This window comes from Variovorax sp. RA8 (assembly GCF_901827175.1).
Classification (GTDB): Bacteria; Pseudomonadota; Gammaproteobacteria; order Burkholderiales; family Burkholderiaceae_C; genus Variovorax.
Genome location: NZ_LR594663.1, coordinates 1 through 226,703 on the forward strand (window position 1 = coordinate 1; position 226,703 = coordinate 226,703).

At 64.2% G+C, this 226,703-nt stretch carries 209 protein-coding genes, 22 pseudogenes and 1 other annotated feature (1 of these 232 running past the window's edge); of the genes and pseudogenes, 152 read left to right on the forward strand and 79 right to left on the reverse strand.

What is annotated here, in order from left to right; translation table 11 throughout:
* The coding region (locus E5P3_RS30935) for a ParA family protein (protein ID WP_332107408.1) at positions 1-1,197 on the forward strand (1,197 nt) is incomplete at its 5' end.
* A 1-nt stretch (position 1,198) separates the two neighbouring features.
* On the forward strand, positions 1,199-2,266 hold the full coding sequence (locus E5P3_RS30940; protein ID WP_162589957.1) for a ParB/RepB/Spo0J family partition protein: 1,068 nt from the start codon (positions 1,199-1,201) through the stop codon (positions 2,264-2,266).
* Positions 2,267-2,554: 288 nt separating this feature from the next.
* Here the strand turns inward: E5P3_RS30940 and E5P3_RS30945 are convergent, their stop codons facing one another.
* Positions 2,555-3,316, reverse strand: coding sequence for a hypothetical protein (locus E5P3_RS30945; protein ID WP_162589958.1), 762 nt, complete (start codon positions 3,314-3,316; stop codon positions 2,555-2,557).
* Between the two features lie 405 nt (positions 3,317-3,721).
* On the opposite strand from E5P3_RS30945, the pseudogene E5P3_RS30950 reads away from it, so the two are divergent.
* Together E5P3_RS30950 and E5P3_RS30955 are read left to right on the forward strand one after the other, a co-directional pair.
* Positions 3,722-3,889, forward strand: a pseudogene (locus E5P3_RS30950) (cation:proton antiporter); the annotation flags it as partial.
* Between the two features lie 48 nt (positions 3,890-3,937).
* Positions 3,938-4,985 (forward strand): annotated as a pseudogene (locus E5P3_RS30955) (NAD(P)/FAD-dependent oxidoreductase).
* A gap of 515 nt (positions 4,986-5,500) precedes the next feature.
* Here E5P3_RS30955 and E5P3_RS30960 read toward each other — a convergent pair.
* Complete coding sequence (locus E5P3_RS30960) at positions 5,501-5,812, reverse strand: hypothetical protein (protein ID WP_162589960.1); 312 nt, start codon at positions 5,810-5,812, stop codon at positions 5,501-5,503.
* A 290-nt stretch (positions 5,813-6,102) separates the two neighbouring features.
* Here E5P3_RS30960 and E5P3_RS30965 point away from each other — a divergent pair, with 290 nt between their 5' ends.
* The 3 genes from E5P3_RS30965 (at position 6,103) to E5P3_RS30975 (ending at position 8,285) form a co-directional block, all read left to right on the forward strand.
* On the forward strand, positions 6,103-7,152 hold the full coding sequence (locus E5P3_RS30965; RefSeq protein WP_232073542.1) for a Bug family tripartite tricarboxylate transporter substrate binding protein: 1,050 nt from the start codon (positions 6,103-6,105) through the stop codon (positions 7,150-7,152).
* Positions 7,153-7,163: 11 nt separating this feature from the next.
* Entirely contained in the window at positions 7,164-7,577 is a 414-nt protein-coding gene (locus E5P3_RS30970; RefSeq protein WP_332107409.1) for a chorismate mutase family protein, read from the forward strand.
* A gap of 87 nt (positions 7,578-7,664) precedes the next feature.
* Positions 7,665-8,285: a hypothetical protein gene (locus E5P3_RS30975; protein WP_162589961.1), complete on the forward strand. Its 621-nt coding sequence runs from the start codon at positions 7,665-7,667 to the stop codon at positions 8,283-8,285.
* A gap of 138 nt (positions 8,286-8,423) precedes the next feature.
* Here E5P3_RS30975 and E5P3_RS30980 read toward each other — a convergent pair whose 3' ends face one another.
* Entirely contained in the window at positions 8,424-9,041 is a 618-nt protein-coding gene (locus E5P3_RS30980; RefSeq protein ID WP_162590263.1) for a helix-turn-helix domain-containing protein, read from the reverse strand.
* A gap of 162 nt (positions 9,042-9,203) precedes the next feature.
* On the opposite strand from E5P3_RS30980, the gene E5P3_RS30985 reads away from it, so the two are divergent.
* The gene (locus tag E5P3_RS30985; protein ID WP_162589962.1) at positions 9,204-9,512 is read left to right on the forward strand and encodes a helix-turn-helix domain-containing protein; all 309 of its coding nucleotides are present in this window, start codon (positions 9,204-9,206) and stop codon (positions 9,510-9,512) included.
* 737 nt (positions 9,513-10,249) lie between these two features.
* Entirely contained in the window at positions 10,250-10,387 is a 138-nt protein-coding gene (locus tag E5P3_RS30990; RefSeq protein WP_162589955.1) for a hypothetical protein, read from the forward strand.
* Between the two features lie 9 nt (positions 10,388-10,396).
* Here E5P3_RS30990 and E5P3_RS30995 read toward each other — a convergent pair.
* Positions 10,397-11,532, reverse strand: a protein-coding gene (locus E5P3_RS30995; RefSeq protein ID WP_162584305.1) for an IS3 family transposase whose coding sequence is annotated in 2 segments (ribosomal slippage) — positions 10,397-11,280 and positions 11,280-11,532 — 1,137 coding nt in all. Because the reading frame shifts where the segments join, the coding sequence is not laid out codon by codon here.
* Between the two features lie 45 nt (positions 11,533-11,577).
* Here E5P3_RS30995 and E5P3_RS31000 point away from each other — a divergent pair.
* A pseudogene (locus tag E5P3_RS31000) lies at positions 11,578-12,934 on the forward strand (IS1182 family transposase); the annotation flags it as partial.
* Positions 12,935-13,185: 251 nt separating this feature from the next.
* Here the strand turns inward: E5P3_RS31000 and E5P3_RS31005 are convergent.
* Positions 13,186-13,608, reverse strand: a complete 423-nt coding sequence (locus E5P3_RS31005) for an autotransporter outer membrane beta-barrel domain-containing protein (RefSeq protein ID WP_232073543.1) — start codon at positions 13,606-13,608, stop codon at positions 13,186-13,188.
* 247 nt (positions 13,609-13,855) lie between these two features.
* Between E5P3_RS31005 and E5P3_RS31010 the strand changes: the two genes are divergently transcribed.
* The 9 genes from E5P3_RS31010 to E5P3_RS31050 all read left to right on the forward strand — a co-directional run bounded on the left by E5P3_RS31010 (position 13,856) and on the right by E5P3_RS31050 (position 23,196).
* Complete coding sequence (locus tag E5P3_RS31010) at positions 13,856-14,758, forward strand: FAD synthetase family protein (RefSeq protein ID WP_162589963.1); 903 nt, start codon at positions 13,856-13,858, stop codon at positions 14,756-14,758.
* Between the two features lie 69 nt (positions 14,759-14,827).
* Positions 14,828-15,838 carry a SphA family protein gene (locus E5P3_RS31015; protein ID WP_162589964.1) on the forward strand — a complete coding sequence of 337 codons (1,011 nt, stop codon included), beginning with the start codon at positions 14,828-14,830 and terminating at the stop codon, positions 15,836-15,838.
* An 83-nt stretch (positions 15,839-15,921) separates the two neighbouring features.
* Positions 15,922-16,854 (forward strand): LysR family transcriptional regulator, encoded by a 933-nt coding sequence (locus tag E5P3_RS31020; protein WP_162589965.1) that lies wholly within the window; start codon positions 15,922-15,924, stop codon positions 16,852-16,854.
* 218 nt (positions 16,855-17,072) lie between these two features.
* Positions 17,073-17,657 carry a flavin reductase gene (locus tag E5P3_RS31025; protein ID WP_162589966.1) on the forward strand — a complete coding sequence of 195 codons (585 nt, stop codon included), beginning with the start codon at positions 17,073-17,075 and terminating at the stop codon, positions 17,655-17,657.
* 41 nt (positions 17,658-17,698) lie between these two features.
* On the forward strand, positions 17,699-19,249 hold the full coding sequence (locus E5P3_RS31030; protein ID WP_162589967.1) for a 4-hydroxyphenylacetate 3-hydroxylase family protein: 1,551 nt from the start codon (positions 17,699-17,701) through the stop codon (positions 19,247-19,249).
* 19 nt (positions 19,250-19,268) lie between these two features.
* Complete coding sequence (locus E5P3_RS31035) at positions 19,269-19,859, forward strand: malonic semialdehyde reductase (protein ID WP_162589968.1); 591 nt, start codon at positions 19,269-19,271, stop codon at positions 19,857-19,859.
* Positions 19,860-19,886: 27 nt separating this feature from the next.
* Complete coding sequence (locus tag E5P3_RS31040; protein WP_162589969.1) at positions 19,887-20,963, forward strand: maleylacetate reductase; 1,077 nt, start codon at positions 19,887-19,889, stop codon at positions 20,961-20,963.
* Between the two features lie 21 nt (positions 20,964-20,984).
* Positions 20,985-21,818 carry an intradiol ring-cleavage dioxygenase gene (locus E5P3_RS31045; protein WP_162589970.1) on the forward strand — a complete coding sequence of 278 codons (834 nt, stop codon included), beginning with the start codon at positions 20,985-20,987 and terminating at the stop codon, positions 21,816-21,818.
* Between the two features lie 115 nt (positions 21,819-21,933).
* Positions 21,934-23,196, forward strand: a complete 1,263-nt coding sequence (locus tag E5P3_RS31050; RefSeq protein WP_162589971.1) for an MFS transporter — start codon at positions 21,934-21,936, stop codon at positions 23,194-23,196.
* Between the two features lie 191 nt (positions 23,197-23,387).
* Here E5P3_RS31050 and E5P3_RS31055 read toward each other — a convergent pair whose 3' ends face one another.
* Both E5P3_RS31055 and E5P3_RS31060 read right to left on the reverse strand, forming a co-directional pair.
* Entirely contained in the window at positions 23,388-23,798 is a 411-nt protein-coding gene (locus E5P3_RS31055) for a hypothetical protein (RefSeq protein WP_162589972.1), read from the reverse strand.
* A gap of 193 nt (positions 23,799-23,991) precedes the next feature.
* Positions 23,992-24,579 (reverse strand): annotated as a pseudogene (locus E5P3_RS31060) (rhomboid family intramembrane serine protease).
* 428 nt (positions 24,580-25,007) lie between these two features.
* Here E5P3_RS31060 and E5P3_RS31065 point away from each other — a divergent pair.
* Together E5P3_RS31065 and E5P3_RS31070 are read left to right on the forward strand one after the other, a co-directional pair.
* Complete coding sequence (locus E5P3_RS31065) at positions 25,008-25,916, forward strand: sigma-70 family RNA polymerase sigma factor (RefSeq protein ID WP_162590264.1); 909 nt, start codon at positions 25,008-25,010, stop codon at positions 25,914-25,916.
* Positions 25,917-26,059: 143 nt separating this feature from the next.
* Complete coding sequence (locus E5P3_RS31070) at positions 26,060-26,509, forward strand: carboxymuconolactone decarboxylase family protein (protein WP_162589973.1); 450 nt, start codon at positions 26,060-26,062, stop codon at positions 26,507-26,509.
* A gap of 160 nt (positions 26,510-26,669) precedes the next feature.
* Here E5P3_RS31070 and tnpC read toward each other — a convergent pair.
* From tnpC to E5P3_RS31090, 4 genes and pseudogenes are all read right to left on the reverse strand, one after another.
* Positions 26,670-27,431, reverse strand: a pseudogene (tnpC, locus tag E5P3_RS31075) (IS66 family transposase); the annotation flags it as partial.
* A complete protein-coding gene (locus E5P3_RS31080) occupies positions 27,349-28,056 on the reverse strand; it encodes a hypothetical protein (RefSeq protein WP_232073544.1) in 708 nt (235 codons plus the stop codon). The pseudogene tnpC and the gene E5P3_RS31080, both read right to left, overlap by 83 nt.
* 419 nt (positions 28,057-28,475) lie before the next feature.
* Positions 28,476-29,075 carry a hypothetical protein gene (locus tag E5P3_RS31085; RefSeq protein WP_162589975.1) on the reverse strand — a complete coding sequence of 200 codons (600 nt, stop codon included), beginning with the start codon at positions 29,073-29,075 and terminating at the stop codon, positions 28,476-28,478.
* A 39-nt stretch (positions 29,076-29,114) separates the two neighbouring features.
* On the reverse strand, positions 29,115-30,443 hold the full coding sequence (locus E5P3_RS31090; protein ID WP_232073599.1) for a 3'-5' exonuclease: 1,329 nt from the start codon (positions 30,441-30,443) through the stop codon (positions 29,115-29,117).
* A 19-nt stretch (positions 30,444-30,462) separates the two neighbouring features.
* On the opposite strand from E5P3_RS31090, the gene E5P3_RS31095 reads away from it, so the two are divergent.
* The 20 genes and pseudogenes from E5P3_RS31095 (at position 30,463) to E5P3_RS31190 (ending at position 49,329) form a co-directional block, all read left to right on the forward strand.
* Positions 30,463-31,494 (forward strand): FAD-dependent oxidoreductase, encoded by a 1,032-nt coding sequence (locus E5P3_RS31095; protein ID WP_162589977.1) that lies wholly within the window; start codon positions 30,463-30,465, stop codon positions 31,492-31,494.
* 132 nt (positions 31,495-31,626) lie between these two features.
* A pseudogene (locus E5P3_RS31100) lies at positions 31,627-32,569 on the forward strand (IS5 family transposase); the annotation flags it as partial.
* A 13-nt stretch (positions 32,570-32,582) separates the two neighbouring features.
* Positions 32,583-33,224: a hypothetical protein gene (locus E5P3_RS36220; RefSeq protein ID WP_269474013.1), complete on the forward strand. Its 642-nt coding sequence runs from the start codon at positions 32,583-32,585 to the stop codon at positions 33,222-33,224.
* Complete coding sequence (locus E5P3_RS36225; RefSeq protein WP_162589979.1) at positions 33,191-33,511, forward strand: hypothetical protein; 321 nt, start codon at positions 33,191-33,193, stop codon at positions 33,509-33,511. Before E5P3_RS36220 ends, E5P3_RS36225 begins: the two co-directional genes overlap by 34 nt.
* A gap of 115 nt (positions 33,512-33,626) precedes the next feature.
* Positions 33,627-34,808, forward strand: coding sequence for a CaiB/BaiF CoA transferase family protein (locus E5P3_RS31115; protein WP_162589980.1), 1,182 nt, complete (start codon positions 33,627-33,629; stop codon positions 34,806-34,808).
* The gene (locus E5P3_RS31120) at positions 34,805-35,671 is read left to right on the forward strand and encodes an HpcH/HpaI aldolase/citrate lyase family protein (protein WP_232073545.1); all 867 of its coding nucleotides are present in this window, start codon (positions 34,805-34,807) and stop codon (positions 35,669-35,671) included. Before E5P3_RS31115 ends, E5P3_RS31120 begins: the two co-directional genes overlap by 4 nt.
* 32 nt (positions 35,672-35,703) lie before the next feature.
* The gene (locus tag E5P3_RS31125) at positions 35,704-36,633 is read left to right on the forward strand and encodes a LysR substrate-binding domain-containing protein (RefSeq protein ID WP_162589981.1); all 930 of its coding nucleotides are present in this window, start codon (positions 35,704-35,706) and stop codon (positions 36,631-36,633) included.
* 36 nt (positions 36,634-36,669) lie between these two features.
* Entirely contained in the window at positions 36,670-37,575 is a 906-nt protein-coding gene (locus E5P3_RS31130) for a LysR family transcriptional regulator (protein WP_162589982.1), read from the forward strand.
* A 112-nt stretch (positions 37,576-37,687) separates the two neighbouring features.
* Positions 37,688-38,992: a Rieske 2Fe-2S domain-containing protein gene (locus E5P3_RS31135; RefSeq protein WP_162589983.1), complete on the forward strand. Its 1,305-nt coding sequence runs from the start codon at positions 37,688-37,690 to the stop codon at positions 38,990-38,992.
* 44 nt (positions 38,993-39,036) lie between these two features.
* Positions 39,037-40,323, forward strand: a complete 1,287-nt coding sequence (locus tag E5P3_RS31140) for a Rieske 2Fe-2S domain-containing protein (protein WP_162589984.1) — start codon at positions 39,037-39,039, stop codon at positions 40,321-40,323.
* Positions 40,324-40,408: 85 nt separating this feature from the next.
* Entirely contained in the window at positions 40,409-41,335 is a 927-nt protein-coding gene (locus E5P3_RS31145) for a Bug family tripartite tricarboxylate transporter substrate binding protein (protein ID WP_162589985.1), read from the forward strand.
* 48 nt (positions 41,336-41,383) lie between these two features.
* Positions 41,384-42,667 carry a Rieske 2Fe-2S domain-containing protein gene (locus E5P3_RS31150; protein WP_162589986.1) on the forward strand — a complete coding sequence of 428 codons (1,284 nt, stop codon included), beginning with the start codon at positions 41,384-41,386 and terminating at the stop codon, positions 42,665-42,667.
* Positions 42,664-43,107 carry a bacteriohemerythrin gene (locus tag E5P3_RS31155; RefSeq protein WP_162589987.1) on the forward strand — a complete coding sequence of 148 codons (444 nt, stop codon included), beginning with the start codon at positions 42,664-42,666 and terminating at the stop codon, positions 43,105-43,107. The genes E5P3_RS31150 and E5P3_RS31155 overlap by 4 nt, the downstream gene beginning before the upstream one ends.
* A 4-nt stretch (positions 43,108-43,111) precedes the next feature.
* Complete coding sequence (locus tag E5P3_RS31160) at positions 43,112-44,077, forward strand: PDR/VanB family oxidoreductase (protein ID WP_162589988.1); 966 nt, start codon at positions 43,112-43,114, stop codon at positions 44,075-44,077.
* Positions 44,078-44,097: 20 nt separating this feature from the next.
* Positions 44,098-45,387, forward strand: a complete 1,290-nt coding sequence (locus E5P3_RS31165; RefSeq protein WP_162589989.1) for a Rieske 2Fe-2S domain-containing protein — start codon at positions 44,098-44,100, stop codon at positions 45,385-45,387.
* Entirely contained in the window at positions 45,384-46,178 is a 795-nt protein-coding gene (locus E5P3_RS31170) for an N-acyl homoserine lactonase family protein (RefSeq protein ID WP_232073546.1), read from the forward strand. Before E5P3_RS31165 ends, E5P3_RS31170 begins: the two co-directional genes overlap by 4 nt.
* Before the next feature lie 35 nt (positions 46,179-46,213).
* On the forward strand, positions 46,214-47,203 hold the full coding sequence (locus tag E5P3_RS31175) for a Bug family tripartite tricarboxylate transporter substrate binding protein (protein ID WP_162589990.1): 990 nt from the start codon (positions 46,214-46,216) through the stop codon (positions 47,201-47,203).
* Position 47,204: 1 nt separating this feature from the next.
* Positions 47,205-48,023 (forward strand): SDR family NAD(P)-dependent oxidoreductase, encoded by an 819-nt coding sequence (locus E5P3_RS31180; protein WP_162589991.1) that lies wholly within the window; start codon positions 47,205-47,207, stop codon positions 48,021-48,023.
* 38 nt (positions 48,024-48,061) lie between these two features.
* Positions 48,062-48,460: a carboxymuconolactone decarboxylase family protein gene (locus E5P3_RS31185; RefSeq protein ID WP_162589992.1), complete on the forward strand. Its 399-nt coding sequence runs from the start codon at positions 48,062-48,064 to the stop codon at positions 48,458-48,460.
* A 5-nt stretch (positions 48,461-48,465) separates the two neighbouring features.
* Positions 48,466-49,329, forward strand: a complete 864-nt coding sequence (locus E5P3_RS31190; protein WP_162589993.1) for an NAD(P)-dependent oxidoreductase — start codon at positions 48,466-48,468, stop codon at positions 49,327-49,329.
* 28 nt (positions 49,330-49,357) lie between these two features.
* Here the strand turns inward: E5P3_RS31190 and E5P3_RS31195 are convergent.
* Positions 49,358-49,684, reverse strand: a pseudogene (locus E5P3_RS31195) (NAD(P)-dependent oxidoreductase); the annotation flags it as partial.
* Between the two features lie 198 nt (positions 49,685-49,882).
* Here E5P3_RS31195 and E5P3_RS31200 point away from each other — a divergent pair.
* A pseudogene (locus tag E5P3_RS31200) lies at positions 49,883-50,093 on the forward strand (transposase); the annotation flags it as partial.
* 16 nt (positions 50,094-50,109) lie between these two features.
* On the opposite strand, the gene E5P3_RS31205 reads toward E5P3_RS31200, so the two are convergent.
* A complete protein-coding gene (locus E5P3_RS31205) occupies positions 50,110-50,913 on the reverse strand; it encodes a helix-turn-helix domain-containing protein (protein ID WP_162589994.1) in 804 nt (267 codons plus the stop codon).
* A gap of 89 nt (positions 50,914-51,002) precedes the next feature.
* Between E5P3_RS31205 and E5P3_RS31210 the strand changes: the two genes are divergently transcribed.
* The 3 genes and pseudogenes from E5P3_RS31210 to E5P3_RS31220 all read left to right on the forward strand — a co-directional run.
* Positions 51,003-52,586, forward strand: coding sequence for an alkaline phosphatase family protein (locus tag E5P3_RS31210; protein WP_162589995.1), 1,584 nt, complete (start codon positions 51,003-51,005; stop codon positions 52,584-52,586).
* 49 nt (positions 52,587-52,635) lie between these two features.
* The gene (locus E5P3_RS31215; RefSeq protein WP_162589996.1) at positions 52,636-53,595 is read left to right on the forward strand and encodes a Bug family tripartite tricarboxylate transporter substrate binding protein; all 960 of its coding nucleotides are present in this window, start codon (positions 52,636-52,638) and stop codon (positions 53,593-53,595) included.
* Positions 53,596-54,055: 460 nt separating this feature from the next.
* Positions 54,056-54,154 (forward strand): annotated as a pseudogene (locus E5P3_RS31220) (cupin domain-containing protein); the annotation flags it as partial.
* Between the two features lie 317 nt (positions 54,155-54,471).
* Here E5P3_RS31220 and E5P3_RS31225 read toward each other — a convergent pair.
* A pseudogene (locus tag E5P3_RS31225) lies at positions 54,472-55,863 on the reverse strand (transposase).
* 328 nt (positions 55,864-56,191) lie between these two features.
* A complete protein-coding gene (locus tag E5P3_RS31230; RefSeq protein WP_162589997.1) occupies positions 56,192-56,563 on the reverse strand; it encodes a hypothetical protein in 372 nt (123 codons plus the stop codon).
* Between the two features lie 1,208 nt (positions 56,564-57,771).
* Here E5P3_RS31230 and E5P3_RS36230 point away from each other — a divergent pair.
* Positions 57,772-58,158, forward strand: coding sequence for a patatin-like phospholipase family protein (locus tag E5P3_RS36230; protein WP_162589998.1), 387 nt, complete (start codon positions 57,772-57,774; stop codon positions 58,156-58,158).
* Between the two features lie 17 nt (positions 58,159-58,175).
* Positions 58,176-58,571 carry a patatin-like phospholipase family protein gene (locus E5P3_RS36235; RefSeq protein WP_269474022.1) on the forward strand — a complete coding sequence of 132 codons (396 nt, stop codon included), beginning with the start codon at positions 58,176-58,178 and terminating at the stop codon, positions 58,569-58,571.
* Here E5P3_RS36235 and E5P3_RS31245 read toward each other — a convergent pair.
* Positions 58,498-59,025, reverse strand: coding sequence for a DUF6998 domain-containing protein (locus E5P3_RS31245; protein ID WP_197894037.1), 528 nt, complete (start codon positions 59,023-59,025; stop codon positions 58,498-58,500). The genes E5P3_RS36235 and E5P3_RS31245 overlap by 74 nt on opposite strands.
* Before the next feature lie 35 nt (positions 59,026-59,060).
* A complete protein-coding gene (locus E5P3_RS31250; RefSeq protein ID WP_162589999.1) occupies positions 59,061-60,530 on the reverse strand; it encodes a cytochrome P450 in 1,470 nt (489 codons plus the stop codon).
* A gap of 773 nt (positions 60,531-61,303) precedes the next feature.
* Between E5P3_RS31250 and E5P3_RS31255 the strand changes: the two genes are divergently transcribed.
* The 4 genes from E5P3_RS31255 to E5P3_RS31270 are packed head-to-tail and all read left to right on the forward strand — an operon-like array spanning position 61,304 to position 62,475.
* Positions 61,304-61,507, forward strand: a complete 204-nt coding sequence (locus E5P3_RS31255; RefSeq protein WP_162590000.1) for a hypothetical protein — start codon at positions 61,304-61,306, stop codon at positions 61,505-61,507.
* 12 nt (positions 61,508-61,519) lie between these two features.
* A complete protein-coding gene (locus tag E5P3_RS31260; RefSeq protein ID WP_162590001.1) occupies positions 61,520-61,837 on the forward strand; it encodes a hypothetical protein in 318 nt (105 codons plus the stop codon).
* Complete coding sequence (locus tag E5P3_RS31265; protein WP_162590002.1) at positions 61,834-62,085, forward strand: hypothetical protein; 252 nt, start codon at positions 61,834-61,836, stop codon at positions 62,083-62,085. The genes E5P3_RS31260 and E5P3_RS31265 overlap by 4 nt, the downstream gene beginning before the upstream one ends.
* A 12-nt stretch (positions 62,086-62,097) precedes the next feature.
* On the forward strand, positions 62,098-62,475 hold the full coding sequence (locus E5P3_RS31270) for a hypothetical protein (protein ID WP_162590003.1): 378 nt from the start codon (positions 62,098-62,100) through the stop codon (positions 62,473-62,475).
* Between the two features lie 123 nt (positions 62,476-62,598).
* Here the strand turns inward: E5P3_RS31270 and E5P3_RS31275 are convergent, their stop codons facing one another.
* Positions 62,599-62,793, reverse strand: a complete 195-nt coding sequence (locus E5P3_RS31275; RefSeq protein WP_162590004.1) for a hypothetical protein — start codon at positions 62,791-62,793, stop codon at positions 62,599-62,601.
* Between the two features lie 578 nt (positions 62,794-63,371).
* On the opposite strand from E5P3_RS31275, the gene E5P3_RS31280 reads away from it, so the two are divergent.
* Positions 63,372-63,740: a hypothetical protein gene (locus tag E5P3_RS31280; protein ID WP_162590005.1), complete on the forward strand. Its 369-nt coding sequence runs from the start codon at positions 63,372-63,374 to the stop codon at positions 63,738-63,740.
* A 152-nt stretch (positions 63,741-63,892) separates the two neighbouring features.
* Here the strand turns inward: E5P3_RS31280 and E5P3_RS31285 are convergent, their stop codons facing one another.
* A complete protein-coding gene (locus tag E5P3_RS31285; RefSeq protein WP_162590006.1) occupies positions 63,893-64,108 on the reverse strand; it encodes a hypothetical protein in 216 nt (71 codons plus the stop codon).
* A gap of 129 nt (positions 64,109-64,237) precedes the next feature.
* On the opposite strand from E5P3_RS31285, the gene E5P3_RS31290 reads away from it, so the two are divergent.
* Positions 64,238-64,747 (forward strand): DUF6998 domain-containing protein, encoded by a 510-nt coding sequence (locus tag E5P3_RS31290; protein WP_443083304.1) that lies wholly within the window; start codon positions 64,238-64,240, stop codon positions 64,745-64,747.
* Positions 64,748-65,422: 675 nt separating this feature from the next.
* Positions 65,423-66,217 carry a helix-turn-helix domain-containing protein gene (locus E5P3_RS31295; RefSeq protein WP_162590008.1) on the forward strand — a complete coding sequence of 265 codons (795 nt, stop codon included), beginning with the start codon at positions 65,423-65,425 and terminating at the stop codon, positions 66,215-66,217.
* 1 nt (position 66,218) lies between these two features.
* Here the strand turns inward: E5P3_RS31295 and E5P3_RS31300 are convergent, their stop codons facing one another.
* Positions 66,219-67,193: a Bug family tripartite tricarboxylate transporter substrate binding protein gene (locus E5P3_RS31300; protein ID WP_162590009.1), complete on the reverse strand. Its 975-nt coding sequence runs from the start codon at positions 67,191-67,193 to the stop codon at positions 66,219-66,221.
* Positions 67,194-67,429: 236 nt separating this feature from the next.
* On the opposite strand from E5P3_RS31300, the gene E5P3_RS31305 reads away from it, so the two are divergent.
* The 7 genes and pseudogenes from E5P3_RS31305 to E5P3_RS35950 form a co-directional block, all read left to right on the forward strand.
* A complete protein-coding gene (locus E5P3_RS31305) occupies positions 67,430-68,590 on the forward strand; it encodes an alpha/beta hydrolase family protein (RefSeq protein ID WP_162590010.1) in 1,161 nt (386 codons plus the stop codon).
* Between the two features lie 31 nt (positions 68,591-68,621).
* Positions 68,622-69,602: a Bug family tripartite tricarboxylate transporter substrate binding protein gene (locus E5P3_RS31310; RefSeq protein WP_162590011.1), complete on the forward strand. Its 981-nt coding sequence runs from the start codon at positions 68,622-68,624 to the stop codon at positions 69,600-69,602.
* A gap of 10 nt (positions 69,603-69,612) precedes the next feature.
* The gene (locus E5P3_RS31315; RefSeq protein ID WP_162590012.1) at positions 69,613-70,599 is read left to right on the forward strand and encodes an NAD(P)H-quinone oxidoreductase; all 987 of its coding nucleotides are present in this window, start codon (positions 69,613-69,615) and stop codon (positions 70,597-70,599) included.
* A complete protein-coding gene (locus tag E5P3_RS31320) occupies positions 70,596-71,378 on the forward strand; it encodes an alpha/beta fold hydrolase (protein WP_232073548.1) in 783 nt (260 codons plus the stop codon). The genes E5P3_RS31315 and E5P3_RS31320 overlap by 4 nt, the downstream gene beginning before the upstream one ends.
* The gene (locus E5P3_RS31325) at positions 71,375-72,364 is read left to right on the forward strand and encodes a fumarylacetoacetate hydrolase family protein (protein WP_162590013.1); all 990 of its coding nucleotides are present in this window, start codon (positions 71,375-71,377) and stop codon (positions 72,362-72,364) included. Before E5P3_RS31320 ends, E5P3_RS31325 begins: the two co-directional genes overlap by 4 nt.
* A gap of 17 nt (positions 72,365-72,381) precedes the next feature.
* Positions 72,382-72,930, forward strand: a complete 549-nt coding sequence (locus E5P3_RS31330; RefSeq protein ID WP_162590014.1) for a VOC family protein — start codon at positions 72,382-72,384, stop codon at positions 72,928-72,930.
* Positions 72,931-73,297: 367 nt separating this feature from the next.
* Positions 73,298-73,406 (forward strand): annotated as a pseudogene (locus tag E5P3_RS35950) (IS6 family transposase); the annotation flags it as partial.
* 49 nt (positions 73,407-73,455) lie between these two features.
* Here E5P3_RS35950 and E5P3_RS31340 read toward each other — a convergent pair.
* A complete protein-coding gene (locus E5P3_RS31340) occupies positions 73,456-73,920 on the reverse strand; it encodes a hypothetical protein (protein WP_162589956.1) in 465 nt (154 codons plus the stop codon).
* A 260-nt stretch (positions 73,921-74,180) separates the two neighbouring features.
* Here E5P3_RS31340 and E5P3_RS31345 point away from each other — a divergent pair, with 260 nt between their 5' ends.
* Positions 74,181-74,321 (forward strand): hypothetical protein, encoded by a 141-nt coding sequence (locus tag E5P3_RS31345; protein ID WP_162590015.1) that lies wholly within the window; start codon positions 74,181-74,183, stop codon positions 74,319-74,321.
* 148 nt (positions 74,322-74,469) lie between these two features.
* Here the strand turns inward: E5P3_RS31345 and E5P3_RS31350 are convergent, their stop codons facing one another.
* Positions 74,470-75,201 (reverse strand): hypothetical protein, encoded by a 732-nt coding sequence (locus E5P3_RS31350; protein ID WP_232073615.1) that lies wholly within the window; start codon positions 75,199-75,201, stop codon positions 74,470-74,472.
* A 236-nt stretch (positions 75,202-75,437) separates the two neighbouring features.
* Positions 75,438-75,962: pseudogene (locus tag E5P3_RS35955) on the reverse strand (metallophosphoesterase); the annotation flags it as partial.
* A gap of 111 nt (positions 75,963-76,073) precedes the next feature.
* Between E5P3_RS35955 and E5P3_RS31360 the strand changes: the two are divergent.
* Together E5P3_RS31360 and E5P3_RS31365 are read left to right on the forward strand one after the other, a co-directional pair.
* Complete coding sequence (locus E5P3_RS31360) at positions 76,074-76,727, forward strand: hypothetical protein (protein ID WP_162590018.1); 654 nt, start codon at positions 76,074-76,076, stop codon at positions 76,725-76,727.
* 109 nt (positions 76,728-76,836) lie between these two features.
* Complete coding sequence (locus tag E5P3_RS31365; protein WP_332107411.1) at positions 76,837-77,247, forward strand: MOSC domain-containing protein; 411 nt, start codon at positions 76,837-76,839, stop codon at positions 77,245-77,247.
* A gap of 478 nt (positions 77,248-77,725) precedes the next feature.
* Here the strand turns inward: E5P3_RS31365 and E5P3_RS31370 are convergent.
* Positions 77,726-79,169: pseudogene (locus E5P3_RS31370) on the reverse strand (IS1182 family transposase).
* Positions 79,170-79,451: 282 nt separating this feature from the next.
* Positions 79,452-80,216 carry an IclR family transcriptional regulator gene (locus tag E5P3_RS31375; protein WP_162590020.1) on the reverse strand — a complete coding sequence of 255 codons (765 nt, stop codon included), beginning with the start codon at positions 80,214-80,216 and terminating at the stop codon, positions 79,452-79,454.
* 193 nt (positions 80,217-80,409) lie between these two features.
* Here E5P3_RS31375 and E5P3_RS31380 point away from each other — a divergent pair, with 193 nt between their 5' ends.
* The 6 genes from E5P3_RS31380 (at position 80,410) to E5P3_RS31405 (ending at position 86,398) form a co-directional block, all read left to right on the forward strand.
* Positions 80,410-80,838: a cupin domain-containing protein gene (locus E5P3_RS31380; protein ID WP_162590021.1), complete on the forward strand. Its 429-nt coding sequence runs from the start codon at positions 80,410-80,412 to the stop codon at positions 80,836-80,838.
* A gap of 9 nt (positions 80,839-80,847) precedes the next feature.
* Positions 80,848-81,777: a dihydrodipicolinate synthase family protein gene (locus E5P3_RS31385; protein WP_162590022.1), complete on the forward strand. Its 930-nt coding sequence runs from the start codon at positions 80,848-80,850 to the stop codon at positions 81,775-81,777.
* Positions 81,778-81,820: 43 nt separating this feature from the next.
* Positions 81,821-82,891 (forward strand): TRAP transporter substrate-binding protein, encoded by a 1,071-nt coding sequence (locus tag E5P3_RS31390; protein WP_162590023.1) that lies wholly within the window; start codon positions 81,821-81,823, stop codon positions 82,889-82,891.
* Positions 82,892-82,899: 8 nt separating this feature from the next.
* Positions 82,900-83,466 carry a TRAP transporter small permease gene (locus tag E5P3_RS31395; RefSeq protein ID WP_162590024.1) on the forward strand — a complete coding sequence of 189 codons (567 nt, stop codon included), beginning with the start codon at positions 82,900-82,902 and terminating at the stop codon, positions 83,464-83,466.
* Positions 83,467-83,501: 35 nt separating this feature from the next.
* Positions 83,502-84,746, forward strand: a complete 1,245-nt coding sequence (locus E5P3_RS31400) for a TRAP transporter large permease (RefSeq protein WP_162590025.1) — start codon at positions 83,502-83,504, stop codon at positions 84,744-84,746.
* Positions 84,747-84,949: 203 nt separating this feature from the next.
* Positions 84,950-86,398: an IS1182 family transposase gene (locus tag E5P3_RS31405; RefSeq protein ID WP_162588572.1), complete on the forward strand. Its 1,449-nt coding sequence runs from the start codon at positions 84,950-84,952 to the stop codon at positions 86,396-86,398.
* A gap of 174 nt (positions 86,399-86,572) precedes the next feature.
* Here E5P3_RS31405 and E5P3_RS31410 read toward each other — a convergent pair whose 3' ends face one another.
* Positions 86,573-86,911 carry a DUF2185 domain-containing protein gene (locus E5P3_RS31410; protein WP_162590026.1) on the reverse strand — a complete coding sequence of 113 codons (339 nt, stop codon included), beginning with the start codon at positions 86,909-86,911 and terminating at the stop codon, positions 86,573-86,575.
* A gap of 113 nt (positions 86,912-87,024) precedes the next feature.
* Between E5P3_RS31410 and E5P3_RS31415 the strand changes: the two genes are divergently transcribed.
* Positions 87,025-88,473: an IS1182 family transposase gene (locus E5P3_RS31415; protein WP_162588572.1), complete on the forward strand. Its 1,449-nt coding sequence runs from the start codon at positions 87,025-87,027 to the stop codon at positions 88,471-88,473.
* Between the two features lie 195 nt (positions 88,474-88,668).
* Here E5P3_RS31415 and E5P3_RS31420 read toward each other — a convergent pair whose 3' ends face one another.
* Together E5P3_RS31420 and E5P3_RS31425 are read right to left on the reverse strand one after the other, a co-directional pair.
* A complete protein-coding gene (locus E5P3_RS31420) occupies positions 88,669-88,974 on the reverse strand; it encodes a putative quinol monooxygenase (RefSeq protein ID WP_162590027.1) in 306 nt (101 codons plus the stop codon).
* Positions 88,975-89,119: 145 nt separating this feature from the next.
* Positions 89,120-89,437, reverse strand: a complete 318-nt coding sequence (locus E5P3_RS31425) for a hypothetical protein (RefSeq protein ID WP_162590028.1) — start codon at positions 89,435-89,437, stop codon at positions 89,120-89,122.
* A gap of 381 nt (positions 89,438-89,818) precedes the next feature.
* Here E5P3_RS31425 and E5P3_RS31430 point away from each other — a divergent pair, with 381 nt between their 5' ends.
* Both E5P3_RS31430 and E5P3_RS31435 read left to right on the forward strand, forming a co-directional pair.
* Complete coding sequence (locus tag E5P3_RS31430; protein WP_162590029.1) at positions 89,819-90,412, forward strand: hypothetical protein; 594 nt, start codon at positions 89,819-89,821, stop codon at positions 90,410-90,412.
* On the forward strand, positions 90,409-90,756 hold the full coding sequence (locus tag E5P3_RS31435) for a hypothetical protein (protein WP_162590030.1): 348 nt from the start codon (positions 90,409-90,411) through the stop codon (positions 90,754-90,756). Before E5P3_RS31430 ends, E5P3_RS31435 begins: the two co-directional genes overlap by 4 nt.
* Before the next feature lie 129 nt (positions 90,757-90,885).
* On the opposite strand, the gene E5P3_RS31440 is transcribed toward E5P3_RS31435, so the two are convergent.
* The gene (locus E5P3_RS31440; protein ID WP_162590031.1) at positions 90,886-91,101 is read right to left on the reverse strand and encodes a hypothetical protein; all 216 of its coding nucleotides are present in this window, start codon (positions 91,099-91,101) and stop codon (positions 90,886-90,888) included.
* Here E5P3_RS31440 and E5P3_RS35960 point away from each other — a divergent pair.
* Complete coding sequence (locus E5P3_RS35960) at positions 91,100-91,510, forward strand: hypothetical protein (RefSeq protein WP_232073552.1); 411 nt, start codon at positions 91,100-91,102, stop codon at positions 91,508-91,510. The genes E5P3_RS31440 and E5P3_RS35960 overlap by 2 nt on opposite strands.
* Before the next feature lie 210 nt (positions 91,511-91,720).
* Here E5P3_RS35960 and E5P3_RS31445 read toward each other — a convergent pair whose 3' ends face one another.
* On the reverse strand, positions 91,721-92,758 hold the full coding sequence (locus E5P3_RS31445) for a branched-chain amino acid ABC transporter substrate-binding protein (RefSeq protein ID WP_232073600.1): 1,038 nt from the start codon (positions 92,756-92,758) through the stop codon (positions 91,721-91,723).
* A gap of 309 nt (positions 92,759-93,067) precedes the next feature.
* Between E5P3_RS31445 and E5P3_RS31450 the strand changes: the two genes are divergently transcribed.
* The 13 genes from E5P3_RS31450 (at position 93,068) to E5P3_RS31510 (ending at position 106,535) form a co-directional block, all read left to right on the forward strand.
* The gene (locus E5P3_RS31450) at positions 93,068-93,655 is read left to right on the forward strand and encodes a TetR/AcrR family transcriptional regulator (protein WP_162590033.1); all 588 of its coding nucleotides are present in this window, start codon (positions 93,068-93,070) and stop codon (positions 93,653-93,655) included.
* 115 nt (positions 93,656-93,770) lie between these two features.
* Entirely contained in the window at positions 93,771-94,247 is a 477-nt protein-coding gene (locus E5P3_RS31455; RefSeq protein WP_162590034.1) for a MaoC/PaaZ C-terminal domain-containing protein, read from the forward strand.
* Complete coding sequence (locus tag E5P3_RS31460; protein ID WP_162590035.1) at positions 94,244-95,029, forward strand: enoyl-CoA hydratase/isomerase family protein; 786 nt, start codon at positions 94,244-94,246, stop codon at positions 95,027-95,029. The genes E5P3_RS31455 and E5P3_RS31460 overlap by 4 nt, the downstream gene beginning before the upstream one ends.
* A gap of 8 nt (positions 95,030-95,037) precedes the next feature.
* Positions 95,038-95,439 carry a Zn-ribbon domain-containing OB-fold protein gene (locus tag E5P3_RS31465; protein WP_232073554.1) on the forward strand — a complete coding sequence of 134 codons (402 nt, stop codon included), beginning with the start codon at positions 95,038-95,040 and terminating at the stop codon, positions 95,437-95,439.
* Complete coding sequence (locus E5P3_RS31470) at positions 95,436-96,590, forward strand: acetyl-CoA acetyltransferase (RefSeq protein ID WP_162590036.1); 1,155 nt, start codon at positions 95,436-95,438, stop codon at positions 96,588-96,590. The genes E5P3_RS31465 and E5P3_RS31470 overlap by 4 nt, the downstream gene beginning before the upstream one ends.
* A 103-nt stretch (positions 96,591-96,693) precedes the next feature.
* Positions 96,694-98,058 (forward strand): phenylacetate--CoA ligase family protein, encoded by a 1,365-nt coding sequence (locus E5P3_RS31475; protein ID WP_162590037.1) that lies wholly within the window; start codon positions 96,694-96,696, stop codon positions 98,056-98,058.
* 115 nt (positions 98,059-98,173) lie between these two features.
* Positions 98,174-99,193: a hypothetical protein gene (locus E5P3_RS31480; RefSeq protein ID WP_162590270.1), complete on the forward strand. Its 1,020-nt coding sequence runs from the start codon at positions 98,174-98,176 to the stop codon at positions 99,191-99,193.
* 13 nt (positions 99,194-99,206) lie between these two features.
* Entirely contained in the window at positions 99,207-100,226 is a 1,020-nt protein-coding gene (locus E5P3_RS31485) for a 2Fe-2S iron-sulfur cluster binding domain-containing protein (protein WP_162590038.1), read from the forward strand.
* 55 nt (positions 100,227-100,281) lie between these two features.
* Positions 100,282-101,448 (forward strand): ABC transporter substrate-binding protein, encoded by a 1,167-nt coding sequence (locus tag E5P3_RS31490; RefSeq protein WP_232073556.1) that lies wholly within the window; start codon positions 100,282-100,284, stop codon positions 101,446-101,448.
* 25 nt (positions 101,449-101,473) lie between these two features.
* Positions 101,474-102,511, forward strand: a complete 1,038-nt coding sequence (locus E5P3_RS31495; protein WP_162590040.1) for a branched-chain amino acid ABC transporter permease — start codon at positions 101,474-101,476, stop codon at positions 102,509-102,511.
* A complete protein-coding gene (locus E5P3_RS31500; protein ID WP_162590041.1) occupies positions 102,508-104,310 on the forward strand; it encodes a branched-chain amino acid ABC transporter ATP-binding protein/permease in 1,803 nt (600 codons plus the stop codon). Before E5P3_RS31495 ends, E5P3_RS31500 begins: the two co-directional genes overlap by 4 nt.
* Positions 104,307-105,113, forward strand: a complete 807-nt coding sequence (locus E5P3_RS31505) for an ABC transporter ATP-binding protein (RefSeq protein ID WP_162590042.1) — start codon at positions 104,307-104,309, stop codon at positions 105,111-105,113. Before E5P3_RS31500 ends, E5P3_RS31505 begins: the two co-directional genes overlap by 4 nt.
* Positions 105,114-105,125: 12 nt before the next feature.
* Positions 105,126-106,535 carry an FAD-binding oxidoreductase gene (locus E5P3_RS31510; protein WP_162590043.1) on the forward strand — a complete coding sequence of 470 codons (1,410 nt, stop codon included), beginning with the start codon at positions 105,126-105,128 and terminating at the stop codon, positions 106,533-106,535.
* A 22-nt stretch (positions 106,536-106,557) separates the two neighbouring features.
* On the opposite strand, the gene E5P3_RS31515 is transcribed toward E5P3_RS31510, so the two are convergent.
* Positions 106,558-107,004: an Lrp/AsnC family transcriptional regulator gene (locus tag E5P3_RS31515; protein WP_162590271.1), complete on the reverse strand. Its 447-nt coding sequence runs from the start codon at positions 107,002-107,004 to the stop codon at positions 106,558-106,560.
* Between the two features lie 165 nt (positions 107,005-107,169).
* Here E5P3_RS31515 and E5P3_RS31520 point away from each other — a divergent pair, with 165 nt between their 5' ends.
* A complete protein-coding gene (locus E5P3_RS31520) occupies positions 107,170-110,670 on the forward strand; it encodes an indolepyruvate ferredoxin oxidoreductase family protein (RefSeq protein WP_162590044.1) in 3,501 nt (1,166 codons plus the stop codon).
* 18 nt (positions 110,671-110,688) lie between these two features.
* Positions 110,689-111,012: a YciI family protein gene (locus E5P3_RS31525; RefSeq protein WP_162590045.1), complete on the forward strand. Its 324-nt coding sequence runs from the start codon at positions 110,689-110,691 to the stop codon at positions 111,010-111,012.
* 498 nt (positions 111,013-111,510) lie between these two features.
* On the opposite strand, the gene E5P3_RS31530 is transcribed toward E5P3_RS31525, so the two are convergent.
* The 6 genes from E5P3_RS31530 to E5P3_RS31555 all read right to left on the reverse strand — a co-directional run bounded on the left by E5P3_RS31530 (position 111,511) and on the right by E5P3_RS31555 (position 116,231).
* Entirely contained in the window at positions 111,511-111,936 is a 426-nt protein-coding gene (locus tag E5P3_RS31530; RefSeq protein WP_162590046.1) for a PIN domain-containing protein, read from the reverse strand.
* On the reverse strand, positions 111,926-112,156 hold the full coding sequence (locus E5P3_RS31535) for an AbrB/MazE/SpoVT family DNA-binding domain-containing protein (RefSeq protein WP_162590047.1): 231 nt from the start codon (positions 112,154-112,156) through the stop codon (positions 111,926-111,928). The genes E5P3_RS31530 and E5P3_RS31535 overlap by 11 nt, the downstream gene beginning before the upstream one ends.
* A 690-nt stretch (positions 112,157-112,846) precedes the next feature.
* Positions 112,847-113,071, reverse strand: a complete 225-nt coding sequence (gene xseB, locus E5P3_RS31540) for an exodeoxyribonuclease VII small subunit (RefSeq protein WP_162590048.1) — start codon at positions 113,069-113,071, stop codon at positions 112,847-112,849.
* A gap of 182 nt (positions 113,072-113,253) precedes the next feature.
* Positions 113,254-114,846 (reverse strand): exodeoxyribonuclease VII large subunit, encoded by a 1,593-nt coding sequence (xseA, locus tag E5P3_RS31545; protein WP_162590049.1) that lies wholly within the window; start codon positions 114,844-114,846, stop codon positions 113,254-113,256.
* Between the two features lie 215 nt (positions 114,847-115,061).
* Positions 115,062-115,604: a helix-turn-helix transcriptional regulator gene (locus E5P3_RS31550; protein WP_162590050.1), complete on the reverse strand. Its 543-nt coding sequence runs from the start codon at positions 115,602-115,604 to the stop codon at positions 115,062-115,064.
* 228 nt (positions 115,605-115,832) lie between these two features.
* Entirely contained in the window at positions 115,833-116,231 is a 399-nt protein-coding gene (locus tag E5P3_RS31555) for a VOC family protein (RefSeq protein WP_162590051.1), read from the reverse strand.
* Between the two features lie 353 nt (positions 116,232-116,584).
* On the opposite strand from E5P3_RS31555, the gene E5P3_RS31560 reads away from it, so the two are divergent.
* Entirely contained in the window at positions 116,585-116,857 is a 273-nt protein-coding gene (locus E5P3_RS31560) for a hypothetical protein (RefSeq protein WP_162590052.1), read from the forward strand.
* Positions 116,858-117,143: 286 nt separating this feature from the next.
* Here the strand turns inward: E5P3_RS31560 and E5P3_RS31565 are convergent, their stop codons facing one another.
* The 4 genes from E5P3_RS31565 to gcvA all read right to left on the reverse strand — a co-directional run bounded on the left by E5P3_RS31565 (position 117,144) and on the right by gcvA (position 120,541).
* Positions 117,144-117,449 carry a YciI family protein gene (locus E5P3_RS31565; RefSeq protein WP_162590053.1) on the reverse strand — a complete coding sequence of 102 codons (306 nt, stop codon included), beginning with the start codon at positions 117,447-117,449 and terminating at the stop codon, positions 117,144-117,146.
* 87 nt (positions 117,450-117,536) lie between these two features.
* On the reverse strand, positions 117,537-118,505 hold the full coding sequence (locus tag E5P3_RS31570; RefSeq protein WP_162590054.1) for a tripartite tricarboxylate transporter substrate binding protein: 969 nt from the start codon (positions 118,503-118,505) through the stop codon (positions 117,537-117,539).
* Positions 118,506-118,557: 52 nt separating this feature from the next.
* Positions 118,558-119,463, reverse strand: coding sequence for an SMP-30/gluconolactonase/LRE family protein (locus tag E5P3_RS31575; RefSeq protein WP_162590055.1), 906 nt, complete (start codon positions 119,461-119,463; stop codon positions 118,558-118,560).
* A 184-nt stretch (positions 119,464-119,647) separates the two neighbouring features.
* A complete protein-coding gene (gene gcvA / locus E5P3_RS31580) occupies positions 119,648-120,541 on the reverse strand; it encodes a transcriptional regulator GcvA (RefSeq protein ID WP_162590056.1) in 894 nt (297 codons plus the stop codon).
* Between the two features lie 80 nt (positions 120,542-120,621).
* On the opposite strand from gcvA, the gene E5P3_RS31585 reads away from it, so the two are divergent.
* The 12 genes from E5P3_RS31585 to E5P3_RS31640 all read left to right on the forward strand — a co-directional run bounded on the left by E5P3_RS31585 (position 120,622) and on the right by E5P3_RS31640 (position 134,576).
* A complete protein-coding gene (locus tag E5P3_RS31585; protein ID WP_162590057.1) occupies positions 120,622-121,719 on the forward strand; it encodes a LacI family DNA-binding transcriptional regulator in 1,098 nt (365 codons plus the stop codon).
* Positions 121,720-121,836: 117 nt separating this feature from the next.
* Entirely contained in the window at positions 121,837-123,894 is a 2,058-nt protein-coding gene (locus E5P3_RS31590) for a hydantoinase/oxoprolinase family protein (protein ID WP_162590058.1), read from the forward strand.
* A 7-nt stretch (positions 123,895-123,901) separates the two neighbouring features.
* Positions 123,902-125,626, forward strand: a complete 1,725-nt coding sequence (locus E5P3_RS31595; protein ID WP_162590059.1) for a hydantoinase B/oxoprolinase family protein — start codon at positions 123,902-123,904, stop codon at positions 125,624-125,626.
* Positions 125,619-126,788, forward strand: a complete 1,170-nt coding sequence (locus E5P3_RS31600; RefSeq protein ID WP_162590060.1) for a CaiB/BaiF CoA transferase family protein — start codon at positions 125,619-125,621, stop codon at positions 126,786-126,788. Before E5P3_RS31595 ends, E5P3_RS31600 begins: the two co-directional genes overlap by 8 nt.
* Complete coding sequence (locus E5P3_RS31605; RefSeq protein WP_162590061.1) at positions 126,789-127,604, forward strand: enoyl-CoA hydratase/isomerase family protein; 816 nt, start codon at positions 126,789-126,791, stop codon at positions 127,602-127,604.
* Between the two features lie 3 nt (positions 127,605-127,607).
* Positions 127,608-128,537, forward strand: coding sequence for a hydroxymethylglutaryl-CoA lyase (locus tag E5P3_RS31610; RefSeq protein WP_162590062.1), 930 nt, complete (start codon positions 127,608-127,610; stop codon positions 128,535-128,537).
* 126 nt (positions 128,538-128,663) lie between these two features.
* Complete coding sequence (locus E5P3_RS31615; RefSeq protein WP_162590063.1) at positions 128,664-129,680, forward strand: Bug family tripartite tricarboxylate transporter substrate binding protein; 1,017 nt, start codon at positions 128,664-128,666, stop codon at positions 129,678-129,680.
* 125 nt (positions 129,681-129,805) lie between these two features.
* Complete coding sequence (locus E5P3_RS31620; RefSeq protein WP_162590064.1) at positions 129,806-130,612, forward strand: aspartate/glutamate racemase family protein; 807 nt, start codon at positions 129,806-129,808, stop codon at positions 130,610-130,612.
* Positions 130,609-131,544, forward strand: coding sequence for a dihydrodipicolinate synthase family protein (locus E5P3_RS31625; RefSeq protein ID WP_162590065.1), 936 nt, complete (start codon positions 130,609-130,611; stop codon positions 131,542-131,544). The genes E5P3_RS31620 and E5P3_RS31625 overlap by 4 nt, the downstream gene beginning before the upstream one ends.
* A gap of 26 nt (positions 131,545-131,570) precedes the next feature.
* Positions 131,571-132,548: a Bug family tripartite tricarboxylate transporter substrate binding protein gene (locus tag E5P3_RS31630; RefSeq protein WP_162590066.1), complete on the forward strand. Its 978-nt coding sequence runs from the start codon at positions 131,571-131,573 to the stop codon at positions 132,546-132,548.
* Positions 132,549-132,591: 43 nt separating this feature from the next.
* A complete protein-coding gene (locus E5P3_RS31635; RefSeq protein ID WP_162590067.1) occupies positions 132,592-133,584 on the forward strand; it encodes a Bug family tripartite tricarboxylate transporter substrate binding protein in 993 nt (330 codons plus the stop codon).
* 5 nt (positions 133,585-133,589) lie between these two features.
* A complete protein-coding gene (locus E5P3_RS31640; RefSeq protein ID WP_162590272.1) occupies positions 133,590-134,576 on the forward strand; it encodes a D-2-hydroxyacid dehydrogenase family protein in 987 nt (328 codons plus the stop codon).
* Between the two features lie 1,066 nt (positions 134,577-135,642).
* Here the strand turns inward: E5P3_RS31640 and E5P3_RS36240 are convergent.
* Both E5P3_RS36240 and E5P3_RS36245 read right to left on the reverse strand, forming a co-directional pair.
* Positions 135,643-136,152 carry a CoA transferase gene (locus E5P3_RS36240; protein WP_269474015.1) on the reverse strand — a complete coding sequence of 170 codons (510 nt, stop codon included), beginning with the start codon at positions 136,150-136,152 and terminating at the stop codon, positions 135,643-135,645.
* 49 nt (positions 136,153-136,201) lie between these two features.
* The gene (locus E5P3_RS36245) at positions 136,202-136,648 is read right to left on the reverse strand and encodes a CoA transferase (protein ID WP_443083302.1); all 447 of its coding nucleotides are present in this window, start codon (positions 136,646-136,648) and stop codon (positions 136,202-136,204) included.
* Between the two features lie 24 nt (positions 136,649-136,672).
* Here E5P3_RS36245 and E5P3_RS36540 point away from each other — a divergent pair.
* A pseudogene (locus E5P3_RS36540) lies at positions 136,673-136,835 on the forward strand (aldehyde dehydrogenase family protein); the annotation flags it as partial.
* Positions 136,836-137,032: 197 nt separating this feature from the next.
* On the opposite strand, the gene E5P3_RS31650 reads toward E5P3_RS36540, so the two are convergent.
* Positions 137,033-138,148 (reverse strand): DNA-binding protein, encoded by a 1,116-nt coding sequence (locus E5P3_RS31650; protein ID WP_162590068.1) that lies wholly within the window; start codon positions 138,146-138,148, stop codon positions 137,033-137,035.
* A gap of 354 nt (positions 138,149-138,502) precedes the next feature.
* On the opposite strand from E5P3_RS31650, the gene E5P3_RS31655 reads away from it, so the two are divergent.
* Genes E5P3_RS31655 through E5P3_RS31665 form a run of 3 tightly spaced genes read left to right on the forward strand, consistent with a single transcriptional unit; the run spans position 138,503 to position 139,922 of the window.
* Positions 138,503-138,709 (forward strand): type II toxin-antitoxin system VapB family antitoxin, encoded by a 207-nt coding sequence (locus tag E5P3_RS31655; RefSeq protein WP_162590273.1) that lies wholly within the window; start codon positions 138,503-138,505, stop codon positions 138,707-138,709.
* Entirely contained in the window at positions 138,706-139,080 is a 375-nt protein-coding gene (locus E5P3_RS31660) for a type II toxin-antitoxin system VapC family toxin (protein WP_162590069.1), read from the forward strand. Before E5P3_RS31655 ends, E5P3_RS31660 begins: the two co-directional genes overlap by 4 nt.
* An 8-nt stretch (positions 139,081-139,088) precedes the next feature.
* A complete protein-coding gene (locus E5P3_RS31665; protein ID WP_162590070.1) occupies positions 139,089-139,922 on the forward strand; it encodes an integrase in 834 nt (277 codons plus the stop codon).
* Here the strand turns inward: E5P3_RS31665 and E5P3_RS31670 are convergent.
* Positions 139,919-141,016, reverse strand: a complete 1,098-nt coding sequence (locus tag E5P3_RS31670) for a DNA-binding protein (protein WP_024815569.1) — start codon at positions 141,014-141,016, stop codon at positions 139,919-139,921. The two genes, E5P3_RS31665 and E5P3_RS31670, sit on opposite strands and share 4 nt — an antisense overlap.
* Before the next feature lie 278 nt (positions 141,017-141,294).
* Here E5P3_RS31670 and E5P3_RS31675 point away from each other — a divergent pair.
* Positions 141,295-141,598: pseudogene (locus E5P3_RS31675) on the forward strand (type II toxin-antitoxin system RelE/ParE family toxin).
* A 65-nt stretch (positions 141,599-141,663) separates the two neighbouring features.
* Complete coding sequence (locus tag E5P3_RS31680; protein ID WP_024815568.1) at positions 141,664-141,993, forward strand: helix-turn-helix domain-containing protein; 330 nt, start codon at positions 141,664-141,666, stop codon at positions 141,991-141,993.
* A gap of 7 nt (positions 141,994-142,000) precedes the next feature.
* Here the strand turns inward: E5P3_RS31680 and E5P3_RS31685 are convergent, their stop codons facing one another.
* On the reverse strand, positions 142,001-142,318 hold the full coding sequence (locus E5P3_RS31685) for a hypothetical protein (protein WP_024815567.1): 318 nt from the start codon (positions 142,316-142,318) through the stop codon (positions 142,001-142,003).
* Between the two features lie 561 nt (positions 142,319-142,879).
* On the opposite strand from E5P3_RS31685, the gene E5P3_RS31690 reads away from it, so the two are divergent.
* Complete coding sequence (locus E5P3_RS31690; protein ID WP_332107412.1) at positions 142,880-143,557, forward strand: GlcG/HbpS family heme-binding protein; 678 nt, start codon at positions 142,880-142,882, stop codon at positions 143,555-143,557.
* 206 nt (positions 143,558-143,763) lie between these two features.
* On the opposite strand, the gene E5P3_RS31695 is transcribed toward E5P3_RS31690, so the two are convergent.
* On the reverse strand, positions 143,764-144,801 hold the full coding sequence (locus E5P3_RS31695) for a Cj0069 family protein (RefSeq protein ID WP_230305084.1): 1,038 nt from the start codon (positions 144,799-144,801) through the stop codon (positions 143,764-143,766).
* 203 nt (positions 144,802-145,004) lie between these two features.
* Here E5P3_RS31695 and E5P3_RS31700 point away from each other — a divergent pair, with 203 nt between their 5' ends.
* The 9 genes and pseudogenes from E5P3_RS31700 to E5P3_RS31730 all read left to right on the forward strand — a co-directional run bounded on the left by E5P3_RS31700 (position 145,005) and on the right by E5P3_RS31730 (position 153,777).
* Complete coding sequence (locus E5P3_RS31700; protein WP_024815564.1) at positions 145,005-145,976, forward strand: chromate resistance protein ChrB domain-containing protein; 972 nt, start codon at positions 145,005-145,007, stop codon at positions 145,974-145,976.
* 289 nt (positions 145,977-146,265) lie between these two features.
* Positions 146,266-146,607: pseudogene (locus E5P3_RS36250) on the forward strand (chromate transporter); the annotation flags it as partial.
* Between the two features lie 56 nt (positions 146,608-146,663).
* Positions 146,664-147,233: a chromate transporter gene (locus E5P3_RS36255; RefSeq protein WP_269474017.1), complete on the forward strand. Its 570-nt coding sequence runs from the start codon at positions 146,664-146,666 to the stop codon at positions 147,231-147,233.
* Positions 147,221-147,418, forward strand: coding sequence for a hypothetical protein (locus E5P3_RS36260; protein WP_269474018.1), 198 nt, complete (start codon positions 147,221-147,223; stop codon positions 147,416-147,418). Before E5P3_RS36255 ends, E5P3_RS36260 begins: the two co-directional genes overlap by 13 nt.
* A 149-nt stretch (positions 147,419-147,567) precedes the next feature.
* The gene (locus E5P3_RS31710; protein ID WP_024815562.1) at positions 147,568-147,915 is read left to right on the forward strand and encodes a hypothetical protein; all 348 of its coding nucleotides are present in this window, start codon (positions 147,568-147,570) and stop codon (positions 147,913-147,915) included.
* Positions 147,915-148,534 (forward strand): annotated as a pseudogene (locus E5P3_RS31715) (superoxide dismutase). Before E5P3_RS31710 ends, E5P3_RS31715 begins: the two are co-directional and overlap by 1 nt.
* Before the next feature lie 304 nt (positions 148,535-148,838).
* Positions 148,839-150,148 (forward strand): annotated as a pseudogene (locus tag E5P3_RS31720) (site-specific integrase).
* A gap of 42 nt (positions 150,149-150,190) precedes the next feature.
* Positions 150,191-153,183 (forward strand): annotated as a pseudogene (locus E5P3_RS31725) (Tn3 family transposase).
* A gap of 66 nt (positions 153,184-153,249) precedes the next feature.
* On the forward strand, positions 153,250-153,777 hold the full coding sequence (locus tag E5P3_RS31730) for a hypothetical protein (protein ID WP_232062357.1): 528 nt from the start codon (positions 153,250-153,252) through the stop codon (positions 153,775-153,777).
* Between the two features lie 45 nt (positions 153,778-153,822).
* On the opposite strand, the gene E5P3_RS36545 is transcribed toward E5P3_RS31730, so the two are convergent.
* The 10 genes and pseudogenes from E5P3_RS36545 to E5P3_RS31780 form a co-directional block, all read right to left on the reverse strand.
* Positions 153,823-154,131: a LysR family transcriptional regulator gene (locus E5P3_RS36545; RefSeq protein WP_083944095.1), complete on the reverse strand. Its 309-nt coding sequence runs from the start codon at positions 154,129-154,131 to the stop codon at positions 153,823-153,825.
* Between the two features lie 457 nt (positions 154,132-154,588).
* On the reverse strand, positions 154,589-155,287 hold the full coding sequence (locus E5P3_RS31740; protein WP_068673274.1) for a dienelactone hydrolase family protein: 699 nt from the start codon (positions 155,285-155,287) through the stop codon (positions 154,589-154,591).
* On the reverse strand, positions 155,280-156,467 hold the full coding sequence (locus tag E5P3_RS31745) for a muconate cycloisomerase family protein (RefSeq protein WP_198161201.1): 1,188 nt from the start codon (positions 156,465-156,467) through the stop codon (positions 155,280-155,282). The genes E5P3_RS31740 and E5P3_RS31745 overlap by 8 nt, the downstream gene beginning before the upstream one ends.
* Complete coding sequence (locus tag E5P3_RS31750) at positions 156,460-157,539, reverse strand: maleylacetate reductase (protein ID WP_068673271.1); 1,080 nt, start codon at positions 157,537-157,539, stop codon at positions 156,460-156,462. The genes E5P3_RS31745 and E5P3_RS31750 overlap by 8 nt, the downstream gene beginning before the upstream one ends.
* A gap of 9 nt (positions 157,540-157,548) precedes the next feature.
* Positions 157,549-157,884, reverse strand: a complete 336-nt coding sequence (locus E5P3_RS31755) for a YciI family protein (RefSeq protein WP_068673269.1) — start codon at positions 157,882-157,884, stop codon at positions 157,549-157,551.
* Positions 157,885-157,897: 13 nt separating this feature from the next.
* Complete coding sequence (locus tag E5P3_RS36265) at positions 157,898-158,446, reverse strand: MarR family winged helix-turn-helix transcriptional regulator (protein WP_083944094.1); 549 nt, start codon at positions 158,444-158,446, stop codon at positions 157,898-157,900.
* A 58-nt stretch (positions 158,447-158,504) separates the two neighbouring features.
* Positions 158,505-159,452, reverse strand: a complete 948-nt coding sequence (locus tag E5P3_RS31765; RefSeq protein WP_159597437.1) for a Bug family tripartite tricarboxylate transporter substrate binding protein — start codon at positions 159,450-159,452, stop codon at positions 158,505-158,507.
* Between the two features lie 576 nt (positions 159,453-160,028).
* On the reverse strand, positions 160,029-160,736 hold the full coding sequence (locus tag E5P3_RS31770) for an IS6 family transposase (protein ID WP_044663628.1): 708 nt from the start codon (positions 160,734-160,736) through the stop codon (positions 160,029-160,031).
* 48 nt (positions 160,737-160,784) lie between these two features.
* Positions 160,785-161,183 (reverse strand): annotated as a pseudogene (locus E5P3_RS31775) (Rieske 2Fe-2S domain-containing protein); the annotation flags it as partial.
* A 561-nt stretch (positions 161,184-161,744) separates the two neighbouring features.
* Positions 161,745-162,491: a dioxygenase family protein gene (locus tag E5P3_RS31780; protein WP_068673263.1), complete on the reverse strand. Its 747-nt coding sequence runs from the start codon at positions 162,489-162,491 to the stop codon at positions 161,745-161,747.
* A 502-nt stretch (positions 162,492-162,993) separates the two neighbouring features.
* On the opposite strand from E5P3_RS31780, the gene E5P3_RS31785 reads away from it, so the two are divergent.
* Complete coding sequence (locus tag E5P3_RS31785) at positions 162,994-163,917, forward strand: LysR family transcriptional regulator (protein ID WP_068673261.1); 924 nt, start codon at positions 162,994-162,996, stop codon at positions 163,915-163,917.
* A 36-nt stretch (positions 163,918-163,953) separates the two neighbouring features.
* Here E5P3_RS31785 and E5P3_RS36550 read toward each other — a convergent pair whose 3' ends face one another.
* A complete protein-coding gene (locus E5P3_RS36550) occupies positions 163,954-164,328 on the reverse strand; it encodes an STAS/SEC14 domain-containing protein (RefSeq protein ID WP_068673259.1) in 375 nt (124 codons plus the stop codon).
* A gap of 773 nt (positions 164,329-165,101) precedes the next feature.
* Here E5P3_RS36550 and E5P3_RS31795 point away from each other — a divergent pair.
* From E5P3_RS31795 to E5P3_RS31805, 3 genes are all read left to right on the forward strand, one after another.
* On the forward strand, positions 165,102-165,773 hold the full coding sequence (locus tag E5P3_RS31795; protein ID WP_068673257.1) for a DUF4145 domain-containing protein: 672 nt from the start codon (positions 165,102-165,104) through the stop codon (positions 165,771-165,773).
* A gap of 263 nt (positions 165,774-166,036) precedes the next feature.
* Positions 166,037-166,516 carry an HAD domain-containing protein gene (locus E5P3_RS31800; RefSeq protein WP_068673255.1) on the forward strand — a complete coding sequence of 160 codons (480 nt, stop codon included), beginning with the start codon at positions 166,037-166,039 and terminating at the stop codon, positions 166,514-166,516.
* Positions 166,517-166,605: 89 nt separating this feature from the next.
* Positions 166,606-167,834 (forward strand): IS3 family transposase gene (locus E5P3_RS31805; protein ID WP_232073558.1). Its coding sequence is split into 2 segments (ribosomal slippage): positions 166,606-166,891 and positions 166,891-167,834, totalling 1,230 coding nucleotides; the frame shifts between segments, so codons are not numbered across the junction.
* Positions 166,887-167,003, forward strand: a sequence feature (AL1L pseudoknot). It overlaps the preceding gene by 117 nt.
* Before the next feature lie 85 nt (positions 167,835-167,919).
* On the opposite strand, the gene E5P3_RS31810 is transcribed toward E5P3_RS31805, so the two are convergent.
* Positions 167,920-168,183 carry a PsiF family protein gene (locus tag E5P3_RS31810; protein WP_068673249.1) on the reverse strand — a complete coding sequence of 88 codons (264 nt, stop codon included), beginning with the start codon at positions 168,181-168,183 and terminating at the stop codon, positions 167,920-167,922.
* Between the two features lie 1,578 nt (positions 168,184-169,761).
* Between E5P3_RS31810 and E5P3_RS31815 the strand changes: the two genes are divergently transcribed.
* The 7 genes from E5P3_RS31815 to E5P3_RS31845 all read left to right on the forward strand — a co-directional run bounded on the left by E5P3_RS31815 (position 169,762) and on the right by E5P3_RS31845 (position 177,455).
* Entirely contained in the window at positions 169,762-170,529 is a 768-nt protein-coding gene (locus E5P3_RS31815; RefSeq protein ID WP_068673247.1) for a LuxR C-terminal-related transcriptional regulator, read from the forward strand.
* Positions 170,526-171,161 carry a hypothetical protein gene (locus E5P3_RS31820; RefSeq protein ID WP_068673245.1) on the forward strand — a complete coding sequence of 212 codons (636 nt, stop codon included), beginning with the start codon at positions 170,526-170,528 and terminating at the stop codon, positions 171,159-171,161. The genes E5P3_RS31815 and E5P3_RS31820 overlap by 4 nt, the downstream gene beginning before the upstream one ends.
* Complete coding sequence (locus E5P3_RS31825) at positions 171,158-174,499, forward strand: UvrD-helicase domain-containing protein (RefSeq protein WP_068673243.1); 3,342 nt, start codon at positions 171,158-171,160, stop codon at positions 174,497-174,499. Before E5P3_RS31820 ends, E5P3_RS31825 begins: the two co-directional genes overlap by 4 nt.
* Positions 174,500-174,599: 100 nt before the next feature.
* Positions 174,600-175,112 carry a hypothetical protein gene (locus tag E5P3_RS31830; RefSeq protein WP_068673241.1) on the forward strand — a complete coding sequence of 171 codons (513 nt, stop codon included), beginning with the start codon at positions 174,600-174,602 and terminating at the stop codon, positions 175,110-175,112.
* A gap of 13 nt (positions 175,113-175,125) precedes the next feature.
* Positions 175,126-175,584, forward strand: a complete 459-nt coding sequence (locus E5P3_RS31835) for a DUF7665 family protein (RefSeq protein ID WP_068673239.1) — start codon at positions 175,126-175,128, stop codon at positions 175,582-175,584.
* Entirely contained in the window at positions 175,541-176,053 is a 513-nt protein-coding gene (locus E5P3_RS31840; RefSeq protein ID WP_068673236.1) for a hypothetical protein, read from the forward strand. Before E5P3_RS31835 ends, E5P3_RS31840 begins: the two co-directional genes overlap by 44 nt.
* 19 nt (positions 176,054-176,072) lie before the next feature.
* Positions 176,073-177,455, forward strand: coding sequence for a ThiF family adenylyltransferase (locus E5P3_RS31845; RefSeq protein ID WP_232073560.1), 1,383 nt, complete (start codon positions 176,073-176,075; stop codon positions 177,453-177,455).
* Between the two features lie 53 nt (positions 177,456-177,508).
* Here E5P3_RS31845 and xseB (E5P3_RS31850) read toward each other — a convergent pair whose 3' ends face one another.
* From xseB (E5P3_RS31850) to E5P3_RS31865, 4 genes are read right to left on the reverse strand one after another with little or no spacing between them, the layout of a single operon-like run.
* Positions 177,509-177,856 (reverse strand): exodeoxyribonuclease VII small subunit, encoded by a 348-nt coding sequence (xseB, locus tag E5P3_RS31850; protein WP_068673232.1) that lies wholly within the window; start codon positions 177,854-177,856, stop codon positions 177,509-177,511.
* The gene (gene xseA, locus E5P3_RS31855; protein ID WP_068673230.1) at positions 177,846-179,579 is read right to left on the reverse strand and encodes an exodeoxyribonuclease VII large subunit; all 1,734 of its coding nucleotides are present in this window, start codon (positions 179,577-179,579) and stop codon (positions 177,846-177,848) included. The genes xseB (E5P3_RS31850) and xseA (E5P3_RS31855) overlap by 11 nt, the downstream gene beginning before the upstream one ends.
* 41 nt (positions 179,580-179,620) lie before the next feature.
* Complete coding sequence (locus tag E5P3_RS31860) at positions 179,621-180,802, reverse strand: hypothetical protein (protein WP_068673228.1); 1,182 nt, start codon at positions 180,800-180,802, stop codon at positions 179,621-179,623.
* On the reverse strand, positions 180,799-182,172 hold the full coding sequence (locus tag E5P3_RS31865) for an ATP-binding protein (RefSeq protein ID WP_232073601.1): 1,374 nt from the start codon (positions 182,170-182,172) through the stop codon (positions 180,799-180,801). Before E5P3_RS31865 ends, E5P3_RS31860 begins: the two co-directional genes overlap by 4 nt.
* Positions 182,173-182,326: 154 nt before the next feature.
* Between E5P3_RS31865 and E5P3_RS31870 the strand changes: the two genes are divergently transcribed.
* Positions 182,327-185,242, forward strand: a complete 2,916-nt coding sequence (locus E5P3_RS31870; RefSeq protein WP_003158660.1) for a Tn3-like element IS1071 family transposase — start codon at positions 182,327-182,329, stop codon at positions 185,240-185,242.
* 460 nt (positions 185,243-185,702) lie between these two features.
* Here E5P3_RS31870 and E5P3_RS31875 read toward each other — a convergent pair whose 3' ends face one another.
* Both E5P3_RS31875 and E5P3_RS31880 read right to left on the reverse strand, forming a co-directional pair.
* Positions 185,703-186,308 (reverse strand): DUF6036 family nucleotidyltransferase, encoded by a 606-nt coding sequence (locus E5P3_RS31875; RefSeq protein ID WP_162590073.1) that lies wholly within the window; start codon positions 186,306-186,308, stop codon positions 185,703-185,705.
* Positions 186,289-186,597: a hypothetical protein gene (locus tag E5P3_RS31880; protein WP_162590074.1), complete on the reverse strand. Its 309-nt coding sequence runs from the start codon at positions 186,595-186,597 to the stop codon at positions 186,289-186,291. The genes E5P3_RS31875 and E5P3_RS31880 overlap by 20 nt, the downstream gene beginning before the upstream one ends.
* Positions 186,598-186,674: 77 nt before the next feature.
* Between E5P3_RS31880 and E5P3_RS31885 the strand changes: the two genes are divergently transcribed.
* The 4 genes from E5P3_RS31885 (at position 186,675) to E5P3_RS31900 (ending at position 189,559) form a co-directional block, all read left to right on the forward strand.
* On the forward strand, positions 186,675-187,229 hold the full coding sequence (locus E5P3_RS31885; RefSeq protein ID WP_162590075.1) for a hypothetical protein: 555 nt from the start codon (positions 186,675-186,677) through the stop codon (positions 187,227-187,229).
* 7 nt (positions 187,230-187,236) lie between these two features.
* Complete coding sequence (locus E5P3_RS31890) at positions 187,237-188,010, forward strand: DUF262 domain-containing protein (protein ID WP_162590076.1); 774 nt, start codon at positions 187,237-187,239, stop codon at positions 188,008-188,010.
* 25 nt (positions 188,011-188,035) lie between these two features.
* Positions 188,036-188,491, forward strand: a complete 456-nt coding sequence (locus E5P3_RS31895) for a hypothetical protein (RefSeq protein ID WP_162590077.1) — start codon at positions 188,036-188,038, stop codon at positions 188,489-188,491.
* A 114-nt stretch (positions 188,492-188,605) separates the two neighbouring features.
* Positions 188,606-189,559, forward strand: a complete 954-nt coding sequence (locus tag E5P3_RS31900) for a hypothetical protein (RefSeq protein ID WP_162590078.1) — start codon at positions 188,606-188,608, stop codon at positions 189,557-189,559.
* Here E5P3_RS31900 and E5P3_RS31905 read toward each other — a convergent pair.
* Positions 189,444-190,373 carry an SOS response-associated peptidase family protein gene (locus E5P3_RS31905; protein ID WP_162590079.1) on the reverse strand — a complete coding sequence of 310 codons (930 nt, stop codon included), beginning with the start codon at positions 190,371-190,373 and terminating at the stop codon, positions 189,444-189,446. The two genes, E5P3_RS31900 and E5P3_RS31905, sit on opposite strands and share 116 nt — an antisense overlap.
* 385 nt (positions 190,374-190,758) lie before the next feature.
* Between E5P3_RS31905 and E5P3_RS31910 the strand changes: the two genes are divergently transcribed.
* Together E5P3_RS31910 and E5P3_RS31915 are read left to right on the forward strand one after the other, a co-directional pair.
* Positions 190,759-191,463 carry a hypothetical protein gene (locus tag E5P3_RS31910; protein WP_162590080.1) on the forward strand — a complete coding sequence of 235 codons (705 nt, stop codon included), beginning with the start codon at positions 190,759-190,761 and terminating at the stop codon, positions 191,461-191,463.
* A gap of 339 nt (positions 191,464-191,802) precedes the next feature.
* Positions 191,803-192,153, forward strand: a complete 351-nt coding sequence (locus E5P3_RS31915; protein ID WP_162590081.1) for a hypothetical protein — start codon at positions 191,803-191,805, stop codon at positions 192,151-192,153.
* Positions 192,154-192,579: 426 nt separating this feature from the next.
* On the opposite strand, the gene E5P3_RS31920 is transcribed toward E5P3_RS31915, so the two are convergent.
* Complete coding sequence (locus E5P3_RS31920) at positions 192,580-192,780, reverse strand: hypothetical protein (protein WP_162590082.1); 201 nt, start codon at positions 192,778-192,780, stop codon at positions 192,580-192,582.
* Between the two features lie 34 nt (positions 192,781-192,814).
* Positions 192,815-194,458 (reverse strand): Fic family protein, encoded by a 1,644-nt coding sequence (locus tag E5P3_RS31925; protein ID WP_232073562.1) that lies wholly within the window; start codon positions 194,456-194,458, stop codon positions 192,815-192,817.
* 225 nt (positions 194,459-194,683) lie between these two features.
* Here E5P3_RS31925 and E5P3_RS31930 point away from each other — a divergent pair, with 225 nt between their 5' ends.
* Both E5P3_RS31930 and E5P3_RS31935 read left to right on the forward strand, forming a co-directional pair.
* Positions 194,684-197,866: an error-prone DNA polymerase gene (locus E5P3_RS31930; protein WP_162590083.1), complete on the forward strand. Its 3,183-nt coding sequence runs from the start codon at positions 194,684-194,686 to the stop codon at positions 197,864-197,866.
* A 152-nt stretch (positions 197,867-198,018) separates the two neighbouring features.
* Positions 198,019-198,405 (forward strand): hypothetical protein, encoded by a 387-nt coding sequence (locus E5P3_RS31935; protein ID WP_162590084.1) that lies wholly within the window; start codon positions 198,019-198,021, stop codon positions 198,403-198,405.
* 93 nt (positions 198,406-198,498) lie between these two features.
* Here the strand turns inward: E5P3_RS31935 and E5P3_RS31940 are convergent, their stop codons facing one another.
* Together E5P3_RS31940 and E5P3_RS31945 are read right to left on the reverse strand one after the other, a co-directional pair.
* Positions 198,499-199,479 carry an HNH endonuclease gene (locus E5P3_RS31940; RefSeq protein WP_162590085.1) on the reverse strand — a complete coding sequence of 327 codons (981 nt, stop codon included), beginning with the start codon at positions 199,477-199,479 and terminating at the stop codon, positions 198,499-198,501.
* 5 nt (positions 199,480-199,484) lie between these two features.
* Positions 199,485-199,994, reverse strand: coding sequence for a hypothetical protein (locus tag E5P3_RS31945; RefSeq protein ID WP_162590086.1), 510 nt, complete (start codon positions 199,992-199,994; stop codon positions 199,485-199,487).
* Between the two features lie 80 nt (positions 199,995-200,074).
* Between E5P3_RS31945 and E5P3_RS31950 the strand changes: the two genes are divergently transcribed.
* The 3 genes from E5P3_RS31950 (at position 200,075) to E5P3_RS31960 (ending at position 202,680) form a co-directional block, all read left to right on the forward strand.
* Positions 200,075-200,776 carry a hypothetical protein gene (locus E5P3_RS31950; protein ID WP_162590087.1) on the forward strand — a complete coding sequence of 234 codons (702 nt, stop codon included), beginning with the start codon at positions 200,075-200,077 and terminating at the stop codon, positions 200,774-200,776.
* A 363-nt stretch (positions 200,777-201,139) separates the two neighbouring features.
* The gene (locus tag E5P3_RS31955) at positions 201,140-201,424 is read left to right on the forward strand and encodes a hypothetical protein (protein ID WP_162590088.1); all 285 of its coding nucleotides are present in this window, start codon (positions 201,140-201,142) and stop codon (positions 201,422-201,424) included.
* Positions 201,425-201,909: 485 nt separating this feature from the next.
* Entirely contained in the window at positions 201,910-202,680 is a 771-nt protein-coding gene (locus E5P3_RS31960; protein ID WP_162590089.1) for a competence protein CoiA, read from the forward strand.
* A gap of 9 nt (positions 202,681-202,689) precedes the next feature.
* Here E5P3_RS31960 and E5P3_RS31965 read toward each other — a convergent pair whose 3' ends face one another.
* The 3 genes and pseudogenes from E5P3_RS31965 to ligD form a co-directional block, all read right to left on the reverse strand.
* Entirely contained in the window at positions 202,690-203,673 is a 984-nt protein-coding gene (locus E5P3_RS31965) for a hypothetical protein (RefSeq protein ID WP_162590090.1), read from the reverse strand.
* 122 nt (positions 203,674-203,795) lie between these two features.
* Positions 203,796-204,551, reverse strand: coding sequence for a hypothetical protein (locus E5P3_RS31970; RefSeq protein ID WP_162590091.1), 756 nt, complete (start codon positions 204,549-204,551; stop codon positions 203,796-203,798).
* Between the two features lie 429 nt (positions 204,552-204,980).
* Positions 204,981-207,452 (reverse strand): annotated as a pseudogene (gene ligD, locus E5P3_RS31975) (DNA ligase D).
* A 162-nt stretch (positions 207,453-207,614) separates the two neighbouring features.
* On the opposite strand from ligD, the gene E5P3_RS36555 reads away from it, so the two are divergent.
* The 9 genes from E5P3_RS36555 (at position 207,615) to E5P3_RS32020 (ending at position 216,547) form a co-directional block, all read left to right on the forward strand.
* Positions 207,615-207,758 (forward strand): hypothetical protein, encoded by a 144-nt coding sequence (locus E5P3_RS36555; RefSeq protein WP_443083305.1) that lies wholly within the window; start codon positions 207,615-207,617, stop codon positions 207,756-207,758.
* Between the two features lie 203 nt (positions 207,759-207,961).
* Positions 207,962-208,426 carry a MerR family transcriptional regulator gene (locus E5P3_RS31985; RefSeq protein WP_162590093.1) on the forward strand — a complete coding sequence of 155 codons (465 nt, stop codon included), beginning with the start codon at positions 207,962-207,964 and terminating at the stop codon, positions 208,424-208,426.
* A complete protein-coding gene (locus E5P3_RS31990; RefSeq protein WP_162590094.1) occupies positions 208,423-208,893 on the forward strand; it encodes a hypothetical protein in 471 nt (156 codons plus the stop codon). Before E5P3_RS31985 ends, E5P3_RS31990 begins: the two co-directional genes overlap by 4 nt.
* 129 nt (positions 208,894-209,022) lie before the next feature.
* Positions 209,023-210,345: a TolC family protein gene (locus E5P3_RS31995; RefSeq protein ID WP_162590095.1), complete on the forward strand. Its 1,323-nt coding sequence runs from the start codon at positions 209,023-209,025 to the stop codon at positions 210,343-210,345.
* 19 nt (positions 210,346-210,364) lie between these two features.
* Complete coding sequence (locus E5P3_RS32000; protein ID WP_162590096.1) at positions 210,365-212,020, forward strand: efflux RND transporter periplasmic adaptor subunit; 1,656 nt, start codon at positions 210,365-210,367, stop codon at positions 212,018-212,020.
* Entirely contained in the window at positions 212,017-215,187 is a 3,171-nt protein-coding gene (locus tag E5P3_RS32005) for an efflux RND transporter permease subunit (RefSeq protein WP_162590097.1), read from the forward strand. The genes E5P3_RS32000 and E5P3_RS32005 overlap by 4 nt, the downstream gene beginning before the upstream one ends.
* On the forward strand, positions 215,174-215,536 hold the full coding sequence (locus E5P3_RS32010) for a hypothetical protein (RefSeq protein WP_162590098.1): 363 nt from the start codon (positions 215,174-215,176) through the stop codon (positions 215,534-215,536). Before E5P3_RS32005 ends, E5P3_RS32010 begins: the two co-directional genes overlap by 14 nt.
* 63 nt (positions 215,537-215,599) lie before the next feature.
* Positions 215,600-215,908 (forward strand): hypothetical protein, encoded by a 309-nt coding sequence (locus E5P3_RS32015; protein WP_162590099.1) that lies wholly within the window; start codon positions 215,600-215,602, stop codon positions 215,906-215,908.
* Positions 215,909-216,208: 300 nt separating this feature from the next.
* On the forward strand, positions 216,209-216,547 hold the full coding sequence (locus E5P3_RS32020) for a copper-binding protein (protein WP_162590100.1): 339 nt from the start codon (positions 216,209-216,211) through the stop codon (positions 216,545-216,547).
* Positions 216,548-216,636: 89 nt separating this feature from the next.
* Here the strand turns inward: E5P3_RS32020 and E5P3_RS32025 are convergent, their stop codons facing one another.
* From E5P3_RS32025 to E5P3_RS36270, 5 genes and pseudogenes are all read right to left on the reverse strand, one after another.
* Complete coding sequence (locus tag E5P3_RS32025) at positions 216,637-217,431, reverse strand: DeoR/GlpR family DNA-binding transcription regulator (RefSeq protein WP_232073564.1); 795 nt, start codon at positions 217,429-217,431, stop codon at positions 216,637-216,639.
* An 85-nt stretch (positions 217,432-217,516) separates the two neighbouring features.
* On the reverse strand, positions 217,517-218,038 hold the full coding sequence (gene lspA / locus E5P3_RS32030) for a signal peptidase II (protein WP_162590101.1): 522 nt from the start codon (positions 218,036-218,038) through the stop codon (positions 217,517-217,519).
* Positions 218,035-218,673: a phosphatase PAP2 family protein gene (locus tag E5P3_RS32035; RefSeq protein ID WP_162590102.1), complete on the reverse strand. Its 639-nt coding sequence runs from the start codon at positions 218,671-218,673 to the stop codon at positions 218,035-218,037. The genes lspA and E5P3_RS32035 overlap by 4 nt, the downstream gene beginning before the upstream one ends.
* Positions 218,670-221,564 carry a heavy metal translocating P-type ATPase gene (locus E5P3_RS32040; protein ID WP_232073602.1) on the reverse strand — a complete coding sequence of 965 codons (2,895 nt, stop codon included), beginning with the start codon at positions 221,562-221,564 and terminating at the stop codon, positions 218,670-218,672. The genes E5P3_RS32035 and E5P3_RS32040 overlap by 4 nt, the downstream gene beginning before the upstream one ends.
* 30 nt (positions 221,565-221,594) lie before the next feature.
* A pseudogene (locus E5P3_RS36270) lies at positions 221,595-221,822 on the reverse strand (heavy-metal-associated domain-containing protein); the annotation flags it as partial.
* Positions 221,823-221,914: 92 nt separating this feature from the next.
* On the opposite strand from E5P3_RS36270, the gene cadR reads away from it, so the two are divergent.
* Both cadR and E5P3_RS32050 read left to right on the forward strand, forming a co-directional pair.
* Positions 221,915-222,316 (forward strand): Cd(II)/Pb(II)-responsive transcriptional regulator, encoded by a 402-nt coding sequence (gene cadR / locus E5P3_RS32045; protein ID WP_162590276.1) that lies wholly within the window; start codon positions 221,915-221,917, stop codon positions 222,314-222,316.
* A gap of 184 nt (positions 222,317-222,500) precedes the next feature.
* Positions 222,501-224,447 (forward strand): cytochrome c/FTR1 family iron permease, encoded by a 1,947-nt coding sequence (locus E5P3_RS32050; protein WP_162590104.1) that lies wholly within the window; start codon positions 222,501-222,503, stop codon positions 224,445-224,447.
* A 592-nt stretch (positions 224,448-225,039) separates the two neighbouring features.
* Here the strand turns inward: E5P3_RS32050 and E5P3_RS32055 are convergent.
* Positions 225,040-226,703: the 3' portion of a Tn3-like element IS1071 family transposase gene (locus E5P3_RS32055; protein WP_003158660.1), read on the reverse strand. 1,252 nt of this gene lie beyond the right edge of the window; the window shows 1,664 of its 2,916 coding nt (coding positions 1,253-2,916); its start codon lies off the right edge, out of view; its stop codon occupies positions 225,040-225,042.

Genomic DNA, 226,703 nt, shown 5'->3' on the forward strand with positions numbered 1-226,703 from the left:
GTGGACATCAAGCAAACCATACGTCGACAGAATCTCGAGGACATCGAGCACCAGGCGCACAAGATTGCCGGCATGATGGACCGCATCCGCTCGGCCATGCTGGCACCCACGGCGGTCAAGACGGCACCCACCTTGAAGGCCGTGCAACTGGCGGACCTGTGCGGCGTCGACAAGTCCAAGATCGCCTATCGCTTGACGCGTGGAGATCTGCCCGCCGGCGAGATCCATGGCAACAGCCGGGAATGGACGATGGCGCAGGCGCAGACCTGGGCGCGCGAGTTGCGCGCAGAGCACCTGCGCCCCGACGGTGCGGCCGGCATCACGATCACAGTCGCGAACTTCAAAGGCGGTGTCGCCAAGACCACGTCCGCCGTCACGCTCGCGCAAGGACTGTCGATGCGCGGGCACCGGGTCCTGCTCGTCGACCTGGACCCCCAGGGTTCGGCGACCACCCTCTTTGGCGTGTTGCCGGATGCGGAGGTGGAGACGGAGCACACGGCGATGTCGCTTTTCACAGGCGAGGAGGAGAACCTCAAGTACGCGATCCGCTCCACCTACTGGCCGTCGATCGACCTGGTGTGTGCCGCCCCCCTGCTTTACGGCGCGGAGTTCCATCTTCCGGCGCGCCAGGCGCGCGACCCCGGCTTCGAGTTCTGGCGCGTGCTCGACCGCGGCCTGGACCTGCCGCGCGAGGAATACGACGTCATCGTCATCGACACCCCGCCCTCCCTCAGCTACGTGACCATCAATGCGCTGATGGCCGCGGACGGCGTCATCATGCCCTTGCCCCCCTCGGCGCTGGACTTCGCGAGCTCCGCGCAATTCTGGGATCTGTTCTCGGACCTGTGCAACCAGCTGGTGCGCAGCCGCGGCAAGGACAAGAGCTTCGAGTTCATCGATGTGCTGCTGTCCCGGGTCGAGGCATCAGACACCGCGAGTTCGGTGGTGCGCCAGTGGGTGCTCGAGGGCTACGGGGACAAGGTGCTGCCGATCGAGATCCCCAAGACCGCCGTGGCGGCAACGGCCAGCGCGGAGTTCGGCACGGTCTACGACCTGCCACGCGGGTCCGTGAACTCGAAGACCTTCTCCCGGGCCCGGGTCGCCTACGACCGGATGTGCGAACTGATCGAGCAGCAGATCGAGGCCGTGTGGGCGCGCCAGGTTGCAGAACGACAAATCCTTGAAACGGCGGTCTGACATGGGTCTGAAGGACAAGGCATCCAAGATCGATTTCGCATCCATCATGCCGAGCGCGCAACCGCTGCCGGACGCCGTCAAGCCGAAGACGGCACCGGGCGCGATGATGGCATTCGCCAACGACCAGCGCTCGGAGTTGCTGCGCGAGAACGAGGAACTGCGGGCACGGGCGGCCCAGGCCGGCGAGCTGGAAGGGCGCTTGAACGAGGTCAGCGCGGAGCTGCGCACCTGGGACGGCGCGCTGCCCGCGCGACCCCTCGACACCGCGCAGATCGCCCGCAGCGAGTTCGCCAACCGGCACGAGTCGGCCTTCGTGGGAAAAGCCTTCGAGGACTTCAAGCGCGAGATCCAGGAAGCAGGTCGCAATTCCCAGCCCATCAAGGTGCGCGCGATCGCCAAGCCGGCAGAAGGGGCCAAGTACGAACTGGTGTTCGGCCATCGCCGCTATGAAGCATGTCGGCAGCTGGGCATCCCGGTGTGGGCGGTGGTGGAGAACCTGGACGACCGGGCGTTGGTCGAGGAAATGGACCGTGAAAACCGCGGCCGGGCCGACCCGTCCCCGTGGGAGCAGGGGATGACCTACCTGCGCGCGCTCGACAAAGGGGTCTATCCCTCCAACCGCCAGATGGCTGCGGCACTCGGCGTGGATATCAGCAACCTCGGCAAGGCGCTGGTCCTGGCAAAGCTGCCGCCGGAGGTGGTCGCGGCCTTCCCGACGCCGCAGTCGATCCAGCTCGCCTGGGCCACGGATCTGGGCCGGGCCATGCAGGAGGACGAGCAGGGGGTGCTCGCGCGAGCGCGGGCGCTGAATGCGCAGAAGGAAACGGAGCAGGGCGCCCTTTCCGCCAAGAGCGTGTTTTCCCGGCTGGTGTCGCCGCCCGGCAGCGGGCCGGAGGCTTCGGCCACGCCGGCCCAGGCCGCGCACGTATTCCGCGTCGGCGGCCAGAAGGTGGGCACCCTCAGGTTCGATGCAGTGGGCCGTCCCTCGATGAGGCTGTCGGTCAAGCTGTCCGGCGAGAAGCAGCAAGCCCTGCTGAAGGCACTTCAGGGGTTCGTCGACGCGCTTTAGCGGCAACTGCAGAGCGTCGAAGTTGGGGGGTAGTTTCAAACTACCCCCTTTTTTTCGCACCTTGGCTGAGTGCGCAAGTGCCAAAGCAGTAAAGCAGGGCGCGCCCGGTCAGGGGTAGTTTCAAACTACCCCCTCACGTCAACATGAATAGCCCTGCGTAATGCATGGTGCCCGAGCCAATCCCCTCGGGGTTAGCCGCCTCGGCAGGCGCGGTGAGAGTGCGAGAGCGCCGCGTTGCGGGGCCTTCCAGATGTGCCGCAGCCACAGGTGGTAACCGAGTCCGCACGGCTATTGCCGGGCGCGATCCGCCTCGATGCGTTGCAGTGCCGTGAGGATCTCTGACAGGGTGGATTTCATGACGCCCATGTCCCGGTCGCGGCGAGCCTCGACCAGCGGGTCCACGCCGCTCGGTCTTCCTCCAGCCAGCGCGTCCTTGGCGTGTGCCACGGCGTCGTCAAGCCGAGTGATCAGGTTGTTGCGCAGCGCCGTAAACTGCGCGACCTCCCGCTTGAGTGCGTTGACGTCGTGGGCCAGCGCAGCCAGCTGGAGCTCGATCTGCTCGAGCGCGGCTACGCCGGCCCCGGGCACACCGCCGTCAGACGAGGCAGGTGCCGGCGGTGTGGCAACGATGGCCTGTCCCAGGGCGCTGCGCAGATGGTCGGCCGTACGCGCCACCACCAGCTCCACCACGGCCTGGTTGTCGGAGTCCGCGAGAAAAGGCCAGAGTTCATAGACACGGGCGAGCGCCCGGGCCGTGCTAAGTTGCAGGCCCGGGCGGCCCGCCCGTCGGGGCCGCTGCAAGGCTGCCTGGACGACGGAGGAGGGCGATTGGGCTGCGGCGACCTCGTCCTCGGCCGCCACGCAGGACCTGAAGGCGCCCGCAGCGCTCCACTTCTTCAGCAGGGACTCGGTTGGTGCACGAACCCCATGCACCAAGGTCAGGATGCGCGCAAGCTCGGCCAGGGTGCAGACCGGCGGCCAGCCGCAATCGCGCTGGGCGTCCGGTGTTCCGGCATCGACGGGATCGATCCAGGCAGCAGCTTCAGTCATGGCGAGAAGCCATCGGAGTGGCTATTTGGTTACTTGATAACCTAATTATGGCGGCAACCTCGATTCGAGCACAACATCTTGCTCCAAGTCATTGATTTTCGTGAAACATCGGCGACTGGATTGGCAGAAATATGCGCTAAGTCGTTGTCCCTTAAGAGAAAATTCTTGTGGCCCCGAAAGCCGTGAAACATCGCGAAACGGGGTGGTAACGGTTGCGCCAGCAAGGGCGACCCTGGCAATGCGCAGCCGAGCCCAACAGCGTTCGACGTCCGAGCGTCGAGCCGATGGGGCGGGGCTCCAGGGGCTGAACAAGCCTTGTGGCACATTTCCGTCCTGCGAAGCAGTGACCGAAACAAAGCCGACCGCGACCGGACGCTCTCCCCGACCTCCAGACGACCGTCGAAAATGGAACTCATCGTCATCAAGGTTGGCCTGGATGCCGGACTGATCGGTGCCGATTTGTTCACCATGCTCCTTGTGATGGCGCTGGTCACGACGGCCGCCGCCGGGCCGTTGCTGTCGTTGATCGGCCGCAAGAGCCTGGAGGCGGTGGACCAGGCCGCACGAACCTAGGGTGGCGAGGTTCGCGCCACCCCTTCGAATCAAAAGACAGAATTCTTCATGGATGCAAGGCGGGAGTGCGATGTTCTGGTGATCGGCGGCGGGCCGGCAGGTTCGACGATCGCGACGTTGCTGGCGCAGGAAGGCCGCCCCGTGGTGCTCCTGGAAAAGGACCATCACCCCCGCTTTCATATCGGCGAATCGCTGCTGCCGGGCAATGTCGAGCTGTTCGAGCAACTCGGCGTGCGCGACCAGGTCGAGAAGATCGGGATGCCGAAGTTCGGCATCGAGTTCGGCCGCCGGACCTGGACTAAGAAGAACCCCGACCACAACAGCACGGCGCTCTTCGGGCCACTTCCGCAACGCCCGCAGGCTGGAAGGTCGGCGCGAGGGCAACATCAGCATCTGCTGGTTCGAGCATGGCTGGTTCTGGTTCATCCCGCTGGCCGACGGCACGACCAGCGGCGGCGCCGTGTGTTGGGCCTACTACCTCAAGGCGCGCGACAAGCCGCTGAAGGACTGCTTCTACGACACCATCGCGCTATGCCCCGAACTGAAGGACCGGCTGAAGGACGCCGCGCTCGTCGACGACAAGGTGCATGCCACGGGCAACTTCTCGTATTCCAGCACGCACGCGACCGGCGAGCGCTACCTGATGGTGGGCGACGCCTACACCTTCATCGACCCGATGTTTTCCTCGGGCGTGTTCCTCGCGACGCAAAGCGCCTTCGACGGCGCCAAGCTGGTTGCCACCGCGCTTGACCGCCCGGGCGAACTCGCGGCGGCGCGCGCCGGACTCGAACAGCGCATGCGCGTGGGCCCGCGTGACTACTCGTGGTTCATCTACCGTGTGACCAACCCGACGATCCGGGACATGTTCACGCACCCGAACAGCGCGTTCAACGTCAAGCAGGGCTTGATGTCGCTCCTAGCCGCCGACATCCATCACGGCGCCCGCTACCGGCGCTCGCTGTTCATGTTCAAGGTGGTGTACTACTTTGTGTCACTGTTGAACTGGCGCCGCACCTTTGCAGGCTGGAAGCGCCACCGCTTCAACATCCGCGACATGGGGCCGCTGCGTGGAGAGACGATTCAACCGTCGGATTGAGGCAGGCGATCGGTCTGCATGAGTCGCACGACTTGACGAGCAGCTGCCAGCGCTGCCCCCAGCAACCGGGCAGTCGCATGGCTGGACGTTGGGAACGTGCCGTGGGCAGCAGAATTCAGGCCCAACGCCGGCCGGGTTCTCTAATAGTGGTGATCGACCCAGCGTATAGCGCCAGTGCGGAGCTTCTGCAGCAGTTGTGTGCCTTCTCTTCCCGGTCCCCAGCGCGACAGGATGCATCGAGCACCGATCTGAATCGAAGTTCGGCGCGCAAGTGGCGCCGCGCTTGCTGCCCAGCGAGCACCGAGCGATGATTACAGGGGACGCTCCCACCGTCAAAGCAAATGCTCACTTTTCTCGAGGGCCAGGCAGGCAGCAACCCCCACTTGGTTCTCCCAGCAGCCTCAGGAGTGAGTTGATCGGGCACGGTGCAGATTTCCTAGACCCATTCAGCCCTGGGGCAAAGTTCGTACCCACTCACGAACGGCTGCGCCGCATCGGCGACCGTTTGATCGTCCTCAGGAGCTGCGTCGACCCAACGTGCCCGCTCTCTCGATGGCTTTGCGAGCTCGCCATCCGGCCAGGTGCAACCATGAGCCCGCGCCTGGGGTGCGGAGTGCTCCTTCTTCTGGGTAGTGAAAGTGCAAGAGCTCGGCGCGTCCTTTTTCCGTGATCGCAAGAACCCTGGCGCCGCCTTCATGTGGTTCGTGCACCAATGCGATGACCAATCCAGCCTGGCGCAGGATCTTGACTGCATCAACATCCTTCGCATCGCTGAACGATTTTGGAAGCGGTGTGGCGGCGACCTGCCTCAGGAATTCAAGGGACATGACATCTCCTCTCGGGGAAACTTCAAAATTCGGCGGGGCAAAAGAATATCGCTGGGCGAAAGCTGGTGCAAGTCGGCTCGGAAAGGCCCGAAGGCGGGCCTTCGAAAAATGACGTTCGAGGCAATCTTGCATGGCAAGCAAGCTAGAAGAGAACATGCGCGCGCAAGCTCCTCGACAGCGCGTGTGTCGGCGGCAATGGCGCGATGCCGCGCTGATTTCGTACAAGGCATGAGTTGATTCGCCACGTGGTGGAAGGAAGACTGGGCCTCCGATCCACCACTTCTGCAGTCATGACACTTGCGATTTTTCGTTCACCCGCCGCGCGCCTGATGTGCCTCCTGGGTGCGCTGGCCTGGGCCGGCGCCGCCTTCGCGCAGTCGACAGGCGCAAGCCGCACCGAGCCCCACCATCCCGGCGCTTCGGGCGCCACGCCACCGAAACTGAACTGGCCCACGCGGCCGGTGCGCCTTGTCGTCGGCTTCGGCGGCGGCTCGTCGCCGGATTTCGTGGCGCGCACGCTCGCCATCCCGATGGCCAGGGCTCTGGGGCAGCCGGTGGTGGTCGAGAACCATCCGGGCGCGAGCGGCAACATCGCGGCGGAGATCGTCGCGAAGTCGACCGACAAACATACGGTCGGCATCCTCATCAACGGCAACTTGACCATCGCGAAGGTCCTCAATCCCGCAGTCCCGTACGACCCGCAGAAGGACCTCGTGCCGCTGAGCATCATCTGCACGGCCCCCCTGGTGCTCGCCACGACGCCGCAGGCCTCCAAGGCCGACGGCGCCGACTTCCTCGCCGCGGCGCGCGGCGCCGCCGGGCGCTGGAGCTACGGCTCCCCGGGCATCGGCACGATTGGCCACCTGGGCATGGAACTGCTCAAGTCCCGCACCGGGATCGGCGCGGTGCACGTGCCGTACCAGGGCAACCCGCAGGTCATCACCGGACTGGTCAGCGACCAGCTGCAGCTGGCACTGCTGCCGCCAGGCCTTGCCGACGTGCAGGTCAAGGCCGGAAAACTGCGCGCGATCGGCGTGACATCGGCGCGCCGGTCCGCGCTCGTGCCCGACTACCCAAGCCTCCAGGAGGCGGGCGTGAAGGACTTCGAAGTCGAGATCTGGACGGCCGCGGCAGCGCCTGCGAGCCTGCCTGCCCCGATCGTCCAGCGCCTGACCGAGGTTCTCCTGGAGGCCACCCGCTCGCCCGAGGTGCGGCAGAAGCTGTTCCAGCACGGCTACGAGGCGGTCGGCCTGTCGGGCGAGGCGCTGCAGCGCCGCGTGAAGGCGGACACGGCAGCATTGGCCCAGATCATTTCGAGCCAGGGCATCAAGCTCGAGTAGGCAGGCACAGCATGAACCCGGAACAACCGCGCCGCGCCGGCGGCCACGACACGCCGCTCGCCGCCAACCACACCAGCGATGCCACGGCGCTCACACAGCGCATGCAGGCAGCCCCCTGCAACGACCGGGATCCCATGGAGGTCCTGCAGGCGCTGCGCGACGAGCTCGACGGCCTGGACAGGACACTGCTCGAGACCCTTCGGCAGCGGCTCGCCTGCTGCTGCCGGATCGGCCTGCACAAGCGCGACCATGCGATCCCTATGATGCAGCCCCACCGCATCGGCGTGGTGCAGGCCCGTGCGGCGGCATTTGCCGCCCAGCACGGCATGAGCCCGGCCTTCCTGCGTGCGATTTACGAGCTCATCATCACGGAGACCTGTCGCCTGGAGGATGAGATCATCGGCGACAAGCCGGGGCCCGCCTGAGAACGAGCCTAGCGTGGCGTGACGGCTGGTCAATACGCCAGCCGGGGCCGGCGATGATCATCAAGTGACGCTCCACCGACAAAGCACATGCTCACCTTTTCGACACTGGGTCAGGCAGGCAGCAACCACCACTTCGTCCTCCAGCAGTACCTCGCCGCGCATGGGATCGAGGAGGTCAGCCGCATTCAGCTGTTCGACGACTTCCACGCCGGCGCGCGTGCGCTGATCGCCGGCGAGGCGGACTACCTGCTTCAATGCGCGGTCCATCCCGCGGCCGCCGAGATCACGGGCACTTACCGCACGGGCATGGCGGTGGTGGACGCCTTCATCTCGCCAAGCCGCCCCATGGCGCTGGTGCGTGCCACCCACAGCGAAGAAGGCGCCGGCAAGGTGGGGGTGCAGCCCGCCACCCAGACCTATGCCGACCTGTCGGCTTGGCCGGATGTGGTGCACGAGCCCACGGTGCTCGCAGTCCAGGCGGGCTTGAGCGAAGGACGCTATGGCGCGGGCGTCGTTTTCGCGGACTTTGCGCAGAAGCACGGCGATCACTTCGAGGTGATCGAGCCTATCGGCACCGTCTGCGATGCATGGATCGTGTACGGGCGCGAAGCCGTGGACCAGGGCAGGGCGGTCGTCTGGAAGGACAGCCCGATCGCAAGACAGTTCCGGGATCGGATCGGACTGGCGTTGAACTCGGGAAATCGCTGAAAGCAATCCTTCGATCTGGGGGCGAAGGCGATCAGTGTCGGTCCGACGATCTCTGCGGCGCAGCCCCTCGATAGATAGCCGCTGGGCGCCCGGAATGCAGGTCCCGAGAGCTCGGGACCTGGCGCCGCGCTTCCCACCTTACTCGCGCATCGTGAATACGATCGAAAGATACTTCACCGGGCCGGCCTCGATCGCCTCGATACCGTGCAGGGCGGTGGCGTCGAACTGCAAGGAGTCTCCTGGCCCGAGCTTCACCACCTTCGCGCCGTATCGATAGGAGATCTGGCCTGAGAGAAGGTGAAGGAACTTGACACCCGGGTGCTGGAAGGTGACGTAGGGCTCTGCTTCTGGCAGTAGCGTTACCAGGTAGGGCTCGACGAAGAGGTTGCCCGAGAGCTGATGGCCAAGCAGCTCGTAGCGGTAGCCCGCTACGGCACCGATCCGATCCACCAGGATCCCGCGGCCTGCGGGTACATGCGAGAAGTCCGTCCGGCTGGACTGATCACTGAAAAAGCGTGAGACCGGCACGTCCAGGCCGGCGGCGATGCGCTCCAAGGTTTCAACGGACGGCGACACCAGACCGCGCTCGACCCGCGAGAGCATTGAACTTGAAACACCAGCAGTGGAGGCCAGTGCCCCACCGGAAGCGCCGGAGGCGATGCGCAGCGCGCGTATCTGCTGGCCGATGCGGGACGCTGATCTGCTGCGCGGCGGCGGATCCGCTGGAGATGGGCGGGCGTGAACGAACGCCGGCATCCGGAAGGGCCGGGAGGTCGGAAATGGCGAGGCAAGTTGTTTATCGACCATGTGTCATTCACCTTCCTTGATCGAAAGGGCTAGGAAGAACATGCATTCGCCCTGGGCTGCGAGTTAAAGATAACGTGGTTTTTATTATTTCAAAGCAGGACGCTTCTGTCCATGCAGAAGCGAACTACTCGGAGGGGGCGGCCGGCTGGTGCGACCACCTTTGAAGTCGCACCAGCACGTGCGTTCGGCGCGGTGGTCCGCGCACTACGGCTTGAAGATGGAGTAGCGCAAGAAGCCCTGGCTCATCGAGCAGGCATCGAACGCTCGCATATGGGCAAGATCGAGCGTGGCGAGCATATGCCGACTCTCGCGATGATCTTGAAGCTCGCGAGGGCCCTCGGGCGAAGTGCGGGGGAACTCCTCATAGAGACGGAAGCAAGGCTGGCTGAAACACCCCATGCACTTGGAGCCGACTCATAGTTCCATGGTCGATGGTTAGTCCCATCACGGCCTGCCCAGTCCGTCGGAAACGCCGCCCATACGACGCCCAGTGTTCCTCCAATTGACTTGGTCAACCTGCGAGGGAAGCGGGGCAGGGCAGCAGGTCGCTGTACCTACCAGGGGACTTTGGACCGACGAAATCCATAGTCGCGGAGGCGCGAGTTTCTAGGATCGCCGACATCCGTGAAGGCAGCCGCTGTCTTTGGTTTACTAAGGTTGTGGGAATTTTCCCTAGGGAAGCGGCCTCATTTGCTCAAAAAACAAGTTACGGGAATTTTCGACTAAAAGCCGGAGGGGAGTACAGCCTAATGCGGCGAAGAACACCAGCGTTCGAAGATGGCGTTCCCCTCAGTCGTCTTCGGACGCGGCCATTGGGTGAAGCCCGCCCTCCGTCGGTTGTCCCCCTGACAATGAACCCCCGTGGCCGTCCGGGCAGCGCCTGACTACTCTAGACTGGCTGCCGTCCTTCGATTTTGGCTGCCGGATTACGGCTGTCACCGAAACCCGACCTTGGCCCTTTCCCCCGGCGAACGGCCGGTCTACTTTGGAACTTGACCTCGCCGAGGTCGGATCGTCGGCGGCAATGGACTATCAGGGCGAAATCGCGGGTGAGCGGCTGCTTCCGAATGTCGCGAATTGACACTTTGGGCCGAGGCTGTGTGAAAACGTCGATCCGTCGTCTATATTGAGTCAACCCGTTTTGAGCGAGGTGGCCCATGAAGCGATTCATCGAAGGCGCGGACCGACAGCAGGTCACGCTGATGCCAGAGTGTCTCGATGACTATGTTGGTGAAGACAACCCGGTGCGCATCGTCGATGCCTTCGTGAACGTGCGCTGCCCCCGGCATTCGTAGCACTTCGATCTAGAGTCCAGGGGTTTGCATCGTAGTTGATGCGACTGTTTGCGCGTTGCTGCCAGCGAGCTGGCAGCAACGCGCGGCGAACACGGCCGGCGGCACGTACCCCAGGGTACTGTGCGGCCGGCGATGGTTGTAGTCCTCGCGCCAGTTGTCGATGACGCTGCGCATGTGGCTCAAGCTGGCAAACCAGTGCTGCGACAGGCACTCGTCGCGGAAGCGGCTGTTGAAGCTCTCGATGTAGGCGTTCTGCACCGGCTTGCCGGGCTGGATGAAGCGCAGCTCCACGCCGTTCTTCGCCGCCCAGGTCTGCATCGTGCGTCCGGCGAACTCCGGGCCGTTGTCGGTGCGGATCACCTTGGGCAAGCCCCGCTCGGCCTTGGCCTGGTCTAGCACGCGCGTCACGTACAGCGCGGGGATCGATGTGTCGGCAACGATCTGCACCGACTCCTTGGAACAGTCGTCCACCACCGTCAGCGTCTTTACCCGCCGGCCATTGGCCAGCTCATCAAACACAAAGTCCATGCTCCACACCTCGTTGGGTTGTGTCGGGCGTACCAGTGGCTGGCGCTCTGGCACCGGCAGCTTCTTGCGCCGCCGCTTTCGCACCATCAAGCCCTCTTCGCGATAGATCCGGTAGGTGCGCTTCACGTTGATGGCCCAACCGTCGATTTGCAGCCGGCTGTGCAGCATGCGGTAGCCGTGGCGGCGGTGCTGCCCCGCGAGCTCCTTCAGGCGCTCGCGCAAGGCCGCATTGCCGTCGTCGCGGGGTTCGTAGCGCAGCGTGCTGGCACTCATGCCCACCAGCCTGAGGGCCCGGCGTTCGCTCAGGCCCAGACCCCGAAACTGCCGCACGACCTCGCGCCGCGCCGCCACGGCCTTCACTTTCCCTTGAGCACCTCGCGCATGGCGTCGATCTCGAGCATCGAGTTGGCCAGCAGCTTCTTCAGCTTAGTGTTCTCTGCCTCCAGCGACTTCAGGCGCTGCGCGTCCGAGACGTTCATGCCACCGAACTTAGCCTTCCAGGCGTAGTAGCTCGGCTCGCTGAAGCCATGCTTCCTGCACAGCTCCTTGACCGGCATGCCCGCATCGGCCTCACGCAGGAAGCCAATGATCTGTTCCTCGGTGTATCGCTTCTTCATCGGTCCGATCTCCATTTCGGGTTGATCGGACTCTAGACCTAAGCTCTACGAATTTCCGGGGGCAGCGCAAACGAATTGGATCTGCAAACACTCGGCTTCGACGGTGCAGATCCCGCAACGACCGGACGCCCGTCCTACCACCCGGCGGTGCTTCTCAAGCTCTACATCTACGGATACCTCAACCGCATCCAGTCCAGCCGACGCCTGGAGCGTGAAGCGCAACGCAACGTCGAACTGATGTGGCTTACAGGCCGGCTCGCACCGGACTTCAAGACCATTGCCGACTTCAGGCGCAGCAATGGCGCTGGGATCCGCAACGTTTGCCGACGCTTCATCGTTCTGTGCCGCCAGCTCAAGCTCTTCTCCCAAGGCGTCGTGGCCATCGACGGTAGCAAGTTCAAGGCGGTGAACAGTCGAGACCGAAACTTCTCGCCTGGGAAGATCGACGCGCGCAAGGAACAGATCGAGCAAAGCATTCAGCGCTACCTGGATGCCTTGGAGACGGCGGACCGGACGCAACCTGCCGAGTTGGGAGCAAAGGCAGAACGGCTGCAGGAGAAGATCAGCAAACTGCGCGAGCAAATGCGGCAACTGGACGAGACCAAGGAGCAGCTGAAGAGCGAACCGGGCCAACAGCGCTCGCTGACGGATCCCGACGCCCGCTCGATGCTCCAGCAAGGCAAGAGCACAGGCTTAGTGGGCTACAACGTCCAGACAGCTGTGGACCGCAAGCACCACCTGATCGTTGCGCACGAAGTGACGAACGTCGGCAATGACCGAGCCCAGCTAAGCAAGATGGCGCTGGCCGCGCGCGAAGCGATGGGCAGGAGCAAGGTGCAGGCGTTCGCCGACCGTGGCTACTTCAGCGGCACGGAACTCAAGGCCTGCGAGGACGCCGGCATCACGACCTTCGTGCCCAAGCCGATGACATCGAATGCCAAGGCTGAGGGGCGCTTCGACAAGACCGACTTCATCTATATCGCCAGCGCTGACGAGTACCAGTGCCCAGCAGGGGAGCGGGCAATCTATCGGTACAGCACGCTTGAGAAGAGCGGTCTCAAGGCTGGCGTTTACTGGACCAGTGCGTGCCCACGCTGCGCGATGAAAATGCACAACTGGCGACTACCGCCGCATTCGTCGCTGGGAACATGAGGAAGTGCTGGAACGCGTTCAACGACGGCTGGATCGCAAGCTCGATGCGATGACACTTCGACGATCCACCATCGAACATGTGTTCGGAACGCTGAAGTACTGGATGGGTTCGACGCATTTCTTGATGAAGACCATGGAGCACGTCGGCACCGAGATGAGTCTTCACGTGTTGGCTTACAACCTGAAGCGGGTGATGAGTGTGCTGGGTATTGCCAGAACGATGAAGGCGATGCGGCTGGCGGGGGCATGAGCCCCGGTGTGTCTTCGTGCGCGTACACAACGGACGTCACGAGGCCTGGAATACGGGTTCTGACGCACCAGAACACTGGGTGAACTCGGTAGACGAACCGCCCGGCGTGACAACGCTGCGCGTTTCTACACAGCCTCGGCCCTAAGCGGCTGTACAGGTTGCTCCGAAGCAGTCACTGATTACGCCGCTGCCCAAAGCTCCGCGTCGCCCCTATGGAGCAGCACGCGGCAGCAAGCAGGAGGCGCTCTCGATCAGAACGACCAGTTCAGATTGAGCTTGAACCCGTGGTCCTCGAGCCCGTCGCCGAACAGGCCCGAGTACGAAGCGCCGAGCGCGAGGTTCGGACACAGCTGCGTCTCGACACCGGCCTCCAGCACCGCAACGTTCTTCGCCAGCGGCACCCCGGTCAAGGTGAACGGCGGGCACCCGCCGAACGCATGACGCCAGCCGAGCATGCCGCGCAGCCGGGTGCGCTCGCTGGCCTGCAGGCTCGCGCGCACGCCAAGGGTCGAGAAGCTGGTGTCGCTGCTGTCACCTGCGCCGTAGAGCGCAGCCAGTCCGCCGCGCTCGCCTTCGGGACCATGATGGCAGTGACCATTCGCTTTGCGGCGAGCGACGTGACTGAAGGGGTGGTGCCCGACTCCCGCCACTGGATCATGGAAGAAAACCCGCAAGCCACGATCCGCCGGGTCCGGGCCTTCTTGGCTACGCCGCCCTGAGCTCGCGAGGATGGCCAAGCCCGCGTGAATGCGTTAGGGGAATGTCTGATCCCCGCGCATCGCGGCAGCCGCATGTTCCAGAGGAATGATGCACATGCCCTTCAGCCCCTGACGTCGCAACGAAGGAGCTCCTATTCTTGGTCCGAGCAGGCCGCCAACGGCCGCAGTGCCACCTCGGACAACCAGGAACCTGGAGAGCGACATGAACGTGCATACGAATTCCATCCGCTTCGACGGACTGGGTAGCGTTGTCTCCATTGGCGTCTTCGACGGCGTTCATCGCGGCCATCGGCGCGTGCTGGCCCTGCTGCGCCAAGAAGGGCTGCGGCTGGGCCTGCCCACCGCTCTCGTCACCTTCGACCCGCACCCCCGTGCGATCACTCAGCCATCGGCTGCACCGCCAATGCTCTCCACGCTCGAGGAGCGGCTCGACATGCTGGCCAGGTCCGGCGATGTCGATCACTGCGTCGTGCTTCGCTTCGATGAGTCGCAGCGGCGGCAGACGGCCGACGACTTCGTTCGGAGCGTGCTGGTGGAAGGCTTGCGCGCGCGAGCGCTGGTGGTGGGGGAGAACTTCGTTTGCGGCCGGGCGAGACAGGGCAACGTGCCCTGGCTCGAGGTCGCCGGCCGCAAGTACGGGTTCATCGTGAACCCGATCGTCCTCGCAAAGGCCGGCACGGCACCGTCGGCGCCTGCCTGCTCGTCCACCGAGACGCGTCGGCTGATACGAGCCGGAGAGATCGAGGCCGCCGCGGCACTGTTGGCGCGGCCCTATGCGTTATCCGGCACGGTGCTGCCAGGGTCCGGTTCCGCCTCGATCGACACGCCGGTGGCACTGTCGAGCGGCAGATGCACGCCGGCGGCTGGCCTGTACGCTGGCGAGGTAGCCCTGCGAGCTTGGGGAGGCGCCGGCATGGCGTGGCGCCTCGCACGTCTGGAGGTCCACTCGACAGGCGAGATGGCGTTCTGCAGCATACGCATGCCCTATGGCGGGATCTTCGAGGCGAGGCCAGGGCAGGCATTGGGCTTGCGCTTTCATCGCCGCATCGACCGTGCCGCTACGCCTGGGGCCCATTCGGGCACGCTGTATTCCTCCATGGAATAGTCCGCATGCCCTGCCCTTGCTGTCCAAGGGCGTGCCTCCGGCCTAAGGTCCGCGGTCAGGAGGTCAGACATGACAGTTCTGCGAAACGCCTCGCGGCCCTCACCCGCCAAGACCCGCAACTCCGCTCCGGCTTCGGCGCGGCGCGCCATCCCCTCACAGCTTTGGCACAGGCGCAGCTTGTCGGCGCTCCTGACCCTGTGCAGCGCCTGCGCGTACGCAACCGAAGGCGGTGGCAACTCCTACCCCATGGGCGTGGAGACCAACTACAACGGCGTCATGCTGTCCGATGGCGCGCACTGGTTCGCCTACTACGCGCACTACAGCGCCACCCACTCCAGGAACGCAGCCGGCGTGGACAACCCGCAGCTGGCGCGCTTTCGCATCGAGTCGGACGTCATCGCGCCCCGGCTTTCCTACGTGTGGCCCGGCCTCACCCTGTTCGGTGCGCGCGTCGAGACACGAGTGGTGCAGGCCATCGCCTCGGTCGACCTAGACGCCGCGGTTGCGAGACGGGGGATGCCGTCGCTGGAGCGCGGCGGATACCGGCTGGGCCTGGCCGACATGGCCTTTACGCCGATCATCCTGGGCTGGAACTGGTCGACCTACCATCACACGATCGGCATCGACACACATCTGAAGACCGGCAGCTACGACGTCCGCGAACGCGGGAATACCGGGCGCAACTACGCTCAGGCCGCCGTCTTTTATGCCTTCACCTGGTTCCCGGCGCCCGGCTTCGACATCAACGCCAAGTTCCGCTACGCCATCAACGGCAAGAATAAGGCGACGAACTACCAGTCAGGTGACGAAGCGACGATCGAGTTCAGCGGCGGTTACCGCATCAACCCCGGCTTGGCCATCGGTCTCAACGGCTATGTCTACCGCCAGACCAGCGACGACCGGCAGAACGGAGTCGCCGTCAACAACGGCAACCGTGGACGGGTCAACGCGCTGGGGCCCTACATCAGCTACAACCTGACGCCGCGCTTGGCGCTCGTCGCGAAGGTCCAATCGGAATTCAGCGCGCGCAACAGGCCGCAGGGCACGCGCGTCTGGCTACAGGCGAGAATTCCGTTCTAGCGAGACCGTGCCTGCACGGTTTTCACGCGCGTGGATGTTAGGTCCGCAATGGAATGGCGGGCAGCGAACCAGGACTCGATCACATGGGTACGAACCTGCACAACCAGGCAGATCTGCTGGACCTCTATCAACTTCGGGTCATCGATGTTCTGCTGCGAGAGCAAAGTCTCACGCGCGCCGCGCTGGTGCTGAACACGACCCAGCCAGCTTTGAGCAAGACCCTGGCGCGCTTGCGCAGCTATTTCGACGACCCGCTGTTCGTTCGCGTGTCCCTGAACATGGAGCCGACCCCGAAGGCATTGGCGCTGGCGGCGCCCATCAGTCTCATCCTCGACGAGATGCAGATGCTGCGTTGCTCGCAGGTGCCCTTCGATCCGCGCAAGAGCGATCGCACCTTCAGCTTCTTCGCCACGGATGCGGCGGTGGTGGTGATGCTCCCTTCGCTGGTCAAGACCCTGCAGAGCCAGGCGCCGGGCGTGCGGCTGAGCGCGGTGCAGTTGGAAGAAGACCACTTGCATGCCTGGCTGAAGTCCGGCAAGGTAGACTTGGCGATCGGCAACTACCCCGCGCTCACGCAGGGCATCCGACGACAGCGCCTGTTCACCGCGGGCTACTTGAGCCTCGTGCGCAAGGGGCATCCGCGACTGCCGAGGGAACCATCCCCCGAGGCATTCGCCGCCGAGCAGCATGTGTTCGTCTCCTCATCGGGCACCGGCCACGGCATTGCGCTCGCCGAGCACGCACTGCAAGCCGCCATACCCGCAAGTCAATTCACGGCGCGCGTTCCGAGCTTCACGGCCGCGGCCGTTGTTGCGAAGCACACCGACGCGGTTGTGACCCTGCCGTCGCCCCTGGCTGAAGTGCTGGCACGCGAGCTCAATCTCGAGTTGATCAAGCCGCCGCTGCACCTCCCCCGCTTTGAGGTGGCGCAGTACTGGCACGAGCGCTTCCACCGCGAAGCCGGCAACCAGTGGTTCCGCGCGGTGCTGCATCAGCGTTTCGGCGCCAGCCCCTGAGACGCCCGCGGCAGCTGCCGCTTTCGACCCTCTCCCAGCATCTGCACCCACAAGTCGGTGCCGGGCCGATCGTGCGCGCCCGCGCACCCAACCGGCTCGCCACAGGTGGCAACGGAATAGTGTGCATTGCCGCTGGTGCATGGCAACCGGACAGTCGGTCACCTACATTGATTCCACCGATCTGCTTCAACCCGGTCACACCATTCAGGAGACACACAATGCCGCTCGCAGAACTGATTCAACCCGCACGCTCAAATGTATCCATTGCGCCCTCGCCCGGCGCATCGAGGCTTCCGAGCGGCTCCATCGACCCTGCGGAATTCCGTGCGGCGCTGTCGCGCGTCGCGACCGCGGTCACTGTCGTCGCCACTAACGGTGAGCACGGCATCGCGGGCGTCACCTGCTCAGCCGTCTGCTCGGTGTGCGACACGCCGGCCACGGTCTTGGTGTGCGTCAACCGCCGCAGCTTTGCGAATGGCGTGATCAAGGGCAATGGCGTGCTCTGCGTGAACTGGCTCGGCGCCGAGCATTCGGAGATCTCACAGGTCTTCTCCGGCGTGGGCGAGCTCCCCATGGCTCATCGCTTCGCACAGTCGCAGTGGGGAAGGCTCGCGACCGGCGCACCGCACTGCAGCCTCGCGCTCGTCGCCCTGGACTGCCGCGTCGCGCAGGCCATGGAAGTCGGCACGCACAGCGTCTTCCTTGCTGAAGTCGTCAAGGCTTCGATCTCGGAAGCCATCGAAGAGCCCCTGGTCTACTGCCAGCGCCGCTACGCCACCACGCGCCCCATCATCCTCAATTGACTCATCCGTCCCACTCACTCACGTCACACCAAGGAATCGCCATGCGCACCGGAAAACAGTACCTGGAATCGCTCAACGACGGCCGCGTCGTCTGGGTCGGCAACCAGAAGATCGACAACGTCGCCACGCACCCCAAGACACGCGACTACGCGCAGCGCCACGCGGACTTCTACGACCTGCACCATCGTACCGACCTGCAGGAGGTGATGACCTTCGTGGACGAGGCAGGCGAGCGCCGCTCCATGATGTGGTTCGGCCACCGCACCAAGGAGGAGCTCAAGCGCAAGCGCCGCTATCACGAGGCCGTGATGCGCGAGATGGCCGGCGCCTCCTTCCCCCGCACGCCGGACGTCAACAACTACGTGCTCACCACCTACACCGATGACCCCTCGCCCTGGGAAAAGCAGTCGATCGGCACACCGGGCCAGCCGCTGGCGCAGCACATAGTGGATTTCGCCAAGTTTGTGCGCGACCGCGATCACAACTGCGCGCCCAACTTCGTCGATCCGCAGATGGACCGCTCGACCCCCGATGCGCAGGCGCGCTCGCCGGGACTGCGCGTCATCGAGAGAACCGACAAGGGCATCGTGGTCGACGGTGTAAAGGCGGTCTCCACCGGCACTGCCTTTGCGGACTGGGTGCACATCGGCGTCTTCTTCCGGCCCGGCATTCCAAGCGACCAGATCATCTTTGCGGCAGTGCCCGTGGCCACCAAGGGCGTGTCGATCGTGTGCCGGGAAAGCCTCGTGAAGGAAGACCGCGTCGAGCACCCGCTGGCATCACAGGGCGACGAACTCGACGGCATGACGGTGTTCGACAAGGTCTTCATTCCCTGGTCGCACGTGTTCCACCTGGGCAACCCGGAGCATGCGAAGCTCTACCCGCAACGCGTGTTCGACTGGCTGCACTATCACGCGCTGGTGCGGCAAATGGTGCGCGCCGAGCTCATGGCGGGCCTGGCGGTGCTCATCACTGAGCACATCGGGACCAGCAAGATTCCGGCGGTGCAGACGCGCGTCGCCAAGCTGATCGGCTTCCACCAGGCCATGCTCGCTCATGTGGTGGCGTCCGAGGAGTTGGGCTTCCACACGCCGGGAGGTCTCTACAAACCCAACATCCTGATCTACGACTTCGGCCGGGCGCTGTACCTCGAGAACTTCTCGCAGATGATTTACGAGCTGGTCGACCTGTCGGGGCGCAGCGCCCTGCTCTTCGCCACCGAGGACCAGTGGGAGGACTCCAAGCTCAACACGGTCTTCGAGAAGATGAACAGCGGTCCGGTGGGCCGGCCCAAGGACCGGCTGCGCATTGGCCGGGTGATCCGCGATCTCTTCCTGACCGATTGGGGCAATCGCCTCTTCGTATTCGAGAACTTCAACGGAACTCCGCTTCAGAGCATCCGCATGTTGACCATGCAGCGGGCCGAGTTCTCGGGGTCCGGCACCTATGGGAAGCTGGCACGCCAGGTCTGCGGGATTGAAGCCGTGGAGGAAGACAACACCGAGTACAAGGCCACGGCGGACTATGCGAAGGCAATGGATGCTGCCCGACACCAGGAGCAGCTCTCATTGAGCGGCACCCTGTCCATCTGAACGCCAGGAGTCACAAGTCATGCCCGCTACGCATTATCACGACATCCTGTTTCGCCAGGCACGCAGTCACAACGGTTGGAGCGAACAGTCCATTTCGGACCACAAGCTTCGCGAGCTTTACGAACTCATGAAGTGGGGTCCGACCTCGGTCAACTGCTCTCCGGCGCGTATCGTGTTCGTCCGGACGCCGGAGGCCAAGGCCCGACTGAAGGACGCATTGAGTCCAGGCAACGTGGACAAGGCGATGAGCGCACCGGTGATCGCCATCATTGGCTACGACACTCGCTTTTACGAACAACTGCCTCGGCTCTTTCCTCACAACCCGGCGGTCAAGAGCTGGTTCGAAGGCGAGGCAAAGGACGGCTTTGCGCAGACAACCGCGTTGCGCAACAGCAGCCTGCAAGGCGGGTACCTGATCGCGGCGGCACGCGCCCTCGGCTTGGATTGCGGACCGATGTCCGGATTCGACAACGCGAAGGTCGACGCGGCCTTCTTCGCTGGAAGCACGGTCAGGTCGAACTTCATCTGCGCCCTGGGCCACGGCGATCCGGTCAAGCTTCACGCACGCGGACCGCGGCTTTCGTTCGAGGAAGCCTGTACGTTGTCCTGATGCACGTCCAAGAAAGAAGGTGTTCCCGTGAAACGCTTCGTGCACACGGTCTTGTCTCAGCGCGTCGTTTTCGGGGCGGGGACATTTGCGGAGCTCGGCGACGAGCTCACGCGCTTCGATGGCCAGCGCGCCCTGGTGCTGAGCACGCCGGATCAGCGATTGCTGGCGCAAGCCACCGCCGCCAAGCTCGGTGCGAAAGCAGTCGGCGTCTTCGACCGAGCCGCGATGCATGTTCCCATCGAGACTGTTGACGCCGCCAGGTCGTTTGCAAGATCTCTAGGGGCCGACTGCGTGGTGGCCGTTGGAGGCGGTTCGACCATCGGGCTGGCGAAGGCCCTGGCCTTGGAGCCCGGGCTGCGTGTGGTTGCAGTCCCCACGACCTATGCAGGTTCGGAAATGACGCCGATCTACGGCATCACGGAATCCGGGGCGAAGCGGACGGGCCGCGATCCCCGCGTGCTGCCGTCTACCGTCATCTATGACCCGGACCTTACCCGTTCCCTGCCGGCGGCGACCAGCGTCATGAGCGGCATCAACGCGGTCGCCCACGCCGCGGAGGCGTTGTACGCGGTCGACCGGAGCCCGATCACGGACCTCCTAGCGCAAGAAGGGATTGCAGCGCTCGCCCGAGCCGTTCCGGTACTGGCACGGTCAATGGCTGACGTCTCTGCGGTCCAGGAGCAAGCGCGAGTAGACGCGCTCTATGGTGCCTGGTTGTGCGGCTCGGTACTGGGCAGCGTCAGCCTAGCCTTGCACCACAAGCTCTGCCATATCCTGGGCGGTAGCTTCGACCTGCCACATGCGCACACTCATGCGATAGTGCTGCCCCACGCGCTGGCGTACAACGCCGCTGCGGCGCCAGATGCCATGAGGAAGATTCGACGCGCTTTGGGCGGGGAAAGCGCTGCGCAAGGGGCCTACGACCTTGCCGCCGGCGCAGGCCTTTCCATGGCCATGCGCGATATCGGTTTCAAGGCCGAGGACCTCGATAGTGCCTGCCGCCTCGCTCTCGAGCATCCGTACCCAAATCCCAGAGCGCTCGAGCCCCGCGCGATCCGTCAACTGCTGCAGGACGCCTTCGATGGCGTCCGGCCCGTTCGCTGAGATCATTTCAAGGAGACAACCATGCGCAACATCACCCGAGAGAACATCACCCAGGCTGTGCTGCAAAGCCTGTCCGACACACCAGACCCCAGGCTGAGGCGGGTCTTCCGTAGCTTGGTGCTGCATCTGCACGCCTTCGCGCGCGATGTCGAGCTCACGGAAACGGAATGGTTTGCCGGTATCCAGTTCCTCACGGCGACGGGCCAGAAATGCGACGACAAGCGACAGGAGTTCATCCTGCTCAGCGACGTGCTGGGGCTCTCGATGCTCACAGTTGCGATGAACAACGACAAACCCGCTGGCTGCACGGAGTCGACCGTGTTCGGCCCTTTCTACGTTGAAGGCGCGCCGCAATGCGAGCATGGCGAAGACATTGCCCGCGGGGCAGTCGGCGAGCCCTGCGAAGTCACTGCGTCCGTTCGCGGCCTTGATGGGACGCCGGTCGCGAACGCGGTCGTCGATGTCTGGCAAGCCGATGCCGAAGGTCGGTACGACGTCCAGCGCCCGGAGCTGGATCATGCCCAAGGACGGGGGCAGTTTCGTACGGATGCGGAAGGACGGCTGCATTTTCGAACTGTTCTCGCCGAGGCATACCCGATTCCGGTCGATGGCCCGGTGGGAAGATTCCTGGGCGCCGCCAATCGCCACCCCTGGAGACCTGCACATCTGCACTTCATGATTCAAGCGCCGGGTTACGAAACCCTGATCACCCATGTATTCAGGGACGGCGATGCTTACCTGGACTCCGACGCGGTGTTCGGGGTACGGCAGTCGCTGGTCGCGCCGTGGACCCGCCGGCTGGAAGGCGGCCATGCGCTCCACTACGATTTCGTGCTCGGTGCGCGGCCGGCTTGAGGGCGTCCAAATGCGCAATGCATCAAGTGCCCCGCGCGTGATAGACGTCGACGCAAGTATCGATGCTTCCCCCGTTGGCCGCCACCTGCTGCTCATTGGGGTGCTCTGTTCGCTGGTGGCGCTGCTCGACGGCTTCGACACTCTCGCCATCACCTACGCGGCGCCCCAGATTGCGCAGGCGTGGAAGCTGCCGAAGGAGGCGTTCGGGCCGATCTTCGCCGCCCACTATGCGGGGGCAGCATTGGGCGCCGGGCTGTTCGGACTGCTGGCCGATCGGATCGGGCGACGCCCTGCAATCCTCGCGGCGACCGCGACCTTCGGTCTGTTCGCGCTGGCAACGCCGCTCAGCGAAGGCGTCGTCGCCTTGCTGATCGTGCGCGGCCTGACCGGCCTAGGCCTCGGCGGCGCGCTGTCGAACGTGATCGCCCTGGTGTCGGAATATGCACCGGCCCGCGTACGCGCCACGATGGTCAGCGTCATGTACGCGGCCTTTCCGCTGGGCGGTGTCATCGGCGGACCGCTGTCCGCCCACGTACTGGCCCAGCACGGGTGGCAGGCGGTGTTCGTCATCGGCGGCTTGGCGCCCCTTGCATTGCTGGCAGCGCTATGGTTCCTGCTACCGGAATCGGTGCGCTTCCTCGCTGCCCGGCAAGCGCCTGCCGACCTCATTGCAGCACAGCTGCGGCGCGTAGATCGAAGTCGCGACTTCGGCAACCATGATCGCTATGTACTGGCGGCCGCCGCCCCGCAGAGCCACGGCGCGTTGCGGCAGATCCTTTCCGGCGATCACTTGCGCAGTAGCCTCATGCTGGGAGCCGCCTCGTTCGTGACCCAGATGGTCATCGTGTACATCATCACCTGGATGCCCACGCTGCTGCTGGCCAGCGGCCTGGACCTGAGTCAGGCGATCTGGACCTCGGCCACGTTCTCGCTGGGCGGCATCGTGGGCTCCCTGCTGCTCGCACGAATCATCGACCGCGTCGACGCGCCTTGGCCACTCACCACAGCTTTTGCCGCCTCCGGCTTCGCGATCGCGGCCGTCGGTCTTGGCCCTTCGGAAAGGATCGTGCTCCTCGCGGCTGTCGCCCAAGCCGGGGGACTGATCGTCGGCGCCCAGGTCAACCTGAGCGCCTACTGTGCGACCGTCTACCCGACCGAAATCCGATCGACCGGCCTTGGCTGGATCATTGGCCTCGGACGAATCGGCGCGATCTGCGGCGCGCTGCTGGGCACCGCTTTCGTCGCCTTAGACCTGACCTTGCCCTGGCAGTACGGCATCAGCGGCCTGGCGGCGCTTTGCACCGCACTGCTGGTCCACATGGCGAGGCGCAAGCGCGGCAGGGCCGTCGCAATATCAGTGTCCGCCGACGCCCGCTAGCTCGGCAAGCTTCTGATGTTCTGATGTTGCGCAACTGCGCGTCGAGAGCTCGAACTCATCGACCTCATCTGCTGCCCTCGGCGCGAACCAACATCTCACGGCCGGCCGCATTTAGGAGGATAAAGCGAACTTCGCCCAGAATGCTGATGGCCAGTGTGCCGTCCGAATCAGTCCCGCAGGCCGTCCTTGCCCTACTCTGACACCATCCCGGCGACGAGGTGCTTCACCATCAAGCGCGTGTCCGTCCATTCCATGCTCCGCGACATGCAGGGGAAGACGATCATGCCGTGGACTGCCGCCATCAGGATGTTGGCCGCGAGGTGCGATGGCATCGGCGGACGCGCGAGTGTCTGGGAGTACTCGTCCACAGTCCGGTAGTACAGCTGCAGGCTGTCCTGCGCGGCGGGCGATTGGCCGAAGGGCACACCGCTGCTGCTCACCGCCAACGAACGCCGCACGCTCGGCGCAGGAAAGATCACGAGGAACTCCTCCATATACTCCAGCCAGTAGTCAGCGGTGCCGGTGAAGAGCTTGAGGACACGCCTCGCCGGGCTGCGCACCCGTGCAAGCAGCTGGCGCAACTGCTCCGTGGCGGCATGCATGTCGTGCCCCCATGTGGCCTGCGCCCCAATGGCTCCGGCGAGCGGATGGGAGACGAGAAGCCGGATTCAGCAGTCGAGCTGGACCACCTATGCGCCAGAGCGAAGAAGCGGCGGGCGCACGATATGCCGTCCCGCCCAGCATGTCAGCTATGCGGCGAAGTCCGCGGCGCAGCTGCGGTCCCTTCGGATGGACCTATCGCCGACTTCCGAAGGGTGCCTGGCCGCGCCAGTGCCGCACGAGCAGCCAACCCCCAGCCAACCCGCCCAGATGTGCGAAGTGCGCGACGCCGGCGAAGCTGCCGGTGACGCCGAACAGCAGTTCCAGCGTACAGTGCGACGAACAGCGGCGCAGGCATCGGGATCGGCGGGATCAGCGGCATGATCTTGCGTGTGGGAACACCATTGCGAAGGCAACCAGGATGCCGAAGAGACCGCCCGAGGCGCCGACGGTCGGATACACGCTGCCGCTCATGGTGGCCACCCCAAGTTTCGCCACTGCCGCGCCGAGTACGCTCACGACATAGAGCATCAAGAGGCGCTTCGGTCCCCAGACACGCTCGAGGTCCGCGCCGAACATCCACAGGCCGAACATGTTGAACGCGAGGTGCGAAATGCTGCCGTGCAGGGAGGCGTAGGTCACCGCCTGCAACGGCCAGAAGGCACCCGAGCCTATCGGCCACAACGCCAGTGTGCCGGTGAGGCCCTCCGACAGGCTCTGAGCCAGGAATGCAATGACGCTGGTGAGGATCAGCGCCAGGACGGCGGGAGGCAAGGAAGACATCCGGTCGACTCTTTTCAGCGAAAAGAGCGATTCGACCAGAAATTGAGGGCCCGTCGCGCCAAACCGTGGGAGCCATGGATTGTCTCGCAAGGCTCAGAAAGGTGCCCGGTGCAGAGATGGGGAGTGCGACCCACCTCTGCGTATCGGTCCGGCAAAGTCATCTGAAACCGGGGCTGAGGGCAGAAAAGATCGCGTGTACCCAACTTAGTGGACGGGTGGACATGATGACACGACGGAAAACGGCGGCGCTACAGCGCGGCCTTGAGGCTCAGATAATGGCGGCGTGCAACGACTCTGGCGCGCGCTGGACAGGGTATCGATGGCGTATGGCATCGAAACCAATCTAGTGAACAGGCCCGAAACCAACTCGCGACGGGAGATGGTCACGCCCGCCGAGGAGCCTTACCCTCGTACTAGACTTGTTCATCATGTCGTCCGCCTCTACCGAATTGTTCTCGAACGTGCGTCCCAGGCTGATGGCTATTGGCTATCGCATGCTTTCGTCCGTACAGGAGGCGGAGGATTTGGTGCAAGACGCATGGTTGCGCTGGCATGAGAAGACGAAGTCGTCCCAAGTCCATGTCTTGAATGCCGAAGCTTGGCTCGTGACCGTGACTACGCGGATGGCGATTGACCGTCTTCGGGCGGCCAAGCTACGAAGAGCCACGTATGAGGGCGCTTGGTTCCCCGAGCCGCTTTTGGAGCAGGCGCCGACCACGCCTGAACAGGCATGTGAGACCGCCGACGATGTGTCTATCGCCTTCCTGATACTTCTGGACTGCCTGTCGCCGGAAGCGCGGGCCGCCTTTTTGCTGCGTGAGGTGTTCGACGCTGAGTACGAGCAAATAGCCGAGGCCATTGGACGAAGCGAAGCTTCCGCCCGGCAGATTGTCCATAGAGCCAAGCGACGGCTTGAGAACGCACGCGGATCGGCGGACACGAAAGCCTTGCCAATGCCCGCACCGGCTCAGCTGGAACTGTTGCGACGCCTCGTTCAAGCCATCTCGAGCGGTAACCTTGAAGGCATAAAGATGCTGCTCGCAGCGGAAGCGGAGATGCTGGGCGACTTTGGCGACGTCAGGCCAAGCTTCACGGGGCCTTTGTTTGGAGCTCAACGCATCGCTCAGCTTTACTACGCCACGCATCTCCGCCACGGTGACGCCATGCGACTTGAGCTGGCCATGCTAAATGGCGAATGGGCGCTCCTGCGCTACCTCGATGGTGCGCTTGACTCCGTACAGACTTTCGAGTTCACCGATGTTCAGGTCGCTCGGGTTCGCATCCAGCGGAATCCGGTGAAGTTGGCACCGTTGAAGCAAAGGCTACTCGTTTCCTGAGCTTGGGGTCAAACGCGCCGCCACCAGGTACCTGAGGCCTGGGGCGGTCTTTTTCCAGCGGCTGTCACAACGCAATCATGTCAAACGTCTTGGGATCAGGTTGCTCCTGCAGCCCCCTAGTCTCAACTTGAAGAAAGCGTTACATGACCCGCGCAGTTTGGTTTCAAGCATCTCCGGAAGGCGCCAAGGCCATCGGTGGCCTGCATCACTTCATCACCTCTGGCACGTCGTTGCCAAGCCAGCTTATCCATCTGGTGTTCCTGCGAGTCTCGCAGATCAATGGCTGTGCCCACTGCATCGACATCCATACCCGTGACCTGATGACTGGCGGAATGTCGGTTGAAAAAGTGGTTCTCGTCCCGGTGTGGCACGAAGCGGAGTACCTGTTCTCGGAGCAAGAGCGAGCGGCCCTCGCCTGGTCCGAGGAGGTCACCCTCGTCAGCGAAACACATGCTTCCGATGAAGCCTACGAGGCGGCGTTGGCAGTGTTCGGCGAGAAGGACTTGGTCAACCTGACCCTCACCATCGCAGCGATGAACGCCATCAACCGCATGGGCATCAGCTTCCGCATGAAGCCGCGGGCGAAAGCTTAACGGCTGCGGAGCTCAGCTCCGTTGGCTGAGCTTGGGGGTTCCATCCAGCGATGCGGCATCAACTTTCCGATCTGGCTGGCCGGCTGCGTCGGCAGCCGCTCAGGAAGCGCGCGGGCATCAAACCTCGTGCAGATGCGCCGGCTACGACGTGACGCTGGAGCCATCGGTGTGGCAATAGCTCCTCGATCTGCGCGGCAGACTGCGTTGGCAGCCTGGTCAGTACGTCCTTGAGATAGGCGTACGGGTCGAGCCCGTTCAGCTTGGCCGAGTGCAGCAAGCTCATTACGGCCGCGGCGCGCTGGCCGGCGCGAAGCGAGCCCGCGAACAGCCAGTTCGATCTGCCAATGGCAATCGGCCGGATTTGGTTCTCCACGCGGTTGTTGTCCGCCGGCAGATCGCCGTCATCGATGTACCGCGTCAGCGCCTGCCAGCGCTTCAAGCTGTAGTCGATGGCCTTGGCCGTCGCCGATCCGTTGGGCACGAGTCGGCGCTGCTGGACCAGCCATTGATGCAGGGCTTGGGCGACTGGGTTGGCTTTCTCCCGGCGTATTCGCAGTCGATCATCGGGCTGGAGGTCCTGAACTTCGCGCTCGACGTCGTACAGCGTCTTGAAGAACTTCAGCGCCTGCTCGCCGATCTGGCTGCCGTGGTTGGCCCACAGCTCATGGAACTTGCGTCGCGAGTGGGCCAGGCAGCCGGCCTCGGTCACGCCCAACTCGAAGGAGGCCTTGTAGCCGGAGAAGTCGTCGCAGACGAGCTTGCCGCGCCAGCCTTGATGCCCCGCTGCGTCCAGCGCCAGGAAGTCCCGCACGTACTGGCCGCCACGCCCCTCGGCGAAGTCAAACACGACCGCCCTGAAGTCGTCGTAGCTCGTGGTGCAGTAGGTCCAGACATAGGCCTTGTGGGTCTTTTTGTTGCCCGGCTTCCCATTGTTCCAACGCAGAACGTGCAATGGCGACGCTGGGCGAGTCCAGCATCGTGACCATGGAAGTCGAAACATCCTGCCTGACGGGGCGGAAGTCCTCCGAGACCTCGAGTCCAGGCTCTGCATTCCACCTTGAATGAACAAAGAACGAAGGTGCGCTCGCAGTTCCAAGGCATTGCTCGATTTCCTCGTCGTCCGCTTCCAAGATTGCTACAGGCGCCATGATGGCACCGAGAGTTTGGAAAAGCGACCGGACGGCAAGCGTGTGACCGCACAGTGCCGTGGCAACGAAGCGTTGCACGTGCCTGAGCGTCTTCCAGCGCGCAGGCTCCTCAGCTATTCCCACTACATGCCTGAGCGTCAGGTTCGAAGCCTGGATGAAGGCCTCGGCAACTGCGTCGACCTCGTTGCCTGACACTCCCGCGTTGGGAAGGACAACCACCAGGCTCGCGGCGCAGGACGGATAGTCCGCCAAGAGGCGTGGCAACTGCCGCGGTGCGTCACACAGTTCGAAGCAGGCGTGCGTGTCGGTGGCGAAGCGGAGGTGCCCCACGAGTGCTGGAAGAACCAAACGAGAGCGCAGCGCGTCATCCAGCAGTACGACCGCAATCAGGTGATGCACTTCCTCGCCATCGGCGACGTATCCGCCGGTAGTTAGCAAGACGTCCGCGCGGCGCTCCCACCTGCGCGCCGGCGCCCCGTATAGGGGTTCAAGGGTACGCGACATGTTCCGCGAGGAGGCTCGGCTGGGCGAATTCGAATGGCGCGCCCAAGTAGCAGACTTCAGAGAGGCATCCTTCGCCGGCAAACGCAAAGCAAACTCCGAGCTTGGGCGGAAGTCGGTGCTTACGTTTAGCCCATCGTTCGCCCTCGACTGTCGGTTTGTGGTCCTGCCAAAAGCTCTCCCTCATATCTTCCCGGCTGTCCTCGCTCAGGAAAACTCCCAGAACCATCTTGGCATGCGGCGAAACGATGATTCTTTTTGGAATCGATGTGTGGCGTTCGACTGGGATGTGGAACCTCTTGCCTTCGACCATTTGGTTACCGATTGCCTTCAAAAGGACGAAAGGCCCGCAGTACAGACTGCTTCCAAGTCCGTGCGATTCCGGCGGGGTCGTCAGGATGAGCACTACCTCGCTGAACGGCCTTGTCGACATCTCCCGGAAGTTCATCCTCTGGGCCCAGCCGCTCAGCCAGCATTGCGCCGAGGGCGCCAGCGGCCTTGGGCTGAAGGCGTGTTGAAAGCAGAACCCATTCGGCCTTGTTCGCAAACTCAGGGTCCACCAACGATGCAGTCGCGACAAGCTGCGGAGCAACCCAACTGTCAGCTTGAATTGCCCGCCACAAGTACCAGAGCATCTTGGGCGTCGTGTGCCCGCACAGGAGCGCCACACATGCCACCAAGTGAGGCCTCCATCCACTGGCGTCGAGTACCAAGCAGATGTCTCGCTCAACTTCCTCACGGGGATACTCGTTCATCAGGACTCGGAGCTTGTCGGCCTCTGCGGCGGCTCCTGGCGGCATCCATAGGAACTCCAAATACCCGACCTTCAGCTCCAAGCCTTCATGCTCGTCGGCTTCAGCAAAGAACAATGTGGACGCGGCCGCTTTCTCTGCGCGGTCCGATTCATCAAAGGACATGTGGCATAACTTTTCTTGTTGGAATCGTGCTTGCGAAGGTCAAGCAACCTCAAGGCTAGGGAGAGCTCGAACGCGCAGCGCCCGAGCGGCTACCGGCAAGAAGAGCCACTGCTCGGTAACCGGCCGTCCGGTCGCGCGGAGTAGCGCATCCGCGTACGAGGCGAGCTGAGGCCCGTGCTCGCGCACGAGCTCCTCATCGTGAGCAGCACCGCGCGGGTTGGACTTGTGGTCGATGAGGACCCATCCGGCTGGTGTGTCAACGAGGAAGTCGATGCGCCCACGCAGCCGCGTGCCGTCCTCACGGTCGACCTCGATGGGCACCTCCACGTGAACTGGGCAATCGGGCCAGCGCTTGGCAATCCAGGCGAGGAAGGATTCGACCTGAGCTACCACCGCGCCCTTGTCGACGGCGTGCGCAACATCCCAGCGCGTCAAGAGCCGTTCGACGTCCTCAACTGAGATGCTTCCGGCCACGCCAGAGCGCGCGATGCAGTGGTGCAAGACCGTTCCAAGAAGAGCCATGTCGACGCTCTTCGAGATGGCAACGCGCGTGCCCACGGTCCCGACCTCGCTGACCTCGAAGACGGTCGCCTCGGCGCCTTCGCCGGTGCTGGGCCGGTGCCACAGCGGACGGCTGGCAAGCGGTGCGGCAGGGCTGAACCAACTGCGGTCAGCTGCAGCAGCCGCCGCCGGCTCCGCGGCGCACTCACCGGCGGACCAAAACCTGGTCTCGCGCTGGACATGACGACCGTCCAGCACCATCACGCCGCTTTCACCAAAAAGTAGTTCTGAGGCGCCGACCTCGTCCACCCAGGTGCGGTCGGGCCGGGTCTTCATGGCTGAAACCAGGACGAGCGCGTCTCGAGCGCGCGTCATGCTCACATAGAGGAGGCGCTTGTTTTCCTCCAGGCCCGCTCTGGCCATCGCCAGGCCGATTTGGGAGTTCTCGGCGTTGAGCGCCGCTTGCGGGGCCTTGCGTTTGCCGAAAGTTCTCGGCCAGCAGTGGATGAAGCGGTCGCGCAAGGGCTCCTGCGGGTCGAGCTTCTCGGCATTGGTGCGCGCACGGACATCCCAGACCGCGGTGCGCGCGCCGGCGCCCATCCCGGTCAGGATGGCAACCGGCCACTCGAGGCCTTTCGCACCGTGGTGCGTGAGCACGGCAACTGCGTCATCGGCCGCAGCGGCACGGGCGTCCTCGCAGCCGGCCGCCTGCGCTGAGAGCCACCGCAGCAGCCCGCCCACCGATGCCGGCTGCTTTGAAGAGACGCACTCGCTCTCGTAGGTCGTGGCCATCGCCAGCAGCGCTTCCACGTTGTCGATACGAACGCGCGCTTCCTGCGGCGTGCGCGACCAAGCGCTGGCCAACATGGCCACGTGGGATTCCGCCTTGGCCAGCGAAAGCACGCGCCGGGTTGCCCGAGGACATTCGGCCCTGCACGTCTGCAATTGGTGCGTAAAGGAGACGCTGGCGAACCGAGCCATCGCCTGTGCCGAGAATCCGCGCTGCGGGCGCGAGACCGATCCAGCCATCGCTGCCTTTGGTGAAGGCAAGGCCGCCGTGGTCGTCGGTGGTGGCCCGGCCGGCATGACGGCATCGCTGTTGCTGGCGCAGGCTGGGTATGCTGTCGATCTATACGAGCAGCGCGCCGCCCTTGGTGGGAACCTGATCGCGTCCGCCACTCCGCCCGGCAAGGAAAAGCTGTTCTGGTATCACAAGTTCCTCCTTCGCCGTTTCGCGCTGTCGCGCGTGCGTGTCTGGCTGAACACCCGGGCTGACGCGGAGATCATCATGCAGCGGCAGCCGCACGTCGTGATCCTAGCCACCGGCGCCCGCCTTGCGCCCATCGCCCTGCAGCATAACGGCAGCCTGCTGGTCGACGCGGCGTACCGGGTGCTCCTGGGGGATGTTCGACTGCCGCGCGGAACGATCGAGCGGCCACTCGTGATCTACGGCGGCGGAGAGACCGGCGCCGAGGTGGCCGAATTCCTCGCTGCGCAAGGTCACCAGGTCCTGCTCGTGACCCGTTCGGGCCGGGACGGCATTGCCCGCAATTCGGACCGCTCATACAGAAAGCACCTCCTGGCTCGCTTGCATCGGAACGAGGCTGTCCGCATCCTTGACAACACGCAGGTGATTAGCGCCGCCGATACCGGTGTCGTGCTGCGCGCTGCGTCGGGAGAATCGCTGGCGCAGCCCGCATCGGCGCTGCTCCTGGCGCACGGCTTGCGACCCGATCGGACGCTTGCTGACGCCCTGGCCTCTGTCTTCCAGCAGACCGGGGCAGAGGCACCCATGCACGTCATGTCGATCGGGGATGCCAACGAGGTCGCTCGCATTGGAGAGGCAGTGCGCGACGCTTATCAGGCCGTCCATGCCCTGCGAGGACTCGCGCTCGGAGCCGAGCCATTGGCGTGTTGACAGGCAAGGGTCTGGCGTGAAGTCTCCACCCCCACCGCGCAACACGAAGTGGATCAAGTTAAGTTCATGCTGATGTGGTCGCCCGTCGATGCGACACACTGAAGACTGCCATTGGCAGAACGAGTGTTGCAGATGGAGTACTGGACACGAACCTACTACACCGACCGCCAGAAGGCCTGGATGTAGGAGCGATGGAAGGAAGGCTGGACCTTCCATCAGATTAATGTTCAATCGTGCGCACACGTCGGTTCAAGAAACTTCTCGCGTCGCGTGCGCTTCTTCTTCATCGCGTACTCGGCGCTGGCAAAACTGCGTTGGTTCAGACATGGAGCGCGTCGTGCGGTGGTCTCGTCTGATTGCCGTGATCGAGCCGCTGTACCCAACGAGCGGACGCGTCGGCCGACAGCCGATCGGTGTTCCCCGGATGCTGCGCATGTACTGTTTGCAGCAGTGGTACGGCCTGGCCGACGAGGCGCTGGAAGATGCGCTGTACGACAGCCAGGCGCTGCGCGACTTCGTGGGCATTGACTTGTCGCGCGAGGCGGTGCCCGACGCCACTACGCTGCTGAAGTTCAGGCGACTGCTGCTGGACAACGACCTCACCAAGGCCCTGTTCGAGGAGATCAACGCTCATCTTGCCGAGCAGGGCCTTCTGATGCGCGCGGGCACCATCGTGGACGCGACCATCATCGCAGCGCCTAGCTCGACCAAGAACGCGGGCAACACGCGCGATCCCGAGATGCACCAGACCAAGAAGGGAAACGCTTGGCACTTTGGCATGAAGGCCCATGTGGGCGTGGATGCCGAATCGGGTCTGGTGCACGCGGTGGTGGGCACGGCTGCCAACGTCAACGACGTGACGCAAGCCGGTGCGCTGCTGCACGGCCAGGAGTCGGAGGCCTTCGGCGATGCCGGCTACCGGGGCGTGGACAAGCGCGCAGAAGCGCAAGGCCCGCAGTGGCACGTGGCGATGCAGCCTGGCAAGCGTCGGCAGCTGGATCTGACGCGCAAGTGGGCGCGCCTGCTGGACAAGGCCGAGCAGCTGAAGGCGAGCGTGCGGGCCAAGGTCGAGCATTCATCTACCACGGGTGGAAGTTCGCGGCCGACAGCACGGTGCTGGGTACGCCCAACGTGGCAGACGTCGATTTCAAGCCCGACTCAAGGGGCGCACGTTTCCGATTCGTGAAGCCGGAGGCATCCTCTGGGTCTACCTGGGCGCAGGCGCGGAACCCGACTTTTCGCACTGGCCGTGGATGGATCTTCCGCAGTCGCAACTCGTGGCGGCGCACGTGCAGGAGTGCAACTTCGTTCAGATCATCGAGGGGCTGGTCGATTCATCGCACCTGGGCTTCCTTCACATCGACACCTTGCGCAAATCGGATAGCAGCGATCTCGCCTATGCGCAGAACGTGAATTCCATGCAGCACGCCCTCGCCCCGAAGATCGGAGTCGAGGACACCGCGTTCGGCTTCTACTACGCTGCGCTGCGGGATATCCGGAAGGAAGGCGAGTCGCGGCTCCAGGCGCGAGTTGCCGGTTTCATTGCCCCGTTCACCGTGCTCAACCCAAACGGCGACTTGCACCAGCTCGTCATCCCGATGACCGACACGCGCTCCATGTTCATCCATGTGTATTCAGCCAGTCGCAGGCGCTCAACGAGGAGCCGCTACGCAGTGAGCACCTGCGGATGGTGGGCATGGACCGCGAGACATTGCAGCGATTTCACCTGACGCCCGAAACGCTGGGAGAAGGCGATTGCCCCCGACGCAGCAACTACTTCCTCCAGGACCGCAAGGCGATGCGTGACGGCAGGAGCTGGAGCGGCATCTCGAGCCTGACGATGGAAGACACGATCGTCAGCATCTCCTCGGGCGGGATCAGGAACCGGTCGCGGGAAACGCTTTCGACAGCCGACGTCGCCATCTCGCGACTGTACCGGGCCATGTTCCGCGCCGTGGTACGGAGGAGATCGCAGCGGTCGATTCGGGGTGCGCGCGCGGCTTCAATGTCGAGCTGAAGCCGGGTGAGAAACTGGCGGGCTTTGTTGTCGTGACAAGGTAGATGGAAATCTGATAGCGGATAGCCGAAATCTGTAGTTTCCAGATACCTCATTCTTGTCTAGCATGGGAGTCATGAACGAAGACCAGCAAGTTCCCTCCGACCATGACCTACCGCTGTCGGGCGTGCGGGTCGTCGACCTTTCGCGCCTGGTTTCCGGGAACATTCTCACGCACGTCCTGGCGGACCTCGGTGCCGACGTCCTGAAGGTGGAGCCCCCCGGCCGGGGCGACGAGCTGCGCGCGTGGCGCCGCAAGGGCGTCAGCACCTATTGGCTCGCGTACAGCCGCAACAAACAGAGCGTGACGCTGGACCTGCGATCGGAAGACGGGTTCGCCGAACTGCGCGGGCTCCTTGCGGAAGCCGATGTCCTGGTCGAGAACTTCCGGCCCGGTACCCTGGAGCGCATGAGCCTCACGCGCGAAGCGCTGCAGGAAATCAATCCCCGCCTGGTGGTCGCGCGCATCTCGGGCTGGGGGCAGACGGGCTGCTTCTCGAACAAAGGCGGCTTCGGCACGTTGATCGAGGCCATGAGCGGCTTCGCATCCATGAATGGATATGCCGACCGGCCGCCGGTCGTCCCAGCCTTCGCCATGGCCGACTCGGTTGCAGGGATCTACGGGGCGGCTGTGGTGCTCGCATCGCTTCACAAACAGCGCGCGAGTGACAAGGTCGAGGTGCAGGAGATCGACCTGTCGTTGTTCGAGCCGCTCTTCTCCATCCTCGGGCCGCAGGCGGCCGAATACCAGCTGACCGGCGAGGTGGTGCCGCGTTGTGGAAGCCGCTCTCCGACGCACGCGCCTCGCAACGTGTACAGGACCAAGGACAACCGCTGGGTGGCCTTGTCCGCCGCGATGGAGGGACCGCTCAAGCGCCTGTTCAAGGCGATCGGCTTCGAGGCCGGCACGGAGGATCCCCGGTTTGCCAGCCACGAGGCGCGCCTGGCCAACATCGACGCGCTCGACGGCCTGATCCAGGACCATCTTGCCGAGCTCACGTTGGAAGACGCATTGGAGTTCTTCGCCGAGCACGACATCACCGCCGGACCGGTCTGTGACATCAAGGACTTGCTCGAGCACCCGTACATCGTGGAGCGCGGCTTGCTGGTGAACACCGCTTCTCCGGAAGGCAAGGACCTGTTGATCCACGCGCCCCCTTACAAGATCAACGGCAAGCGTCCTCCGATCCGCTGCGCCGCACCGGAGATGGGGCAGGACAATGCCCGCTGGCTCTCCTCGCACAGGAGCAATGCATGATGAAATCGCCGAACTGGAGATCCTTCCTCTTCGTTCCCGCAGACAACGATCGCCTGTTCGCCAGTGCCCTTGGCCGCCCCGCGGACGTTGTCATCCTCGACCTGGAAGACGGCGTGCATCCTGAGCACAAGGCGGATGCGCGCTCTCAGCTCGCAAGCCGCATTCCGGATCTGAAGAAGGTCTCCAAAGGTGCCGCGGTGCGCATCAATCCAGACCTGAACACCGCTGTGACCGACCTGCGTACGGCGGTGCAGCCCGGCCTGGACTTGGTGCTGCTGCCCAAGGTCGAACATCCACGCGACGTGCAGTTGCTATCCGCGCTGGTGGGCGACCTGGAGGACGCGGCGGGAATGGCGCGCGGCACGGTTCGCTTCCTGTTGCAGGTCGAAAGCTGCGCGGCGCTGCCGCGCCTCTACGAAATCGCGGCGGCCGACCCCCGCACCATGGGCATGATGCTCGGAAGCGAAGACTTCTCACTCGATTGCGGCGCCCGCCCGACGCCGGAACTCCTCTTCGGGCCGAGCATGATGCTCCTGCACGCAGCCAGGGCGGCGCGCATCCAGCCAATCGGGTTCATCGCGCCAATCGCCGAGCTGGGCAGCATCGAACAGTTTGCAAAAACCCTGGAGCAAGCGCGATCGCTCGGCTTTCGCGGCGCGGTGGTGGTTCACCCCAAATTCCTCGACGCCGTCAACGCCTGCTACCGCCCCGCCGAAGCACAGCTGGAAGAAGCGCGCCGCATCGTGGCCGGCTTCGAAGCCGCGTTCGCCGCCGGTGCTGGCGCGGTCAAGGTCGGTGACCAAATGGTGGACAAACCCATCTACCGTCGAGCGCTCGACCTGCTGCAAGACGCCGCGGCGTAACCTTTGCTGGGCGCCCTAACTGAAACTCACTGATGGAGCTGAGACAACTCAGGTATTTCGTCGGGGTGTGCGACGCGGGAAGCCTGTTGAAGGCCTCCAGGTCCTTGCACGTAGGGCAGCCGGCGCTCAGCCAGCACATGATCAGCCTCGAAGCCGAGCTCGAGACCTTGTTGTTCGTTCGCACCAGCCGCGGCATGACGCTGACCGAAAGCGGTCGGAGGTTTCTCGATCACGCACGCGTGGTCCTCGCGGATGTTGAGCGTGCAAGGCATTCGGCCCGCCATAAACAAAGCGAGATCGCCGGGGAAGTCAAACTGGGCCTGCCCAACACAGTAGGCCTCGTCGCCACCTTGGCCATCCTCCAGGCGATCAAGGAGCGCCACCCCGGGGTGCTGCCGCAGATCGTCGAAAGCCACAGTGGTTTTCTGCAGGAATGGCTCCACAGCGGCCGCCTGGACCTCAGCGTGCTGTTCGAGGTGGAGCCGTCGGCCTGGCTGTTGCAACGCCCCGTGCTGACCGAGAAGCTATGCTTGATCGGGCCCCGGGCCGAAGGTGCAACGTTGCCACCGAGCGTGCCCATGCGCAAGCTCGATGCCTATCCGCTGCTGTTACCGGGACGCGGTCACGGCCTGCGCAGGGTCGTGGAGCAGGCGTGCGGCGAGCACGGCGTTCAGTTGAATGTCGTAGCGGAAGTCGATTCCCTTCCGAACATCAAGAAGGCCGTGAAGGCAGGCATGGGCTACACCGTCCTGTCGCCGGGCGCCGTCACGGACGAAGTTGCCGAGGGCACGCTCAGCAGCGCCACGATCCGGTCTCCCGCGCTCAGCCGCACCATCGTCTGCGCCACGTCCCTGGTGCGGCCCCAGACACCAGCCGCCGCCGCGGTGTCCTCCCTGGTCGTCGAGCAGTTGAGGGCCTTGGTCCGGGCAGGCCGATGGCGCGCCAGCCTGTCGCCAGAATAACGATCGCCGTGCAGCGCCGGATCAGGAGACAACAAAGTGAGTTCCACCACCCACGTGACGATGCGCCAGCTGCGCGCGTTCGCCGAAACCTACCGGTCGCTCAACCTGACCCATGCGGCGCAGGCACTGCACCTGTCACAGCCGGCTGTCAGTTCATTGATCAAGCAGTTCGAGGACTCACTGGGTGTGCGTCTGTTCGACCGAGGACCGCGAGCCTTGCGGCCGACGAAGCTCGCGGACGAGGCGATCCGGGATGTCGAGGAAATCCTTTCCAGGGTCCTCGCCCTCGAGGCCAGGATGCGCCACCGGGCGGAGGAGGGAGCCCGGTCGCTTTCCTTCACGTGCGTGCCTGCATTGACGACGACCGTCGTGCCGGAGGTGCTTGCGCAGTTCAAGCTCGACATGCCGGAGGTCGAGGTCGTCATGATCGACCAGGCCTTGCCTTCGCTGATCGACCCGGTCGTGAACGGAGAGTGCGAATTCAACATCAGCCCCTTCCCGTACGATACCGCCCCCGTCGAGAGCATGTCCCTCGTCGTCGACCATGTCAGCGCCATCTTCGGTCCGAATTCCAGACTCGAGAAACTGGCATCTGTCTCGTGGTCCGACCTTGCGGGCGAGCGGATCATCAGCATCTCCAAGAACCGCACGCTGCAGGCGGTGCTGAAGGAGAGGTTGTCCGTGGGCGACGTGGAGTTCAAGCCGGCACAGGACATCTTCTTCATCCAGACTGCGCTTGCGCTCGCCGCCAATGGCATGGGCGTGGTGCTGGGCCCGGCGTTCCTTGCACGGCTGTCGCCGCACTACGGTGCGCTCTACACGCGCACGATCGAGGATCCGGTCGTCGATCAGGGGCTGCTCGTGCACCACAGGCCCGGCCACGAGCTGTCCAAACCGGCCCGGCACTTCCTGGAGCTGTTGAGACGCAGGCTTTCGCCCTAGAGAGCCCAGCAGCGCCAAGCCCAAGAAAACCTGATTGCAGCATTGAAAACATCGTCTTTTCATTGCAGCGGGCCACTCCTAGACTTCGGCCACCCCACAACTAGGAAGCTCGATGCTCTCGAAGGAAGACAACCAACGACTGTGCCAGGTCGGCTTTGAAACGCCGATGGGCGTCATGTTGCGCCGCCACTGGGTCCCCTTCTTCGAGTCCGACAAACTGTTGGCGGGTGCCGACCCGCAGGCCGTTCAGCTTCTCGACGAGACGTTCGTCGCCTGGCGCGACGATTCTGGTCGAGCCGGCTTGTTCGACCAGGCCTGCCTGCACCGGGGCGCGTCCATGCAGCTCGCACGTGCCGAAGGTGACGGCCTTCGCTGCATCTATCACGGCTGGAAGTTCGGCGTGGACGGCAGCGTGCTGGACATGCCCAATGTCAACGATCCGCAGGTGAAGGCCCGAGCGCGCGGCCGGACCTATCCGGTGCGCGAAGCTGGCGGCATCGTCTGGGCCTACCTCGGCCCGGTCGAGCTGGAGCCGACGTTCCCGCTGTGGCCCTGGCTGTCCCTGCCGGTCGGCAAGCGGCTGGTGGTGCCGCACGTGCAGGAATGCAATTTCGTGCAGATCCTGGAAGGCCTGGTGGACTCGTCGCACCTCGGCCTGCTGCACAGCAATTCGCTCACGCAGGCCAACAACACGGAGTTGACGTTCGCGAGCAAGGTGAAGTCGATGCAGCACAACCTGGCGCCGCGCATCGAGGCCACGACCACGGACTTCGGCTTCTACTACGCCGCGCTTCGCGACATGATCGAAGGCGACGGTGCGATCCGCACCGAGGCGCGCGTGACCGCATTCATCACGCCCTTCACGGTCATGAACCCGAACGGAGACGTGATGGTGATCATCGTGCCCCTGTCGGCCACCCGCAGCCTCTTCTGGCACATCTTCTGGAGCGAAACCGAGGACATCAACATGGAGCCGCTGCGCAGCAAGCAGCTCGAGTTCCTTGGCCTGACGGACCACACGCTGGAGCATTTCGGGATCACCGCGGAGACGATCGACCGTCCCGGCAACCCTGGACCCGCCAACAACTTCCGGCAGGACCGCGCCGCAATGCGCGCGGGTAAGAGCTGGAGCGGCATGCCGGGCCTCGTGGAAGAAGACATCGCGGTCACGGTGTCGGCTGGCCCGATCCGCGACCGCTCGCGGGAACTGCTGGTGGCGGCCGACGTGGCCGTCAACCGGCTCTACCGCACGCTGCTCGGCGCCGTCGACGGAGTGCGTCCCGAGCCCGTGGCGGACATTCCCTGGTGCGTGATCGGCGGCATGCAGGCCGACGTCCGCCCCGGGGACGACTGGCGTGCCCTGGTTCCCGGCCTGCAGCTCGCAAGCGCAAAAGCGAAGCAAGAGCAGGCCGCCTGAGCGCCTGTTCCAAGACCAACGAGACAAAGAGACAACGAGACATCATGCTGACCACCGAGCAGAACGAACGACTGACACGTGTCGGGAAGGGAACCCCCATGGGCACCCTCCTGCGCCGCTATTGGCACCCCATCGCACTCTCCACCGAACTGCCCGGGCGCGATTCCGATCCGATCGTTCGCAAGCTCCTCGGTGAGCGGTTCGTGCTGTTCCGCGATACCGAAGGCCGCGTCGGCGTCATGGACGAGGCCTGCCTGCACCGCGGTGCCTCCATGGCGCTCGGCCGCGTGGAGGAAGGCGGGATCCGCTGCATCTATCACGGCTGGAAGTTCGACGTGACCGGCAAGCTGCTCGACACGCCCAACAATCCAGACCCGCGCTTTCGCGAGCGCCTGCGTGCGAAGGTGTATCCCGTGCAGGAACGTGCCGGCCTGGTCTGGACCTACATCGGACGGCCGGAACTGCAGCCGCCCTTTCGCAAGTTCGCCTTCGAGGACGTTCCTGACGAGAACCGCGTGATCGTGCGCAACAACGTGCCTGCCAACTATCTGCAGATGTGGGAGGGCGGCGCGGACAGTTCGCACGTGAGCATTCTGCACAGCAACGTCACGCGCCCTGGTTGGCTGGAGAGCAGCAACCGGCAGCTGAAGGAAGGTGACATCACTGACTTCATCAAGCCGGCCTGGGACGATGTCGCGCCAAAGCTCGAGATCGAGGATACGGGTTTCGGCTACCACTACGCCGCCCTGCGGCAGCTGGGCGACGGTAAGTTGAACGTCCGCCTGGTTCCCATCTTCATGCCCGGCGGCCGCATCATCCCGTTTCCCACGTTCTTCAACACAGTGTTCGAGGTTCCGCTGGACGACGAGCACACCGCGACGTACCTGGTCGACGCAAGCCCCACGGAGAAGCTCAGCCTGGAGCATCGGCTGCGCCGCTCCGGGTTGTCGGAAGAGCGCTTCTACAAGGATCTCAATTTCGTGGCCTCGCCCGACAACGGCTTCTGGCAGGACCGCGAGGCGATGCGCGAAAAGCGCAGCTGGAGCGGTTTCCACGGCATCACGCAGGAAGACGCCGTGATGTCCGTTTCGATGGGGCCGATCTACGACCGGTCGCGGGAGAAGCTGGTCGCGGCCGACGCCGCTGTCGTCAAGCTGCGCCGCCTGTTGCTGGACGCCCTGGACCGGTTCGAATCCGGTGCCGAACCGCATGGCGTGAACTATGCGGACATGACCAGGATGCGCGGATTCGACATCGACCTCGGCCAGGACATGCACTGGCGGCGCGAGGCCCAGCCGCACGCCGAGCACTACCCCGCTGTGCCGGCCTAAATAACCACAAGGAGACAAGCAGATGAACACTAGACCTACCGGCGGCATCAGCCGGCGACAGGCAGTCGCCGGCCTCGGGGCCACCTTGCTGGCCACCCGGGTCGTCGCACAGGCGGACTACCCCACACGGCCCATCAAACTGATCATCTTCCTGCCCCCGGGATCGATGACCGATACCCTGATGCGCACGCTTGCGCCGGAGGTGCAGAAGATCCTCGGGCAACCCTTGATCATCGACAACAAGCCTGGCGCGAGCGGCCTGATCGCGTTCCAGGCGGTCAAGGCAGCCGCTCCAGATGGCTACACACTCGGTGTGCTGACGCCGTCGACGTGGCGGGACTCGCCCGGCGCGAAGCTTCCCTACGACCCGCTGCGCGATTTCACGTACATCTGCAACTTGAGCGAAACTGCCTTCGCGATCACGGTTGCCGCCGATTCGCCTTTCAAGACCTGGAAGGACCTGATCGAGTACGGAAAGAAAGACCAGGACAAGACTTCCTACGGGGCTGCGCCCGGCCTGGGTCAAAGCCCGCACCTGTTCATCGAAGAGATCGCCCGCACGGAAAAGGTTCGCTGGACACCGATTCCCTACAAGGGCGCCAATGAGTCGACCACCGCTTTGATCGGAGGCCAGATCGCCTTCTCGATCGATCCCCTGCTGGCGACCAGCTCGCTTGTGCGTGCCGGCAAGCTGCGTTACATCGCCATGGCCCGGGCCGAGCCTGTGAAGAACTGGCCTGATGTTCCGACCATGAAGCAACTGGGCTACCACATTGTGGTCGACAGTCCTTTGGGAATCGGCGGACCTGCCGGCCTTCCTGGCAATGTCATCGCCAGGTTGAGCAGCGCGTTCAAGACCGTCCTGGAGGCCCCCTCGATCATCGAAATGCTCGACCGCGCCGACCAACCTCGCCGGTTCATGGAAGCGGCCGCCTACCGACAGCTCGTCCAGCGGAACATGGAAGAGCAACGCGTCCTGGCGGAGCGTTACGGAACGAAGCCGAATTCGTGAGGGCCTGAATTCGGGGGCCACTCTCCATCACTCCATCAGAACTGAACCATGCTGAACCATCAAGACAACGAACGAATCTGCCGCGTCGGGCGTGAACAGCCCATGGGCAAGTTCCTGCGGCGCAACTGGCTGCCTTTCCTCTTGCCGGAGCCGCTGGTTGCGGGCGGAGACCCCCAGGCCGTACAGCTGCTCGGAGAGGACTTCGTCGTCTGGCGTGATGCCCACGGACGGCCTGCGCTGTTCGCCGACGGCTGCCTGCATCGGGGCGCCTCCATGCTGCTGGCGCGAGCGGAGCCCGATGGCTTGCGCTGCATTTACCACGGCTGGAAGTTCGGCATCGATGGCAAGGTGCTGGAGACGCCGAACGTGAGCGATCCGGACTTCAAGGACCGCCTGCGTGGCCGTACTTTCCCCGTGCGCGAAGCCGGCGGACTGTTCTGGACCTACCTGGGCGCTCCCGGCACGGAACCGGAGTTCCCGCACTGGCACTGGATGGACCTGCCGGAGTCCAACCGCCTAGTGGTCGAACACGTGCAGGAGTGCAACTTCGTGCAGGTGATCGAGGGCCTGATCGACTCGACGCACCTGGGCTTCCTGCATGCCGACGCGGTTCGCAAGACCAGCGACAGTTCGCTGGAGTACGCGAACAAGATCAGCTCGGTCCAGTTCAACCTGGCACCGCGCCTGGAAGCGCAGGACACCGAGTACGGCTTTTTCTACGCCGCTTTGCGCGACCGCGTCGACGGGCAGGGTGCGCTGCAGACTGAAGCGCGCGTCACCGGCTTCGTCGCCCCTTTCACCGTGCTCAACGCCAATGGCGACATCGCCTCGCACATCGTGCCGCTGAGCGACACCCGCACGGCGTTCATCCACATCTACTGGAGCGAAACCCAGAAGATCAACGAGGAGCCGTTGCGCACGGAGCAGCTGAAGTTCGTCGGGTTGGACCCCGAGTGCCTTGCCAGCTTCGGCTTGACGCGCAGCACGCTGGGCAAGGGCGAGTACCCGCAGCGCAGCAACCGTTTCCACCAGAACCGGCAGTCGATGCGCAACGGTGAAAGCTGGAGCGGCATGCCCGGATTGACGGAGGAAGACACTGTCGTGACCGTGTCGCCTGGGCCGATACGCGACCGATCGGTCGAGATGTTGTGCTCCTCGGACCTGGCGATCGCCAAGCTCTATCGGACGCTGCTGCGCTCCGTGGACGAGCAGCAGCCCCCGGTGGTGGACTGGCCGCGCGTACGGGCAGCGAACAAGGTGCTTGCCGCGGGCGAGGACTGGCGCGGCATGGTCCCCGCGTTGGCGCCCTCGGCGGCGGAGACGGCGAGATGACGCATCACCCGGCCCCGGTGGCCATCCGCAAGCTCGGCGAGCGGCGATTCGACGCGGATCACGCGGAGTTCGCCGAGCTGATCGAGCAGCTCGTGGCGGCGGACGACGCCGGCATCGAGGCGGCCTTGTTTCGCCTGAAGGCTCACGCGGTGAAACACTTCGGCGAAGAGGACGTGGAGCTGCGCGCCCTGGGAGGGTCCGCCAACGAGTGCCATCTCGACGAACACAAGGCCGTCCTTGCCTCGATGGAGCAAGTAGCGGAGATCGTGAAGTCGGGGAAGTTCGAGATCGCCCGGACTTTGGGACGCGAGCTCGCGCACTGGCTCCCGGGACACATCGAGGAGCTGGACGTCCGCCTCACACAGGCAATGTTCAAGGTGCGCACCGGGGGCTCGGAGGTCCGCATCTTCAAGCCGGGGCAGCTGGCTTCGCAGGAGTAAGTTCATGTCCAGCCCCCCCCTCCAGCTGCGGCTCATCGGCATCCGCTACAAGGCCGAAGGCGTCCTGGAGTTCGAACTTCAGGACCCATCCGGCGCTGCATTGCCGCCTCATACGTGCGGCGCCCACATTGACCTGCACCTGGCAGGCGGCCTCGTGCGCAGCTATTCGCTGTGCAACGCGACGGCCGACACTCACCGCTATATCGTCGCGGTCGGCCTGGACGCAAAGAGCCGGGGCGGCTCCAAATACCTGCATGAGACAGTACGCGTCGGGTCGCCCATCGCCGTCACCGCACCTCGCAACACGTTTCCGCTCGTGGAGGATGCGCGCCACAGCCTTCTCATCGCCGGCGGGATCGGTGTGACCCCATTGTGGTCGATGGCGCAGCGGCTCACCGAGCTCGGCCGCTCGTGGGAGATCTTCTACGCCGCCCGCAGCCGGCGCACGGCGGCCTACGTCCAAGAACTGGAGGCACTCGCGCTGCGCAGTGGCGGCAAGGTGCACTTGCACTTCGACGACGTCGAGGGTCGGGCGGCGGACCTCGCCCCGGTGTTCGCCCGAGTCGATCCGCGAACGCATGCCTACTGCTGCGGACCGGCGCCGATGATCGAGGCGTTCCGTGCTGCAGCACAGGCGCGCCTGCCGGACGAACAGGTCCACATCGAATTCTTCAAGGCGGCCGATCCTGTGCAACGCACGGGCGACGCGTTCAGCGTTTGTCTGAACCGCAGCGGTCGGGTACTGCCCGTGGGTTCCGAGCAGTCCATCCTCGATGTGCTGCTGGACGCCGGCGTGGACATTCCCTATTCCTGCATGGAAGGGATCTGCGGCTCGTGCCAGTTGAACGTTGTGGAAGGTATTCCCGACCATCGCGACTCCGTCCTTTCCAACCGCCAGCGCGCGGCTAACGACGTCGTCATCGCGTGTTGCTCCAGATCCAAATCGGAACTGCTGGTGCTGGACGTCTGACCTTTCCATTGAGAGACCGAATGCTTTCCACAGAACAGAACGAGAGACTGACGCGTGTCGGCAAGGGCACGCCCATGGGCACCATGATGCGGCGCTACTGGCATCCCATCGCACTGTCCGCCGAATTGCCGGAAAAGGATGGTGCGCCTATCGTGCGCAAGCTTCTGGGTGAGAGGTTCGTGCTGTTTCGCGACACCGCGGGCCGCGTCGGCGTCATGGACGAGGCGTGCCTCCACCGAGGCGCTTCGATGGCGCTGGGCCGGGTGGAAGAGGGCGGCATCCGCTGCATCTACCACGGCTGGAAGTTCTCCGTCGATGGCGACCTGCTTGATACACCTAACCACCCCGACCCCCGGGTCAAGGAACGCCTGAAAGCCGCGACCTATCCGGTGCGCGAGCAGTCCGGCCTGATCTGGACCTACATCGGACCGAAAGAAAAGGAGCCGCCGTTTCGCCGCTACGCGTTCGACGAGGCTCCCCCCGAGCGCCGCCGTGCCAACCGTGTGAACGTTCGCGCCAACTACCTGCAAGTGTGGGAGGCCGGCACCGACAGCTCGCACGTAGGCATTTTGCACAGCAACGTGACCCGCCCAGGCTGGCTGAAAGCCGAAGGCGCGCAGGTCGACGAGTTCGCCATCAAAGACATGGTGAGCGACGCGTGGGACGACATGGCGCCCAAGCTCGAGTTGGAGAACACCGGCTTCGGCTATCACTATGTGGGCATCCGCAAGATCGGCGACGGACAGCAGGTCAACGTCCGGCTGACACCCGTCTTCATGCCGCACGGCCGGATGATCATGCATCCGAACTTCTACGCGACCGTCTTCGACGTCCCCATGGACGACGAAAATACCGCAACGTTCAACGTCGATGCCAGCGACGTCAAGGAACTCGTGCTGGAGGAGCGGATGCAGCGCTCCGGCCTCACGGACCCGAGGTTCTACAAGGACCACACCTTCATCGCGACGGAGGAGACGGGGTTCTACCAGGACCGCGCGGCCATGCGCGAGAAGCGCAGCTGGAGCGGCTTCCACGGGCTCACTCAGGAGGACTCGGTGGTCTGCCTGTCGATGGGACCCGTGTTCGATCGCAGCAATGAGCACTTGGTCGCTGCCGACGCAGGCGTGGTGCGCCTTCGTCAGCGACTGGCCATGTCCCTCGAATTGAGCGAGGGCGGGCAGGACCCGATGGGCCTGCAATACGAGGACATGACGAAGGTGAAGGGATTCGACCGCAACTTGCCTGCAAGCGAATCCTGGAAGCTTTACGCCCGCGATCACACTGAGCTCTACCCCGAGGAGAAATTTTGAAGCACGTCCACCGCGTCTACGCGATCAAGTACGGCCACCTTGAGCGCAAGGCCCGAACGAATTTCATCAACCCGCCGGGGGACCATGACGCGGACATGCCGATGGATTACTTCCTCTGGCTGGTCCGGTGCGAGAGCGGCCGCACGATCGTCATCGATACCGGCTACAACGCGTGCGTGGCCCGGCAGCGGGGGCGCACCATGCTCCGGCATCCGGCGGACGGGCTGGCGCAAATGGGCGTGAACCCGCAGCTCGTCGAGGACGTCGTCATTACGCACCTGCACTACGACCATGCGGGAAATGTCGAAGCCTTTCCCAAGGCGAGATTCTGGCTGCAGGAAAGCGAAATGCAGTTCACGACAGGAAAGTACATGTGCCGCGACTTCTTTCGGCTCGCGTACGAACGCGAGGACGTGGTGGCCATGGTGGACGCGCTCTTCGACAACCGCCTGCACTTCGTCGACGGCGACGCCGAGATCGAGCCCGGTGTCACGCTGCACCACGTCGGCGGGCACACCGCGGGATTGCAGGTCGTGCGGGTGCAGACCGAAGCGGGGCCTGTCGTCGTCGCGTCGGACCTCTTCCACTACTACGCGAACTTCGACCATGCGCAGCCCTTTCCCATCGTCTACAGCCCGACGCAGCTGCTGGACTCGTTCGAGCGCGCAAAGGCGCTCGTCAAGGACGGCGGCTGGCTGGTGCCGGGCCACGACCCACTCGTCATGAGCCGGTTCCGCGCGGAGCCCGAGGACCCCGAGTTCACGGTGCGACTTTGGGAACCCGCTCTCTGAACGCAGCGCAGACACATATACAACGGAGACAAATGATGAAGTCCTTCCCCGTGATCATCCGCTCGCTGCTCCTGCTGCTGCCGGCAGCATGGACCAGCCTGGGCTTTGCGCAAGGCGCCGAGACCTGGCCGCGCAGGCCCATCCACATCACCGTGGTGTTCGCACCCGGCGGTGGCGCCGACGTTGCCGCGCGGCTGGTCGGGCCGAAGTTGTCGGAACGGCTCGGGCAGCCCGTGATCATCGAGAACAGGCCGGGAATGGGCGGCGGCCTCGGCGCCGATTACGTCGCCAAGTCCGCACCAGACGGCTACAACCTCGTGCTGGCCTCGTCCGGCGGCCTCACGTCACTGCCATTCCTGTACAAGAACGTACCCTTCAACGCCGAGAAGGATTTGGCGCCGATCACGACTTTCGGGGTCAGTCCCCTCGTCCTGGTTGCCGGCCCCACATTCCAGGGCAAGACGGTGAAGGATGTCATCACGCTTGCACAGCAGCAGCCGGGAATCCTGGCGCACGCGACGGCCGGCGGCAATGGAACCGCGCCACACCTCGCAGCGGAGCTTTTCAAGGTGATGACCAAGACGCAGATCATCCACGTGCCGTTCAAGGGAGGCGCCCCTGCGCTCATGTCAGTGATGGCCGGTGACATGCCACTCGGCTTCGTCGACTTGGCCACGGTGCGGCCCCAGCTGGAGTCGGGCAAGGTTCGGGCCCTGGCGGTCTTGGGCAAGAACCGCACGTCCGTGGCACCGCAGATTCCGACCGTTGCCGAGTCCGGCGTGCCGGGCTACGAGGCCGAGGGCTGGTTTGCCTTGATGGCGCCTGCAGGCACCCCGGCTGCGATCATTGCGCGACTGAACAAGGAGCTCAGGGACATCCTGGAATCGCCGGACGTCAAGGCGCGGTTTGCGACCGTCGGCCTCGAGCCTACGTCTTCCACTCCGGAGGAAGTCGCCCAGATGATCCGGCGGGACTCCGCGAAGTGGGGCAAGCTGATCAAGGAATACAACATCACTGCGGATTGACATGGCGACCACATCGACTGCCGATCGACCGCAGGCCGTGAGCTATCCCGAGCTTCAAAACCTCGCGGGTCGCAACTTCGTCGTGCTCGGGGCGGGACAGGGCATCGGAGAACAATGCGTGCGTACGCTCGCGCAGTTCGGCGCGCGCGTCTGCGCCGTGGACGTGGACGCCGCCCGGGCGGCCGCTGTCGTCGGCGAGCACCGGGGGTTCGGCCTGGCCGCGGACGTGACGCGCGCCGAGGAGATCGATGCCCTCTTCGCCGAAGCACGGAAGCGCTTCGAGGCTCGGGTCGACGGTGTCATCGATGTGGTGGGCGTGGCGCTCGACGTCGGATTGAACGCCGCCGATGAGGCCCGCGTCGACGAGCAGTTCCAGATCGTGTTCCGGCACGCGTGGAATGTGCTGCGGCGTGCCGAGGCGAACGTGGTTCAGGGCGGCAGTGTCGTTTTCGTGGGATCCATCGCCGGGATGACTCCGCGCGCGGGCGCGTTGCTCGGGTACGCGGCCGCAAAGGCAGCACTTCACCACGTGGTGCGTGGCAGCGCGCTCGAACTCGGGCCGAAGGGTATCCGTGTGAACGCCGTCGCGCCGGGCTTGACCTACACACCGAGGCTCGCGGCCCTGAACGATCCGGCATTCTGGGACCGACAAGCGCTCGCCATTCCCCTGCGAAAGGTTGGAATGCCTGCCGACGTGGCCTCGGCGGCGCTGTTCCTCTCCAGCCAGATGGCTTCGCACATCACGGGACAGGTACTCGTGGTGGATGGCGGTTCCACGCTGACAACAGCCTCAGCAGCACCCGGTGGACTCTCCGGCTGAAGCCAACAGACTAACCCACTCCCGAAGAAGGAAAACCAATGACCCGCGCGTACGCTCCCATCAACCAGAAGCTGTTCGACCAAGGCCTCGCCACCCGCCGCGAGGTGCTGGGCCCGGAATACGTCGATGCGGCCGTCAAGAACGCCACCGACTTCAACATTGACATGCAAGAGCTCGTCACGCAGTACTGCTGGGGCGACGTCTGGAATCGCCCAGGGCTCGAGCGGAAAACGCGGTCCTTTTTGAACCTGGCGATGATCACCGCGCTGAACCGTCCCCACGAGCTCAAGCTCCATGTTCGCGGTGCGATCAACAACGGCCTCACCAAGGACGAAGTCAAGGAGGTGTTCCTGCAGGCGGCGATCTACTGCGGCGTTCCGGCGGCGATCGATTCCTTCCGCGTCGCGTCGGAAGTCTTCAAAGAGATGGACCTCTGATCGCCATGGAGCAGGTCGGGTTCATTGGACTGGGCATGATGGGCGCGCCGATGGCCCATCGACTGCATGAGGCGGGCTTCGCGCTGGTCGTGCAGGACGCGAACGCGTCGACGCTGGATACTTTCGTCGAGGCGCATCCCGGCACGCGCGCCGCGGCGGACCCCGAGGCCTATGCGCGCTGCGAGGCGGTCATCACCATGCTGCCGAACTCCGACGTCGTCGAAGCCGTGCTCGACCGCGTGGCGCCGCAATTGGCGCCGGGCACGATGGTCATCGACATGAGTTCCTCCGACCCGGGTCGCACACGAGCGCTTGCGGGAAGGCTCGCCGACCGGCAAATCGTCCTGCTCGACGCGCCCGTCTCTGGCGGCGTGAATAAGGCGTTGTCCGGGACGCTGGCGATCATGGCGGGTGGAGACCTCGAGGCGTATGGCTGCGGCAAAAAGCTGCTCGCAGCCATGGGCACCCACCTTACCCACGTCGGCCCGGTGGGCGCTGGGCATGCGCTGAAAGCGCTGAACAACTATGTGTCCATGGCGGCGCTCATCGCCACTGCGGAGGCGATCCACGCCGGCTGCGCCTTCGGCATCGACCCTGGCACCGTGGTGGACGTGATCAACGTCTCGACGGGGCGCAACAACACGACGGAGAACAAGGCCCGCCAGTTCATGCTGAGCGCCTCATTCGACTCCGGATTCTCGTTGGCGCTGGCCGCCAAGGACGTGGGGATCGCGGCAGCACTCGGACCGACGCTCGGGCAGCGGATGGGCTTGGCGCAATATGTTCGTCAGATGGCGGGTGATGCTTCGCATGCGTTGGGGCCGAACGCGGACCACACCGAGATGTACCGCTATGTGGGCAAAGAGTAAGTGCGCAGGAGGTGAGAGCTGCCGACGGTCAAGCGGTGACCAGATTCCTCGGGTTGCCACGCACGAAGGCCTCGATGTTGTCAACCAGCTGATCGGCTAAAGATTGCACTGCTTCGTCGCTCGCCCATGCTACGTGCGGTGTGAGTATGAAATCGGGTTGATGTAGGAGCTCCAAGAAGGGATGCCCAGTCGGCGGTGGCTCGACGCTCGTCACGTCGAACGCAGCGCCACCGATGTGCCCTGCGTCCAGTGCGGGGCCGACCGCTGCCTCGTCCACCAATCCACCGCGGGCGGTGTTGGCCTGGCTGCTGCCGTTAGAAATTCTCAGCCGAAGGATGGCGGATGCCGACAGCAGACCTTGGCAATTTTTCATCGCTGACGACCGGTCTACCTTGCGAAACTTGACCTTCCCCCGACATGGTTGAGGAAATCCGAGTTCGGCGACGTGCTCGGCAACCTCTCCGAGCCTAAACTCGCCCACAATTTCTTCTGACGAAGCAAAATAAAATGAGGCGACCCGCTTCCAGCGAGGTAGCCCAGGAAGCGATTCGTCGACTACGTCGGCGAAGACAATCCGATGCGCATCGTCGATGCGTTCGTCGGCGAGCTTGATCTCCCATGCTCTCGGCTTTGAAGGCGCCGATCCCGCAGCCACCGGGCGGCCCGGCTACGACCCGTCGGTCCTGCCCAAGCTGTACATCTACGGCTATCTCAATCGCATTCAGTCGAGCCGCCGGCTGGAGCGCGAGGCGCAGCGCAACATCGCCGATCCATGAATGCTCACACCACCCTCTGTCGGCTCGCCCAGTTGGCCGCGATGTTCGATGCGGCGCCCTGCAGTTGTTTCAAGTGCCGGGCCACGACGTCGCCGCGAGCGTCGAAGCGCTTCAACCACACAACATTGATGCACGCGATGACCCGCGCGCCATGCATCACCGGAACGGCAATGGCCGAGAGCTGGTCGTCGAAGCGCTCGATCGCCTCGTCGTGCCCGCCAAAGCTGGAGTCACGTTCCGCATAGCCTTTCTTGTGCACTGATTGGCGAATCAGTTCCATCTCGCGCGCGACGGATTCAGCGCCTACATGCAGGCGGCGCCCCAGCTGCCGTGCAAGGCGCACGCGCTCGTCGGACGGGCAATGTGCCACGTAAGCGCGCCCCACGGCGGAGCGCAGCAGGTCGATAGTGTGTCCGATCTCGTCGCGATTTACGGCCAGGCCGCTGTTGCGCCGCGTGGTCTCGAGCAGGCGCATGCAGACCCCGTCCTTCACCGCCAGGTCGGAGGGCCAGACGACGAGTGCGCGCAGCGCTTCTAGGGCCGGCATGGCCGCTGCGATGAGCTGCTGGTGCTGGAGCGTGAGGATGCGGGTCGGCACGAACTCGACCGCCGGCCGCCACAGGCCGTCGCCCTCGGCTCGCCAGACGGCGCGCTCCTGTTCGAGCGTGCGCATGAGCCGCAGCAGCGTCGCCTTGGGCAGCCCCGTCTCGCGCTGAACGTCGGCCAACGTCGCCTTGCCCAGGCGTTGCAGCACGCGCAGCACCTGCATCGCGCGGGTCACGCTCCGCACCATTTCTTCGGTAGGCATGTGTCATCTCGAACGTTCCGCCAGCCGGAACGATGACCGATATTCGTTGAATCCACCGGTCGCGGCAACTACGCTTGCATCCATCTTGAATGGAGGCAATCGTGGTCCGCAACATTCTCTTTATCATGGCCGACCAGCTGCGCTGGGACTACCTGTCGTGCGCCGGGCACCCGACGCTGCAAACGCCGAACATCGATGCACTGGCATCGCGCGGCGTTCGCTTCAGCAACGCGTTCGTGCAGGGGCCGGTGTGCGGCGCCTCGCGCATGTCGACCTACACGGGCCGCTACGTGTCGAGCCACGGCTCGGCCTGGAATTTCGTGCCGCTGTCGGTCGGCCAGAAGACCCTGGGCGACCACCTGCGACCGCACGGCATCCGCTGTGCGGTGGTCGGCAAGACGCACGTCGAGCCGGACGTCGACGGCGCCTGCCGGCTCGGCGTCGACACCACGAAGCAGCCAGGCTCGCTCGCCATGGAGGGCGGTTTCGACCCTTATGAACGCGACGACGGCATCTGGCCGCCCGGCTTCAAGGTGGAAGGCAATCGCTACTGCGACTACCTGCGCGCCCAGGGCTACGAGGGCGACAACCCCTGGCACGACCATGCAAACTCAGCACTCGATGCCGACGGCAACATCCTGTCGGGCTGGGAGATGCGCTGGGCCGACCGACCCGCCCGCGTGGAGGAAATCCACAGCGAGACGCCCTACATGACCCGCCGCGCGATGGATTTCATCATCGAGCAAGGCGACAACCCCTGGGTGCTGCATCTGTCCTACATCAAGCCGCACTGGCCCTACGTCGCGCCGGCGCCCTACCATGCGATGTACACGGCAGCGGAGGTGCTTGCGCCGGTGCGCAGCGATCGCGAACGGGTCGACGCCCACCCCGTGGTGCACGGCTTCCGGCAGACCGACCCCAGCCTCAGCTTCAGCCGTGACGAGGTGCGCGCTACCGTGATCCCGACCTACATGGGGTTGATCAAGCAGCTCGACGACCAGCTCGGCCAACTGTTCGCGTTCCTGCGCGACCGCGGCATCGACCGCGACACGCTGATCGTCTTCACCAGCGACCACGGCGACTACCTCGGCGACCACTGGCTCGGCGAAAAGGAGTTGTTCCACGACACCATCGTCAAGGTGCCGATGATCGTCGTGGACCCGCGCGCCGAGGCCGACGCGACGCGCGGCACGACGATCGACGCGCTGGTGGAAGCCATCGACCTGGTGCCGACCTTCCTTGACGCGCTCGGGCTGCCCGGCGCGCCCGAGTGGCTCGAGGGCGTGTCGCTGCAACCTCTGCTGCAAGGCCGGGCGCAGACGCCGACACGCGACACGATTTTCAGCGAAAACAGCTATGCGTTCCGCGATGTCGTCCGGCTGCCGGTCCACCGGCCAGTAGACGGCTGCCAGATGACGATGGTGCGAACCGAGCGCTGGAAATACATCCACTACGAAGGCCTGCGCCCACAACTGTTCGACCTGCAGAGCGACCCCGACGAGTTCGACGACCTCGGGACCGATCCTGCGCACGCCGCGGTGCGCGAAGAGATGGCCGAGCGGATGTTCGCGTGGCTGCGCCAGCGCAAGCGTTTTCCCACCATCAGCCACGGGGACATCGAGCGATGGAACCGCTGCGAGGTGGAGACCGGCATTCAGATCGGCATGTGGTGAGCCACCCGCCGTGCATTCAATCGCCAACTAAAGCCCCAGGAGACAGACGATGAAGAACGTGATCAAAGGCATGGCCGCCGTCGCCGTGACTGCCATTTCACTGGCTGCAGGCGCGCAAGCCTGGCCGACCAAGCCGGTCAAGTTGCTGGTGTCCTTTCCACCCGGCGCTCCCGGCGACATAGTAGCCCGTCTGCTGCAGCCGCAACTGCAGCAGGCATTGGGACAACCCGTGATCGTGGACAACCGCCCCGGGGCTGGCGGCAACATCGGCGCACTGGAGGTCGCGCGCGCCACCGACGGACACACCTTTCTGGTCGGGCCGGACACCATGTTGACGGTAAACCCGCATCTCTACCGCAAGCTGGCCTTCAAGCCCATAGAGGACTTGGTCCCCGTGACCTACCTGGCACGCTTCAACCAGTTGCTTGCTTGCCATCCGTCGGCCGGCGTGAAGTCGCTCAGTGAATTCACTGCGCTGGCGAAGAAGGCGCCCTTCAACTATGCATCCGGCGGACCGGGCGTGCCGGGGCACCTGGCGATGGAACTTCTGATGTCGGAAACCGGCGCCACCCTCAACCACGTGCCCTACCGCGGCCCTGCCCCCGCGACCCAGGACCTGTTGGGCGGCGTGGTGCCGTGCGGCTTCCTGGCGACGCCCGTCGTCGGTCCGCATGTGCGAGCCGGCAAGCTCGTCGCGCTGGCGGTCTCGGGCAGCAAGCGGACGGCGTCCCTGCCCAACGTGCCGACCGTTGACGAGGCCGGCATCCGCGGTTACGACGCTTCGTTCTTCGAGATCGTCGCTGCGCCCAAGGGCACGCCGGGCGCAGTCGTCGATCGCTTGCAGCAGGAAATCGCGAAAGCACTGAACAACCCGGATACACGCGCCTCGCTGGCGGGCGCCGACCTCGAAGTGCTGGCCTGGAACCCGGCCGACGCCGCCAAACAGATGCGGGCAGACCACGAAAAGTGGGGAGTAGTGAACGAGAGGATTAGACTCCAGTTGGACTGACGGACGCTGCACCGCCCACGCGCCCCGATGGTCGCGTGTTGCCCCATGCGCTGAATCGATCGGATCTCGTCGGCGGATGCCACATCCACCACCAGGGACCGCATCATCCGAGAAGCGCATCCTGGACGACCTTCAGACGGCTTCCCCCGATGTCACCGGAAACCGCCTCCGCGAGGAGCGCGTGAGGCGTCTGCACCAAGTTGATTGCGAAGAAGGTGCGTGAGAAGGATGCTCCGCAATCCTCCGGAGAGGGTGCGGATCGCGCCGCGTGACCAGAGGGTCGCCCCCGTCGCTCGCCCCCCTACAGGATTCAAGCCCGCCAGGTTCACGCCTCGCGGGATTTTCAGTTTTCGGTGACAGCCGGCTGAGTGATTCCAGATCCCCGGATTTCACCGCCACCAGATTCCCCACGTCACGGAGCGCGACAGCAACCTGCCCGATGCGCAGGACCTCACCACGCGATGTGGTCATCCAGAGCGGCACGCGCCACGCCTGGCGCGACAAGAGCGACAAACCGGCGACCATGCTGTTCGTCCTCGTCGGCGCGAAGCGCGCCTGAGTTCAGGTCGTCTTTGCGACACGGACAGCGGACACTCCGGTCAAATGTCAGGTTGAAGTCCTGGTCGAACGCCCACTGATCATGATGGTGCGCGTGATGGGAGCTGGCCGATTCGTGCCAGCTCCCGCCCTAAACGTCGATGACCGTTGTCGCCCAAATACCCGCCGTTGAGCGTTCGAAGGCGACAGACCGCAGTGGGCCAATTCTGTTGAAAAACTCGTCATCATCGCTGCGCTGCGCGCGAGGCTCCGTACTTTTTGATGGGTTTCGAGTTCGTCGCTGGATCTAGTTTGACGCGAGGTCCTTTTCGGGGCCTTTCATGCCGGCCTGAACTGCATCACTTGCCCGCTTGGTACCAAGCGCTTCGCCATGCGCCTCAAGTTCTGAGCGGTTGCCGCTAGCAGGAATTCGTCTTGCGCACCCGATAGCCCACGCAGTCGCAACCGATCCAGTTTGAGGATGCGCTTGAGGTGTGCAAACAGCATCTCAACCTTCTTCCTGTCCTTGCGCGACTGCTTGTAGGCATCAGTAGCAGCGATTGAGCGCGCCACATCGCGTGCGGGCTCGTAGGGACTGCGCTCGATTCTGCGGATCGACATGTTCGGGCAACACTGCGGTTTCAACGCGCAGGCTTGGCAGTCGAAGAGGCTCGCGCGATAGCGGTACGGATTCTTCTGCTTGCTGCGCCATGCTGGTTTCAGCTCCTTGCCGGCAGGACACACGTAGCGGTTGTTCTCTGTATCGAAGACGAAGGCCGATCGCCCGAAGGTCCCGTCGTTGCGTTCCGACTTGTCCCACACAGGAATGTGCGGTGCGATCTTCTTGTTGTTGACCATCCACTCAAGCAACGGCGCCGCGCCGTACGCCATGTCGGCCACCAACCGTTCGGGCTTGAGCTGGAAGCGTCTCTCGACACGGTCGACCATCGTCTAGGTCGACCCCACTTCGGATGTGCGGTGCGCGGGCGTTGCTTCGACGTCCACGATGATTCCGGCGTGCAGATCGATCAGGTAGTTTGTCGAGTACGCATAGAAGGCGGGCCTGCCCGCGGCGGCCGTCCACTGTGATGCGGGGTCGGTCAGCGAGATGTTCTTCGCAGGAGTCGATGGGCCCGGCGGTTCATCTGGCTCGTCCCCCGTCGGAATGTTGTCCTCCAAGGCAGCAAGGTACTCGCGCACAGCGCGGCTTGGCCCATCTCCTTGACTCCATTCGGTGGTGTCGGCTCCCACGCCACCGCGGCCACGTTTGGCGTCGGCCTTGATGATGCTGGCATCCACCGCGAATCCTTCACCGCGCACCAGGCCTTCGGTCATGCAACGCCGCAGCACGCTCTCGAACACATGACGCAGGGCGTCGCTGTCTCGGAAGCGCCCATGCCGATTCTTGGAGAACGTCGAGTGGTCGGGCACCGCGTCGTCCCGACCCAGCCGACAGAACCAGCGGTAGGCCAGGTTCAAGTGGACCTCTTCGCACAGCCGGCGCTCGGAGCGAATGCCAAAACAGTAGCCGACGATGAGCATGCGCATCATCAACTCGGGATCGATCAAGGGCCGACCGGTATGCCTATAAAAAGGCGCGAGGTGATGACGCAGATCGCCGAGATCAAAGAAGCGATCGATGCCTCTCAGCAGGTGGCTTTGCGGAACATGGTCATCAAGGTTGAACGAGTAGAAGAGCTTGTCTTGCACGCCACCTTGATGACCCATCATGTCGATGCACTCCTCTGTGAGATGCGATCAACATAGTCGAGACGGGCGAGAATTCCAGGGAGTTTTTCAACAGAATTGGCCCTAAGCGTCTGTTCACCTAGCATCCCAAAGGCCGACGTCCGGCCGCGCCCAGGCGTTTTCGCGAAGTGGGTTACTCCACCGTTGGTCGCGTGCGCGCGGGCCCCCTACTGTTAGGCCAAGGCACGGTTGCGCCCGATAAGTAAAGAACAGTGCGGGGCTCCACGCTAGCTCGAGTGCCGATGAAGGAGTTGCGCACCGGCGAGAAATCCTTCGAGGATCGCGTGGCGTGGACATCGGTGATTCCGTGCTAGAGAATGAAGCGGTACTGTTTTCCGCCAAAGCGACTGCTGGCAACGATAAGCTCGCACGCATTCAGCGCGTCTTCAGCTGTATCAAATCTGCTCGCAAGACGCAGAGCGATCCATTGCCCATCCGCGGACGGCAACCCGCGCCTGACGCCTGTCGTCTTGGCTCGATGCTCATTCTTCCAGCGCCTTCCGGAGCCCATCTCATACTGGAGAACGTCGGGAAGATCAAAGGTTCTTATGAGCACTCCGGTGGGAGTTTGCAGCAGCACGCAGCATCTGCCGCCTAGGTCGAGCATGAGTTGCTCGATCTCCACCAAGCGCCGCCGCCAGAGTTGATAGGCCTCTTCTTCGATGATTGGATCAGTGATCAAGCAACCCTTATCCAGCCAATGCGAAGGGCACCGATCGAATGGGCGAGCCTGATCAACCCTCGTCAAGCGCGTGAATGGATGGGCAGTGCAATGCTCACGTCCGACGAGTTGGTGACATCGACGCCAATGACCGAACCCGCGTGCGCCTCGGTCCTCTCGCACGCAGTCCTCGCACATGTAGGCGAATGCTCGCGGCGTTGAAAGTCCGTGATAGTGAACGCACCTCGTATCCCACTCACGGTAGCTTTGGGGAAAGCATGTGAACGGGATCATCGAACGCTTCTCGACGTACACCCGAACGCTCTGGTTGTTCAGTTTCGCCAGCACGTGCAAGTCAGGGTACTGGAGGGCTCGTGACGGGCCGTTCAGTTGCAACCTGGTCGCGTCCAAGAACAACCTTACGTTCGGATAGTCGTTCACCAGGCGCAAGCGCCCCGCGTGGCCGGCGGCCACTTCATCTGGAGCGCCTTGACGTTCAGGAGAGCGTCAACGCCGGCCGAACTCATTGTCACATCCCACGGCGGGTGCAGAGGGTGGGCTTCCGACGGACCTTCTTGAAGCAAGCGACGTTGCCCGGCGAGCGAACTGCAGTTTCCGACGAACTTTCGAAATCCTGCGCGGAGCAAAAATGTGCTTGCGTGTCGCGGGTTTAGGTGCGGTTCCTTCGACCATCTTTATTCCTGGGGTTCAGCTGACTGGATCGTTTGAATAGAAGACGCTTCTTACGCAGAGATTCTTGAGTTTCTCGTTCGAATAGAACCCGATTCGCATAGGGCTGGTCGCGAGCCCAAACGTTTGCGGAAGTACATCCGTTCTGCGTCTGGGATGCCCTCTGGCAGCAGGATGGAGCATCCGGAATAAAAAACGCAGGCACCGCCTGGAAGCATGCCTCTACCTGGTCGCAGGATCTGCCGTTCATTGTTTCCGGCGTCGAGGGCCGGCGACACGCGCCACCGGTCCTTCAGGCGCTTGCGCGAGATGCCGACGTAGCGGATCTTCGAGTCGCTGATCTTTCACGGCCAGTGCTGAAAGCACATCGAACGCGAGAGCACGGCGACGTTGATGAAACACAACGGCTTGCATCGACGCATCACGCTGCCGCTTGTGTGCCTCGGATGCCTCCACCGCATGGGCTTCGCGCCTGCGCAGGATTTCACGCAACACTGTGACGGCTTCGCCATCAACACGTGCACTTCAGATCATCGGCTATGCTGCGCAGCGTTACAGAATGTTCAAAGGAAAGCGTGGTTTGGACTGAAGCACAGCCCGTTCAAGCCCTCGCACTGACCGGGGGCGGCTATCGGGGCTTCTCCACGGCTCGGTCGTTGCAGGTGATGGAAGACTCTATCGGCGTGCCGCTTGGCCGGCGATTCGATCTGACCTGCGGCACGTCCATCGGGGGCATCATCGCGTTGGCCATCGCCTTTGAAGTACCGATGCGCGAGGTCGTCGAAGTCTTTGAGAGGTTTGGCGCGACCATCTTTCCGCCACATGCTAAGCCGACCACCGGGCTCCGGAGGCTGCGAGATCTGTTGAAGCACAGCCGCAAGCCGCGCTACGCGACCGCTCGCTTCGCGAAGCAATCACGGCGCTGATCGACAAGGACGCGACTCTGGGTGACGCGCGCAATCCCGTGGCAATCCCGGCCGTGAACGTCACGCAGGGACGGCCACAGGTCTTCAAGACCCGTCACAAGGCCGAGTGGACGAGGGATTGGAAGTACAAGGTGGTCGATGTGGCGCTGGCGACGGCGGCCGCACCGACGTTCTTCGAGCTGGCCGAGGTGGACGGCAACCTCTATGCCGATGGGGGCCTCTTTGCCAATGCACCTGATCTGATCGCATTGCACGAGGCCGAACACTTCTTTCGGGTTCCGCTCGAAGCTGCACGGCTCCTGAGCATCGGGACCACTACGAAGAGCTATTCGCTCTCGTTCAGCGCCGGCCGGCAATTCGGGATCGCCGATTGGATGGAGGATCAGCGCGCATGGTCACATCGCCAACAGTAGCCGCCAGTGCGTCGTCGGAGTGCTCCCGCGGCGCCGCACGGGTCGGAGACAGGCGACGCAGCGGGATGCTGAGGCGACCGCTCGTGTCCTCGCCCATCAACAGTCGGGCCTCAGCTACCGGCTTGTCGAGAAGGGTCTCAACCTGCATCTCCTCGGTGTTCACACGAAGCACGAAGACGCGATTGACGAACTCGAGGGTTCTCGGATTGAAGGAGATGAATCCTTCCAGGCCGCTCTGCGCCGTCGTCTTTACCGAGATGCGCTCATTGTTGAGTCCGACGACGTCGTAGCCCCGCTGATTCACATCGGTGGCCATCTGGCCGTTGGTGATCATCGCGACGTAGAGCTCGCCGATGCGCCCAAAAAGGTGGCGCAGCTCCGTGGCCGGCACGCCCCAGGAGATGTCTCGTTCGAACCAGGCCAGTGCCTCGCCGAGCGACTGGATGAGCTGCATCTGGGAAAGTGCCACTCATGTGCTGCAGACCTTCCCTAGTTTGACCGCTGCTCCTGTTGACGTTCCCGAACCCGCATACGCAGCCCGACCGGCGCCATGGTTAGAGCTAAGTATTCGGCAGGATCTCTCTCATCTGAGGTGGCCACGCTCTTCAGGTCGAACTGGCCGAGTAGCATGGCCATTGCCATCTTGATCTCCAGCAGCGCCAGATAACGACCCGGGCAGATTCGTGGACCACCACCGAAGGGCATGGCTATGCGTTTGGCTGAGTCGGATCCGTGCACGCCGGCTGCAAGCCATCGCCGCGGCTCGAAGGCGTTGGGATTCGGGAAAAAACGTTCGTCTAGCGTGTCATGTCGGAGAACGAGCCAGACGATAGTACCGGCCTTGATTCGGACATCCCCGATCGTGGTATCACGCAGCGCTTCGTTCAGAATCGTCGGCGCGACGGGCTTCAGGCGCATGGCCTCGTTGGCACAGGCCTCAAGGTAGTCCAGCGACGCGATCGACTCCGGCGTCATTGACGACAGTTCGGCGAAAGTGCGCCGAACTTCATCTCGGCACTGCTCGAGTGCCGGCGGATTCTTGAACAGAAGCCAGATGAGCCAGGCAAGCGTATTGGCCGTGGTGTCTTCGCCAGCCAGCAGCATGGTGAAGACGTTGCCTGCAATCTCCGCGTCACTGACTGCACCCGATTCCCGCTCGGCGGCTGCAATCATGGCTTCCAGCAAGTTCGAAGGCCGATCGATCAACTCGGGGTTGCCCTTCATTCGCTTGCGCGCCGCCGCGATGAATCCCTGGACCGCGACATTGATAGCTGCCACGCTTTCTGGAAGGTGACGGTCCGCGTGAGATTTGAGATAGCGCCAATAGGGCAACGGCGCGAGCACCCGCCTGAAGATCGCGGGCAAGATCTGGTCCAGATGGTTCTGAATCACCTCCGAGCCACCCTCGAGCGTGTTGATCTCCGAGCCGAATGCCAGGCCCGCGACGCCATCAACGGTGTATCGCATCAGATCAGCGCGAAGATCGATCGAGTCGTCAGCAGCCGCGGCCGCCTGCCATCGGCGATGCAAGCGCCGGGTGACAGTCAATAGCGTTGGAAAGTAGGCCCTGACGTGGGTCGGATCGAATGCCGACATCACAAGTCTTCGCTGCCGTCGCCATGCGTCGCCGTTGGCGGCGAAAACGCCGGGCTCCATGCCCATCTCTCTTATCACTTGCTCGAGACGTACTGTTCGTCGGAATCCCTCCGGGCGATCTCGCAGCACGGTGATCAAGTTCTCGTGGTCAGTGACGCCGAGGAAATGTCGGCTGCCCAAACGGAACTTGAAGTATGGTCCGTAGCGCTGTGCCCAGGCTTCCACGTCCTGGTGCGCCCGGCCTTGATGCATCTGCAGTATGTTTCCCACGATCGGCAGACCGCGGGGGCCGGGTAAGTCAGCAAATTGTCGGATAGCACGCCCGACCGCGGGTGAGCTCTCGATCGCGGTTTGATTCGCCATTTCATCCTCCGGCGTTCGACCTCATCGACTATTGGACGACCAGCCTTGCAGAAGTGTCAACCAACGAATTGTGATCGCACTTTCACGTGCATAGGTTCAGAACCTTTCGCCGTGAGCGTACCGGCCCCACGGTACGAGCGCGTTGGCAACGGGTTATTTGGCGTCGGTCCTCTGGAAGGATCCGATCCCCGAGCACACCGTCTCGCCTCTCTTGAGCAGCACGCGAGCTCCACCTCCTCATGCACATCCGGGCCCAGCGTGAGGGCATGCGCAGCAGGGCAGGGGAGCGTTAGAAGAGATCGATATTTGATGGGACGCTCCCCGATAGGCTGGACTTTGCGGCAGCTGAGGAGCTCGCGCGAAGCGGCCGCGTCGTTCGGTGGGAGGACCAGTTCGAGGCCCTGCTCGCGAGCAAGTCTCTGACCCTGGCGTCTGTGCAGGCCGCGCTCAGCGGGATCTCGGGCCGCAGGGGCTTGGCGGCCTACCTGGCCCAGCGAAACCAGAAGGCGGCTCGATCCGTGCGCTGACCGCTGGCCGAGTCATGCGGGCGACCGGGAGGTAGAGGCCTACCTTCCGACTGGTCACCGCTTGAATTCGATTCTGACCTGGCGTAGATTCGGTGCCCACGGGGCCGCCGACTCCGATCGCCGCCCGCATGGCGAAGCCCGATGGGCATCGGCGTGACTACACATGATCTCTCAATCACGGCCACCTTCGGCGGCTTGGAGATGGATTGCGGGCGTCCCGGCTCCGAGCTGCGTACGTAGGATGCCATGACGATTGAACAGATCAAGAAGTTCGCCAAGAACCTGCAGCACCTGCTCCCAGAGTTCCTTAGCGCGCACCACCCCCTCTTCTCCCTTACAGACCTACAGCGACTGGTGGCGCAGATGGCGGGCTATTCCAATATGGAAGTAGCGACGGCCGCGCTCAAGCTCATGGCTGAGGAAGGTGGCGATGCGATTGGCAGCTTCTAACACTATCCCTGGATGGACATCGACCCAGGGGAGGTGCTCAGTACCATCAAATGCGGTGCGAAGGTCGGCATAGAGATGGCCGTCGTTGACATCGCGTCGGCAAATGCATGGTTCTGGAAGCGGCATGCAGCGTTCGACAAGGCTTATGGCAACGAGTGGCCTGCAGACCGCGTTGGACTACTTGCGATCGTATCGGCGGGGGAGGCGGGGGCCAGTTTCATTGACAAACTCGCGCGGGAAGACCGTGTGCCAAACGTAATAGAAAGCCTCACATACAAGTACGGAGAGATGTCGTTTTGCACACTAGCCAAAAGGTCGGGATCACCGTGAACTGGCTAAGCCGATGGGCAATCGACGATATCGCGGGCGCGTTGAAGACCATGGTGCGGCCGGTGTGTTCCGAGGCGCAGTTCAAAGCTTGTAGTGCCTTGATTGATGTTGTCGTTGCGGCTGTTGATGGCGATGCTGGATCGGAAGCGCTCGATGAAGATCGCCTTGAAGACGGCCCAGCGAGGATTTCCGTGCCTGCGTTGTCGTCGAAATTGCTATCACTCCTTGCACTTTCTGAAGGCGGATGAACGAAGAACTGGTTGGAGGGACTCGAAGCCGAGTTTGGCGATGCCGATGGGCCTGCATCGGCGTTGTTGGAGGAGTACTACGCAAAGGCCGATCTTCGTTCTCTGGCTCGGCCGTTGGAGAGTCTGCTTGTGCGACTGGCCGCTTTGGAGAACGGCTTTGAGCCCGCCACATCGCTTGGCTGCCGCGAGGGAATGGACGACGTCGATTTCTTTTCGTACGGGTCTGACTACGGCCTACGTTTCGTTTCAGTCGAGATGGGAAGAAATCGTCTCGACCACGTGATGGCGATGGCAGTTCTCTCGAAGTTCGCGGCAACCGTAAGGAGCGACCGCGGGCTGTTCTCCAAGGAAGCGTCCGAACCCTTGCAGGTGGTGTTGATTACTCGCTGACGGCCATATCCAGCATTGTGTTTCCAGCGATGTCGGTCGGGCGGTCGCCTGGCACGAAGGCGAGCTCCATTTCCCTTTCGCGCCGATCGTACCGGCGCGAGCGCTACGCCCGTCGAGGCTGGTTCAGGCGCGCTTGGGCGCGCAGACCCGGTGGTTCTTGCCGAGGAAGCGCTTCGAAGTCATCTCCGTGGGGAGCTTGAACATGCCGCACTTGAAGCACGACATCATGGATTCGGCGCGGGGCGTGTTGATGATCGAGCCGGAGGGCTTCTTCACGTAGCGCAGGCCGTCTTGGGAGAAAGTGGTGGGTTCTGACATTGGGGGCAGCATTTTACCCGCCAGACCAATTCTCCGCAGTGGCGTTATGTTGCGAGAAACAGAGGAACGCCCGGCCACCGGCGGGCCGGGGCGGCCGCTTAGGGCAAAGGCGAGCAAGGCCCCTGCGACCAATCCCACCACGAAGGGCAACGGAGACAACGTGGTGTAGTAGAGCCAGGCAAGATCGACAGATTGATCATCGACATCGCCCCGGCCAGGTGCCAGAGCGCTGGTTGATGCTGGTCATCGGGCGATCCCGAGGGCGGGTTCATGCCGATCAGGTAGGACTCAGTGCCGATGGGAGCATCGGTACCAGCATGGGATGAATGGCCTTCGTGCATGCGGACATTCTGACCTCGCGCCGCTCGCTTGCGCAAGGACACACGCCCCATTTCATGCGATGAACTCAGCGGAGGAGGGCGCGAAGACCACGGCAGGGCTGCAGGAGGAGAGTGCGGCGAATCGGTGGACGTGAAGGCGCGGCCAGCAATGCACTTGGATTGGCGGCCAGGGCGATATGTCGTGTGAATAGGTCTGGACGGAAACCGGGGTCATTGTGTAGCCCGGTGGAGGGCGGCTTGCGCCGTGCGCAGCTGGGACAATGCCGCCTTGAGTTTCAAGACCACCCTGTTTCAGGCGCTGGAGGCCGCCGCAACGGTTCATTGCAACGGGCACCAGGTCGTGAGCAAGATGCTGGACCAGGCACCGAAAGCGCTGCTGAAGCCCTACGTCGACTCGACAACGGCGCGACGCTGTACATCCACGATGCGGAGATCGTCATCGACGACGAAGGCCGCGCCTACAGCACCGCGTCAGAGTCAGATACGGAGCCGCTCGTCTGGAGCTTCCACGTAGTCCGCCCGCTTGCCGCGCACGACGTTCCCGCCATCGAGCGGCCGCCGCTCAACGTTGCGGAGGTGGTCGGCCGCCTCAAGGCAATGCGTTAGACATGCGCCACCGAGTTCACCGATCGTCACGATGACAAATGCTCTACTAATCATCCGCCGATCTGATCGAAAGAGGAGCTGCCGCGGACAGGGACATCGGATGTGATCGCCCATGGGCATGTTCCTTCGCTGGCGTGAGCCCACGGGCAGCATCAGTGAGGCGATCGCAGGATCTCAACAGGCCCGATCCCCGAGTACACCGTCTCGCCTGTCTTGAGTAGCACGACGGTCCACCGATCTCCCGGGGTGATCTTGTAGTCGCCGGGTTCAAACGCGAGCTCCATCGACTCATGCGCATCCGGGCCGAGCCATGAGGGCATGCGCAGCAGGGCAGGGGAGCGAGAGAACAGATCGATGGTGGACGTCATACACCGATCGTACCGGTGTGTCCGCCTGGGGGCATGAAATAGCCATGGACGCTCTCGCCGGCAAACCGGCTGCCGTTGGCGACCCATCCGTCACAATCCGCCAACCGCAGAAGGAGCGAGACCGTGGCGATGTCGCAGATGCGGCTGATCCAGTCCTTGGGCGAGGCAATGTCCTGGATCGAGCGGGAGATCTCCTGGGGAGTTGCCCCGACTGAGCTTCGGCACCTCTGCGGGCGCATCGGTGAGCTGTACGTCGCGATGATCACCAACGGGCAGATGGCCACGGAAGTGAACCAGCGCGGCTACGACCTTGTGAGCGCGATCAACGAACGGATCTCCGTCAAGACCACGGCGCAGAGCGGGCTTGATGGGCTCGTCTCGTTCAACCCAAATACGCTCGACCAGGTTGACCGGGTGTTTGTCCTGCGGATCAACACAGAGGAAATGCAGGTCGAGACCTTGCTGGACAAGCCGATTGCCGATGCGCGCCAGCTGATGAATGAAGATCGTGGGTCTGGCCGACTGAACATCCCGTTGCGACGCCTTGTGCCTAACCGCGGTGCGCCGCGGGAGACGTCACCCCTCGCTTCGGGGCATGCATCCGTGCGATGGACAGCGGGCACCGCGTCGCGTTGCTGATCGACACGCCTACGCCGGACACCATCTTCCGGGATCTGGAGCTCATGGTTCGCTCGGTCCAACAGGAAGGCGATCCTCGAGGAGATGTTGCGGGGCACTGTTACGGAGAGAGGCGAACTGGTCGTGCACGAGTCAGTGACGCCGAGGCTGTTGCACCCCAGACGGCGGCTATGGCGCGGTCTGCGATCCCGAGTCATTCGTCGCTGAGAGGAATTGGCAGCTCGCAACGCTGGAGCGACTTGCGAACGTTCTGCGAGTGCGATGAGCGTACCGAAAAACGAGAGGCTACATCGGGCGGCCAGCCACTTCCGGCCCATGAGCCGACGTTCGCTGGCGTCCTCCAGTTCCCCTCTCCTGTTCTAAGAGCTGGTCTGATGGAAGCGCGTGCGTACTGAGCTCCTACCGGGCAACAACCGGCCGCCAGAACCAGACATTGATCGCCGCACAATCGAGACGCTCGCCGCTTGGGTGAGTGCAAGCACCATCCACAGGCTCGCCGGCCGATAAGCAGCCGTCCATGCTCCTTTGCCGGCGGTTGCCTGGTCGCCGGTGCCGTCAGTGCTTTCCCGCAAGCTGCCGCGCAGTGTGGAGGCGCTGCGCTAGACTCGCGCCACGGTGAAAGAGACACACCAATCCATCATCCTGCAAGGCGATTTCGGCAGGTTGACGCTCAACATGACTGCCCGCAGTCTGGTCGAGCACGCCCACTCGGAATACAACTTCATCTTCAAGCTGGGCGGCGGCGATACCGGCTTTCGCGTTGGCGGCCACGAGTTGCAGCTGACGGACACGTGCGCCATCCTGGTCAACCCCTGGGAGCCGCACGCCAAGCTCCCGAGCACGGGCGAACCGACCCTGGCCCTGACGGTGCTGTTCACGCCGGCCTGGCTGGGCGCCACGCTGGGGCTTGCGAGGACTCCGCGCGCCAAGCTCTTTCCACAGCCGGGCGTGGCGCTGACCCCCGAGGTGCAGCAGCAGATGTCGCGCGTCGCGATCAGCATGACGGCTGGCTTCGAGCTGAGCGAGACGGATCGCGAGCCGCTGCTGCGCGACCTGGCCCGCGCGGTGGCCGGCGCCTACGCCGACGAAACGTTCTCGCGCCTGTCGCTGCTGGCGGAGCGGCCGATGGATGCGCGCGTGATACGGGCCGTCAGGTTGCTGCGGGACCTCGCGGCGGACAACCCCAGCCTTGACGACATCGCGGCGAGCGTCGGCCTGTCGCGTTCGCGCTTTTTCGAGCAGTTCAAGAACTGCGTCGGGGTCTCGCCCCAGCAGTACCTCGACTGGGAGCGGATGAAGATCGCCACCCGCAAGTTGGCCGATCCCGGCGCCAGCGTCGCCCAGGTCTCGGACGACCTTGGTTTTTCGGCGCCCAGCCATTTCGCCCGCTTCTTCTCGCAGCACATCGGCCTGCCGCCAAGCGATTTCAGGCGCGGCATGCTGGGCGGCGCTGGCGAGCCCGACGCGTGACTCAGTTGGCGTAGTTGCCGGTCTGCTCGACCACCGTGCGCCACTGCGCCGTCTCGCTGCGCATGCGTGCCAGAGTCTCAGCCGCTGATGCCTTGCCCGATGCCGGCACGACGCCCAGCGCCTCCAGCCTGGCGATCGTTTCGGGGGCCGTCAGCGCCGACGCCAGCTGCGCCGACAACATCTGCAACACGTCCGGCGGCGTCCCCGCCGGCGCGAACAGCCCGTACCACATACCGGCGTCGTAACCCGGCACAGTTTCGGCCACCGTCGCGACACCAGGCAACCGCGCCGAGCGGCGCGCGCTGGCCAGCGCGAGCGCGCGGATCTTGCCATCGCGGATCAGCGGCAGCATCTGCGGCAGCGGGCCGGCGGACAGGTCGATGCGCCCGCTGATCAGGTCCTGCATGGCGTCGCTCGGGCCCTTGTAGGTGACCATGGTCACGGCGGCGCCGGTGCGCACCTTGAACAGGTCCATCGTGAGGCTGGTGGTACTGCCGAAGTTGACGGCCTGCGGATGTGCCTTGGCATAAGCGACGAACTCCGGCAGGCTGGCGAACGGCGCGCGCGGCGAGGCTACGATGACGATATCGGAATCGCCCAGCTCGGCGACCGGCACGAAATCGCGCTCCAGGTTGTAGGGCAGGCGGCGATAGAACGCCGCATTGGCGGCCTGCACGCCGCTGAGGATGCCCAGCGTGTAGCCGTCGGGCGCGGCCTTGGCGAGTACGTCGGCGCCGATGTTGCCCGCGGCGCCGGTGCGGTTTTCCACCACCACCGGCTGCTTGAGCCGTGGCGCCAGTGCGTCGGCGACGGTACGCGCCAGCGTGTCCTGCGTGCCGCCGGCGGGGAACGGAACGATGATCCGCACCACGCGGGAGGGGAAGGTGTCGGCGTGGCCGGCCAGCGGCGTCGTGAGCGCCGCGATGGCGGCAAGGCCGCAGGCGGCGGAGCGGGAGAGGAAGCTGGAACGGCGCATCGAAAGGACTCCGGAGGTGGCAGGGGTCGGGCAGTCTAGGAAGTGGCGCCAGGAAGCCGCCAACCTTCCAGTGCGCTCACCTACCCGATCGTCCGGAAATTGCGCGCCCGACATTGTCGGACGATCCGGTAGGTCGCCGGAGCCCTGGGTTGCCGTGCATGGGCCGGCCGCGCCGACACTGCCCTGGCGGCGCGCCGATCCCGGCGCGCCTTCTACCGAACCAGAGGACGACAACCATGTTCCAGTACTTCCCCGGCAACTACACCTGGTCGCTCGCCGTGATGCGCGCCATGGCCAGCGGCGCCCAGCTGGGCGAGATCGACTGGGCCTGCAAGGACCTGCACGCCGCCGCCAGGGCCGTCCCGGGCGGCGACAACGAGGCCTGGCACCAGGCCTGGCTGCGGCTCGCGCAGCAGGTCGACGGCATCGCCACGGACGCCGCTGCCGCCGGAAACCGCGTCACGGCGGCCAACCACTTTCTGCGCGCCTCGCTCTATTACCAGTGGGCCGAGGCCTTCCTGCCGCCGGCCGACCCGCGCTGCGAGCCCGCTTTCGCCCGCCACCTGGACACCTTCTCGCTGGCGGCCGAACTGCACCGCGCGAAAATCGAGATCGTCGACATCCCGTTCGATGGCAAGACGCTCTACGCGTATTTCGTCCCCGCCGTGGCGCCAGCCGCGCGCAAGGCGCCGACCGTGGTGCTGTCCGACGGCCTGGACGGCACCAAGGAGGAGATGGTCTACGCCGCACTGGCGCTGGCCGAACGCGGGATGAACTGCCTGGCGATCGACCATCCCGGCCAGGGCGCAACGCTGCGGCTGGCCGGCCTGAAAGCGCGGCACGACTCGGAAGTGGCCTCCGCCGCGGCAATCGACTACCTGGGCACGCGCGCCGACGTCGACCCGCAACGCATCGGCATCTTCGCGGCCAGCATGGGCGGCTACTACGCGCCGCGCGCCGCAGCCTACGAGAAGCGGTTCAAGGCCTGCGTCGCCTGGGGTGCGGTCTATGACTACCGCCGGGTCTGGGCGCGCCGCTTCAAGGCCGTCGACGGCCAGGCGCTGGCGATCGACACCAAGGCGGCGCTGGGCACGACCAGCCAGCACATCCTTCACATCCTGGGCGTGCAGAGTTTCGACGAGGCGCTGCGCTACCTGGAGCCCTTCACCATGAAGGACGCCGCGCCGCTGATCGACTGCGACATCCTGCTGGTACACGGCGAGGACGACAAGCAGACGCCGGTGGAGGACATGGAAGAGCTCTACGCCGCGATCGGCACCCCGAACAAGGAAAAGCGCATCTACACCCATGCCGAAGGCGGCGCCGCCCACGTCCAGCTCGATCGGCCCGACCCGGCCCTGAGCCTGATCTGCGACTGGCTGGCCCGCAAGCTGTAAGAGCAGCACGCGATCCAAGGAGACAACAAAGATGGACACATCCCGGAGAAACACACTCAGCATGATGATGGTGGGCACGGCCCTGGCCGCCGGCTGGCAGCCACCTGCGAGTGCGGACAGCTGGCCGGCCAGACCGCTGCACGTGCTGGTGCCCTACACCGCCGGTGGTGGCACCGACCAGCTGACCCGGCTGGTCGCCGAGCAGATGGCGACACGTCTCCAGCAGCCGGTGGTGGTGGACAACAAGCCGGGCGCCAACGGCGTCATTGCGACCGAGCAGGCAACCAAGTCGGCGCCCGACGGCTATACGCTGCTGGTGGGCGTGCCTTCCACCATAGCAATCAACCCGCACCTGTACAAGCTGAACTACGACGGACTGCGGGATGTGCAGGCGCTGGCGCAGATTGCCATCGCGCACTTTGTGCTGGTGACAGCGAGCGGCTCAGGCATCGCGAGCCTGCGGGACCTGCTGGCTGCAGCCCGGGCCAACCCGGGCAAGTACAGCTACGCCTCCTACGGCAACGGCTCGGCGCCGCACCTGGCCGGCGTGATGCTCAAGAGCCTGGGCGGCGCAGAGCTGACGCACATTCCCTACAAGGGCGCCACCCAGGCGCTGCCGGACGTGATCTCGGGCCGGGTCTCCTGCATGTTCGACGTGGTGACCAACGTGCTGCCGCACATCCGATCCGGCCGCCTGCGCGCCCTCGCCGCCGCCGGCCACCATGCGCCGCCGCAACTGCCGGGTCTGGCGACGGTGCAAAGCGCCATCCCGAAGTTCGCGGTCGAAGGCTGGGTGGGGTTGTTCATCCCGGCCGGCATTCCGGCAGCCGTCGCGCGCCGGCTCGAAGACGAAGCCGTCGCCGCCGCGCGCACGCCGCAGCTGCGACAAAGGTTGGTGGACGCCGGCTTCGAAGTGACGGGCCTGGGCGCCGAGGCGTTCGGCCGCATCGTGCGAAGCGACTATGTGAACTACGCCAGGGCCGTGCAGGCCGCGGGCCTGACCAACGAATGAAGGAACTGCCATGCTCGTGATCGATGTGCCAACCACTGGCGGGGCTGAAGCGCTCACCGCGTTCGACCGGCCGGTGCCCTCCCCGCGTGACGGCGAAGTGCTGATCCAGGTCGAGGCAGCGGGCGTCAATCGCCCCGACCTGATGCAGCGCGCCGGCATCTATCCCATGCCGCCCGGCGCGCCCACGGTGCCTGGGCTGGAAGTCGCCGGGCGCGTCGCCGCGGTCGGCGCCGGCGTTAGCGGCTGGAAGGTCGGCGACAAGGTCTGCGCCATCCTGATCGGCGGCGGCTATGCCGACTACTGTCTTGCGCCGCAGGGCCAGTGCATGGCGATTCCCGCGGGCCTGTCCAGCGTGGAAGCCGCCAGCCTACCCGAGGCCGCCTTCACCGCCTGGAGTGCGCTGCTCGAGCGCGGCCAGTTGCGGGCCGGCGAGTGGCTGCTGGTGCATGGCGGCACCAGCGGCGTCGGTTCGCTTGCGATCCAGTGGGCCAAGCAGCTGGGCGCGCGGGTGATCACCACTGCCGGCAGCGACGAGAAATGCCGCTATGCATTGAGCCTGGGGGCCGACGAAGCGATCAACTACCGCACCGCGGTCTTCGAGGACGTGGTGCTGGACAAGACGGGCGGCCGCGGCGTCGACTTGATCCTGGACATGGTGGGAGGTCCCTACTTCCCGCGCAACCTGGCCTGTCTTGCAAACGATGGCCGCGTGGTTTATATCGCACACCCGCTGGGCCGGGAACTGGCGGTGGACATCGGCAAGGTGATGCTCAAGCGGGCCCACATCACCGGCACCACGCTGCGCCACCGCACGCTCGAGCAGAAGGACATGATCGCCCGCGAACTCGAGGCGACGCTCTGGCCGGCGCTGGCGGCAGGCAAGGTGCGGCCCGTGGTCAACCGCGTGTTCCGCCTCGCGGACGCCGCGGACGCGCACCGCTATCTCGAGCAGGGCGACAACATGGGCAAGATCGTCCTCACAACGGAAGGGGCATGATGGCTGCTGACAACGCGCCGGCGATCGGCCACGAGGTGATCGGCGATGGTCCCGGCAACGTGCTGGTGCTGCACGGCTGGTTTGGCGACCATGGCATCTGGGCGCCCACGTATCCGTTCCTCGACCGCGCACGGTTTTCCTACGCCTTCATGGACGTGCGCGGCTACGGCGATTCACGCGCGCTCGCCGGCGAGTACACGATGGCGGAGATTGCAGCCGACGCCCTGGCCCTGGCCGACGGCTTGGGGTGGGAGCGCTTCAGCGTGGTCGGCCATTCGATGGGCGGCATGGCGGCGCAGCGGCTAGCCGTCGCCGCGCCAACGCGCGTCACCGCGCTGGTGGGCGTCACGCCGGTCCCGGCCAGCGGCGTGCCGTTTCCGCCGGAGATCCGCGCGCTGTTCCAGGCTGCGCGCAGCGACGACCAGGCCGCGCTAGCGGTGATCGATGCATCGCTCGGCCACGGCCTGGTGCCGGCGGTTGGCCGGCATGTGCTGGCCCACGCCCGGCGCACCGCTACTGCGGCCGCCTTCTCGGCCTACCTCGACGCCTTCTCGCGGACCGAATTCTCAGCGCAGGCCAGGGGCCTGTCCATACAGATGCTGGTGCTGGTCGGCGCGAACGATGGCGGGGTGAGCGAGGAATTCGTGCGCGCCACATTCCCGGCCCTGTACCCCCAGGCACGCATCGAGGTGCTGGGCAACGCCGGCCATTACCCGATGATCGAAGTGCCACTCCGGCTCGTCACCGCGATCGAAACCTTCCTAGGAACCCACGCATGAAGCTTTCCAGCCTGAAGACCGGCGGCCGCGACGGCACGCTGGTGGTCGTCTCCCGCGACCTCGCCCGCGCCGTCCGCGTGCCGCACATCGCAACCACGCTGCAGCAGGCGATCGAAGACTGGGGCCGCAGCGCTGCGCTGCTCGCCGCCGTGTTCGATCGACTGCAGGCCGGACGCTGCGAAGAGGCATTCGATCTTGACGTCGCGCAGCTGGCGAGTCCGCTGCCGCGGGCCTTCCAGTTCCTCGACGGCTCGGTCTACCTGCACCACATGGAAAAGGCCCGCAAGGCTCGCGGCGCGGCCATGCCACCCAACCACACGACCGATCCGGTGATGTACCAGGGGCTGTCAGATGCGTTCCGAGGGCCGCGCGAGCCGATGTGCTTTCCCGACGAGGGCCTGGACATCGACTACGAGGCCGAGATCGCCGTCGTGACCGACGACGTCCCGATGGGCACGCCGGTCGATGGCGCCTCGGGCCACGTCAAGCTGGTGATGCTGCTGAACGACTACACGCTGCGCGCGCTGACCAAGAGCGAGCTGCCCAAGGGCTTCGGCTTCCTTCAGGCCAAGCCGACCAGCGCGTTCTCACCGGTGGCGGTCACGCCCGATGAACTGGGAAGCGCGTGGGACGGCGCGAAGTTCCACCTCACCGTGACCTCCAGCGTCAACGACCGGCCAATGGGCCGGCCCGATGCCGGCAAGGACATGTTCTTCACCTACCCGCAGCTCATTGCACATGCCGCGGCGACACGGGACCTGGCGGCCGGCACCATCATCGGCGCCGGCTCGATCTCCAACCAGGACGAGGATGCGGGCTTCGGCTGCATCGCCGAAGCCCGCATCCACGAAGAGATCGCGCACGGCAAGGCCCGCACGCCGTGGCTGCGCTTCGGCGACAGCGTCCGGATCGAAGCCTTCGACGCCGCCGGCGCGAGCATCTTCGGCGCCATCGACCAGCGCATCGAGCGCGCGCCGGCCCCATGACCCACCAGGACAAACCAATGCTTTGCAAGAAACTCCACCACGCGGCCTTCCGCTGCGTCGACGCCGAGGAAACGGTCCGCTTCTACACGCAGATGCTGGGGCTGAAGTTCAGCCACGCCATGGGTGAGGACCACGTGCCGTCCACCGGCCAGTACAGCCCGCATCTGCACATCTTCTTCGAGATGGAGGACGGCAGTTCAATCGCGTTCTTCGAATGCCCGCGAGATCCGGGCAACATGCGCGACCTGGAGTCGCCCGCCTGGATCCAGCACTTCGCCTTCGAGGTGGAGAGCATGGACGTCCTGCTGCGGTCCAGGGACGAGTTGCAGGCCAATGGGATCGACGTGATTGGCCCGACCAACCACGACGATTTCATCACGTCGATCTATTTCCACGACCCGTCCGGCCACCGGCTGGAGCTCACCGTGCGCACCTGCGGGCCCGAGCGCCTGATGACGTTCGAGCAGGAGGCGCCGGCCGTGCTGGCCCTGTGGAGCAGGACCCACGACTGGTCGCAGCGCAAGAGCCTGTTCGGAGGCGAGACCGGCTACACCCGCAAGGAATGAAACGTCGGCCCCTTTTTCTTTGATACTCCGCCGCTCGCATGTTGCTGTCCAGTACGGGTACTGCGGAGCGCGCCGAAGCGGCGGCGTGGATAGCGGGTTCAGCAGCCCCCGACCGCTTCCTCAGAGATCGCAACTCAGGCCCTTGCGGCCGCACCGGCGGCAAGGGATGTACAGGCAACGGTCGAACTACACCATCACTTTCCAATCCCGCATGACATCTAGGTCTCTGCAGCGATAGCGGCGACACGCCATGGCGGCCGCACCAAGTCCGCGCCACGCGCGTGGTCGCGGACCCCTCCGACATCACCGATCTGTGCCACCCGCGCAGACGCCCCGTCAGGGTGCAGGCGGACCGGGCAATCGCGACATCAGGCGTTTGCATTTCCCGCTGGAAATCGTGCGTGCGCTGGTACGCGGCCTATCCGCTGAGCCTGCGGCACTTGGAGGAGATGATGGCGGAGCGCGGCGTCCTCGTCAGTTCCCATCCTACGGGGGGCGCCTTCGTTCGTGCCCGACGAGCCGTCGTCATCTGTTGGATCGGTGGTAGGGGCCGGTTCCGGATAGGCGGACCTGTAGCCTCCAACACGAAGCCGCCACGCCGTCCGAAGGGATGTATTGCGTGCCGGCGATGCGGACGCGTGTCGTCTTACGTGTGGCACTCAATTGATCGTCGGGCAAGATGCCACGCATCAGCGATGCATGAACCTCTCGCAGGCCGTCCAGCCCGGATTCGACGATGTTCTGCGCGTCCGTGAGGATGATCGTGGGGGCGTCCCGAAGATTCACAAGCATTTGCGCATCCAGGAAGCTCTTGCCACCGGCAGTCCGACCCATCTTCAGGAGAGTGATCGTGTCTGCTCGGGAATAGGTGTTCCCTTCGATCTGAGCCGACGTGTAGGCGAAGTCGATCGCCGATTCTTCCTTCCGCCTTGGATTTCTCAGCAGCGAACGGAGGGGGTTGGCTTGAGCACAGCGACTCAGCTCCTGCAACTCCTCGTCACGGAAGACGTCTATGTTCGCAAGGCCCGAGGGGAGATAACCGTGGTCATTCGCTTTCAGTTTATAGGGCTGGATACACGCAGGATCGTGAGAGCGCGCTCATTTCGTTGATCTCTTGGGACGCGCCGGAGAGGTGGCTTGGCGATCTCCGCCGCGCGGGCCTTCTGCTCTTTGGCGAGATTCGCAGCAGCTTAGCGCGCGGCCACCCGCTCACGGTCGACGTCAGCCAGTAGCCGGCGCTCGTGGGCAACATGGCGCTGCTCGGCTTCCCTCGCGTCACGCTGCGCCGCGCCCAGTTCCATTGCCGCCTTCTAGCGCAGGGCTTCCTTGCTGCCCACTGCTTCGTCGAACGCCTTGCGCAGGCGCCGCACCTCGGCTTCGAAGTCGCTTAGAAGGTGAGCGGATGCCTGCTGCTGCGTGTGCATCGAGGAGAGGGCGCCGGTCGCCTTGCTTGGGATAGAAGCCTGAAGGATGGCGCGCTTCGTTTCAAGCCCGCGATCGGCTTTAGCCCATCAATGCGGGGTGGCCCCGCGGAGGCGATCAAACACAGGTCCAACGCCGGCTCGACCATTGGTCATTCCGAGGGCTTCTTGCCTCGCGCCGCCCGGCCGGCTGGAGCTTCCCCGGCAGTCTCAGGCTCTGCCCGTCTCTCAGCCTGTCCCGCCTCGAGTCGGCGCAACTCGGCCACTGTCGTCGCCCGCTCGTCGCGCAATCGGGCAATTTCGCGCTCGGCCTGCTCTTCCTGGCGCCGCAGCCGATCGCCAAGACCTTTGCGCGCTGCTCTGCCCCGGCGGCCCGCTCGCGAAGGGTCGCAAGCTCTACTCGCATCTCCTGCTGCTCTTTCGACCAGGCGGCCGCCGCCTCGCGGTGCGCGGCCTTCTCTGCCTGGAGGGCCTGCTTTGCCGCCGCATGGGCGGAACGTGCTGCCTCGTGATCGGCCGCCCGGGCTTTCTGCTCCTTTGTGAGATCCGCGGCGGCTTGGCGCGCGGCCACCCGCTCACGGTCGACGTCGGCCAGCAGCCGGCGCTCGTGCGCCACGTGGCGCTGCTCGGCTTCCTTCGCATCACGCTGCGCAGCGGCCAGTTCTATGGCTGCCTTCTCGCGCAGGGCTTCCTTGCTGGCCACGGTCTCGTCGAACGCCTTGCGCAGGCGCCGCACCTCGGCTTCGGAGTCGCTGAGAAGGCGAGCCGATTCTTGCTGCTGCGTGTGCATCTGGGCTTCGATCGCAGCGACTGCCTGCCGGGAGGACGCCAGTGCCTCGTCGACCGCCACGCGGGCCTGCTCGAAGGATGCCTCGCGCTGGGCGAGATCCGATTCATTCCGGGCGAGCGCCTCTCGCTGCACTCGTTCTCGCGTCTAGCTGCCTCGGTCTTTTGGACCTGCACCTGGTTGGCCTCGCGGCGGGCGGTCTCCCAGAAGAGCTTGGCAGCCTGGACGATGCCAAGGGGCTGAGGAGCGTGGTGCGTGACGACGACCGTTGGCCCGTCGAAAGGTTCGGCCAGCTTGTCGGCGAGCCACTTTCGCTCACTGAGGTGAAGAGTGGCCGTGTCCTCCGGAGCCAGGCGGCGCTTCTCTCGCTTGACGGCGCCACGACGGCTTACGGGCTCACCCAATCGGATGCGCCTGTAGTCATTCATGCTCGACCGTGCGGCCTCCATCGCACGAGGAACGTCGCTCACGGTGCCCTCGTCGGTCTCGATGGCCAGCGCAAAGTCGGTCCAGAGCGTAGATCCGAGGAACCGGACACCCTGCAGCACGACTTCGCGGGAGTTCAGCGCATGGACGTTGCCAGAGGCGGCACGGTGCATGTCCCCGAGCGTCGTTTCCATCACGCCGCCGTAGAACTCATGGTTGCCGGGCACGAAGACGATGGGCGTCTGCTCACCGAAGTTGCTGGGCCGCTGTGCCCAGCGAAGCGCTTTGGCCGCCGTCGCCGCGATGTCCCCGGCCAGGATCACGGCGTCGACCTCGACCTCTGGCACGCGGAAGGTGCCGAACTCGAGGTGCAGGTCTGAGAGGACGAGGAGCTTCATTTCGCTACCAGCTTACGGGAGCCGCCCGTGATCGCGCTAGGGCAGCGGCGCCCGGAGCCTTGGGAAGGGGAGGGGTAGCATTCGGGTGATCCCGTCCTTCGAAGCCTACAGTTGTCATCGTTCAAGACCCAGGCGCTGCTACGGCGCGTCGCCGCCACGTCAGGCCCGGAGCGTTCGTTCTGGAAGGCCGTCGGCGCGCTGGCGCAGGAGCCCAGAGCAAACTGGGGCCTTGATCTCCATTCGGGACGGCAGCCTTTGGCGACCGATGCATTCGTCTACCTGGTCGACACGGGCAATCTTTGGGTCGCGGCCGCGGCGATCTTGCCGGCGCAGCTGGCGTCACTGAGGGACGAGGTCGATGAAGCCCGCAGCACCGCTTTGCGCGCCCTCGCTGCAGCGGCCATGGCCCGAGCCAGCCAGGCGGCTCAGCCGAAGGCGGGATCGATGGCGTTGCCGGAGACGTTGCAGGCGTTCGCTGCAGGCCTGCGCGCGATCGCCGCGGCCGAGCAGTCACCGGAGCTCGACAACCACCATTGGATCCTGCTGCTGTACCGTCTGATCGACGGCGAGGTGCTCGCTGGGTTTGGCCACATCGATGACCCGGTCCCCGGCATGCTCGAACGCGAGATGCTGGTCGAGTACGTGGGGACTATGGTCGAGATGGATGTCGCCTCGGATGGCACCATCATCAATGCGGCTGTGAGACAGGCACGGGGGGTGCAGTTGGCGCCCGCCCTGCGTCACCTCGCCGCGGGCGGCTTCTAGCATGGAGGATCTCCGCGCTCTGACCCGCCGCTTCCCCCGGGCGGGCCGCGTCGATTCCATTCATCTCCGTCCCTCCCGGCGCGCTCCGACAATTTCGGTGGGCCAAGTCATGGCCCTCGTCGATCAAGGGCTCGAAGGAGACCACAGCTCCAGCGGCCGCGCTGGTGGCCGCCGGCAGATCACTCTGATCCAAGCCGAGCATCTGCCGGTCGTGGCCGCGCTTGCGGAACTGCCTCAGCTGGACCCGGCCTTGCTTCGACGCAACTTGGTGATTTCGGGTCTGAACTTGACGGCAGCACGTTCCCTCTTTCGGGATCAGCCTCTCGAAGTGGCGATTGGGGACGAGATCCGCCTGGAGATCACTGGACCTTGCGAGCCGTGTTCTCGGATGGAGGAGGTGCTCGGGCCGGGCGGCTACAACCTGATGCGAGGGCATGGAGGGTTTACGGCGCGGGTGCTACAAGGCGGAACGTTGCGCGTCGGCGACCAAGTGATCTGCCGGCTTGCTGCTGAGCCGTGAGTTCGGGTCGAGGGCGGCTTAGCGCGCCGAAGACGACACGTACCGGACACCGTTGCGCCGCCAGCCTTCACAACCTTTAGCAATGGAATAGGAGCCGCCCATGGCGATGTCGCAGATGCAGCTGATCCAGTCGTTGGGCGAGGCAAGTCCCGGTTCGAGCGGGAGATCTCCTGGGGAGTTGCCCCGAGGACAAGAAAGCTCTGTCCTCCGGCGATTCAGGGCGAAAAGGAGGGCACGGGAGGTCCGTAGAGCCGTGCTCTGTCTAGTCGACCACATTTCACGTCTCCCGGGAGCACGAACGAACAGCCGCTCCGGAGAAATCTGTACAGCCGGTTAGGGCCGAGGCTGTGTAGAAACGCGCAGCGTTGTCACGCCGGGCGGTTCGTCTACCGAGTTCACCCAGTGTTCTGGTGCGTCAGAACCCGTATTCCAGGCCTCGTGACGTCCGTTGTGTACGCGCACGAAGACACACCGGGGCTCATGCCCCCGCCAGCCGCATCGCCTTCATCGTTCTGGCAATACCCAGCACACTCATCACCCGCTTCAGGTTGTAAGCCAACACGTGAAGACTCATCTCGGTGCCGACGTGCTCCATGGTCTTCATCAAGAAATGCGTCGAACCCATCCAGTACTTCAGCGTTCCGAACACATGTTCGATGGTGGATCGTCGAAGTGTCATCGCATCGAGCTTGCGATCCAGCCGTCGTTGAACGCGTTCCAGCACTTCCTCATGTTCCCAGCGACGAATGCGGCGGTAGTCGCCAGTTGTGCATTTTCATCGCGCAGCGTGGGCACGCACTGGTCCAGTAAACGCCAGCCTTGAGACCGCTCTTCTCAAGCGTGCTGTACCGATAGATTGCCCGCTCCCCTGCTGGGCACTGGTACTCGTCAGCGCTGGCGATATAGATGAAGTCGGTCTTGTCGAAGCGCCCCTCAGCCTTGGCATTCGATGTCATCGGCTTGGGCACGAAGGTCGTGATGCCGGCGTCCTCGCAGGCCTTGAGTTCCGTGCCGCTGAAGTAGCCACGGTCGGCGAACGCCTGCACCTTGCTCCTGCCCATCGCTTCGCGCGCGGCCAGCGCCATCTTGCTTAGCTGGGCTCGGTCATTGCCGACGTTCGTCACTTCGTGCGCAACGATCAGGTGGTGCTTGCGGTCCACAGCTGTCTGGACGTTGTAGCCCACTAAGCCTGTGCTCTTGCCTTGCTGGAGCATCGAGCGGGCGTCGGGATCCGTCAGCGAGCGCTGTTGGCCCGGTTCGCTCTTCAGCTGCTCCTTGGTCTCGTCCAGTTGCCGCATTTGCTCGCGCAGTTTGCTGATCTTCTCCTGCAGCCGTTCTGCCTTTGCTCCCAACTCGGCAGGTTGCGTCCGGTCCGCCGTCTCCAAGGCATCCAGGTAGCGCTGAATGCTTTGCTCGATCTGTTCCTTGCGCGCGTCGATCTTCCCAGGCGAGAAGTTTCGGTCTCGACTGTTCACCGCCTTGAACTTGCTACCGTCGATGGCCACGACGCCTTGGGAGAAGAGCTTGAGCTGGCGGCACAGAACGATGAAGCGTCGGCAAACGTTGCGGATCCCAGCGCCATTGCTGCGCCTGAAGTCGGCAATGGTCTTGAAGTCCGGTGCGAGCCGGCCTGTAAGCCACATCAGTTCGACGTTGCGTTGCGCTTCACGCTCCAGGCGTCGGCTGGACTGGATGCGGTTGAGGTATCCGTAGATGTAGAGCTTGAGAAGCACCGCCGGGTGGTAGGACGGGCGTCCGGTCGTTGCGGGATCTGCACCGTCGAAGCCGAGTGTTTGCAGATCCAATTCGTTCACGAAGGCATCGACGATGCGCACCGGGTTGTCTTCACCAACATAGTCATCGAGACACTCTGGCATCAGCGTGACCTGCTGTCGGTCCGCGCCTTCGATGAATCGCTTCATGGGCCACCTCGCTCAAAACGGGTTGACTCAATATAGACGACGGATCGACGTTTTCACACAGCCTCGGCCCATAGCGGCTGTACGCGACCGCTCCAAAGCGGCCGTTCAGGCTGGAGGTGCGAATGTGCGGAAAGCGACCCCTGGTCAACCCCTCGACTCCAAGCTGCTTCAACATGAGCGCGCTACTTCATGCCTGAGACACCCTTCTTCTGTAGTGGCCGTTGACGAGCCATCTGAGCCCTACTGGCTCTGGCGTAAGCGAAGGCCTCCTCGCGGCGAACATCACGTAACCCGCGCCGCAATGCGCCGATAGGCTTCGCCGAGATCGGCTGCCGCGCGCCGGACCTGCGGGAGATAGGCCAAACATCGATCAAGGCTGAGTCGCGCCATGGGAGCGTGGACGGCCACCGCTCCCATGACGCTGCCGTTCAAGCCATAGACTGGCACGGCGAGCGAGATGAGGCCTGCCAGATAGCCTTCATCGTCGGTCGACACCCGCGACCTGCGGATCTTCTGGAGTTCGGCCTCCAGCTTCGTCGGGTCCGTAATCGTCTTTGGTGTGAAGCGCGGAATGGGCGCAGCAGTCAACAGGCGCCTGCGCTGCAGGGCGGGCATCTGGCTGAGGTACAGCTTGCCGCTGGAGGTGCAGAACAGGGGCGTCACGGAACCCGGCTGCAGATGAAGCCTCAGCGGCCATTCCGACTCTACCCGGTCGACGTAAAGCACGGCGCCGTTGTGAAAGGTCGTGAAGTTGCAGGTCTCGCCGATCTGCGAGACAAGCGTGCGCAAGATTGCGTGACGCGTCGCCCGGAACGAACCGTTGGACATCAGGTTCAGCGATATCGCATTGAGGCGCGGGCCGGTCGAGAAGCCGGCGCCTTTGGGCTCTCTGAGCAGAACGCCGGCCTCGCACAACTCGTCGAGCAGCCGGTAAGCCGTCGCTTTCGACATGCCGGTCGACGCGATGATCGTGTTCAACCCCAGGGGGAGCGGCGACTTCGCTATCGCTTCGATCACGTCCAGCGCACGCAGGCTGCCGCCGCTCATGAGACGGCCTTCCGATAAGTGGCATCGACCGCAAGCGTATGGGAAGGACCCGAAGTTCTCATTTTTGAGACCTCTATATCGAGATTACCGAGAAACCCTAGCATTCATCTTCGTTGTCGACAACTACATTGAATTGGCCAGAGCGCTGCTGCTACCGGCGGCATCCCACCCACCATCCATTCGTTCAATGCGCATGACTGTCGAGATCCACCACCTTCTCTTTGACAACCTTCCTCCTGTTTCGCGTGGACAGGGCATCGTCAACTATCCGATCGCCACCAAGAAGCAGGGCGCGGTGAACATCCACTCGGGCATCACCCGCTTGCCGGCCGGCGGCGTCGTGCCTGCGCACTCCCACAATGCAGAGGAGCAGGTGACAGTCCTGGAGGGCCGCCTGAGAATCGTGCTGAACGGCGTTCCGCACGATTGCGGTCCTTACGACTCCACCTTCATCTCGGCCGGCGTGGTGCACGAGTTCAGCGCCATTGGCGAAGAACCGGCGGTCGCCATGGTGATCTACGGAAGTGCGAACGTGAACCGGACCTTCGCCGAAACAGGCGAGACGGTCGTTCTCGGCTCAGATGCGGACAAGTTCCCGCCTGACCCAGCACGGCTGGGCTGAAGATCTGCCATGAATCGCAGCGAAGAATCTCGCTCGCGCAGTCACTCGCGGCAACGTCGCGAGGGCGGCCTCTACAGCTACCTGGCCACACCCTTCGATGCCGCGGGCAATCTGTGCGTCGACGTGCTTGCGGACTACACGGCAGCCGTCATGCGAACGGGAGTGGCTGGCGTCACCTGCGTCGCCAGTACCTGCGAAGGTCCTTACCTCAGCGATGCGGAGCGGTTCAGGGTGATGGACGTGGTGGGCAAGACAGTGGCAGGGCGCATTGGCCTGAACATCGGCATCGGCGCCTTGTCGACGCGCCAGGCAATCGACCACGCCAAGCGCGCACAGGACGCCGGCGCAACAAGCCTCATGCTGGAGATGCAGCAGTACTACCCGGTGAGCTTCGAGGCTGCGAGGAAGCACTACGAGGCTGTCGCGGCGGCAGTGCCTGTGCCCATCCGCCTGTACAACCTGCCGCTGCCTACGCGATTTGATTTCATGCCCGGGACAATCGCCGCCATGGAGGACATCGCCGCCATCACCTCGGTGAAAGAAGCCTCGGGCGATGTCACGCGGCTGCGGGACATCCGGGCGCTCTGCGGTGATCGTTTCCGGCTGTTCTGCGGTTTTCACTTCCAGGTCTTGGATGGCTATCGGATGGGCGCGGATGGCTGGGAAGTGATGACGCATCCGCTCATCGCGCCACGATTGGTCAGCCTGGTTGATCTGCTTGAAACCGACCCTTGGTCCGCGGAGGCATCCGCCGAGTACGAAACTCTGCTGCCCCTGTTCCTTTTTTTCAAGGCGTACGGCGTGCCGCAGGCGATCAAGGCGCTCTCAGAATGGAGCGATATCGACCTGGGCCCGCCCCGCGCGCCATACGCTGCCCTGTTGCCGGCGCAGAAGACACGGCTGCGCACGATTCTCGAGACGCTGGGGCTGCTCCACTAGCCGCGCCGTGCCCACAGGTTCATCACGTTTGAAGGAGTCAAGAATGATTGCTGGATCCATGTCCCGAGGGACCTTTCTCCGGCGGACGGTTTCGATCGGAGCGGCATTCGTCGCCTGCCCGATGCTCACGATGCCGGCCAGGGCGGCAGCGCCGGCCCACCGCCTCGTCTTCGGCCATACCTTCGGTTCCTCGACGAAGGGCTACGTCGCGACCGGCCTGGACTCCTTCAAGGAGCTCGCGGAGAAGTACTCGGGCGGCAAGCTGCTGGTCGACATTCACGAGGCAGGAAGCCTGGGCCCGCAGACCGTCCTTCCGCAGAAAGTCGTCGGCGGCTCCATCCAGGGTTGCCAGGTCTCGACCCAGAACTTCGCGCGGTTCTCGGAAGTCTTCGAGATCCTCGATCTTCCGTGCCTGTTCGACTCGAACGATCAGTTCGAGCGGACGATCGAGAAGGATGAGTTCATGAACACGGAGTTCGTCACGCGGCCGGCAAAGCAGGGATTCCAGGTCGTGCCAGGAATGTGGGCGAACACCGGTTTCCGCGTCTTCGGTGTCAGCAGGAAGCTGGGCCGCACCGTGCGGCTCCCCGGTGACCTCAAGGGCATGAAGGTGCGAACCAACGGCACGCGCGCCGAAGAGGTGATGTTTCGATTGACGACGGCCAATCCCGTATCCGTCGCCTGGGGCGAGGCATACCAGGCGCTGGCGCAGGGTGCTGTCGATGCGCTGAGCGTCGGCGTGGGGCCGATCACGGCAACGAAGATCCACGAAGCACTTGGCGCAGCGACCTTCTATGACTTGAACTTCAATGCGCACATCACGGTCCTGAACAAGAAGTGGTTCGACGCACTGCCGACGGATGTCAAGGACGCGATCTTCCGGGCGGGACGCGAAAGCTGGGAGCTCCAGAAGCAGGAGCAGCGCAAGGCCGACGACGCGATGATGCGGCTGTGGAAGGAGCGCGGCATCGACGTCGTGATGCTGACGCCGGACGAAAGGGCGGCGTGGAAGGCCGGCGTCGGACATGAACGCAAGGATTACGCCGGTCTCAAACAGGCCCTCGGTCAGGCAGCGCTCGAGCAACTTCTCCGCCTCAAGCCGGCCGCGGCGTAGCACTCGCGATGAACACCACACCTCAAACAGGCATCGGCGGCGCCGCAATGCCCCGGGCAACTGATTCGACAGGGCCGAAGATCCTGCCGCGGTCCGACGCGTCGCTCGTCGAATGGATCATCGTCGGAAGCTACGCCTACTTCTTCCTGATCATCTTCTTGGAAGTCGTCATGCGGTACTTGGTCAGCTACTCGACCACTTGGGGAGAGATGACTGCGCGCTACACGCACGTCTACTTCGCCTACCTGGCCGCGGCGGAGGCCATCCGCCACGACAGCCATATCCGGGTCGACTACTTTCCGACGCGCCTGCGGGGTCGGGCCAGGCTGGCCCTCGAGACGTATATCGATGCGCTGTGCGTCATCGTGGCGGCGGCGGTCTGCTACTACTCGTTCGAAGTCGTCGCGACGCAAGTTTCCGCGGGCTTCAAGATGCAGGCGCTGCCGCTGAACATGGCCTTTGCTACCGCGGCGATTCCCATCGGCTGGGGCCTGATGATCATCCGGCTCGCACAGCGAATGGCGCGTCGATACAGGCGCGGCGGCATGCAGGTAGGAATCCGGGAGGGCGAATGATGTCGTCGATTCAAATGTGGCTCATAGGCGGTGCCATGCTGGCGCACTTCGCGATCGGCCTTCCGCTGTTCGCAGTGCTGGCGCTCGGCGCCATGGCATTCATCCTGGCTGGAGGGGTCTATACCCTGGACACGCTGGGTTCCACCCTGTTCGGCGCGGTGGACAGTTGGGCATTGCTTTCCCTTCCCCTGTTCATTCTCGTGGGCGAGCTGATGACCCGCGGACGGATGGCGGAAGATCTCGTCAACCTGGGCGAGTCCCTGGTCGGATGGATTCCGGGCGGCCTGGGCATGACCACCATCTTCAGCTGCTTCCTGATTTCCGGAACCAGCGGCTCGGCCACCGCGGATACCGCGACGATCGGCAAGATCATGACGCCCGCGCTGAAGCGCCGCGGCTACGACCCCAGCTATGCCGCGTCGCTGGCCGCTTCCGGCGGCGTGCTCGGCCCCATCGTTCCACCGAGCATCATCTTCATCGTCTACGGCATCGCGACGTCCACCTCGGTCGGTGACCTGTTCATCGGCGGGGTGGTGCCCGGCGTCATGTTCGCCGCCGCGCTCTGCCTCACGCACTATCTCATCTGCGTCGGCACGACCTGGGCGCCGGCGGATCGCGCACCGTTCTCTTTGCGCAAGGCGGTCGAGGCGACGTGGCGGGCGAAGTACGGCATCGGCGCACCGGTGCTCATCATCGGAGGGATCTATGGCGGCCTCTTCACGCCCACCGAAGCCGCCGCGGTTGCGGTAGCCTACGTGTTGTTCGTCGAAGTCGTGCTGCAGCGCTCCATTCGCGTGCGGGACCTCTCGAACATCCTGGCGGTTTCTTCCAAGATTTCCGGCGCACTGATTCCTGTCATCGCCTTCTCGGTCCTGTTCGGCGAGGCGCTGGCGGTGCTGCACGTGCCCGAGGCGATGGTGCAATGGTTCTCCAGCTTCAATGCCGGTTTCGCCGGCTCGGTCGCGCTCATCCTCGCGCTCCTCGTGATCGTCGGTTGCATTCTTGAGCCGATCGCAGCGGTGCTGGTCATCATGCCCGTGCTGCTGCCGGTGTCCAAGCAGCTCGGCTTCGACGACGTGCATTTCGGCGTGTTCGTGGTCTGCGTCCTGTCTGCGGGCCTCATCCATCCTCCGATCGGCATGAACCTGTTCGCGGCCGCCGCCGTGACGGGCGAGCCTTTCATGCGTGTCGGGTGGAGAGCCGTGCCTGCATTCGTCGCCCTGATCGCGATGTGCGCGGTGGTGGCGGCCGTTCCGGCCACGGTGATCTGGTTCCGGTGATGCCTGAACGCCAGCCAAAGGGAAGACGGCGCAATCTCGCGAATGGAGCCTGCACGTAGCGCTCACCCAAATTGAACGGCATCAAATTCCTTGCATTGAGAGCCCGGGTCAAAGGTCGGCTTCTGGCCGAGCCTGTGTGAAAACGGGTTGAATAGGTGACGGTGCTCGCCTAGATTGTGGCAACGCTACTGAAGGGCAGCCACATGAAGCGATTCATCGAAGGCGAGGATCGACAGCAGGTCACTCTGCTGCCAGAGTGCCTTGACGACTATATAGGCGAAGACAACCCGGTGCGGGTTGTCGATGCCTTCGTCGAGGAACTGGATCTGCATGCACTGGGTTTTGAAGGCGTCGATCCGGCAGCCACCGGCCGACCTTCGTACCACCCCTCGGTCCTGCTGAAGCTCTACATCTACGGCTACCTGAACCGTATCCAATCGAGCCGGCGCCTGGAGCGCGAGGCGCAGCGCAACGTCGAGCTGATGTGGCTCACCGGCCGGCTCGCCCCGGACTTCAAGACCATCGCCGACTTCCGCCACGATAACGGAACCGGTATTCGCAACGTTTGCCGCCGCTTCGTCGGTCTGTGCCGCGACCTCAAGTTGTTCTCTCATGCCATCGTGGCCATCGACGGCAGCAAGTTCAAAGCGGTCAACAGCCGCGATCGCAACTTCACCGCGGGCAAGATCGACGCGCGTCAGCGGCAGATCGAGCAGAGCATCCAGCGCTACCTCGATGCACTGGAGACAGCCGACCGCACGCAGCCGGCGGAGGTAGAGGCCAAGACCGAGCGGTTGACGGAGAAGATCAAGAAGCTGCGCGAGCAGATGAAGCAGCTCGATCGCACCAAGGAAGAATTGAAGAAGGAGCCTGATGGGCAACGCTCGCTCACCGATCCTGATGCGCGTTCGATGAACTCGCAAGCCAAGGGCTCCGGCCTGGTGGGCTACAACGTTCAGGCGGCGGTCGACGCCAGGCACCACCTGATAGTGGCGCACGAGGTCACCAACGAGGGCAACGACCGCGCGCAGCTCAGCAACATGGCCAAGGCTGCACGCGAGGCGATGGGCAAGACCAGGCTACAGGCCCTTGCCGACCGCGGCTACTTCAACGGCACGGAGCTCAAGGCCTGCGAGGACGCAGGCATCACGACCTACGTGCCAAAGCCGATGACCTCGGGCGCCAAGGCCGAAGGCCGCTTCGACAAGAGCGACTTCATCTACATCGCGAAGGCCGACGAGTATCAGTGCCCTGCGGGCGAACGGGCCATCTACAGGTTCAGCACGCTCGAGCGAAATGGCCTCCAAGCGCGTCTCTATTGGACCAGTGCCTGTCCCTCATGCCCATTGAAAAAGCAGTGTACGACCGGCGACTATCGCCGCATCCGTCGCTGGGAGCACGAAGAGGTGCTTGAGCGCGTCCAGCAACGCCTGGACCGCAAGCCTGTCGCGATGACGCTGAGAAGGTGCACCGTGGAGCACGTGTTCGGAACACTCAAGCACTGGATGGGCTGGACGCACTTCCTGACGAAGAAGCTGGAGCACGTGAACACTGAGATGAGTCTGCACGTGCTGGCATACAACCTGAAGCGGGTGATCGCGATCCTGGGTATTGCCAGAACGATGAAGGCGGTCAGGCTGGTGGGGGCGTGAGCCTCTTCAAGTGCCCTTCGCAGTTTGCGCAGCGACTCTGCCCCGAGGCAAACCGCTGTCTGTGCGACGGGACCACTCGATGACTCCGTGGCGCCGATGACGACCACAGCGCCGCATGGCCGGCATACTCGCGAGTCAAGAGCCGTTTGCACACGACCTCGGCCGAATGCGGCGCTACTCGAGTCGGACGTAGGCGCCATCGTCAGCCTTGTCAAAGCGGCTGCCCGGCGCGGCCGCTAGGTAGGGGATGACGGCGGGGTCATAGTTGGCGACCGTGTTCAGGTCATAGACCCCGTGGTTGCCATCCCTCGCCATGTAAGCATCATCTTCGTCGCCAGCAAAGAAGCGCCAGCCGCTGTCCCCGCCTGCAACGGGTGCCTCCCTGTGCATGTATCCGATGGGGAGTCCATCGACCATGATTCGGTCCGTCGCCAAGCACCAGCCGACCGACTCGACGAGCGGCTTGAGGTCTTCGCTCTTTATTCTGAAGCTCTTCGTTGTGCTCGCATTCATCTTCTTCGTGTCCTCATGCCGAAGGTCTGCTCATGGCCGAGCCTGTGTGAAAACGGGTTGAATAGGTGACGGTGCTCGCCTAGATTGTGGCAACGCTACTGAAGGGCAGCCACATGAAGCGATTCATCGAAGGCGAGGATCGACAGCAGGTCACTCTGCTGCCAGAGTGCCTTGACGACTATATAGGCGAAGACAACCCGGTGCGGGTTGTCGATGCCTTCGTCGAGGAACTGGATCTGCATGCACTGGGTTTTGAAGGCGTCGATCCGGCAGCCACCGGCCGACCTTCGTACCACCCCTCGGTCCTGCTGAAGCTCTACATCTACGGCTACCTGAACCGTATCCAATCGAGCCGGCGCCTGGAGCGCGAGGCGCAGCGCAACGTCGAGCTGATGTGGCTCACCGGCCGGCTCGCCCCGGACTTCAAGACCATCGCCGACTTCCGCCACGATAACGGAACCGGTATTCGCAACGTTTGCCGCCGCTTCGTCGGTCTGTGCCGCGACCTCAAGTTGTTCTCTCATGCCATCGTGGCCATCGACGGCAGCAAGTTCAAAGCGGTCAACAGCCGCGATCGCAACTTCACCGCGGGCAAGATCGACGCGCGTCAGCGGCAGATCGAGCAGAGCATCCAGCGCTACCTCGATGCACTGGAGACAGCCGACCGCACGCAGCCGGCGGAGGTAGAGGCCAAGACCGAGCGGTTGACGGAGAAGATCAAGAAGCTGCGCGAGCAGATGAAGCAGCTCGATCGCACCAAGGAAGAATTGAAGAAGGAGCCTGATGGGCAACGCTCGCTCACCGATCCTGATGCGCGTTCGATGAACTCGCAAGCCAAGGGCTCCGGCCTGGTGGGCTACAACGTTCAGGCGGCGGTCGACGCCAGGCACCACCTGATAGTGGCGCACGAGGTCACCAACGAGGGCAACGACCGCGCGCAGCTCAGCAACATGGCCAAGGCTGCACGCGAGGCGATGGGCAAGACCAGGCTACAGGCCCTTGCCGACCGCGGCTACTTCAACGGCACGGAGCTCAAGGCCTGCGAGGACGCAGGCATCACGACCTACGTGCCAAAGCCGATGACCTCGGGCGCCAAGGCCGAAGGCCGCTTCGACAAGAGCGACTTCATCTACATCGCGAAGGCCGACGAGTATCAGTGCCCTGCGGGCGAACGGGCCATCTACAGGTTCAGCACGCTCGAGCGAAATGGCCTCCAAGCGCGTCTCTATTGGACCAGTGCCTGTCCCTCATGCCCATTGAAAAAGCAGTGTACGACCGGCGACTATCGCCGCATCCGTCGCTGGGAGCACGAAGAGGTGCTTGAGCGCGTCCAGCAACGCCTGGACCGCAAGCCTGTCGCGATGACGCTGAGAAGGTGCACCGTGGAGCACGTGTTCGGAACACTCAAGCACTGGATGGGCTGGACGCACTTCCTGACGAAGAAGCTGGAGCACGTGAACACTGAGATGAGTCTGCACGTGCTGGCATACAACCTGAAGCGGGTGATCGCGATCCTGGGTATTGCCAGAACGATGAAGGCGGTCAGGCTGGTGGGGGCGTGAGCCTCTTCAAGTGCCCTTCGCAGTTTGCGCAGCGACTCTGCCCCGAGGCAAACCGCTGTCTGTGCGACGGGACCACTCGATGACTCCGTGGCGCCGATGACGACCACAGCGCCGCATGGCCGGCATACTCGCGAGTCAAGAGCCGTTTGCACACGACCTCGGCCGCATGCTGCCTTAGTTCTGGACACCGCGCCTTCACCCAGAAAACTCCGTCCCCGGCGTGCAACGGATGCCCGTAAGACCTACGACTTTGGCTCCGACCTCCTCACGCACCTTGGCCATGCTCGCGCCGTGCATGTGGGCTGAAAAGGCGGCATTGTCAGCGTAGAGCTCGTAGAGCATGAGCTTCGCAGAGTACTCAGACGGCACTAGAACTTCAAACTGGAGGGTTCCCGGTTCGTCCTTCAAGCAGCGGTCCCGGTGAGCAAGGACAGCGCGCAGTACATCTGCCCTAGCACCTGGTTGAACCTCGATTGTTCCGATGACGGCCAGCTTTGCCATGACACCTACCCCCGTTTGAAGGAAGAGCGCCAGTGTGCCGAAAATTTCGCTCGGTTCCAAACGAACGCTGCCGCAGCAAACCTCCGCGGAGGACCGCTCCTGGCCGCATGCCGCCGCAGCCTGCAAGAATGGGCCGCGTCCGATGCTATGCGCCGACTAGACCGAGTCCCAGCCGGCGGCGCAAACGAGCCCGAAGGAGGGCGGTCGTGCCCCATACCAGCGCCGTGTTCGCGGCCAACCCGAGGGACACGATCACTGCGCCGCGCTCGGCGAAACCTTGTCCCAAGTCCAGGAGAAGAAGTGCCAGAGACCAGGGCAGCGCGCACAAGATCGCCACGAACAGCATAACGCCGTGTTCGGCTGGCTTTTGCGTCGCAGCTGCCAAGCGCACCGCCAGGGCGGTGACGGTGCCAGGTAGCCACCAGGCGTGGCGATACCAGAGCGGCAAACGGCGGTAGTTCATGGGCAGAAATTGTGGGATCTGCGGCGCAGAATCGCTGCGAACTTTCGCACACTGAGCCACAAAGCGTGCGTCTGTGGCACGCCTCCCACACTCAGTGGCTATAGAGACGGAGGACGCCGGGTCACGGCGCCGTTGATCCGCACTTCGGCGCGCAGACGAGATGGTTCTTTCCGAGAAAACGCCGGGTGGCCATCTCCATACGGAGCGCGAACTTCCCGCACTTGAAGCACGACATCATGGCTTCGGCGCGCGGCGTCGTGATGATGGAGCCTTGCGCCTTCTTGACGTAGCGAAGGCCATCCTGGGGTGAGCTGTGTGTTGGACATCGGCGCTATTTTACCCGGAGGCAATTCAGTCCCGGCCGGAGCGGACAATCTCGTCATGAGTTTCAGGACCACCCTTTTCAAGGCGCTGGAGGCCGCCGGCACGACTCACTGCAACGGGCACCGGGTCGTGAGCAAGATGCTGGACCACACACCGGAAGCGCTGCTGAAGCCCTACGTGGACCTCGACGACGGAGCGACGCTGTACATCCACGATGCGGAGATCGTCATCGACGACGAGGGCCTCGCCTACAGCACCGCGTCAGAGGCAGATACCGAGCCGCTCGTCTGGAGCTTCCAGGTCGTTCGCCCGCTTGCCGCGCGAGCGGCCGCCGCTCAAAGTGGCGGAAGTGGTCGGCCGCCTCAAGGCAATGCGTTAGAGATGCGCCACGCCCTCACCGATTCTCACGATGACAATGCACTACTAACATCCGCGGATCTGATCGAAAGAGGAGCTGCCGTGGACAGGGACATCATCGAGACGCGGGGCGCCGCGGCGCTGCGCCGCCTCTTCACGGCGTCCAAAGGACGTGCCATGGGACACGCACAACGCGGCGCGGCTCTTCGCGAAGCGGTCGTGAAGCGCAGCGCGAAAACCTTCGGCGGCAACGGGATGCCATTGATGCACCCCTGGGAGGAAAGGGCCGCATGATGGAGTTCTCCAGTGACGAACGACACGCAGAAACGCTCGCGTTCTTAGCGCAGGTACGGGACTACCTCGCGCGATGGCCGCCGCATCCGATGAATCGGGAAATGCTGAAGAAGATCGACGCCCATCTGGAGCAGCCAGGCCAACGCCTGGTGGCGCGCGCCGAAGCAGTGCGCGCGGGCGGCTCCTATACCGCCGTCGGGCAGTGCCTTCTCGAGGCCGAGCTCAAGGGCGATGAGCTTGTCGTGCGGCTGCCGCGCAAGCCGTCGACGGCTCCCGATGAAATGGTGCTTGCGGCCCTGAAGAACGAAGGGATTGGCATCTCCCTGAACCTGGCGCGTTCGTAGCGAGTGGGAGCCGCCTCGAGCGCCGTCTGTCTCTCACGCGTTTCGTTCGCCTGTACGGTCCGAAAGCGCGTCAAACGGTGATGTGATCACCCATGGGCATGTTCCTTCGGTGGCGAGCGGCCTCAGGCATCAGTGCGGCGATCGCAGGATCTCAACAGGCCCGATCCCCGAGTACACCGTCTCGCCTGTCTTGAGCAGCACGACGGTCCACCGATCGCCAGGGGTGATCTTGTAGTCCCCCGGTTCGAACGTGAGGTCCATCTCCTCATGCACATCCGGGCCCAGCCATGAGGGCATGCGTAGCAGGGCAGGGGAGCGGGCGAAGAGGTCGAGGGAGTTTGTCATGCGCCGATCGTACCGGCGCGGCCTCGGGCTCTTACCAGCTCCGCGTGAGGGACTTGCGCTGCGCTCCTCGGGCGAGTCTGGAATGCCGGCGGCGCCGGCGCGCTACTTCGAGAGCGAAGGGTATGGCTTCCTCGAAGTGGAGCGATTCGACACCGCGTCGGACGCTTCGGGCGCCCGGGGCTCCGCAGGAGCCAACGACGACGAGCTGGTCGGGATAAGGGACAACTGGCCGGTGTTCGACCAGCGCTGGGAGGAAGCAGGAATGAGCGGGCCCGACTCCGTCCGGCGGGTCCTTGTGCTAAGCGCTTTTTCGGAGCTGATCGGCAAAGGCGACCGGTACTTTGAAAAACCTTTCGCTCATGGCCGACGAGCGAGGGGGGCCTACGGAGTGGCGGCATGGTTCCCATGATGTACGCGCCCGTTGGCGGCGCGATTGAGCCGCCCTTGCGGCCGGTTGCGCCTTCTTTCCCACCGCTGCTGGCGGACGAGGTCATCGGCGGAGTTCGGCTGGTGGCAGGCCTGCCCGGAGCTCGATCACAAGCGCCTGCGTACCGAGGGTGCGACGAACAGCAACTTCAACGCACTGATCTCCGAGGTTCCGCATCTCGATGGCAACGGGCTACGGCGCAACAGTCAGCTTCCCGCCACGTACCACGTACATCGTAACTGTGCCGCGCAGGTTGTCGCCCCGCTGGTCGAATGCGATGGGTCCGATCAACCCGGTGAGGGTGACGCCCGCGAGCCTGGGCCCATAGACGGCCGGATCGGTCGACCCCGCTTTCTTCATCGCCTCGGCAAGCACCATCACCGCGTCGTAGGCGTAGGGCGCGAAGACGATGACGTCGGTGCCGAAGCGAGCCTTGTAGCGCTGGTTGAAGGTCGCGAATGCCGCCATCGCCTCGCGCGGCGCGCCGGCCTGCGAGCAATAGGCGCCTTCGTTCGCGCCGGCCGCCAGCTTGCTCCATTCGCCGGTGCATACGCCGTCGCCCGCGATGAAGATCGACGCCAGCCCCAACTGCTTCATCTGGCGGTTGATCAGCGCGGCCTGCGCGTCGGCGCCTGCATAGACGATCACGTCCGGCTTGAGGCCGCGCAGGGTGGTGAGGAGGGCCGTGAAGTCCGTCGAGCGGTCGGTGCCGAACTCGCGCTTGAGCACCTTCACCTGCGCCTTGCCGAGGTCCGTCACCACCTGGTCGGCCAGGCCCTGGCCGTAGGCGGTGCGGTCGTCGATGACGGCGACGGTTTGCGCCTTCAGCGTGCGCGCGATGTAGCCGGCGATGCCGTCGGCCTGCTGCACGTCGGTGGCCATGAGCCGCGCCGCGAACCGATAGCCGGCGCGGGTGTACTGGGGGTTCGTCGCCGCCGGGGCGACCTGAGGAATGCCGGCGTCGTCGTACACCCGGGCGGCGGGGATGGTCGTGCCCGAGTTCAGGTGGCCCACGATGCCGTTGACCTTCATGTCGGCCAGCTTTTGCGCGACCGTGGTCGCGGTGGCAGGATCGGCCCGGTCGTCTTCGACCACGGCCTCGAAGCGCACCCGGCGACCGCCGATCCCGAGGCCCTGCGTATTCAAATCTTCGATGGCCAGACGCGCGCCGTTTTCCATGTCCTTGCCGAGGTGGGCGATCGCCCCGGTCAGCGGGGCGGCGATGCCGATGCGCACCGCGGTCTCCTGGGTCTGTGCCCGGACTGGGGCCTGGACCGCGGTGGCGGCGAGGACGAGCGATGCAAGGACGTGGCGGACCTGAGGTTTCATGCGCGGCTCCGTGGACGAGGCGAGTGAGAGGGGATGGGATGGCTTTTCGGGCGAGGGAGGCGGCTGCGCTTCGACGCCTGGATTAGAGTAGCCCGTCCGGACGGAATAAATTTCGCTGTTTCGCACGGCGCTGACGGGGCGGTCGCACGAAACGTCCGTAGCGCGCCTGCATTGCGAACGAACCATTTTTTCTCTTGCGGGTAACGCCGAATGGCCAGAACCAAATCCGAGAACTTCGAAGACATCCGGGCCACGATCCTTGACGTGGCCGCTTCTCTTTTTGCCAAGAACGGCTTTCGCAACACGAACATCATCGACATCGGGGCCGCCTGCAACGCGTCGAAGTCCCGCATGTACCACTACTTCCCCTCGAAGGAAGCGATGCTCGCGGAGATGCTGAGCGAGCATGTCGGCGCGCTGGTGGCGATCGCATCGGACCTGGTGTCCGCCCCCCTCGATCCGCGCGCGCGGTTGCGCAACTTTTTCCTCGCGCACCTCAAGTACTACTACGAGCAGCGCGATCGGCACACGGTGCTGATCGAGGACGTCTACCACCTGCCCGACGACGTCCGTGCCCAGGTGAAGGCCAACGAGCAGAAGCTGGTGGGTTTTCTGTGCGCGCTGCTGCGCGAGATCAACGCGCAGAAGTTCAAGGACCGCCAGGCCGCCACCACCCACGCGATGCTGATGTACGGCATGCTGAACTGGACCTACACCTGGTACCAGCCCACCGGCCGCCTGAGCCTGGAGACGCTGGCGGACCAGGCGACCGACATGTGCCTGCACGGCATCGTGTAGCGCCGCGGCGAGCTTCTTCGCCCGGGCTGGTCCGGGTGTCCGGGTAAGCCCTAGCTGTCGCCCGGCCTCGATCTTCTTTTAATATTCCGTCTGGAAGGTTTATTAAAGAGCGATGATGATCGAAGCAACCAGCACCTGCGGCTTTCTCGAGCGTCACTTCGACGAGATCGAGGAGGGCGCGCGCTTCCGTTCGCGCGGACGCACGATCACCGAAACGGACATCGTCCAGTGGTGCTCGCTGACCGGCGACTGGTACGTGCTGCACACCGACGCGCACTACGCGGCGCAGACGCGCTTCGGCCAGCGCATTGCGCCCGGCCTGATGCTGCTGGCCTATGCAGCCGGGCTGGGCATTCCGCCCGCGGCGCCGGCGGTCGTGGCCAACTACGGCACGGACGCGCTGCGTTTCACGGCCCCGGCCTTCATCGGCGACACCATCCACCTCGAAGCGGCCGTGCTCGACAAGACCGTCAAGCGCCCCGGCACCGACGGCGTGGCGCGGCTGCAGTGGAACATCCACAACCAGAGCGGGCTGCTGCTCATGTCGAGCGAGCTGCGCATCCTGATGGCCTTCCGCGGAGCCGCGCGATGAATGCCGCCACCGCTTCCACCGACGTGGTGCGCCTGGCACTGGAACTGCCGCTCGCGATCGTCACGCTCGATCGTCCGGCCGCGAAGAACAGCCTGCGCCTGGACGAGATGGCGGCCATCGCCCCCGCCATCGGCAATGCCGTCTCGGCGGGCGCTCGCGCGGTGCTGGTCCGCGGCACGCGCGATGCCTTCTGCGCCGGCCGTGACCTGAAGGACACGCGACCCGACACTGACGACACCCTGGCGATCCTGCGCGAGCGGATCAACCCGGTGCTGTGCGCCGTGCGGGACTGCCCTGTGCCGACGATCGCGGCGGTGCACGGCCCGGCGCTGGGCTTCGGCTTCGGACTCGCCCTGGCCTGCGACCTCGCGATCGTGGCGGACAACGCGCTGCTCGGCAGCCCGTTCCGCAACATCGGCGCGGTGCTCGACTCGGGCGGCCACCATCATCTGCGCGAGCGGATCGGACCCCACCACGCGGCGGAGCTGATCTTCTTCGGCCGGCTGCTGTCGGGCCGCGAAGCTGCAGCGATGGGGCTCGTCAACCGCAGCGTGGCCGCCGAGGCGCTCGATGCGATCGCGCTGCAGACGGCGCGCGACATCGCGAACGGCCCGACGGCAGCCTTCGCCGCGTCGAAGCGCATCCTGTCGCGCGCACGCTCCTTCGAGGAGACGCTCGACCTCGAGGCGCTCGCGCAGGCCGAGGTCTTGGCCGGGCCCGATGGCATCGAAGGCGTCCGTGCCTTCCAGGAGAAGCGCAAGCCGCGCTTCATCGGGCGCTAGTGGCGGACATGATGATGGACATCGCGGACACGACAAACGCCAACGCCGGCACCGGGGAGTCGCCGCGCGGCATCTTCCTCGCATCGCTGGCGCAAGGCCGGCTGGCCTACCAGTTCGACCGGGCCGCCGGCCGCGCCGTGTTTCCGCCGCAGGGCGTGGGGCCGGGCGGCGACCCCCATGCTCTCGAATGGCGCACCAGCCGCGGCGCAGGCACCGTCTACGCCTGCACCGAGGTGCAGCGCCGGGATGCGCGCTTCAACATCGCGTTGGTCGACCTCGACGAGGGCTTTCGCATGATGTCCACCGTGGTCGATGCGCCGCCCGGCGCGCTGCGCACGGGGCTGCGCGTGCTCGCGCGCATCGAGCCCTGGGGCGATGCGCACCGCGTGGTCTTCGGAGCCGTGGCATGACGGCCCGGCTGCGCGGCGCCGCCGCCATCGCCGGCATCGGCAGCACCGGATTCACGCCGATGCCCGCGCTGTCGTCGCCGCTCGACGCAATGGCCCTGGCCTCGGTGCGCGCGCTCGACGATGCGGGCCTCTCGCTGGCCGATGTCGATGGAGTGTTCGCGGCCGGCCTGCAGCTGTTCATGCCCACGCTGAGCCTGTGCGAGTACCTGGGCCTGCAGCCGCGCTACACCGATTCCACCCAGATCGGCGGCGGTGCCTTCCTCGCCCACCTGAACCATGCGCGCGCAGCCATCGCCGCCGGTCTTTGCTCGGTCGCTCTCATCGCCTACGGCAGTACGCAGAAGTCCTCGGGCGGCCAGTTCGCCACGCACGCCGAAGCCAACCCCTACGAGACGCCCTACGGCTATCCCGGCCCGCTCGCCGCCTACGCGTTGGTCGCGCAACGTCACATGCACGAGTTCGGCACCAAGCGGGAGCAGCTCGCGCAGGTGGCGGTGAGCGCGCGCGACTGGGCGCGGCTGGGCACCGAAGCACCCGACCGCCGCGCATTGAGCGTGGCCGACGTGATCGCGGCGCGCCCCATGGCCAGCCCCTTCACCGTGCGCGACTGCTGCCTGGTGACCGACGGCGGGGGCGCGCTGGTGGTCGTATCGGCCGAACGTGCCGCCTGGCTGAAGCGAGCGCCGGTCTACGTGCTCGGGGTGGGCGAGGCCGTCACGCACCGCAGCATTGCGCAGATGCCCGACCTGGTCCGCACCGCGGCCGCCGTGTCGTCGGCCACCGCCTATGGACAGGCCGGCATCGGGCCGAACGATATCGACGTGGTGCAGTTCTACGACGCCTTCACCATCATGCCGATCGTCTTCGCGGAAGACACCGGCTTCTGCGCCAAGGGCGAGGGCGGGGCTTTCCTTGACGGTGGCCGCGCCTCGCCGGGCGGCGCCTTCCCGATGAACACCAGCGGCGGTGGCCTGTCGCTCGGCCACCCCGGCATGTTCGGCATCTACACCGTCATCGAGTCGGTGGTGCAGCTGCGCGGCGAGGGCGGCGCGCGCCAGGTGCCGGGCGCCGAGCTCGCGCTCGCCCACGCACCGGGCGGCTACATGTCGAGCCAATGCACCGCGATATTCGGCACCGCCAGCACGCTATGAGCAGCACGCCCACGAGCTTTCAGCCGCTCCAGGACCGGCGTGCACCTCACGCTCGACATACCTGTCCGGCGCCTGTGCGACAGCGACAACAGGGAGACACCCCATGACCGAGTCCCGTAATCCCCGGCCCGCGGCCGACGACCGCGACGACTTCCTCTCGCTCGACGAACTCCAGGCGCGCCAGGACGCCAAGCTCGCGGCGCTCGGCCGCCGGCTCGCCCATTCGCCGCAATGGCAGGCGCACTTTGCCGCCGCCGGCGCGTCGCCGCTCGACCTGAAGGATCGTGCGTCGCTCGCCGCCCTTCCGCTCCTGGAGAAGAGCCACCTGCGCAACCTCTATCCCTACCCGCTGCTGACGGTGCCGCTGGAGCAGGTCGTGCGCTTCTGCGCGACCTCGGGGACCACGGGTCTTCCGGTGCTGTTCGGCTTCACGCTGAAGGACTGGGAGCACACGCTGGTTCGGCAGCTCGCGCGCATCTATCGCACGGTCGGCGTGCGCCCGGGCGACCGGGTCTACCAAGGCTACGGCTACGGGCTTTGGGTCGGCGGCAGCTCGATGGACGAGGCGCTCAAGGCCTACGGCGCAGTGAACTTCCCCGTCGGTCCGGGGCGCGGCGAGCTCATGGTCCAGTGGCTCAAGGACCATCGCCACACGGTCACGACGATGTCGCCGCTATGGCTCATGACGCTGATCCAGCAGGCGCGCAAGGCGGGCATCGATCCGCGCCGCGACTGGGCGCTGCGCCTGGGCATCTTCGGCGGCCAGTCGGTGTCGGCCACCTTCCGCAACGAGATGGAGGCGCTGATGCCCGAGGGCTTCATGGCGCACAACATCTACGGCACCACCGAGGCCGGCGGACCGGTGCTCGGCATCTCGTGCCCGCATTCGCATGGCGAGGACGAGATGCACCTGGTCAACGACGACAGCGTGCTCACCGAGGTTCTCGAGCCGCAGACCCTGCGGCCGGTGGCGCCGGGCGAAGTGGGCGAGATCGTCATCACCACGCTCGACAAGGAGGCCTCGCCGGTGCTGCGCTGGCGCACCCGCGACCTGGTGCGCCGCTCCGCCCATCCATATCGCTGCGCCTGCGGACGCCATGCCTTCGCGCGCATCGGCCGCATCATCGGCCGCTCCGACGACATGCTCAAGGTGCGCGGCGTGCTGGTCTATCCCTCGCAGATCGAGGACGTGATCGCCGGCGTGGAAGGGCTGGCCAAGGACGCCTGGCAGATCTACATCGACAACGAGCGCAGCGGGCTCGACCACATGGAGGTGGCGATCGAGCGCGTCGCGGGTTCGGCCTGCGCGAGCGACGACCTGGCGCGCGAAGTCCGCTCGCGTCTCAAGGCCCGGCTGGGCCTGTCGTGCGAGGTCCGCTGCCACGAGGACGGCACCCTGCCACGCTACGAAGCCAAGGCCACGCGGGTGCTGCGGCGATCCAAAGAAACACTCAACCCAACACCCTGAAAAGGAGAGATGCCCGATGAACAAATTCCGCGCTTCCAAGGATGGGGCCGCAACGGCGGACGTCACGGCCGCGCTCGCGCGCCAGCTGTCCTCGCCGCCCGAGCGGGTGCTGGCCATGCCCGATCCGCAGACCCTGCTGAGCGAGATCGAGTCGGCCCCCGGCATCGACGCGCAGAACATCTTCCCGCTCGAGTGGCACGTGGAGACGCCCAAGCTCTACGACATCTACGATGCCGCGCGCGACCCGGGCTGGTCGCCGCACACCCTGGCCTGGGACACCCTGCGCGTGGAGGACTACAGCCTCGACCAGCGCTATGCCATGGCCTACTGGTTCTCGCTGCTCGCGGTCTTCGACGGCTCGGGCCCCTCGGTGTTCGCGCGGGCCATGATCCACACCTACGAGAGCAAGGAGGAAGACCCGGTGCGCAAGTGCTTCTTCTCGGTCGTGCGCGACGAGATGAACCACGAGGAGGTCTGCGGCCGAGCCATCAAGCGCCTCACCCCCGGCGGCCCGCTGGGCTACGAGCCCGAGACGCCGCTCGGCCGGCTCGCGCGCAACAACATCGAGTGGCTCTACTACAACGGCGCGCGCTACTGGAACGGCTTCAAAAACGGCGTCGACAAGTACCCGCTCGCGATCCTCTTCACCTCCTTCCTGTTCGGCGAGGTCGCCTCGAGCACGCTGTTCCACGGCATGTACCAGCGCACCACGATCCCAGTCTTCAAGGAGGCCTTCAAGCGCATCGGCCAGGACGAGGGCCGCCACCTCGGCATCTGCCTGGCGGTGCTGCAGAAGCTGCTGCCGGTGCTGACCGAGGACGACAAGCAGATGATCAGCATCCAGCTGCGCGCGGGCTTCGTGTTCCTCTCGGGCATCCTGTACGAGCCGCCCGAGCAGTTCTGGAAGCTGCCCTCCACCTTCATTCCCGCGCAGCGCCACATCGACGAGGTCGCGCGCAGCGCCGGCCTCGGCATCCTCACGCTCGACGAGCGCAAGGCCAACTGGAAGACCGCCGTGCTACGCATGAAGGCCAACCTCGATCCCTACGGCATCGAGTTTCCCGCGCTTCCCGAGGTCGGCATCGAGGGCAAGGAGGTGGTGTTCGACCCCGAGAAGGTCATCCCGATCTTCTAGCTGCATGAGCTCCATGAACAACAGCCGGACGATCGTGGTCAACGACGCGGTCACCTTCGTGGTGCCGGAGGGCGAGATCATCCTCGACGCCGCGCTGTCGCAAGGCGTGGTGCTGCCGCACCAGTGCCGCGGCGCCTCTTGCGGCATGTGCAAGGCACGGGTCATGCAGGGAGCGGTGGACAACGGGTGGTCGCTGGGCCTCGCCATCTCCGACCAGGAGATGGCCGAGGGCTATTGCCTGATGTGCCAGGCGCGACCGATGAGCGCCGAGGTGCGCCTGTCCACCGTGCAGCCCATCCCGGGCGGCGAAGGCTCCGCGGTCTGCAGCTTCGAGGCGCGCGTGCTGTGCAACACGCCGCTCACGCCACGGGTGCGGCGCGTGGTGGTGCAGGCACCCGATGCGGTCGGCTTCGTTGCACAGGCGGGTGCCTACGTGGAGCTCGCGCTGCCCGGGCTTTCGCCGCACCGCCGCTACAGCCTGGCGACGATGCCGGCGCGCAGCGGCCTGATCGAGCTGCTGGTGGCGCGCCATCCGGGCGGCGCGGCCAGCGGCCACGTCCACGACCTGCTGCAGCCGGGCGACATGGTGGGCGTGTCGGGCCCCTACGGCACCTGCCGCCTGCCCGAAGGCGAAGGTCCGGTGCTCGGCCTCGCGGGCGGCACCGGCCTGGCGCCGGTGCTCTCGATCATGGAAGACGCGCTGGCCCGCGGCGACGCCAGCGCGATGCACCTGCTGTTCTCGGTGCGCGACGACGGCGAACTGATGCTGATGGACCGCCTCGCCGGCTTGGCCCGCACGTACCCGAACTTCCGCTACGACCTGCTGGTGACCGAGTCGCGCAGCCGCTTCTGCCCGAAGCAGCAGTACGCGCCCTCGTGGCTGCGCGAGAACCATGCGTCCCTGGCCGGCGCCCGCGCGGTGATCGGGGGCTCGCCCGGCTTCGTCGCCGCCTGCTCGGACGTCTGCGTCTCGCTGGGCATGGCGCAGTCCGCCATCTCGGCAGATAGCTTCACGCCGGTGGCGCAGACATAAGGGCGATCTCGATTTTTCCTGGCACGAACGAACGAAACCACAAATGGAGACAAGCATGACTCAGACCGGAAAGACCTTTCTTCGGGCCGCCGCCCTCGGTGCGGCGCTGTGGCTCGCCGCGCTTCGGCCGGCATTGGCCGACATCAACGTGGGCGTGGTCGTGTCGGCCACCGGCCCGGCCGCCTCGGTGGGCGTGACCCAGCAGCGAACGGTGGCGGTGCTGCCCACCACCGTGGGCGGCGAGAAGGTCAACTACATCCTGCTCGACGACGCGTCCGACACCTCGACCACCGTCAAGAACGTGCGCAAGCTGATCTCCGAATCGGCGATCGACCTGCTGATCGGCCCGAGCCTGACGCCGAACTCGCTCGCGGTGCTCGACGTGCTGGTGGAAAGCGGCACGCCGATGATCAGCCTCGCCGGTTCGGGCGCCGTCGTCGACCCCGTGGACGACCGCCGCAGGTGGGCCTTCAAGACGCCGCAGAGCGACACCCACATGGCCACCGCCATCGTGAAGCACATGTCGGACAACGGCGTGAGGAAGGTCGCCTTCATCGGCTTCAACGACGCCTACGGCGAAGGCTGGTGGCGCGAGTTCAGCAAGCTCGCGGAGCTGCGGAAGATCCAGCTCGTCGCCAACGAGCGCTACACGCGCACCGACGCCTCGGTCACCGGGCAGGTGCTCAAGCTGCTGGCGTCGCAGCCCGACGCGGTGTTCATCGCGGCCTCCGGTACGCCGGCCGTGCTGCCGCAGGCCACGCTCTTCGATCGCGGCTACCGCGGCAAGGTCTACCAGACGCACGGCGTGGCCAACAATGACTTCCTGCGCGTCGGCGGCGCCAAGCTCGAGGGCACCTTCGTGCCTGCCGGGCCGGTGCTGGTGGCCGAGCAGCTGCCCGACGGCCATCCCGCGAAGAAGCCTTCGCTCGAATTCATCCGGAAGTACGAGGCGCTGCCCAATGCGGGCAACCGTTCGACCTTCGCGGCCTACCTCTGGGATGCCGCGCTGATCCTGCAGGATGCCGCGCCGCGCGCGCTCAAGGGCGCGAAGCCCGGCACGCCCGAGTTCCGCAAGGCGCTGCGCGATGCGATCGAATCGACGCAGGACCTGCACGCCACCAACGGCGTCTACAGCCTCGGGCCCAAGGACCACATTGGCCTGGACCAGCGCAGCCGGGTGATGGTGCGCATCGAGAAGGGCAGCTGGAAATACATTCCCTGACGCGCCGCGCGGACCGAGGCAGATCATGGACATGCAGATCTTCGGCCTGCTGCTGCAGGACGGCCTGGCGAGCGGCGCGGTTTACGTGCTGCTGGCCCTGGCGCTCGTGATGGTCTTCACCGTCACGCGCATCGTGTTCGTCCCGCAGGGCGAATTCGTCAGCTGCAGCGTGCTGACCATCGCGGCCTTCCAGCAGGGGCATGCGCCCGGGCTGGCGGCAGCGGTCGCGGCGGCCGCGCTGCTGGCCTGCGGCATGGAAATCGCCGAGCGGGTGCGCCAGCGCAGCCTCGCCGGGCTCGGCGCGCGGCTGCTGCTGCTCGGCGCGGCGCCGCTGGCGGCCTGTGCTTTCGCCTGGTTCGGCGTCGGCGTGCAGTCGCCGGCCTGGATGCAGACCGCCGCGGCCGTGGTCCTGGTCACGGCGATGGGGCCGCTGATCTACCGCACGGTGTTCCGCCCGATGGGCAACGCAGCCCCGCTGGTGCTGCTGGTGGCGGCGATCGCGTTGCACTTCGTGCTGGTCGCGCTCGGGCTCTACGTGTTCGGGCCGGAGGGCTCGCGCCTGCCGGGCTTCGAGCTGCCGGCCGGCCTGCTCGGGGGCCTGCCTATCGCGCCGCAGACGCTGGCGGTGGTGGCGGCGAGCGCGGGGCTGGTCTGCGTCTTCTTCGCCTTTTTCGGCCACACGCTGAGCGGCAAGGCGCTGCGCGCCACCGCGGTGTGCCGCGACGGCGCGCGGCTGGTCGGCATCTCGCCGGACCATTCCGGCGAGCTGGCACTGACCATCGCCGCCTTCATCGGTGCCGTCTCGGGCGTGCTGATCGGGCCCTTCACCACCATCTACTACGACTCCGGCTTCCTGCTCGCGCTCAAGGGCTTCGTCGGCGCGATCGTGGGCGGCCTCTCGGGCTATTTCCTCGCGGCGGCCGGCTCGCTCGTGGTCGGGCTGCTCGAAGCCTTCTCGTCCTACGGCGCCAGCGCCGCCAAGGAGATCATCGTGTTTGCCTTGATCGTGCCGCTGTTGCTGTGGCGCTCGCTGTCCGATCCGCATTCGAAGGAGGCGCAATGAGACGCCGGGCCTGGATGCTCCCCGCGGCAGCCGTGGCGACGGCGGCCGCGGTGGCGCTGTTCGCGTCGAGTTACTACGTCACGCTCGCGAGCTTCGTGCTGCTCTATGCCACCGTGGCGCTGGGACTGACGCTGATGACCGGCTTCGCGGGCCTGATCTCCTTCGGGCAGGCGGCCTTCGTCGGCATCGGCGCCTATGCGGCCGGCTACCTCGCGGTGGCGCATGGCGTGCCCGGCTGGCTCACGCTGCTGGCGGGCGTGTCGCTCGCCACGCTCGCGGCCGCGGGTATTGGGGCGCTCACGCTCTCTATGGGTGGCCACTACCTCTCGCTGGCCACGCTGGCCTGGGGCGTGGTCGTCTACTACGGCCTCGGCATCATCGAGCCGCTGGGCGGCTTCAACGGGCTGCCCGGCATTCCCGCGCTGACGCTGCTCGGTTTGGATTTCGCCTCCGAGCGATCGATGTTCTGCCTCATCGCCGCGGGCTTTGCGCTGGCCTTCTGGCTGGTGCGCAACCTGCTCGATTCGCGCGTGGGCCGCGCGGTGCGGGCGTTGCGCGCGGGCGCCGACCTGCCCGAGGCCTTCGGCGCGCATGCCTTCCGCCTCAAGGTCGCGGTGTTCTGCACCGCCGCGGGCCTGGCCGGCATGGCGGGCTGGCTCTATGTCTACATGCAGCGCTTCCTGAATCCGACGCCATTCGGGCTGCAGATGAGCATCGAATACCTCTTCATGGCGGTGATGGGCGGCGTGGGTGCGCTGTGGGGCGCGCTGGCGGGCGCGGGTGTGGTGGTGGTGCTCAAGCAGCTGCTGCAGGACGTGCTGCCGGCACTGCTCGGGCGCTCGGGCAACTTCGAGATGGCGGTGTTCGGCGTGCTGATGCTGGTGATCCTGGCGCGTGCGAACGCGGGGCTGTGGCCGCTGCTGGCGCGCTTCGCGAGAGGCACGCGCGGCGCGGGCGCCGGTGCGGCCGCGAAGCCCGCCGGCAAGGAGGGCGACCCGCTTGCGCTCGTCGCACCGCAGGCGCGTGTTCGCGACGCCGCAGGGGAGGTGCTGCTGCGCGTGGACGCCGCCGAGAAGCGCTTCGGCGGGCTCGTGGCGGTGGACCGCGTGTCGTTCGAGGTGCGTGCCGGCGAGATCGTCGCGCTGCTCGGGCCCAACGGCGCGGGCAAGAGCACGCTCTTCAACCTGATCACCGGCCTGCTTCCCGCCAGCAGCGGTGCGATCTCGCTGCGAGGGCAGCGCATCGACGCGCTGGGCGCGCGGCAGGTCGCTGCGCGCGGCGTGGCGCGCACCTTCCAGCACGTGAAGCTGGTGGGCGACATGAACGTGCTGGACAACGCGGCGCTCGGCTGCCACCTGCTCGGGCGCCATGGCTGGCTGCGCGCCATGCTTCGGCTCGACCGGCGCGAGGAGGCCGCGATCGAGGCGATGGCCATGGCGCAGCTGCGCCGCTGCGGCCTGGCGGAACTGGCGGGCTCGCCGGCCGCGAGCCTGCCGCTGGGCAAGCAGCGCGTCCTGGAGATCGCGCGCGCCCTGTGCGCCCGCCCGCAAATGCTGCTGCTCGACGAACCGGCGGCCGGCCTGCGGCACAAGGAAAAGCAGACCCTGGCGGCGCTGCTGAAGCAACTGCGCGGCGAGGGCGTCACCGTGCTCATCGTGGACCACGACATGGAGTTCATCATGGACATCGCCGACCGCCTGGTCGTGATGCAGTTCGGCCAGAAGATCGCCGAGGGCGAGGCGCAGGCGGTGCGCGACGACCCGCGGGTGCAGCAGGCCTACCTCGGAGGTGCCGCATGACGCTGCAGGCCCGCGCGTTGTGCGCCTTCCACGGCCGCGTTCCCGCGCTGCACGAAGTGGACATCGCGGTGCCGTCCTCCGGCATCGTCACCGTGGTCGGCCCCAACGGGGCCGGCAAGTCGACCTTGCTGGCCGCGCTGATGGGCCGCCTGCCGATGACCGGCGAGGTCACGCTCGACGGCACCGACCTGCGCTTCGTCTCGCCCGAGCGCCGCGTGGCCATGGGCCTGGCGCTGGTGCCGGAGCAGCGCGACCTGTTCGGCACCATGAGCGTGGCCGACAACCTTGAGCTCGGCGCCTTCTGCTGGCGCCGCGCCGGCCGCCGCGCCATCGCGGCCGAGATGGACCGCGTGATCGGCCTTTTCCCGCGGCTCGGCGAACGCCGCGCGCAGCAGGCGCACACCCTCTCGGGCGGCGAGCGGCAGATGCTCGCCCTTGGCCGCGCGCTCATGGCCCGTCCGCGCATCCTGCTGCTCGACGAGCCCAGCCTGGGGCTGGCGCCTCTGGTGGTGCGCGACATCTTCGGCATCGTGCGCCGGTTGCAGCAGCAGGGCGTGGCCATCCTGCTGGTCGAGCAGAATGCGCGCGCCGCCTTCGAGGTGGCCGACCATGCCTATGTCCTGGAAATGGGGCGCGTCAGCCTGCATGGCCCGGCCTGCGAGGTGGCGCGTGACGCACGGGTCGAGGACAGCTATCTGGGGCGGCCGGCTGGGCCGTCAGCCAGGACCGGGCAAGCCGGCCAAGCCATCGCGTCCCCGCCGTCCCTGCTCGCGACGGCGATGCCCGCCAAGCGGGCCGCCTGAAGGAGCCACCCCATGCAAGAACAACCTTTTGTTGCCCGCGAGGCCGCGGTGGCGGCCGTCGTGCGGGAACTGCGCGAACGCTTCGGCGAGCGCTGCGCGACCGGCAGGGCGGTACGCGAGCAGCACGGCAAGGACGTGTCCTTCCATCCGCTCCATGCGCCCGATGCGGTGGTGTTCGCCGAATCGACCGGGGAGGTGGCCGCCGTCGCGCGGCTGTGCCATGCGGCCTCGGTGCCGATGATCCCCTTCGGCACCGGCACGTCGTGCGAAGGCGGCATCGCCGCGCTGCATGGCGGCGTCTGCATCGACCTGTCGCGCATGAATGCGGTGCTCGAGATCCACGAGGCCGACTTCGACTGCCGCGTGCAGGCGGGCGTGACGCGCAAGCAGCTCAACGCGGCGCTGCACGGCACCGGGCTGCACTTTCCCATCGACCCCGGGGCCGATGCCTCGCTCGGCGGCATGGTGTCGACGCGCGCTTCCGGCACCAACGCCGTGCGCTACGGCACGATGCGCGAGAACGTGATGTCGCTCGAAGTGGTGCTGCCCGACGGCGAGATCGTCCGCACCGGCGGGCGGGCCCGCAAGTCGGCCGCGGGCTACGACCTCACGCACCTGTTCACCGGCGCCGAAGGCACGCTGGGCATCGTCACCGAGGTGGGCCTCAGGCTGCATCCGCTGCCCGAGCACATCGCGGCCGCGCGCTGCGGCTTCGCCGACCTGCGCTCGGCGATCGATGCGGTCACCGGGATCATGCAGACCGGCATGCCGGTGGGCCGCATCGAGTTCCTCGATGCGCAACAGGTCGATGCATGCAACCGCTACGCCAGGCTCGACCTGCCGGCCGTGCCCACGCTGTTCCTCGAATTCCACGGCGCGCCCGAGAGCGTGGCGCAGCAGGTGCGGGTGGCCGAGGAGATCTCGCTCGACCATGGCGGCGTGGGCTTTGCGTGGGCGAACACGCCCGAGGAGCGCACCCGGCTCTGGCAGGCGCGCCACGACGTGTGGTGGGCCGCGCTCGCGTTGCGGCCCGGCTGCCAGGGCATGCCGACCGATGCCTGCGTGCCGATCTCGCGGCTCGGCGAGGCAGTGATGGCGGCGCGTGCCGACGTCGAGGAACTGGGGCTCACCGCGCCGATGTGCGGGCATGTGGGCGACGGCAACTTCCACCTCTGCGTGGTGGTCGATCCGCAGGATGCCGACGAGATGGCGCGCGCCGAGGCGCTCAACGCGCGGCTGATGCGCCGTGCCATCGAGATGCAGGGCACCTGCACCGGCGAGCACGGCATCGGCTACGGCAAGCTCGATTTCCTCGAACTGGAGCGCGGTGCCTCGATGCGGGTGATGAACGCGATCAAGCAGGCGCTGGATCCGCGCGGCATCATGAATCCGGGCAAGGTGCTGCGCACCGGTTCGGCTTGAGTCTCCGATGCGGCACGGCCTGCTACAGCGGCACGCGGCTCAGGTCCAGGCGGGTGTCGTTCTTCACCTCGCGCAGCGCGACCGAGGTCTTCATCTGGCGGATGCCTTCGAGCTTGAGCATGAAGCGGTGCAGGAACCGGTCGAAGGCCAGCGAGTCGGGCACCACGATCTTGAGGATGTAGTCGCTGTCGCCGGTGGTGACCCAGCATTCGAGGATCTCCGGCGTGGCCTGCACCGCGCGCTCGAAGGCCTCGACCACCGATTCCGAATGCCGCTCCAGGCTGATCTGCGTGAACATGCAGCCGTGCAGGCCGACCTTGTTGCGGTCGACCAGCGCCACGTAGCGGCGGATGATGCCGCTGTCTTCCAGGTCGCGCAGCCGTCGCCAGCAGGGTGCCGACGACAGGCCCACGTCCTCGGCGAGGGCCTGGACCGTCATGCGGCCGTCGGCCTGCAGCAGGTCGAGCATCCGGCGCGTGGGCAGGTCGGACAGGGGGCTCGAATCAGTCTTTGCCAAAGGGGCGGCCTCCGGAATGAAACATGCCGGGTTGTCGCCAACGCCGCACGAATCGCAATTATATATGCTGTCCGGACGGATTAATATTGTTTTCCCCTCGATGGATGGATCGAAACCATGCAGACACAAGAAGCAGCGCCCGCGCTGGAGACAGGCTACCGGCTCTCGGACAACCGCACCGCGCGCCAGGGCCGCGTGTTCCTCACCGGTACCCAGGCCCTGGTGCGGCTGCTGTTTCGCCAGCGCCAGGAGGACCAGGCCCGCGGCTGGAAGACGGCCGGCTACGTGAGTGGCTACCGCGGCTCGCCGCTCGCGGGTGTCGATACTGAGCTGTGGCGTGCCAAGTCCGGGCTCGCCGAGCACGGCATCCACTTCCTGCCGGGGATCAACGAGGACCTCGCGGCGACCGCGGTGATGGGGACGCAGCAGGTCGGCCTCGACCCCGAGCGCAAGGTCGATGGCGTGTTCGCCATGTGGTACGGAAAAGGACCCGGCGTGGACCGCGCCGGCGATGCGATCCGCCATGGCAACGCGGCCGGCACCTCGCGCCGCGGCGGCGTGCTGATGGTGGTGGGCGACGACCATGCGGCCACTTCGTCGTCGATCCCGAACGCCAGCGACCTGTCGCTCATGGGCTGGGGCATTCCCATCGTCCATCCGGCATCGGTCGATGAGTACGAGTCCTTCGGCCTGTGGGGCTGGGCCGCGTCTCGCCATGCCGGTACCTGGGTCGCGTTCAAGGCGATCTCGGAGACGGTCGAGAGCGCACGCTCGGTCGATGTCGCGCCGCCCGCGGTGCTGGATCGCCCCGGCCTGCCCGACACCTCGTCGCTCGAATACCGCACCAGCGACTTCCTCACGCCGGCCGTCGAATTGCGGCTCGCCGCGAAGCTCGAGGCTTTCAAGGCTTTCGCGCGCGGCAACCCGCTCGACCGGATGGTGGTGGCGGCCCCCGGTGCGAAGGCCGGCATCGCTGCCGTGGGCAAGTCCTTCCATGACCTGATGGAGGTGCTGCAGCGCTGCGGCATCGGCGAAACCGATTTGCCCCGGCTCGGCCTGCGCCTGTACAAGCCCGGCCTGGTCTTTCCGCTCGATGCCGAGGGCGCAGATCGTTTCTGCGAGGGACTGGACCACGCGCTCGTGATCGAGGAAAAGGCCTCGGTCGTCGAGCAGCAACTCAAGGACCTGGTGTTCAACCGGCCGGCGCGTCCCAGCGTCTGCGGCAAGCATGACCTCGATGGCCGTCCGTTGCTGGCGTGGACCGGGCAGTTGTCGCCCGGCGGCGTGGCAGCGGCGCTGCATGCGTGGCTGCAGTCGATCGGCCATCCCCTGGCTGCGCGCATCGATGCGGCACGCTTCGTCGCCCGGCCTGTCTTGTCCAATGAAGCCGACGGCATGCGCCGGCTTCCCTACTTTTGCTCTGGCTGCCCGCACAACAGCTCGACGCAGGTGCCGGAGGGCAGCCAGGCGCTAGCCGGCGTCGGCTGCCATTACATGGCCAGCTGGATGGACCGCGGCACGGCGGGCCTCACGCAGATGGGCGGCGAGGGCGCCGACTGGCTCGGCCGCAGCGCCTTCACCAGTGTCCCGCACGTGTTCCAGAACATGGGCGAAGGCACCTACTTCCATTCGGGCTACCTCGCGATCCGGCAGTCGATCGCGGGCGGCGCCAACATCACCTACAAGATCCTCTTCAACGACGCGGTGGCCATGACCGGCGGCCAGCCGGTCGATGGGCAGACCAGCGTGCCGCAGATCTGCACCCAGGTCGCGAGCGAAGGCGCGAAGAAGGTGGTGGTGGTGACCGACGAGCCGCAGCGCTACCGCGGCGTCGCACTCGACGCCGGTGTGCAGGTGCGCCACCGGCGCGAGCTCGACACGGTGCAGCGCGAGCTGCGCGAGATCGCGGGTGTCACTGTGCTGGTCTACGACCAGACCTGCGCCGCCGAGAAGCGTCGCCGGCGCAAGCGCAAGAGCTATCCCGACCCGCCCCGGCGAGTGTTCATCAACGCGGCGGTCTGCGAGGGCTGTGGCGATTGCGGGACGAAGTCGAACTGCCTGTCGGTCGCGCCGCTCGAGACTTCCTTCGGCCGCAAGCGGCAGATCGACCAGTCGAGCTGCAACAAGGACTATTCCTGCGTCGAGGGCTTCTGCCCCAGTTTCGTGAGCGTGCTCGGCGGCAGCCTGCGCAAGGGCGCCGCGGCGGCGTCCGCGAAGGACCTCGAGGCGCTGGCCGCGGCGCTGCCGCTGCCGGCCGTGCCGTCGCTGGCGCAGCCCTTCGACCTGATGATCGCGGGCGTCGGCGGCACCGGCGTCATCACGCTCGGTGCGCTGATCGCGATGGCAGCGCATCTCGAGAGCAAGGGCGTGTCGGTGCTCGACTTCACCGCGCTCGCGCAGAAGGGCGGCTCCGTGGTGAGCCATGTGCGCCTGGCCGACGCGCCGGAGCAGCTGCATGCCGTTCGCCTGCTGCCCGGCACCGCGCGGACCTTGATCGTTGCCGACCTGGTGGTGGGCGTGCTGCCCGACGTGCTGGGCGTCATCGGCGAGGGCCGCACGCGGGTGGTCGCCAACACGCATCTGCAGACGCTGGCCGAGTTCACGCGGCAGCCCGACCTGCCCTATCGGGAGGACGCACTGCTTGAGAAGATCGAGGCCGCCGCGGGCGCCGCGCAGGTCGATCGCATCGATGCGCATGCCGCTGCCAAGGCCCTGCTCGGCGATGCCATCGGCGCCAACATGCTCATGCTGGGCCACGCCTGGCAGCAGGGCGGCGTGCCGGTGAGCCTGGCAGCGCTGATGCGCGCGATCGAGCTCAACGGGGTGGCAGCGACCGCCAACAAGCAGGCGTTCGCCGCGGGCCGCCTCATCGCCGCCGATCCGCAATGGCGGCAGACGCTGACGGGCGACACCCGCACGGTCGTCAGCCTGAACCTGCCGCTGTCGTTCGAGAAGCTGGTCGAGGAGCGCGCCCGCTTTCTCACCGACTACCAGGATGCCGCCTACGCGCAGCGCTACCTCGACACCGTGCGCCGCGTGGAGGCCGCCGAGCGCCGATGCGCGCCCGACGCCCGGCGCCCGCGGCTCGCGGAGGCGGTGGCGCGTTCGCTCTTCAAGCTGATGGCGTACAAGGACGAGTACGAAGTCGCGCGGCTGCATGCGCGGCCCGAGTTCCTGGAGGGCCTGCGCAGCCAGTTCGAGGGCGACTTCCGGCTGCAGTTTCACTTGGCCCCGCCGATCTTCGAGAAGCGCGGCGCCGATGGCCAGGCGCTCAAGCGCAGCTTCGGCGCGTGGATGCTGCCGTTGTTCAAGGGGCTCGCCTCGATGCGCGGTCTCAGGGGAACTGTCCTCGACCCGTTCGGCTACCTCGCGGAACGGCGCGAAGAGCGCCGCCTGGTCGTGGAGTACGAGGCGTTGGTGGGTCGTTTGCTCGGTGGGCTGACGCGGGAGCGGATCGGCAGCGCCGTGGCCATCGCCTCATTGGCCGAGAAGGTTCGAGGCTATGGTCACGTCAAGGCGCGCACCATTGGCGAGTACCGCAGTGCTTTGGGCGTACTGCTCGCGCGGCACGAGTCCACGGCTGGTCCGGCCAGGCTCCCCGAACTGAGATCCGCCTGAAAGAGAGAAGGCCGCACCATGCCCGTCGCCTTGGAATGCCTGTATCGGCCGGGGGGCGTGCAGGACCGTTTGCGGATTCGCGTCACGCACCTGGATTACATGATCGCCAACAAGGAACAGGTGGTGATCGGAGGGCCATCCATGCGTGATGGGCAACTGGTCGGCATGTTCCTTCTTCTCGCCACCGACGACCTGTCGCAGGCCGACGCATTCCTCGCTGCCGAGCCCTACACGCGCGCCGGCCTCTTCATGGAAGTGAGAAAGACGCTTTTCACGCGCTATCTGCCGCAGCCGCACGAAGGCTTTCTGCATCAGCTCCGGCACGAGGCCATGACTACCTAAAACATGCGTTCGGGTTCGCGGGTGTGTTCCGGCAAGGCGCGCGGCAGCGACCACCATAGGAGGGCATGTTGGTCATGGGCCGGAAGCGGCCATTCGAAGTGAGAAGTCCGGCGCAGGATGGCCGCGCGGGCAGCGCGCACACGTGCTAGTGGCAAGGCAATTCCGCCTTCGCTTGCCAGCCGTCGATGATCGACACGAAAGCCTCCCTTATCCACCGTTGAGCACTGTGGGCGTGAGTGCGTTCGTGCCACACCATTCCCACTGCGAATCCTTCAACCGGGAACGGGGGATCGAGGAATCGGAGTTTGTCGGCACGGTCGCTCACCAGCCGTTTTGGAACCAGGGCTACGAAGTCCGACTGCCAGATCGCAGCGACACATCGATTCCGGTGAAGTACGTCATTCGAGCTCTCCCTCGTCAAGGGATTTCGAGTCTAGAAGGACAACACAACGGAGCACAGGTACGCCCGAGCACCGATGCTCGTGGTCGCAATACGTCTCACAGGGCGAAGTTGGGCCCGTACAGGCTAAATGGATTCACGATGGTCAGCGTCTTCTCGATGCGCAGACTGTCTTGCATATCCTCGGAATACAGCGTGTCGCAGCCAGACAGGAGAGCCGAGGACAAGATCATCGAGTCGTACACCGATAGCTGATACTTTTCGCTGAGCGCGCGCCCCAGATCGTGAGATTCAACGGTCAAGGGTTCGACTGGGCACAGCCCCCGCACCAACTGCAGAAACTCGTCGATTTCCTTCCATGGAAGAGTCAGCTTGCGCCGCGCAACGTTGGCAATCTCGTTGAGGACCTGAACGCTGATGATCGGGCGCCCCGCAACCACCGCGCGTGCGCGCTCGGCCTTTGCTGCGTCCTTGGACATCATGTAGAGCACTACATTGGTGTCCGCGAACGCTCTATCTTTCATTGGCGTCGTCTCGATCGAACTTGAACGCTTCTGGCAGCCGGCCTTCGAACTCACGCAGGGCGGCGACGATCTCCTCCTTCCCGGGCTTCTTGGTCAGACCAAGGTCGCGCGGGCTGTGCACGCTCAGGCGCACCTCGTCTCCTTCTGACAGGTTCAATTTCTTGACCAGCGCGAGGGGCAGGCGAATGGCCAGACTGTTGCCCCACTTTGCGACTTGCATGACTGGCTCCTGTATCTACTTTTAAGATTGTAGATACGCACGCGTAGGGATGCAACTGAGAACGCCGGCGCCCCAACCCTGCCAATGGATTCGATTCAGGCGCACCTTGGCCGCCTGACGAGCTTTGTTGGGTTGTGTCAGTAGCGACTTGGACCGCTCATCGTGAGGAGTTGCGCACACGCAGCATTCTGTCGGCATGCAGTTGTCTGCCGACTACGACATCTCGGACCAAGCGACCGGCCGAGTTCGGCCTTACGGCAACGCCAGGCGCGCCGTTGGTATTGGAACCGTCTTATGACCGCAGACCAAGCGCGTTTGGATCGGCCGGTATTGACCTAGCACACCTGAAGCTCTGATGGTTCGCTCTTTTTTCTCCTGCCTTTGGCAAGAAGACTAGCTGTCGAACGCCGGTAACTGGATGCGGCCGACCCTGAGGCCGTTTGAAGGCTGCTGTCGGAAAGCGACTGCACTCACCTCGTCGCACGCGAACCGCTGGCCCCTCGGGCGAGAGATCCAGTCGAAGATTGGCTGAGGCCCTGTCCCAAACGGGGAGATCCCTGTACACCTCGCCCTCCAGCCACAGCGACGCATTCAGCTCCTTCCATGTCAAACGGGTCGCCAGGTCTTCACCTGCGGCGGTCGCGTGCACGCGATCCCACACGGGGCCGTTGGCTGAAGGCAACTTCAGCGTCACGCTTGCGCGCTTGCTTCGCCCTCGACGTCCGCGCTCTCGAGCGCTGCCTTCAGCGCGGCGTCGACTGCGTCGATCCGCTTCTTGCAGACCTGGTAGGCCGCGACCGACTCGGTGACGATCGTCAGCAGGTCGTCGATATTTGGCTCGTCCTGCTCACGCAGAGTCTCGGCATGGCGCTGGAGGACGCCGTACGCCTCCCGAAAGGTCTGTGGGGTTGGCATTGCTACTTCCTTCACTAGGGTTTGCCGGCACGCGCGGCGATCACGCCGTCCCGGAACTGGATTTCGATGGCCAGCTCGGGGCTGGCCAGGACTTGTGCTTGGGCGGTGATCGGCTTGCCCGTAGCGTCGCGGACGATCGCGAAGCCGCGGGCTGCCGGGGCCCTGGCCCGAGATCTCCCGAATCAGCGCTTCGGCGCCCGATCTCGCGCGATCGAGCGTGGCTGCGGCGCGCTCGCCGACGGCGGCCATGTCGGTCTGCGCCTGGCGCCGCGCGTGCCGCGCGCCGGCGCTTGCCTGGTCCATGACGGTGTTGAGCGCGAGTCACCGGCCAGGCTGGTGCTTGCACGCGCCTGCACGTCTGCCAGGTGGCGCGGCACGAGCTGGCGGGCAGCGGTGACCTGCTCGGCGGCTGCCTGGCGCACCTGATGCACAAGGTGCAGCCCTCCCTTTGCCGCCTGGTGCACGTCTTGCAGGGCGGCAACGCCGATCGCGTTCATCGCGTCGCGGCTTTCCTGGCGCGCACGGGCCACGTGGGCGCGAGCATCTGCTGCGACCTGGCTGTGCGCCTGATCGATCGCTGCGCTGAGCTCGCGCGTCATGCGCTCGGCCTTGGTCGTGATGCTTTCGCAGGCGGCCTGGGCCTCTCGGGCTCGCCGGGCAATCAGCTTCTCGATCGCGGCGATGACCTTGCTCGGGGTGTCGAACTTCGCGTGCGCACCCTCATCCACGATGGTGCTGTCCCGCTCGTGTCCAATTCCAGTCAGCACCGGCAGCCGCTGGTCGCAGATGAAGCGGGCCAACTCGTAGTCGTTGAGCCAGGCCAGGTTGTTGACTGCGCCGCCGCCTCGGATGATGACGACGGCATCCGGAAAGTCGCCTGCCGCTGCGCATTGGTCCAGCGCGTTGGTAAGCGCCGCGACGATCTCGCGGGCGGCGCCTTCGCCCTGAAACCTGCTGTGCGCGTAGGTGAAACGGCACAGCCCGAACTGCGCGAGGCGATCGGACTCCTTCCGGAAATCGCCGAGGCCCGCGGCCTCGTGTGGTGCCACGACCAGTACCGAGGTGAAGTTCCAGGGTGGCGGCACGTTCTTGTTCTGCTCGAAGACGCCCTCGCGCTGCAGTCGCCCCCGGATTTCCTTCATGCGGGCTGCCAGGTCGCCCAGGGTGTAGCCGAAGTCGATGGCGTCGATTTCCAGGCTGAAGCCGAACTGGGGCTTGAAGCCAGGCTTGGCGCGTACGAGCAGCTTGATCCCGGCGCCGATGGTCGCGCCGGTGGCGCGCTCGAATTCTGGGAGGATGCGGGCGGCCGTGTTTGCCCAGATCATGGCATGCGCCTTGGCCAGCACCTGCCCCGCGCGATCGCGCTCCGACAGCTCGAGATAGACATGCCCATTGCGCAGCGTCACCTGCATGACCTCCACCATTGTCCAGACGCCGCCCCTGAAGGCCTGCGAGATTGCCGTGGCGACGCCGCCGAGCAGGCGAGACAAGGAAATGCCCTTGGCGGGCGCGCTCAGCTCACCGCTCTCGGTGCCGGCCGCGAGCTCCCGAGAGGCGAAGCGGTCAGCCCCGGTGGCACTCGGAGCTGACCCGGGGCCCGTGGTTACCGGCGCCGGAGCAGACCCGCCCGGCACGATGGCCCACTTGGCAAAGGCGGAGAGATCTGTCGCGGGATGCACCCACCAGCGCCTACTCTCGGGGTCATACCGCGCGCCTAACGCTTTGGCGGCGTCCTTCTCCTTGTAGGGAACGTTGAGGTAGTGGCGCTCTTGCATCCTTCGATTTTGGTTCATGCCGCAGGACGTGGCGGATGGAGGGTCGCGTCGCCGGCAAGTCGGCAGCGTGCGGGCGACTCCGCGGCCGGCTTCGAGCGTCGCGAAGGCACGGGCGACCCAGCGAGTGTTGGCATCGCTCAACTCGGCCCGAACGAATGGTCAAGTCAAGTTCTGCGATGGCAACGAACAGCGGTAGGGACAAACCCAAACCGTGCCTAGAACCTGACCGAGAAGCGCGAGGCCGATTCGTAGCCAACGCTCGATGCGACTCGGGTGACCGCATGGTTTGTCGACTGAAGCAAAGTCATCGCGAACGACATGCGCGTATCTGTCAAGACCGACCCGAAAGTCACTCCTTCCGCGCTCAGTCTTCGTCGCAGGGTTGCTTCGCTCATGGCAAGCCGTGCAGCCACCGAAGACATCGTCCAAGGCTCCGAAAGCGAGCCGGCCAACAAGCTCCGCAGTCGTGCCGCCACCGTCACGCCCTGTGGCGCCGCGAGTGTGATGTTGCGCAGGGACAGCCACACCAAGACCTCCGTCAGCCTGTGCCTTGCGACCTCGGCGGGAACCTGGCAAGCGTTTGAGATGGCTTCGGTGGCGCGGTCGACACAGTCGTAGAACTCCCGCCCGAGATCCCGGATCACGGTTGCCTGCAGCGGGGGGCGCGATCCGCGGCTGCCGAGCTCGAACATGATCGCCTTGTCCCAAAGGAGCCAACGCGCTTCGAAAAGACCTTGTGCAGACAGCTGGTTGAACACGTCGAAGCTTTGCCCGCCCGCGACCACAATGGCTTCGCCGCCTTGCAGACTCCAGCGGCGCTGGCCAACGTCATTTTTCCGTGCTTCAGGAGTATGAGCGCCGGTTGTCGAGCGCGAGCTGGCTGAATCTCAGCGTACTGTGCTGAACGACATTCGTGGTCCGATCTCCGGGCGCGAGGGCAGGGACCTTACCGGATTGTGCTTGGTCACGACCCATGGTGACGAAGACTAGGAACGCACGCGATGAATGGCGCAAAGCTTGTTTCCATCGGGGTCGCGCACGTAGGCAAGGTAATACTTGCCCAAGGCATCGTTGCGCAGTCCTGGCGGGTCTTCGATGGATACGCCGCCATGTGCCACCGCCGTGTCATGAAACTCCTTTACCAGCTCCGGGGTCTCGCATTTGAATGCGATCGTTCCTCCGTTTGCACACGTGGCAGGTCTATTGTCGATGGGCTGGCTGATCCCCAGGGTGTTTCCACCGTGCCGGTAGAACAGGCGAACATGACCCGTCGCGGTAATGTTGCGGACAGGCTCGCCTTGCGCGCCGATCACGCGAAGAATTGCATCGTAGAAGCGTTTGGAGCGTTCGATGTCGTTACTGCCAACCATGACGTGATTGAACATTCATTTGCCCTTTCCAACTTGTGACGAATGTGATGATCGAGCGAGTCTGCGTCAATGCAGGCGATTTCAGCACCTCGTGTGCGGTGAAGGACGGCGGCTTCTGACGACCAACGCCACGCCTGCTCGAATGAGTAGGAAGGCGCCCTTTCGATCATTCGTGATGCGGATGTTCCGGAAACAGGGAGCGGACGCGGTTCAAGCTTGGCAGCGATCGAGCCCGCTTGCGCAGGGCACATGCCCGTGTTGCTTTCCGCCGACATCATGCACTCTCCCAATGGATTCCCTGGGCCGGGCGCGCTACGTTCGCCTTCATGGAGATCTGATGTCGCCATCTTGGTGAAAGGAGGCGGGCCATGCCGATGGAACTGCTGAGCCGGCTCTGCAAGGCCACGATGCCATGCTATGTCTCGGACGAGGACGACATCGAGAAGTTGTCGGTCTTGAGCGCTGCGCAACTTGTGGAGGCGGACATCCCGCCCATGCTGGAGGACGCCGGGCTTCGGTGGTTCTCAGGGGTTGCCGTCGTTCATCGCGTCTCCGGTGACGGCTTCTCGGCGGTCAACGGCCGCACGAAACGGCCACTCGCCTTTGCGGGCCCTGGCATGGAGCGGCTGCCCTGGGGATGAGTAGGCCGTACGGCCGCGTCCTCCGCTTCGCAACGCGAAGCAAACGGGCAACAGCACACGAATGGCCACCCATCCCTTGTTCATGCGCCTTCAGCGAGCGAGTGATGCGCTGCTTGGGAGCCGGACGGATCAGCATTTGACCGAACAGGCGCGCCGTCTTCGTATCGCGACGCCATCCCCGTGGCTGAGGTAAACGTTCATCGCCAAGTCATCGAAGGCCACCAACACGACGCCCGCGGCGACGCTGCCTTCTGCCGCGGGGAACTGCAGCACCAGCGCGCATGCACTACCCCGAGATCGAGCCTGTGCGCCGGCGGTCGAAGAAGGACTTGCGCCAGCCCATGACCCGGATGGAGCCAAATACGCCCCCTTTGGTGTATGGGTCGCCGGCAACGAAGGCCTCTGCCGACGCGCGATCTTGGGTGTCCACGATCAACAATCCTCCGATCGCCTGGCCGAGGTCGTTCAGCAGCGCACCGCCGGCGAGTATTTCCCCATGATGCGCATCGAGGTAGGCGAGGTGCTGTGGCCTCAGCGCAGTACGCAGCGTCTCGCATTCGGGGTTGTCGAGGGCGAGGATGGCGAATGGCATGGCGGGAATCGATAAAGCTGGGGTCATTCGCCGAAGCGGCGCAACGCGCGGTCGCGCTGTTTTGGCGTGCGTCGCGCTGGAAGAGCCTCAGCTGGGTTGAATGCCGGCCTTCTGGATGATGGTGCGCCAGGTGCTCATCTCGCGCGCGATGAACGACCGGAACTCTGCCGGCGTGCTGCCTACGGGATTGGCGCCGTTGACCAGGAGCGTCTCGCGCGTGGCCGGCGTGTTCAATGCATGGCGCACCTGCTCGCCCAGGCGTTGCACGATCGCCGCGTCGGTGCCCGCAGGCGCCAGGATTCCGGCCCAGGCACTGACGTCGAACGGCTTGCCGGTGATCTCGGCGACCGTGGCGATGTCTGGCAAGGACGCCGAGCGCGACTTGGTCGAGGCTGCAAGCGCACGCAGCTTGCCGGATTTCACCAAGGGCGCGGCCGCTACCACATTGGCAAACATGAGCTCGACATGTCCCCCCATCACGTCGGCGAGGGCCGGCCCTGTACCCTTGTACGGCGCGTGGGTCATCGAGACGCCGGATTGAAGGGCCAACAATTCCATTGCGAGATGGTCGGCAGTGCCGCTGCCGGTGGAGGCGAAGGAGAGCGGCTTGGTCTTGGCCTGAGCCAGCACCTCTGCGAGCGAGCGCAACGTCGAGCCCGGCGCCGCCACCATGATGAAGGGCGACTGCACCGCGAGGCTGATGGGAGCGAAGGCTTTTTCGGTATCGAAGGGGAGCGTCTTCATCATCGATGGGTTCGTGACATGCGGAACGCTCGCCACCAGCAGTGTGTATCCGTCCGGCGTGGACTTCGAGACGTAGTCGCTTCCTATCAACGTGCTGGCACCTGGCTTGTTCTCCACGAAAAATGTCTGCCCGAGCGACTCCGTGAGACCGGCAGCGATCGAGCGCGCAACGGCATCGGTGCCTCCGCCGGCGGTGAACGGCACGACGACCTTCACTGCACGGCTGGGGTAGGTCGAGGCGGCATGCAAGGGTGCGGCAGCGCCGGCCATGCAGGTGCTCGCCAAGAGGGTCACGAGTTCGCGGCGGTTCATGCGGTTTCCTTCGAATGCGCGGGCCTGAAACAAGCCAGCGCCTTGCATTTGATTAGAGGTTGAAGTGAAGCCGCTGGCCGCGCTCGGGCCAGGGCACGGATACGAGCCGGCCGGTCCCGGACAAGGTCACGAAGGCCGTTTCCAGGTCAGGGCCGCCGAAGCAGATGTTCGTCACGTAGCTATCCGGAAAGCAGACTTGGCGCAGCACAACCCCATCCGGCGAGATGACCGAGATCGCACCGGTGACCAGCGTGGCGACGCAGATGTTCCCCCGGGCATCCAGTGCGAGGCTGTCGAAACGCTGGAAGCCCGGCAGCCCGCACACCAGGCGGCCACCATGAGGCGATGGAAAGGGTTGCTTCCTGGCGCGCCCGGGCTCGATCAGGTCGAAAGCCCAAAGGCGTGCGGTTTCGGTCTCTGCCACATAGACCGTCGCGCCGTCCGGCGCGAGTCCGACACCGTTGGCCGCCAGCAGCGGGTACGCCACCTCGACGATGCGCGAACCATCAGGCAGTGCGTAGTAGAGGCCGCCGTTGTCACGCATGCGCGCGTGCTTCTTGCCGAAGTCGGTGAAGTAGAAGCCCCCGTACTCGTCGAACACCAGGTCGTTGGGCGAGGAGAGACGGTGGTCATCGCAATGCGTGTAGAGCGTGGTGGCCTTGCCAAGCGCCATGTCGACCTTCAGGATGCTGCCCCCCATGTAGCCTGGCGAAGGACCGGCGGCCGTGAATTGCCCGGGGACGTATGCGTTGCCGCCGTTGTCGCAGATGTAGAGCGCGCCGTCCGGTCCGACAGCAGCTCCATTGGGACCGCTTGCGCATTCAAACAGCATTTCCACGCGGCCGTCGGACGCAACGCGCACGATCTTGCCGGCGCGCATCTCCACAACGATGACCGATCCGTCACTCATGGCCACCGGCCCCTCGGGAAACTGCAGATCCTCGGCGAGAACTCTCATGCGATTCGATGCTTCTCGCCTGTGCGGAATGGCGGAAATGCAATGTCTCCGATTGGTTGGCAACCCGAAGATAGGAGATTGCCTAGGGGGCTTCAATTACAATTTACTCATGTGGAAGATGAGTAAAACGCACATCTGCGCACAGCAGCGGCCGCGCTGCCATCAGCGGTCGCCGTCCAGGCGACTAGCCAGTGGACGCGATCTCAGACGCGATCCACGTTTCGAACGCAAGTACGCGCTGTGGCACGGGCCGGTCCGTTCGCCACGCCATGAAGTAGCCGCCTTCTGTTGGAACCCGCAAGTCGAAGGGAGCGACCAGTCGGCCGCTTGCAAGATCGTCCTGCACGAAGGGGAGAACGGCGACCACCACGCCGAGTTGTTCGGTGGCAGCCTGGTAGGCCATGCCGGCGTTGTCGAACTTCAGGCCGCGATTGCCGTCGATGCCGTTGGTGCCTGCGGCCGCAAGCCAGGTCGGCCAGTCTTGTGTGCGGTTGAGCGAACAAAGCAGCGCGTGCCCTGCCAAGTCCGCAGGTTCCTTCATCGGCGGATCTCGCTTCAGCAGCGCGGGCGAGCAGACGGCCACCAGTGTCTCGCGAAACAGCAGGCGATAGCCCGGCCCCGCCGGCGGATGAGGCTCCGAATGGATGCTCACGTCCACGTCATCGCGATGAAAGTCGGTGAGCTTGTGCGATGTCGTGATCTGCACGTCGATCTTCGGATGCTGCGCGTGAAAGCGCGACAGGCGCGGAATCAGCCAGCGTATGGCGAAGGTGGGCGGCAGCTTGATGCGCAGCAGCCAATCGTCGGAGCTCTGCACCAGCTGCCGGGTGCCGTGCTCGATGTGGTCGAGCGCTACCCGCATGCTGGCGAAGTAGGTCTTGCCGGCCGGCGTGAGGCACATGCCCTGCCGGCCGCGCTCGAAAAGCTTGACGTCAAGCCATTGCTCAAGCGTCGCGATGTGCCGGCTGACGGCACCCTGGGTCACGAACAGCTCCTGCGAGGCCCGCGTGAAGTTGCCGCAGCGCGCGGCGGCCTCGAAGGCGCGCAGGGCGTTCAGGGGCGGCAGGCGACGCGACATGCGATGAAGTTTACTGATGCCCGGCGGGGCAGGCCGAGGGAATCGGGCGTGCTCTAATCGGATCAAAGGTTCCACACAGTATGGCCACTGATCCTGGTGCAAAAAGGCTGCGGCAGAAGGACAGCCCGGCAGAAGACTCGGTTTCCGCCGAGGAAGGCAAGCCCTCCATTCGCGAAGTGGCGTTGCTGGCCGGCGTCGGCCTGGGGACTGCCTCCCGCGTGATCAACGGGCACCCCAGCGTTCGGCAGGAAACACGCCGGCGCGTCCAGGCCGCCATCGCTCAGCTGGGCTACGTGCCCGACATCGTCGCGCAGAGCATGCGCAATCACCGCTCGATGACCTTCGCCTGCGTGATGCGCGACTTCACGGTCCCGGTCCTCAGTATGTTCGTGGACTCCATGCAAAAGGAGATCGATCCGTTCGGCTTCTCGCTGATGGTCGCCTCCAGCTATCATGATTCCAAGCGGGAATTGAGCCTCTTGCGCGGCCTGCAGCAGCGGCGCATCGACGGACTGGTCATCGCGACTTCTTCGGAACACGACGCGGCCGTGCTGGCGATACTGGAGGAGGCGCAGTTTCCCATCGTCCTGCTCGATCGCGAGCTGCCCGGCGAGCTCGACGCCGTCAGCGTCAATCATGCCGCTGGGATTCGCCAGGCGGTGCTGCACCTGGCCGATCTGGGCCATCGGCGCATTGCCATCATCTCGGGCGAGGCGGGTGTGCATCCGACTCAAAGCCGGCTGGAGGGCTTCATCGAGGGCCACAGGGCAAGAAAGCTCCCCGTCGACAGGGAGTTGATCCGGGCGGCTTCGTTCGGTCGCGACGTGGGCTATGCAGAGGCCGGCTGGCTGCTGGACCAGCCTTCTGCGCCCACGGCCATCATCGCCGGCGGAACGTCGTTGCTGCCCGGCGTGATGCAGGCAGTGCGCGAGCGCGGCCTTGTCATTCCGCGCGACCTTTCCGTGATTGCGGGGGCGGACAGTGACGTCGCGCAGCTGTCCACGCCCGCGTTCACCGTGGTGAGATGGAATCACGATCAGCTCGGCAAGGCCGCCGGACGCTTCCTGATGGACCGCCTTGCCGATCCGCTGCTGCCACGCCGGCGGTTGGTTGTGCAGGCGGAACTGGTGGTGAGGGACTCGTGCGCCGCGCCGCGGGTGCTTGCCAGAACTGCTTGACAAGGCCCTTTCTGCCGCCTACATTGGAAACGTTACCAAGAAGTGCGGCCGAGAGAAAACGTTGTCCGCCCTTGTTGATGGAAACGTTTCCAATCAAGCTACCTGCGGGATGAGTTCATGAATCGAATAGGAATTGATGTCGGGGGCACCTTCACGGATGTGGTGCTGGTGGACGACGCATCCGGCCAGATCTGGTCGACCAAGGTCGCAACCACTCCTGCGGATCGTGTCATGGGGGCCATGAACGGCTTCCGCAAGATACTCGAGCTCAGCGCGCGCGACAGCTCCGAGGTCGGCTTCATCGGCCATGGGACCACCATGGCCACCAACATGATCGTCGAAGGCAAGGGCGCCAAGACGGCCTTGGTCACCACTGCCGGGTTCCGCGACGTACTGGAACTGCGCAGGCTCTCGCGCCACGACCGTGCGGACCTCTACGATCTCCAGTTCGAAAATCCCAAGCCCCTGGTGGAGCGGCGTTGGCGGCTTGAAGTCAACGAGCGCATGCGTCACGACGGGACGGTTGAAGTGCCCCTCGACCTGGCGCAGCTGCGCGGCCTGGCCGAGCGGCTCGCCGATTCCGACATCGAGGCGGTGGCGATCTGCTTTCTCCATTCCTACGTGAATCCGGAGCACGAGCGCGCGGCGCTGCAAGAGCTCAGGCGGCTGCTGCCGCGCTGCTTCATCACCGCGTCGCACGAGGTCAACCCGGAGATGCAGGAGTACGAGCGCACCAGCTCCACCGTCATGAACGCGCTGCTCGGTCCTGTCTGCGGACGCTACATCCACAGCTTCGAGGCGCAGCTGCGCGCCGCGGGCTTCGCCGGCGAGCTGCTCTTCATGCAATCCAACGGGGGGCTGGCTTCCACCAAGGTGGTCGCGGCCAAACCCATCGTGCTGCTCGAGTCGGGGCCCGCAGGGGGCGTCAGCGCTGCAGTGCGCAGCAGCGAGCAGGCACTGCTGCGCGGCGTGTTGCTGGGCGACATGGGAGGCACGACCTTCGATGTGTCGCTGGTGCGTGAATCACGCCCAGAGATCCGCACGCACGGCCTGCTGCACACACATGCGGTTCGCGCGCCCACGATCGACATCGACTCCATAGGCGCCGGCGGGGGCTCGATCGCCTGGATCGACAGCGGCGGCGGCGTGCACATCGGGCCGGAAAGCGCGGCAGCCGACCCCGGGCCGGCCTGCTACGGTAGGGGCGGCACCAGGCCTACCGTCACTGACTGCAATCTGCTGCTGGGCTACGTGGACCCGGACTCGTTTCTTGGCGGCGAATTCAAGCTCGACACCGCCGCGGCACTCGCTGCCGTGGAGACGCACCTGGCCAAGCCGCTGGGCGTTTCCGTCCTGGAGGCGGCCTGGACGGTGCGTGTGGTGGCGAACGCACTGATGGCGCAGGCAATGCGCCTCATGACGGTGGAGCGCGGCTACGACCCGCGCGAGCTGGCCTACATGTGCTATGGCGGCGCCGGCCCCGTGCATGCGGTTGACTTGGCGCAGGAGCTGGACATCAAGGAAGTGATCGTGCCGCCGCTGCCGGGCCTCTTCAGCGCATTCGGGATGATCGTGGCCGACCGCCAGTTCGACGGGCAGACGGCCGTCGAGACCGAGCTGGAAGCGGTTGCGCCGGCGCGGATCCACGCCATCTGCGCCCAGCTCGAGCAGCAGGCGCGCGCCGCCTTCGGGCAGGAGCACGCCGCCTCGGGCATGAAGACGATCTACCGCGCGGACTGCCGCTACGCAGGCCAGCCCGCCGCGATCGCTGTCGATATCCCGCCCGAGCTGCTGCACCCCGATGCCCCGGCCGAGCTGGTGGCGCACATCCGCCAGGGCTTCGAGCGCAATCACAAGCGTATGTGGAACTTCATCAAGTCGGACCAGCCGATCGTCCTGGTGAACCTGCGGGTACAGGCCACGGTGCAGACCGGCTGGCGCGGGATCGTCAGCCAGGGCACTCCCGCCCCGGCAGCCACTCGCGGCCGTCGCGAGCGCAATGTGTATGTCGCCGGGCGCATGCAGTCGCTGCCGGTTCACCATCGGACCCACCTGGCAGTGGACGTTCCTGTCGCAGGGCCGGCAATCATCGAGGAACAAAGCAGCTGCATCGTCTTCAAGGTCGGGCAGACCGCGAGGATCGACGAGGTCGGCAACCTGCGCATTGCGCTCTGAGGCTCCCATGGAAACGATCGTCTACGAAATCCTTCGCAACTCACTCTATGCAACGGCGCGCGAGATGAAGATCGCCATGATGCGCACCGCTGCCAGCCCGATCATGCATCTGGGCGCCGACGCGTCCGCAGCGGTCTTCGATGCCGACATGCAGCTGGTGGCGCAGGGCAACGACATCCCCACGATGCTCGGCTCGGCGGTCATCTCTACGAAGGTCTCCGTCGAAGCCATCGGCCGCGACAAGCTGCGCCCGGGCGACGTGATCATCAGCAACGATGCCTACCTCGGCGGCGGCAACCACCAGCCCGATGTCCAGGTGACCCGGCCCGTGTTCGTCGGCGAGGAGCTCGTTGCCTTCGTGATGACGAGGGGCCACTGGACCGACATCGGCGGACAGGCCCCGGGCAGCTACACGCTGAACACCTGGGACATCTACGGCGAGGGCATCCGCATCCCGCCGGTGCTGCTCTACAGGAACGACGAGATCGTGCAGGACGTGCAAACGATGATCGTGCAGAACACGCGCGACCCCGAAGGCCGGCTGCTGGACATCCAGGCGCAGTACGCAGGCACCTTCGTCGGCGACCAGCGCATGCAGTCGCTCGCGGCCAAGTACGGGAAGGCGGCACTGCGCGACGCCATGCGCCGCTCGCTCGATCATTCTGAGGCGCTGATGCGCGAAGCCATCCGGGGCATCCCCGACGGCGTGTACGAGGCGCAGGATTTCGCCGAAGGCGTCGAGGCGCCGGGCTGGTCCGGCGCACCGGTTGCGCTGAAGGTGAAGGTCACTGTCTCCGGCGACCGGATCCATTTCGACTACACCGGCACGGGTGCCCAGGCGCGCGGCGGCATCAACTGCCCGCTGGCGGTCACCTGCAACAGCACGTGGTTCACCGTCAAGGCGCTGACGGACGTCTCGATTCCCATCAACCAGGGCTGCTACCGCCCGGTGACCATCGAGGCGCCGCTCGGGAGCATCGTCAACTGCCAGTTCCCCGCTTCGGTGGTCAGCGGCAACACGGAGACGTCCCCGCGCGTGATCGATCTGTGCCTCAAGGCCCTGTCGAAAGCCGTGCCTGAACGGGTGATCGGGCAGAGCAACTGCGCCGCATGCTCCGGCGTCTTCGGCGGGCGCGATCCGGTGGAGCAGCGCGTGCGACGCACCGGCAGGGAGTTCGTCAGCATGGTCGAGCCGCACGGCGGCGGCATGGGCGCGCGCGCCACCCGCGACGGCATCAGCGGCATCCGCGTCTACGTGGGCAACGCCGGTTCGCTGCCGGTGGAGTTCATCGAGCAGACGATGCCGCTGGTGGTGGAGGACTGGGCGCTGATACCCGACAGCGGCGGGGCAGGGCGGTACCGCGGGGGCCTCACGGCGAGGCGCACCTATCGGGTGGAGTTCGAGGAGGCCACGTTCACTGTCGCGGGCGAGCGCGGCAAGGCCGCGCCCGAAGGCTATTTCGGTGGGGGCCCCGGCGCACTGTTCGACTGTCGCATCCTGAGTCCGGACGGCGGCGCGCGCACGCTGCCGCCCAAGGGCGCCACGGCCATCGTCCATCGCGGCGACCGGGTAGTGATTCAGCCGGCCGGAAGCGGCGGCTACGGGGAACCCAGGTCCCGGCCGGCGGAAGACGTGTTCAGTGACGTGCTCGACGGCTACGTGACGCCGCGCGCGGCGCGAGAGCTCTATGGCGCCGACCTGCCGCAGCCCGTGGAGCTCAAGCATGCATGAGAAGGCGCTTCCACTCGAGGGAATCTGCGTCGTGGAGATCGGCCACAGCCTTGCCGCGCCCTATGCGGGCCTGATCTTCGCGCACCTGGGTGCCCGCGTCGTGAAGATCGAGAACGCCTCGGGCGGCGACTATGCGCGTGGCTGGGGCCCGCCCTTCATCGACGGCGCTTCGGCGCTTTTCCACGCCATCAACCACGGCAAGGAAAGCATCAGCGCGGACTTCAATGACAGCGAATGTATCGACCGCATCCGGGAGTTCATCGTCGCCAATGCGCACGTCGTCATCCAGAACCTCAAGCCGGGCAACCTCGAGCGGCATCGCCTGGGCGCGCAGGACCTCACGCAGCTCAGTCCCTCGCTCATCTACTGCAACATGGGCGCCTTCGGCGCGACGGGCCCGCTGCGCGACAAGCCTGGCTACGACCCCCTGGTGCAGGCCTACAGCGGCATGATGAGCATCGTCGGCCACGATGCGGACGCCCCCAGCCGTGTGCCGGTGTCCATCAACGACATGGGCACTGGCATGTGGGCCGTCATCGGCGTGCTCGCGGCGCTCCGCGGCCCCGGGCGCGCAGCGCCGCGCGGCCGCATCATCGACGTGTCGCTCTACGAGACGGCGCTCGCCTGGATGACAGTGCCCCTGTCGGACTGCCTGGCCGGCGGCAAGCAGCCGGCGCGCATGGGCTCGGGAAGTCCCAACATCGTGCCGTACCAGGTCTTCGATTGCTCGGACGAAGCGATCCTGGTCGCGGCAGGCAACGACACCCTGTACCGGCGTCTTTGCACGACCATGGACCTGCCCGAACTGGCGCATGACACCCGGTTCGCCACCAACGGGGCCCGCGTCTCGAATCGGGAGGAACTGATCCTGTTGCTCGGTGCCCGTTTCGGCGAGCATCCTGCCGGGCACTGGCTGTCGCTGCTCGAGGCCGAGTCGATCCCGTGCGGACCGCTGCAGCCGGTGGACCGCGTGGTGGCGAACGAGCAGACCGCAGCGCTGGACATCCTGCGCAAGACCCCCGACGGACGCACGACGACAGTGGCACTGCCGATCTCGTTCGACCGCCGCCGCCCGCCACTGCCCGGCAACACGCCGGAGCTGGGTCAGCACAACCAGCTGCTTGGCGCCCTGCATTCCACACCTGTCCTGGAGAAACGCTGAATGTCGATACTTGGAACGGACCTCTCCGCCCCCTTGGAAGCCATCGCCTTGTCCTCGCCCTTCGAAGGGTTGCTGGTCGTTCAACTCGACCGACCCTCCGTGGCCAACGCCATCAACACGCAGATGGGGCGCGAGCTGATCGCCGTGTTCAGTTCGCTGGAGGAGTCGCCGGAGGAATATCGCTGCGTGGTGCTCACCGGCGCCGGGGACAAGGTGTTCTGCGCAGGCGCGGATCTCAAGGAACGCGACCACATGACGGACGCACAGTTCAACACCCAGCACTACCTGTTCGAGCGCATGGTACGGGCGCTCTACGACTGCCCGGTGCCGATGATCGCTTGCGTGAACGGCGCGGCCATTGCGGGAGGACTGGAACTCGCGCTCGCCTGCGACTTCATCGTGGCATCGGACAACGCGAGCTTCGGATTTTCGGAAGTCATGCGCGGTATCATGCCGGGTGGCGGCGGCACGCAGCAGTTGCCGAGGGCGATCGGCGTGCGCCGCGCGAAGGAGGCCATCTTTACGGGCGAAGCCTTCAGCGCCCAGGACGCGCTGGCCTGCGGGCTCGTCAATCACATCTATCCCCAGGCGAGCCTGCGCGCGGAAACGATGAAGCTGGTCAAGCGAATCCTGGCCAACGCGCCCATCGCCGTGCGCCAGGCCAAGAAGGCCGTGGCGCACGGCATGCAGATGGACTTGCGTACCGGGCTCTTCTTCGAGATCGAGGCCTACAACCGGCTCATCTCGACCGAGGACCGGAATGAAGGAATCCGTGCATTCAACGAGAAGCGCTCGCCGCGCTTCGCCGGGAGGTGAGCGATGCCGGATGAAGGTCACAAGCAGGTGCGGTTGCGTGAGGTCGGCCTGCGCGATGGGCTCCAGGGCATCCCGCAGATTCTGCCCACGGCCGCGAAGCTCGCGTGGATCGATGCGGAATTCGCTGCCGGCGTGCGCGAGATCGAAGTCTGCTCCTTCGTGCCTGCCAAGCTGATGCCGCAGTTCGCCGATGCTGCAGACGTCGTGCGACACGCACTCGCCGTCGAGGGCCTGACGGTGGCGGTCCTGGTGCCCAATGTGCGCGGCGCGGAGTCGGCGCTGGAGCTCGGTGTGCACAAGCTCAACTACGTGACCTCGGCGAGCGAGCGCCACAACAGGGCGAATGTGCGCCGCAGCCGCGAAGAGTCGCTCGAAGGATTCCGCCAAGTGGCGCGCCTGGCCGAAGGCACCACGACGACCCTGGTGGGCGGCGTGTCCACCGCCTTCGGATGCACGATCGAGGGTCCCGTCGCGCATCGCCAGGTCATGGACCTCGTGCAGCGCTACATTGACGCGGGCGCGAGGGAGATCGTGCTGGGCGACACCGTCGGGTATGCCAATCCGAGCGCCATCCGGGAACTGGTTGATCGTGTGCTGGGCGCCGCCGCCGGCCTCCCCGTGGCCCTGCATCTGCACGACACCCGCGGCCTCGGCCTGGCCAATGTAGTGGCGGGGCTGCAGGCGGGCATTCGAGATTTCGACTCCGCGCTGGGCGGAATGGGCGGCTGCCCACATGCGCCGGGTGCCAGCGGGAACATCGTCTCGGAAGACCTCGCGTTCCTGCTGGAGTCGATGGGCTGGAACAGCGGCATCGACATCCGCAAGCTGGTGCAAGTGCGCGACATCCTGAAGAAGGAACTGCACGAGGTGGAACTGCTTGGCGCGATCGCGAAGGCGGGGCTGCCCATCGGCTTCGCCGTCGCCGACGCATGATCTAAAGGGGGCAGGTAGGACGCGCCGCAGGTCGGAGCAGGTCCAGGCGACCAATAACTAGCGCTTTTGGAAACGTTTCAACAACAACGTCCGAGGGGCCGGCGCCATCAAAAGAAGGAGACAGCAGTGAAAAAGCCGAACCAGAAACCGCCGGCGGGCTGGGCCTCGCAGCGGCGCATGCTGTGCGCCTCGGTCCCGGTGCTGGCTATGGCCTCCGGGATGGGGGCGCTGCCTTGCGCCGTCCATGCACAAGCCGACTGGATGCCGACAAAGCCGATCAAGATGATCGTTCCGTATCCGCCCGGTGGCGGCTCTGACACGGTGGCGCGCATTGTCGTGCAGGCCTTCGGCAACCGCCTGGGGCAGCCCATCGTCATCGAGAACCGCGGCGGCGCGAACGGCGCCATCGGAACCGAGCTCGCCTTTGCTGCGGCGCCCGATGGCCATACCTTGCTGATGTCGAGCGCCGACACGTACTCGATGTATCCGCCGCTGTACCCAAAGGCACGTTTCACCTCTCAGGAGTTCGTCGCGATCTCGCCGTCCGCGAAGGTCAACTTCGTGATCATGGGGCGCCCCGATCTCCCGGCCAGAACCCTTCCGGAACTGATCGCGCTGGCGAAGAAGTCCCGGCTCACCTATGGCACATGGGGCAACGGCAGCGGCGCCCACATCGCGATGAGCCTGTTCAGCTCGGTTGCGAACGTCGAGATGATCCATGTGCCGTACCAGGGCGCCGCGCCTGCCGCCCAGGCCGCTATTGCGGGGCAGGTGGACCTGGCGATGATGCCGATGCACCTGGCAGCGAGTTTCCGCGGCAAGCTCACGGCCTTCGGGGTTGCGGCGAGCCATCGAATCGAGTCGGTGAAGGACATCCCGACCCTTACCGAGCAAGGCACGCCGGTACTGGCGGATGCGTGGGTCGGAGTGGTTGCGCCCCCAAAGACCCCGCCGGCGATCGCGGCCACGCTGGCCAGGGCCTTTAGCGAGACGATGGCCGACCCCGAGGTCTCGCGCAGGCTCATCGCCGTCGGGCTGGTTCCATTCATCGCGAGCCGCGAGCAGTTCGCCGCCTATCTCGCCGAGGACTATGCCTTCTGGGGCAAGACGATCCGTGCCTCGGGCATCAGGATCGAGAACTAGAAGGGATGCCCGTGAGCGACACGTCCCATGAACGCGACCAGGGTGCACCTGTGTCCGCCCGATCCATCCTTTTCCTTTATCGGCGAGCACGGCCTGCCGAGGGCCTACTGAACACGGAAGCGAACATGCGAATCTGGCACCAATCCAGCACCGAGATCGACGAGCTCGGTGTCTACAGGACCTCACTGATCGAACACGCCGGGAAGACATTGCCCGCCGATGCGGCCATCGAGGTCCACGGTATGCCGCCGGGCCGCTATCGAGGCCGTGCGCCCTCGGCCGCCTTGGGAAATGCCTACGCACACCATCGCATCCTCGAACCGGTGCTCACGAACGCTGTGCATGCCGAGCAGAAGGGCTACGACGCTTTCGTTGTCGGCTCGTTCAGCGAGCCGTTCCTGCGCGAGTTGCGCGCCGCGGTCGACATTCCGGTGGTCTCGCTCACCGAGTCGAGCCTCTTAATCGCATGTTCGCTCGGCCGCTACAGCGCGATCGTGTCGAACGCTCCGACCACCGCGTGGATGGGGCGCATGTCGGTCGACTCGCACGGGTTGGGCAGCCGCGTGTTGCGGGTGCAGTCCATCGACCCGCCGCTGGAGGAGCCTGCGCTCGCAGCAGGCTTTCGCGACCCCGCGCCGGTGATCGAGTCCTTCCGCCGGGCCGCGCTGGAGGCAATCGGCGACGGTGCCGATGTGGTGATTCCTGGCGAGGGCATGCTTGCCGAGCTGCTTTACGTGAATGGCGTCAGGGAGATCGAATCCGCGCCGGTGCTCGACGTGTTCGGTGTGACCTGGGCCTACGCTGCGATGCTGGCGGGGCTGCGGGCGCGCACGGGGCTGAAGGTCGGCCGCAAGTGGCACTACCGGTGCGACGATCCGCAGCTGGTGCGCGAGCTCGCGCTGGCCGACCGTGAAGAAGGGCGCGCTGCATGAGCGCCGCGCCGCCGCGCTGCCCGGTCTACCGCGGGGTGTTCCCGGTGGTTCCAACCATCTTCACGGAAGCGGGAGACCTCGATCTCGAGGGTCAGAAGCGCTGCCTTGACTTCATGATCGATGCCGGCTCTGACGGCTTGTGCATCCTTGCGAACTTTTCCGAGCAGTTCGTGCTGTCGGACGAGGAGCGGGAGCAGCTGACCGCCCTGAGCCTCGAACATGTCCGGGGGCGGGTGCCCGTGATCGTCACGACCTCCCATTTCAGCACGAAGGTCTGCGCCGCGCGCGCTCGACGGGCGCAGGACGCCGGCGCCGCGATGGTGATGGTCATGCCCCCGTACCACGGGGCGACGCTGCGTCCTCCGCAAGAGAAGAGCTTCGAGTTCTTCGCCCGGCTCTCGGATGCGATATCCATTCCCATCATGGTCCAGGATGCACCGGTGAGTGGCACGACGCTGAGTGCCGCCTGGCTCGCGCGCCTGGCAAGCGACATCGAGCATGTTGCGTACTTCAAGATCGAGACCCCGGGCGCCGCGTCCAAGCTGCGCGAGCTGGTGCGGCTGGGCGGCGATGCCGTCGTGGGCCCGTGGGACGGCGAGGAGGCGATCACGTTGATGGCGGACCTCGATGCCGGTGCGACCGGCGCCATGACAGGCGGCGGCTACCCCGACGGACTGCGCCCGATCGTTCATGCCTACCTGGCCGGGCGGCGGGACGAGGCCATGGCGCAGTACGAACGCTGGCTGCCTCTCATCAACTACGAGAACCGCCAGTGCGGCCTCTCGGCCTGCAAGGCCCTGATGAAGGAAGGCGGAGTGATCGCGTGCGAGGCGCCGCGCCACCCGCTCGCACCGCTGCATCCGGATACCCGCGCGGGCTTGATCGAAGTCGCGCGCAGACTGGACCCGCTGGTCCTGCGCTGGGCGCGCTGAATTTCACTCGAACAGAAGGAGACGACATGACGAACTCGGCACATTCACTCGGGCGCAGGCAGGTGCTTCTGGCCGGCGCCGGCCTGTGTGCGGCGGGACTGGCCTGCGCCGAGGCCTGGAGCCCCACGCACCCCATCAAGCTGGTGGTCACCTATCCGCCAGGCGGTGGTGCCGACGTCACTGCGAGAGCCTTCGTGGAGCAGCTGGGCCAGAAGCTCGGGCAGCCGGTCGTCGTGGACAACCGTGGCGGTGCCGGCGGTGCCATCGGTGCCGAGGTGGTGTACCGCGCCGCGCCGGACGGCTATACCCTCCTCTGGGGCAATGCCGACATCATGACCATCGCGCCGCACCTCTTCAACAAGCTTGCCTACAAGCCGATGGAGTTCGTCCCGATCGGGCCGACCGCGGCGGTGGCGTTCGTGCTGGTGGGGCGCAACAGCCTCGAGGCCAGGACCTTTCCGGAGCTGCTGGAGCTTGCCCGCAGGAAGGAGCTGACCTTCGCGTCCTGGGGCAACGGTAGCCCCGGCCATGTCGGCTCGGAGATGTTCAAGACGCTCGGCAAGGTTCCCGCCACGCTGACGGTACCGTACCAGGGCACCGCGCCCGCGGCGCAGGCCCTATTGGCCGGGCAGGTCGACATGATGTACTTGCCGTCGCCGCTCTTTCTCGCGATGGAGTCGAGGGTCACGACCTTCGCGGCGGCCGGCAAGAAGCGTTACGACCGCTTCAAGCATGTGCCCACGATGGCCGAGTTCGGCGTCCCGGTGGACCTGGAGGTCTGGCAGGGACTGTTCGCACCGCCAGGGACACCCGGGCCGGTGATCGAACGATTTGCGAAGGCGCTTGCCGAGGTGAGCGCCGACCCCGCGATCCGCAAGAAGATCGAGGAACTGGGCGTCGTTCCGCTGGCAGGGAGCCAGGAGGACTTCGCCCGGTCCATTGCGCCCGACGCGGCGCGCTGGGGGGAGATCATGCGTACTGCGCAGGTCAGGCCGCAGGGATGAGTCCTGTCATGGGCGGCACAGAACATTCACGCAAGGAAACATCATGAACAGATCAACGCCGCTGGGTTCGTGGAGAACCAGAATCGCGCTCGTCGCGCTCGTCGCGCTCCTTGTGCTCGCCGTGAGCTCGCACGTCGCTGCGCAGCAGGCATGGGCGCCCTCGAAACCAGTGAGGCTGGTCGTTCCGTATCCCGCGGGCGGAGGCACCGACATTGCAGCGCGACTGGTCGCTGCCGGAATGGGCACCAGTCTCGGCCAGGCGGTGGTGGTGGACAACAAGCCGGGTGCCAACGGGGTAATATCCGCCGACTACGTCTATGCCGCGGTGCCCGACGCCACGACGTTGCTGTTCGGGTCGGCCGACGTGATCTCCATCAGTCCGTTCACCTACCCCAAGATCCAGTTCCAGCCGAATGGTTTCAGCCCGGTGGCGCCGATCGCCAAGATCGGAGTTGTCCTCGCGGCGCGTGCAGACATCGACGCCAAGACACTTCCGGAGCTCGTGGCCAAGTCCAAGACCAAGGAGTACTCCTATGCTCATTGGGGCCCAGGCAGCAACGGGCGCATCGGCATGGAGATCTTCCAGTCGCACGCCGGCTCGAAGAAGATGCTGGGCGTGTCCTATCTGGGCACCGCACCGGCCCTGGTGGCGCTGCTTTCTGGACAGGTCGACCTGATGCTCGTACCCACGCCGCTGGTCATCGCCAATCGAAGCCGCCTTGTGATCTACGGCATCGCCTCGCCGGAGCGCTTTGCGGGGCTGAAGGACGTGCCCACGCTGGCGGAACTCGGCTATCCCGTGGATGCCAACATCTGGTTCGGCGTGCTCGCGCCGCCGAAGACGCCACAGCCGGCCATCGACGTCATCCAGGCCGAAATGACGCGTGTCGTGCACGAGCCCGCAACCCAGGCGCGCATGATCGAGCTGGGCCTGCAGCCTGACCTGAGCGACCCGCGAGGCTTTGCCGGCTTCGTGCTCTCCGAGAACAACCGCTGGGGCGCCGTCATCAAGGCCGCCGGCATCAAGATCGAATGACCCGCATGCACAAGATTGCCGTACTGGACGACTTTCAGAACGTGTCGATGAACTTTGGGAACTGGGCCGCTCTGCGCGAGCACGCTGAGATCACCGTGTACCGCGATCACATCGATGATGAAGACGAACTGGTCGAGAGGCTTCTGCCTTATGACGTGCTCTGTGTCATGCGCGAGCGGACCTGGTTCCGGCGCAGCTTGCTCGAGCGGCTGCCCAATCTCAAGATGATTGCCAGCACCGGGCCCTGGAATGCCGCCATCGACATGGACGCTACAGACGATCTGGGCGTCGTGGTCTGTGGCACCGGCACCTCGCTGACCGCGGCTTCTGAGTTGACCTGGGCGCTGATCCTCGCCGCGGCGCGCAATCTTCCGCGGGAGTTCGACTCCTTCCGCAAGGGCGGCTGGCAGGTGTCAGTGGGCGCCGACCTGCATGGCAAGACGCTCGGATTGATCGGCCTGGGATATACGGGCGCTGCCACCGCGCGGATCGCGCACGCCTTCGGCATGAAGACGCTTGCTTGGAGCCAGAACATGACGGCCGAATCCGCTGCCAAGCTCGGCGTGCAGTACGTCCCCAAGGACGAACTGCTCGCGTCGAGCGACATCGTCTCCATTCATGTGCGGCTGTCGGATCGAACGCGTGATCTGGTCGCAGCGCGCGAGCTGGCGCTCATGAAACCAAGCGCCTATCTCATCAACACCGCACGGGGGCCCATCGTCTCGGAAGAAGCGCTGATCGATGCGTTGCGCAGTCGTGCGATCGCGGGGGCTGCGATCGACGTCTACGAGAGGGAGCCGCTGCCGCCGGATCATCCGTTCCGCAGCCTCGACAATCTCCTCGCAACGTCGCACGTGGGCTACGTGACCGATGGATCGTACGAGATCTACTACGGCGAATCGGTGGAGAACATCCGTGCCTGGATCGATGGGCATCCGATCAGGAGGCTCACTTCAACCCAGCGAGAGATCGGCTACGAATCGAAGAAATAGCACGGCACCTCCTCAACTGACATGGGGAAGCTCCTTTAAGTGCTCGGCAGCACGTCGGGCTCGGCACCCTGCGCAGGGTCGAGGAAACTGCGAGTGCGGCCTGATCGGAGTACTTGTTGGTTCCGCAGCCAGGGGTTCGGCAGCGGTCCTCCTGGCGATCGCCCAGGCTAACAGGAGCGCCGAGATCACGCGCGCCGACGAGGCCACCGTCGAAGAAGCGCTTTGAAAGAGAAGGGCGTGCTCGCGGTCCCCAGCGCCACGAGGTGCGAGCTGACAAGTTCGAGTACGAGCGCCTGCCGCCGATGCCCTGGCCTCTGCGACTCAAGCAGTTCGACGCTGAACTTCCAGCCTGCCATTTCAAGTTCTGAGGTGTCCTGACGCGGCTGCCGACGCAGCCCGCCAGCCGCATCGAAGAGCTCCTGCCGCATCGCTGGCGGCAGAGTTGACGATGGGCTCGTCGTCAAGGCGAGTTGCCCGGACGCATACAAAAATGGCCGGCATCTCATCGGGGTGGCATGCGGTCTAGAAGAGGAGGGTTCGTGGCCTGCCTTCCGGGACTATTTGGTGGGGCATTTTCGCCAACGAACGTTGGCGGATTGCGGTTGCTCCTTGTGGGGAAGCGACAGCTGCTTCGCTCCCGTTCTGCCACTGAGCGAAGCTATGCGGCATCCCCACATCAAAGCGCGAGAAGCATTTGGCGCCCTCGAAGGCATCGTGCAGCCCGCGCCGGCTGCCAGATTTTCCAGAACACCAAGTTGTTCAGTCGCCACCAGCCTCAACAAACGCGAGCCTCGGGAGTGTCGTGACAAGCCGGCGTTCACCTGGTTGAAGGTTGGATGCTACGGCTGAGCTTCACACATCTCGCGTATGAAAACTGCAGCGTGACAAAGAGTGCTTAAGACCAAGCTGTCGGAATTCTTCTTTCGAAGGCTGGATTCAAAGGTAAATCTGACGTTAACTAGCTTGGCGTCAGAGTGGAACCTTCAACTTCATACAGTGCGCCCGCCGTCGATAAAACCCAACTAGGCTTGGCGGTGGTGGATCAGCTGGCGTTCCCCATCGAAATTTATTCACGCAACCTCTTCGATTCACGCACCGCTGCCCAAGCGAAGTTGCGCGGATCGGCGACCGCCGCCGCGCCCGAGGACACGAGCTGATCGCATTGCAGCGCCGACACGCCCGCGGCCAACAGGACCTCCAAGGTGTGCTCGCCGAGTTCGGCAGGTGGCTTCGTCGGCACGTCCCAGGCCGCACCCAGGCGGGGGAACTCGGGGATCTCGAAGTTAAGGCCGCGGTATGTTACGTCGCGCAGCTTGCCCGGATGGCGAGCCTGGGGCGCCTGCAGCACGCGCTCGAGTGGCAGGACCTCGGTAAATCCCACGCCCGCCGCCTGCAACCGGGACGCCGCCTGGTCGAAGGTGAGGGCGGCCATTGCGGCCTTCACGATGCCCTCCACCTGGTCGCGCGCCTTCTTGCGGTTGCGCAGCTGGGCCAACGATTCGTCGCCGGCCTGGGGCAGGTTCATCGCCTGGCAAAACTTCAGCCAATGCGCATCCGTGAGCATCAGCAGGTACATTCAGCGGCCGTCGAACGTGAGGTAGGCGCCGTAGCCGGGCATGCTGAACTCACCATGCGGCTCCCGCTCGGGACGGCCGAGCAACTGCGTTTTTCAGCTGAACGCCCACCAAGTCGCGAGACGCCACGTGCAACCCCGTTTCGTACAGGCCCACTTCCACCGGCGCGCTTTGGCGCCCCGCCTTCGCCTGCAGCAGTGAAGACAGGACGCCGATGACCGCGTATGCGCCGGCGAACTGGTCGTGGTAGGACGGGCCGAGCCGACTGGGGCGGCCTTCGATGACGTTGCCTTCCATCACGCCTCTCGCAGCTTCCGCCACCGGGTTCGAGGCGAGGTCGTCTTCCTGAGGGCCGGCGGCGTAGCCACGGATGTGGCTCGACGGCCTGAGAATGCTGCGCTTCGACTGCGTTGTCGATGTCCGACCGGCGTGCTGCCGAGAACGAACGCCGACCCGCGCCCATTGCCCGGGCCCCTGCAGCACGTGGGCTGGAACCATCTCGACGACGAGGTCGACGCCCGACGAAGCGAGTTCACTGCGAGCACCCACGTCCCTTTGGGGCCGATGCTCTGCATCGGTCCATGGAATCCCGCGGGCAATACTTATGGGCCAGGTGGCGGCAGCGCTCGCGGCCGGCAACCCCGTGCTCGCAAAGCCCGCGGAGCAGAACTCGCTCAGGGCGGCTTGTACACGGCCGCAGAGCGACGTTTCATTCGGTTGATCCAATAGGTCTTCGGTCTTCGAAGAATGCCTGGAGAGGGGCATCTGAGGGCGGGGCTGCGCTCCTCAAGACGCTGGACTTCATCCCAGGCAGCTTTCCGCATGCTCGGGCATGGCATGCCAAACCACACCGTAGGGAAAACATGCGACTCAGGACGGCGTTCATTCAGAGGCCTTCCTGCTCCGCGCCGCGCGGCCGCTCTGCGACTTCTTCTCGCCATCCTCTGGCCGACTGGACTCGAGCTGGCGCAGCGCGGCCACTGTCGTCACCTGCTCTGCGCGCAACCGGGCGATCTCTCGCTCGGCCTGTTCTTCCTGGCGCCGCAGCCGGTCGCCCGAGTCCGCTGCGCGCTGCTCTGCCCCGGCGGCGCGCTCGCGCAGGGTCGCAAGCTCGACCCGCATCTCCTGCTGCTCGCGCGACCAGGCGGCAGCCGCCTCCCCGTGCGCGGCCTTCTCGGCCTGGAGGGCCTGCTCTGCCGCCGCCAACGCGGTGCGTGCAGCCTCTTGATCTGCCGCCCGGGCCTTCTGCTCCTTGGCGAGATCCGCGGCGGCTTGGCGCGCGGCCACCCGCTCGCGGTCGATGTCTGCAAGGAGCCGGCGCTCGTGCGCGACGTGGCGCTGCTCGGCTTCCTTCGCGTCGCGCTGGACCGCACCAAGTTCCATGGCTGCCTTCTCGCGCAGGGCTTCCTTGCTGGCCACGGCCTCTTCGAGAGCCTTGCGCAGGCGCCGCACCTCGGCTTCGGAGTCGCTCAGAAGGCGAGCCGATTCCTGCTGCTGCGTGTGCATCTGGGCCTCGATCGCCGCGACCGCTTGGCGCGAGGAGGCCAGCGCCTCATCGAGCGCGACGCGGGCCTGCTCGAACGAGGCTTCGCGCTGCGTGAGCTCCGATTCCTTCCGGTCAAGCACCTCGCGCTGCAGCTCGAGTTCGCGCCGGGCCGCTTCGTTCTTCTGGACCTGCACCTGGTCGGCCTCGCGGCGCGCGGCGTCCCAGAACAGCTTGGTGGCCTGGATGACGGCCAAAGGGAGCTGGTGCGCCTCGCCGTCGGCCAGGTTGGCGCCCCGGCCGTCCAGGCGCTTGCCGAGGGTGGCGAACCAGCGCTCCAGCATCGGGCTCACTGTATTGGGCGAGCCGCTGCCAATCTTCTGGCGCACGCGCTCGATCGTCGGGCGCAGACCTTCGTGCACGAGCGCGTCGGCGGCCTCCCAGACCTGGGACTCCTGGATTCCGCGGCCGCCGCGCGGCGCGAAGGTGGTGACGTTCGAACTGGTGCTTTCCATGGGTGCTCCGGGGCGGCTATGGGCGCTCGGACAGGCTCAGACCTATGTCCTTGCATCCCGTTTACTTTCGATAATAAAGGATTATCGAAAGTGACATATAATGTGCGTTCGATATCATACGTCATATGTACGAAACAAGATGTCTTGGGCCGTGCCGGCGGTCATCGGCCGGCCGATTGATATGCCTACCAGATAGCGTGTTGCCAAGGCCTTGGCTTGGTCTGGGAGAGATGTGCCGAGCTCGATCGCATCGTTCGATGAACCTAGTTGGCTGAGCTGCGCGCAGCAGGGGATGACGGGCTAAGATGCGAAATCTGATGCAAAATGGCATCATTACGGATTCAAGTCTTGGCTATGCGTACCACCGTCACCATCGAAGACTCTCTTTTCGAGAAGGCCCTCGAAATGGCCGATCCCGAAATGGACAAGGCGGAGATCTTTCGAGAAGCGATCCGCACGTTCGTGCGTGTTCAAGCAGGCAAGCGCCTCATTGCGCTCGGAGGGGCGGCCCCCGACATCCAGGACGTGCCGCGTCGTCGAGGCGAGCCGGTCTCGTCATGAGCGTGCTCGTCGACACCTCTGTTTGGATCGACCATTTCCGCAGCGGCAACGCCGCCCTCGCGCACCTGGTCGGCTTGGACCTCGCCTTGACCCATCCGATGGTGGTCGTCGAGCTGGCCTGTGGGACACCGCCCACTCCGCGGGAGCACACGCTTGGCGGTCTGAGCCTGCTGAGGACGTGCAATCAGGCCACGTTGAACGAGGTGCAGGAATTAGTCGAGCGGGAAAGGCTGTACGGACTCGGGTGCGGATTGGTCGACATGGCGCTACTTGCATCGACCCTCATCACCCCTGGCGCACGGCTATGGACCCTGGACCGGCGCCTGCTGGAGCTGGCGCAGCGATTCGACGTCGCGCATGGCATCCACTGAGACGGGTCATGGATCTTCCTGAAAAGTTATCAGGCCAGGTGTTGACGCCGCTCGAGCGCAACGACGCCCTCCTAGACCCGGCCCGGCTCTCCGACATGGCCGAGGAAGCCGCACACGACCTGATGGCCGAGGGCGAGTCCAGCAATACGCGTGCGTCGTACCGAACAGCGATGCGCTACTGGGCCGCCTGGTTCGGCGCGCGCTACGGCCGCCAGATGGATCTGCCCGTGCCGGTACCGGTGGTCGTCCAGTTCATCGTCGACCATGCCGAGCGCTCCACCAAGGCTGGCCTGGTGTGCCAACTGCCGCCCGAGATCGATGCGGCGCTGGTCAAGGGGGGCTTCAAGGGCAGGCTCGGCGCACCGGCGCTGAACACGCTGATGCACCGGATCTCGGTGCTGTCGATGGCCCACTACCTGGCCAAGGAGCCTAACCCGTGCATCGACTCGGCGGTGAAGGCGCTGCTGAGCAAGACCCGCAAGGCCTACGCCAAGCGCAACGCCACGCCTCACAAGCAGCGTGCGCTGACCAAGGAGCCGCTCGAGGCGGTGCTGGACACCTGTGACGACTCGCTCAAGGGCAAGCGTGACCGCGCCCTCCTCCTGTTCGCCTGGTCGTCTGGCGGTCGCCGTCGATCCGAGGTCTCGGAGGCAGTGTTCGAGAACCTGCGCCGCGCCGACGAAGGCGGCTACCTCTACACGTTGGCCGACTCCAAGACGAACCACACCGGCAAGGTGAAGGCCGAGGATGTGAAGCCCGTGGTCGGCATGGCCGCCGAGGCGATGGAAGCCTGGCTGAGGGTCGGCAGGGATTCATGTAAAACCCAGCAGAAACAGGCTTAAGTGCCTGTCCCCGTTGACTTTTTCGACTCTCTCTTCCCTGGACGACCGGCCTCTTCAACCGGGTTCGCAACCAAATTAGGGCCAGTCGCCGGCGTACTGAAGCGCTCAAGCATGCTGGCCACGACCTGCTCCTGGGCCGTGACGGATGACCTGGCCGTCGCCAGCGCCAGTTCCAGCTGTTGTTTGGCGGAAAGCAGCTCGTCGACCTTGGCCTGCAACTGCTCTTTGGAAGTGCTGAGCTGCTGGACGGCCGCGTCCTGCTCAACCAGGCGCCGGCCCAATTCCTCGGAGCGCCTTTGCGCAAACCCCAGTTCATCCTTGAGCGGCCGCAGGCCTCGCACCTCTTCCTGAGCCTGGTGCAGATCGCCCTGGGCGCGCGACAAATCGCCCAGGAGGCGTGCGTTTTCCTGAAGGGTATGGACGGCTTCCTGCTGCTTGGTGGCCAAGGTCTCGTTCACGGTGCGCAACTCGGCCTGCAGGTACTGCACCTGCTGTTCGTGCTTGCGCTGGTCCTGGTCGCGCTGCTCCTTTGTGGATTCCCGGAAATGCTCCAGCGCCTGGCGCGCGTGCTTGTGCTTTTCTTCCAGGGATTGGCGATGGCGCTCTTCGGCCGCGAGGCGCTCCTGCAGGTCGGCCACCTGCTGGACGAGCTGAGTGTTTTCCAGGGTCTTGCGGCTCAGAGCTTCGCTGGTTTTGCCGTGAGCGTTTTTTTCGTCGGCCAGGGCCCGCTGGGTTTGCTCCAGCTGCTGGCGCGTGGCCAGCGCCTCGGATTTCAGGGCCGCGACGGCTTGCTGCTGTTGGCTCAGCTGCTCGGCGTGCTTGGCCTGCGCCGTGGTGACCCGCTCTTCCGCTTCTTCATTGACGCGGGCGGCTAGGCGACCCACCAGGTCCTGGATTGCCTCGCTGACGGCTACGCGGCTGCCGGTGGCTGGCCCTTCCTCTTCCTCGATCTCCTTCAGGTAGCGATGGATCGTGGTTTTGGAGCCGCTGCCCAGCTCTTCGCGCACCGCATCGATGGACGGATTGCGCCCTGCGGCCAGCAATTTATCGCGGGCACGCAGCACTTCAGACTTGTAGATTCCGGCTCGGGCCATGGTTCACCTCGTTATTTCGTACTGTAGTATGTACCATGATATTACATACTATTTAAGAGGTCAATAAATCATAGATCTTAGTAAATATCACACTGGGTAATAGTGGATTATCCAATGTGAGGGTAATTTTTGATGGTTTCAGCCGTGGTAGCGGTTTGGGGTCGGCCTAATGTGGCGTCATATGCGCTTATGACCGCGCGGAACAAAACTCGCGTCCCCGAAAAAGGTCCGCCCCGGCGAATTGACGGGATTATGCCCAAACAGACATAATTTAAGCGATGTCGAAGCAAACCCGCAAACCCGTCAAATGGGTCAGTTCCGCCAAGCGCGATCTGGATGCGATGCCGGACTATGTCAAAGACGTTTTTGGCCATGCCATCGACCTGGCGCAGGCCAGTGGCAAGCATCAGGATGCCAAGGTCATGACGGGTTTTGGTCGGCCGGCGTGTTGGAGGTGGTCGAGGACCCCCAGGGCGACACTCACCGGGCGTCTACACCGTCAAGTTCGCCGGCTGGGTCTATGTCCTGCACTGCTTTCAGAAGAAGTCCCAAAGCGGCATCGCCACGCCGAAACCGGATTGATCACCACCCGCCTGAAGGCCGAAGCAGGACTTCGAAGCTTGGCAGGCACAGCAAGGAGCACGCAAATGAGTGAACCCGCAAGCATCACCACCGAAGAAGGCAGCACCAATGTCTATGCCGACCTGGGCTACACCGACGCGGCCGAGATGCAGCGCAAGTCCCAGCTCGCCGGCGAGATCGCCCGAGCGATCAAGGCGCGCCGCTTGACGCAGGAAGATGCGGCTGCGCTGCTGGGGATCGACCAGTCCAAGGTTTCGCGCATCACGCGCGGCCAGTTTCGCGGCGTCAGCGAGGCCAAACTGTTGGAGCTGGTGGCCAGGCTGGGCCATGACGTGAAGATCGTGGTCGGCCCGGTGCGGCGCCGCGCCGGCAAGATCGAACTGCAGTTTGACTGATTGGCCTTTATCCGGGCCCTGCTGATTTGGGTGGAGGGAACTCCCCTCCATGTACCTCCGGCTTGAATGCTGCCAGCTTGGTCGCCAAAGACGTTTCGGCCTGTGTCCTGACCCTGAGCCATGCGCCCAAGGTGTCACGCAGACAGGTCTCACATAAATCCGCCTCAACCCGATTTCCGTCCCCAAAAATCGAGTCATAGCCCGCGTCGAAGCCGATCGACGTCATCTCGGCGAAGCCAAGCTCGCCACGCTCGGTCTCTTTGCCGCACCGGTCACATCGGATCTGATGCACCACGCTCACGGCCTCCATGGTTTTGAGTTGCATCGAATTCTCCTTACAAATAACTGCCTGCATCATCCTGCTGTCCCGCGAAGCATAACCGTGCCGGAATGGCACGCTTAGCCACGATGACGAGCACCATGATCATTCCCTCCGTGACATGCCTGCCGGGTCCCAAGTCATCGGCATTTGCATGAACAGCGTAAGCATGCGCACGCGCAAGTATGGTTTCTCCCTGCCTTGCTGATGTGTCTCGGCGGATGCCAGACTATCTACGAGGGCAAATATGACTGAAAGGCGGGCGGCCGACCAGGAGCTGTCGTGAAAGTTGATTATTCGAATTAGTTAGCCAAAGAGCCATTTCGCGACTGCCGCGCCAAACTGAGCGCAGAGGAACGGCGAACATCACAGTTCGCTGTGATTTCGTACCCATTCTTAAGCAGACCCAGGAATGCCATTATTCCGATTCAACCCAGTTGAGCCGGATGCGCGGGAATCTCGCTTATCTCAACGTGCTTGACTGCAAGGCGGCATTGCAACCGCGTGTCAGCGGCGTTTTCAAGCACGGCTTCTTAACCCTCAAGCACCAGGCTTTCGAGTTTCCGGATGCATATCGCTTCTGCGCAAGGCAAAACGCCAATAATGGGTGCTTCGATAGTGCTTGCAAATGCCCACCAGAATGAGCAGATTGCGGGAGAATCGAAGTTAGCCAGCAAAAGCGCCTCGAGGCACCTGAACTCAAATCACATGACCGCTGAAAAGGAATTTTCTACCAATGCGCACTGCAAAAAAATCAACTCTGACCTTCGTCTTATGCTTGGAATGCCTGTTGGTTTTGCTACTGGCACAACAGCCACTTTCACGTCAGCCTCCTTGACGCCAGATGCCGCTTTGAAGGCGGCACGGGCTGCGCTAGAGACTTGCCGAAAAAATGGCCATCAAGCTGCCGTATCGGTCAATGACCGTGCCGGCAACGCGCTCGTTATGCTTCGCGACCGTTTCGCCGGTCCACACACAGTCGATACGGCCATCAACAAAGCCTACACGGCCGTGACCTTCAAACTCGATACCACGAGTTTCACCCGTTCCACTCAAGGAGGTGAACCCGCATCTGGCGTGCGACACCTTCCCCGCATCGTGGCCATCGGCGGTGGCATTCCCATTGAATCGGCTGGCTCCATCGTGGGCGCCATTGGGTTTCGGGCGCGCCGGGCGGGGATGCCGATGACGTCTGCGCCAAAGCGGGCATTGCTGCTATCCGCGACGAACTCGACTTTTGACTAGGCCGCACTCTCGTGCGGTCAGTGGTCAAGCTCCCTGCTGACGTTGCCAGCCTAACCCCGGCCATGGCCAGTATTCTTATGCATCCTGCAATAGACGAGAGTCGGTGGCTAGCCTACATACACCAGCTTGATAGAACACGCGTCAATCACTTAGGCCAAAAGTCAGGTTCGCAGCTACTTGGCTGTGGCAACGTGCGCAACAGGCGATCAAATCTGCTTTAGACGACGTTGAACAGCCGAAACGAGCGGCTGGATGGCGGAGTCCGGGAACGGCGCTACGCTGCTGACGTTGATTTCGCAAAGCACATAGCGCTCAGAGGCATCGGCGATAGATTCTCCGAACATGAAGTCGCAGTCCCAGAGGAACGGAAGTTGCTCGCGCGAAAGGCCGACGCGTGTGCGGAGCAACTCGACCCACTCAGTCTCCAGTCGTTCCTTCAAGAACTGGAACTGCGGCAGATTTGCGGCGTGGTACAGCCTCGGGCTGGACGGCGGTGCCGGCTCGTCAGGTTTGGCGGGGTAGAGCGCGTTCACCGACTGGTGCCCGAAGCCCTCGACCCGATCCTCCACCAGATAGGCGCGCACCATGCCTTCCACCAAGCGCGGTTGCCATGCCTGGTCGATCATGTGTCCGCCGTTCTCCGGCTCGAAGTACGGAGCCAGTCTTGCCAAGAGCGCTGGAATTTCCATCACCTCTTCGTCGCTGCCACGCTGGGCGTGGCGCACCCGCAGGCGCGCGGGTGTGGCCATGGGACCCACCAGTTGCACGCGCCAAACACCGTTCCCGCTCTGTCCCCGGTATTGCTTGAGTACCCGTGGGCCGTGGCGGAGTCGTTCTGGCAATTCCTCCTCGAGTTGTTTGAGGCTGTCGACTCGGCAAACGTCGCTGCCAAACGGGAGATCGCGCGTGTGGAACAAGACGTCCTTGGTTCCCAGCTTCAGGATGGCCTCCGGATGCGCGCTGACCACAATCCCCGAGTCGGCAACCCGCCGCAGCATGGCGTCCAGGACATCCCGTCGTCGTCCGCCTTCGATGGGATTGCACCAGACCAGCACGAGGCGGCAGTTGCGCAGCTGCGTCTCCACTTCTTCGGCGAAGTCGTCGTTGTACACGGCAGGGACCGCCGTCACGCCGGCGAGGGCGAAAGCATCAAACAACGCAGCAAACCGGCTCTCGGTCGGATCAGAGCGATCCCGCATGCGGCGATCGCCTGGATAAAGTAATGCGACGGTTGATGTAGGCAAGGGCAACTCCTCAGCGGCTCACACGCCAGCAAGCTGCCAGAGCAATTGAAGCGTATTTCATAAGGTCCTCATGGCATTCATAAGAGCTTCAGCAATGGATACCCCCACTGGGCCGAAGAGAGCCTCGACCAGCAAAGTATTCGCGTTTCTGGTCTGTTGACTCTTTTAATGTCGAGTTCAAGACATTACAGTATGATCATGACATGAGTTTGCTGTTCTTGCCACCCTGGTTGTTGCTGATTGTTTCGCTGCCTACATCCGGCGCCACCGCGCGGACCCGCATTTGGCGGGCGTTGAAGTCGCTTGGCTGCATGGCATTACGGGACGGGGCGTATCTCCTACCAGCTGGTGAGGAACGCGAAGTGGCGCTGCAGGAACTGGCTGAGGAATGCCGGCGCGAGGGAGGCCACGCGTGGCTGATGGACGTGCAGCCGCGGTCCGTCGACGAAGCTGCAACCTACCGGCAGCTGTTTGACCGCAGCGACGATTACGCCGAGCTGTGCAAGTCCTGGAAGGAGGCGGGACGCACGCTCAGCGGGCTGGCGGGGTCCGAGGTCTCGCGCATGCAGCGCAGGCTGCAGCGCGAGCGCGACATGGTGCGGGCCATTGACTTCTTCCCCGGCGACGCGAGCCTGGAGGCAGAGGCGGCCTGGACGGAGTTCACCCAACGCATCGAGCGGGTGTTGTCGCCAGACGAGCCTCACGAAACGGCAGGCGGCATTGCCAGGCTGGATGCGAGCAGCTACCAAGGCCGGACGTGGGCCACGCGACGTCGGCCCTGGGTGGACCGCGTTGCCAGCGCATGGTTGATTCAGCGCTTCATCGACCGCGATGCGCGTTTTCAGTGGCTGTCCCAGCCGTCAGATTGCCCGAAAGGCGCACTCGGTTTCGATTTCGACGGCGCGGCGTTTACGCACGTGGGCGAGCGGGTGACCTTCGAGACGCTAATGGCTAGCTTCGACCTGGAGCAGGATGCTGCGCTCATGCGCGTCGCCGCGCTTGTACACCAGCTCGACGTGGGCGGCGAACCGGTCGCCGAGGCTGCAGGCTTCGAGGCCGTGCTGGCAGGCGCGCATCAACGCCTGGACGAGGACGACGCGCTGCTGGCGGAGATGAGCAAAATGCTCGACTCCCTGTACGCGTACTTTCAACAAGCTGGCGGTCGCCCAGGATGACCCAGATGATCCGCCCAGCCCCCGCACATTGGTGAGTTTCGCGCCAAGTTACCCCGAGCCACACCTGGAACCCACCCAACTGCCGATAGCGACTTTGATTCAACCAACCACCTGTTCTGTAACCATGACCGGATAACGCCATGACACTTTTCCTGACCGGCTTGCGCGCCGCTTCGATCATCCGTCCCAACCTCAACACTGAACCGGGGGCAGCATGAGTGCGCAGACGACCACCGGCGCTGCCGGCCCCGAGGCCGTGCCTCCGACGCTGACGTACTTTCAGCTTTTCATGCGGTTTCTCAAATTCGGCTTCCTTGCCTGGGGAGGCCCGGTGGCGCAGGTCGCCATGCTGCGCCGGGAACTGGTGAACGAGGAACGATGGATTTCCAGCGAACGCTTCAACCGCTTGCTGGCCGTGATGCAGGTGCTGCCCGGACCCGAGGCGCACGAGCTGTGCGTGCATCTGGGCATGCGTGCGAAGGGGCGGCTGGGCGGGGTGCTGGCCGGTCTCGCATTCATGCTCCCGGGATTCCTGTTGATGCTGGCGCTGTCATGGCTTTACTTCCGGATGGACATCGCTGGCACGGCACTGGGCGCCGCGTTCCTTGGTGTACAGGCAGCAGTGATCGCCCTGATCGTACGGGCGGTGCACCGGATCGGCGAGCACATCCTGGTGGACCGTTGGCTGTGGCCATCGCCATCGTGGCCGCACTCGCCTCCGCCGCCGGCGTGGCCTTCTGGATCACCCTGCCAGCCGCCGGCGGCGTCTATGCCTTGTGGATGCTCAAGCGTGGCAGGCTCGCCCTCCTGGTCGCTGCCGGCGCGGTGGCGCTGGCCGCCGCGATGGCGCTCTGGGCGCCGCGCGCACAGCCGCTGGTGGAGGCGGTCGTCCAGGGCGAGGCTTCGCTGCTGCTCATCTTCGTCGCCGGGTTGAAGGCGGGCCTGCTCACCTTCGGCGGTGCCTACACGGCGATCCCGTTCATCCGCAATGACGCGGTCGGCCGCGGCTGGATCACCGACGGCCAGTTCCTCGACGGCCTGGCCTTGTCTGGGGTGCTGCCCGCGCCGCTCATCATCTTCGCCACTTTCGTTGGCTATGTTGCCGGCGGGCCGCTCGGTGCGCTGGTCATGACCGCCGGCGTCTTTCTTCCCGCGTTTGCCTTCTCGCTGATCTTCTACGACCGGCTCGAGGCAGTGCTAGAGGTCAAGGAGATGCACGCCTTCCTCGACGGCGTCGCCGCCGGGTGGTCGGCCTAATCGCCGCGACCACGGTTGACCTGGCGTTCGTCACCGCCGCGCGTGTGCCGTCGTTGGCGGTGGCCGTATCGATCTTTGTCGCGGCCTTGGCCTTCCTGTATGCCTGGAAGAACAAGCTCAACATCGCAGTCGCGATCATCGGGGCCGGAGTCGCGGGTTGGCTGCTGATGCCGAGCGGCGCGTGAGCCAGCAGGGTATGCAGCCTGTTGCTTGCCCTCGCTCAGCGCGCTGCGTCGCGTTAAAGGTCGCTCCGATCAAGAAAAGTCGCGCCAGCGGAGGCCTCGGCTCAACCCGCCTAGACGGACGGCTGCGCCGAAACGTTGCTTGCGGTTGCTTGCTGCTCGTGCTTGGTGCATGGACGCTGCCGGACGTGGCCGCTGAATCGGCGGCTTTTGCTCCTTTGAATGGCCAGCAGATCCGCTCCGCGTTGCGCGGCAGCTCAGTCGGCGACGGGAGACATTGGGAGCATCAGTACCTCCCCGATGGTCGACTCATCCGCTCCGAGAGCGGGACAAGCAAAGCGGGCCAATGGTCGGTTCAAGGCGACCAGCTGTGCCTGCTGAAGCCCGAGATCAGCAGCACACAGGCGGCGTGCTTCTCGGTGCATCGACGAGGCAACGAGTTGCAGTACCTAGATGGGCAGCAACTCGTATATCAAGGTTTTCTTAAAAGGAGTTCATGATGACTACATCCCCAGCATTTCAAAGTCAGGACGCGCTCAAGCCGCTGCCGTTCGATCCGTCAAAACTAACGGGTCTGTCCGAACGAATGATTCGTTCCCATTGGGAAAACAATTACGGCGGCTCGGTCAAGGCACTGGCCGCTGTCAAGGCCCGGCTGGTGCAGGCCGCAGGCGACAAGGACCTGCCGCCCTACATCTACAACGACCTGAAGCGCGAGCACCTAATTCGCACTGGATCGGTGGTGCTGCACGAACTGTATTTCGAGAACCTCGGGGGCAGTGGCGAGGCCGCAGCTACCGAGCGAGAGGCGATCGCTCAAGCCTTCGGCAGCTTCGAAGACTGGGAGAGGGAATTCCGCCGCATCGGTGCCGGCCTCGGTGGGGGTCCGGCTGGGTGGTTCTTGGGTTCAACCTGCACACCAGGCAGCTGGAAAATTACTGGATGGCCGATCACGCGCATGGACCGGCCGCCACCGTTCCGATCCTGGTGATGGACATGTACGAGCACTCTTATCAGATGGACTACGGCGCTGCGGCGGCGAAATACATTGATGCTTTCTTCCAGAACATCCAGTGGGAGAGCGTGAGTGCACGGCTGGCCGGCGCACGTGCGATATGAGGCATTTAGCGTTGCATGTGGCGGGTTGGCACTCTCTCGTGTGCACGTGAAGATAGGCATCTCCGGACACCGACGGCGCGACGGCGCGACGGCTCGGTATTCTCACAGGCGCGGACCCAAGCTGGCTGGTCTTGGTGCCCTTGTCCATCCTGGCCGAGCAACTGGTGCGTGCATGGAACTGGCGCCAATTGCTGTACCCCTGCGCCCGGCGGGGCGCTTCGATTTGTTCGGCACCATCATGGCTGGCTACCTGCTGGCGGAGCGGGGCAAGCCACGCTAATGGACAGGCGAAAAACAAACTGAAATGAATCGTGTTGTTGACTACATCGAAGCCGCTGAGCGCGACAACACGCGTCGGAGCTACGCTTCGGCCATACGACATTTTGAAATAGAGTGGAAAGGCCTCCTGCCCTCGACGGCTGACGCCATCGCCCGCTACCTCGCCGACTACGCGCCTACCTTGGCCATCAACACCCTTCGCCAGCGGCTGGCGGCACTGTCCCGATGGCATGCCGACCAAGGTTTTGCGGACCCCACCAAGTCGCCCTTGGTGCGCCAGGTCCTTAAAGGCATTCGCTCAATTCACGCCGTGCCAGAAAAGCGCGCGCGCCCCCTGGAGCTGGCGGTGCTCCAGCAGATCGACCAGTGGCTCGATGTCGCGATTGGCAACGCCCAGCGGTCCGGCGACCGGCCGGCCTTGCTGCGCCAAACCCGCAACCGCAGCCTGATGTTGCTGGGGTTCTGGCGCGGCTTTCGCTCCGACGAGTTGGTCAACCTGCGCGTAGAGAACATCGAGGTGACGCCGGGCCAGGGCATGGCGTGCTACCTGGGCCGCACCAAAGGCGACCGGCAGCTGCAGGGCCGTGTTTTCAAATGCCCAGCCTTGTCCCGCTTATGTCCCGTGACGGCCTTCAATGCCTGGATCGACCTGGCCGGGTTGACCGAGGGTCCGGTGTTCCGCAAGATCGACCGCTGGGGAATGTGGCCGACGAAAGTCTGCATGCCGACAGCCTGATTCCGTTGTTGCGCAGCCTGTTCGCCGAAGCCGGTGTCGAGTCGCCCGAGGAATACAGCAGCCACTCCTTGCGCCGCGGCTTTGCCGGCTGGACCCGCGCCAGCGGCTGGGACATCAAGGAACTGATGGAATACGTCGGCTGGAAGGATGTCAAATCGGCCATGCGCTACCTCGATGCGTCGGATTCCAGCCTGCAGGCCCGGTTCGAGCAGGGCCTGACGGCCCTGGCACCGGCAGTTCCGCAGCTACTGCCATTGTTGTTGACCGAACAAATCGAAGCGCCCCGCCCACCGGCCGAAGGAACGACGCCCATGGCAGTCCTGCGCGTCACGCTGGTGCTGGCCCGCTTCAGCAAGCAGTCGCGCGGCCTGGCTCGCGGTCACCGGCTGATCGAGCAGACCTGCTTTGAGCGTTTCGCCATGCAACGCCTGAACACCGAGGGAACGCTCTACGAGCTCGCAGTTCCCTACCTGTCACGTGACTTGCTGGACGAGGTGATCGCCACGCTGCTCGATGACATGTACCGCATCGCCGAGGACAACCAGTGCCTGCTGGAAACCTCATTTCACGAACCCGCGACCGACACCTACTGGGATTGAGGCGATGGGAAGCATTGCCGCCAGGCGGGGTAGTCCCCGCGAATGACCACGCTCCATGAGACGGCCTATCCCAGCCTGAAACCCGATCCGACACCCCGTGAGCTGGCGGAGCTTTACACACCGACCAAGGATGAACAACTCCTGGCTGCCGGCATCGGCAAGCGCGCCTTGCCGCGCATGGCGGCACTGATCCACCTGAAAGTCTTCCAGCGCCTGGGCTATTTCATCTCCCTGGCCGAAGTGCCGCCGGTGATCCGGGAGCACATTGCGCAGCAGGTGGGCGTGGTTAGGCCGCCCCCGGCGGCGGACCTCAAGCGCTTCGAGGCCTCGGGCTCGCGCACCGCCTTGTTTGCGACCTTACGCCGGCACCTCAATGTCAAACCTATGAACCCGGGGGCCACGCCTGGCTGGAGGTCGTGGCCGACACGGCGGCCGAGACCAAACACGCGGTGGCCGACATCATCAACGTGATGCTGGAGGAGCTGGTCCACCATCGCTACGAGCTGCCCGCCTTCTCGACGCTGGACCGGATGGCGTATCGAGCCCGGGAAAAGAGCAACAACCGGTATTTCTCCGCAATCACCAACCAGCTGACAGCCCATACCCGGACCTTGATCGACAGTTTGCTTAAAACCGCCACGGGCGAGTCGGTTTCTGCCTGGCAAATGCTCAAACGCGAACCCAAGCGGCCGACCAACAAGGAAACGCGCACCTACATCCAGCACATCCGGCGCTTGCAGTACCTGGTGGAGCAGCTTCCCAAGCCCGACGTGCCGGTGCCCAAGCTCAAACAGTTTCGCCACCTGGCGCGCGCCCTCAATGCGGCCGAGATGGCCGAACTCAAGCCGCAAAAGCGCTACGCCCTGGCGGTGATCTTCATCCGGGCGCAGCATGCCCAGTCCCTGGACGATGCCGCGGACCTGTTTATTCGCCTGATGCAGAACCTGGAAAACAATGCCAGGCAGAAATTGCTCTCGTTCCAGCAGGAGCGGGTCCAAAAAACCGACATGCTGGTTGGCCAGCTCAAAGACATCCTGGGCGCCTACCAGCTGGAGGGCACCGACACGCAGCGTGTGGACGCCATCGGCACCACCCTGGTGGCCGACGTGGACGAGCTGCTCAACGAATGCGAACAGCACCTGGCCTATGCGGGCCGCAACCATCTGCCTTTCCTGCTGCAGCCCTACAAGATGGTCCGGGCCCAGTTGCTCAACTGCATCGGCATCGCCTCGCCCAAGGCCAGCAGCGAGGACCAGGTAGCGGAGCGGCTGATCGAGGCCCTTTACAAGCTGCGCGACAACCGTGCGGACATCGTGCCGCTGGACATGCTGGGCCTGACTGAAGACAAGGATTTCCGCTGGATGTCAGGCCAGTGGAAGCGGTTGGTGTTGGTCCGTCCATCCGGCAAGGGCCGGGCGGAGGCTGTCCACCGCCGGTATTTTGAACTGGCGGTCATGCATGCTGTCAAAGACGACCTGAAGTCGGGCGATCTCTTCATCAAGTACGGCGAGCGCTATGACGATTACCGCGAGCAGTTGGTCGATGACGAAACCTTTGAAAGAGAAGTGGGCGACTATGGCCAGGTCACCGGCATCGAGACAGATCCCGGCACCTTTGTGGCGATGCTCAAATCGGCGATGTCCCAGCGGGCCCACGACATCGACGCCACTTTCCCGGAAAACGCCCATGCCGAGATCGTCGACGGCCGCCTGATCCTGCGGAAACCGCCGCGCTCAGAAATCGTCGAGGCGGCCGCGCGGATCGACGCCCTGATCACCGAGCGAATGGAGGCGGCCAGCATCGTGGACGTCATGATCGACACCGAGCGCTGGTTGGACCTGCACAAGCTGTTCCGGCCACTCGCCGGGACCGACAGCCGCCTGGAGGATCTGCGCATGCGCGTCATCACGACGCTGTTTTGCTACGGCTGCAACCTGGGGCCCGTGCAGACCGCCAAATCGATCAAAGGTCTGAGCCGCCGGCAGATTTCCTGGCTGAACTTGAAATACGTCAGCGAGGACCTCCTGGACAAGGCCATTGTCAAGGTGATCAACGCCTACAACAAGTTTGAGCTGCCAGGCTACTGGGGCACGGGCAAACACGCGTCGGCGGACGGCACCAAGTGGAATCTTTACGAGCAAAACCTACTGTCCGAGCACCATATCCGCTATGGTGGGTACGGCGGTATCGGCTACTACCATGTATCGGACAAGTTCATCGCGCTGTTCAGCCATTTCATTTCCTGCGGCACCTATGAGGGCATCCACATCCTTGACGGGCTGATGACCAACGAATCGGACATTCGACCGGACACGATTCACGGGGACACCCAGGCCCAGAGTTACCCGGTCTTCGCGCTGGCGCACCTCCTGGGCATCCAGCTCATGCCGCGCATCCGGGGCATCCAAGACCTCAAATTCCATCGCCCGGAGCCGGGCAATGTTTACCGCAACATCAATGCGCTGTTCAGCGATGTGATCGACTGGCGGCTGATTGAGCTGCATTTGCCGGCGATGCTGCGGGTGGCGGTTTCCATCAAGACCGGCAAGATCACGCCGTCGGCGATCCTGCGCCGGCTCGGCACCTACAGCCGCAAGAACAAGCTGTATTTCGCGTTTGTAGAGCTTGGCAAGGTCATCCGGACCATGTTCCTGCTGAGCTACATCGGCGATGTCGGGCTGCGCAAGGTAATCCATGCCGAAACCAATAAGAGCGAGCAGTTCAACGGCTTTGCTCAGTGGTCATTTTTTGGGGGAGAAGGGATCATTGCGGAGAACATCCGGCACGAGCAGCGCAAGGTGATCAAGTACAACCACCTGGTGGCCAACATGATCATTCTGCACAACGTGGTGGGCATGACGAAGGTGCTGCAGGAGCTTCGCGACGAGGGGACCGAGATCACGCTGGAGATCCTGGGCGGCCTGGCGCCGTTCCGCACGGCGCACATCAACCGGTTTGGTGACTACACGCTGGATTTTCGGCGGAAGATTGGCCCCTTGAACTTCGATGCCACCATAATCCCAATGGAATCATAGACTTAGGGTCGTTTCTGCTGGGTTTTACATGAATCCCTGCCGACCCTCGCATTGGAAGCCGGCAGCATGAGCGAGCGGGCACCGCCGATGCAGGACGTGGCGCTGATCGAGTCTCTGGGCCGCGCCACGAGCCTGCAGCTGTACCAGCTGGCGGCGGTGGTCGAGAGGCTGCTGACGGACCCGCGGCGCATCGTGGCTATCCGCCGGGACCTGCACCTGGGGCAGGTGGTGCGCTTCTACGACGATCGCCACGACAAGATGCGGCTGGGACGGGTCATCGAGATGCGCGACACGCAGGTGACCCTGGAGGGCACCGAGGTGCGAGGGCAGTGGAGGCTGCCCTACGCGGCGATCGAGCCGCCCATGCCGGGTGACAGGCCGCAGACGGCCGCCGCGGCGACAGAGCCAAGCCCACCGCGACCCACGCGGGCGGACTTCCACCGCGGCCAGAAGATCTCCTTCACGGATCGCCACCTGCAGGTCCATGTGGGTGTGATCACGCGCTGCAATCCCAAGACGGCCACCGTCTCCACCGGCGACGGCAACTCCTGGAGCGTGCCCTACGGCGCCCTCAGGCACGTACTGGACGTCTGAGGGCGGAAAGCGACGAGCCCGTCAAGCACGGGGATGCTCGGACACTTACCGAGTTCCTGCAGATAACGCCGCAAGGTCAACAGCGAGCGCATCCATCTCTCCGAGGATTGCGCGCGCGCGTGAGAGCACTGTTCGACCCGCTGCGGTGAACTCCGCCGAATGCGCTGACCGCCTGAGTAACTGTGTCCCCAGGCTTTGCTCAAGCTCAGTGACGCGGCGGCTAACCGCTGAGGGCACTAGATTCACCTGCCGTGCCGCGCGGGATAGACTGCCGTGCTCTTCTATCGCGAGGAGTACTCGAAGATTCTGCGGGTTGAGGTGAGCGCGGGCGCTTGTCGGTAAGTGCCTCGTCATACGGGCGTTTGCCTCACCAAAAATATCGAGTTTGCACTCTCTATGTGGTTGGAAGCATAAGGTACAAAACAGTTCCTGAAAGTCGCCAAGCTACGAGCGTCATCATGTCGCAGTGTGGCCCCCTCACAAATTGCGATCTATCCTTCTACTTGCAGATAAGAATGTGAGCGAACCGCCGCGAATTTCTTATCCCGCCGACTTCTGCCTCTGCCTCTGCCTCTGCCTCTGCCTCTGCCTCTGCCTCTGCCTCTGCCTCTGCCTCTGCCTGTGCCTCTGCCTTCTGACTTCGCCTCTGCGTTTACCTGTCGTCTGCTGCCTGCTGCCTGCTGCCTGCTGCCTAGGCTCAGGGAAGCCCGCAAGGCGGGTCAGAACAATGTCGAAGGAACCACATGGTGGTACTTCAGCGCAAAGAGCTAGTTTACCTCTGGCCGCGGACCGAAGCGCGCGTCCACCATTCTTAGCTTACGTTAGCCTTGAGAAAGCTGACCGTGGACTCGAACGATTTCGTCGCTGCGTCAGGTGCATACCCGAATGAGCGAATCGAATTGAAGAATCCGTGACCGGCACCTGCATATACAAGTGTTTCCTGCTGGCCAGGCTTGTTCAAGGCCTTCTCTAGGATTTCCTGAACCGCCGGCGGGATATGAGCATCTTGGTCACCTACATGCACCTGAGTGGGACACTTCAATGAAAAGAGCGACTCCTGATAGTCTTGGACGCGAACTGGGTAGAAGGAAATACAGGCATCGATACCGCCGTTCGCAGCCATGTTAAGCGCAAACTTCCCGCCAAGGCAGAAACCGAGGACACTCACCCGACCATTGCAGCTCGGGTGCGCTCTCAAAGCGTCCACTGCCGCATAGCAGTCAGCGACACCAAGGGTTTCGTCCATCGATTCCCACAAACCGATTGCCTTTGTACGCTCCGCATCGGAATACCCGAGCTCAATGCGAGGGGAGATCTGGTTGAACACGTCCGGAACGAGCACGGCGAAGCCAGCGTCAGCAAATTGCTCGGCCGCCAAGCGCATCGCATTGTTTGCTCCGAAAATTTCGGGCAGCAAAACGATTCCTGGCTGCGGTGAGTCTGCCCTCGACGTGAAGTACCCGTCAAAATCGCCGTGCGCAGAAGGAATTCTGAAGTTAAAGCTATCCATTTTTTCGTGCGTAGAAGTTGATTTTCTCATGGTCAAGCTGGACCCCGAGCCCGATTCCGTCCGGAACGACCACTTCGTAGTCCCGATAGACCGTAGGTGCAGTCGTAAGGTCATCGGCTAACAGCAGCGGACCAATCAGCTCGCATCCCCACGCGAGCTCCGGCAGCGCGCTGAATAGCTGAAGGCCCGCGGCTGTCCCGATGGAACTCTCTAGCGCCATGCCACCGTAAATCGGAATCCCGGCAGCCTCAGCCACACCCGCGGCCTTGTACGCTCGACGGATGCCACCACCCTTGGCGATTTTTACGCCATACACGTCAGTCGAACAGGCCTTGAAGGAGGCGTATGCATCATGGCTGTCCCAAAGACCTTCATCGGCAGCAATGGGAATATCCAGGCGCGCTGCGACCCGCGCCATACCTTCATGGTTCCACCGCGGAAGTGGTTGCTCGATCAACCCAAAACCCGCCCTCTGCAATCTGGGCAGCAGGCGCATGCAAGTCGGTTCGTCCCAAGCTTGATTGAGGTCTACCGTGAACACGGCGGCGGCGTCGATCTTCCATACAGCTTCGGCCGTTTGAATCGCGCGGGCCGTCTCCTCCAAAGGATCCCCCATTCCGATCTTAAGCTTGAAGGTTCGATGCTTTTTCGCCTCGAGTTGCCGCTCCGCGTCTGCAACGTCGTATGAGAGATCACCGGACGCTAAAGCCCACAGTACAGGAATCGAAGATCGTGCCCGTCCACCGTAAAGCGCGCTGACCGGTACACCGTACAACTTGCTCACAGCGTCATGCACGGCGACATCGACCGCCGCTTTGGCAAAGTTGTTTCTGGCTGACGCACGGTCCATCGCTTTGAGAATTAACTCGTGAGAAAAGACATTGACGCCCCGCACGGCCGGCGCTAGGTATCTATCTATGATCTCCTTGATGGTCTCGCTGCATTCACCACCCCAGAAAGCAGTGCCGGCGGGGGTTCCGCCCTCGCCATAGCCGACGGCACCACTACTGGTTCTCAGAGTAACCATTACGAGCGACTGTGTCCCGTGCGTTCCACTGGAGTGGTTGTGAACTTTCTTCAGTGGCAGATCGACGATTTGAGTTTCAATCGACTCGATGGTGTCGGTCGGCGCTCCACCGGTTTGTGCACCTAAGGTTTGTTGGCTGGACATGTTATGCATGCGGAGAATTTGATTGATCCGGACGCACACCGCCCCATGCGTTCCTGAGCAGCTTTTCGATGGCGCCAGCACTGAGCGGCACTGGGTTCGCATATGGCTTGCTCATTACGGCCTGAACAACAACAGGAATGTCCGATTCAGCCATGCCGAGGTCCTTCAAAGCGACTGTGGCGCCGCTGCTCTTGGTCATGTCGTACAGCTTGGCCGGCACGTCGCCGCCTCCAAGTGCACGCTCCATAATCTTGAGTGCGTCTGTCACGGCAGGCGTGTTGTAAGCGAGAGCATGCGGGAGTACCACCGCGTGTGTCTCGGCATGAGGAAGATTTAAAGTTCCCCCTAACGTATGACAAAGCTTGTGGTGCAGTCCCATGGAGGTGGACGCCAGACAAATCCCGCACAGCCATGATCCATACAGCGCGCTCGCACGAGCGTCCAGATCGGCTGGATCTGACTTGATGCGCGGAAGACTGTCGTATAGGGCAGTAATTCCCTCTGACGCCATCAACGATACAATCGGATTGCAATCCTGCGCATAAAGCGCCTCAGCGGCGTGGGCTAAAGCATTTAAGCCGCTCGCAACAGACATTAAGGGCGGAAGAGTGAGCGTCAGCTCAACGTCGTAGACAACGGTTTCCGGCAGCACTCTAAGTGTCCGCTGCGTCGTCTTTACTCCGTTTTCGGTTTGCCCCAGTATTGGTGTCATCTCCGAGCCGGCGTAAGTCGTCGGCACCACGAGCTGAGGTAGATCGGTGTGCAGTGCAATTGCCTTAGATAGACCGATGGACGACCCACCACCAATGGCCACCACCCCGTCTATAGCTTGCTCTTGCACAAGCTCCAGAACACGGGCCGTAACATCAGTGGGTGTGTGCATGGCAGCGCCCGAAAAGGTCGCCGCGTGCAAATCACCAAGGCGAGCCTTCACGCGGTCGGCATCCGCAGTCTGCTGTGAGGTGGAGACAACCAGAACTCGCCGGCAGCCAAGGGCCTCGACCTCCCGCTTCAATGCGGATATCGTCCCACGGCCGAAGACTACCCGGCTGGCTAGGCCCTGATATGTGAAGTCAGGCATCGCAGGGGCTCAAGCAACTGAGTCGGCGTAGAGCGGACTGTCATCGGTGGGAATATTGAACTTCCCGTCGAACACCGCTCGAATCCAAGGCTGAATGAACACCACAGCTCGCAAACCTGCTTTGGTGAACGGGTCGTCATCTACGAACTTCCGGGCTTCAGCCATATCAGCCACTTTCACCACGTAACTGCCTCCTTTAACAGATTTCCCGTCATCGGTGAATGTGGCCCCTGCAGCAAGCACCTTTGCAGCATTCACTTCCATATACTTGCGGTGCTCGGATACGACAGCTTGCCTCTTAGAGGCGGTACCTGGGAGATCCTGAAAGAAGATTGCGACGTACATATTTTCTCCAGTGTTAATTCGATGAGACATCGGCCGGCGGCCGCGTTTCGGGATCGGCATCGGCATTGGCAAGATCTGGGATGGAACTTGCCAAAAGCTTGAGCAGCGCTCGAAGCGAGCCCATCTCCACCACGCCCATCCGCTCAGCCCATTCGTTCTCGATGCGTTTACCAATGTCTGTTGCGATGCGCATCATTTCGATACCTTTGGGAGACATCTGTACGATGTTCACTCTCCGGTCGGACGGATCCTTGCGAATCTCCAAGTATCCGAGGGACACCAATGAGTCGACCAAATAACCCATACTCTGTTTTGCCATCCCAGCGCGTCTGGCCAAATCCGACACAGAGGCGCCCACCAACGGCAAGTGCCTAAATACAGCGCCATGAGCTTCCCGTATTTCTGGGTATCCCGACGTCGCGAGCGCCTTATAGACCCGTGATGCCTGAGCCTCGAAGGGGATTCGCAGCAGAGAGCTGAGAGTTCCCGTCAGAGAGCCCATCGTTGCATTAGGATCCGGGGCCCATGCGAGGCCGTCTTCAGTTGAGGGTGATGGTTTCATAGGTTCTTGCCTTCATCGCGACGCTCTCTTTACGGACCCAAGGCGAGCAGGAGCCGGGCTATTCCGCCCTCGCACCTGACCTGCGGACAGCCTCGCCCCACTTGATGCGCTCGCTCTCCATATAAGAGGAGAACTCGTCTGAACCGAGCCAAGTGATCTCGTTACCACTGGTGCGCGCGAAGGTCTCGAATTTTGCTGAGCGGATCGTGCTTTGCAGGTGAGCCTCCAGTACGCGAACAATCTCGTCCGGCGTGCGCCGTGGAACCACGTAGCCATACCAGGCTACGGCACTGAAGTGCCTTAGACCGGACTCGCTAACTGTCGGAATGTCCGGTGCAATGCCGAGCCTCTTAGCGGAAGTAACAGCGAGAGCCTTGAGCTTGCCGCTGCGAACCAACGGCAACGTTGCGGTGGGCGTCACGAACGCCAGCTGGACGTGTTCGCCGACAGCTAGGGAGAGCGGGTCGCCCGCTGCAACATGAAGAAGATCAACGCCTGCGCGCGCGTTCAGCATGGCGCCAGCCAGATGCCCAGTACTCCCGACCGCATACGTTGCGAAGGTAAGTTTCCGGGGATTTGCTCTCGCGTAGGAAAGCATGCCGGGAAAATCGCTGAAGGGCATGTGATTTCCAGCCACGATGACGTTCGCAGCGGACGCCACCATGCCGACCGCGCGAAACGCCTTGTCCGGCTCGAGTGAAGAACTCGCATACAGCGTTGGATTGATTGCCACGTTCGGCGTAGCCGCCATCAGCAATGTGTAGCCATCGTGTGGGCTACGAGAGGCCAGCTCAGTGCCCACCGTTCCGCCTGCTCCCGGCCTGTTCTCCACGAGAACAGGCTGCTTCAGACGCTCGGCAAGTCCCTCTGCGATTAAACGAGTGAGTGAGTCGCTCGCCGTACCTGCAGCAAAGGGCACAACGATACGGACTGGCTTCGTTGGGTAAGCATTCTGCTGCGCAAAAGTGCCGACGCTCACCAAACCGGCGCCAGTGCCCAGCAGCAATTTACGTCTGCGGATAGAAGTAGGACCAGTCATATTTCATCAAGCCTCACACTAAACGCCCGCAGAGACCTTCTAAGCCAGCGAACGGAGGAGCAACAACGCCAATGCCAACAGGGTCGACAGATTAACTTGACCACGCCCTAAGATCGACAGATTATAGGTCTATTTTTTGCACGCACCAGAGCACCGGCGCTAGGGTTTCTCCTACCCGCTCACAAGGCTAGCCTCATCCGCCTCACCCTTGAGCTCAGGGTTGATCTCAGTTACCGATGATCGAGCACCGGCGTTGAAAGACATCCTCTCTGTCTTATTCACTGAACGCGTTGCAGCCTCGCCGTCGATCGATAGTCGACCGCTAGCGTCTCGGCAGCGGTGAGTTAGGATCGCTCAGGAGCGAATCACTAATCGGAACAGCTTGAGAGATCATGCGACGGGCAAGCGGGAGCGCGCGACCAGCATTGACACCCACTACCGCTACAGGTATGTCTCCAGGGCATTGTCAAGTTGCTGAGCCGACGAGACGAGTTTCGGAATCCGGAGCGAAATGGCCGCGGCTCGGATAACAAATGTCCCAGGTTATGCATTCTTCGCTACATCGGTGACCTCATTCCAGAGAGAAAACGCTTGAGTACGCACGTGCCGGTACTGCTGCGCCGACAGGCGGTTGCGCTGGCATCGGAAGACGTTGTTGATCGGCCCATGCGCGGATAGAAAACGCTGCGCGTGCCTCGGTGACTTGTAGCGGCGCATCTGCCGTTCTCGCTGGCGCGTCGGTTGGTGCGATAGCTCGGCCCGGTTGTTCAAACCCTTGTGCTGGCGATGCTCTACGCCCGGCATGATCTGAGCCTTAGCGGCCGCATAACTCTTGAGCTTGTCAGTAATCAGAACCCGCGGCACGTAGCGCAAGCCCTTGAGAAGCTTGCGAAAGAACCGCTTGGCCGCCTGCCGGTCACGCCTGCTCTGCACGAGGACATCCAGGACATGGCCGTCCTGGTCAACTGCACGCCAGAGGTAATGATGCTTTCCCTTGATCGTCAGCACGACCTCGTCGAGGTGCCATTTGTCGCCCCGTCGTGGCTGACGTCGGCGCAGCTCAGCAGCGTATTGCTGGCCGAACCGCAGAGTCCATTGGCGAATCGTCTCGTAAGTCACGACGATACCCCGGCTTGCCATCAATTCCTCGATGTCGCGAAAGCTCAGCGAGAACCGGAAGTAGAGCCACACCACATGGCTGATGATCTCCCGAGGGTAGCGGAAACCGCGGTAAAGTTGAGAACCTGTCATCTCATCATTTTATCGAGGCGCGGCCGGCTGTGGCAACTTGACAATGCCGTCCGCAGGCATGCCTACCATCTCTTTTTGTCCGCGCCTGAACGGCACTCCCTGCAGTGCACCCGAGGACGAGTAATTCCATTGGTGGTACACGCAGGTGTGAGACGTGGCATTTCCTCGATGCTTTCGGCACACCGCAGCACCACGGTGCGCACACCTGTTCACCCACACGCTGAGACTTCCGTCTTCCGTGCGCGTGACCACTACGGGCGTATCGCCCACGAAGGTCGACTTGAAGTCTCCAGGCTTCGGGATCTCAGCTTCCATCGCGACGAAGCTCCAGGTCGGCCCCCGGTAGATACGTTCGAGCTCGCGCTCGTAAACCTCCTGGGAGCGGTACACCTCCATCGGCACGCGGGTACCGTCCTTTGTCGGGAACTTGATCAACTTCGTCTTCATGCGATTACTCCTTCATGTCACTTTTGATTGCCACCAGGCGCCGCCGACTGGCGCTTCAGGTGATCGCCTGGTCAAGCCGCTGTAAAGAGCCAGCGCCGGCGACATGCGCATTCACACTGGCTACGCTAAGCGGGTTGCGGCAGGTGCTGCAGTTCTTTCCCGCCTCGAAGCGAGACGACGCGTGGCTGGTAGTTTCGCGTCACCCGCCCCACTGAACCCGGAAACGTTCCCGTCGCGGTCGGCCTACCATTTCGCCCTAGCGAAGCGCTTCGCAGACAGATACTCGTGCGGGTACTCACAGCTCTCTTTCATGCCGCCAGTCAAGACCTGACGCTGCGGAAGCGAGACCACCGAAGGCAGCTGCATGTCCTATCGTGATCCGCAGGCCAGTCGATTGCTCATTTCCGCGCGCCCGCCGAGAAAACGACTCAATGGCGGCCCAGCAAAGGGAGCTCCATTCCGTCGCGAAGGTGCGACGGGACGATGGTGCGAAATGCACCCGCGACCCCAATTACCGTTTCGCGCCCATCACCACTTTGGACCACTGGTGATGCCGACCGACTACGCCGGATCGAGCTTGAAGTCCTTGCGCAGAACCTTGGCGCCGTTGGCATCTTCAAGGTTGTGAATCAGCGCCGGACGAACACCTTCTACGCAGTCGCTATCGACCCACTTTCCGCCCGTGAAGTACGATTGCGTGGTGTGCTCCAGAAAACCGGGAGCACGAATCTTGAAGTGCACGTGAGCCGGCCTCCAAGGATGCCGCCCCATCATCTCGAGCAGCTTGCCGCTCGGCCCGTGATGCGGAATCGGATACGGCGCAGGAACACGGGTGCGAATCCGGTACTCACCGTCTGCACCAATGATCTTCTTACCCCGGTAGGAGTCTTGGGGAAGTTCAGGATCGAAACCGCTGTAATGTCCGTGATTGTCCGAGTGCCACACGAACATTTCCGCGCCCTTAATAGGCTTGCCCGCCAGGTCCGTCACCCGCCCTTCGAGTACCAAAGGCTCGCTGCCATCGTCGAGAGTCTTAATTTCGTCGTTGATGACCGGTACGTTCTCCAGGAAGTACGGTCCCTCGACGTTCGTAGTGGAGCCCTTGCGGTGCTTCATTTCATTGTCAGTGATGGTGGCGTTGAACCACAGATCACAAACCAGAGGGATCTCGTACTCTGGCGCCTTCGCGTACTGCATCAAGAAGCCCACGCCTGCGCGGTATTCCTCGAAAGTGACGTCGTGACGGGACAGGACCTCACGCACCGCTTTCACGATGTCGTAGACCACGGTTTCGACGCGGTTTGCCATGGAGCTCTCCTTTGCGTTGCTCTGGTTGAAGGAATGCGGCGGATTATCGACCTAATGTCTGTCTTTCTAGCCTAGGGTTGACCCTAGGATTGGTGCGCGGCTACGTCGGCTCAGTGGGAAAAACGTACTTAGGCCCATTTGTTCGTTGCGTGTAGACCTTGAGTGCCGCCTTGGCGACAGCAGATGTGCGGCGGATCTGCCAGCGGCCCGCGTGAAATCGGGCGCGCACCGACATACTCTGTGTCGTTCCCCGCGACGCTGACGGGGTTAATCCGCCATCACAGCGACCTCTCGGGCACCACTTTTCCAGTCCGGCACGCGATCAATGCGGCGGGTGCATGCAATCCACGCCAGCTGCAGCGTGCGATGCATACCTCCTCCGGCTCCACCGATCCACATCCCTGCTCGATCTCGCGACCGTGGAATGTACGGACTGCGCGCCTGTTGATCCAATATCATCTTTGGAATCGTGATTACCAAAAAGGTATCGGTGTAGGTCTCTATGGAACTCCGTCACCTCCGGTACTTCGTTACCGTCGCGGAAGAGCGCAGCTTTCGCCGTGCATCACAGCGGCTTCACGTGTCTCAACCGCCCCTATCGCGCATGATCAAGCAGCTCGAAGCGGAAATTGGGGTGGAACTCTTTGATCGCTCTCCGACCGGCGTAGACGTGACTGCGGCAGGTGCGGTGTTCCTGGAGGAGGCAAGGCGGGCGCTCCACGTAGCGAACGACGCGGTTGAGAAATCCCAGCGCGCGGCACGGGGGGATTTCGGCCACATAGAAGTGGCCTACTATGGATCGGTGATCTTTGGCGTGATACCGCGCCTATTGGGCGAGTACCGGCAACTTAAGCCTCGGGTCGCTGTTCGGTTGTCAAGCTTGACGAAGGACCGCCAAATTCGTGCGCTGCGCGAGGGTTGGTTAGACGTTGGCTTTGCTCGCTACTACAGGTCAGAGCCTGATATTGCGTCTGAAATTGTGTGGCGGGAGCCCATCGTCCTTGCCGTGCATGCCGATCACCCACTCACTGGCAACACTAGTGTTGCAATGGCTGAACTGCGCGACGAGCCGTTGATTGTGTTCCCCAGTGCACCTCGCCCCAGCTTTGCCGACGAGCTGCTACAGCTTTGTACCAGTGCCGGCTTCAGCCCAAAGATCGCGCATGAAGCTGAGGACTTGTTGGCCTGTCTGGCGCTAGTGTCCAGTGGTGTTGCCATGGCGCCCGTTCCGGTTTCTGCGGCGATCATCAAGCTACCGAATCTGAGATTTCTGAGGCTCGCCCGTCCAGAGCCACAAAGCAGCCTCTATTGCGTGTACCGCAGAGGCGACAACAGACCTCTACTCACCGAGTTCCTCGAAACGGTGCGTTCGCTCGCCTTGCCGCCGCTTCCGGGATTTGAGGCATGCAGGGGTGAAGGTGGCTGAGCGCCCGCTACGAACCCAAGTTCCAGGTCGACTTTTTCAAGCCTCCAGCCATTTGATTGCTGCACTGAAGTCGTTGTAGAAAACCTTGTAGTTTGCTTCTCCAACGTGGCCGAACGCGATGCGAGCTAGATACGCGATACGAGTGTTGGGGACAAGGATGCCGGTTCGCAGAGTCGAGGCATTAAGAGTCTCCTTTTTGTCTGCGCCCAACCGCTGCTGGAGCAGCACCACGTCCATGTCCGGTGGTTCCAGCTCCAAAGCATCGTACAGAACGCGGACCTGTTGAGTGTCGCGTGCTAGTGCGATTACCCGTTCCTCGCACTCGCGCAACATTTCCGCCGTCGGTTTGCCGCGCAACCTAGCGACAATTACCTCGCCCACTGGTTCTACCCACAATCGCTCTTCTCGCATGACTGGGATATTACTTCAACCGAGAGCAGAATTCCTCCGTGCGTCTCGGTGTCGGCAGCACTTCGAGCGCCAAAGGGGAGCATCTTCCCGTGGCTCGCAGTTACTTTAGCGTGCCTGTAGAATTATCGGATCGGCCCGCAAGTTGCAGGCGAATGCAAGTTGACTTGGTTTTTTCGGCATCAAAGGCCGCTGCTCGCCCAGCAGTCGTCCCTTGTTCAAAGCAGAGTGTCGTTTCAGGAGATCTGCGGTCAGCCGCTGCGTAACCTGCTGCGCCTCTTGCTACCCCCTTTTTCGAATCTGGCGCACGGACCGGCCCGGTCATTTTCGTTTGCGCCTCTGCCCAAGTAGGTCGCTTGGAACCGTGGGTCCCGCGACAGCCGAATGCAGAGTGTCCTGCTTGCCTCGAGATGGCGCAGCCCCTACTCTGGCAGACGCGCGGGTGTCGCGTTACGAGCAAAGCAGAAACGTCATTGTGACTGAAGACGAACTGCGCATGCTGACGCGGTTCAGCGTTATGCCTTTCCGCCCGACGCGAGCTGTGCGACAGTTGGTGCAGGAACTCGCATTGGACTCCGAAATGTGGAGCAGGTGAGCGGCAGGTCAGCGGCTTTGTAGGACCGCGCTAAGCAGCACCGTGTGTCACTCGGCCGCTCGCCCGCTCCCGCCGTCCCGTTACAGTGGGAGGGATGCCAGTTGATCGACAGCTATTCACGTCAAGTTTTCGCGACAACCGTTTGCCCAATTGGAGGTGCCCGCGCTGCAGTGGCGGTCACTTGCGACTCCTTCCCCATTCCTTTCACCGTGCGTATGACGGCGCGACGGAGACCAACAGGAACGAGGACTGGTTCGACTACGACGACTTCCGCTTCCGCTTCACTGCACTCGCAAGGTGCGACAACGACCACTGCAGCGAAACGTCCGCCGTCGCTGGCTCAGGAAGCCTGCACGAGGACCCAGACGACGAAGCCCACCAGATGGAGTATTCGGAGTTGTTCACGGCAACCTACGTAAGCCCCTCACCAGCACTCATCACTGTCCCGGAGGATTGTCCGGACGTCGTGACCCAGCAGGTCCGCCGCGCTGACGTGGCGCAATGGGGAGACTACGAGGGCGCATTAACACATCTCCGCACAGCCGTTGAACGTTTACTGGATGCGCAAGGTGTGATTGCGAAACGCACGACTACAAAGGGAAGCGCCTATCTGACCTTGCACAGTCGCATCGAGTTCTTCCGCGCACACCAACCAAGCGAAGCAGACGCGCTGCTGGCGGCAAAGTGGCTGGGGAATGCGGGTGCACACAACGACGAGGTCACCAGATCGGACGTCTTCGACATGTATGACATCCTCGAGAGGGTGCTGAACGGCTTGTATGGACACGCGTCGACGGTAGAGAGGTTGATCAGAACCATCAACTCGGCAAAGGGACCGGTTCGCGATCGATAGCACTGCGCCTAATGAACACCGCCGCGCTACTCGTCACCGCTCCGGTGGGGTGCAAGGACCCGGTAACGGTTCCGCGTCCGTAGAGGACGGCACACGTTGTAAGCGCGCCGCCGCTCTGCGCACGCCCAGCGTTACTCACGTTAAGTTGGCATTTACGTAGGCTAGGAAGGCGAGCTCGCGCCTCGTAAAATCAACGCTTATAGCAATGTCCCGCTCTTCGGGACACCGCTTGATCTGCAGCTCGCGCCAGACCCCGAGGACTCATGTCAAAGCTCTCGCCACCCCTCATCTTTTTGGATTTTGACGGGGTGCTGCACCCGGCGCAGGGCAGTGAGGTGCGCGACTTCGCCTTTGCTCCGCACCTCGCGCGCGCCGTGCAGGACGTGCACTGCGAGGTAGTGATCTCCTCGACCTGGAGAGAGCACTACCCGCTGCCGGAGCTCAAGCGCCTGCTGCCCGAGCCGCTCGCAGCGCTGGTGGTCGGCACGCTCGGTGCCGACCAGCCGGGTCCGCACGTTCGCTACAAGACGATCTGCAGATGGCTGGTAGAGCATAGAGCCACCGATCGCCGCTGGTGCGCAGTTGACGACAATGGCAGCGAGTTTCCCGCAGGCATGCGCGAACTGCTCCTCTGCGATGGAATGCGAGGCTTTGGAGCTTGGGAGGCAGAGTGTTTGAGAGATTGGCTGCTCCGCGACACGTCCTTTTCCCAGCAGAGTGGTGACCGTGGGCTCGCCGGATAGTGGTCGCGTCAATCAACAGACGGTCCGCCACGAGACTGAACCGCCCCGGATTTCTCGGAGGCTCCTACACTTGAGAAGGAAGTGGAGCCATGAAGAGGAAGTCACAGAGGTATTCGCCCGAGCTCGTTGAGCGGGCAGTTCGCATGGTCGACGAAAGCGGCGCCCAGCACGAGTCGCAGTGGGCGGCAATCGTCTCGATTGCGGCCAAGATCGGCTGCACGGCCGAGACGCTGCGGCGCTGGGTCCGGCAGCACGAGAAGGACACCGGCAAACGCGAGGGACTGACCACGCAGGAGCAGCAGCGTATCAAGGACCTTGAGCGAGAGAACCGCGAACTGCGCCAAGCCAATGAGATCCTTCGCAAAGCCAGCGCGTATTTCGCCCAGGCGGAGCTCGACCGCCGCTTCAAGCCGTGAAGGCGTTCATCGACGAACACCGCGATGCGTACGGGGTCGAGCCGATCTGCAAGGTGATGCAGATCGCCCCGTCGACGTATTGGCTGCATGCTCAGCGAACCAGAAGGCCGGAGCTTCGTCCTGAGAGGTCCAAGCGTGACGATGTCCTGGCCGCGGAAGTCCAGCGGGTCTGGCAGGAGAACTTCGGCGTCTACGGCGTTCGCAAGGTCTGGCGCCAGCTGCACCGGGAAGGCCTGATCGTGGCGCGTTGCACCGTGGGTAGGTTGATGCGCCGAGCAGGGCTGCAAGGGGTCGTGCGTGGCAAGAAGCAGCGCACCACCGTGCCCGACGCAAATGCCGTTTGCCCGCAGGACAAGGTGCAGCGCAAGTTCAGAGCCGACAGACCGAACCAGCTGTGGGTCTCGGACTTCACGTACGTCTCGACATGGCAGGGCTTCGTCTACGTGGCCTTCGTGATCGACGTGTACGCACGTCGAATCGTCGGCTGGCGCGTGTCCTCGACGATGCGCACGGACTTCGTCCTGGACGCGCTGGAGCAGGCCCTGTACGACAGAAGACCGGGCCAACGGGGCGCACTGGTTCACCATTCGGACCGCGGCTCGCAATACGTCAGCATTCGGTACACCGAGCGTCTGGCCGAGGCTGGCATCGAGCCGTCTGTGGGCAGTGCCGGCGACGCGTACGACAACGCGCTGGCAGAGACGATCAACGGTTTGTACAAGGCCGAGGTGATCCACCTGCGAGGACCTTGGAAGACCCGCGAGAGCGTTGAACTTGCCACCCTCGAATGGGTCGCCTGGTTCAACCACCACCGACTGCTCGAGCCGGTCGGCAACATCCCGCCGGCAGAAGCCGAGGCCACCTACTATCGTCAACTTGCCGAGTCAGAGGAAAAGGTCTGACTCACACCAACGAGTCTCCGGGAATCCCGGGGCGGTTCAACTCCTCAGAGTGAAGGGGCGGAGGTGCGCTCAACACACGGGCTGCTCAGCCCTTCGCGGCTTCTCCCACTGCGTCAGACATGCACTTCTTGGCGAAGCTGGTCTTCGCCGCCCCTGCCAGCTTCTTTTCGGCCGCTTGTGCGTCGCAGGCGGCTTTCGCATCCGCCTCGCACTTCTTCATGAACGACGTTCTCGCGGCGCCGGCCAGCTTCTTTTCGGCGACGGTGGCATTGCAGGTTGCCTGGGCGTACGTCGCTCCGGAAGCGAGCGACAGCAGGCAAACAATCGACGCGGCAGTGATGCGGAGCATGGTTGTCCTCTGTGTTGGGCTGTGGAATTGTGAGCTGGCAGCAAAGCGCCTGGCAAGAAAGCCGGCGTACATGGGCGGGTTACGATTAACGGTTCCGCTGGCGCAGACCAGGCGTGGAGGCGATCGATTTCCCAAGTCCTGTGACTGAATGGTCCGGCCCATCGCTTCGTGTTGTCATGTGTGACGATGAAACGGCATCTGGCGCGCTGCGGGGGGGATCTTGTCCGACTTCTGTGCCAAGAGGCATGGGTCGTCAGCGACCCACATCAAGCCGTCGACGCTGCACATGGCAGCCCACAGCTGCCATCGCCCTGCGTTTCCTCTACACCGAGGCGCTCACCGGCAAGCGCGAGATGGTGAACCAGGTGCTGACCATCAGTCTGGAGGAACTGTCGGAGACAATGGTCTCGCTCCTTGCTCACGGTTTGCCAAGTGCAGCGGCCGACCGGTTGTCGTTGCTCGGCCAAGTTGCTGAACTTCCGCTGGCGCAGTCGCAGGTACGCGCGCTGGAGATTACCTGGCTGGCTCGACGCAGACCCGGCCTCATGTTTGGTGGAGCAAACAGGCCCGGCCCGGCGGCGGCGCCTCGTGAGCGCCACCTTCGCCTGGCTGACTTGGCAGCCGCGTGTTGGGGCACAGCTAAGAAGCCGGCTTGGAGCCGGCCGCGGATGATTCTTCACCTGGAAAAAGCACGCGGTGAAGGACCCCAACCCTCGGGGGCTAGGAGTGTGGGCGGCAGAATTTCGCCGCGGCTGCGGCACTGGCGGCGTGCGGAGGTTGACAGCCGCAACAGGCGACCTTCAGCCTTAGAGTCTCACACACGTAGCCATCATCGTTGCTTTCGATTGGGGGGGGGCGCGCGCGCACACGTAGTGCATGCATCCGAGCGACTCGGCCACGCAGAACACGCGTTCTGGCAGGTTGGCAGCCCTTCCTTCCTGAATACGCACACCGTTGTGGCATGCGGGAAAGTGCGCCCGTTTCTCTTCCGGTTAGCAGTAGAGACCGAAGTTCAGCGCGAGGTGCGAAGTGGGATTTGATGACTGCCGATCATTCCGAAGGCAAGTGGCCGACTTCCTCCGAAGAACACTTCAGAACGCACCGACCTACGGCGGCAGGGGCTGGGGTCTGACGCTTTCTAGGCGGAGCCCTCCGTCTATCACAAATACTGGGGAGGCTCTCGGTGTAATCGAAGCACTCAGCCTACAGACGGAAATCCTTGACGAGAGAACTCGTCAAGACATTGGCGCCTTCGTCGAAGGCAGATTGGCGGCACAAGAAAAGATTCAAGCGCGCACTCGAGACTACGCCATGGCGGCGGCGTCTTCATCCCGGACTGAGCAAACTTGGCAACCCATGGGTTTCCGATTCGCCCGTCCCTTTGCGACTTAACCTAGACGGACACGCCGCGGGCTTTCCGATTCCACGCCCGCGCTGCGACTAATCAAGAAGGGGCGCCCCGCGAGATGGACCGAATGGATAAGTTCCGATTCCGGATCGCTGTTGCGAATTAAAGCGGGAGGGGGCAAGTATCCGCCCGGACAAGGGAGGGGTAGCACATAACGATGGAAAAGAAGCATGAGTACACCAACAGATGACGCGGCCCTGGGGGCCCTTGACGACCAGTCCCTCCTCGCCAAGCTGGCGCGCCGGGACTGGAAGACCGACCCCGAGTTCGTCAAGGACGAGCAGGTGTATCGCCTGCTACGCCGCGCCGAAGCCGCGGGCCGTACATCCCGCGTAGGCATGCTCAGCCGGGAGCTGGGCCGGCGCACGCTGGAGCATGCGAGGGCGTTCGCCTACCGCAGCGGCATCTACCGCAGTTTCGGAAACCTCGATCAAGCGGCCGAGGAGCTTTCGCAATACGTGTGGGAGTGCCTGGTTACCCGCCCGGGCGATGCAGCACACGCGGAGCAGCACTTCGGCCAGCTGTTCCAGCGCCGAGCGTTTGACTTCCAGCGACGCTTGCTGGCGAAGAAGCGCAAGAGCCAGGTCAACATCGGCGACATGAGCGCCGCAGCCGGCGAGTCCGCCGGCGAAGCAAACGAAGAAGACCCGGACCTGACCGTACGTAAGGTGCTGGCGCTGCGCTCTCACGCGACCCCGGCCGCCGCACTGGAGCTCAAGCAGGCCGCTGCCGCGGCGGCGTCCAGGCTGCAGGAGGTGTTGACCAAGAACGAGTACATGACTTTCGTGATGCTCTATGTCGACGGGATGCAGGTGCAGCAGATCGCGGCCGCACTGCGCGTCTCATTGAAATCCGTCAACAACTACAAGAATGCCGCGCTCAGGAAGATCGCGGACGACAGTGCGCTCAACGAAATGAAAAAGGAGTTCAACACATGACATCGCCCAACCGTAGGCTGTCGCTCGAGGAAGTGCTGGACGCGTTCTTCTTCTCCGCAGATGCGCCCGATGCCACCATGGTGGCACGCGCCTGCGACAGCTATCCGGAGTACCGTGAAGACATCATGGAGTTTGCCGCTCTGTGGTCTTCGTATGAAGCGTCGCCGGAGCCTGCGCCAGAGGCTCTTGGTGAAGTCAACGAGGAGGCGATTGACCGCATCCAAAGCCAAGTGCTCAACTTTCTGCATCATCAGAGGCAGCAAGCCGCTTCCGACCCAGACATCGAGAAGGTTCGCGCTTCCATCGACGGTTTGGCCGGAAGCAAACTGAGGCTCGCCGCGAAGGCGGCGAGCCTTGGTGATTCCACACTGCTGCTGCAGAAGATTCTCTCCAAGCAGATTCGCGATGTCCCACGCTTTGTCCTAAGTCAATTGGCGCAGCACTTGAATGTCGCGACTCGGTTGTTTGAAGAGATGTTGGGACCTCGACTAACCGGGGCGATCAGCTACAAGTCATCCAACAAACCCAATCTTCCGACCATAGAATCGTGGGAAGAGGCAGTGCGGGCTTTGCCCGTGGACGAAGCTGAAAAGAAAAGACTCATTGCGCTTCGGGAGAAAGAACCAGCTTGACCCCCTTCCATCGTGCGCGCGAGGCAGCCAGGGCGTTGCGTGAAGCCCATCTCGGAAGCCGCGCGGGTGACGCCGTTGCCGCCCAGGAGCTGCTCAAGGCGATCGCCCACGAAAGTGCCGAAGACTTCGAGATCTCTGTCGCGAGTCCCCGCGACAAGACGCTCGGAGGGGCGGATGCACTGCTGATTCGCAAGTTTCGCCAGATCATCGTGCGCAACGACGCAAGTGCGCAGGAGCAGGCCGCGCTCATCGCGCACGAATTCGGTCACTGGAAGCTGCACGACGAACACCACGACAGTTGCCACCAGGTCCTGGATTCGACCTTGCAGCCCGCGAACGGCGACACCTTTGGTGCCCAGAAGGTGGAATCGTACGGAGTCCGTGAACGCTCCGAGCTGCAAGCCAACGTCTTTGCTCGCGAACTCCTGCTGCCGCGCGCAGTGGCCCGAGCCGAATTCCTTCGCGGAAGGACCGCCAGCCAGTTGGCCGGCGCGCTCGGTCTCCCGCTTGAACTCGTTCGCCAGCAACTTCTCGATGCCTTGCTGCTGCCGCAGCCGCAGCCGTCGGCCAGCAAGCCACGCGAACCGATCGTGGCGACACCCGAGCAAAAGGCGGCTGCCACATCGCCCGCGGAAGTCTCGCTCGTGGTCGCAGGCCCTGGCACGGGAAAGACCGCCACCTTGCTCCTGCGCGTCCAGCACTTGCTCGCCAGTGGCGTCAAGCCGCGCGAGATCCTCGTCCTGACCTTCTCGAACCGCGCGGCTCGCGAGTTGATGGACCGGCTTCAGGACCTGAAGATCGAAGGCGTGGACGAGATGTGGGTGGGAACCTTCCACGCTTTCGGCCTGGAGTTCCTGCGAAAGAACCACGACAGGTTCGGGCTGGGGCCTCAGCTTGGCGTCGCCGACAAGATGGCCCAGATCGCACTGCTGGAACCGCACATCTACGGTCTTGGCCTGAAGGCGTTCAACCCTCTGGGCGATCCCCTGGATTGGCTCAAGCTCGCGGTGAATGCGATACAGCGCGGCAAGGACGAGCTTGCCGATGCCAAGGCTTTCGCCAAGGCGGTCGAGAAATCGGCAGCGGACACCGGCGAAGCCGAGTTGGCGAAGCAACGCGACATCGCGAAGCTGTACGACTGCTACGAAACGGAGATCCGCAAGAAGGGCAATCTGGTCGACCTCGGCGATCTGGTGATGCTTCCCGCGTTGGCGCTGTCGAAGGATTTCGCCGCCTATGCGGACACGGTCGGTCGCTTCCAGCACGTCCTCGTCGATGAGTACCAGGACGTCAATCGCGCCAGCGCGATGCTGGTCAAGGCCATCAAGAGCCACGCTTGCACGCTCTGGGTGGTGGGCGACGCACGCCAGGCCATCTACCGGTTTCGCGGTGCGTCCATGGCAAACATCGTCCGTTTCAAGGATGACTACGCCAAGCACACCGTCTTTCCGCTGAACGAGAACCGCCGCAGTTACGAAGAAGTCGTCAGGGTTTTCGAGCACACCGGCCGCGAGAGCAACCCGTTGCAGATGATGCTGCCACTGGACGACGTTTCGCCAGCGCGCGGCGCGAGCGGCATCAAGCCCCGTCACGTTCAATGCGGCGACACCGAAATACTCCACGGTGAACTGGTTGCCAACGTGCAGCGAATCCACAAGGGGAACGGCCAGGGTGAGGTCGCCTACAGGGACCAGGTCGTCCTGGCAAGCAAGCACGAAGCGTGTGGCGAGGCCGCCCGCGTATTGAATTCGGCCGGTGTGCCCGCGCTTTATCTCGGCGACATCTTCCAGCGCCCGGAGATCAAGGACCTTCTGGCGCTCCTGCAGCTGTTCATCGATCGCTCGGGCGCGGCGGTCCTGCGCGTTGCGCAGCTGCCCGGGTTTCAGCTGCCTGCCGCTGACATCGAGCTACTGCTCCCGTGGCTGAAGGCAAACCGTCCCGAGCCGCTGTCTTGGCTGCGCGCTCCGCCGGCGGGCACTTCGAACGCAGGCCGGATCATGCTGCAGCGCTGGGCCGACACCCTCGGCGGCCTGGCATCGAACGACTCGCCCTGGGAAGTGATCTGCTCGATCCTGCTGGACCGAACACAAATCCTTCACCCACTGCTGGCCGACGACGGCATCCTGGCCGTAACCCGCAGGCTTGCCCTGTGGCAGTTCATCTACTACCTGCGTGTGCCTGACGGCGGCGTGGCGTACCAGACCGTCGGCAGCTTCATCACGCGCTTGCGTCGGCGCCTGCGCGTGGGCGAAGACCGCGAGCTGCGAATACCGCCACCGGAAGCCGACAGCCTGGATGCCGTCGCGGTGATGACCATTCACGGAAGCAAGGGTCTGGAGTTCGAGGCGGTCCACCTGGTGGACATCGACGCGCGCCACTTTCGCGCCGGAACGGATCCAGAGCTGGTGCCCCGTTCACTGCTGAGGGCGGTCGCGAAGACTGAGAATTTCGAGGAGGAGACCGAAGCGTCCAACCGGCTGTACGTCGCGTTGTCGCGCGCCAGGGAACACCTCGTCCTCTACGAGCGACAGGGACACTACAACGCCGAGTGCGTGCAGGCAGTGGCCGACGCGGAACATCTCTTCGAGCAGGTGCCCGGCAGATTCAGGTTGGTTCAGCCGGGACCGGCCCCTTCGCCTCCCGCGACTGGATCGTTGCCGGCCAGCTATCCACTCGGTGGATTTCTCGCCTATCGCGTCTGCCCGCGCCGCTACTACTACGACTTCATCAGACAGCTGGCTCCTTCTGCTGGCTTGCATCCGGCCGCCCTGGTCGAAGGCGCCGTGATGAGGGACCTGTTCGTACCCCACGGGCAGGACCCGAGCGTTCCATCCAACGAGGTCGACACGGTGTTGGTCGCGCTGCGGCCGGCGTTCGCCGACTCGATCCCGCATCTGAAAGCGTACGCGGAGCAGTTGCTTGCGTCCGGCCGCAAATGGCTCGGACAACCACGTGCGGCAATGGGCAAGCCGGTGATCGTGCACTGCGCCGGCCTGCCGCTGGAGGTTTCGCCCCATCGTGTCACCAAGTCACCGGACGGCCGGGTCGTTACCCTGGAGTTCGTGCGGAACAAGCCACCCGGCAGCTGGAGCCGCCAGCACCAGGCCCTGCGGTGGGTCCTGAAGTACCTGCGCGAGCGTTATCCGGACTACTCTTTCACCGGCAGCCTGTTTGCGCTGGGCGCCGATCAGGCCTTTTCCGTTGCGGCATATGGACGCCTGCCAGACGACTTCGTGTTGGTATCGGTCGCGAAGCGCCTGATGAGCGGCGACTTCACGGCCGCGCCCAGTTCCTGGGAGTGCCCGAAGTGCCGGCACTTCATGCACTGCCCCGCCTGAGCCCAGGCCACACCCCTCCTTCCGATTCCTACTCGTCCTTGCGACTGACCCTGTATGAGCGCCGCATGTCGCGGGGCTCTTCGAGTCAAGGAGCAAGGACATGCCCGCAACCCGCATCTATATCCAGTCGGAACACTTCCCCGACATCAAGCTGATCGAGATAGACAGCGAAGCCACCCTCACCGACCTGAAGAAGGCGGCGCTCGCGTTGATGCCCGCCGGCACCCCGACCGACGACTTGCAGTTGTCGGTGGAAAGCGATGACGACGGCAAGAGCGCGCCGATCGACGAGCGCCATGCGCGCGTCAAGGACCTGGCGAAGGGCCGCGGCGTGCACATCCACCTGCATCGCTGCAAGCACATCGAGATCACCGTGCGCTTTGGCAACGAGCAGGTGGACCACAAGTTCCCGCCGGCAACGACCATCGGCCATGTGCGCAAGTGGGCCGGCCTCAAGTTGGGCATGCAGCCCAGCGACATCGCCGAGCACGTGCTGCAGATCCAGGGCACCCAGACGCAGCCGGACGTTGACACCCACGTCGGCGCATTGGCCAAGTGCCCGAACTGCTCGCTGGCGTTCGACCTCGTGCCCGCTCACCGCATCAACGGTTAAGGGAACAAGGAACATGGCGCCGGACGAAAAAGCGTTGCGGGCCGACCTGGTTTCGGCACGCTTCCTGTCGGGAGAGGACCGCGGCCGCTGGAAATTCGAGAAGCTCGAGTGGCCGCACCTCTTCGTCACAGTGAACGCGCGCGATGGGCGCGCGTTCACGCTGCGCCTGCACTGCGGCGGCTTCCCGGGCCAAGGCCCGACCGGGACCTTCTGGGACATGGCCTCCGGCGCCCGGTTGGCCTTCGCCCGCTGGCCCGTCGGCGGCGAGCGCATCAGCCTCGCATTCAAGCCCGGCTGGAAGGACGGCAACGCCCTCTACATCCCCTGCGACCGCGAGTCCTTCGAAGGTCACACCGACTGGCCCGCCAAGTACCCGCAATTGATCTGGAAACCGGCGAAGGGCATTACCCATTACCTGGAGGTCGTTCATGATCTTCTTCAGAGCCGCGACTACGCCTGCGCCCCTGCTTGAGATGCCGGAGGCACTCTGGGCTGAGCTCATTGCGCACCTGCGCCGGCAAGGCGGCGGTGTGCGCGAAAGCGGTGCCTTTCTGCTCGGAAAGAAGGAGCCGTCCAGGCGCGTCATCACGCATTTCCTGCCCTACGAACAGCTCCAGCCGGACGCGCTTCACGACGACTACGTCGCGCTCAACGCCGCCAGCTTCGCCGCGCTGTGGGAGCTTTGCGCAAGGCTCGACGTGAGCGTTGTAGCCGACGTTCACACCCATCGCTTCGGCGCGGGTCAGAGCCTGTCCGATCGCACGAACCCGATGGTCGCCTTGTCGGGGCACATCGCGCTCATCGTGCCGCAGTTCGCGCAGGGCCGTGTGCGCATCGTGGATGTGAACATGTACGTCTACCAGGGCAGCCATCGCTGGACGACCTTCAAGGGTTCCGATGTGCAGGCCCGTCTGCGAGTGACCTCGGATGGAGGTAAGTGACATGTTGGACGCTGAATCGATGCATCGCCTGGCCAAGATGGCCCTGGACACCGGGGAAGCAGACTCGCCGGAGGCCGCGATAGCACTCTTCCAGAAATACCGCGTTCGGATTCACCTCGGGGCCGGCTGGGCCGATACCTCGGCCGGCCAAGCTTGCTTCCTGACGGCCTTGAACACCAGCGCGCGTGCCTTCCTGGGCGGCGTCGAAGTTCATGGAGACCTCGACCATCGGCTCACCGTACCGCTGTTCGAGGGGCGCCACGTGCGCGAGGTGATCGGCGAGTGCGGCGGCCATGCCGCGGCGGTCGCGAGCACCCGGCTGCCGACGCTGGTCATCGGCGAAGTGCCGAAGGGGCCGGACGCCGGCTTCTGTGTCCAGTTAGCGTGGGACGGCTGGTGCGCCTGGATCTCGCCTTGGCAGCAGGACGACGCAACGTCCTTTGGACGCGACAACCCGCTCGCCGGCGTGGCGGCCGCCGCGCTCGGGGTCAACGAAGCGTTCCTGCACGTGCGTGGTGAGTTCGCCGAAGCGGGTCACCGCGTTGTCGGCCTGTCGCTGTGGAACCCGCTCGCCATGGCCGACTGGCGTGACTACGTGGGCCCGGACCTGCAGTACCTCCCCAAGGACCTGTGGCTGGTGGGTCTTGGCCACCTTGGCCAGGCCTATGCGTGGACGCTGGCCATGCTGCCCTACACTGCAGCTCGCGCGCACCTGGTGCTGCAGGACTTCGACAAGGCGGCCCGATCGAACTTGAGCACGTGCATGCTGCTGGGCAGCCATGACCTCGGAAAGCGCAAGGTGCGGGTGGTCGCGCAGCGTCTCGAAGCAGCCGGCTTCGAAATCGACATGGTTGAGCGTCGCTTCAGTTCGAACCATCGCGTGCTTCCGGGCGAGCCCTCGACCGCTTTGATCGGCGTGGACAACGTGGGTACGCGTCGCGAACTCGACACGGCCGCATTCGACCTTGTCGTCGAGGCGGGGCTCGGCAGTGGGCATCACGACTTTCGGAACATCCGAACCCACTGCTTCCCGGGTCCGCGGAAACCATCGGAGGTTTGGCGAGCGGACGCCGCTGTCGAGGCCGGCGTGGAGCTCAGCGACACCTACAAGAAGCTGGCGGCGCAGCGCAACGACATCTGCGGCATGACATTGCTCGCATCACGGGCGGTCGCGACACCCTTTGTTGGCGCGTTCGCAGCTTCACTCGTCCTGGCGGAAGTGATTCGCCCCCTCCATGGCGGCGGCGTTCATGCCGCGCTGGATATGCAGATGAAAAACCTCTCATACAGGATCGGCGCTCCGTCCGCCCCGCATGCAGGCCTGCCAACGCCCTACCTCGAAGCGGAAAGGCCAAAGCTTCGACCCGCGCCGAAACACCGAGAACTCGCAGCCAGCACTTGAACGTGGGCCGCGAGCAGTCGATGCACGGAACGCGCCGTTTGCGCTGAGGAACGTCAGAACGGAATGTCGTCGTCCATGTCGTCGAAGCCGGTCGATGGTTTCGACTTAGCGGGCGGCGCCTGCCTTTGATTCGGGGTCGAGCTCGCCACGCCTGTCCCGCCCTCGTCATCATCGGCGGACACGGTTGCCAGGTCTGCATCCGCCCCGACATCCGTGAGCGCCTTCTCCAGCGCCTTCTCGACGGCGTCGATGCGTGCCTTGCACGTCTTGTACGCCTGCACCGACTCCTCGACGATAGACAACAGATCGTCGATGTTGGGCTCGCGCTGCTGACGGAGCGTCTCCGCATGGCGCTGCAGGACTCCGTAGGCCTCGCGAAACGACTTGCTCTCAGTTGCCATTCCGATCTCCTTTGTCCGCTGGATCGTCCGGCCGCAAGCGGGCCTTCAACGATCCGTCTTTGAATCCAATGGAAAATGTTCCCGCTGCCTTTGCTTGCGCGGCGCTGGTGACCGACTTGCCCGCATCGGAAGTCACCATCGCGAATCCACGCGTGAGCGTCTTCTCTGGTCCTTGCCCCGCGATCTCGCGCATGCGCGAGGTTGCGCCTTGCATGTGCAGTCGCACCGACATCTGCGTGCGTTCGATGACGGAGCGGACCAGCCCCGCACTATCGTGCGTTGTGCGCGCCGCAATGCCGCCGATCGAGTCCAGCACGGCCGGAAGTAGTGTCCCCGTTTCCCTTCGTACAGCAACCACGCTCGATCGCGCGAGCTGTTGAACCGTGGCCATTTCCGCCGTCGCGGCCCGCTTTGCGATATGGACATGCACAGGCGCGGAGGCGCGCACTTCGTGCATTCCCTGCCTCACGAAACCCTGTGCCTGACGCACGCGAGAAATGGACTCGACGCGAACGTTTGCCATGAGGGAAATGCTGCTGTCGCGCGCGGCGCCGACCGTCTCGACAGCGGCAGCGCGAATTTGCCCATCGAGGGCAACGCATTCGGCGGCCTTGTTCTGCAGTGTCTCGCGTATGCGTGCGGCGACCTGCTCAAACGAGGTGTGCGCCTGCGCCGCGCGCCTGGCGACGCACTGCTCGATATCGGCGATCACCTTGCTGGGAGTGTCATAGCTGCGATGTGCGACTTCATCGAGGAGCGTGCGATCCCGCTCGTGACCGATGCCGGTCAGCACAGGCACCGGGCAAACGCAGATGAATCGCGCCAGTTCGTAGTCATTCAGCCAAGCAAGATCGTTGACGGCCCCGCCCCCTCGAATGAGAATGACCGCGTCGAGCGGCGCCGCAGCCTGCTCGATTCCGCCTTGGAGCGCCATCACGATTTCGGCCGCGGCGCCCTCGCCCTGGAATCGGCTGTGCACGTAGACAAAGTGGCAAACCGAATGCCTGTGCAGCCGATGCGCTTCAGCCATGAAGTCACCAAGGCCCGCACCGCCCTCCGGTGCGACAACGAGTACGTTCGTGAAGTCCCATGGAGATGGCAGCCGCCGGTTGCGTTCGAAGAGCTCTTCCTCCTTCAGTCGCGCCCGGATCTTCCGTTTCTGCGCTTCCAGGTCCCCGACGGTGTAGGACGGATCGATGCTCGTGATGTCGAGCGAGAAACCGTACTGCGCCTTGAACACAGGACGGGCGAACACCAGAAGCTTGATGCCGGGCGCGAGCATCGCGCCGGTGGCCTCCTGGAACTGCGGAAGAATCTTCTCGGCGGTACGCGCCCAGATCGTTCCCCGGGCCTGTGCGAGCACCCTGCCCTCCTGGTCACGCTCGCTGAGCTCAAGGTAGACATTGCCTTGCTTCGCAGTGACGTTGACCACTTCCACCCGCGTCCAGACACCTTGCCGGAAGCCCTCGTGCACCAGCTTCGCGACGCCCATGAGCAGCTGCGAGAGACTGGTGCCTTGCACCGGCGCGACATCCCGTGAATCCGAGGGCGTCGACCCCGACGAGACCGATACCGGAGCGCCGGCCGGAAGCCATGATTGGAAAGGCTCCAGGGAGAGACCGACAGGGACGAACCACTGCCGCGCCGCGCCGTCCCAGCGGGCACCCAAGGCTTTTGCCTTGTCCTTTTGCGCGAAGGGAACGGTTAGGTCGGTGCCATCCATGGTGCTCGTCCGGATCGTGCGTGGCGCGCCGACGCGGGCCCCTATAGCCACGCCTCCTGCTCGTACTTGGCTCCTCGTTCCTCGATGCGCTCCAGCGTCTGGAGCAACGCGGCCGGGACATCGCTTCTCGCACGCAAGCGCGCGATCGCCGCGAGATCGTAGGTGTTCAGATCCAGTGGCTTGCCCAGCTCCAGAGACGCCAAGTCCATCGCACGAACTTCCCACGCACAACCGGCGGCCTGCGCGAGCGCGCCCACGGTGAGAGCGATCTCAAGGCCGGCGGGGTCCGCATCGGCACTCACATACACAACCGCGGGAGCACATCGCAGAACCCTGTCGACCGCCGCCGACCACGCGTGGGTCGGCCGACCCGCGATGAAGATGACGCAGGTGCCCGGCGTTCGCCGGCTCGCTTGGCGCTCGAAGCTGGCCCTGTTCTCGATGAACCAGTAGGAGGAAGGCCTATCCACCACTGCCTGCAGTTGTTGGGCCGCCGAGGCAGGTATCCCCAGAAATGGCACCGCCGACAACTGCATGTTTCCTTCCGGAAATTGAAGGCAGCAGTCGCCAGACACCCAGAATACGGGGGCAAACCGCTCGACGCCCAGCTCCTCGAGCGGAAGACGATCGGCCAGCCACTTCCACTCCGACTCGGTCACCGCCTTGCTGTGCGGCCGCGCGAAGATCGCGAAGTCCTGGCGCATCCCCCGGCGCTTCTCCTGAACCCAGGCATTCAAGGCCTCCACCAGTTCGGTGCGTTGATGGCGCACGGCATGGTGCATGGGCGGCTGCTGGACCAGCAGTTCCCGCGCCGCGGCTTGGACATCTCCGTCTGAGCTCTCCACCAGCGCCGCGAGCCTTGCGTCCAAAGTCTCGCGCGCCGCGTCGCGATCGGCACGCGTCGGCAGGCCTAGTGCCGTCTGCAGCGCCGGCAAGTCCAGCCAGCGCAAGGTGTAAGGCACCCAGAACCCGTTCTCGCGGCGCTCATCAACCGCGATCCAGCCTGCCAGCAGCAGCCGCTCCAATAAGCGCTCGGCTGCATCGAGCCGTGCGGCCCCTGCGAGTTTGCGCAGTGCGGCCACGCGGCGAGAGTCGCCTGTGCCTGTACCCACCCACTTCACCAGCAGTTCGCGCTCGGCCGCCGTGAGGGCCCACAGCATGGGCGCCCCGCGATCGGGAACTCGTGCGCGCCTGTCGGCGCCAGTGGCCGTGATGCGAATCATGCGGCCTTCCTTGCATCGCCATCGAGGCGACGCTGGACGACGGCGATCGGTGGGGCCCACCGCTCCCCGGCGACCTTGGTGCTGGTTACGAGCATGATCTCGGCGGGCTCGAAGACCTCGACGTTGTGGGTGATGGGCGTCGTGAGCAAGTACTGCGCACGCGTGGAGCGCAGGAAATGGCTCACCAGCTGAATGTTGCGCACGTCCAGGTGTGCGAACGGCTCGTCGATGAATACGAACCCGCCCGGGGTTTCTTCGTCCTTGAGCAGGCCCACGAGCAGGATCAGGCTCTTCATGACCTGCTGGCCGCCGGACGCTTCTCCGTCGTTGAGGCCAATGGCGGCCTTGCCGTCGAAATTGAACTTCACATGCAAGCCGGCCTGCGCAAGGGTCGTGTCGTCGTTGTCAAGGTGGGGCGGCTCCGCCTCCACCGTCACTCCCGCGAGCTCGCCCAACTCCACGATGGTGCGGCGATACCTTCTCGCCGTGGCACGCAGCACCTCGATGTACTTGCCTCGCGCATTGCCGACCGCCTCGCCGGCACTGGCATTTCGAGCCTTTGCATCTTCCACCGACAGCGCCTGGTCATCCACCCGGATCTTCATGAGCGAACAGCGCTCCTGCACCGTGTCGTCGGTAACCCAGGTTCCCGCATCCAGCTCACGCTGGACAGCCTGTTGCCGCAGCTTCGCCTGCTGCGCATTCGTGAACTCCGCGCGCAGCTCCACAAGACGCTCGGGCGTGCGCCAGCGCGCGGGCAAGCGTGAGCGAACTTGATTGGAGTCCTTCACTTTCTCCGCGGACGCCTGCCTCTGCCGCTGGCACTCCAGCTCCGATTGCTGCAGCTTCTGCTCGGCTTGCGTCAAAGCCCGGGACGCTTCCTTGTACTCACTTTCGAGCCGCTGCTCGTTCCGGTTGGCCTCGGTGAGCTGGCCATCCAAGGTCGACCACCGCGTGCCCGCCGCAACACGCGCCTGCTTCAGACCGGGGAACTTCGCCTGCGCGTCCGCGAATTCGACGGCGCGTCGTGCAAGCTCCTCGGCCGCTTTGTGGCCGTCCAGCGACTTGACCACCTGCGCCGCCTGCCGCTTCAGTGTGGTGAGCTCCTTGGCCACGCGTACCATTTCGGCGTCCTCGCGATCGACGATGCCTGCAAGGTGAACGCGCTTTGCCTCAAGAGCCGCCGCACCGAACTGGCATTGCGCGTCATCGACCCACACCGAACGCCCGCCGCGGTTATCCCGGAAGTACGCCTGGGGTGTGATCCATTCGCCGCCGCCCTTGCGACCGGCTTCGACGGTGTCGGCACGGCGGATGGCGGCAAGGTGCTTGCGCAGCCAACTTGGAACATTCGAGGTGAACTGCGTCACTTCCAACAGGGGGTCTCCTCGTTTTCAGTGCAATAAGTGACGGTACGCAAAGCTAGCACTGGCGCGGGGGTGGTCTGGGTAGACCGTTGATTTCATTGACTTTCCTGTTCGCTTTGTAAACGGGTATGGTGGCCTCCCACTTTTGAGGTTCACGATGCAGGGTTGGCACACAACGTTTTTGGGGATGCGTGGGCTCCCCCGCGATATCAGCGACTTCGAGATGAAGGCATTTTTCACCTTCGATGGTGCCGAGCGCGACGCAATCAATGCACGCCGAGGTGATTCCCACAAGCTTGGTCTGGCGCTCCATATTGGTTTCCTGCGCATGAGTGGGCGTTTGCTCGGTGCCTTTCGGGTAATTCCAGTAGCCTTGTGGCGCCACCTTGGCAACGAGCTTGGCATTGCAGCACCAGAAGTCGCCTCGCTGAGAGCCATGTATGAACGCGGGCGCACGCTATTCGATCACCAACAAGTAGCCTGCACGGTCCTTGGATTCCAGTGGATGAGCGAGCACCAGCGCCGCTCACTGGTACGTGAACTGCGCGACGAAGTGGCGCGCTGCGCCGACCGCGATCAGCTACTCGTGCGGGCGCGTCAATGGCTGTACAAGAACAAGCTGGTGATCGTGCACGAGCGGGCAATTCGGACACTGATTGCGGCGGCACTTGCCCAGCTTGAAGTTGAAACAGGCACCGCCATCGCCGCCAGCGTTGATCCAGCAACACTTGATCGCTGGCGAGCCTCAGTTTCAGAGCTGCGCCCAGATGGACAAACCCAGCAGAGTTGGCTATGGGCTGCACCGGCGAAACACTCAACCCGCCAAATCAGCGAGGTACTGGAGCGCATCGACCTGCTTTACACGCTGGACGTTCATAAGCACCTGGCAGACATCCCCGATCTCATCTTGCGCCGCTACGCGCGCCGACTTGTCTCCAGGCCGCCCTCAGCCGGAGCCAAGATCAAAGAGCCAGCGCGCACCGTGGAGGTCGCATGCTTTCTTCGGTATTGCCTGTTCACCACCACAGACCAGTTGATCCTTATGGTGCAGCGCCGGATCGCCGATCTGTGGCGTCAGGCTGCCGCCGATGTCCCCGCTACCGTCAATTGGGCCGCAATGTACAAAACGCTGCTCGGCGAACTTGTTGCCTTGAGCGCGCAAGGTGCGGTGCCAGATGCTGAGTTGCGTGCCCGTCTTGAAGCCTTGATCACCGAAACCCAGAAACGCAAACCACCGAGCAGGGCCTCCCTGGTCCGCGAGGGATTGATTGATGGAATTCGCCCCGTGCGGTCGTTGCTCGTCGCCATTGCAAAGCTGCCCTGGCAGGCCACCGGCGAGCATCCTGCCATCGAGTACCTTGCCAAGCTGCAAGCTTTATATCTCAAAGGATCCAGAAAGCTGCCAGTTGAAGTGGTGGCACCAAGTCTGGGAATGATCTGGCAGGTTTCGATCTCCAGCCCAGACCGGGAACGGGCGTTTCAGGCGTTGGAGGTGGCCACCCTGTTTGCCCTGCGCCGCGCGGTGCGCAATGGCTCGGTCTGGATTGAGCACAGCCTGAGCTTTCGGGGTCGTGCGCGCTTGTTCTTCACGGACGAGCGTTGGCAGGCAGAGTCCAAGAAACACTATGCCCGTCTATCGTTACCCAGCAAGGCTGCCACTTTCTTGAAGCCTTTGCTGGCCAGAGTAACTGCCGGTGTCGATGCGGTGGCCGCTGCAGCCCGCAGTGGCGTACTGCGCGTGGATGATGAACTCCATTTGTCGCCATTGCCCGCAGAGGACGAAGACCCAGAAGTGACCAAGCTGCGCGCGGCTTTGGATCACCGCATCGGTGAGGTTCAATTGCCGGAAGTGATTCTGGCCGTTGACGCCCAGGTGCGCTTTAGCTGGATCATGCTCGGACGTGAGCCGCGCTCTACCGACGAGCTGCTGATGGTCTATGCCGGCATCATGGCCCACGGCACCAGTCTGACTGCGGTCGAATGCGCGCGCATGATTCCGCAATTGTCTGCCACCAGCATTCGCCAGGCCATGCGCTGGGCGCGGGACGAACGGCGTCTGAGCCAGGCCTGCCAGGCTGTGCTGGAATTCATGCAGCGACACCCGATTGCCGCCACCTGGGGGCGGTCCGATTTGGCATCTTCTGACATGATGACCATGGAGACCACCAAACGGGTGTGGCAAGCCCGGCTTGATCCTCGGCGCAACACACCTTCCATTGGAATCTACTCCCATGTAAAAGACCGGTGGGGCATCTTCCATGCGCAGCCCTTTGTGCTCAATGAGCGCCAGGCGGGCGTGGCCATTGAAGGTGTCATCCGCCAAGAAAAGCTGGAGACCAGCCAGCTTGCTGTGGATACCCATGGCTACACCGACTTTGCCATGTCACATGCCCGTTTGCTTGGTTTTGATCTTTGCCCGCGGTTGAAGGAACTCAAACAGCGCCACCTCTTTGTGCCACGCGGCACCAAAGTGCCCGCAGAAATCGCTGCGGTGTGCGAAGCCAATGTCGACGTCGCTTTGATCGAAAAGCATTGGGATAGTCTGGTGCACCTGGCAGCCTCGGTCATGAGCGGACATGCCAGTGCGGTGGCAGCTCTTGCGCGGTTCGGTTCTGCCGCCCAGGGCGATCCAATCTATGAGGCTGGCGTGCAATTGGGGCGGTTGCTGCGTACGGCGTTTTTGGCTGACTACTTTGTCAAGGACGCTTTCAGGAACGAGTTGCGCCGGGTGCTCAATCGGGGCGAGGCTGTTAACGCCCTCAAGCGCGCCATTTATACCGGCCGGATCAGCCCGGCGCAGGCCAAACGTGTCGATGAAATGCAGGCTGTGGCCGATGCGTTGAGCCTGATGGCCAACATCGTGATGGCGTGGAATACCTCACAGATGCAGGCGGTCCTGGATCGCTGGTCGAACCGCCGCCAGGTCATTCCACCGGAACTGATCGGGAAGATTGCGCCCACCAGGCTGGAGAGCATCAACTTGCGGGGTGTGTTTCGCTTCCCGGTTGACCGCTATGCTGACCAAATCCTGCCTTCGCGGCCAAATGCATCGATAACTGGCACCAATGGATGAAACCGACCACGGTTTGACGCCACGAATCGCAGATTTGAAAGTGAACAGGAAAGTCAATGAAATCAACGATCTACCAACACCACCTCCGCGCCAGTGCTAGCTTTTCGTACCGTCACTTATTGCACTGAAAACGAGGAGACCCCTCCAAGGGGGCAACGGCGATTGGTACGTCCAGGTTGCCCCGCACCATGGCCGCACCACCGAAGGCGTGAGGCTGTGCACCTCTGGCGGTGCATCGAGCCACGCCCCGGGATTGACCGTCGCGATCGCAAGCGCCTACCGCGCGATCATGGCCGCGCAGCGCGGCGAGCCTGCGCCACCTTCGCGCATGGATATGGAAGAGGAGGTCGCGGCCTGACGCGCGGCGTTCCCGGCGCACCAGTTCGAGTTCGGGACCATCACCCGGAGGACGGGGGCGGACACCTGACGTCCGCCTCTCGCAGAGGGCGGTGGGGTCGGGCTACCTGATTCCAGGCCCTGCCACGGGCGGCGGCTCGAGGTCAGCGATGTCCTTGCACACGAGGTTGATGTTTGTCTGCAGTCGCCTAACATTCCCGACGAAGTAGCTGGCAGCTGATTCAGCACGCTCGCGAAACTCGTCCGCGGTGAAGTACTCATGCCTGGCGAGTTCAAGGATGTCACCCCGATCATTGCCTTCGAACCGGCCCAGCTTCGAGACGGCAAGGTCCAGCGGCGACAACACCTTCAGCTTGATGAGACGCCGCTCGTTGCCTATGCCATCCCACTCTCGCGCGTCATCCTCGTAGTCCTCATGCATTGGGCCGAGCGTGGGAGAGTAGGTCGCGTCGAAGTAGAGCTGCATTGGCTTGCCCGAGGCGTCTGCAAAATCGACGATCAGGTCATTGGGATCCAGCGTCACCCTGCGAGAAAAGCTGGCGTCCACGTCCGCAGTGAAGCGACTTCCGCAGTAGAAGTTCACAGCCAGGCCACCCGCCAGGTACATGATGATCGGCTCTCCCGCATAGCCGTTTTCCCGAAGCGTGGCATCGATCCTATTGAGCATGGTCGATAGTGCCGCAGCAAGCTCAGCGGTGGCGTGATTCATGGGCGATCCTGGTCTTCAGCATGTGATCGAATCGGCTGCAATTGAACTCGACCGCCTTGGCTAGTCTGGAGAAGTGCCCAACCGAGCCGGGTGAGAGGCGGTCTGCGACGCGAAAGAGGGCATCGTCATGGCCGTACCACCAGCCGCCAGCAAGGAAAAGAGCGGCAGCCGCGACCTCCTCAGAGCTCACAGGCCCGGCCGCCGCGAGTTCGAGCCAGTCCTCTTCACGGAACTGCCTCTTCTGGGCGGCGCTGAACGCGAGGAGCTGCTCCTCATGGTCTCGGGTCATGCCACAAATCATAGAGGCGTTGAACTGCAAACTGAAAATCGCACGCGAAAAGACGATAGATCGAGAGAATCCCTATCATGCGACCCTATCAACTCATGACAGCAGTCCGGTGCCGGGCCTGGCTGGCCCTTTGCGCCGGCGTAGCACAGGAGACGCTGCAGCTGGACGGGCACGGCCCCAGGGAGACCTTCGTCCCGTTCCAGGACGAGTTTTTTGCCGACCCGATGAAGACAGGCGCCCTCGGCCTCCTGCTGCAGTGGGCGTGCGAGGACAATGAGAGCTACGCGGCCACCTTCGGTCCCGTCGCTTTCAGCGAACGATCCTTGTGCCCCCTCCACCACGAGGGCATCGACTTCGCTGTGAGCGTGGTCCGCAATGGGATCATGGACGACTGGGAGATCTATGCCCACTGGGGGCAGGGCGGCTACGTGATCGTGCCCGAGTGGCAGCGGCAGGACGCCGATCGGCGTTTCGACTTCGACTGGGCTCCCGACTGGTTGTACCGCAGGTGCGGCGGCGCGCGCGATGCTGCCGCGCTACCGGGAGAGGTCCGTGATGCGCTGCACGTCAGGGCGATCGAGCTCGCGATGGTCGATGGCCGCGAAGAACTTGCCGACGCGCCTCGGGGATAGCCGCATCATGACGACTCGAACCATGCCCCGTCCGGGCATTACGCCGCACATCGCGCCAATGACGATCAGCGCGCTGATCAATGACCTCAAGCAATTCGACCCGGACAAGTCTCAGCGAGACCGCTACGTGATGGGGCTGCCGCTCGCGCCATGGCAACGCGAGTTCAAGTGGTCCGACGACCAGGCCCGTCGCTTCATTCACAGCGCCTGGACCGGTGTGCACCTCGGAACCTACGTGGTGACCGAGTTCGAGCTGCGGCCGGAGATCGACGGCTTTCGCGGCATCGAGTTCATGCCCCTGTCCAACTGCGTGATCGACGGCCAGCAGCGGCTCAAGGCGCTGGAGATGTTCCTCACCGACCAGCTCGCCGTTGCCGACAGCGAAGGCAGGCTCACGCTGTGGTCGGAGGTCGATGCGCGCGATCGTCGGCGATTCCAGAACACGATCTTCTCGCGCGGCATCATTCGCGAGCGCGACGAGACGAAGTTGCGTGCGACCTACGATCTCATGAATTTCGGGGGAAGTCCCCATCTCGAGTCCGAGCGAGCCATGCCTCAACCGCGCCTGGTGCGAGTAGGCAATGAGTTCTTCGTGGATCGTTCCGACACGGCTAGCCTCACGGCCGCCCAGGAGCAAGCGCGGCACGAGGCGGTCTTCAGGTATTCGCAAAGCCGCTCACCGGCGGCCGAGCTCGTCCGGGCGCGCCTCGACGGCGCCGACGCGGGTATTGACGATGACGTGGCCGGGGAGGAAGCCCCGGATGCCCCGCGCCCGCGCTGATGGCGCACCGCACCACAATACACACGTGACCCTCCGCCTGTTCCACGGCACCACCGAGCAGTTCGATTCCTTCGACACGAGCTGCATGCTCGGCGCCCACTTCGGCACGGCCACCGCGGCCGAGGCCCGGCTGCACGACATCGCCGGCGGGGAGGGCGAGGTGCGCGAGTACGAGATCACCTTCCAGAACGCCCTGGAGATCGTCGATCTGGGTACCTGGGGGTTTCCGTCGGTCCTGCGAGAACTTCGCTCCAAGGGCGTCCTGAGTGCAGCGCAGGTGAATGCTGCGTACGAGGCGAACAACCGAAGCGACACGGAAGGGTGGGCGTTCGTGAAGGATGCGCTCCGGGCGGCCGGCTATGACGCGCTGCGGTACTCCAACCTGGTCGAGGACCCCGGGAGCGAGAGTTTCATCGTGCTGGAGCCCGAGCAGATCGGGCCATGCGAGGACGATGCGCCATCCGTTCCACGGCCAGTTTAGGCCCTCGGCCAAGGTGCCGGGCGGGCGCTTTCGGGGCCACGAGGGCCAGTTGACTCTGCCAGTCGCGATCGCGATGATCCTGCGATTACACCCTGTGCGGGAGGCGGTATGCCGATGGCGAATGGTGTTGGCCGAAAGGTGCGGGCCCGTGGCGCGGGGAAGGAGCTTGGAGAGCCAGCGCACGAGGAATTGTTCCGCTGGCTTGTCGACAATCTTGACTCCATCGTTTCACACCATTTGTCGGCCCATCCGAAGCGGATGCAAGATCTCGCAGAGAAGGCGAACGATCGCTGGCGCGAGGCTGCCTCGCGAGAGCTCGCCAGTCTGGCTCGCTTGGCCGAGCAGTATTCGGAAGATGCAAAACTGGTCGCGCTGGCGGAGAAGCATCGAAAAACCTTACTTTCGCTTCTCGATAGCCCATTCCTGTTGAACGGCGACGATTCCAAATCACTCGGTGCGGCAAAGCTTCTCGCATGGGCCGCCCAGCATCCGGTTCGTGACGACGTGGGGTCGAACTATTTGGACGTACACGAAAGCAAAGGCCAGGTGGTTGGCTACGTCGACGTCTGTGCGAAGGTCGAAATGGTGAGGCAACTTGAGCTCACGCCGTCGATGGACCGGTCGTCGTGGCTCGGGGGGCGCGACAAGGACGGTATCGCCAAGAACCTTAGAACTTGGCATCCCAAGGCCCCGACCTGGGTCCGCGATACAAAATCGCACGACGCATGGTTCGATGTCCGCGCTCTCCCATTTGTACTGGGTGAACTGCTGCGAGACTTGAAGCAGCTTCGTGACTACCTTCCCGCCGCTCATGCGCTCATCGTGCTCGTCGTGCTCGTCGTGCCCGATTGCGCCCTCGCTGACCAGAAGCTTTTGAATCACGAAGGCTTTTGGGTCCTCTCACGCCGGCTGGTCGACGCGGCGGTGACGGCGGCACGGCTGCCCAAATCAGTCACGCAGCCAGCCGATGCTCGTAGTAGGGCCGGGCACGGTCCTCAAGAATCGCGTACTGCGCGGCGAGATCCTTCGGGTCAGGCTGAAGCCAGGCGTCGACGTTCTCGGGCTTGATAGGGACGATGCACCTGTCATGGCCAGCAGCGGCCACCTCGGGGGGCGGCTCGTCGGTGATCGCTGCGAACGAGAGCAGGTCCGGCTCATCGCCCGAGCCCCGCCAGTGCGACCATAGGCAAGCCACCAGCATGTCCTGCTGCGGCCGCGGCCGGAACTCCAGCACCGTGTTCGTCCCGTCGCGATCCACGTTCTCGTAGAAGGCGTTCACGACCATGATGCCATGTGAGAAGCCGAACACGTTCCCCCAGAAGCCGCCCTCCAAATTGTCGGACCTCGCGTTGTAACTGCCGGGGTACCTGGTGTCGTAGTTGGCCGGCTTCCCGGCCGGCCGGCACTGGTACCGCATCGGCTTCATGACGCGCTTGCCGTCCTCCCAGACGATCACCGGTGCGTAGACACCGGGGAAGATCCTGGCATCCCGCTCCTTCGGCTCCACGCGGCTCAGGTCCGCGAGCTTGCCCTTGGCCCACTCGATCTTGTCCGTGGCAATGCGGACATCGTCGATTGCCTTCTTGGTGACCTTGGTCTGCAGGGTGCGCTCGGCGTCGGCCAGGCGCTTGCGCTGCTTAAAGAGTTCCTGCTCGAGTTTGGTGGCCTGCTGCGTGTTGAACTCGTCGATCAGGGCCTTGATCTCGCGCTCGGCGTCGGACTGCGGCGCGTGGAACGCCGCATCAATCACCTTGGGGATCTTGATCCTTGGGTTGGTGCGCCGCTCGAAGTAGATCTTCGCGAACTCTTCGAGCTTGAGGTCGCCGCCGAACTGGCGGATGAACCGCGTGAAGTCGGCCTTGATCAGGGCGGAGTAGCACATAAGCGGAAACGGAGTAGTTGTGTCGACAGGAGCCAGAAACTCGAGCAGAAAGTACCGCCAGGACTATCTCACGATCGCTGGCGTGCTGGCCGCAATAGACATCGTCGGCTATCCCCTACCCCTGCGGACGCGCCTGGGCAGCTTCAGAAAATCCAGGTCGGGCAGGCGGAGGCAAGTAGGAGCTTTGAGGCCTGCCCCGACGGCCCTGGCTTGCGCTCAGCAGAACCTTTGGATACATTCTGGTCCGGCCCTACCACGTTGGCCAGCCCGCTCACAAGGCGAAGTCGAATCGGCACCGTGTACTGACTAGGCGCTTCCTGTGTTTGCCGCCTTGACTCGATGTGTGAGCGCATCGCCGATTGGCGGCCGAACTTTGGAGGCCCCAGTGCCCAAGAATTTCTCTGACGTTGAGATCGAATACCTTCGCCGCCAGGCCAAGGATCTAAAACGCTCCGAAGCTATTCCCCTCTACGAGGCTCAAGACCGCGTTGCCAAGAACAATGGTTGGGCTAACTGGTCGCTGCTGCACAAGCATGGCGTCCACGCGCCAGAAGCATCCGGTCGCAGGCCGTTCCTCTTCACACGTAGCGACGAAGAGATGCGCAAGGCCCTGCGCAAGGTTCCCGAGCCCGGGTGGCTGGTGAAGAAGCGCCGCTACGAACTCGCGCGCGAGATGGTCGAGGTGATCGACGACAAGTTCATCTCCGCGGCAAACGCTATCGATTTCGCGATCTCGTACATGGAGACCTTGCTGCGCGCTCCCCGGTTTCTCGTCAGCAGCTCATCCCCCGTCTACTGGGAAATGCGCCACTGGCTTCCGTATTCCGCGTTGGAGGTTAGCGATGAGCAGCGGATCCTCGTGAACCGTCACTACAAGCTGGTGGGCCAAACAAGCGACGAGTGGGCCGTCTACGAGGACCACCCACACCTGCATCTGACCGTCACCGAGCAGCAAACCTCGGCATGGAAGCCGTACGGCTCCCGACCCGGGTTTTTCTACAACGATGGCTGCCCGCCCTGGGGCTCCCGTCGCTTCGCAGAGGACTACCTGCTCAACCTGCGCGAGGCCAAGAAGGTCCTCGCTCACTGACTGCGCAGCCAAAATCGGGGCTGCCTGCTGGTCCGGCGGCGGGGTGCGCCTGGCCGGCCCGGCGCGCCGCCGGCGGCAGCGGGTGCCAGGCGCAAGCCGGCGCGCCCGCTGAAACTGCGATCGCGAAGCCGCTGCGCGCACAAACCCTTCGATGGCGGAGCTGAGCACGGAACGCCGCGGGGCCGGAGCGCTGCGCCGGCGGGACCCTTCGCCGTCGAAACTTCCGCAGGCGGAGCTTCTTCGGACGAAACTTCTGCGGTCGAACTTTTTGCGGTCGCAGCTGTTTTTTTTCGGGGCTGCTGACTATATGGGTGTCCATCCACATGAAAAGGACCCTCCATGACTTCCATCCCCCCGTTCAATCCCGGCCCCATGTTCCGGCGTGCGTACGCGGCCGATCCAGCGGCGCAGTGCGCCTGGCGGCTTGTCAACGAAGACGGATTCTTCCAGGAGATGGCAGAGGCCACCAGGAACGGGCGGCCGGCCCTGGAGCCTGGCCAGGCGCGCCTGGCGAGGGCCCTGCCAGAGCTTCAGGCCGATGACGAGACGGCGAGGCACCTCAAACGCATGATCGGGCGCATGGCGCGCCAAGTCATGGAGCGCGAGGGATTCGTCTTCGAGCCTGGCAGCGTCCCGATCTCCGAGCCGATTCTTTTCCTGACTGCGGCGCCCTACCGCCCCCGGACATGAGGCCGACGAGGCCCGCTTCGCGCGCTCGTCGGCGGCCGGCGTCTATTGCTGGCGCTACGGCTCACGATGGAGCGCCGGCGCTCCTGATGCTCGCGCGTGGGCGGGGCTCGCAGGCGCAACTTCCTGCGCAGTCGAAACTTCCGGCGCCGGGGCTTCGCAGACGGGCTGGCGCTGGCGCGAACTTGCGCGCGCGGGGCTTTCGCTGGCGCTGTTTCGGGATCGGGGCTTTGGGCTTTGGGCGGGCAACGCGCGCGCCTGCTCGCGCTGGAGGTCAAGACGATAGCGTGAGTCTAGAACCGGAACCGCGAATTGCCGCCTCGCGTCATCCCTCACACTGGTGTTGCCGGGCGCGAAGCACCCACCTACCCTGCATGGCCTGATCCGCACGAGGAACGCTAGCGGGACCCTTCGCCGGGTTCGTCTAGCTCAATGAGCGAGCCGCCTGGCCACGGCGCTCCATCCCGGCCAGTTGCTCGCATCGAATGGAACGGCGCTCTCCACAGCTTCCTCTGCCCACGCAGTCAACGCGGCGCGCTCGGCATTGGTCATCAACGGAGCGATGCGCACGATCCGCTCGATGTGGAGCATGTAGGGGTGCCGAGCGATGGCTTCTTCGATTTTCGTCATGGTGTTCGAGCGATGGTCCCACTGTCCGGTACGGTCAGCCGCGGGGGCGTGACGCGTCTTCCTCATCGCTGTCCTCGCGCGAGACGTCTCTCGCCAGTTGGGCGTCGGTATTTGCCTCCGCCGCGTTCCTAAGGCTCTGAGCCACAAATTTCGCAAAGGGCTTGATGTCGCCATCGCGGCTCGCGGAGTTCAGGGCGTCCATGTACCTATCGCGATCTTCAAGTCGCAGGACCGTCCAAGGGAATCCGCCGGAGGCGAGCATCGAGTTCATGATGAAGCGACCGATTCGGCCATTCCCGTCCATATACGGATGGATGAACACAAACATGAAATGACCCAACACCGCGCGCACCGAAGCGAGCGGTTCGTCACGAAGCAGCTCGAAGAACACCGGCATCATGTCTCGCACGGCTTCGCGAGAGGGTGGGACGTGCGCCGCGTTGCGGATGTAGACCTGATGGCCGCGATACCCTGCCAGGTCGGCAGCCGCCAGAACACCGGCTGTCACGCTCGGTGAGAACATCGCGCGGAACCAGCCGCCGTGATCACGCTTCAAGACTTCGCCAGGATTGGCCCCTTCGAAGATCTGCAGGATGGACTGGTTGACCTCGTTGTGTGCAAGCCAATATCCGCGAGCTGCCATTGCGTCGCGTGACCGACGATCTTCCTCGTGACGCTCATCGTTCCATTCTCCGCTCGCAACACGCCGAATGAGTTCGGGCGTGACCCGGTACCCTTCGATGGAGAGGGAGTGATATGCATCGGTCACGTAGACCTCCTCGACAGCCTTCATGAAGGCCGGAACGTCCATTGGCAGGCCCGGCTCTTCTGGGAATGAGCTGGCAACATCACCACGCATCGCGCTCCACATCAGGCGCAACCTGGAGACATGTGGCGACTCGATGCGCCCGCCAAGAACTATCGGCGGAGGGGCGGAAAAGGGGTTGACCACCGTGACCTGATTGCCCAACGCTCTCATGAATCCAACGATGTCGTTCGCGATCGCCTCCCGGCCAACCGCAAGAAAGGCCCCGGCAAGCCGCCCGGCGATCGTGCCGTGATTGCCGTCGGCGAGCAGGCGGCTGAGTTCCGATGCATCGGTGATGGAAAGCAAAGCGATCTGGGCATCCTGTGGCGATGCCCTGAAGAAGTTCTCCGGTACCTTTAGAAGCGCCTGCTCCAGCGTCATGGTGCGGACCCCGCCGGCGATGTCACGTCTGTCAGCCGAGGGAAAGTCCCTTGCCTGGTAGTCCATCAGGGAGAACCCATCTGGCAGAGCGACCACTCCGTTCTTGCCCTGCCGCGCGTGCACCACGACCTGTTTGGGGAGCAACGTCGTTCCGGCGTGCAACCGCAAGGAGTAGTCGGCAGACACGCACCACTCGGTTCCAAAGCGTGCATCGCAGTACGCCGCAATGAAGTCCTTCATCGCGGCGATCCAAGGGGTCGTGTCTCCGGCCTTGGCAGCAGGGCTGGCGGACATGTACCAGCCCTGAATCACGAGTTGAAGATAGCCGGCCTGAAGCAGAGCCTCACGCTCCAGGCGTGAGAACTGGCCCGTGTGGAAAACATGGGTGCCGCCCTCTTGGAGGGTATGGAGCATCTGCAGGGCGACAGCCAAGCGCCGCTGCGCCGGAGTCGGCATCTGCTGCACGGGAGCGGTCGAGTTCGTGGCCATTCTTCGCTGCCTAGTCGTTGCTAGGGTTTATTGTAATGCCAATGCTAGGGATTTTGGTATTTCCGGCGCTAGGTTATTCTGCGTTGCGCCCGCTAGGGAATCGTGTCCGAGAGGCCCGCGACACAAGCCCCGAAAGGCCGAAAACCCGACAGCTCGAAAGCCGACCCGGCATCCGGGTCAAGTGCGAGGCACGCCGCGGTGCGATACTGGTTTTTTATCCAGTGTATGCACGGACCGCCCCCATTTGCCGAGCTGCACTGCCGCTCGAACTTCACCTTCCTCGTCGGGGCATCGCAGCCCGAGGAACTGGTAGAGCGCGCTGCTGCCAAACTCTACTCCGCCCTTGCTCTCACCGATGAGTGCTCGGTCTCGGGCGTCGTGCGCGCGCACCTGGCCGCCCGGGAGGCCAGCCTGCACTTCATCTGCGGCAGCGAGATCCTGCTGACCACCCAGAGCGGGCACCCGCACGCCAGGATCGTGTTCCTGGCGCAGAACAAGCTCGGCTGGGGCAACCTCTGCGAGTGCATCACCCTTGCGCGCCGGCGGGCCGCCAAGGGCCGCTACAGCGCCCTGGTGACGGACGTGGAGGGCAAGAACATCCAGGCGCCGCACCTGGCCGGGATGCCGGGCTGCCTGGCGCTGCTGCTGCCCGAGCGGGACGCCACCACGGAGTCGCTCTTCGCCCAGGCCATGTGGCTGAAGACCTGGTTCGCGGGCCGCGCATGGCTCGTGGCGCCGCGCCCGCTCCTGATGGACGACGATCTGCGCATCTGGATCGTCCAGCAGGTCGCCGAGAGAACCGGTCTGCGAATCGTGGCCAGCTCCAGCCCGGTCATGCACACCCGCAAACGCAAGAAGGTCCAGGACGTGCTCACCGCAGTGCGCATCGGCAAGACCGTGGCGACCGCCGGCTACGCGCTGCAGGTCAATGCCGAGGCGTACCTGCGCGGCCGGGCGGCGCTGATGAACCAGGTGCCCGGCGAGTGGATGGAGGAGACCGTGCGTGTGGCGAGCCTGTGCACCTTCTCGCTGGAGGAGCTGAAGTACGAATACCCGCGCGAGGTCGTGCCTGAGGGCGAGACGCCGGCATCGCACCTGCGCAAGCTCACGTACGAGGGGGCCAAGCGCCGGTACCCGAACGGCCTGCCCGAGAAGGTGCACAAGCAGATCGAGCACGAGCTCAAGATCATTGCGCAGCTCGAATACGAGAGCTACTTCCTGACAGTTGCTGACATCGTGCACTGGGCGCGCGACCGCAACATCCTCTGCCAGGGGCGCGGCTCGGCCGCCAACAGCGCGGTGTGCTACTGCCTGGAGGTGACGAACGTCGATCCCGACCGCATGTCGGTGCTCTTCGAGCGCTTCATCTCGGTGGAGCGCAGGGAGCCGCCCGACATCGACGTCGACTTCGAGCACCAGCGGCGCGAGGAGGCGATGCAGTACGTCTACGAGAAGTACGGGCGCGATCGCGCGGCGCTCACGGCTGTGGCCACCACCTACCGCACGAAGTCGGCGCTGCGCGACGTGGGCAAGGCGATGGGGATCGATACGGACAAGGTCGACCGTCTGGCCAAGACCGCCTACGGGACCGACGAGAAGTGGATCAGCGAGGCGTGCCTGCTCGAAAACGGCATCGATCCGACCGACCCGGCGGTCGTGCACTGGCTGACGCTCGCCGACACGATCCGCGGCTTCCCCCGGCATCTGAGCCAGCACCCGGGCGGCTTCGTGATCGGCCGCGACAAGGTCAGCCGGCTGGTCCCGGTCGAGAACGCCGCGATGGACAACCGTTCCATCATCCAGTGGGACAAGGACGACCTCGATTCGACCGGGCTCATCAAGGTCGACGTCCTGGCGCTGGGCATGCTCACGGCGATCCACCGCGCGCTCGACCTCGCTGGCGCGAAGGCGGGCGGCCCGCCCATGCGCATGCAGAACGTGCCCGCCGAGGACCCAGCCACCTACGAGATGATCTGCAAAGCGGACACCGTGGGCGTGTTCCAGATCGAGAGCCGCGCGCAGATGAGCATGCTCCCGCGCATGCAGCCCCGGTGCTTCTACGACCTGGTCATCCAGGTCGCGATCGTCAGGCCCGGCCCGATCCAGGGCGGCATGGTGCACCCGTACCTGCGCCGGCGCATGGGTGAGGAGAAGCTGGAATACCCGAGCGACGAGATCCGCCAAGCCACCGAGCGCACGCTTGGCATCCCGCTCTTCCAGGAGCAGGTGATGGCCATCGCCATGGTCGCGGCCGACTTCACCGCCGGCGAGGCAGACCAGCTGCGCCGCGCAATGGGCGCCTGGCGAAAGCGCGGCGGCCTCGAGGTGCACCAGCGCAAGCTCATCGATCGGATGCTGACGAAGGGCTACTCCGAAGACTTCGCGCAGCGCCTGGCGAAGCAGGTCGAAGGATTCGGCAGCTACGGCTTCCCCGAGTCGCACGCGGCCAGCTTCGCCCACCTCGTCTACGTGAGCTGCTGGCTGAAGCGGCACCACCCGGACGCGATGCTCGCTGGACTCCTCAACTCGCAGCCGATGGGCTTCTACGCGCCAGCCCAGCTCGTGCGTGATGCGCGAGAGCATGGGGTCGTCGTGCGCCCGGTCGACGTGACGATCAGCGAATGGGACTCGACCCTCGAAGAGCCCACGCAAGGCCCGGCGTCGGCTCGCTGGGACAGCACTTACGAGGAGCCGCTGCGCGCCGTCCGCCTGGGCCTGGGCCGCATCGCCGGCATGCGCGAGGAGGCTGCTCAGCGCATCGTCGCTGCGCGCTCGCAGCAGCCATTCGCGAGTGTGGAGGACCTTGCCATGCGCGCGCAGCTCGATGCGCACGACCTCAGGTGCCTGTCGGGCGCCGATGCGCTGCTCGGCCTGGCCGGCCGCCGGCCCGACGCGGTATGGGCCGCAAAGGGTGTGGACACGCGGCCGACAAAGATGCTGCGGCAGGCGCGCACCTTCGAGGATCCCGTCGACTTCGCGGCCCCCGACGAGGGCTCCGAGATCGCCGACGACTACGGCTCCGTTGGGCTCAGCCTGCGCAAGCACCCGCTCGCCCTCATCAGGCCTAAGCTGGCCGCTTTGGGGATCAAGACGTCCGAGGAACTGCGCGTGAGGGCCAAAAACCGGCAGACAGTGCGCGCGAGCGGCCTCGTGACGCACCGGCAGCGCCCCAGCACGGCGAATGGCGTCGTCTTCGCCACCCTCGAAGACGAGACCGGCACGGTCAACATCATCGTGTGGCAGCAGGTCGCCGAGGAACAGCGCACGGTGCTGCTCGGCGCCAGGCTGCTCAGCGTTGAGGGCACCTGGCAAAGCGAGAAGGGCGTCCAGTCGCTCGTGGCCACGAAGCTGGTCGATCACACTCACCTGCTCGGCACACTGCGCACGTCCAGCCGCGACTTCCGTTGAGGGCCGAGTCTTGACGCTTTCGCTCGCCCCGTGGAAACGCCACCGGCTGCGCACTGGGGGCCCCTCAGAAATCTGACCGTCTCGGAAAAATACTCCCAGATCTCGCGCTCACATGGCATCGTCAGCGGCTTCAACGAGAAAGAGCCCCGAGAATGACCGCCAGTTCCATCCAAGTCCAGTTCGTACAAGCCATGACGGCGCGCGGATGGCGGCCCGATCGCGTTCGCGTGGACGTGGCGTTCAAGGACTACGACACCGCGGCCGGCGGCAGGACAGCAGTCGTGTATTGCCGCCAGAACAGCGACGGCGACCACGTGCTCACCGGCGACTACTGGAGCGAGGGGCGCAATGCGCTCTCGACTTGCTGGGCGCTGTTCCGGCCTGGGACAGACAAAGCGACCATTGCCGCCGAGATCGAGCGCTTCGCGGCCGAGGCCGAGAAGACGATTGCGGATACCTACGCCATGCGGATCAAGGCGCTGCTGGCCGAGCCGGACGAAGAGGCCTTTGACGCCGAGACCCCGAGCGCCGGCGGATGAGTGTCGCGGCGCTCGCGGTTACCCGGAGCAGGAAACGACACCGGCGGCCGTTGCGAAAACCCGCAGGGGCGAAGCTGCAACAAACCGGGGTTGTCAGTTGCCCGCCTCGAGCCTGGCCACACGCCACTGAAGCGCTTCCAGTTTCGGGTACATCCGAGGCTCCCGTGGCTTGATCAAATCCTTGCCCGCCAGCTCGATCAGCGGTCGGTGATCTGCTATGCGGCTGTCCAGTCGAGAAGCGACGTGCCACTTGAAGTCTGGGCCAGGCGCGATGAGATCGTGATCCATCGCCCAGTGCATGTTCGGCGTGAGCGCGAGCCCGTTGCGCGGATCGTCGTCCTGCGCTTCGCTGAACGGATGGATATGCGCCGCCTCGACCATTGCCGTTCCGTCCAGCAGCACGAGCCGAAGGCCAGTCGCAGCGCACCTGTAGTCGTAGAGTTCAGTCACGACCCGCCGGAAAGCTGGATCACGCACGTACGCAGGCGGCGCCTGCGGCCGCGCCTGGAGCGACGGCCCCGCTCGGAGCTGGTGTTCATAGCGGCTGATCTCACTCGCCTGAGCGACAACGACGCGCAGTTCGCTCAGCCCGCGATCGAACCAGGCGGTAGACAACGCGTCGCCCAGCGCTTCGACGTTTTCGGGCGTCTGGAGCAACTGGAAAAGCTCCTCGTCGAGGGAAGCAAAGGCGACGTTCTCCAAGATCGCCGCGTTGCTGCGTGCGGTGTCCATTGCCCCCAGGACATCCTCCCGCCCGGGCACTGCGTGGAGGTGCCAGAAGCTCTCGCCGGCGCCCCGCAGGCGCCCCGACAAATGGAAGAACGGAAAGTATGGGTTGCGATGGTCCGTCGGGCTACGAACAGCGTCGAAGAACCGGGCGTATCGTTCCAGAAGAGGCGGCGCGTAGAAGATCCGATTCTCGGTAAGCCCCCCGCTTCGGGCGAGGTCGAGCACGGCCAACAGCATGCAAATCTTGTGCGGGCTCGCACGGCCGCCTGCAACGTTGACGTTGAGGCGTGCGAACTTCTGCTGGTAAGTCTCGACGGACATTGGCGGCGCGGATTTCCCGATCATCGATCCTAAACGGTGCCGCCGAACCCGCGCTGCCTGGAAATCGTCGATCGAGCAAAGCGCTCGACCTCGGAAATCGCCGCCGGCCAGTCAGCGGCCCATCGCGCAAGCCTCCACGGCAGATCGAGATCCTCACAGGCCGGGTGCAGCCGCGACAGCAGCGCGATGCCCTTCGGGGAGACCAAGAGCCGCTTCGCAGGAGCACCCATCTCCCACAACAGTTCGTCCTTGACCATCTGATCCAGTAGCCCCGGCGCCGAAGTCGAGGCCTCCAAGGGAACGACCTCATTGCGGCCTGTGCCGCGCCAGTTCGCCAGCTCCCAGGCCATCTCCGGCCGGGTCGTCGGGTGCCGGGAGCGAAGCCAGTAGAGGATCTGGATCTTCCTGAGCGTGACAGCCCCTTCTGGGACGCCCACCTCCAGCGCGATCCGATCGAACACGCTCGATCCATCCACGTTCAAAGCCTCCTCCAGAGCGCCTTCAGCCTGCGGCGCCAGCGACGACGATGGGGCGTTCATGGATGTGCGGCAGAAGGGAGCATCGGATTATTTTCTCCCGTCCTTGACGTATCGAGAGCCGCCTCCGTAAGGTAGTTCGCATGACCTCGGCCCCTCTCGAATTCGCTCGCACCCTGAACGCTTGGCTCAAGAGCGACGACAAGAAGCTCCTCGCAGCAATCAGTGGCGGCCGGACCATCGAAGAGGCATCGGACGAACTGCAGCGCGAGCCGGTGTCGGTCCTGCGTCGAATCAGCGACATCGGCGCCTTCGAGTTCGAGCTCGGCACCGAGGAATGGGTCGAGATCATGTCGCTGGCCCTCTCCGGGGTGCCCCTCCAGGACGCGATCGCATGGTGCTCTGCCTCAGACGATCGGATGCCCTTGGAGTTGCTCGATGCAATGCGCTCCGGCCCCGACCAGCGGCCTGCGTTCGAACTGGCGCGCGAGCTGGGCATTGCGGTGCCGACGGCGGCCGCAGTCGCCGACCTATTGTGGTTGGTCGACCAGCCTGAGGAGATTCGCAGCGGCTATGCGTCCGCGGCGCAGAGAGTTGTGCAACGGTTCGATGCCTTGACGCCAGCTTCGCTCAAGAGCGAGGTACTCGGCATCGCGCCGGCCGAGTTGCTCTGGATGGGCGGCCCTTCACCGAAGGTCCGGCGGGGATCGGCGACAGCCAGCGCGCGCGCCTCGAAGGCGCGCGCACCTCGCAAGGCGTCGACCTCCCGCGCTCGGAAGCCGAAGATCCGCAACCGCTGGGCATTCGCCAACTACATGAAGAAGAAGCGCACTTCGGCAAGCTGAAAGTACCCGAGAGTTCTATGACCATCGATCACAACGTCTGCGCCGCCGCGCGCCACTTCGACCAGGAGCAGCCGATCGGCCCGCTCGAAGACGACGTGCTCGGCGCGCTAGAGGCGCATGACCAGACGCATGCAGCGTGGAGCGACGCGCAAGGCACTCGCTCCACTCTTCGCCCGTGTGCTCTCAGCGTGGCTCTATCCAGGTGCCGTCATCGACACCCAAGACCGCACGGGCATCCGCTCCATCATCCTCAAGTCAGCAGCGGATGCGCGGCATGAACAGCGCACCCGGCGGGACGCCAGGACCGGCCTAGGCAGAGGCCGTGTCAAGATCGCGGCCAGTAATGAACAAGGCAGGTAAGCGATGAGCATGCAATACGATCCGTTTCGCCCGCATGGCCAGCCCGCTCAAGCGATCTACGACGCGTTCCAGTCGGAAGCGACCCACCGGCGGAAGCGCACGCTCGATGAGTGGACACGCCTGGAGCGCGAAGCCGTGCACAAAGCCGCGTGTCAATACGCAGAGCACCACGACTTCACCGCGCCATCATTGCTGGCTGTTGAAGAAGCTGAGCGATACGCGCGCGGTTCGGCGGATTACGGGGCGAAGTGGGCCTACGTGGTGGCTTCTCAAATGACCAAGCGGTGACTGGGCGCACTCCACCACGGACACCTTGCCTGACCAACGGACGCCCGACCTGCGCATTCAAGCCACGCGCCACGCGGCAGGAACCCCCACGACGAAGTTCCCGCTCGAAGAACAGCATGAAGAACACACCCAAATCCTGCAGCTGCGCTCATTGCGTCATCGCTAGGGCGACCGCTCCTGGCCAAGTCCGAATGAAGCTCGAAGAGCGCAAGTTCCGCCATCGTCAGAACAGGCTTCTCCGCACCGGGGCAGTGGACCTCGATCTCATCCCCGCGGGTAGCCGCAGCCGGATGGGCTGATCGGCCGCGCCCCGCCACCGACGTGATCAACGTGATCATCGACGTCGAGGTCGCGAGCCGAAAAGCATGCCTTCGTCATCGCGTGCGGCGCCGACCGCCCGGGCCGCCGCGTGCAGATCAGCGGGGGGAAGGCGAACCTGACCATAGGCTCTTGTCGCCGGCCATCCCGACGTTTACGATGCCCGCGTGCTCACCGCCAACCGCCGGTCGGACAACTTCAAGATGCTGGCTCGCGATGCCGGACGCCACGACGCGCCGTTCGCATGCCCCGCGTGCCGGGCCGAGCTGATCCTGAGGAAGGGATCCATCCGGATTCACCACTTCGCGCACAAGGCGCCGACGTCGTGCCGCCTGGGGTTCGGCGAGACACAGGACCATTTCCAGGTGAAGCTTGCGATCTTCGACGGGCTGCGCGACCAGGCCAACGTCACGCACCTCGAACTGGAGAAGCGATTGCCCGGCGCGGTGGCCGACATCTACGCGATCCTCGCCGGCGTCCCAGTCGCCATCGAGGTGCAGCGCAGCATCCTCGGTGTCGAGGGCATCGCGGCGCGCACCGTCAACTACCACCGCCTCGGGATCGCGGTCATCTGGGTGGCACTATCGAAGGGGGATCTCGACTTCGAGCGCTACAGCCCCTCGGCCTGGGAACGCTGGTGCCACGCGGCGAACTTCGGGCGTGTCTACTACTGGTCTCACGGCCAGGTGCTGCGCCCGGTTCACTTCGCACCCTTCACGCTGCACGTGGCGCATCAGACGTGGCGCAAGCATGGAGAAGAGCACAGCGCCGGCGGCTACGACAAACGATCCAAGCTTTGGGTGCGCCCGCAAGCCGGCACCCCGATGATGCTCTCGGCGCATTTCCAGAAGCGCACCCGCGAAGCATGGTCCGGAGGGAAGCTGGTCATCCCCGAGAGCACGCTCTTCGTGGATCGACAGCCGAAGTGGTGGTCGTAGCTGCCTCCGTCAAGATGTTTCCTCTGTCCAGGATTGGCCGAGCAACAGGGTTGCGCGCGACCCCCACGCAGGCACAAACGGATCTAGAAAGCCCTCAAGCGATGTGCTGAAGCGGGCTCGGGCGGCGAGCGTAGCCGCACCGAACTGCTCCTCGAGAGCCGCGTTCAACGTACCCGCCATTCGCGGCCACTCGATGCGCACCTTCTCGATGGCCTCCGCATTGCGTGCCTTCACGACAACTTGTGCAAATCTGGCGGCTTTGCCGCCCTCCTGAGCGACCCAATCGGCCTTTCTCAACGCTCCGCCCAAACCCTCTATCGAGCTCTCATATTCCCTGAGAAGCCCAGACCAATGCTGAGATTGCCGTGCCCAAGTTTCTGTCGTCCTGGCACATGGAGGATCAAACTGCCGGAAGATCGGTTGAACGAGGATTTCCAACTCGCCCGCGCCGCCTGAACCCAGCCGACTTTTGCGCTTCGGCCAGCCACCGAAACCTTGAACCCTGTGCCCTTCACTATGAACCTCGCACCAGAAGATCGCGAGTAGTCCGTCTGAGGGAGGCATGAGCGTTCCGTAGAAGCTCTTGACTGGAATCCAGGCCGCTGGAATGGGTCGCTGAAGGCGGCGCCGGACAGCCGCATCGACAAGGTCCATCTCGGGTAGTCCGCGGCCCAACATGCGGGCGAGGATCGCCAATGATCCGCTCGCCCCGGGGCTAAATTGATCGCGAAAGGCCAACTGCAACACCCGGTCGGCGAGGCTGTCCTGATCTTCAAGCGAAGGCAACTCGATCCACCTCCGCACGTCGTCGGCAATCGAGGCCAGTTCGACGCCAAGCGCGTTCGCTCGACCAGAATCAACAGCGTTGAATAGCTTGGTCACTTCCTTCAAGGCGTCTTCTCGATCGCAGTAGAAGCCCACATTGGCTTCAAGGTGCGGGGTATAGACCGGCATTGGACCGTTCCAGCGTCCGCGCAATGCGAGGATCTTCATGCAGAGCGACTCGAGTTCCTCGCGGCGCCCCAGTTGAGTTTCAGGTGTTCCCTTTGGGTTCGCATATTCAAGGTTCAACCAAGAAGCATACCCCTCACTAAGCGATTCAAGCTCTTTGAAGGTTATGTGGGGCTCTCGGACCAAGGCAAGTTCAACTTCCAGATCTTCAAGGAACCGCTCTGGCCAATGGGTGAATGGCAGAGTGGTCTCAACTTTTCATTGGTGCCTCGGACCAATCGGCCAGCCGGGTCGAGGCAGAAGACTTTGGACGGTGAGGCATGCACCGCAAAGAGAGGTTCGCGCACGACTTCGACTGCCTCCCTAGCTCGTCGGGCTTGCTCGGCCACCATCTTCTCGAGCTTGACGACCACACGTTCCGCGCCGGCCTCGGTCACCTGCGTCGATCTTCTCGGGTCACCATCTTCGTCGTCGTACTCTTCTTCGTCGAGATCGATGTCGTCGAATGCATCATCGGGCCATTCGATGCCGGAAGCTTCGATGACCTCCTGTTGAAACGCATATATAGCCGCACACGTCTCTCGGTTCCCGGACCCTGGGGCGAGCGCATACATGTACCGATCTCGCAGCTCGAGGACCTCTCGGACGCGAACGAGCGCAACGATCGCGAACACCGCAAACATCGCAGCGGCTTCGTCGCCGGCAGCCTTCGCGATCTTGCGCAGCACTGCCGGCCGCTGGGAATCGGTGCGCCGGAGGAAGTCTTCGATCATCGAGCGACAAGCATCCTCAATGCGGATCTTCTGCTCCGCCGACATTGCCTCGAACTGGTCGCGCGCAGCTGACATCTTGAAGTCCGCAGCCGCCATCATGGCAAGCTCGCCTGCGTCTCTCCAGGCGAACTCTTCATAGCTGCTCATGGCCTTCTCGTGAGGATGCCGCTTGCTTCGTCCGTACATAGGGCCTTCCTTTTTGCTTGCCCAATGACCCCATCGCGTAGCCCGCGACGGATGCGAACGGGGGCCACCACTGGGGCTCCGCTGACACGACGCCCAGCGGCCATTGTCAACTCACCGTCTGAGGCTCGCCAAGTTGTCCGGCCGCCATCATGTTCACGACCGCGCCCTCGACCTCACTGGCTAGCACGAGTCTTCGCTCTTTCGGAGCGTAGTGCCACATGGATGGCGGGGCCAGAAGTCGCCAGAGTCGGGCATCAATTGCAGCTTGACGGACTGGAAGACGAGGAGGGTAGGGATGAAGTGGGCTAGCACGGTAGGGGTGCGCAACATCGGCTTTCAGAGTGGATGTACTCGGTATAGGCATCCGCAATTGCATGACGCTCCTTTCCGCTATCCCAGCAAGATTTTTTTCGCTTGCGCCAGAGGCCGGGCTGAATCGGCGTACCCCTCCCAGGGATCATTCCCTTTGTCGAGCCGCGTCTGAACGTTCCGCACGTTCCAATGCGCGCCGCTGGTCACTTTCGCCAGCTCCTCCCATGCGATCGGCACCGACACGCCCAGCCCCGGCCGCGCGCGGGCCGACCAGGCCGAGGCTGTCGTGGCGCCGAACCCGTTGCGCAGGTAGTCGATGAATATCTTGCCCACTCGGTTCTTCGGCCCGCTCTTGGCCACGAAGATCTGCGGGAGCGTGCGCGCCAGGTGCACGACGATGGCCTGCGAGAAGTCCTTCACCGTGTCCCAGTCGTAGAGGCGCTTGAGCGGCACCACGACGTGCAGGCCCTTGCCGCCGGTGGTCTTCACGAACGAGGCGAGCTCGAGCTGCTCGAGGAAGACGCGGACCAGCTCGGCCGCTTGCTGGATCTGCGGCCACTTCACGCCTTCCCCCGGGTCCAGGTCGAACGTCATCCGGTCCGGCTTGCCGATCGCAGTCTTGACGGCATTCCAGGTGTGGAACTCGACCACGTTGAGCTGGGCGGCAGAGAGTAGGCCCTGCGCCGTGGCCACCTCCAGCAGTGGGGCATGGGCCGGGTTCAGTGCCGGGTCGAGCTGGCGCACGCCGGGGATCTCGCCCTTGTCCAGATGCTTTTGGAAGAACAGCTGGCCGTTGATGCCCTCTGGCGCGCGTACGAGCGACACAGGGCGGCCTTTCAGGTGTTCGAGGATCAACGGCCCCACCAGGCCATAGAAGCGCACCAGCTCGATTTTGGTGACGCCGGTGGACGGATCGATCACGCGGTCCGGGTTCGAAACCCGGAACTTGGCCGGAAGGGTGTGCTGCACCTCCGCGCCGGCGGCGGGCCGCAGGTGAAGCGGCACCTCGCGCACGACCGCCTTGGCGGGCTTGTCCGCCCGGATGCCGTGGAAGACGGGGTGGCGGACGTGGCCGCTCTTCGTCCATTCCTGGAAGCTCACCTCGACCACCAGCTCGGGCCGCACCCACTGCGCGCCGCGGGCGCTCGCATCAGTGGTGCCGTGGATCGGGCTGGTCTTCGTGGCCAGGGGCGCCAGCTTCTGCTGCAGCGCAGGGACGGCGTTGCCGCTGACGCCCGAGCCGACGCTCCCCGCGTAGACCAGTCGGCCCTCGGCGTCGTGCGCCGCCAGGAGGAGGGCGCCGATGCCCGATCGTGTGCCGCGCACGTGCGTCCAGCCGGCGACGACAAACTCCTGGCGCTGCCTGCACTTGAGCTTGATCCAGTCCGGGCTCCGGCTCGACGTGTAGGGACTGTCCTTGCGCTTGCCGATGATCCCTTAAAGGCCGAGCTTGCAGGCCGAGGCGACGACCTCGCGCGGCGCGCCGGCGAAGGCCTCGCTGAAGCGGATCGAGTCGGGCACGTCCTCAAGGAGCCGCTGCAGCTGCGCGCGGCGCTCGACGAGCGGCACCTGGCGCAGATCGAGGCCGTCGAAGTGCATCAGGTCGAAGATGTGGAACGTGATGTCCTTCGTACGGGAGTTGTCGAAGGCGTTCTGCAGAGCCCCGAAATCGGGGAGTGCCTGGTCGTTCAGGATCACGATCTCGCCGTCCAGCCAACAGGGCGGCAGCTTCATCGCGGCCAGGTCGCGCGCCAGGTGGGGCAACTTCTTCGTCCAGTCGTGCCCGTTGCGGGTGAAGAGCCGCACGTCGGCGCCGTCCACCCGGGCGAGCAGGCGGTATCCGTCGAACTTGATCTCCAGCACCCAGTCATCGCCGCTTGTCGGCGGCCCGTCGACCAGGGTGGCCAGCTCGGGCGCGAGCTTGGCCGGGAGGGCGCTTCTCTTCGCCCCGGCCAGACTCCCGGTGGATTCGGCGGGAGCCGCGGCGCCGGCAGGCATCGGCAGCCCGGCCACGCTGTCGGGCATCTCGTCGACCACGCTGAACTCGCTCGCCGGCCGCACGAACTCGTCTCGTTCCTTGATGAGCAACCATGCGTTCTGCTTCCCGTCGCGGCTCTTGATCTTGACCAGCACCCACCGCCCGCGAAGCTTGTGGCCATGGAGCTCGAACTTCAGGTCGCCGGCCTTGAGGCCCTCGTGCGGGTTGCCGACCGGCACCCAGATACCCTTGTCCCAGATCACCACCTTGCCCGCCCCGTACTGCTTCGGCGGGATGGTCCCCTCGAACTGGTTGTACGAGATGGGGTGGTCCTCGGTCTGCACCGCCATGCGCTTGTCGGCGGTGTCGTAGCTAGGGCCCTTCGGTACCGCCCAACTGAGCATGACGCCGTCCAGCTCGAGTCGGAAGTCGTAGTGCAGCCTGCTCGCCCAATGCTTCTGGATCACGAACTGCAGGCCCGCCGGCGCGGATTCGCCGCCCTCGGCGGGCTCGGGCGTGACAGCGAAGTTGCGCTTCGCCTTGTACTTTGCGAGGGGTGGCGCGGCTGGCATCTTCAGAATGTAGGGGACCGTTCGGTCGGTGGAAGGCCCGGCCTGGCTGTGAATCGTGTCAGGGGTAGTCGTACCTTTTTTGCAGATTGGTGCGCTTTGTTTCTGGCGTGGAACACGGCGCAGTTGCAGAGCGTGGTCGACCGGCTGCGCAAGGAAGGCCAGATGATCGAGGATAGCTGGCTACGTCGCATGGGCCCCGTCCATTTTGGACACATCAATTTCCGGGGCACGTTCCGGTTTCTTGTGGAACGCTACGCGGACGCTCTCCTGGAACAATCCCGGACAGCGTCACAACGATCGGCTTGAGTCATCAGGTGCAAGGACCGAGCTTTGAACTGCTGCGATTTGCGGTCGGGGTCGAGTTCGTACAGCTCAGGCCTTGACCACTGCGAACGTTCCGGGTGCGAACCGTGTCACGGGCAACGAGCACCGAGCGTCGTCGGCAACGCTCGCGGTTTTGCATTCAGCTGGTTTGCAGTTAAACTCCGTATCAGACAACCGAGTTACACGTGCCCACTCACGCCTTCACCATCTCCAAGCTTGCCGACGCGGCAGGCATTGGCGTGGAAGCGGTGCGCTACTACCAGCGGCGCGGCCTCTTGGCCCAGCCTGGGCGCGCGCAAGGCTCGTTCCGCGAATATTCCCCCACGGATGTCCAGCGCTTGCAATTCATCAAGCGCGCGCAGGAACTCGGCTTCACGCTCGAGGATGTGGCCGAGCTGGTCTCGCTGAGCGTGGAGCCTGATAAGCAACGCGTTCGCGCCGTGACGCAGCGCCGCGTCCAGGAAATTCGCGAGCGGGTCAGGAACCTGCAGGCGATGGCGAGCGCCCTGGAAGGTCTGGCGGACTGCTGCGAGAAAGCAGCGCCAACCGACGCTTGTCCCATCATCGCAGCGCTGGCCGGTGCACTGCCGTCCGAGTTGCGAACCAGGTCGGTGGCGCAGGCACAGGTCCCTGAGGCGGAGACGGTATGACCATGACCCGCACCTTCAAGCGACTGGTCAGCGCCGGGCTGATCGGCCTGATGCTGTTCGCGCAACTGGCCATTGCCGCCTATGCCTGCCCCGCGCTGCAGTCGGCGGGCGCGTGGACGCAGGCCGTGGAAGCTGCGGACGGTGGCGATCAGGTGGTTCGCGACGATGGCATGGCGGCCATGGGCGCTGATGCGGGTCTCGCTGCCATGCCTGGCTGCGATCAGGTGGCCGGTGCGCCGGACGAAGCCGCTCCCAATCTGTGTGCCGAGCATTGCCATTTTGGCCAGCAGGGCAACCAACCCCAGGTGCCGGCGCTCCCCGTGATGACGCTGGTCAGCCTCTACACCGTCGCGGCGACGGTGCCCGACGAGGCGAGTCTGCCGGTGACGGTGCGCACGGCGTCGCTGGCCCTACCCGCTGCGGTCCCCATACCGCACGCCATCCTGCACTGCTGCATCCGAGATTGACCGTTCAGACGACGGCGCGCTGACGACCGCACAGGTCATGCGCGCTGAGGCTGCGCCCGTTCGCGTGCGAGTTCCGGCTCGCCCTCGCCAACGGGACCGACCCCGCCCGATCCGCTGTCTGGAGATCTCATGTTCATCACCCTGTCCCGTCGCGCGGCCTGGCCGCCGCGGCGGCCGCGTTCACAGTGGCCCGTCCTCGCCCTGGCGCTCGCCGCGGCGTTTCTTTCTGCCGACCTGCATGCCCAGGAGGCATTGACCCTGGAGCGCGCGCTGTCCCTCGCCCAGGAGCGATCACGCCAGTTGAGCGCCCAGGACAGCGCGGCCAGTGCCGCCCGCGAGATGGCGGTCGCCGCCGGCCAGTTGCCCGATCCGACGCTCAAGGCCGGCATCAACAACCTGCCGGTCAACGGCGAGGACCGCTTCAGCTTGACGCGCGACTTCATGACCATGCGCTCGATCGGCGTGATGCAGGAGTTCACCCGCGCCGACAAGCGCGAGGCGCGATCGGTGCGCTACGAGCGCGAAGCCGATGCGGCCCTCGCGGCGCGGGAACTCGCGCTGGCCAAATTGCAGCGCGATACCGCCGGTGCCTGGCTGGAGCGCTACTACCGCGAGCGCGTTCGCGAGCTGCTGATGAACCAGCGCGACGAAGCCCGGTTGCAGATCGATGCGGCGGACGCCGCCTACCGTGGCGGGCGCGGCGCCCAGGCCGACGCATTCGCGGCGCGATCGGCGGTGGCCCAGATCGAAGACCGGTTGGCGGAGGCCGACCGCCAGATCACTACCGCCAAGACGCAACTGGCACGATGGATCGGCGAGTCGGCGGATCGGCCGCTTGGCAGCCTCCCGGATACGGACGTGGTGAGGCTGAATCAGGCCGACCTTGACGCGGAACTGGCCCATCACCCGCAGCTCGCCGTGATGGCGCGGCAGGAGGACGTGGCCCGCGCCGAAGCCGACATCGCACAGGCCAACAAGAAGGCCGACTGGAGCGTGGAGCTGATGTACAGCCAGCGCGGCTCGAGCTATTCGAACATGGTCTCGGTGAACCTGTCCGTCCCGCTGCAATGGGATCAGAAGAATCGCCAGGACCGCGAGCTGGCTGCCAAGCTGGCCGTGGTCGAGCAACGGCGTGCCGAGCGCGAGGAGGCCACGCGCGAGCACGTGGCCGAAGCGCGCGCCATGCTGCAGGAGTGGCGCAGCAACCGGGAGCGCCTAGCGCGCTATGACGAAGCGCTCATCCCCTTGTCGACCGAGCGCACACGCGCCGCCCTCGCCGCCTACCGCGGCAGCACCGCGCCGCTCGCCGGAGTGCTGGACGCCCGCCGGGCCGAGATCGACATCCGCCTCGAGCGCCTGCGCCTGGCGCTCGACACCGCGCGCCTGTGGGCGCAACTCAACTACCTGGTGCCAGTGGGTCACGCCGCCTCCGCCTCGGCCACCCAGCCTTGAAACGCCGTCGGAGAGATCCATGAAAACCAAAAACCTCATGATCGCCCTCGTTGGCGCTGTAGTGCTCGGCGTCGGCGGCTTCGGTGTCTACCGCCTTGGCATGCAGCGCGGCATGGCCATGACTCCGGCGTCGAGCGGAGCCACCGTCCGCGCGGCTGCGAATACCACCGGCGGGGCCCCAGGTGTTGCGGTACCTGCCAACGAGTCGGGCGAGGACGCCACCCGACGCCACATCGCGGCCGGCCTCAAGGCTGGTGATGTCGACCCGGCGAACGGCAAGAAGATCCTCTACTACCACGACCCCATGGTGCCGGGCAACAAGTTCGACAAGCCGGCCAAGTCGCCTTTCATGGACATGATGATGTCCCCGGTCTATGCCGGCGGCGACGGCGACCAGAACAACGTGACCGTGAGCCCGCGCGTGCAGCAGAACCTGGGCGTTCGAACCGCGGCCGTCGCGGAGGGCACGCTGTCGCCGCAGCTCGCGGCGGTCGGCAGCATCGCCTTCAACGAGCGCGACCAGGTCATCGTGCAGGCGCGTGCCACCGGGTATGTGGAGCGGCTGCATGTGCGTGCCACGCTCGACCGCGTCTCCAGGGGACAGCCGCTGGCCGAGCTCTATGTGCCCGACTGGATCGCCGCACAAGAGGAGTTTCTGTCGGTCCAGCGCATGCGCGGCACCGATCTCGCGCCGCTCATCGATGGCGCTCGCCAGCGCATGCGCCAGGTCGGCATGAGCGAAGTCCAGATCGAAGGCGTCGCGCGCAGCGGCCGCACGCAGCCTCGCATCACGCTGGTCGCGCCGATCGCGGGCGTGGTCACCGAATTGGCGGCGCGCGAAGGCATGACGGTGATGGCGGGCGCCACCCTGTTCCGCATCAACGGCTTGGCCACCGTCTGGGCCAACGCCGAGGTGCCCGAGAGCCAGGCAGCGCTGGTGCGGCCGGGGGCCAAGGTGCAGGCCAGGACGCCGGCGGCGCCGGGCGAGACCTTCGACGGCAAGGTGCAGGCCATCCTGCCCGATGTCAGCGCTGCGACTCGCACCCTGAAGGCACGGCTGGAACTGGCGAACCCCGGCGCGCGGTTGGTGCCGGGCATGTTCGTGTCGATGCAGTTCATGGACATGCGGGCCGACAAGGTGCTGCTGATTCCCACCGAAGCGGTGATCCAGACCGGCAAGCGCACGGTGGTGATGCTGGCCGAGGAGAACGGGCGCTTTCGTCCGGTCGAGGTCGAGATCGGCATCGAGAGCGGTGGCCAGACCGAGGTCAAGCGCGGCCTTTCAGCCGGCCAGCGCGTCGTAGTGTCTTCGCAGTTCCTGATCGACTCGGAGGCGAGTCTCCGGGGTATCGAGGCGCGCTTGAATGCCGGCCCGAGCGCAGCCGCCACGCCCCCTGCCGCTGCAACCGCGGGCGCTCCCAGGCATGTCGGCGAAGCCAAGGTCGAGAGCATCGGCAAGGACGCCTTGACCCTGTCGCACGGGCCCATCCCGACGATCAAGTGGGGGCCGATGACCATGGACTTCAAGCTGCCGTCCGGCGGCGCGCCGCGCAACGTCCGTGTCGGCGATCGCGTGACCTTCGAGTTCTTCATGGACAAGGACGACCTGCCGCAGCTCACTCGCGTCACGCCGATGGCGCCCGATCACAAGGCGGCAACGGGAGGCACGAAGTGATCGCCAAACTCATTCGCTGGTCCATCGCCAACCGCTTCCTGGTACTGCTCGCCACGGTGATGCTCAGCGCCTGGGGCGTGTACTCGGTGACGCGCACGCCGCTCGATGCGCTGCCCGATCTCTCGGACGTGCAGGTCATCATTCGCACGACCTACCCAGGCCAGGCGCCGCGCATCGTCGAGAACCAGATCACCTACCCGCTGACGACGACCATGCTGTCGGTGCCGGGCGCCAAGACCGTTCGCGGCTACTCCTTCTTCGGCGACTCCTTTGTCTACGTGCTGTTCGAGGACGGCACCGATCTTTACTGGGCCCGTTCGCGCGTGCTGGAGTACCTGAACCAGGTGCAGGCGCGGCTGCCGGCCGGCGCCAAGGCTTCGCTCGGGCCCGACGCCACGGGCGTGGGCTGGATCTACCAGTACGCCCTGGTCGACCGCAGCGGCACACAGGACGCGTCACAACTGCGCGCCCTGCAGGACTGGTTCCTGAAGTACGAACTCAAGACGGTGCCCAACGTCGCCGAGGTGGCCTCGGTCGGCGGCATGGTGCGCCAGTACCAGGTGGTGCTCGACCCCGACAAGCTTGCGGCGTACCGGATCCCGCACACCCAGGTCGTCGAGGCGATCCGCAAAGCCAACCAGGAGACCGGCGGCTCGGTGCTCGAGCTCGGCGAGGCCGAGTACATGGTGCGCGCCTCGGGCTACCTCCAGAACCTGGACGATTTCCGCAAGGTGCCCCTGATGACCACCGATGCCGGCGTCTCGGTGCGCCTGGGCGACGTCGCGCGCATCCAGGTCGGCCCCGAGATGCGCCGCGGCATCGGCGAGCTCGATGGCGAAGGCGAAGCCGCCGGCGGCGTGATCGTGATGCGTTCGGGCAAGAACGCGCTGGAGACCATCGCGGCCGTCAAGGAAAAGCTCAAGACCCTGCAGGCCAGCCTGCCCCAGGGCGTGGAGATCGTGCCGACCTACGACCGCTCCAGCCTCATCGAGCGGGCGGTGGAGAACCTGAGCCACAAGCTGCTGGAGGAATTCCTCGTGGTCGCGCTGGTGTGCTTCATCTTCCTGTTCCACCTGCGCTCGGCCTTCGTGGCGATCGTCTCGCTGCCCTTGGGCATCCTGGCGGCCTTCATCGTCATGCACTACCAGGGCGTCAACGCCAACATCATGTCGCTCGGCGGCATTGCGATCGCCATCGGCGCGATGGTCGATGCGGCGGTCGTGATGATCGAGAACGCGCACAAGCATGTGGAGCAGTGGAATCACGAGCATCCTGGGCATACGCTGGAGGGCGACGCGCGCTGGCGCGTGATCGGCGATTCGGCGGCCGAGGTGGGGCCGGCGCTGTTCTTCTCGCTCCTGATCATCACGCTGTCCTTCATCCCGGTCTTCACGCTGGAGGCGCAGGAGGGGCGCCTTTTCTCGCCGCTGGCCTTCACCAAGACCTACGCGATGGCGGCGGCGGCCGGCCTCTCGGTCACGCTGATCCCGGTGCTCATGGGCTACCTGATCCGCGGCCGGATTCCCGATGAGAAGACCAACCCGCTGAACCGGCTGCTCATCGCGGCCTACCAGCCGCTGTTGAATGCCGTGCTGCGCCGGCCGAAGCTGACGCTGCTCGGCGCAGCGATCGTGCTGGTGCTGAGCCTGTGGCCGCTGCAGCACATCGGTGGCGAGTTCATGCCGCGGCTGGACGAAGGTGATCTGCTCTACATGCCTTCGGCATTGCCCGGCCTGTCCGCGGGCAAGGCCAGTGAGCTGCTACAGCAGACCGACCGCCTGATCAAGACCGTGCCGGAGGTGGCGAGCGTCTACGGCAAGTCCGGCCGTGCCGAGACCGCGACCGATCCCGCGCCGCTGGAGATGTTCGAAACGACGATCCAGTTCAAGCCGCGCGAGCAGTGGCGCCCCGGCATGACACAGGACCGGCTGGTGGAGGAGCTCGATCGCATCGTCAAGGTGCCAGGCCTGGCCAATATCTGGGTGCCGCCGATCCGCAACCGCATCGACATGCTGGCCACCGGCATCAAGAGCCCCGTGGGCGTCAAGGTGGCAGGCACCGACCTGGTGACGATCGACCGCATCACCGGCGAGATCGAGCGTGCGCTCAAGGATGTGCCGGGCGTGTCGAGCGCCCTGGCCGAGCGGCTGACGGGCGGGCGTTATGTGGACGTGAACATCAAACGCGATGAAGCCGCGCGTTTCGGCATGAACATCACCGACGTGCAGTCGGTGGTCGCCTCTGCGGTGGGCGGCGAGAACATCGGCGAGACGGTCGAAGGCTTGCAACGCTTCCCGATCAACATGCGCTATCCGCGCGAGATCCGCGACTCGCTGGAGAAGCTGCGGGCGTTGCCCGTCGTCACGGAACGTGGTGCGCGGCTGGTGCTTTCCGACGTGGCGGATATCCGCATCACCGACGGCCCGCCGATGCTGCGCAGCGAGAACGCGCGTCTGTCGGGCTGGGTCTATGTGGACATCCGCGGCCGCGACCTGCGCTCAGCCGTGCAGGACATGCAGCGGGTGGTTGCCAGGGAGGTGAAGCTGCCGCCGGGCTATTCGATCTCCTGGTCGGGCCAGTTCGAGTTCCTCGAGCGCGCCACGGCCAAGCTGAAGGTGGTCGTTCCCTTCACGCTGCTGATCATTTTCGTGCTCCTCTACCTGACCTTCAAGCGCTTCGACGAGGCGCTCCTCATCATGGCCGCGCTGCCCTTCGCACTGGTGGGCGGCATCTGGCTGCTATATCTGCTCAGCTACAACCTGTCAGTCGCTGGGGCCGTTGGATTCATCGCGCTCGCAGGGGTGTCTGCCGAGTTCGGTGTGATCATGCTGCTGTACCTCAAGCACGCTTGGCAGGACCGGATCGACGACGGACACACGGAGGACGCAGACCTGCTGGACGCGATCCGTGAAGGCGCGGTGCTGCGCGTGCGTCCCAAGGCGATGACGGTTGCCGTCATCCTGGCGGGCCTGTTCCCGATCATGTGGGGCAGCGGCACCGGCTCGGAAGTCATGCAGCGCATCGCGGCGCCGATGGTGGGCGGGATGATCACTGCGCCGTTGCTGTCGATGTTCGTGATTCCTGCGGCATATCTGCTCATGCGCCGGTCCCGTGAGCAACGCGCACCTCGGCTTGCGTTCTGGAGAGGGCGCCGTGGCACGAGCTGAATGCCTCCGACGATGGCGTGCACGCTTTGGCGTCGCGCTGTTCCTGTGTCTGGCGCTGCTCGGCATGGGAGCGCGGGCGTCGATCCCCGGGATGCAGGACGCCGGGCCAGTAGCGATCTCGGCCGTGGTCTCGGAGTCGATGCAGACTGTCGCGGACTGCATGCCCTGCGCGCGCTGCTACGTCGCTCCAGCGCCGGTGACGCAAGGGTTCAGTGGCGAGGGCAACACGCCCGATGAATCATTCTGGCGGGTTCGTTCCCCCTCCGTACCCGATACGGAGTATTTCGAGACAGGAGGCCGGCACGTCGGGTTGCCCGTGCGCATCCTGTACTGCCGGTGGCTGGATTGATCGGTGGCCCGCGGGCTCCAAGGCTCGCATTTGCCATGTACCGATCAATTTCAGGAGCTCATCATGAAAAAGCTATTCACCACCCTCATCAGCGCCGTTGCGCTGGGGACCACTTTGCCGGCGCTCGCTGGCCCTGACTTCCAGGCCATAGAGCAAGCGCGCAAGGCGAAACAGGTCGCACAGGTCGAACGCCAGGCTGACCTCCGCGTGGCTCAGGGAGCTGCCAGGACGGGATCTCTGAAATGCCCGCCCGAGCCGCTCGTGCTACCACTGGACCACGGTCCGCGCGCGCAGACCACGCCTGCCGAGAACCGATCGCGCCGAAGTCGCTATGAGGCGCAGGTGGCCGCGTGCAAGGAGGCCGCGAAGTGAGACGAATGCGCCGACGGTTGATCTTGTCGTTGGCGCCTAACGCGGTCGCACGTTCGTCGTGGTCCGCGGGCACCCAGCCGGACAGTCTGCCAGTCTTACCGATGACAGGAGGGCTGACGCACACAGCGACCCGCTAACACTCCCCCATCGCGACGGTCCGAAGACTGCGCGCTGTTACTTTTTTGCAACCCATCTCAGCAGGAGATTCAAATGAAGAAGATCACTCTCGCCGCCATCGCTCTGGCCTTGACATTGCCCGCCGCCGGCGTGTTCGCCCAAGAGACGATGTAGAAGGACGGCATGAACTGCATGGACATGAAGGGCATGGACATGAAGGGCATGGACATGAAAGGCATGGACATGAAAGGTATGAACATGGACTGCCCGGACATGTCCAAGAAGCCGGCCGCCGACAAGCAGAGCACTCACATGGCCAAGGGCGTGGTCAAGAAGATCAATGCCAAGACCGGCATGGTCACGGTGGCCCACGAACCAGTCCAGAGCATGAACTGGCCGGCCATGACGATGGACTTCAAAGTGAAAGACAAAATGCTCTTGAAAAAGTTCGCCGACGGCAAGGATGTCGAATTCGAGTTTGCTAAGGAAGGCAGCGGCTATGTCGTGAAGTCCGTGAAGTAAACGGACGCTACGCCCGGCATTGCGTCAACATCCGTGTGATGCTGGGCCTGCGTTTCGCACGCATCGCGTCTGCGGGCGAGCGAGTTGACTTAGGTCACAACCAAACGGACGCGGGCCCCTGTAAGTAGTCGCTCAAACGAAGGCGGTGGGCTCCGATCAGTGAATATCACGTTGACATTCTCAAGAGCACTCAGTTCGAACATCGCCGTCCGGCTGAAACTGCCGAAGTCTGCTGCAAGCCAGACTTCACGCGAGTGCGCCAGGATGGCTCGAGTCAGCCGGGCCTCCGCACTGTCGAAGCCGCGCAGGGTGCCATCAGCGTCGATGCCGAATGTGCCGATGACACAAACATCGACCTTGAACTGGCAAATGAAATCGATGGCAGCGTCGCCCATGATCGCGCCGTCGATAGCCCGTACCGGTCCTGGGGTCACAATCAGCTCGCAGTCCGCGTTGCAGGATAGGGTGATCGCCGCGTACAGGTTGTTTGTGATCACGCGCAGGCCTCTATGCTGCACCAACTCTTGTGCAATCGCGTGGGCTACTGGGCCATTGCTCAGGAAGAGCGAGCGGCCATGCTCCACGGCGAGTGCGACGGCCCGTGCGATGCGGCGGCTCCCATCGTCGAAATCGTCGCGCCTGCGATGGTCGGTGCTCCCGACGTCGAACGTCGACAAGCGCACACCACCATGAAAGCGCAAAAGTTGACCTCCGGCTTCGAGCACTTGCACGTCGTGCCGAATGGTCTGCTCGGTCACTGCAAAACATTCGGCCAAGGCGTGGATGCTCAGGGGCCCATGCCGCCGCAGAGCATCAAGAATGCGTAGCTGCCTCGGAATCAGGACCGTCATGACGCGGTCTTCACCCGCCTTGATGTCGGGCATGCTGCTGCAAAGGCATGCCTAACGCGAGTCAACTGCCGCCGCCCCGAGTCGCTGCTGGGGTTTCGCAGGAGGCTTGTTCGACCGTTCATCTCCCTTCACGCGCGGCCGGATGGGGCCGTTCGGCGGAAAAGGTCGAAATGAGCAGGCTCGCGACCCCCGAGCAGATCGCGATGTCGGCAACATTGAAGGCAGGCCAATGCCAGCCTGCCAAATGGAAGTCCAGAAAGTCCGTCACGCGGCCAAAGACCCAACGGTCCACTGCATTGCCGACAGCGCCGCCCAGCACAAGGCTGTAGGCGAGACCCTCCAGACGCCTCAGGTGCGTCGTGAGCAGCCAGACAAGGGCCACCGAAACCATCACTGCGACACCGATCAAGATATACCTCGACCAGTTCCCAGCATCGGAAAACATGCTGAACGCTGCACCTGAGTTGCGCGCCGAAACCAGATTGAAGAAGCTGGCGAGCGGGACAACCGCGCCCTGCGGAAGCTCCAAACGAATCCAATGTTTGGTCAGAAAATCTGCGAAGACGACGGCAGCTGCGAGCGCCCACCATGGCAAACCGTTTCGTACGCAGTCCGCCGAACCTTGTTGTCCGCTGGTCATTTCGTGGCTCCGAGCCTGGACCGGCCGTAGAGACGCAGGGCGAGCGCATGCGATGCCGATCGGACCATGGGAATTCGTTGGGTGAGGTCATTTGCCGCCACGAAGCAGGCGAGACCAACCATCCAGCCGCCCACGACGTCGGCGGGGAAGTGCGCGCCCAACGCGATGCGCGAATAGCCGACACCCACCAGGCCCATCAGCAACATGGCACGACCAGGCGCAGAGACGATAGGCCACATGGCGTTGACAACCAGCATGGCGTAGACCGAGTGACCGCTGGGAAAGCCATGCGTGGGCTCCTCGCGCGCCAGCACATGTGCAGCTTGACCCAGTACAGTGCCGGGTCGCGGGAGATCCAGTCCCCATTTGAGAGCACTGGCGATGGCGAATGCCGACAGGAAAGCCCAGCCAAAGAGAATGGCCCGATCGATGATCCTTTCCCCGTACTCGGCATCGGCACAGCGTCTCCCCCAGAACAGAAGCACGGCCACCACCAGGGGCGCCGCCCAGTAGTTCCCAAGCGCGCTGCCCACCCGTACCAAGCCCTCGAGACTCGCCGGCATCGCGGCGTTGATGCCTTCGAACAGCATCTGGTTGAGTCCCAGCCAGTCGTAAGCCAGCAGCTTCAGGTTCATGCCGGCTTCAATACCTGCGCAGCCGTAGGCTCCGGCGTTGTCGTGGCACCCAGCAATCGCAGCCCGTTGAACACCACGAGCAGGCTCGCGCCCATGTCGGCAAACACCGCCATCCACATGGTTGCGTGGCCGCTGAAAGTCAGCGCGATAAAGACGGCCTTGATGCCCAGGGCCAGCACGATGTTCTGCGTCAGCACGTTCGCGGTGGTCTTGGACAAGCGAATGAAGGTCGGGATCTTGCGCAGATCGTCATCCATCAAGGCCACGTCGGCCGTTTCGATGGCGGTGTCGGTCCCCGCTGCACCCATGGCAAAGCCGATATCAGCGCGGGCGAGCGCCGGCGAGTCGTTGATGCCATCGCCCACCATGCCGACTTGACCTTCGCGGCCGACCAACTCCTCGATGGTCTTGAGCTTGTCTTCGGGCAACTGGTCCCCGCGCGCCTCGGCGATGCCGACCTGGGCGGCGATCGCCTGCGCCGTGTGCTGGTTATCCCCCGTGAGCATCAGCGTGCGAATGCCCTGCGCCTGGAGATCGGCGATCGCCTGGCGGCTGGTTTCCTTCACGGTATCGGCGACCGCGAAAATACCCAGGACATTGGCGTCATCCATCAGCAGCACGGCGGTCTTGCCTTGGCGTTCCAACGCTTGCAGCTGCGATTGCAGCGGCGACTCGCTCAGGCCGCGCTCCTGGGCCAGCCGATGATTGCCCATATGCAGCATCCGACCTTGCACCGATCCGCGCACGCCACGCCCCGGCAGTGCGGCGAAGGCCTCGACGTCTTGCAGCACGACGCCGTCCCTCAGAGCGCTGCGCGCGATGGCTTGAGACACCGGATGATCCGAACGCGAGGCCAGGCTGGCCGCCCAGGCTGCCACCGTGCGCCCATCGCCATTGAGGGCCACGAAATCGGTCTGTTCGGGCTTGCCGTGAGTGAGTGTCCCGGTCTTGTCCAGGGCGAGGACCTTGAGCTTGCGGCCACCCTCCAGGTACACACCGCCTTTGATCAGGATGCCCCGGCGCGCCGCTGCGGCCAGGCCACTGACGATCGTCACCGGCGTGGAGATCACCAGCGCGCACGGGCAGGCGATCACCAACAGCACCAGGGCCTTGTAGATCCAATCCATCCAGTCAGCGCCCATGGCCAAGGGCGGGATCGCGGCGACGAGCAAGGCTAGGGCGAACACGGCGGGCGTGTAGACGCGCGCAAACTGATCGACGAAGCGCTGCGTCGGCGCCCGACTGCCTTGCGCAGACTCGACGGCGTGGATGATGCGCGCCAGTGTTGAGTCATTTGCGCCGGCCGTGACCTTGTACTCGAACGAGCCGGTTTCGTTGATCGTGCCGGCGAAAACCTGATCTCCCTCGGCCTTCTCCACGGGAAGGCTTTCCCCGGTGATGGGCGCCTGGTTGATGGCCGAGCGCCCCGAGGCGATCACCCCATCGAGCGCGATGCGTTCGCCAGGCCGCACACGCACCAGGGCCTGCAGCGGCACCTCCTTGGCAGGCACCTCGTTCCAAGACCCGTTGTCTTGACGAACAGTCGCTGTCGCGGGAGCGAGATCCATCAGGCCACGAATGGCATTGCGTGCGCGGTCCAACGACTTGGCCTCGATCAGTTCGGCAAGGGCGAACAGAAACATGACCATCGCAGCCTCCGGCCAATGGCCGATCGCCATCCCGCCCGTGACCGCAATGGACATCAGGGCGTTCATGTTGAGGTTGCGGTTCTTCAGGGCGATCCAGCCCTTCTTGTAGGTGCTCAATCCTCCAGTGAGGATCGAGACCAGCGCGAGCGCTACAACCGCCCAGTGGTTTCCGTTGTTGATCCAAAAGACGACTTCGGCCAGTACCGCGGCGACGCCGGACACCGCCATCGGAACCCAGTTGGTCCTTTGCTCTGTCGCCTCGGTGTCGAGCGGCTCGTCGCTCTGGCGCACCACCGTCTCGAAGCCCAGCGACTCGATGGCCTGGACGGCGGAGCCGATCGCCTCCGGTGCGTGCTTGACCGTCAGCGTGCGCTGCATCAGGTTGAACTGAAGATCACCGACGCCGGCCATTCCTTGCAGCTTGCCGCGGATCAACCCTTCCTCGGTCGGACAATCCATCTTCGCGATGTGCAGCACCGTCGTGGCGCCCGGCGCATCCCGGCGTTCGGCTTTCATGCCGATGGACGTCAGCGCCTTCTCGATGGGGTCGGTCGTAGGCAAGGTGTGGCTGACCGAAAGTACGCGCTGCATGAGGTTGAAGTCCATGGCGTGAATGCCGCTCACCTTGCCCAACCGATCTCTGATCAGCGCTTCTTCCGTAGGGCAGTCCATGTTCTCGATGCGATAGGTCACTCTGGAGGTGTGCGCATCGAGATTCGGTACCGCGTCAGGCGCTACAGCAAGCGGAGCATCGACCAGAGAAACGGGAGCCTCCGAGGCAGGCGTGTGCGGCCCCTCTTCATCGACCCGTGCTGTCATGCCGATCGAGGCCAGGATCGATTCCATCTCAGCACGGACCGGTTCCACATGTGTCACCGCCAAGGTGCGCTGGTGAAGGTCGAACTGCAGGTCCTGCACCCCCTTGAGCTTCTGCAGGTGCGAGCGAATGAGCTTTTCCTCGCTCGGACAGTCCATGTTCTCAATGCGGTAGAGGGTGCGGACTGTGTCGTCAGCACGCCGAGCGTGCATACCGACGGATCGCAGGCACGCCTCGAGCATGTCTGCCGAGGCCAGTCTGTGGAAGACAGTCAGTGTTCGGCGGGGCAGGTCGAACTCCAGCCTCTCCAGCCCGGAGATGCCGTCGAGAGTGCGGCGGACGAGGGCTTCCTCGTTGCGGCAATCCATGTTGTCGATATGGAACACCGTTTTCCGCGGGGACTGGCCCTGGCGATGCGCGTTCATACCGACCTCTGCGAGAGCCTGCTCGATCGGATCAAGGGAGGCCAGGTCGTGGGTGACCTTCAGGGTCCGCCCCTGAAGATCGAAGGCGAGCCCGTGCACCCCGGTCACTTGCCCAAGTCGATTGCGAATGAGCTTTTCTTCGCTTGGGCAGTCCATATTGTCGATGCGGTAGACCGCTTCCTCGGCGCCGCTGCCCGCGGCTCCAGTGTCCGGATTTTTGGCGCCGCATCCGCAGGGGGTGGCTGGGTCTTTGCTCATCTCGATTCCTCAGTTGGCGTCCGGGTTTTCCCGCATCATCAAGAGTGGACAACCTCTAGTAGGTATAGAGTCAAGCATTTGGGGAGATGACCATGCTGCGGATTGGCGAGCTCGCAAAACGTGCCGATTGCCTCGTGCAGACGGTCCGCTTCTATGAAGGCGAAGGTCTCCTGCCTCAGCCCGCGCGTAGCGAAGGCAACTTCAGGCTCTATGACGACAGCCATCTGGAGCGGTTGCGGTTCATCCGAAGGTGCCGTGCCAGGGACATGACCCTGGAAGAGGTCCGCCATCTGCTGGGATTTCGTGATCATCCCGAACTCGACTGCGGCGAGGTCAACGAATTGGTGGATGCCCATATCGCGCAGGTGCGCGCCAAGATCCAGGACCTCAAAGAGCTTGAACGACAGCTTTCGGAGCTGCGCCGTTCGTGCGCTACCAGCCGTTCGGCGCGGGATTGCGGCATTCTGAATGGCTTGGCCCAACTGTCCGATTGAAGGCCGGCCCATTCCACCCGGACATCCTTCGCCAGGAAACTCGGACGCCGCGGACGGCGATCTTGCTCGCCAGCGCCGTCCTTGGGCGACTGCGAACCCTCTTCGAGGCGGTGCCGACGGAAAAGCCGAAGCGAAGCACCGCGAGCCTCTAAAATGCGAATACTTCATATTCGCACTTAACAACATGACCGTCCTCGGCTCCATCCGCACTCGGGTTCTGGTACTTGCGTCGCTGTTTACCATGGCGTGCTGGTCGGCCTGGGGCGCGGAGGCACCAGCGACTGACAAAGCCAGGCAGGCCTGGCAACTCCTTGACTACGTTGCTGTGGACTACGGTGGCGCCGTGCGCAACGGAAAGGTCGAGAGCGCGGCGGAATACGAGGAGATGAAGGAGTTCGTCGCGACTGCCTCGCAGCAGCTCGAGACGCTTCCGAACACTGCGGCGCTTCCGGAACTTCGACGCCAGTCCTCCAGACTGAGCGAACTCGTTGCACAGAAGTCCGACCCGAAGACCGTCGGCGACGCGGCCCACGCGCTCGCTGCAGCACTGGTCAAGGCCTACCCGTTTCCCCTGTCGCCCGCGAAGGCGCCGGATCTGACGCGCGGTGCAGCGTTGTTCCAGGCGACCTGCGCTGCATGCCACGGCGAGCGCGGCACTGGCAACGGGCCGCTGGCCGCGCGCCTCGATCCGCATCCCACCGATTTTTCGGATCGGGAGCGCGCCCGCAACCGGTCACCACTCGCGCTCTACCAGATCATGAGCCAGGGTGTCCAAGGTACCGCCATGGCCAGCTTCAAGGATAGCCTGTCGGATGACGACCGCTGGGCCCTAGCATTCTTCGTCGGCGGCTTGTCGTACTCCGACGCCGATCGCTTGGCGGGTGCGGTGCCCTGGAAGGAAGATGGACGCGCCAGGGAGTCCGTCAAAGGGCTCGACGCGGTGGCGCAGCTTTCCGAAGGTGCGCTTGCGGACAAGGTGGACCCGAAGATTGCGGCCTCGCTCATTGCCTTCTTGCGGGCCCAACCGGGCGAGGCGGCCGTCTCGCAGCAGGGCATCGCTGCGACGAAGGAGCGTCTCGCGCAGAGCCGAACTGCGTTTGTGCAAGGCGATCGTGAGCGCGCAGGCAAGCTGGCCTTGTCGGCTTACCTGGACGGCTTCGAACCGCTTGAGCCGGCTTTGCGAGCGCGCAACGCGGCCTTGCTCGCCCGCGTCGAGACAGCAATGGGTGCCTATCGGTCAGCCATTGGCACTGGTGATCGGGCCAAGGTGGAAAGCGCCGAGCAGGCCCTGCAGTCCTTATTGGATCTGGCGCAATCCGATCTGCAGCCGGGAGACAATGACGCGCTCACCACATTTCTGGCCGCGCTGACGATCCTGCTGCGTGAAGGGCTTGAGGCCTTGCTCGTGGTTGTTGCAATGATCGCCTTCCTGCGCAAGGCCGAGCGCCCGGACGTTCTGCACTACGTGCATGCGGGGTGGATCCTGGCGCTCGCCGGCGGCGGCCTGACATGGTTTGCCGCAACCTACCTTGTGAGCGTCAGCGGGGCGAGCCGCGAACTCACCGAGGGGTTCTCTTCGCTGTTCGCGGCGGTCGTGTTGCTGGGCGTGGGCATGTGGATGCACCGCAAGAGCGTTGCCGGGCGGTGGCAGGCCTACCTCAAGGAAAAGCTGTCGAATGCGCTCAACCAGCGGACCGCGGCCTGGTTCCTGTTCTCGCTGGCGTTCATTGCTGTTTATCGGGAAGTCTTCGAAACCGTGTTGTTCTTCGCCGCGCTATGGACCGAAGGCAATGGCCTGCCCCTGCTGGCCGGTTTGGCGGCGGGGTCAGCATCGCTCGGGCTCATTGCATGGGTGCTGCTGCGCACCAGCGCGCGGCTGCCCATTGGCCAGTTCTTCGCGGCAAGCTCCCTCCTGGTGGCCTTGTTGGCGGTCGTGCTGGCCGGCAAGGGGGTGGCGGGACTTCAAGAGGCGGGCCTTCTGGATGTGACTCCGGCGGCGGTTCCTCGGGTCGAGCTGCTTGGAATCTATCCGTCCTGGCAGACCCTGTCCGCTCAGCTGGTGGTCCTGCTCATTGCAGTCACGGGATTCGTCGCCAATCTGCGGCCGAGCAAGCTCGTGAGACGTGGGTAGCTTCGGCGAGCTTGCCTAAGCACCGCGTGGCCCCCAGTTGGGGGTTTGCCTGCCATGGTCCGTGCAGGCCTCGCGCGGTCAGTGCCCTGAGCGCGGTACGGTCGCAGCAGAAGCGGCGCCGTTCGCAGCGGCCAGCATCGGCCGCACGCAGGCGGCTACGGCGCGGAGAGCGCTGACCGGTCTGCAAGAGCCACCCCCGCCGAGACGCTTGCCGAGGACGTTCATCCCCGTCTTCCTATTGGATGCCGGACGCACCTCTTGCAGCCTGATGCAAACTCTTAACAGCACATGGGCACATGGCTGTGTCTTCCGTCTCCGTTGATGAAGGGGAGCGGCCTTGCGTAGCGCGTCATGGCGACTGCACGATACCGATTGCCTCTTTCACGGTGCGGCGTCCGGCTCTCCGTTGCGGCGCGCCAGGCGAGCATCGGCAGCAGATCATCGGTCAAGGGGTCTCCTCGTTTTCAGTGCAATAAGTGACGGTACGAAAAGCTAGCACTGGCGCGGAGGTGGTGTTGGTAGATCGTTGATTTCATTGACTTTCCTGTTCACTTTCAAATCTGCGATTCGTGGCGTCAAACCGTGGTCGGTTTCATCCATTGGTGCCAGTTATCGATGCATTTGGCCGCGAAGGCAGGATTTGGTCAGCATAGCGGTCAACCGGGAAGCGAAACACACCCCGCAAGTTGATGCTCTCCAGCCTGGTGGGCGCAATCTTCCCGATCAGTTCCGGTGGAATGACCTGGCGGCGGTTCGACCAGCGATCCAGGACCGCCTGCATCTGTGAGGTATTCCACGCCATCACGATGTTGGCCATCAGGCTCAACGCATCGGCCACAGCCTGCATTTCATCGACACGTTTGGCCTGCGCCGGGCTGATCCGGCCGGTATAAATGGCGCGCTTGAGGGCGTTAACAGCCTCGCCCCGATTGAGCACCCGGCGCAACTCGTTCCTGAAAGCGTCCTTGACAAAGTAGTCAGCCAAAAACGCCGTACGCAGCAACCGCCCCAATTGCACGCCAGCCTCATAGATTGGATCGCCCTGGGCGGCAGAACCGAACCGCGCAAGAGCTGCCACCGCACTGGCATGTCCGCTCATGACCGAGGCTGCCAGGTGCACCAGACTATCCCAATGCTTTTCGATCAAAGCGACGTCGACATTGGCTTCGCACACCGCAGCGATTTCTGCGGGCACTTTGGTGCCGCGTGGCACAAAGAGGTGGCGCTGTTTGAGTTCCTTCAACCGCGGGCAAAGATCAAAACCAAGCAAACGGGCATGTGACATGGCAAAGTCGGTGTAGCCATGGGTATCCACAGCAAGCTGGCTGGTCTCCAGCTTTTCTTGGCGGATGACACCTTCAATGGCCACGCCCGCCTGGCGCTCATTGAGCACAAAGGGCTGCGCATGGAAGATGCCCCACCGGTCTTTTACATGGGAGTAGATTCCAATGGAAGGTGTGTTGCGCCGAGGATCAAGCCGGGCTTGCCACACCCGTTTGGTGGTCTCCATGGTCATCATGTCAGAAGATGCCAAATCGGACCGCCCCCAGGTGGCGGCAATCGGGTGTCGCTGCATGAATTCCAGCACAGCCTGGCAGGCCTGGCTCAGACGCCGTTCGTCCCGCGCCCAGCGCATGGCCTGGCGAATGCTGGTGGCAGACAATTGCGGAATCATGCGCGCGCATTCGACCGCAGTCAGACTGGTGCCGTGGGCCATGATGCCGGCATAGACCATCAGCAGCTCGTCGGTAGAGCGCGGCTCACGTCCGAGCATGATCCAGCTAAAGCGCACCTGGGCGTCAACGGCCAGAATCACTTCCGGCAATTGAACCTCACCGATGCGGTGATCCAAAGCCGCGCGCAGCTTGGTCACTTCTGGGTCTTCGTCCTCTGCGGGCAATGGCGACAAATGGAGTTCATCATCCACGCGCAGTACGCCACTGCGGGCTGCAGCGGCCACCGCATCGACACCGGCAGTTACTCTGGCCAGCAAAGGCTTCAAGAAAGTGGCAGCCTTGCTGGGTAACGATAGACGGGCATAGTGTTTCTTGGACTCTGCCTGCCAACGCTCGTCCGTGAAGAACAAGCGCGCACGACCCCGAAAGCTCAGGCTGTGCTCAATCCAGACCGAGCCATTGCGCACCGCGCGGCGCAGGGCAAACAGGGTGGCCACCTCCAACGCCTGAAACGCCCGTTCCCGGTCTGGGCTGGAGATCGAAACCTGCCAGATCATTCCCAGACTTGGTGCCACCACTT

Coding starts and splice junctions, on each gene's coding strand:
- E5P3_RS31620 (WP_162590064.1), top strand. CDS start 129,806: ATGCGAATCTGGCACCAATCCAGCACCGAGATCGACGAGCTCGGTGTC.
- E5P3_RS31885 (WP_162590075.1), top strand. CDS start 186,675: ATGCGACCCTATCAACTCATGACAGCAGTCCGGTGCCGGGCCTGGCTG.
- E5P3_RS36230 (WP_162589998.1), top strand. CDS start 57,772: ATGCTGCGCAGCGTTACAGAATGTTCAAAGGAAAGCGTGGTTTGGACT.
- E5P3_RS31940 (WP_162590085.1), bottom strand. CDS start 199,479: ATGATCGGGAAATCCGCGCCGCCAATGTCCGTCGAGACTTACCAGCAG.
- E5P3_RS31505 (WP_162590042.1), top strand. CDS start 104,307: ATGACGCTGCAGGCCCGCGCGTTGTGCGCCTTCCACGGCCGCGTTCCC.
- E5P3_RS31600 (WP_162590060.1), top strand. CDS start 125,619: ATGCATGAGAAGGCGCTTCCACTCGAGGGAATCTGCGTCGTGGAGATC.
- E5P3_RS31640 (WP_162590272.1), top strand. CDS start 133,590: ATGCACAAGATTGCCGTACTGGACGACTTTCAGAACGTGTCGATGAAC.
- E5P3_RS31375 (WP_162590020.1), bottom strand. CDS start 80,216: ATGAGCGGCGGCAGCCTGCGTGCGCTGGACGTGATCGAAGCGATAGCG.
- E5P3_RS31585 (WP_162590057.1), top strand. CDS start 120,622: ATGGCCACTGATCCTGGTGCAAAAAGGCTGCGGCAGAAGGACAGCCCG.
- E5P3_RS31560 (WP_162590052.1), top strand. CDS start 116,585: ATGCCGATGGAACTGCTGAGCCGGCTCTGCAAGGCCACGATGCCATGC.
- E5P3_RS31780 (WP_068673263.1), bottom strand. CDS start 162,491: ATGGCAAACCGCGTCGAAACCGTGGTCTACGACATCGTGAAAGCGGTG.
- E5P3_RS31500 (WP_162590041.1), top strand. CDS start 102,508: ATGAGACGCCGGGCCTGGATGCTCCCCGCGGCAGCCGTGGCGACGGCG.
- E5P3_RS31415 (WP_162588572.1), top strand. CDS start 87,025: ATGAAGCGATTCATCGAAGGCGAGGATCGACAGCAGGTCACTCTGCTG.
- E5P3_RS31160 (WP_162589988.1), top strand. CDS start 43,112: ATGTCCAGCCCCCCCCTCCAGCTGCGGCTCATCGGCATCCGCTACAAG.
- E5P3_RS31965 (WP_162590090.1), bottom strand. CDS start 203,673: ATGAAGATCCTCGCATTGCGCGGACGCTGGAACGGTCCAATGCCGGTC.
- E5P3_RS31455 (WP_162590034.1), top strand. CDS start 93,771: ATGATCGAAGCAACCAGCACCTGCGGCTTTCTCGAGCGTCACTTCGAC.
- cadR (WP_162590276.1), top strand. CDS start 221,915: ATGCTGCGGATTGGCGAGCTCGCAAAACGTGCCGATTGCCTCGTGCAG.
- E5P3_RS31530 (WP_162590046.1), bottom strand. CDS start 111,936: ATGAAAGATAGAGCGTTCGCGGACACCAATGTAGTGCTCTACATGATG.
- E5P3_RS32015 (WP_162590099.1), top strand. CDS start 215,600: ATGAAAAAGCTATTCACCACCCTCATCAGCGCCGTTGCGCTGGGGACC.
- E5P3_RS31285 (WP_162590006.1), bottom strand. CDS start 64,108: ATGACGTCCACCATCGATCTGTTCTCTCGCTCCCCTGCCCTGCTGCGC.
- E5P3_RS31400 (WP_162590025.1), top strand. CDS start 83,502: ATGCTGGCGCACTTCGCGATCGGCCTTCCGCTGTTCGCAGTGCTGGCG.
- E5P3_RS31875 (WP_162590073.1), bottom strand. CDS start 186,308: ATGAATCACGCCACCGCTGAGCTTGCTGCGGCACTATCGACCATGCTC.
- E5P3_RS31055 (WP_162589972.1), bottom strand. CDS start 23,798: ATGCATGCCGCCACGGAGCAGTTGCGCCAGCTGCTTGCACGGGTGCGC.
- E5P3_RS31405 (WP_162588572.1), top strand. CDS start 84,950: ATGAAGCGATTCATCGAAGGCGAGGATCGACAGCAGGTCACTCTGCTG.
- E5P3_RS31085 (WP_162589975.1), bottom strand. CDS start 29,075: ATGTCCTTTGATGAATCGGACCGCGCAGAGAAAGCGGCCGCGTCCACA.
- E5P3_RS31255 (WP_162590000.1), top strand. CDS start 61,304: ATGACGATTGAACAGATCAAGAAGTTCGCCAAGAACCTGCAGCACCTG.
- E5P3_RS31480 (WP_162590270.1), top strand. CDS start 98,174: ATGCCCGATCCGCAGACCCTGCTGAGCGAGATCGAGTCGGCCCCCGGC.
- E5P3_RS31970 (WP_162590091.1), bottom strand. CDS start 204,551: ATGAGCAGCTATGAAGAGTTCGCCTGGAGAGACGCAGGCGAGCTTGCC.
- E5P3_RS31860 (WP_068673228.1), bottom strand. CDS start 180,802: ATGATTCGCATCACGGCCACTGGCGCCGACAGGCGCGCACGAGTTCCC.
- E5P3_RS31565 (WP_162590053.1), bottom strand. CDS start 117,449: ATGCCATTCGCCATCCTCGCCCTCGACAACCCCGAATGCGAGACGCTG.
- E5P3_RS31625 (WP_162590065.1), top strand. CDS start 130,609: ATGAGCGCCGCGCCGCCGCGCTGCCCGGTCTACCGCGGGGTGTTCCCG.
- E5P3_RS31515 (WP_162590271.1), bottom strand. CDS start 107,004: ATGCTCGACCTGCTGCAGGCCGACGGCCGCATGACGGTCCAGGCCCTC.
- E5P3_RS31915 (WP_162590081.1), top strand. CDS start 191,803: ATGACTTCCATCCCCCCGTTCAATCCCGGCCCCATGTTCCGGCGTGCG.
- E5P3_RS32020 (WP_162590100.1), top strand. CDS start 216,209: ATGAACTGCATGGACATGAAGGGCATGGACATGAAGGGCATGGACATG.
- E5P3_RS31680 (WP_024815568.1), top strand. CDS start 141,664: ATGAGTGAACCCGCAAGCATCACCACCGAAGAAGGCAGCACCAATGTC.
- E5P3_RS31475 (WP_162590037.1), top strand. CDS start 96,694: ATGACCGAGTCCCGTAATCCCCGGCCCGCGGCCGACGACCGCGACGAC.
- E5P3_RS31190 (WP_162589993.1), top strand. CDS start 48,466: ATGGAGCAGGTCGGGTTCATTGGACTGGGCATGATGGGCGCGCCGATG.
- E5P3_RS31330 (WP_162590014.1), top strand. CDS start 72,382: ATGCTTTGCAAGAAACTCCACCACGCGGCCTTCCGCTGCGTCGACGCC.
- E5P3_RS31450 (WP_162590033.1), top strand. CDS start 93,068: ATGGCCAGAACCAAATCCGAGAACTTCGAAGACATCCGGGCCACGATC.
- E5P3_RS36240 (WP_269474015.1), bottom strand. CDS start 136,152: ATGTACCTGCTGATGCTCACGGATGCGCATTGGCTGAAGTTTTGCCAG.
- xseA (WP_162590049.1), bottom strand. CDS start 114,846: ATGCAAGAGCGCCACTACCTCAACGTTCCCTACAAGGAGAAGGACGCC.
- E5P3_RS31730 (WP_232062357.1), top strand. CDS start 153,250: ATGAGCGAGCGGGCACCGCCGATGCAGGACGTGGCGCTGATCGAGTCT.
- E5P3_RS31155 (WP_162589987.1), top strand. CDS start 42,664: ATGACGCATCACCCGGCCCCGGTGGCCATCCGCAAGCTCGGCGAGCGG.
- E5P3_RS31185 (WP_162589992.1), top strand. CDS start 48,062: ATGACCCGCGCGTACGCTCCCATCAACCAGAAGCTGTTCGACCAAGGC.
- E5P3_RS31945 (WP_162590086.1), bottom strand. CDS start 199,994: ATGAACGCCCCATCGTCGTCGCTGGCGCCGCAGGCTGAAGGCGCTCTG.
- E5P3_RS31470 (WP_162590036.1), top strand. CDS start 95,436: ATGACGGCCCGGCTGCGCGGCGCCGCCGCCATCGCCGGCATCGGCAGC.
- E5P3_RS31535 (WP_162590047.1), bottom strand. CDS start 112,156: ATGCAAGTCGCAAAGTGGGGCAACAGTCTGGCCATTCGCCTGCCCCTC.
- E5P3_RS31820 (WP_068673245.1), top strand. CDS start 170,526: ATGACATCGCCCAACCGTAGGCTGTCGCTCGAGGAAGTGCTGGACGCG.
- E5P3_RS36555 (WP_443083305.1), top strand. CDS start 207,615: ATGATCGAGGATAGCTGGCTACGTCGCATGGGCCCCGTCCATTTTGGA.
- E5P3_RS31205 (WP_162589994.1), bottom strand. CDS start 50,913: ATGCCTACCGAAGAAATGGTGCGGAGCGTGACCCGCGCGATGCAGGTG.
- E5P3_RS31830 (WP_068673241.1), top strand. CDS start 174,600: ATGCCCGCAACCCGCATCTATATCCAGTCGGAACACTTCCCCGACATC.
- E5P3_RS31140 (WP_162589984.1), top strand. CDS start 39,037: ATGCTGACCACCGAGCAGAACGAACGACTGACACGTGTCGGGAAGGGA.
- E5P3_RS31685 (WP_024815567.1), bottom strand. CDS start 142,318: ATGCAACTCAAAACCATGGAGGCCGTGAGCGTGGTGCATCAGATCCGA.
- E5P3_RS31810 (WP_068673249.1), bottom strand. CDS start 168,183: ATGCTCCGCATCACTGCCGCGTCGATTGTTTGCCTGCTGTCGCTCGCT.
- E5P3_RS31840 (WP_068673236.1), top strand. CDS start 175,541: ATGATCTTCTTCAGAGCCGCGACTACGCCTGCGCCCCTGCTTGAGATG.
- E5P3_RS32050 (WP_162590104.1), top strand. CDS start 222,501: ATGACCGTCCTCGGCTCCATCCGCACTCGGGTTCTGGTACTTGCGTCG.
- E5P3_RS31750 (WP_068673271.1), bottom strand. CDS start 157,539: ATGCCTGACTTCACATATCAGGGCCTAGCCAGCCGGGTAGTCTTCGGC.
- E5P3_RS31175 (WP_162589990.1), top strand. CDS start 46,214: ATGAAGTCCTTCCCCGTGATCATCCGCTCGCTGCTCCTGCTGCTGCCG.
- E5P3_RS31045 (WP_162589970.1), top strand. CDS start 20,985: ATGCGCAACATCACCCGAGAGAACATCACCCAGGCTGTGCTGCAAAGC.
- E5P3_RS31250 (WP_162589999.1), bottom strand. CDS start 60,530: ATGGCGAATCAAACCGCGATCGAGAGCTCACCCGCGGTCGGGCGTGCT.
- E5P3_RS32035 (WP_162590102.1), bottom strand. CDS start 218,673: ATGAACCTGAAGCTGCTGGCTTACGACTGGCTGGGACTCAACCAGATG.
- E5P3_RS31395 (WP_162590024.1), top strand. CDS start 82,900: ATGAACACCACACCTCAAACAGGCATCGGCGGCGCCGCAATGCCCCGG.
- E5P3_RS31590 (WP_162590058.1), top strand. CDS start 121,837: ATGAATCGAATAGGAATTGATGTCGGGGGCACCTTCACGGATGTGGTG.
- E5P3_RS31520 (WP_162590044.1), top strand. CDS start 107,170: ATGCAGACACAAGAAGCAGCGCCCGCGCTGGAGACAGGCTACCGGCTC.
- lspA (WP_162590101.1), bottom strand. CDS start 218,038: ATGACCAGCGGACAACAAGGTTCGGCGGACTGCGTACGAAACGGTTTG.
- E5P3_RS31740 (WP_068673274.1), bottom strand. CDS start 155,287: ATGGATAGCTTTAACTTCAGAATTCCTTCTGCGCACGGCGATTTTGAC.
- E5P3_RS36225 (WP_162589979.1), top strand. CDS start 33,191: ATGGACCGCGAGACATTGCAGCGATTTCACCTGACGCCCGAAACGCTG.
- E5P3_RS31440 (WP_162590031.1), bottom strand. CDS start 91,101: ATGACAAACTCCCTCGACCTCTTCGCCCGCTCCCCTGCCCTGCTACGC.
- E5P3_RS31035 (WP_162589968.1), top strand. CDS start 19,269: ATGCCCGCTACGCATTATCACGACATCCTGTTTCGCCAGGCACGCAGT.
- E5P3_RS31990 (WP_162590094.1), top strand. CDS start 208,423: ATGACCATGACCCGCACCTTCAAGCGACTGGTCAGCGCCGGGCTGATC.
- E5P3_RS31925 (WP_232073562.1), bottom strand. CDS start 194,458: ATGGCCACGAACTCGACCGCTCCCGTGCAGCAGATGCCGACTCCGGCG.
- E5P3_RS36545 (WP_083944095.1), bottom strand. CDS start 154,131: ATGACGAGGCACTTACCGACAAGCGCCCGCGCTCACCTCAACCCGCAG.
- E5P3_RS31295 (WP_162590008.1), top strand. CDS start 65,423: ATGACTGCCCGCAGTCTGGTCGAGCACGCCCACTCGGAATACAACTTC.
- E5P3_RS30940 (WP_162589957.1), top strand. CDS start 1,199: ATGGGTCTGAAGGACAAGGCATCCAAGATCGATTTCGCATCCATCATG.
- E5P3_RS31815 (WP_068673247.1), top strand. CDS start 169,762: ATGAGTACACCAACAGATGACGCGGCCCTGGGGGCCCTTGACGACCAG.
- E5P3_RS31900 (WP_162590078.1), top strand. CDS start 188,606: ATGGCGAATGGTGTTGGCCGAAAGGTGCGGGCCCGTGGCGCGGGGAAG.
- E5P3_RS31630 (WP_162590066.1), top strand. CDS start 131,571: ATGACGAACTCGGCACATTCACTCGGGCGCAGGCAGGTGCTTCTGGCC.
- E5P3_RS30970 (WP_332107409.1), top strand. CDS start 7,164: ATGAACCCGGAACAACCGCGCCGCGCCGGCGGCCACGACACGCCGCTC.
- E5P3_RS30975 (WP_162589961.1), top strand. CDS start 7,665: ATGCTCACCTTTTCGACACTGGGTCAGGCAGGCAGCAACCACCACTTC.
- E5P3_RS32000 (WP_162590096.1), top strand. CDS start 210,365: ATGAAAACCAAAAACCTCATGATCGCCCTCGTTGGCGCTGTAGTGCTC.
- E5P3_RS31065 (WP_162590264.1), top strand. CDS start 25,008: ATGTCGTCCGCCTCTACCGAATTGTTCTCGAACGTGCGTCCCAGGCTG.
- E5P3_RS31935 (WP_162590084.1), top strand. CDS start 198,019: ATGACCGCCAGTTCCATCCAAGTCCAGTTCGTACAAGCCATGACGGCG.
- E5P3_RS31605 (WP_162590061.1), top strand. CDS start 126,789: ATGTCGATACTTGGAACGGACCTCTCCGCCCCCTTGGAAGCCATCGCC.
- E5P3_RS31485 (WP_162590038.1), top strand. CDS start 99,207: ATGAACAACAGCCGGACGATCGTGGTCAACGACGCGGTCACCTTCGTG.
- E5P3_RS31435 (WP_162590030.1), top strand. CDS start 90,409: ATGATGGAGTTCTCCAGTGACGAACGACACGCAGAAACGCTCGCGTTC.
- E5P3_RS31125 (WP_162589981.1), top strand. CDS start 35,704: ATGGAGCTGAGACAACTCAGGTATTTCGTCGGGGTGTGCGACGCGGGA.
- E5P3_RS31180 (WP_162589991.1), top strand. CDS start 47,205: ATGGCGACCACATCGACTGCCGATCGACCGCAGGCCGTGAGCTATCCC.
- E5P3_RS31575 (WP_162590055.1), bottom strand. CDS start 119,463: ATGAGAGTTCTCGCCGAGGATCTGCAGTTTCCCGAGGGGCCGGTGGCC.
- E5P3_RS31150 (WP_162589986.1), top strand. CDS start 41,384: ATGCTGAACCATCAAGACAACGAACGAATCTGCCGCGTCGGGCGTGAA.
- E5P3_RS31210 (WP_162589995.1), top strand. CDS start 51,003: ATGGAGGCAATCGTGGTCCGCAACATTCTCTTTATCATGGCCGACCAG.
- E5P3_RS31300 (WP_162590009.1), bottom strand. CDS start 67,193: ATGCGCCGTTCCAGCTTCCTCTCCCGCTCCGCCGCCTGCGGCCTTGCC.
- E5P3_RS31650 (WP_162590068.1), bottom strand. CDS start 138,148: ATGGAAAGCACCAGTTCGAACGTCACCACCTTCGCGCCGCGCGGCGGC.
- E5P3_RS31490 (WP_232073556.1), top strand. CDS start 100,282: ATGACTCAGACCGGAAAGACCTTTCTTCGGGCCGCCGCCCTCGGTGCG.
- E5P3_RS31755 (WP_068673269.1), bottom strand. CDS start 157,884: ATGTACGTCGCAATCTTCTTTCAGGATCTCCCAGGTACCGCCTCTAAG.
- E5P3_RS30990 (WP_162589955.1), top strand. CDS start 10,250: ATGAAGCGATTCATCGAAGGCGCGGACCGACAGCAGGTCACGCTGATG.
- E5P3_RS31015 (WP_162589964.1), top strand. CDS start 14,828: ATGACAGTTCTGCGAAACGCCTCGCGGCCCTCACCCGCCAAGACCCGC.
- E5P3_RS31115 (WP_162589980.1), top strand. CDS start 33,627: ATGAACGAAGACCAGCAAGTTCCCTCCGACCATGACCTACCGCTGTCG.
- E5P3_RS30965 (WP_232073542.1), top strand. CDS start 6,103: ATGACACTTGCGATTTTTCGTTCACCCGCCGCGCGCCTGATGTGCCTC.
- E5P3_RS31365 (WP_332107411.1), top strand. CDS start 76,837: ATGGCCCTCGTCGATCAAGGGCTCGAAGGAGACCACAGCTCCAGCGGC.
- E5P3_RS31315 (WP_162590012.1), top strand. CDS start 69,613: ATGCTCGTGATCGATGTGCCAACCACTGGCGGGGCTGAAGCGCTCACC.
- E5P3_RS31385 (WP_162590022.1), top strand. CDS start 80,848: ATGAATCGCAGCGAAGAATCTCGCTCGCGCAGTCACTCGCGGCAACGT.
- E5P3_RS31420 (WP_162590027.1), bottom strand. CDS start 88,974: ATGGCAAAGCTGGCCGTCATCGGAACAATCGAGGTTCAACCAGGTGCT.
- E5P3_RS31880 (WP_162590074.1), bottom strand. CDS start 186,597: ATGACCCGAGACCATGAGGAGCAGCTCCTCGCGTTCAGCGCCGCCCAG.
- E5P3_RS31310 (WP_162590011.1), top strand. CDS start 68,622: ATGGACACATCCCGGAGAAACACACTCAGCATGATGATGGTGGGCACG.
- E5P3_RS31425 (WP_162590028.1), bottom strand. CDS start 89,437: ATGAACTACCGCCGTTTGCCGCTCTGGTATCGCCACGCCTGGTGGCTA.
- E5P3_RS31495 (WP_162590040.1), top strand. CDS start 101,474: ATGGACATGCAGATCTTCGGCCTGCTGCTGCAGGACGGCCTGGCGAGC.
- E5P3_RS31870 (WP_003158660.1), top strand. CDS start 182,327: ATGCAGGGTTGGCACACAACGTTTTTGGGGATGCGTGGGCTCCCCCGC.
- E5P3_RS31465 (WP_232073554.1), top strand. CDS start 95,038: ATGATGATGGACATCGCGGACACGACAAACGCCAACGCCGGCACCGGG.
- E5P3_RS31290 (WP_443083304.1), top strand. CDS start 64,238: ATGTCGCAGATGCGGCTGATCCAGTCCTTGGGCGAGGCAATGTCCTGG.
- E5P3_RS36550 (WP_068673259.1), bottom strand. CDS start 164,328: ATGCGAGAAGAGCGATTGTGGGTAGAACCAGTGGGCGAGGTAATTGTC.
- E5P3_RS35960 (WP_232073552.1), top strand. CDS start 91,100: ATGCGCCGATCGTACCGGCGCGGCCTCGGGCTCTTACCAGCTCCGCGT.
- E5P3_RS30980 (WP_162590263.1), bottom strand. CDS start 9,041: ATGCCGGCGTTCGTTCACGCCCGCCCATCTCCAGCGGATCCGCCGCCG.
- E5P3_RS31020 (WP_162589965.1), top strand. CDS start 15,922: ATGGGTACGAACCTGCACAACCAGGCAGATCTGCTGGACCTCTATCAA.
- E5P3_RS31845 (WP_232073560.1), top strand. CDS start 176,073: ATGCATCGCCTGGCCAAGATGGCCCTGGACACCGGGGAAGCAGACTCG.
- E5P3_RS31690 (WP_332107412.1), top strand. CDS start 142,880: ATGCATATCGCTTCTGCGCAAGGCAAAACGCCAATAATGGGTGCTTCG.
- E5P3_RS31670 (WP_024815569.1), bottom strand. CDS start 141,016: ATGGCCCGAGCCGGAATCTACAAGTCTGAAGTGCTGCGTGCCCGCGAT.
- E5P3_RS31120 (WP_232073545.1), top strand. CDS start 34,805: ATGATGAAATCGCCGAACTGGAGATCCTTCCTCTTCGTTCCCGCAGAC.
- E5P3_RS30960 (WP_162589960.1), bottom strand. CDS start 5,812: ATGTCCCTTGAATTCCTGAGGCAGGTCGCCGCCACACCGCTTCCAAAA.
- E5P3_RS31555 (WP_162590051.1), bottom strand. CDS start 116,231: ATGTTCAATCACGTCATGGTTGGCAGTAACGACATCGAACGCTCCAAA.
- E5P3_RS31665 (WP_162590070.1), top strand. CDS start 139,089: ATGGATCTTCCTGAAAAGTTATCAGGCCAGGTGTTGACGCCGCTCGAG.
- E5P3_RS31920 (WP_162590082.1), bottom strand. CDS start 192,780: ATGACGAAAATCGAAGAAGCCATCGCTCGGCACCCCTACATGCTCCAC.
- E5P3_RS31785 (WP_068673261.1), top strand. CDS start 162,994: ATGGAACTCCGTCACCTCCGGTACTTCGTTACCGTCGCGGAAGAGCGC.
- E5P3_RS31030 (WP_162589967.1), top strand. CDS start 17,699: ATGCGCACCGGAAAACAGTACCTGGAATCGCTCAACGACGGCCGCGTC.
- E5P3_RS36245 (WP_443083302.1), bottom strand. CDS start 136,648: ATGGTTCCAGCCCACGTGCTGCAGGGGCCCGGGCAATGGGCGCGGGTC.
- E5P3_RS31260 (WP_162590001.1), top strand. CDS start 61,520: ATGGACATCGACCCAGGGGAGGTGCTCAGTACCATCAAATGCGGTGCG.
- E5P3_RS31510 (WP_162590043.1), top strand. CDS start 105,126: ATGCAAGAACAACCTTTTGTTGCCCGCGAGGCCGCGGTGGCGGCCGTC.
- E5P3_RS31275 (WP_162590004.1), bottom strand. CDS start 62,793: ATGTCAGAACCCACCACTTTCTCCCAAGACGGCCTGCGCTACGTGAAG.
- E5P3_RS30945 (WP_162589958.1), bottom strand. CDS start 3,316: ATGACTGAAGCTGCTGCCTGGATCGATCCCGTCGATGCCGGAACACCG.
- E5P3_RS31610 (WP_162590062.1), top strand. CDS start 127,608: ATGCCGGATGAAGGTCACAAGCAGGTGCGGTTGCGTGAGGTCGGCCTG.
- E5P3_RS31325 (WP_162590013.1), top strand. CDS start 71,375: ATGAAGCTTTCCAGCCTGAAGACCGGCGGCCGCGACGGCACGCTGGTG.
- E5P3_RS31215 (WP_162589996.1), top strand. CDS start 52,636: ATGAAGAACGTGATCAAAGGCATGGCCGCCGTCGCCGTGACTGCCATT.
- E5P3_RS31950 (WP_162590087.1), top strand. CDS start 200,075: ATGACCTCGGCCCCTCTCGAATTCGCTCGCACCCTGAACGCTTGGCTC.
- E5P3_RS31245 (WP_197894037.1), bottom strand. CDS start 59,025: ATGCAGCTCATCCAGTCGCTCGGCGAGGCACTGGCCTGGTTCGAACGA.
- E5P3_RS31890 (WP_162590076.1), top strand. CDS start 187,237: ATGACGACTCGAACCATGCCCCGTCCGGGCATTACGCCGCACATCGCG.
- E5P3_RS31345 (WP_162590015.1), top strand. CDS start 74,181: ATGGCGCTGCTCGGCTTCCCTCGCGTCACGCTGCGCCGCGCCCAGTTC.
- E5P3_RS31930 (WP_162590083.1), top strand. CDS start 194,684: ATGCACGGACCGCCCCCATTTGCCGAGCTGCACTGCCGCTCGAACTTC.
- E5P3_RS31390 (WP_162590023.1), top strand. CDS start 81,821: ATGATTGCTGGATCCATGTCCCGAGGGACCTTTCTCCGGCGGACGGTT.
- E5P3_RS31025 (WP_162589966.1), top strand. CDS start 17,073: ATGCCGCTCGCAGAACTGATTCAACCCGCACGCTCAAATGTATCCATT.
- E5P3_RS30985 (WP_162589962.1), top strand. CDS start 9,204: ATGCAGAAGCGAACTACTCGGAGGGGGCGGCCGGCTGGTGCGACCACC.
- E5P3_RS32040 (WP_232073602.1), bottom strand. CDS start 221,564: ATGAACGCGCATCGCCAGGGCCAGTCCCCGCGGAAAACGGTGTTCCAT.
- E5P3_RS31410 (WP_162590026.1), bottom strand. CDS start 86,911: ATGAATGCGAGCACAACGAAGAGCTTCAGAATAAAGAGCGAAGACCTC.
- E5P3_RS31955 (WP_162590088.1), top strand. CDS start 201,140: ATGAGCATGCAATACGATCCGTTTCGCCCGCATGGCCAGCCCGCTCAA.
- E5P3_RS31165 (WP_162589989.1), top strand. CDS start 44,098: ATGCTTTCCACAGAACAGAACGAGAGACTGACGCGTGTCGGCAAGGGC.
- E5P3_RS31655 (WP_162590273.1), top strand. CDS start 138,503: ATGCGTACCACCGTCACCATCGAAGACTCTCTTTTCGAGAAGGCCCTC.
- E5P3_RS31745 (WP_198161201.1), bottom strand. CDS start 156,467: ATGCATAACATGTCCAGCCAACAAACCTTAGGTGCACAAACCGGTGGA.
- E5P3_RS31070 (WP_162589973.1), top strand. CDS start 26,060: ATGACCCGCGCAGTTTGGTTTCAAGCATCTCCGGAAGGCGCCAAGGCC.
- E5P3_RS31430 (WP_162590029.1), top strand. CDS start 89,819: ATGAGTTTCAGGACCACCCTTTTCAAGGCGCTGGAGGCCGCCGGCACG.
- E5P3_RS31905 (WP_162590079.1), bottom strand. CDS start 190,373: ATGTGCTACTCCGCCCTGATCAAGGCCGACTTCACGCGGTTCATCCGC.
- E5P3_RS31305 (WP_162590010.1), top strand. CDS start 67,430: ATGTTCCAGTACTTCCCCGGCAACTACACCTGGTCGCTCGCCGTGATG.
- E5P3_RS31460 (WP_162590035.1), top strand. CDS start 94,244: ATGAATGCCGCCACCGCTTCCACCGACGTGGTGCGCCTGGCACTGGAA.
- E5P3_RS31700 (WP_024815564.1), top strand. CDS start 145,005: ATGAGTTTGCTGTTCTTGCCACCCTGGTTGTTGCTGATTGTTTCGCTG.
- E5P3_RS31995 (WP_162590095.1), top strand. CDS start 209,023: ATGTTCATCACCCTGTCCCGTCGCGCGGCCTGGCCGCCGCGGCGGCCG.
- E5P3_RS31525 (WP_162590045.1), top strand. CDS start 110,689: ATGCCCGTCGCCTTGGAATGCCTGTATCGGCCGGGGGGCGTGCAGGAC.
- xseB (WP_162590048.1), bottom strand. CDS start 113,071: ATGCCAACCCCACAGACCTTTCGGGAGGCGTACGGCGTCCTCCAGCGC.
- E5P3_RS31380 (WP_162590021.1), top strand. CDS start 80,410: ATGACTGTCGAGATCCACCACCTTCTCTTTGACAACCTTCCTCCTGTT.
- E5P3_RS31010 (WP_162589963.1), top strand. CDS start 13,856: ATGAACGTGCATACGAATTCCATCCGCTTCGACGGACTGGGTAGCGTT.
- E5P3_RS31595 (WP_162590059.1), top strand. CDS start 123,902: ATGGAAACGATCGTCTACGAAATCCTTCGCAACTCACTCTATGCAACG.
- E5P3_RS32025 (WP_232073564.1), bottom strand. CDS start 217,431: ATGCCCGACATCAAGGCGGGTGAAGACCGCGTCATGACGGTCCTGATT.
- E5P3_RS31660 (WP_162590069.1), top strand. CDS start 138,706: ATGAGCGTGCTCGTCGACACCTCTGTTTGGATCGACCATTTCCGCAGC.
- E5P3_RS31770 (WP_044663628.1), bottom strand. CDS start 160,736: ATGACAGGTTCTCAACTTTACCGCGGTTTCCGCTACCCTCGGGAGATC.
- E5P3_RS31835 (WP_068673239.1), top strand. CDS start 175,126: ATGGCGCCGGACGAAAAAGCGTTGCGGGCCGACCTGGTTTCGGCACGC.
- E5P3_RS31320 (WP_232073548.1), top strand. CDS start 70,596: ATGATGGCTGCTGACAACGCGCCGGCGATCGGCCACGAGGTGATCGGC.
- E5P3_RS31135 (WP_162589983.1), top strand. CDS start 37,688: ATGCTCTCGAAGGAAGACAACCAACGACTGTGCCAGGTCGGCTTTGAA.
- E5P3_RS31090 (WP_232073599.1), bottom strand. CDS start 30,443: ATGTTGGCCAGCGCTTGGTCGCGCACGCCGCAGGAAGCGCGCGTTCGT.
- E5P3_RS36265 (WP_083944094.1), bottom strand. CDS start 158,446: ATGAAACCATCACCCTCAACTGAAGACGGCCTCGCATGGGCCCCGGAT.
- E5P3_RS31635 (WP_162590067.1), top strand. CDS start 132,592: ATGAACAGATCAACGCCGCTGGGTTCGTGGAGAACCAGAATCGCGCTC.
- xseA (WP_068673230.1), bottom strand. CDS start 179,579: ATGGATGGCACCGACCTAACCGTTCCCTTCGCGCAAAAGGACAAGGCA.
- E5P3_RS31570 (WP_162590054.1), bottom strand. CDS start 118,505: ATGAACCGCCGCGAACTCGTGACCCTCTTGGCGAGCACCTGCATGGCC.
- xseB (WP_068673232.1), bottom strand. CDS start 177,856: ATGGCAACTGAGAGCAAGTCGTTTCGCGAGGCCTACGGAGTCCTGCAG.
- E5P3_RS31800 (WP_068673255.1), top strand. CDS start 166,037: ATGTCAAAGCTCTCGCCACCCCTCATCTTTTTGGATTTTGACGGGGTG.
- gcvA (WP_162590056.1), bottom strand. CDS start 120,541: ATGTCGCGTCGCCTGCCGCCCCTGAACGCCCTGCGCGCCTTCGAGGCC.